We start from the raw sequence: 230,686 nt of genomic DNA on the forward strand, positions 1-230,686 counted from the left end.
TAATTCCGCCCATTAATTTCGGAAGTCCTTCTTTAATAAGTTCGTGTGGAATATGTCCCATACTTCCTGTAACGTCCAATCCTAAAATAATCGGAACCGTGTTGGGATGTACTTCAGAATCTCTTGCTTCTCTAAAAATCACGCCATTCGGATTCATAGATTCATGAGCTCTGTGTAATGCATTTTGTGTAAAAATTTCGCTGGCAGATTTTTTTCCGTAACCTGCTGCTTCTGCTCTGCTCAAACGAGCGCCTATATCATATCTTGTACCTCCCATGACTAAAATGTTTTTCCAAATAAATATTCAAATCTCTTTTTTGTAACCTCAAACTGGATGTTTAAATTTCTAATCGTCAGCGAAAGTTCCATATCTTTCTGTACAAAAGCTTCCGGCTGAAAATCGGCAAATGTCAAACTGTTTTTATCCAGCGGACTAATATCAATCAGTCCTTCCTGTTCTCTTTCGAGTCTTTTGATTTTCAATTCGATATCTTCGACTCTTCGTCTGTAAATTAATTCAGAATCTTCGCCAATTGTTTTGGCTCTGTCTTCTCTAATCTGATCATTGTTTCTTTTTAAAGACTCAATAAATCTTGGTTTTAAATCGTCGCTCATAATTTTTTGGTTTTTTAAATTTGTTTCAGGTTTTTCTTGTTTCAGGTTTCAGGTTGTTAACTGAAGTTGAAATTTGAAGCGTTAACCTACAACTGTTAATAGATTTTTTTTAAGGTTTGCAAAAGAGACTTGAAACCTGAAACTTTAAACTAATTTGTCTAATCCAATCACCTCAACCCCACTTTCGCCTTCAAAATCCTTAAAAGAATTGGTTGTGAAAATGCCGTCAAAGCAGTTTAAAACTTCAAATCCTTTATTAAAAATTCCGTGGCTTACGGCTAAGTATAATTTTCCGGCGTTTTTCTTTTTTAATTCTTCTGCCAAGCCAACAAAAGTTCCTCCTCCATCGCAGATATCATCGACTATTAAACAATCCATCCCTTCTAAATCATCATTGTAAACTTTAAATCCAGATAATTTTCCGGTTTTTACGTCCCGGCTTTTGCTGCATTCCACCACATCAACACCGCCTAAAAACTCAGAAACTTTATAGATTTTCTTTAAGGCGCCACCATCAGGAGAAATCAGTTTTACGTTTTGGCCAATTCGGTTTAAAACTTCTTTTATAAAAGTGTAATTCGGAATTACAGTGCTATTGTTCAATAACGCTGGTGTAACTTCTGAGTGTGCATCAAAAACAAAAACCTTATTCAACTGCATTGCATTAATGATATCAGCATATACTTTCACAGACAACGGTTCTCCCGGAATCATAACACGGTCTTGTCTTGCTGCCGGAAAATACGGAATGAACAATTCGATAATTTTAACATCCATTCTGCGTAAAGCATCAACAGTAACACACAATAATCCTAAATCGTTGAAAGAATTTAGTCGGTGTGTAATCATTACTTTTCTATTCACATCAAAATCGGGTGCAATTTTAATATGTGGTTCTCCTCCTGAGAAAGTAAAACTTTGAAATTTGATTTCTTCCTGATTTTGAAAAGGAGCGAATTTTGGGTCGAGATTTAGTATCATAGTTTTTTAGTTTGCGTTAATTATACGCAAATGTAGAATTAAATTTTAAATAAACAATATATTTTGTGTAAAAATTACGCAAACTTTATTTCGAAGTGAATACCTTCTTTAGATAATTCATTATATTTCAGTTTATTAAATCGAAATAATTTTGCCGGACGTCCTGTTTTTATTGGAGAATAATTTTCCGTTTCTTCGACAATTCCAAAACTTAGTATCTTTTTTCGGAAGTTTCTTCTTTCGATTTCTTTTTCTAAAATAGTGCAATACAAATTTTCGAGTTCTGAAAAAAGGAACTCTTTTGGAAGTAAATCGAAGCCAATTGGCTCGTAACTTAATTTGGCTTTAAGTCTTTCAATAGCTTTTTTAAGAATTAAATTATGGTCGAAAGCCAGTTTCGGAATTTCATTTATTTGAAACCATTGCGCTTTATCTGCATCTGAACTGGCCACAATTTCTAGTTTTGAAGGATCGACCAAAGCAAAATAAGCAACAGAAATAACACGGTTTCGCGGGTCTCTTTTTATATCATCACCAAATGTAAATAATTGTTCAAAATAGTTTACTTCGACATTGGTTTCTTCTTTTAGTTCACGTTTTACAGCATCTTTCAGCGATTCATCATTTTTTACCAATCCGCCCGGAAGAGCCCAATAAGATTCTGCCGAACCAAATTTCTGCTGAATCAAAAGCACATACAACTGCCCATTTTGATATCCAAAAACAATGGCATCAACTGCAACTCTAATATTTTGTAGATTTTCCATAATCATACTCTTTATAGTTTTCCACTAATTGCAACAATTTTCCCGTAGTATATTTAAAATTAATTCGTGAAAATTACTGGAATTCGCGGCTTAAAAATTTATAATCTATTTCCAAAAAACAATTTCAGTTCTTTCTCTATCACCTCAAAAATTGATTTTACATTATTATTTTTAGGAGCTAACAAATACACAAATTCTTCGGGAACATGAAAGCTGTTCCAAACCAACTGTAATTTATTTTCTTTAATATAATTCCTGGCATTGCAATTCCATGTTACTGCAACACCTTCATTTTTTGATAAAAGTCTAAGCATATCCGACTCCGAAGGAATTATATAATTAGGAACCATTGACGGTCGCTTCTTATTAAAAGCATGCAGCCAGAATAATTTTATATGCGGAATTCGTGCATCATGACTGTACCACTTTTGTGCATTGAGCCACTGTTCCAGTTCCGTATAATTATCTGCTTTTAATTTCTGGCGAAAATCGGTTATATCCAAACTTGTGGGCGCCACCATAATTAGTTTTATTTTTCCAACAATTTCGTAGGTAGTATCAAAAGTGTCAAATCTTTTTGTGGTAATGGCAAAATCAAGTTTTTTAGCATCAACTAATGCAAAAAGTTCATCGTCTTCTGCAAAAGTAAAATCGATTAAATCAAATTTGGAAATTAGAAGTTCACCCACACAATTAAAAAGATGCCTTGAAATTCCAACAGAAATTAACCGGTTAGCATCTTCCGCTTTAGCGCGAAAACCAGCTTCCACACTTTCAAGCCTGTCCAACGCGTCTATTATCAAATTATTCAGTAACTTAGCGTATTCGGTTGGTTCTACTCCTTTTGATTTCCGGTTAAATAATTTATTCCCCACGTGTGCTTCAAGCATTGAAATTTGCTGACTAACCGCTGGCTGACTCATAAATAATTCCTTTGCAGCCACTGAAAAATTACCGTTTTTGTAAACTGCTTTAAAAGTTCTGTACCATTCGAGATTTACCATGATATAAATTTTATAATAACAAACATAGTTTATTTTATTTTTACAAATATCACTTAAGCCGTAAATTTGTCTAAAATTTAATATTATGAAGAAAATAGCATTACTCGCAATAACTGCATTCACAGCTGTAAGCATTTCTGCTGAAGCTCAAAAATCAAATAAAAAAAATATGAAAAAAGTATTATTTGTTGTTACCAGCAATGATAAACTGGGCAATACAGGAGAAAAAACAGGATTCTGGTCAGAAGAACTGGCTGCACCGTATTATGAATTATTAGATCAGGGAGTTGAGATTACAATTGCAACACCAAAAGGAGGGCAACCGCCAATAGATCCAAAAAGTGCAGATCCGGCTTCTGCAACAGAAGACACAAAACGTTTTGACGCTGATAAGGTATTACAGGAAAAATTAAAAAATACGCATAAACTTTCCACTATTGATCAGAAAGATTATGATGCGGTTTTTTATCCGGGAGGTCACGGTCCGCTTTGGGATTTAGTCGAAGATAAAAACTCTATTGCATTAATAGAATCTTTTTACAATCATAAAAAACCTGTAGCATTTGTGTGTCATGCTCCGGCGGTTTTAAAAAATGTAAAAGTAAATGGCGAATTTTTAGTTAAAGGAAAAAAAGTAACCGGATTTACAAATGAGGAAGAAGAAGCCGTAGGTTTAACCAAAGTTGTTCCGTTTTTACTGGAAGACGCTTTGACGCAAAACGGAGCTGCTTTCTCCAAAGGTCCAAACTGGGCACCATACGCTGTAGAAGACGGACTTTTAATAACGGGTCAAAATCCTGCTTCGTCTAAATTGGTAGCCGGAAAATTGCTGCAAAAATTGAATTAAAAAGGAACAAAGCTGCAAAGGTTCTTAGCGACAAAGATTAAAACTTTGAACCTTTGCAACTTAGAACCTTAGTACCTAAAAATAAAAAAAATGCTCAACTTCGAATTATATAATCCTACGAACTTAATCTTCGGTAAAGGACAGATCTCTAAACTTTCTTCTTTAGTTCCCAAAAATGCTAAAATATTATTGGCTTACGGAGGCGGAAGTATTTTTAAAAACGGAATTTACGATCAGGTAATCGCAAATTTAAAAGGTTTTGAAATTGTAGAATTTGGCGGAATTGAGCCAAATCCGAGATTTGAAACTTTAATGAAAGCCGTTGAAGTGATTAAAAATGAAAAAATTGATTTTATTCTGGCTGTCGGCGGAGGTTCTGTAATCGATGGCGTAAAATTTATTTCTGCAGCAGTACACTTTGAGGGAAATCCGATGGATATTCTCCAAAAAAGAATTCTGATTAAAGAAAATGCACTGCCATTTGGAACAGTTTTAACTTTACCTGCAACGGGAAGCGAAATGAATTCCGGATACGTAGTTACGATTGAGGCAACTCAGGAAAAATTATCTTCAGGCGGAAGTGCCTTGTTTCCACAATTCTCTATTTGCGATCCGACAGTTATTGCTTCTTTACCAAAAAGACAATTGCAAAATGGGGTTGTAGATGCTTACACGCATGTAATGGAGCAATATTTAACGTATCCTCATGAAGGATTTCTTCAGGATAGAATTGCCGAAGGTATTTTACAGACTTTGATCGAAGTTGGTCCGGGAGTGGTAGAAAATCCAACCGACTATACTTTGGCTTCCAATTTTATGTGGAGCTGTACGATGGCATTAAACGGATTGATCCAAAAAGGTGTTCCAAGCGATTGGGCAACACACATGATCGGTCACGAATTAACGGCATTGTATGAAATTGATCACGCCAGAACTTTAGCCATTATTGGCCCAAGTTTATATACAGTGATGTTTGAAACCAAAAAAGGAAAACTGGCACAATATGGAAGAAGAATATTTAATTTAACCGGTTCTGATGAAGAAGTCGCTAAAGAAGCCATCAATAAAACCGTTGAATTTTTCCATAATATGGGAATGGACACAAAACTTTCTCAATACACTGGAGATTATTCTAAAACTGCAGACTTCATCGTCAATCGTTTTGACGAAAGAGGCTGGAAAGGCTTAGGTGAGAACCAACTCATTACTTTAGACAAGGTAAAATCTATTGTTGAAATGAGCTATTAATTAGTATTTAGTGAGGAATACTTGGTTTTCAAAACTAAATATTACACAATAAAAAAGGCGTTCTTAAATTTTTTAGGAACGCCTTTTTAAAATACTAAAACAAAACTAACTAACTCAATGCTTTCTAAATTCATTAAAATTCTAATTTATAATCTATTATAACGTAAGGCTGTCACCTTTATTGTGTTTAGATTAAAAAAAATATTTTCATCTAAAGTTCTTGAAAGACATCATGATTTATACGTTTCTTCAAAATTTCTTAAATCAGATTTTGCTTTATTGACACATTATTAAGTACTTTTGTTTTAAATTATTAAAATAATGAGCGAAAATTTAAAATTTGCAGTGATTGGTGGTGGAAGCTGGGCAACGGCAATTGCGAAAATGTTATGTGTAAATCTTTCTGAAATTTCGTGGTATATGCGTAATGATGCTGCAATAGAGCACATTCAGAAGTACAAGCACAATCCAAATTATTTAAGTTCTGTTGAATTTGACACCAACAAACTTAAATTGACCAACAATATAAATGAAGCAATAGAATATGCAGATTATGTAATTTTTGCAATTCCTTCTGCGTTTTTGGATGCCGAATTAAAGAATATGACGGTTTCTTTATCAGATAAAATTATTTTTTCTGCCATTAAAGGAATTGTTCCGGAGACCAGTTTAATTGTGGGCGAACACTTCCACATTCAATACGACATTCCATATTACAATATTGGTGTAATTACCGGTCCTTGCCACGCTGAAGAAGTGGCACTTGAAAGGCTTTCTTATTTAACAATTGCCTGCGGAGATCCGGACAAAGCGTGTACTGTTGCCAAATCTCTTTCCGGAAATTACATAAAGGCTAAAATTTCAGATGATATTATCGGAACGGAATATGCAGCGATGCTTAAAAACATTTATGCCATTGCAGCCGGAATTGCACATGGCTTAGGTTATGGTGATAACTTTCAATCGGTTATGATGAGTAACGGAATCCGTGAGATGAAAAAATTCATTAGAAAAGTGCACAAAATGAAACGTAACATTAATGATTCGGCTTATTTGGGCGATTTATTGGTTACAGGATATTCGGTTTTCTCGAGAAACAGAATGTTCGGAAATATGATTGGAAAAGGGTATACGGTAAAAAGCGCCATGATGGAAATGAGCATGGTTGCCGAAGGTTATTATGCTACCAAAAGTGCCTATAAACTAAATCAGGGCTACGGAGCAAAAACACCTATTATTGATGCTGTTTACGCAGTTTTATATGAAGGTAAAGATGCTAAATCGGTGTTTAAGAAATTAACGGAGTCTTTGGATTAGTTTTTAGTGAAAAGAGGAAAGAAGCAAGAAGAAAGATTTTACCCTAGTGCTAAAACAAAAAAAGAGCCAAACTGAATTTCCAGTCCTGGCTCTTTCTCTTTATTCTATTTCAAAGAAGTCGTTCGTCTTTCTTCTTCTAAACTAAATTTCAAAATCTTTCCTCTTGCTTCTTTTCTCTTTCAAAGCTCAGTTATAAAAGTCTTTCTTCTCGCTTCTTTCCTCTTCTAAGTCTCGATTACAAAAGTCTTTCCTCTTGCTTCTTTCCTCTTACAAAGTCCAATTATAAAAGTCTTTCCTCTTGCTTCTTTCCTCTTCCAAGTCTCAATTATAAAGTCTTTCCTCTTGCTTCTTTCTTCTTACAAAGCCCAATTATAAAAGTCTTTCCTCTTGCTTCTTTCTTCTTTTAAAATCTACTTCACCATAATCCCCTCCACAAACAAAATAGGCACTTCTTCCGTATCATTTTCGTTAATGAGGTTTGATTTGAAGATGAATTTTTTGTCGTACAAAGTATTTCCAATGAAGAAAGTTACCATAAATTCATTATTCATAACCAAAAGACTTTTCTCGATCATTTCTATTTTAACTACAGAAACAGCCGGAACTTCTACAAAAGCGTGGCGTAGAATCGACGTTTTTTTCATTTCCCCGTCTATGGTTCCAAAAGCTTTTGAAACAACCATTACGCTGTCTAAATTAAAGTCGCTGTCGTTAACTAAGTATGCGTACCAGACTTTCTCCATAAAATCGTCGCTCCATTCCTGAACGGCAGCTAAGAATACGTTTTCTACTTCTGGAATTACTATATCTTTTTTCATGTGAGTCAAAAGTTTAAAAGTCGAAAGTCATAAAGTCGAAAGTAAAAAGCCTTTTAGGAACTTTCAACTTTCAACTTTATGACTTTATAACTTAAATTATATGTTTGCTTTAAACTGCTCTAAGAAACGTACATCATTTTCGTAAAACATTCTGATATCGCCAATTTGGTATAAAAGCATGGCAATACGCTCCACTCCCATTCCGAATGCAAAACCGTTGTATTCGTCCGGATTAATGTCGCAGTTTTTCAGAACGTTAGGATCTACCATTCCGCAGCCTCCAATTTCCAGCCAGCCTGTTCCTTTTGTAATACGATAATCAGTTTCTGTTTTCAAACCCCAATAAATATCGATCTCGGCACTTGGTTCTGTAAATGGAAAGTATGACGGACGTAAACGAATTTTAGATTTTCCGAACATTTCTTTAGTGAAATATAGCAATGTTTGTTTCAAATCTGCGAAAGAAACATCTTTATCAATGTACAATCCTTCTACCTGATGGAAAATACAATGTGAACGGGAAGAAATCGCTTCGTTACGGAAAACTCTTCCCGGAGAAATGGTACGAATGGGCGGTTTATGATTTTCCATATAACGAACCTGAACAGATGATGTATGCGTACGCAATAAAACATCTGGATTGGTCTGAATGAAAAATGTATCCTGCATGTCGCGCGCCGGATGGTATTCCGGTAAGTTTAATGCCGTAAAGTTGTGCCAGTCGTCTTCGATTTCCGGACCTTCAGAAACATTGAAACCGATATTCGCAAAAATATCAATAATCTGATTCTTAACGATTGAAATAGGGTGACGGGAACCAATAATTACCGGTTCTGCAGCACGCGTTAGATCTCCAAAAATTCCTTTTGTTTCTTCTTTACTTTCCAGTTCTTCCTGAATCGATTTTACTTTCTCTTCAGCAACCGCTTTTAACGTATTTATTACTTGTCCAAAATCTTTTTTCTGGTCGTTCGGAATATTTTTAAATTCATTAAAAAGTTCTTTAAGTAAACCTTTACTACCTAAATATTTAATACGGAATTGTTCTAACGATTCTTTATTTTTATCATTAAAGGCTTTTGCTTCCTCTATATGCTGTTTTATCTTGTCTATCATTTTCCTTCAATACTTGAGAATACAAATTTAAATAAAAAAGTGAGATGTTAAAGGTAAGAAGCGAGAAGTATTTTCTTAAACCGAATATTTATTTTCAGTCCAAAATCTTAATTTACACTTCCCTCTTTACACTAATCTATCAATTTTCTCTCCAAAAAATAATTAACAATCGCTTCTTTCATTAAAACCGATTGCTCTCCGGCTTTTAAGGGAGGTAATTCTTCTTTTACTTTATAATGCGGCCACCCTTCTTCGTCAAAAAATTCAAATTCATAAAATCCGTATGGCTCTAATAATCTGCAGATGGCGATATGCATTAGATTCAGTTTTTCGTCTTTTTTATATTCGCGGTGTACTTTTCCGTATTCCTGAACTCCGATGAGGTAAATTATAGCATCCAAATCTAAGTCTTCGCCCTGCGAAAATTGATTGGAAAGTATATCAACGAGCTTTTCCCAACGCTCTTTTAATTGTGTATCTCTGGACATTAATTTATGATTTTAAATTTTAGATTTAATATTGCGAAGTGATTTAAAATATTCTTGAATATAGAAACAGCAATCTCAATTCTAAATATGAAGTGGCAAAGATACATACTCTTTACATAAAATGCATATAGAAGCTTATACTTGTTATCACGTACAAAAAAACCTTTGAACCTCTGCTTTTTTGAATTTTACCACTCAAAAAAAAGAATATCTTTGCGCCTCATTTAAAAACCTAAACATGAGTTTTTTTGATATTATTGTGGCAGCGCTTTTAGCTTTCAGTTTGTACAAAGGCATTAAAAACGGACTTTTCATAGAAGTGGCTTCTTTTATTTCTTTGTTATTAGGAATTTATCTTGCCATTAAATTTTCTTCTTTAATGACAGGGATAATTTCGAAACACGTGTCGTGGAACCCGACCAATATCCAATTAACAGCTTTTATTCTGACTTTTATTCTGGTTGTGATTGGTGTTTATTTCCTCGCCAAAATCTTAACCGGAATTGCAGATTTTGCCATGTTGGGCTGGCTGAATAAATTAGGCGGAGGATTTTTCAGGATTTTAAAAACCATTCTGATCCTGAGTGTTTTTATTGCCTTGTTCGAAAAAATCAATTTCAATAATACATTTGCCAAAAAGGAAACTCTGGATTCTTATATTTTTTATAATCCGGTGAAAAAAGTGGCTGCTTTTGTTTATCCTTCGATAGAAAGATGGTACGAGAGTTTTAAAGAAAGTCAGAAAGAAAAGAATACAGAAGAAACACATAAAGAATAAACAGAAAAGTAAATTTTTCTATTTTTAAGAAATTCCGACGGTGTCAAATATCGTTTGTCAGGCTGAGCGTCCCGAGGCTTCGGAAAAAGCCTCGTTCCAATTGGATCGCCCTTCGACTACGCTCAGGGTGACAATAGTATTTAAAAATTAACTTCTACACTTTCTCCCTTTTTCAAAACAATTTCCTGTTTTTTATCTCCAAAAATCAAAGTTGTTTTTCCGCCTTTTTTAGAAGAAACAAATACTTTCTGGAGTTTTTTATTACTCCAGCTCATATCAATTTCAAATCCGCCTCGGGCGCAAAGACCTTTTACAGATCCGGTTTCCCAGGCGTCTGGCAAAGCCGGAAGTAATCTTATTTCGTTTTCGTCAGACTGAATCAGCATTTCAGCAACGGCTGCAGTTCCTCCAAAATTTCCATCGATTTGAAACGGCGGATGCGCGTCGAATAAATTAGGATACGTTCCTCCTCCTCTTCTTGGTTTTTCTGTTTTTTTTCCGTCCGGGTCTACGTAACGAAGTAATTCGCGAAACATTTTATAAGCACGGTTTCCATCCCAAAGTCTTGCCCAAAGATTAATTCTCCAGCCTTTTGACCAGCCTGTAGTCTCGTCGCCTTTTATTTCTAAAGTTTTTCTCGAAGCTTCCGCTAAATCTGGAGTTTTAACAGGCGAAATGTGGTTCCCGGGAAAAAGACCAAATAATTGTGATTGATGACGGTGTTTTGGATCATTATCATCCCAGTCAAAATACCATTCCTGCAGATTTCCTTTTTTACCAATTTGATACGGATGTAATTTTGCGAGTGCGGTTTCTAATTTTGCTCTGAAAGCTGCATCGGTATCTAATACTTTGGACGCTTTTATCGTTTTATCAAAACATTCGCGAATCATGGCTAAATCTGCTGTTCCTCCATAAAATGTTGCACCCACAAAACCATCAGATAATTTATATTGATTTTCCGGTGATGTTGACGGCGATGTAATTAAGTTTCCGTTTTTATCTGCGATCATCCAGTTTAAACAAAATTGAGCGGCACCTTTCATCAAAGGATAACCTTCTTTTTTTAGATAATCTTTGTCTTGTGTAAAAGTATAATGTTCCCAAATATGAGTGCTCAGCCACGCTCCAGCCATGGGCCAGCATGCCCACATTGGATCTTCTTTTCCAAATTGTCCAACAGGATTTGTCATTGCCCAGATATCTGAATTGTGTGCTGCAGCCCACCCTTCATTTATACCATAAAATGTTTTGGCCGTTACTTTTCCCGTTACCGAAAGATTCCTGATAAAACTCAATAATGGCAGATGCATTTCTGAAAGATTGGTGTTTTCTGCCAGCCAGTAATTTTCTTCCAGATTAATATTCATCGTATAATTACTGCTCCACGGCGGACTTAAATGCGGATTCCATAATCCCTGCAAATTGGCCGGAACTCCTAAAGTTCTTGACGAACTTATTAATAAATACCGACCGTAATTAAAATAAAGAATTTCGAGATTTTTATCTTCTTTTCCATCCGCGTAGCGTAGTAAACGCTCGTCTGTTGGCAAGTCCGGTGCAGTTGTTTTTCCTAAATCTAATGTGACACGATTGTAGAATTTGTGATAATCGGCAATATGGTCTTCTTTTAATTTAGTAAATGGTTTTGCAATAGCATTATTCAAATTTCGTAACGCAATCGCGACATCATCAAGTCCTTCGGTTGAGGGGTTTTTGTCGAAACCATTAAAACTTGTGGCGACAGAAATGTAAATAATTACTTCTGACGCATCTTTCACAGTTAAGGTCGAACTCGTATTGCTAACTTTTCCTTCAGTGTTTTTAACCTGAAGTAAAGTGGTAAATCGTGTTCCTCTTTCTTTAGCGTCCAAATATTTTGGCTGCACATTATAACCTGCATTTTCATGAATTGGCGCAGTACCGTTCATCATCATGGTATTTCCTCTTATTTCAACATTTGATTTTAAGAGACTTCTGAGATTTACATCAAAATTTAAAGTTCCTTTCTGACTCGCAGTAAATTTTACAACCATAATCTGATCTGGTGCCGAAACAAAATATTCTCTGGTAAATTTCACCCCGTCCAGTTCGTAGCTTATTTTTGTTGTCGCTGTAGAAAGATCAAGTTCTCGATGGTAATTTGTTGCTTTCCCTTTTTCGGCATTGCTAATTTCTAATGTTGCTAAAGGCGCATACGATTCTGAATTTTTCCCCTGAAGTTTTTTGTTTAATTCTTCAGCCAGTTTATAATTTTCATTTTTTAATGCTTCCCGAATTGCCGGAATATTTTTGTACGCTTCGGGATTCATATTCGCATTGACTGGTTCGCCGGACCAAAGCGTGATATCATTCAGATAGATTTTATCTGCATTTACTCCGCCAAAAATCGTTGCACCCATTTTTCCGTTTCCTAAAACCAAGCTTTCTTCAAAGAATTCTGCGGGTTGTTTGTACCACAATTTTTGAGTGGATTGTGCTATTATTTTTCCACTTAAAGTGAAAAGTAAAATGAAAAATGTTTTTATGATTTTGGAATTCATAGGTTCTTCGTTTGTGGTTATGTTTTGTCATTCTAAGGAACGACGAATGACAAAAAAAGTTGATTTAAACTGTGCGCGTGAGGGATAGGAGCTGGCTACCGAAGTAGCGCGGATTGCCCGACCGTCTCGTTGCAAAAGGGCGTATAACCATAACGTATATTTGCCCTTTTGCAACGAGATGGTCACGCCCAAATATTCTTCATTTCTAATAACTAAGGACTTACTTATTCACTTTATATGTTTCATTTGCTGTTAGCATTTCCCAATTGTCTGTTCTGAAAGGGGATGCCGGGAATTTTTCTTTATTGTATAAATTGATATTCGTGTCATCGTCTGCCCAGCCATAGCGTACGGCAACGGGTGTTTTTACTTTTTCGCTCGAAACGATAATTTTATTGTCATTTATTATCGCTTTCGCGGAATGAAAAACTTTGTCTACACCGGCAATTTCGAAGCCTTTTAATTCATCGTTATTTGGCGTTGATAGTCCGCTTCCTGTATGGTCAAAAGTCAGTATGATCTGGTTTCCTTTTATTTGCTGAGATTTGTAAGTTGGTCCGCTGTGAACTTGTTTTTTGCCATAAATATTGTTCATTGCGATGGCAGCCAACCGCAAACCAATGTCCTGCTTGTTGGTTGGGTGAATGTCTTTTGCGTTTCCAATATCGGTTGTAACGGCCATACCGGTGTTTGGCAATTTTAAAGTTTCAGACTGTGCTTCTCTGAGTTCGGCCCAGCGGCTTCCTTTTTGACTGTTGCCGCCAAATTCGTCGAAAGTGGATAATTGTACGAAATAAAATGGAAAATTACCTTGTCTGAATTTTGCTCTCCAGTCGTTGATCATTAACGGAAATGCTTTTTTGTATTCTTTTGCCCTCCACACATTGGCTTCGCCCTGATACCATAAAACGCCCTGAAATGCGTAAGGAACCAGTGGATTTACCATCGCATTGTATAATAATGACGGATAGCTGTTTGGCGAAACAGAAATTTTGACTTGTACGACATTAAATTTCCACAGGCCGTCAAGCGGAAAACTGGAGTCTTTAAAAGCAATTTTTAAATCACCTGGATCGCCATAGATTCCGCCGCCGCCGCTGTAATCCGCAATTCTGACCGCGATTACATTAGTTCCTTCTTTAAGTACGTTTGCCGGAATCTTGTAAACTCTTAATTTGTCCCAGAGATTATTGGTTCCTACTTCTACCCCGTTTACGTATGTTTTATCTTCGTCATCAACTTTCGCCAAATGTAAAACGGCTTGTTCCTTGGCTTGTTCGGCTGTTAAAACGATTGTTTTGCGCATCCAGACAATTCCGTCCATGTTGCCCAATTGCTGGTTTTCCCAAAGTGAAGGGACTTTTATTTCCGGCCAGTTTTTATCACCAAAACTGGCATTTTTAAACTGGTTTTCGTTTTCGATGGAAACATCAAAACCCTGTACTTTTTTAAGGTTTTCTAAAACCGATTTCTTATATATTTCTAAAACTTCGTCCATATTGACAGCCGGAACATCGGCAATCATTTTTTTGAAATCTTCGCTATTTTGAAATGCTTCACGGCTTGTCCAGGTTTCTACGTTGGTTCCGCCCCAGGAAGTGTTGATAATTCCTATTGGAATTTTTAATTCTGAATATAATTTTTTAGCAAAATAAAAGCCGACTGCTGTAAAGTTTCCCACAGTTTCTTTACTTGAAACTTCCCATTTTCCCTGTTTTAAATCGTCTTTTGGCGTTCCGCTTAAATCTTGTGCAACTCCAAAATGGCGAATCATCGGATAATTAGAATCTGCAATTTCTTTTTCGGCATTTATGGTTTTGTAAACCTGAAATTCCATGTTTGATTGTCCACTGCAAATCCATACTTCTCCAATCAAAACATTTTTAATTGTAACCGTATTTTTGCCTTTGATTATCAATTCAAATGGTCCGCCGGCTTTCTCCGCATTCAAATTTAAGGTCCACTTTCCGTTTTTATCGGCCTGCGTTTTTTTGATTTGTTTGTTGAAGTGTACTTCTATACTTTCATTAGTGTCGGCAAAACCCCAAATCGGAATTTGTTTGTTTCGTTGCAATACCATTCCGTCAGAAAATATTAAAGGCATTCTCACATTAGCGCTTGATATCACACTAAATATCAACAAAATAAAAACAATTATCTTTTTCATTTTTCTCCTTATTAAATTATTTAAACCATATAAGTGATATAAGATATTGAGAGCTATGGTTTACAACGTACTTAAATTTACTTATATCACTTATATGGTTTTAAAAAGATTTTACAGTAAACCTTCTTTTAAAGCGGTTAAAGCTTGTGTATCGAAGACTGTATTATCACTTCTTTTGAAAATTCCGAAACCATTATTTCCTGTGCTTCCTTCATCCCAATAAAAAGGTAAAAGTCCGTTTGCTTTGGCTGTTTTAACGACTGTTTTTAAATAATAAGCTCTTGAATTTAAATGTAAAGTCAGCGCGTCTCCGGTTAAAGTTGTTCTACGAATTGCTCCAAATTCTCCCAATAAAACCGGAATTCCTTTGTCAACAAATTGCGTTTTCATCAGTTTAAAATTCTTTTCTAAATCGGCTTCTTCTCCCCAAGTTGCATTCCGTTCTGTATCGGTTGTAGAGTGAAATCCCATTCCCCAATAGTAGAACATTTTTCCCCAGGTTTCGTCTTTGGTCAATCCGGCGAAATTCCAAGGAGAATAATAATGTACCTCAACCATCATTCTTCCTGTAACCTTATCTGTCGGCAATGTAGTCATTAATTTGTTTGTTTTTTCGATATCAGTTGTTGGTCCCTGAATTACTAAAACACGGTTTGCATTTTTTCCTCCGGTAGAACGAACCGCATCGATAAAAGTTTGATGATATGATGTTAAAACTGCCATTTGTGCGGCATCTTCTACTGCCGGTTCATTAGCGCTTGCAAAAAGTAAGTGTTCGTCGAATCCGCGTAAATGCGTTGCAATTTGTTCCCAAAATGCTTTTTGTTTGGCATTGTTTTCTGCTTTTTTGGCTTCTGTAATATTGTTTTCCAGCCAGCCGCCGTCCCAGTGAATATTGACGACAACATACATATCATTGTCCACACAATATTGCACTACTTCTTTAACACGATTTAACCATTCGGTTTTGATTTTGGCTGTTGAAGCATTCTCCAGGTTCTGGTTCCACGAACAAGGAATTCTAATGGCATTAAAACCATTCGCCTTTACAGCATCAATTAATGCTTTTGTAACCTTTGGATTTCCCCAGGCTGTTTCTCCTCCGGTTGCCTCTAAAGTATTTCCAATATTCCATCCCAGTTTTATTTTCGCTGCCAATTCTACTGCAGAACTTGCCATTCCTGAAGCGTCTGCTGCAATTGGATTCGTGTTATAACCCGGATATAAACTTGCTGCCGATTGAGAAACTGTAATTGTTACTGACGGAACTTTACTTCCGGTTAATGTTATCACAGCATTTCTTAAGGATGTATCTGTATTTTCTAAAGCGGTAATTTTAACAACCGTGCTTCCGGAAGTTCCAACGGTCTGACTTACTTTTATCCAGCTCACAGAACTAGTCAAAGTCCACGCAATTCCATTGGAATTAACGGTTACTTCAGTGGTATTTTCTTTACTTTCAAACTCAATTTTATTTGTACTGGCTCCTAACATTTTTATGCTTACGGGAGTATTCTCTTCTTTATCAGAACTGCACGCCAGAACTCCTAAAAAAGCAAAGCATAAAACGATACTTAAAATATAATCTTGGGCTGTTTTTTTCATTTTAAAACAATTTATCATTAAAAAATTAAACCATATAAGTAATCAAAGTCAATGTAAGTCGTAACTTCATTTCCTCTTCATACTTATATGGTTTTGAAAGATTATTTTACTGTAATCGAAATTTCTTTTTTGATATCTCTCGAAGAAGTTCCAACTCTTAACGTATATTTTCCCGGTTCTACTGTCCATTTTTTGGAAGCAACATCGTAATACGCAAGTTCCTTAACCGGAACTTTGATTGTAACATTGTCTGAACCGCCCGATTTTACTGAAACTTTTTTGAAACCTTTCAGTTCTTTTGCAGCGCGAGTTACTTTAGAATCCGCTTTAGAAGTATAAACCTGAACCACTTCTTTTCCATCTGTTTTTCCTGTATTTTTAACATCTACAGAAACTTCGATAACATCGTTTTGTGTGTAATCCGTTTTGTTTGCTTTTGCATTTTCAAGTGCAAAAGTGGTGTAAGACAATCCATAACCAAATGGATATAATGGCGTTACATTTTTAGTATCAAACCAACGGTAACCAATTAAAAGTCCTTCTGCATAATTTACAGTTTTATCACCAGGAAAACTGTTTGTTGCATGCGCCGGTGAATCTTTAAGCTGTTTTGGCATTGTCCAAGGTAATTTTCCTGACGGATTTACTTTTCCTAAGATAACATCTGCTAAAGCATTTCCACCTTCGGATCCATTGAACCAGCTCCAGATTAAAGCTGAAGATTTTTGGCTAACTTCGTTCACATCAAAAGGTGCTCCGGCAATCATAACCACAATTGTTTTTGGATTTACAGCCAATACTTTTTTGATTAATTCTTCTTGTCCGAAAGGCAAGTGTAAATCTCTTCTGTCAGAAGCTTCTGTTTCATAATCACGGTTGGATCCTGCAAAAATGATTGCTACATCTGAGTTTTTAGCGGCTTCAACAGCTTCCTTAACTTTTGCATCATCTAATTTATCAATTGTAACCGGTCCTTTAGAAGTAATATTTCCTAAGTTTCCTTTATTTTTTTCGTCGTAACGCTCCAAATATCCTTCAGCATAATTGATTTTTACTGATGCAGGCAATCTGTTTTTAAGTCCTTCAAGAGGCGTAACTTCTCTTTTTGTTTTAACTCCTGCACCAAATCCGCCAAGGGCATTTTTCTTTGTGGCATTGTTTCCGATTACCGCAATAGATTTTACACCGTCTAACTTTAGCGGAAGCGCATTATTTTCATTTTTCAGCAATACAATTGCTTCTGCCGCAATTTTATAAGCATCCTGATAATGTGCTTCGGTAGCAATACTTCCTTTTGCACGCGTTCCGCCGCCCATTGCTTTTACCTGAAACAAGGTTCTTAAAATACGTTTTACATGCAAATCAATTTCTTTTTCTGAAACTTCCCCGGATTTTACCGCAGCAATTAATTTATCTGCTAAGAAAAATTCGTTGAATGGTTTTGGAGTTCCCATCTCAATATCCAAACCGCTTTTTAAAGCTTTTGCTGTAGAATGCACCGCAGCCCAATCTGAAACTACAATACCTTTAAATCCCCATTCGTCACGAAGAATTTTATTAAGCATATAATCGTTTTCACATAGATATTCTCCTCTGAATTTATTGTAAGCACCCATTATACTGTATGCTTTTGCTTCTTTTACCGAAGCTTCGAAAGCAGGAAGATAAATTTCGCGAAGTGTACGCTCATCAATCTGAACATCTACAAAATCACGGTTGGTTTCCTGATTGTTTGCTGCATAATGTTTTACACACGCCATTACATCTTTTTCCTGTAAACCAACAATCAATGGCACGGCGATTTTCTTATTCAAAAACGGATCTTCAGACATATATTCATACGTTCTTCCTCCAAGCGGTGTTCTTACCATATTGATCGCCGGAGAAAGTAACATGTCTTTATCTCTTGCACGCAATTCTTCTCCTAAACTGGTTCCGAAAGTATGCGCCATTTCTGTATTAAAAGTCGCTGCTAAAGCGCCGCCTGCAGGATAGTAAGTTGCAAAATCGTTTGTAAGTCCGGCCGGTGCCCAGTTATCTCGGGAGATTTCTTCACGAACTCCCAACGGTCCGTCTGCCATTTTTAATTCCGGAATACCAAGACGTTTTACACCTGCATTGGCAAACATACTGTTTCCGTGAAGCATGCCAATTTTCTCTTCTAAAGTCATCTGCGAAATCAGTTTGTCGATTTCTGCATCATGTCCTGTCCCTATTTCTTTTCCTGTGTATTCTTCGGTTTCACCTGAATTTGTCGCCAAAGTCTGTGCATCATTTTTACAAGACGTAAATAACGCAAAAACCAAAGCTGCCGATAAAAATGTCATTTTGTTTTTCATAGATAGTTAGATTTTAGATTTAAAGATTCAGATTCCTCACGCGTGATCTGTAAATCCAGTTAATATTATATTGTTTGTGGTTTTTTATTGTTTAATCAAATTTAGAAAAACAACATCATTTTCATTGATTTTGAATTCCTTGCTGAAAGTTCCTTTTCCATCAATGGTAATTTTTTCTGTTGCAATTGGATCACCGTTGTTTTTCGCTTTCATCGCACTCACTTGTTCACGTGTTAACTGACTTGGTTTATTCAAAGCTAAGTAATCCGCGTAAGCGTCGTTTACTTTATAACCAACTTTATAAATTTCCAAAAGATATTTTCCTTTTTGCAATCCGCCTACTTCGATTTTTACTGTTCCTTTTTCTTTTGATGGAAGATCCTGAACATAATACGTTTGGTTCCAAACTTTAACTCCCGGATGCGTATTGGTAAAATCCCAAAATAAAAGCTGTACGTCACCTTTTGCATTTTTGGAAATCCAGGAAGCTTTATCACTGTTTTGAAGTTCTGTTTCTCCTAATTTATTCAAAAACTGATAGGAGAAGTAAGCCGGTTTTTTAATTCCCTGCGTATTCAACAATCCGAAACCTCCGTGAAAAGGCGTGAATCTCGGTCCCGGCTCTTCAAAAATATCGGTAAAAACCCAATACGACATTGAGTTTGCAGCGTTACCGACTTGTTTTAATTTCTGCAAAATATAAGCTGCAGAATGATAACTGTCGTGGATAGGATCTGCGGGCGTATACGAAGAACTCCATTCTGTGTAATGCAATTCTAAATTTGGTTTAGACGAGCTGCTAATTTGCTTGCGCGAATTAATAACGTCTCCGCTAATACTGTTTTCATCCGGACTCAAAACGGTTCCGGAAGTTCCGAATTCATCCAGATATCCCTGATTTACTCCATACGTATGCGTTGAAACAAAATCCATAGGAACATTATTTTTTTCGCAGAAAGCAATAGTTTCAGGAACCCATCCAGCGCCTGCTGTTGCAGGTCCGCCTACTTTGTAATCTTTGTTTACGGCTTTAATACCTCGCGCAGCATAATCGTATAGCTTGAAATATTCCGCTTGTGTTCCTGTCCAGAAGCCGGGAGTTAAATTGGGCTCGTTCCACACTTCAAAATACCATGTTTTTACTTCTTCTGCTCCGTATCTTTCGGTAAAATGCTGGGTTAAATTTTTAATTAAATCTTCCCATTTTTTATAATCTTTTGGAGGCGTAACATTTCCTTTCCACCAAAAAATAGTTTCTTTTCCGCTTGCTAATGCATTTGGCATGAAGCCCAATTCTACAAAAGGTTTCATTTTTATGCTCAGGATATAATCAAACAACACATCAATGTATTGGTAATTATATTCCGGATTTCCTTTTGAATCTTCGCGATAAACCGCCATATCATCAGACAATAAACCATGAAACCGAATGTATTTAAAATCGCATTCTTTTTTTGCCTGCGCCAATTGCTGCTGCCAGTCGGCACGAAGTCCTTCGTTTGCTCTTCCGGCACCAATGCATTCCTTAAACATAGTGTTTAATTTCCCGGCCGATTTATTGTAATCAACTTTTATGGTTCGGTTTTGTGCCATCAAATGGACTGAAGTAATTAAAACTGTTGCTATCAAAAGTTTTTTCATCTGAAAATGTTTTTTGTTATCCTAACAGGTTTTCAAAACCTGTTAGGTATCTTTTTTTCAATTCTAATATTTCAAACTTTATCCTAAATTAAATACCTAACAGGTTTTGAAACCTGTTAGGATAATCTAAGTTGATTACAACTTTTTAAAACGAACCACACCACCGCCGGCACCGCCTAAATTCAATTGTAATTTATCTGAAGCTTTTACCGTTTTCTTAGAAATTGCAACTGCTTCCGGATTATTTTTTTGATTTGTTCCTTCAGCATCAACATAAATCTGAGCTTCGTAAGTCGCTTTCGGATCTAAAAATGATAATGAAACTTCTACTTTTCTTGGATTTTCATTGGTCAAAGTTCCTAAATACCAGTCAGCGCTGTTTCTGTCTTTTCTGGCTGTGGTGATGTATTCACCAATTTTTCCTTCTACAATTTTAGTATCTTCCCAATCTGTCGGAACGTCTTTTAAGAATTGTAAAGCTGGCTTTCCCTCATAATTTTCAGGAAGATCGGCCAACATTTGAATCGGAGAATAAAGTACTACATACAATGCCAATTGCTGCCCCACTGTTCCCTGAATTCTTTTTCCCGGATATCCCTGTTTCACCTCAACATCAAAAATTCCAGGTGTAAAATCCATTGGTCCTGAAAGTAATCTGGTAAACGGAATAATACTTAAATGGTTTGGCGGATTTCCTTCGCTCCACGCGTTATATTCTTGTCCACGCGCTGCTTCTCTTGAAACCATATTGGGGTAAGTTCTTCTTTCTCCTGTATCTTTTATTGATTCGTGGTATAAAACAGCTAAATCATATTGTGCTGCCTTTTCTAAAATGTATCTGAAATAATTTACTCCAAATTGTCCGAAGTGCATTTGTTTCATATTTAATTTAGAACCCACATGACCAATTTTTACGGTATGAATTCCTAATTTTTTGTATAAAGCAAATCCTTCGTCAACTTCTTTCAAATAGTTGATTAAGTTAGAACCTGTTTCGTGGTATCCGATCAATTCAACGTTTTTACTTTTTCCGTAAGCAACTACTTTTTCTAAATCAAAATTATCGGCACTTTTGGTAAAACTAAACATGTGCATACGGTTTTCGTACCATCCCGGTGTCCAGCCTTTGTTCCATCCTTCTATCAACAAATGATTAAAGCCTTCTTTTGCTGTAAAATCAATATACGTTTCTGCATTTTTAGTGGTAGCACCTTGTTTGTCGCTTTCCCAGAAAGTATATTTTCCAATGTGCATTCCCCACCAAATTCCTAAATATTTATAAGGTTTGAAATAAGAAGCTGTGTTCTTTAATTTGTTTGGCTCGTTTAGGTTTAAAACCAAATAAGAAGTGATCAATTCTCCCGGATTTTCTCCAATTTGAATGGTTCTCCACGAAGAAGTAAATGTATCTTTTACACGCACTTTGATTCCGTCAGGCCACGGCACTAAATCTGATTTCAGTTCTGTTCCTTTTGTATTAACCAGAGTCATACTGGCAAAATCGTATAAATTCGCTTCGTGAAAACTTAAGGCTAATCCGCTTTTGCTTTCAATTGTTAATGGAGTCAAAACCGTATCCAGAGTGCTTACAGGAGCATCTTTAAAAAGATATTCGTCACGGTTTTCACGGTTTGCCGGAATCCACCATGCTTTTCCATCTTCTTTTAAGTTAAAAGTCGTTTTTTCATCGGTAATAAAAATACTGTCTTTTACATTTTGTTTTGGATATACATATCGAAACGCTACTCCGTCATCGAAAGCACGAAACTGAATTTGCAGTTTTCTTTTGTTTCCTGTTTTTTGCTGTAAATCGACTACCAACTGGTTGTAATGATTTCTAATGTTTTTCTTTTCTCCCCAAGCTTGTTCCCAGGATTCATCGAAAGTGGAGGTTTTAGCTCCTTTGATCTCGAAGTTGGTACTTAAATCTTCATTTCCTTTTAGCAAAAATCCCATTTCTGATGGCGAAATCACTTCGGTTTTTCCGTGTGAAACACCATATTTCGGCGCATTTTTTACCAATTCGAATTTGATTTTATTCTTTCCGTTTGGCGATGCCAGTTCGTAAGCATTTTTTGTTTTCTGACTGTAGCCAATTGCTATTGAAAACAGTAGGGTTGGGAGAATTAGATAGTTTTTCATGTTTTTTGGAATTATGTTTTTTTGGCCACGAATTCACGAATTTTATTAATTAAATCTGTGGCTAGATTATTTTAAACACATAGAATCATAGTTTATTGGAATCTTAAAAAAGGCATTTCATTTTGCTTTAATAAACATAGCTTTTCTATGTGTTTGAAACTGGTTTCTTTCCAATTTCTTTTATTCACAACAAAAAAATCTATGTTTCTATGTGTTTATTTTTTACCACAAATTGCACAAATTATCACAAATTTTAATTGGCGGAAATTTGGGTAATTTGTGGTTATATTTTTTTTCGCCACGAATTCACGAATTATAAAAAATTAAATTCGTGAATTGCTTCGCCTGTTCGCTATCGCTCGGGTCGTGGCTATAACTTTTTTACTTAACCCACTCTGTTTTAAAAGTGGTTTTTCCGTTTAACGGATTTGTGTTTACATCGAAATTACTTCCGTTTTTGGTTACTTTTATTTCTTGTAACTTGTCTCCGTTTGGCAGGTACACTTTCGCGGAAGCGGTATTTGTTTTATCACTTGCGAAAACTTTTAAAGTTAGTTTACTCCAGTCCATATCTTTTGTAGACTGTGCTAAACCGATGTGTGGAATTGCCGTTCCGTCTTTTACTAAAACAATAATCGGAATTTCACCTGCTTTGATTTTGTGCCAGCCAGATTGGTACACTTTTTTAGTCTGGTAATCAATCCACGTTCCTTCAGGAAGGTAAACATCTCTTTCTTCTACTTCTTCAAAAAGTGGCGCAACCAACATACTTGAACCAAATAAATACTGATTATCAACTAACCATGCTCCCGGATCATTTGGATATTCTACAAATAAGGCACGCATCATTGGTAAACCTTTTTCTGAACTTTCTTTAGCCTGTGCATAGATATATGGCATTAATTCGTAACGCATATTATCAGCTTTTCTAAATCCTTCTAAGAAATCTTTGCTGTACAACCACGGTTCGCGAGGCGGTTCTCCGTGGCTTCTTACGTGCGAAGTCAACATTCCGAAAGGTGTCCATCTTCTGTAAATATTCTCAGGAGATTTTGTTGCGAAACCTCCAACATCATGACTCCAGAAACTAAAACCAGAAAGACCTAACGAAAGTCCGCCGCGTAATTCTGCCGACATCGCTCCGTTTGTTGTTTCAGAATCTCCGCCCCAATGTAACGGATAACGCTGAGATCCTGCCCAGGTGCTTCTTGCCCAGATTAAAGTATATCCTTTTTCTTTCTGTGTAATTTCAGCAACAGCTTTATTATATCTTAACGGATATAAATTGTGCTCATAGAAACCAGTTCTTCCCGAATGGTAAATTCCGTCCGGCGGAGCTGCTTCTCCAAAATCTACTTTGAAAACCGCTACACCTTCATCAAATAATTTTTTCAGTTTTCCCTGATACCAGGTAACCGTTTCCGGATTTGAGAAATCTAAAACCGCATCTTCATACGGGAGATTTCCTTTTCTGTCTCTTACCGCTAAATTCTTGTCCATAATTTCCGGAAACAAAGTATTCTTTGGCGTGAAATACGGCAATTGCCATAAACAAACCTGAAAACCGTCTTCCTTTAAATCGGACATCATTTTTGTTGCGTCAGGGAAACGGGATTTTGCGAACTCGTAATTGTTTCTCCAATCTACATCAAACCAACCGGTATCAAAGTGAATGACATCGGTTGGAATTTTATATTTACGCAGATCTCTGGCAACTTCGCGTCCTTCTTTTTCTGAGAAATAAGTAATACGGCTCATCCAAAAACCAAATGACCAAAGTGGCGGCATGGCAGCTTTTCCGGTTAAGTTTGTGTATTGATCTAAAACGTCTTTTGGTTCTCCGATAAAGAAAAACAAATCGGCTTCGTCATCGCCAATGTACATTTCGTTGGCACTTGAAAAATATTTCCCGAAATCAACCGTAATTGGAGTTGAATGATGCATAAAAACGCCATAACCACGGCTGCTCATGTAAAACGGAATTGGTTTGTACATCGTTTCATTCTGGATTCCGTTTGCATCATCTGCCCATAAAACTACTTTTTGGCCGCGTTTGTTTAATTGTGTGAAAGATTCTCCACAACCAAATATTTTTTCATCCGGTTCTAAGCTGAAAGCGGCACCCATACTTCTGGAATAATCACTGTTTCTTCGAACATATGAAAACGGAAGTGTTGGTGTATACGTATTTTTAAAATCTGTATCGTGTAGTGTACTGGTCAATAATTTTCCTTTTTCATCGAAAATTTTGACGTGCCATGGTTTTGTCAGGATTTCTACAGAACCATGTGCGCTTGTATATTTATGACCACCTTCAATTTTTGAATATTTCCATAATTCGGGATGATTAGGCGCAACACCTTCAACCAACATTAAGGATTCTTTTTGTGGATGAAATTGCGGACCCGAAGTCGTTTTGATTCGTACCGTTCTATCTGAAACAAACTGGATTTCAAACGGTAAAACCGGCGAAGCTTCATATTCTGTTGTCGGGAATTCGTTTGCTTTTTCCACATCCGGCTTCATCATCATATTGTTGAAAGCCTGACGTGTTTTGTAATTGTATCGTAAATATTTTATTGTTCCCTTTCCGGTTGCGGGATCAAAAGAAGCCAATTCATCAGCAAAATAGAAAGTATTCAGATAGTTTTGAAAATCTTTACTGATATCGATCGGTGCGTTTAATACATCTGCATTCTGAATTTGTGCCAAAGCATTTGGAACCGTCAGAAGTCCAAAAACGCAAACCGAAAACAAGGTTTTTAAATGTGATTTTTTCATTGGTTTTTTTTTTATTTTCCATCCTGCAAGGCTTTCAAAACCTTGTAGGTTTAATTTTTTCAACCACAAATTGCGCAAATTATCAGAAATTAAATTAGCGGGAATTTGTGCAATTTGTGGTTATATTTTTTTAAAATCTATTCTTGTATGTCTATTATACCCACAAGGTTTTGGAAACCTTGCAGGAAAGCGAATTAGAAAAGTTATTCTGCAGTAATTACAATTGCAGACTCTTTTAATCCATTTGCTTTTGCGGTTAATTCTAGTCTTCCTGTTTTTGTCGAAGATTGAATGATTACCAAACATTTTCCGGCTAAAGCGGTGTGTTTTGTTCCTTTATAAGGTTCGTGACTTACCGGATCTCCGCTGCAAACACCAACGATTTTCCCATTTCCTTTTAAAGAGAAATTAATTTCGTTATTGGCGTTTGGTACTAAAGTTCCTTTATCATCTAAGATATCTACGGTAACAAAAGATAAATCATTTGCGTCTGCTTTTATTGACGCTCTGTCGGCAGTAAGTTTTAATTGTGACGGATTTCCGGCTGTTTTAATTTCTTTTTCTAAAACTACTTTTCCGCCTTTTCTCGAAACTGCTTTTAATGTTCCGGCTTCAAAAGGAATTTTCCACATTACATGCAAGTCATCGCCTTTTTTGTTTCTTTTTCCAACCGATTTTCCGTTTACGAAAAGTTCCACCTCATCTGCATTATTGTAGTATGCCCAAACATCAACAGTTTGTCCGGCTTTCCAGTTCCAATGTGGAAATATGTGCAGGACATCTTTATTGGTCCATTCACTTTGGTACATGTAATAGACATCTTTCGGGAAACCGGCTAAATCTACAATTCCGAAATAAGAGCTAATAGATGGCCACTCGTAGGGAGTTGGTTCTCCGATGTAATCGAAACCTGTCCAAACATACATACCGGAAAGAAAATCGTGTTTTTTAATGATTTTCCAGGTCGCTTCGTGCGTAGATCCCCAAGGCGTTTGTACCTGATCGTAAGCCGAAACGGTATTTCCTGCGTTTCCTTCTGTAAATTTAAGATCCCATCTTACCGGCCATTTTTTTATGGTGTCTGAAATAGCATCATAATAACCACGCGTTTGTAAACCCGAAGTAGTTTCTGTTGCGATGAATGGCGTGTTTGGAAAGTTTTTTTGATGATGTTCGTAGGTCTGATGTGCATAGTTATATCCAATTAAATCTAAAATTCCAGACTTTGCAATAGCATTAAACTGAACATTTTTCTTTTCAAATTGCAAAGTTACCTCATCGATATTCATATTTACCGGCGGATTCATCGCTGCAGTTAAAGGTCTTGTTTTGTCATATTTACGCGTAATTGCGGCCAATTCTTTGGCAATTGTAACCCCTGCGTCACTCCATTGTTCCGGAATTTCATTTCCGATACTCCAAACAAAAATACTTGGGTGATTACGGTCACGCAATAGTTGATCAATCAGATCTTTTTTGTGCCATTTGTCCCAATCGTTTGCGTAATCGTATTTGGTTTTGTTTTGTTTCCACATGTCAAAAGCTTCATCCATCACAATAAAACCCATTTTGTCGCAAAGATCCAAAAGTTCTGGTGCTGGCGGATTGTGTGAAGTTCTAATTCCGTTTACGCCCATTTCTTTCAGGATTTCCAACTGACGTTGAATAGCACGCGTGTTGATTGCAGATCCTAACGGACCTAAATCGTGATGCATACAAACTCCTTTTATTTTGACTTGTTTTCCATTCAAAATAAAACCTTTGTTGAGATCGAATTTAAAATCCCTGATTCCGAAATTGGTTTTGTACTGATCAATGATTTTTCCGTCAAGCGAAATTTCTGTAACTGCTGTATATTGTTCGGGTTTTTCTACCGACCATAAAATTGGTGCCGTTACAGTTGCCTGCTGACTAATAGTCTGATTGGTATTTGCATTAATCGTTATATCTTGAGTAACCGATGTTACCTGGGTATCGTCTTTAAAAATAGTAGTGATTACCGTTGCTTTTTTACTTTCAGCATATTGGTTCTGAATGGTTGTTTCGAATGCAACCGAAGCATTTTCAGCCGTAACTTTGGGCGTTGTAATATAGGTTCCCCATTGTCCCACGTGAAGTTTGTCTGTGGTTTCTATCCAGACGTTTCTAAAAATTCCTGAACCCGAATACCAGCGTGAATTGGGTTGTTTTGAATTGTCAACCTTAACAATAATTTCGTTGTTTTTGTCTCCGTAATTTAAATAAGGTGACATATTGTATTGAAAACCAATATATCCGTTTGGACGTTTTCCTAAATAATGGCCGTTTATCCAGACTTCGCTGTTTTTGTAAACGCCGTCAAAAGTGATTGCGGTTATTTTTGTGCTGTCTGCTGCAGCTACTTTAAATGTTTTTTTGTACCAGCCTAAACCTCCGTTTAACGCTCCGCCACCATAACCTGCAGGACTTTTTTCATCAAAATTTCCTTCGATGCTCCAATCGTGAGGTACATTTAAGGTTCTCCATTTTGTTGAAGTCCCAATAGTATCTTTATCTGTGATACTGTAATTTAAGTGGAAACTCCAATCTGCATTAAAGGAAACTTTTCTATTTACGAAAACATCTTCTCTTTTACCACAGGAATTCAGCAAAATAATACCAAAAGATAATGCCAGGAAACTGAATTTTTTTATGTTTTTTCTAATTTGCATAGGTACATTTTATGTTTTTGGAAATGGAAGATAGAAATAAAAAATGATTCCGTTAATCTCCGGACAAAATAATTTAAGTCTCAGTCTTAAAGCATGTTAAGACATGTTTAAAACTGAGACTACAAAACTAACTAACTTACGGTTTTGGCTTGTAGTGGAATACAATTAAACAAACTCCTTCACCTGTTCTGCTTTGGTCACGTACCACTGCTAATCTAAGCGATGTTGCGGTCAGTTCAACCAATTTCACACTAGACCAGTTACTGCAGTCTCCATAATAATCTCCACCGTAAAGCATTTCTGCGCCACCATTAAAAACTAATTTATTATTGGCAATATCAAATGTGTAGGTTCCTTTTTTTGTTGTTTGACTGTTGTTTGCAATCGCTGTCTGAGTAACAGAAGTATTGTAATTCCCATTCAAATCAAAATGCATTTCTCCCCAGTTTTTGTTTGGCATTACCCATGAATTACTGGCATAATCGGGAAACCAGTTCCAATAATCTTTTCCTGTCGGATTGTATGGAAAATCTAAACCAGCCCAACCCACCGGGTCAACAAAATCTAAAACCCATGTTTTTCCGGCAACGCCGTTTGAAAGCATTTGCCATTTTGGATCTTTGAAATAAGAGTCATCATTTTGTGCAATATCCAAGACAACCGGAGCAGCTTCTACAGATCCTCCTCTGGTAAGAGCGGTAAAATAAATAGTATATTTTCCGGCAAAAGGCAATGTAATCTGATCTGTACTTTTATTCGAATGCCCTAATTCGTTTCCGGAAGCATCAACATATTTCCAGTAAGGAACTACTGACGGATCATCATTTTTAAGAATTACAACATTTTTATTGGTTGCATCTTGTGTTACCGAATACTTAAGTGTTTCCGGAGTCAAAGTTACAGCAGGAAGACTTTCACGATCTTCAATGGCTTCACATGAAAATAATAGCGATCCAATTGAAAATACTGCTATTAAAATATATAATATACGTTTCATAATCATTTTATTTTATATTAATTCCAACCCGGATTTTGACTAATTGAACCATTAGAAAGAATGATTTGCGACTGTGGCAGCGGGAACCATCCCTGAGTTTCTGTTCTAAATGTTACATTAAACTGAGAATCGCCTGTATTGCTGTCGATTGCCGATTTCATTACCGTCATTCCTTGTCTGATTAAGTCGAAATAACGTTGTCCCTCAAGCGCCAATTCCAGTTGACGTTCTTTCATGATATTGTCTTTAGACACAGTAACACGATTTGTGGTGTTTTTGAAAGCACGGTCACGAACCCGGTCTAAATCGGTTTGTGCCAGACCAGCATTTCCGTCCAGATTCAATTCGGCAGCCATTAGTAAAACATCGGCAAAACGAATAATTGCATAATCCTGATAGTTATCAATCTGGAAGTTGCCTCCGTTAGCTTCTACCACAGCTGTTCCTGCTGCATTGGTAATAGGACAATATTTCTTCCATGAATATCCGGTGTACTGACGTTGCTCTCTTGCCTGGGCGTCAAAGTTTAATCCTTCTCCAACAAAATCAATAAATGAAGCTGCTTTTCTTGTATCTCCGGTTTTGTATTCTGCAACTAATTTCGGATTTACCGTTGCTCCGCCCCATCCTGTTGCGTATCTTCCAACTGCTCCTCCACGCGGAGCAATGTTTACCTGAAAACGGTTACCCTCGTGAAGATCCCAGTTTCCTTTTCCTGATCCGTTAAAACGAACAGCCCAAACCATTTCTGTATTGTCTTCTCCAACAAAGTTTTCAAGAGAAGCCGCAAGCCAAAGATTAGCAAAATCAGGAACCAATGCATGGCCACTATTGCTTACAACATCATTAATATAAGTTGTTGCCTGCGCTTTTGTAATAATACCTGCTAAATCTGTTTTGTTATATGTGCCGGTATAGAACAGGAAAGTTCTTGCGATATAAGCTTCTGCAGCCCATTTGGTAATACGCCCGAAATTTGCATTTCCGCTCTGCGAATAATTTTCTGTCCCCAGATTATCAGCTGCAAATTTTAAATCATTGGCAATTAAAGCATACGTTACTTCCGGAGCTTGTCTTGGCAACTCAAATTCGCTTGTAGTTACCGTATGATCTAACGGAATGATATCTCCAAACATTTTCGCCGCAGTAAAATGAAAGTGTGCTCTCAGGAAACGGGCTTCTGCTTCGTAACGCGTTTTTAAAGCTGTGTCTGCACCCCAGTTTACTTTGTCCAGGTTCTCTAATAAAATATTAGCTCTGTAAATTCCTAAATAAGCATTTGCCCAAATATCTTTGTTCATGTCTTTATCCGAAACGTACAAAAAGCGATCCCATTCCACATCGGCCTGACCGTCGGCAATACCATATCCTCCAAAACAGTTATCAGAAGCCTGCTCGCTAACCAGTAAAGGTCCGGCGTAAGCTTCACGCTGTAAAACATCGTAAACGGCAACTAAACCTTCAAAAGCATCAGAAGGTGTTTTGTAAAAATTCTCGGTTACCTTATCTGTATAAGGTTCGTTTTCTAAAAAATCTTCCGAACATGCGCCTAAAACAAGTAAACTTGAAAGCGCGAATAATTTTATATATGTTTTCATGGTTTTCAAAATTTAAAAGTTAACATTCAGACCCATCATGTAAGTTCTTGGTTGCGGATAATATCCCACATCAATTCCTTTTGCCCAGGACTGGTTCACGTTTCCGAAACCAATTTCCGGATCCATTCCTTTGTATTTTGTGAATGTGTAAATGTTGTTTCCTGCTACGTACAATCTGAATTTTGTAAAGAAGTTTAATTTAGTAGTCAACTTCGTTAAATCACATCCGATTGTAGCATTTTTGATTCTGAAGAAATCGGAATCCTGAACATACAAATCTGAGAATTTAGTGTAGTTTCCGTTTGCATCTGTTCCGTATGTTACTCTTGGAATTCTGTTTGAAGTTCCTTCTGTTGTCCATCTGTTCAACACTTCTGTTGTATTATTGGTGTAAGCACGAGTGTAATCGTGAACTCCAAATACGTTTTGTCCCCCTGCAATACCGTAAGTATTAACAGAGATATCAAATGCTTTGTAAGATAATTCTAAATTTACACCATAATTGATATCCGGATTTGGGTTACCAACCTGCGTTTTATCATTAGCATCGATTTGTCCGTCGCCGTTCAAATCAACAAAACGAACATCTCCGGGCTGCGCATTTGGCTGAACTCCTGCTGCAACTTCTGCTGCATTCTGAAAAATTCCGTCTGTTTTTAATCCGTAGAAATAACCCATTGGCTTTCCAACCTCAACACGGTTCATCTCATCCAATCCCTGGAATAAAACGTTCGTTTCTCCATGAATAATTCCTTCATTGTTAGCAATTCTAAGTACTTTGTTTTGATTGCGCGAAAGATTGGCATTAATTCCGAAATTCCAGTCTTTTCCAAAACGGGTCCTGTATGCCAGACCAATTTCAAAACCTTTATTGCTTACATCTCCACCATTAATATACGGTGCAGTTGCTCCTGCATAAGTTGGTATCGACGCCAAAACCAGCCAGTCTTTTGTTTTCTTATCGTAATAATCAAAAGTCAATGTGAAATTGGTGAATAAAGTAGCATCAAAACCTAAATCTAACTGCTCTGAAGTTTCCCATTTTAAGTTACGGTTGGCCAGCTGATCCGGGCTTGAACCTACTAAAAGAGTTTCGTCTCCAGTCCCAAAGTGATATGTTTTGTCTGCCGAATTTACAGTGGACAAATACGCAAATCTTCTTCCAAACTGGTCATTTCCATTTTGTCCCCAGCTCGCTCTTAATTTAAAACTGTTTAAAACTTTATTTTCTTTGAAGAAAGCTTCTTTATCTATATTCCAACCTGCAGAGAAGGAAGGAAAGATTGCATATTTATTGTCCGGACCAAATTCTGAAGATCCATCACGGCGAACCGTTGCAGAGAATAAATATTTGTTGTTGTAATCGTATAATAAACGTCCGAAGTAAGACTGAATCGCATAATCTCTACGATTTCCTTTGACCACATTTGATGTCGGATCTTTTGCATTGTCCAGATAAGCGTGTGCAAAATCGTCAAAGATTAAGTTTCTTCCCTGACCTTCCATATAATCAGAAGTATTCTTTTTTGCAGAAGTACCCGCTAAAACATCAAAATTATGAGCAGATGCAATATTGAATTTATATTGAAGTGTATTCTCAAAAATCCATCCCATCGATTTCGTAGCACTTTGTGTAACACTCGAAACCGTATTATTATCATTTGAAGACAGGGAATAAACCGGTCTGAAAGCTCTGTAGTTGCTATCTGTCATGTCTACACCAAAACTTGTTCTGAAAGTCAGGTCTTTGATAATTTTTAATTCAGCAAAAATATTCCCTACGTAACGGTTTGTTTTTGTCTGATTGAAGTTATTATAATATAAAGATCCAACCGGATTACTTATATCTGCTGAAATAACAGAACGGGCAAAATCTCCATTAGCGTCATAAGCAGCATCAATCGGAGCTGCGTTTAAGAAACTTCTGATTGCGTTACTGTAAATTCCGTCATCTGCAACACCACTTGACTTCACATTTGAAAGCGTGAAATTTTCACCAATTTTCAAATGATCTTTAATTACCTCAGAAGTAGAATTCACTGTAAAAGTAACACGATCGTATTGTGATTGATTGGTCGAACCTCCAATCATACCTTCTTGTCCGTAATAAGACAAACCAGTTGCAATTGTCGATTTTTGATCTCCGCCTGTAATTAATAAAGAGTGGTTTTGTTTCATCGCACCTTCATTAAATAAATCATTTTGCCAGTCGTGATTTGGAAAAGCTGCAATTTGAGCTTTTGTATATAATGGAGAAAATCCAGAATTTACACGTGCTTCGTTTGCAATTGTTGTATATTCCTGCGTATTCAACAAATCCAGTTTTTTAGCGATTTGCTGAAAACCGGTGTAAGAGTTGAAAGACACATTCATTTTTCCGTCTTTTCCTTTTTTAGTTGTTACTAAAATAACTCCGTTTGCCGCTCTCGCTCCGTAGATTGAAGCTGCAGAAGCATCTTTAAGAACGTCAACCCTTTCAATAACCGACGGATCAAGATACCCGATTCCGTTATCTACTACAACACCGTCCACTACATAAAGCGGATCACTGTTTCCTGCTGTTCCTGCACCACGAATATTTACCACCATATTCGCGCCCGGCTGACCAGAAGAAGAAGTTACTGAAACCCCTGAAGCCTGGCCCTGTAAAGCATTTACAACATCAAGACTCGCTACCTGCTGAATATCTTTTCCGGATACCAGGGAAGTTGCTGCGGTATTCACTTTCTTCTTTTGAGTACCGTAACCGATCACTACAATTTCTTTAAGTTCTGCAGTTTCCGGTTGTAAAACTACATTTACCAGTTTCTGTGTGCCAACAGTAATATTTTGTGTTTTGAAACCCACAAAAGTAATGACCAGAACATCACCTGTTTTGGCTTCTACTTTATATTTTCCATCAAAATCGGTAACTGTACTCGATTTTGTGCCCTGTACCTGTACAGTTGCGCCGGGAACTCCAAATCCGTCTTCAGACGAAGTTATGGTTCCGCTAACAGTTTTGGATTCTTGTGCAAATCCAAACTGCATCATAAATACGCTAAGCAGCAGCCCCATAAAATATGGAAGCTTTGTTGTTTTAATACAATTTTTGCTTTTCATAATAAGAATTGATTAAGTTTAAGTTATAGTTAGTAATCTCTACCGTAAGAGAAATTTGGAAAACTTCCCAAGCAGGTCATGCAAAAAATGAGGGCCTGAATCTCATTTCCAACATGTAGTACTTGCAACGACTATAAACCGATATTCTGAAAACAAGATCTTCATCCTATCAAAGCAGTTTGAAATTAATTTGATGGTATTTCTCCAGATCAAATCTATCCGAACCAACTTTTAAAAAAACAATTGTGGTAAGTTTAAGTTAAGTTTTATCTTTGCCTTTTCAACTTATAGTCAATTTGAATTTATCTTATGGTAAATTTGACTACAAGTGTAAAACAAATTTTCTATATTAACAAAATATTAGGGTTAATTTTTTTCTATTCTGATAAATTGTTCTCCATTTTTATCAATGCCATAAAAAAGGAATTAGAATCAAAATAAAAATTAAAGAAAAAACAGTGTTTTAGGAAATTGACAATCAGAGTTTTAAGATTTAATTGATTTAAAAGGGATTTTCTGTCAATTTTTAAATCACTGAAAATCACTTTTTTGTTACGTTAAAAAAAATATAAAGCTTTTAAGAAGCTCACTAATGATTTAATTTAGTTAATTTGTCAAAATTTATCTCCAATATGATTGAAAATGTAGAGGACAAAACTGCCGGAAAAAACGAACACAGTGCCATGAATGCTATCACTATTGACTGTGTTATTTTTGGTTTTGATAAAGGCAGTCTTGAAGTACTTTTGGTACAGCATGGCGAAGGAATCAGCAAGGGAAAATGGGGTCTTCCGGGAGGATGGATCTATAAAAAAGAAAGTACAGATGCCGCGGCGCACCGTTTGTTAAATGAATTGACTGGCCTTGATAATATTTATCTGGAACAGCTCAAAGCATTTGGCGATCCGGATCGTTTTCCGCTCCGACGTGTAATTACAATAGGATATTACGCCTTGGTAAAAAGAGAAGATTATAATATTAAAGCCGGTTTTACCGCTTCTGATGCTAAATGGTATAAAATTGAAACCATTCCGGATTTGATTTACGATCATAATGAGATTTTGGATTACAGCTTAAATCATCTTAGAAATAAAGTGCGCCAAACACCAATCGGGTTTAATTTATTACCAGAAAAATTTACGCTTTTGCAATTAATGCGTTTGTACGAAGAAATTCTGGGAGTAGAAATGGACAAGCCAAATTTCAGACGAAAAATTCTGCACATGAAATTGCTCGCCGCATTAAATGAAAAGCAACAGGATGTTTCACACAGAGCGGCTCAGCTTTATAAATTTGATCCTGAGATCTATAAAAAATTAACGGAAAAGGGATTTAATTTTGAATTCTGATTTCATTCAAAAAATAAAAAAGGACATTTTACTTTTTAGAAATACAAGAATAAATTGACAGAAAAAACTACTCATCAACCGGATTTAGAAGGAATCACAATAGACTGTGTTTTCTTCGGATTTAATAAAGAAAGTCTTGAAGTACTTTTGGTACAGCACGCTCAGGGCGAAAGCATGGGTAAATGGGGACTTCTTGGCGGATGGCTGCAGAGAGAAGAAAGTGCCGATGATGCCGCGCAGCGCATTCTCCGGGAACTTACAGGACTTAAAAATATTTATCTGGAACAACTCAAAGCATTTACAAACCCAAATCGTGTTCCCGAAAGACGCGTTGTTACCATTGGTTATTATACTTTGGTGAATAGGGAGGATTACAATATTAAAGCCAGTTTGCGTGTTATCGAAGCAAAGTGGTACAAAATAAATGAAATTCCAGATTTAATTTTCGATCATAACGAAATCCTGAATTTCAGTTTGTTGCAGTTGCGAAACCGAGTGCGTCAGGCACCAATCGGATTTAATCTGCTGCCGGAGAAATTTACCTTACTGCAGTTAATGCATTTGTATGAAGAAATTTTAGGAATTGAATTGGATAAATCCAATTTCAGAAGAAAAATTCTTCATATGAAACTGTTGACGGAACTGGACGAAAAGCAAAAAGACGTTTCGCACAGGGCTGCAAAACTTTATAAATTTGATGACGAGATGTACAAAAAATTAACCGAAAAAGGATTTAATTTCGAATATTAAAGTACAATTTGCTTCAGATCTTTCAACTATCGAAAAATCAACATTCCAGAATCCAAAACTTTGCGCTATCTTTGCGCATTATAACACGCATTAAGGTAATTATTCTAATGCGAATTATTCCCAAAAAATACATAAAAACTCGTTAGAGAACTGATATATCAAAATGAAGAAGATACGTAATTTTTGCATTATTGCACACATTGACCACGGTAAAAGTACATTGGCAGACAGGCTTCTGGGTGCCACACAAACCGTTACAGCCCGTGAAGAAAAAGCGCAATTGCTGGACAACATGGACCTGGAGCGCGAACGTGGAATTACCATTAAAAGTCATGCCATCCAGATGGAGTATACCTATAAAGGTGAAGAATATATCTTAAACTTAATTGATACTCCGGGACACGTAGATTTTTCGTATGAAGTTTCAAGATCTATCGCAGCCTGCGAAGGTGCTCTTTTAATTGTTGATGCTGCACAAAGTATTCAGGCCCAAACGATTTCAAATTTATATTTAGCTTTAGAAAATGACCTGGAAATTATTCCGGTTTTAAATAAAGTAGATTTACCAAGTGCAAATCCGGAAGAAGTAAGCGATGACATTATCGATTTATTAGGATGTAAACTGGAAGATATTATTCATGCCTCCGGTAAAACAGGTTTTGGTGTGGAGAATATTCTGGCTGCCATTATCGAAAAAATTCCAGCTCCAAAAGGAAATCCGGAAGAGCCTTTACAAGCTTTGATTTTTGACTCGGTTTACAATCCGTTTCGTGGAATCGAGGTTATCTTCAGAGTTGTAAATGGTGAGATTAAAAAAGGTCAGAAAATTAAATTCATGGCTACCGGCAATGAATATTTTGCTGACGAAATTGGAACTTTAAAATTAAACCAGGTTCCTAAAAATGTTATTTCGAGCGGTGATGTTGGTTATTTAATTTCAGGAATTAAAGAAGCCAAAGAAGTAAAAGTTGGAGATACTCTGACGGATGCTAAAACGCCTACAACCAATATGATTACAGGTTTTGAGGATGTAAAACCAATGGTATTTGCCGGGATTTATCCTGTTGATACGGAAGATTATGAAGATTTGCGTTCTTCTATGGAAAAACTGCAGTTAAATGATGCTTCGTTAGTTTTTACACCAGAAAGTTCTGCAGCCTTAGGATTTGGTTTCCGTTGTGGTTTCTTAGGAATGCTGCACATGGAAATTATCCAGGAACGATTGGAGCGCGAATTCGACATGACTGTAATTACTACAGTTCCTAACGTTTCGTATCTGGCTTACACTAAAAAAGATCCTGAAACTGCCTTTGTAGTAAACAATCCTTCTGATTTACCTGAACCATCCCGTTTAGACAGAGTTGAAGAACCGTTTATTAAAGCTACGATTATTACAAAAGCTGATTTTGTTGGAAACGTTATGAGTCTGTGTATCGAAAAACGTGGTCAGATTACCAATCAGACGTACTTAACAACAGAACGTGTTGAGTTAAACTTTGACATGCCTTTGGCTGAAATTGTATTCGACTTTTACGATCGTTTGAAAACAGTTTCTAAGGGCTATGCTTCTTTTGATTATTCCCCAATCGGAATGCGTACTTCGAAATTGGTAAAACTGGACGTACTTTTAAATGCTCAGACAGTCGATGCCCTTTCTGCATTGATTCACGAAGACAATGCGTATAATATCGGTAAAAAAATGACCGAAAAATTACGTGAGCTAATTCCAAGACAGCAATTTGACATTCCGATTCAGGCGGCAATCGGAGCAAAAATTATCGCTCGAGAAACTATTAAGGCACTTCGTAAAGACGTTACCGCAAAATGTTACGGTGGAGATATTTCGCGTAAGCGTAAACTGTTGGAGAAACAGAAAAAAGGTAAAAAACGTATGCGACAAGTAGGAAACGTTGAGATTCCGCAAGAAGCTTTTATGGCTGTTTTGAAATTGAATGATTAATTCTTTTTTTAGAAAATAGAGTAAGGATATATAATATTAATTAAACCCAATGACGAAAGTTGTTGGGTTTTTTTGTTTGAATTTTATCAAAAATTAAAAAGACTAAACCTACAAAATTATCCAAATTTTAACTTGAAAAATTCATTTTTAACGCGTTTGACTAAAGTCGAAGCCTTTTAAAAATAGGTGCTGTATTTTTAATCTTACAAACAATTAAATATTTAAGATTATGAAAACCAAATTATCAGTTATTTTAGCACTTTTTACTTTTTGTTTCGCAAATGCACAAGAAGAACAAGCGGAAACTGAAATGAATTCTGCAAAAGGTGTAACTTTTTCGCAAGGAGATATGTTTCTTGAAGGATCTATCAAAATTAGTACTGGAGGAGAAAATGACTACTACGGATTTAGCCCTAAATTTGGCTATTTATTGAATGATAAATTTGCGGTAGGTGCCCAATTTAATTATGCAAGTAACGAAGTAGAAGCGACCGGAGTAAAAACAAATGTATTAGGAGCAGGAGCTTTTGCTCGTTATTATTTTTTAGAACTAGATAAAAAACGTTTTAAAACGTATGCTGAAGCTGGTCTTGGATTTGGAAGAAACAAAATTGATACGCCAAATTTTGGTAGCGATACCGACAACAGTTTAACGGCTAATATTACAGTAGGTTTAAATTATTTTGTTACCAAAAACATTGCAGTAACTTTTGTACTGGCAAATATGCTTTCTTACAATAGCGTATCTCCAGAGGATGGACCATCTTCTGATACTTTTCAGTTAAACATCAACTTATTTGAAAATATTTTTGATCAGCCACAATTTGGATTGTTGTATAGATTTTAAAAAATTATCCATTTCATTAATATTAAATCTCAAGAATCAAATTCTTGAGATTTTTTTTTTAGATAATTCATTCCTGCTTTTAGCAGATATCTTTCAATCCGAAATATATTTTTAATACAGATCTCAGTACTCTGATACATTACTCAAAATTCAAATCTCAGGGAGTTTCATTATTCCTCCGAATTGTCAAATTCCTCAGCTTGTTCCGATTTATCCGCTAGTTTAATATTTGATGTTTTTACTTCTGGCGTACTCTTTATTACGTATTTTGTGCCATTATAGGTGTATGTGCTTTTGATAGTAAAATCTAATGATTTTATGTGTTTATTTTTTTTCATGAAGGATTCAAGTTCTTCCGGATATATTAATAAATCATCTTCATTATGATTACATTGACCTTTTATATTTACAATTACATCCTTAAAAAGTGGTTTACTTTGTGTTTTATCTACCGTAACAATTCCATTCCATGATCCAATAGGACAGGTGAGATTAAGTTCTTTTATCTGGAAAACATTACGATATTTACCATTAATTCCCGCAAACAGTGTATAAGAAGTTCTACCTACGCTTTGAACTGTTGTTTCACCCGAACTTGATTGAATGCTAATTGCATACTGATCTTTACCTATCTCTAATAGTTCTTCAATTTCTCCAAAATACTTGTCGTCTGAAGAAATATTGGGTTGAAATGTTCTTATCTCCCAGAAATTATTGACCCATGCTAATTTTATTACACCAATAGTAATTGGCACTCCGAAATATGAAAAGCCTGTTAAATAATCGCCCAAATCTTCTTTTGACCGATGCTCAAAAGTTATAATTTTAAATAAATTCCCTTTACTATCTTTATAATTACTCTGACTCTTTAAACGAGTAAGCACACCGTTTTCATAAGGAAAAGGATAATCCTCTTTTGTATTAGATACTTTGTTTTTACAATTCCAACTAATAAGTGTATCTGATTGTGCACCAGGTGTATCCGCAGATTTTTTAGATAATAAAACATATTGCTTACCCGGAAACAGTTTAAGTAATATTTGCCACGGATTAATTTGCCTTGTGGTTAAAGACAGTTGCTGTTCCTCATTCAAACAGTTTTTATCAATTGTTAAAACCTCCAACGGATGTTCGGGCGAATAATCATCTGTAATTTTTACAGATTCTGGTTTGAATAATGGAAGTGAATCTGCAACTAAATCGACATTATTTTTTTTGGAATTGCTATTTTGACTGCAACTTAAAAATAGTAAAGAAATAAATATTAGATAAGAATATGATAAACGCATTGTATAGTTTTTGATAATATTAAATTTAAAAATTATTGAACCTGAGTCGTTGTAAATGTTTTATGTTTCTAACTTTAACATTTATAAAAAAGATTCTTTTTATTATCAATATTACATTGAAAAACAAACAAAAAATACCTTCAAAAGTCAAACTAATAGCACTATACGCTTAAATCTTTTACCAAATCTCAAAAATGAATTAAATTTCAATCTCATTACAATCTTTTTTAAAAGTTCTTTGCTATTTTTTACCTTTGAATCAAAATCCACAACCCTAACAAATGGACGAAACCCCAAAACGATTTGACCGAATTGTCGCCATTCTGATCCAATTACAATCGAAGAAAATTGTAAAAGCACAGGAATTAGCTGATCGTTTTGATTGCAGTTTACGAACTATTTACCGGGACATTCGAACTCTCGAGGCTTCTGGTGTTCCTATTTATAGTGAAGCCGGAGTAGGTTATGCTTTGATGGAAGGTTATCGTCTTCCGCCGGTAATGTTTACACGGGAAGAAGTGAGCAGTTTTATTGCCGCCGAAAAACTAATGCAGAAATTTACGGATCCGGTTTTAGGAAATCATTATGCTTCTGCAATGTACAAACTAAAATCTGTGCTTCGAAACACAGATAAGGACTGGCTTTCTAACATAGAATCAAGAGTAGTAATGCAAACTGCAGAACCTATGTTTCATAACAATTCGCCTAATACATTAGCGGTTTTATTCGAAAGTATTGCCGAGAAGAAACAAATTCTGCTAACCTACAAAACCTTCGGAAAGGAAGAGTTAACAGAAAGAAATTTAGAACCTGTCGGCGTTTTTCATGATAATAATAATTGGTATTTTTTAGGATATTGTCACCTTCGAAAAGATTACAGACAATTTCGAACCGACCGGATTCAAAACCTGAAAAAAACAGATTTAGATTTTACACTGGAACACGATTCGCTGGAAACCTATCTTAATAAATCGGAAACTATTCCAACAACTAAGGTCCGTATTCTGATTGAAAAGAAAATAGCACATTATGTGGCTTTTGATAGAAAATACCATGGTTTTGTCTCTGAAAAAGAAATTGGAGATGAGATCGAAATGACGTTTATGTGCCGTGATTTGGAAAATGGTTTTCCGAGATGGTTTATAATGTTTGGTGATTATGCCAGAATTCTCGAACCTGAAACACTCAAAACCAGAACACTGGAATTACTTGAATTAAATAAAAAACGATTACTGGAATAAAAAAAACTCCTCGAAGTCTTAAGATTGAGGAGTTTTTTTATATCTCTATCTGAATTATGGTCTTTCCCAGAAAAATGGAGGTTCGATTCCAAGAGCTCTCAGGTACACATAACCCTGACCGCGGTGGTGCACTTCATTATCAATAAAATACAAAATATTGTGAATTATAGGAAATTCATACTGCCCAAATAAATTAAACGTTTCATTAAAATCTTCAACATTTAATTTTTCCCAGTCCTTGTTAATTTCTTCTGTCGCCTGATCCCATTTTTCAAGATATTGCGCTTTAAAAATTAATTTCTCCGCATTTTCTCCAAATGGTTTAATTTCACGATTTACAATTCCTTTCAAAGCCGGAGATGCAATTGCTAAAAGTTCATCTGTCAGCTGTGCAAAAGTTCGCATTCCTCCTATTGAAAATTCAAAAAAATCTTTTTCAGGAAAAAGTTCAATTACACGACGCGTTAAAGCGCGGTGACCTTGCCAGTGTTTTAGTAAATCTTCTTTCGTAATAACTTGTGCTTCTAACGTTTTCATGGTTTTAAAGTTTAAATATTTTTAATACTTCAAAAGTAAAATGGCCCGGTGACAACAGTTTGTCAGCAGGAAAAAATAATTTTTGTCAATAAGTAAAACTTCTAAATTTTAACAAAATTTCAACTACAATTGCTGTTTTGGTAAAAAAGCGATTGCAAATCATAAAATACTGAAAGCTAGAAAATTAAAATAAATAATTTTGTAACTTTAAGTAAGCCAATAAAATGAAATATGAATTATGAGAGCTGCTCTGCTATTACTTTTAGTATTATTTTCGAACGTATCCTCATCACAAGGAATTGCAGTCGATACTACTACTTTGAGTATACCCGAACTGGTACGGACAGAATTGATGCAAAATGGCTGTTCTAACGAAAGTAATTTCAAATTTTCGTCAACCCGGGGTATTGGTAAATTCACAAACACTAATCCAAACTTTCCAATATCGAGCGGAATCATAATACGAAACGGAATAGCGAAATACACCGAGGGTTCGTACACCGGCGCTAACGAAAGCAGTAAACTGAATAATGCAACCGACAGCGACCTGCAGAATATTAGTGACAGCAACGGACAAATTGTACCCGTGACCGATGTAAGTTTTCTTCAATTTGATTTTACTCCCTTATCAAGTAATTTTAGTTTCGATTTTCTTTTTGCTTCAAATGAATATGGCGAATTTCAATGTGGCTTTAGCGACGTTTTTGCTTTTATATTAACCGATTTAACCACGGGAACTTCTACAAATCTTGCTGTAGTTCCAGGAACCAGTACCCCTGTTTCTGTAAAGAATATCAGGGATCAGCAATACAATTCGTCTTGTCTGTCTGCTAATGCTAATTTGTTTGATCGTTATAATGTTATCAATCCTGCTCAGTCGCCCATTAATATGAGAGGCGAAACTAAAGTTTTAACCGCGGCTTCAACGGTTATTCCTAACAGAACTTACCGCATAAAACTGGCTATTGGTGATTACAACGATAGTAATTATGACTCCGCTGTATTTATAAAAGGTGGCAGTTTTATGACTACTATGAATTTAGGCCCGGACAGAACCATCTGTGATGGAGAAAAAATTACCCTTAAGTCTGATATTGTGGGAAACTTCAATTATACGTGGACATTAAACGGAGCAGTAATTCCAAATGAAACCAGCAATTCGCTGACCCTCGACAGACCCGGAACTTATGCCGTTACAGCAACTCTTTCGGGCTGTGTCATTACAGACGAAGTTGTGGTTGATCAGCTTCTGATTAAATCTCCACAAAATATAACTGCCTGCTACAGTGCAAACGGAAATTATCAGTATGATCTAACGCTTAATAATTTAACTTCGTTAGGAATTGATCCGGCTAAATATGCTATTTATTATTTTGATTCTTTAGCTGCAGCTAATTCAAACGGACCAACGATACCCGAAAATCAATTGAAATCGTATGTAAGTCCGGGTAATCAAACGATATACATAAAGGCCGTACCGGTTTATGATAAAGCTTTCTTTTGCGATAATTTAGCTTCATTTACATTATTAGTAACGGAACCCATCAATGTTGTAAAACCACCAAATATCAATGTTTGTGACAACATTTCCGGAAATATCTCTGTTGATTTAACTGTACAGGAGCCTGTAATTTTAAACGGCTTAAATCCTGCTCAATATAAAATCAGGTATTACAGCAGCGAAGCAGATGCTAATAGTGCCAGAAACAACATTTCGGATCCGAAAGCATTTATAGCATCATCTTCTCAGTCAACAAGGATAATTTGGGTTCGTATTGAAAATATTTCAAACTCTGTTTGTTATGCGACGGTTAATTTTAATATAATCATAAATTCCCTTCCGTCAGTAGATCGACTTCCAAATGTGATTGCGTGTAATAGTTATACGTTGCCGCCAATTCAAAATGGCGAATACAATACATCAGTTAACGGAACAGGAACTAAACTTAACGCCGGATATATTGTCACTAAAGGAGGTACTTACTATATTTATAAAGGCCCAAATGAAAACAACTGCACCAATGAAAGCAGCTTTAATGTAACACTTATTTACGAGATTGGTTTTCAAAAAGAAGCCTGTGGTCAATATATAGTGCCTCGTGTACCTGCAGGCGGTTTTTTTACCCAGCCAGGCGGACAGGGAGGCGCTATTGCCGAAGGAACAGTGTTTACAACCAGTCAGACTATTTATTATTATGCCGTAATTAATGGCGCAGTCTGTCGTGACACCGCTGTACCCTTTACCGTTCATCCTTTACCACTGATAGATAAACCTACAAACGTGGTCACTTGCGATTCGTATACACTGCCTGCTTTAACAAACGGACGGTACTTCACCTCTTCCGGAGGTTCAGGAAGAGCGTTAAATGCCGGTGACCGAATAACTTCGAGCCAGACTGTTTATATTTTTGCAAATGACGGAAGATGTACCAATGAATATTCTTTTAAAATCGACATTGTAAATTCTCCAATTTTTGTTCCGATTTCAAGATGTGGAAGTTTTACTTTGCCTGCGGTTGCTATTGGCGGTTATTATGAAAGTCCTGGTGGTCAGGGCAGAAATATCCCGGCCGGAACTGTTATTACCAATTCACAAACTGTCTATTATTATGCTGCTACCACCACTTCGCCCAATTGTACCGAAAATCTTAATTATGTCATTACTATCGATCCCCTACCATTAGTCGATACGCCAGCCAACAGACTGGAATGCAGTCGGTATGTCCTTCCTCCGTTGACAAACGGTAACTATTTTACAAAAACCAATGGCGGAGGGCAATCTCTAAAAGCTGGTGACGCTATTACCTCAACGCAAATTATTTATGTTTATTCTGTAGGTCCAAAATGTACCAATGAACATAGTTTTACTGTCGAAATCAGACCTCTGCCTCCGGTGGACAGCTTTACAGATGTGGTAACCTGTACTGATTTTAAACTACCCAAATTGAAAAATGGAAAATATTATACCGCTACAGGAGGTCCAAAAGGTCTGGGTATTCAGCTGGCTGAAGGAACAGCCATTAACACCACTCAGACCATTTATATTTATAATGAGTGGGCCGATTTTACTTCGTGCTCCAATGAAACCTTTTTCAAAGTTAATTACAACGGCATTGATGTTGGCAATTTCAGCAATGTTACGGTTTGTGACAGTTATACTTTACCAGCTTTACAACTAGGCAATTATTATGGACAGCCCGGAGGAAAGGGACCCGTTATTCCGGTCGGAACGGTTATTACCAATTCACAGGCCGTTTATGTTTATGCTGTGTCGGGTACAAGACTAACCTGTTTTAGCGAAAAGAGTTTTTCAGTAAATATATCTCAAACCCCGGTACTCAACAGCACTCCCGATGTCGCTATTTGCGGAAGTTATACTTTACCCTCTTTAGCAGTAGGAAATTATTACAGCGCACCCAATGCAACAGGGACCCGATACGAAGCAGGACAAAAAATAAATGCCAGCCAAAAAATGTATATATATGCAGCTGCAGCGACAAATTCCAGTTGTTTTGCCCAGGATGATTTTGATATTACTATTTATCCGCTTAAAAACTTATCGATACAAAACGGAATCATTTGTGTGGATTATCAAACGGGAACTTTACAGCATTCAACACTTTTAAATTCAGGAGTAACCTCACCTGATTATACAGTCGAATGGTATCTGCAGGGAAATAAAATTAGTACCGGCCCTACTTACACGGCAACACAAACAGGTATCTACACCGTTGTTCCGGTTAAAAACGTACCCGATGTGGGTAGCGACTGCGGTTATAATCCGACCACTGTAACGGTCGACAAATCCAGTCAGGCGGTGGCAACGGTTAGCGTATCTGATGATTTTACAGAAAATATTGATATCATTGTGAATCTTATATATGGTTTTGGAACCTATGAATACCAACTCGACGATGGTGATTTTCAAACAGACAATATCTTTCATAATGTTGATTCCGGAGAACATGCGATTACAATAAAAGATACCAAAGCGAGTTGCGACAATCTTATCTTATTTGCGAAAGTGCTCAAATATCCAAAATTTTTCACTCCAAACGGCGATGGTTACAACGACACCTGGAACATTCCGGATCTCGCTTACGAGCCAGATGCCTTTATTAGTATTTTCGACAGATATGGCAAACTCTTAAAAAGGATCAAGCCTTCCGGAATGGGCTGGGATGGCAATTTCAATGGTGAAGAACTTCCTTCTACAGACTACTGGTTCAGCGCTACCTATACCAAAGATGGCGTAATTCAGGAATTTAAAGCTCACTTTAGTATGAAGCGATAATATTTGGGCGTGCCACCATCCCGATAAGAGAGCAAATTAAGATGGTGGTTATTCGCTCTCTTATCAGGATGCTGTCAGGCTGTCCGCGTTACTTCGGTAACTTGCTGCCATCCTTCACGCGGTCTTACAAGATTTTTTTCGAAATCTGAGATTATAAATGACCACCTGTTTTGAAAACTGCATTCAAACGCAACAGTGCATCTTTACAAATACACATAACGTTTATAAAAACTTAGCAGCTTTAAGGAAAAAACCTTTGTACCTTTGCAACCTAAAAACCTTTGCACCTTAAATAAAATGATTGAAGATAAAAATCAACAAAGAACAAGTATTGCTCAATTAGGCGAATTTGGTTTAATTGAACATTTGACTAAAAATTTTGATGTTACTCAGGAATCTACTTTAAAAAGTATTGGAGATGACGCTGCTGTTCTCGATTTTAAAAACAAAAAAGTAGTCGTTTCTACCGATTTATTAATCGAAGGGGTTCACTTTGATTTGGCTTACATGCCGTTAAAACATTTAGGTTACAAATCTGTTGTTGTTAATGTTTCAGACATTTGCGCCATGAATGCCAAACCAACACAAATAACAGTTTCGCTGGCAGTTTCCAACCGTTTCCCACTGGAAGCTTTAGAAGAATTATTTGCGGGAATTACACATGCCGCTAAAGAATATAAAGTTGACGTAATTGGCGGAGATACAACCTCATCTCAAAAAGGTTTAATTATCAGCATTACCGCAATTGGAGAAGCAGACGAAGAGGAATTGGTTTACCGTAATGGCGCCAAACAAACCGATTTATTAGTTGTAACCGGTGATCTTGGTGCCGCCTATATGGGATTGCAGGTTTTGGAACGTGAGAAACAGGTTTTTCAGGTCAATCCTAATAATCAGCCCGATCTAGATCCGTATACTTATTTGGTAGAACGTCAATTGAAACCTGAAGCCAGAAAAGATGTTCGTACTTTGCTTCATGCATTAGACATTAAACCAACCTCAATGATTGATATCTCAGACGGTTTATCATCTGAAATTATGCACATCTGCAAACAATCAAAAGTAGGCTGTAATTTATATGAAGATAAATTGCCGCTTGATCCTCAATTTATGTCGACTTGCGAAGAATTTAATATTGACAGCACAACGGTTGCCATTAATGGAGGCGAGGATTATGAGCTTTTGTTTACTATCGACATCAATGATTTTGACAAAATAAAAGGGAATCCGAATTTCTCTGTTATCGGACATATGGCTGAAGAAAACGAAGGAATTCACCTTGTAACCCGTGCAAATACAAAAATCGCTTTAAAAGCACGTGGATGGGACGCCTTAACAGAATAGCGTTCTAAACTCTAAATAAAAAAAATCCAAATTCCGACAGCTAGTAATCGGAATTTGGATTTTTTTATTTGAATTCATTTAAAAAAGTCCTTTGCTTCGGGCTTCCTTAATCAGATCCTCGTCTGAATTGTTTCTAATTTTGAGTAGATCTTTTAAATGCTTCTTGCGTTTTTCAATTGCATTTAGAGAAATCGGTATTTGCTGCAGCATTTCGTCAATCGAAGTTCTTTTTTCCAGATGAATTAATATTTGTTTATCATACTGATCAATTTCAATTGCATTATGAGTCGATTGATTCAGCATTTTAACTACAGACTGACTGTAATATTTTTCACTTTTCAGTACTTTATCAAAAGCCAGAAGCAATTCATCAAAAGTCAGGTCATTTTTAATGATTAATCCATTAGGCTGAATGGTTCTGATGATTGTTTTAATCTTCAGCAATTCTGTATACATCGTCAGGAGAACAATTTTACAGGAAGGCATCTTTTTCAAAAGCAGTCTTGCCAGATCTTCCCCCGAAAAAATCTCCTTTTCCTCATAAGGCGGCATACTGATATCTAAAAAAGCAATATCAAATTGGGGCGAATTTGAATCCTCAATAATTTCATAACCCGATTTACAATCATGTGCCTGATAAATGGCAAACTCATATTGTTTCGGATTATAACGGGTAATTGCATTCTTATATCCCTCAATAATAAACGGATGATCATCTACTATAAGAATGTTTTTTTTAATTAATTGAGAAACTGGGGCTCGTAAATCCAATGTCATTATGTTGCAGGTTATTATTTTGAATCTAATGGAATTTCTACATGAAGAATCGTGCCTTCTCCTTTGGCAGATTGTATAGTAACGGTACCCTTACACTCAGCCGCTCTGTATTCTATATTATGCAGGCCTATTCCATTTTTGGTTCTGTTGGTATTAAATCCTATTCCGTCATCTTCAATAGTTAAAACCAAATTATTATTTTCGTTTGCAAACGCCACTTTTATTATATCTGCATTTGCGTATTTATTACAGTTCTGAAGCCCTTCCTGAATAATTCTGTACAGATTAATTTTGATATTGTTACTTATAGAATCCCATTTAATCTCCGGATCGAAGGTTGTAATTAACTTTGAACTATAAGTATTAATCTGATCCTCAAATAATTTATGAAGTATAACAACAAAATTATTAATTAATTCAGATTTTTCCCTGTTTAAATCGTGAGAAATTTCGCGAATGTCCTGCTCAATATTTTTCAATTCGGCCAGATACTTTTTTCTCTTTAAGGAAGCTTCTGCTTCATCGACTTTATCCAGACTGTCCATACTAATTCTGATACCGAACATTCTGCCTAAAACACCATCGTGTAAATCCTGCGCAACTTTTTTCTTTTCTTTTATTCTGGTGAGTTCAATTTCATTTTGCTGCGAAAGCATTAAATTATAAATGTCTTCGTTTGCAATCTGTTGTTGTTGCTTAAAAAGCAGCTCGCGATTTTTTGCCTGCTGGGTTTTGTAAACATAAAAAAATAATCCTAATAAAGTACAAATACTAAAAACATATACTAAAGTTTTATTTTTCTCCTGAAGATTGGAGTTTTGATCTTTTATTTCGTTGGTTTCGTATTCGATGCGGGAAAACTTCTCTCCCATGTTTCGCTCCGTTTTTAGCATTTGATCATTCAGTCTGATGTATTCTTTAGAATAAGCAGAGGCATTCTTAGGATCTATAATTGCAATTTGTTTTAAAGCTGTTAATGTATTACTCACCTTATCTGATGAACGGGAAATAAATAAAGCCTGCTTTGAAAATTGTATGGCTCTAAAGGTATCTTTTTTAGACGCAAAATATTCAGATAAGTGAATTTGATTGGATATCATCGCAGTTTTCAGTCCAAGACTATCTCTAATTTTTAATGATCTGAAAAACTGATCGGGTAGTCCGTCCATTTTACCAGATTTAAATTTAGAATAAGCCAGATTATCCAGCAATATTGCATATAATATGGGCTTATCTCTAAATAAATTTTCCTCTTGCAGACCTTTTTGAAAATAGTACATCGCATTTTTATAATTGTTCATGCGCATGTAAACAAATCCGATATTGTTTAATGAAGTAGCTTTTAACTGAAGATCAGCAGGTATCGAGCTATCGCTTAAAGTGCTAATTGCCTTATTCTGATATTCCAACGCTTTATTATATTCTTCTCTTTCGTTATAAAGAACACCAAGAAGATTATAACATTCATAAAGCTTATCATTTACATTTTTTTGATCCTTTAATATTGCCAAAGCTTTAAAAACAGATATTTCACTTTCAAAAAAATCAGACTCATTGTATTGAAGACTTCCCTTACTTAAAAGTGTCTTCGCTAAATTAAGCTTATCATCAATCTGGAGATAAATTTTTTGGGCTTTATAGTAGTTTCTGTAAGCACTATCCGAAATTGTTTTAAGACTGTAATAATCGCCCAAGTAAGTATAGGCTTTAGCAATGCTGACAAAATCATTTGCGCTAATAGATTTATTCAGCACAAGTTCTGAAACCTTACGATAAGATTTTAAGTCATTCATGTTGTAATAACGATTGGCAATCTTAAACAAATTAACTCTGCTTATCGAATCGTTATTCTGATTTGATACTATACTGAATGCTTTTTGAGCGTAGTTCTGCCTAAATTCATAGTTTAAATTATCATCGTTCGCTAATGAGAGATAAACAGGGAGACTGTCTTTTGAGGAATTTAGATCATTAACATGCCCGTTCTTCTTAGTACAATTAAGAAAAATAAAAAATAAAAATAATAGTATTGGGCAATATTTTCTCAATAGCTTTTTGATTTTCACCAAAAATACTAAAAGTATATACACAAAAAAAAAGCTGTCAAAATTTGACAGCTTTTTTTTATATTTTTTAAAAATTAATCTATTTTTTTGGTTGCACCAATAGATTGATTAATATTTGAGAAATTTGAGTGGTTAGCTGTATTTAACTCTTCGTTTCTAACTAATTGGAAATCGTGTTTCTTACTTCCAATAGTAGTTGCACCAGTTCCGTTTGCTCCACTAGTATCCTTAGTTGGATCTACAGATATTTGTGATTCTGAAATCATTTTGCTGTTGTCTGCTGAAGCGAAAGAAGTTGATACTGCGATTAAAGAAAATAATGCGATTGACAAAACTGTTTTTTTCATGACCTGAATTTTATGTTTGATTTAATTTTTGGAGAATGACCGCTGTTTGCTGCGAATCATGGTGTAAAATTAATATCAGTACACAAAAAAATTTATACGAAAAAATGACTTTGTGGTAGAACATACCCAATTGATAGTCAATGCATAGCAAATCTATGTAAACATCTAGTTTTTAGATCTCTAAGTAATTTCCTGCGGAAAAATCGGCTATAATTTTCTCTACATTTGAGCGGTAAGTTTTGGAAAAAGGAATCTTTTTTGCGGAGTTTTTAATGTAACATATTGAGTTTCCGCTGTGAATTCTTGAAATATAATTTCGATTAATAACATAACTATTATGAATGCGTATAAACGGATAAGTCAAAACACTTTCAAAATGTTTTAACGTTTTAAATGCTGTTATCATTTCACCAGTATTCAAATAAATATCGGTCGAATTATTATCGGCCTGAAAGTAACAGATATCATCTGCACTAAGGTACCGATAATCGCCATACGATTTTATACAAATTATCAAAGGCTTTTCGATATGTTGCGGGATGGTAACATTATTGACATTATCAATTACAATAGAAGTTGGCTCTTCTTTTACTGGCAGCGTTTTAGGCTCTAAATGTGCTTTTTTAAGCTTCAAAACCGTCTTTAAGAGATCAACATGCGTGAGAGGTTTTAATAGATAATCAAAAACGCCGTATTGAATGGCATCAAAAGCTTTGTCTTTGTGTCCGGTGGTAATAATAATTTTAGGAATCTCCTGAAAAAACCGGTGCAGCTCGCTTATAAAAGTTAAAGACAACTGACTGGAAGTATCTTTAGGATCGATTTCCAGAAATATTAAAGCGGGTTTATGTTCTAAAACCAAGTGCAAACCTTCTTGAAAATTTGATGCAGATGCCGTAAAAGATAATTCTGAAAAACCTGAAGCAGTCGTTTTGGTCTTCAAAATACTTTCAGCATCATCATCAATTATAATATACGAATACTTTTTCAAATTTTGGTTTTGTTACTTTCTTCACTTCACAATTAAAACATTTAATTTTATCTTCTGTGAATAAGTTTTGTGTTTGGAATTTTCTGCATCCAAAATTACGGATTTTTGATTTTTAGTCCTTTCATTGTTAACATAATACAACAAAATGTTGATACAAAAAGATAAAATGCAAAATACATCGGTAAAATACGTGATTTTAAAAATCAAAAATCCCAAACTCCATACGGAATTTGGGATCATTATAATAAACGGCAAAGATTACATTTTCATTAACCAGTTTTTCATCGAAACTTCGTTTTCGATAATAGCTCTTAATTCTGTAATTTTTACACGATCTTGTTTCATTGTATCTCTGTGGCGAATAGTTACTGTTTCGTCTTCAAGCGTCTGATGATCTACCGTAATACAGAAAGGCGTTCCCAAGGCATCTGCTCTTCTGTAACGACGTCCCACAGCATCCTTTTCATCATAAGCCACATTGAAGTCCCATTTCAGATCTTCGATGATTTTCTTTGCAACTTCCGGCAAACCGTCTTTTTTAACCAATGGCAAAATTGCAGCTTTTGTTGGTGCTAAAACCGCAGGCAATTTCAGAACTGTTCTTGTAGAACCGTCTTCTAAAGTTTCTTCTTTTAATGAAGTGGCAAAAACAGCCAGAAACATACGATCTAAACCAACAGAGGTTTCAACTACATAAGGAACATAGTTTTCATTTAGTTCCGGATCAAAATATTGTAATTTTCTTCCTGAATATTGTTCGTGCGCTTTTAAGTCAAAATCAGTACGGGAGTGAATTCCTTCTAATTCTTTAAATCCGAATGGGAAATTAAACTCGATATCTGCCGCAGCATTGGCGTAGTGCGCTAACTTTTCGTGATCGTGAAAACGGTAATTTTCTTTTCCTAATCCTAAAGATAAATGCCAGTTTAAACGAGTTGCTTTCCAGTGCTCGTACCATTGCATTTCTTCTCCCGGACGTACAAAAAACTGCATTTCCATCTGTTCAAATTCACGCATACGGAAAATAAACTGTCTCGCAACAATTTCATTTCTAAATGCTTTACCAGTCTGCGCGATTCCGAAAGGAACTTTCATACGACCTGATTTCTGAACATTCAGGAAATTAACAAATATACCCTGAGCCGTTTCCGGACGAAGGTATAAATCCATTGCAGATTCTGCAGAAGCTCCAAGTTTAGTTCCGAACATTAGGTTGAATTGCTTTACGTCTGTCCAGTTTTTAGAACCGGTTTCAGGATCGGCAATTTCAAGTTCTTCGATCAAAGCTTTTACATCTTCCAGATCTCCGTTTCCTAAAGAACGTCCTAAACGCTCTCTGATTTCTCTTTCTTTAGCTAGATATTCAACTACCCTACCGTTTGTAGTTACAAATTCCTGTTCATTGAATGCATCGCCAAAACGCGCTTTTGCTTTTTCGATTTCTTTTTGAGCTTTCTGGTGAATTTTTTCAGCAAAATCTTCCACCAAAACGTCTGCTCTATATCTTTTTTTAGAATCTTTATTATCAATTAACGGATCATTAAATGCATCAACGTGTCCGGAAGCTTTCCAGGTTGTTGGGTGCATCAATATTGCCGCATCAAGGCCGACAATATTCTCGTTCATCTGAACCATTGATTTCCACCAATATTCACGGATATTCTTTTTTAATTCGACTCCATTTTGTGCATAATCATAAACAGCACTCAATCCGTCGTAAACTTCGCTTGACGGAAATATAAATCCGTACTCTTTTGCGTGCGAAACCACATTCTTAAATAAATCTTCTTGTTTTGCCATAGTGATGCAAAAATATAAAAAGTACCTTTAAAAAAAAGAAAAATTATAAAGATTGAGCGATTGATTTTGTTACTTTTGTAAATAAAAACTTTCTTTTTGTGATTAATTACATAATAAATCTTTTTTTCCCGAAAGTCTGCGATGGTTGCCGTTCTCTTTTACTTCAGAATGAAAATGTATTCTGTACCATTTGCAGACATGAAATGCCTCTGACTCAATATCATTTAGATCCCAAAAATGAAGCAATAAAGAAGTTTTACGGCAAAATTGATATTCAGTTTGCAGCTGCATTTTTGTATTTCAATAAAAAGGGAATGGTTCAGGAACTTATTCATAACCTTAAATACAAAGGTCATCAGGAAATTGGTACTGTTTTAGGAAGCTGGTATGCTGAGGATTTAAAGGAACTTGAACTGCCGATTCCTTTTGATGTCGTAATTCCGGTTCCGCTTCACAAAAAAAAGTTTAAAGAACGCGGTTATAATCAGGTTACAACTTTTGGAAATGCAATTGCAGCCGGTTTCAAAATTCCTTTTAATGACAATGTTTTGATTCGAAAAGTATATACCAAAACACAATCAAAGAAAAACCTCTTGGGAAGATCTGAAAATATTGAAAGTATTTTTGATGTCGAATTTTCTGAATCCGATCACAACAAACATTTTTTAATTGTAGATGATGTTTTTACAACAGGAGCTACGATAGAAGCCTGTTCCAGAGCTTTGCTAAAAATTCCCGGAGCAAAGATTAGCATGATCTGTATGGCAATGGCACACTAACGTTTAAATCTGAAATTTCAGATTTGAAATTTCAGATTAGTTTATGATTATTTTTTTTATAGTTCTTTTTTCTCCGTCTGTAACGGTTACAAAATAAACGCCCGATGGCACATTTGGTAACTGAATATCCTGAATAAAATATCCCGAACCCTGAAAAGTTTTGTTGTAAATGTATTTTCCTAAAATATCATGAACATATACTTTTACCTCTCTTGTGGAGTCTCTTGCAAACTGAATTGTAAAAAATCCTTTATTCGGATTGGGATACAAGGCAAAATCAATATTATCAAAATCTGAATCTCCAAGTGTAAAAGTTCTGTTGCAAATATTTACAGAAGCAGAATTTATTGTTCCTAACATTCCAACAACATTATCACGGACTCTGAAAATCCAGTTTCCCTGAGGATTCTCGCCATTAAAAGCACTTAAAGCACTGGCCGGAATTACAATCTGACTTGCTGTGGTACTACAATTTAAAGCAGATCCGCTGTCATCAAATTGTAATGCAAGAGTAGAGTTTGTACTTGCGCAGCTTTTATTAAAGAGAGAAACTACTGTTCCCGCCGGGCTCACAATTTGTATTTCAAGATCTGAAAATCTTCCATGCGTCACATTAACTGCAACATTCACGTCTGATATAGTTCCCGTTGAACCTGGTACAGATACGCTTTTAGTGATAAAAGCAGATCCTAAACCGGTAGAATATCCTCCTTCAAAATTATAGGTCGCGCAATTGGTAGAAACGTTATAACCTATTGCAAACGGAGTGCTGTTTACTGCATAATAAATATTAGCAACAGGCTGGATTAAAAGCCTGCAATTGGTAGAAACATCAATTCCGGACGGAATCAAAACAGTTTCTGAGCCATCATTTGGAGTATTAGAAGCCAAAATAGTTGGAAATGTCAGACCTCCGTCAATAGATAATTTAATATTTACCGCAGAAGACCCTGGTAGTGTGTTCGTGTTATTTACGCTCCAGGTAATCGTTTGAGCAGATTCCTTTGTCCAGCCAATATTTTCAGTATTTTGAGAAGTCACCGCAAACGGACCTGCTGCAGCGCTAACCGTTACAACCATTGCGTCTGTATTGGTTTGTGCCGTTCCGGCTGGAGCGTTGTCTCTTCCTGTTAACGTAAAATTCATTGTTTTTGCAATAGATGAAACAGATTCCCAGGTGGTAGTCAATTGATTGTTTAGTACCGAACTTAATGCCGGAAAATAACGCACCGGCGATGTTGTAGGCGCAAAAGATCTAAACATTGGTCCGTCTGGTTTTGTTGCATACGCAATACTATTTGATCCAAAAGTCGTTACTGCGCTATCAAATTGTTCCCAGGTGTATGTTATAGGATGACCTTCTGCATCTGAACCTGTTCCTGTTAAAACAAAAGGTGTACTGATCGGAATTGTATAATCTGCTCCGGCACCAATAACAGGAGGATTATTGGTAATTACTGTGGTAACGGGACAGGTTTTGCCGGCTAAATTATTTTGTATCTGAATGATGCTTCCATAGGAAAAATAGTCATCAGAATTATTCTGAACATCATAATTTCGGGTCACACCCGCATATCCCATAATGGTAGAACCACTTCCCGGCTCGTATTGCGTTCCCGATCCTTCTCCCGTATGCGAAAAAGTATGAGAACCACCCAGCTGATGTCCCATTTCGTGTGCGACAAAATCAATATCAAATGTATCGCCCTGTGGCTTACCATCTGAGGGCGAGGTATAAGCGCTTCCTTTTCCCAGAGGAGTACCCGAAGTCGGATTCACACATACACAACCAATACAATTGGCATTTCCGCCACCGCCGGAACCTCCAAATAAATGCCCGATATCGTAATTTGCGTTACCAATTACGTTGGTCAAAGTAGTCTGCACTTCCTGCCCCCAGGTTCCTCCCGGATCTGCAGCCCCAACTGAAGGCGCTGAGTAAGGATCTGTAGCCGCATCCAGATATACCACTGCATCATTGTTGGCTATTAAAATCAATTTTACAGAAAGATCTTTGTCAAAAACACCATTTACGCGGGTTAATGTAGCATTCATTCCTGCCAGGGCACCTGCTTTCGTACCGCCAAAAAAGGTGGCGTATTCGCCTGTGCACGATAATGCCAGTCGAAATGTTTTAAGGGCTTTTGCATTAGAAGCTGTTTTTGAAGTTGTCGATTTGCTTTCTGTAATTACGTCAGCGGTCTGACAATCTAAATTCATTTTTGATGCTGCATTATCTGCAGATTTAAACAAAACATATTCAGATTTATTATCAGGATTCTGCTCTATATATTCTGTTGGTTTTGCCGGTCGAAAAACCATGGTCTGCATTCCGATTGGTGCGACGCTAAAATGAATTTTAGCCGTTTTATCGTCTATTCCCTGCCCTTCGTAAGCTCTTATTTCGGGATATTTTGCCTGCAATTCCGGATCAAAATTGGAAGATTCCCAAACAGAAAAACGTTCCAGTTTTCCTTCTGTATTAGGAATGGTAATTTCCGATCCTGTATTTTTTGCCGTCTTACTTATGGCAGAAGTCAGTTTAGAGCTAAGAAGATCTGCATTTAGTTTATAATATAATTTACCCGATTCTCCGGTTCCCTTTCGCGTAAGCGAAGACGACGAAGTTATTTTCTGCCACAACTCATTGTTCTGAGCACTGGCACTGAGGCAGCAAAAAATAAAAAGCAGATAAAGTAATAATTTTTTCATACGGTAAAAATATAATATCAAAATTAGTCCATTTAATTTAAATTGTACAATATATACGACAATTAATGCTGTTTGACAGACGAGTTGGCTAATTTCACGAAAAAGAATGAAAATCGGGATTAAATTCGATTTCGCTTAGTATTAAATTTAAGAGAGAATAGTATAAATTTGCAGCATCTTAAATAATTTGTTTTGAAGCTTTTTAATTCTATAAACGATTTTCAGTCAACCAAGAAGACGATTTTAACTCTGGGAACCTTTGACGGCGTACATATTGGTCATAAAAAAATTCTTGAACGAATTACACAAAATACTGAAAATGGAAAGTACGAAAGTTTAGTTCTTACTTTTTTCCCGCATCCGCGAATGGTACTTCAGGAAAAATCTGAAATTAAATTACTCAATACTATTACAGAAAAAACCCAACTTCTGGAAGCATCCGGTATTGAAAATTTAATTGTTCATCCTTTTGACGAAAGTTTTTCCAGATTAAAAGCAGAAGAATTTGTCAGTTCTATTTTGGTGGACAAATTTCAAATTCAAAAAATTATTATTGGACATGATCATCGTTTCGGACGAAACCGTACTGCAAACATTGATGATTTAATTGCTTTTGGAACCGAATACGGATTTGAAGTCGAACAAATTTCAGCTGAAGAAATTCAGGATGTTTCGGTTAGTTCAACCAAAATCAGAAAAGCATTGAATGAAGGCAATATGGATTTGGCAAATGAATATTTAGGATATCATTATTTCCTGAACGGAACTGTTGTAAAAGGAAAACAACTGGGAAGAACAATTGGTTTTCCTACTGCCAATATTCATATCGAAGAAGATTACAAACTGATTCCAAAAATTGGTGTTTATGTAGTTAAAGCTGTCGTAAATCAGGAAACTGTTTACGGAATGATGAATATTGGATTTAATCCAACAGTTAATGGGGAAAAACAAACCATTGAAGTACATCTTTTTAATTTTGACAAAGACATATACGATCAAAATATCGAAGTTTCTTTATTGCATTATATTCGCGAAGAACAAAAATTTGATTCGCTGGAAGCTTTAAAATCCCGCTTGAATCAGGATCGTATCGAAGCTCTGGCTTTTATAGATTCGTCTCTTAAAAATCAGTCCGTGTAGATATTACCTCTTTTTAAATCATCGTAGTTATTTTTTTAGTAAATTTGATAGAACACTGTTTATCAATTATTTACTACTAACTTCTTAAAAAATAACCACTATGAAACTACCTAAAGAAATTACCAATGGTTTTTTGATTTTTCTCGGAATCGGCATTTATTTTTTATTAATGAATGTATTGGGTTTAGCAGATTTATTTTATTTAAGGACTCTCAACGTTTTCTTTATATTTTATGGTGTTAACAGGACCATGCAGAGGAATCTTCATGAAGGAGAAACCAACTTTGTATCTAATGCTGTTTCTGCCATGACCACTTCTGTGGTTGGTGTATGCATGAGCATTTTCGGGTTATTAGTTTATAGTTACGCCCGTGGCGGAGATGCATATGTAAGAACACTTTCTGAAGCATTTATGTTTGGAGGAAATCCATCAGTGCCAACGTATTGCATTTGTTTATTGTTTGAAGGAGTGGCTTCCTCTGTCATTGTTACTTTGATGATGATGTTGTATTGGAATAACAAATACGCAGCCGATTAATCTTTATTAAAATACAATATACAGCGCTCTAAAATTCATTGAAATTAAAAATTTCTTGATTTTAGAGCGCTTCTTTTTTTAAATATGCGAATAATCTTCATTTATAAAAACCGTTCTAATTCGTTGTACTATTTTATTTACTTTTAATGTTCCAAAAAACAATTTGTAATTACTATGACGAAACACAACTGGACTAAAGAAGAAATAATTTCCATTTACAATAAACCTTTAATGGATTTGCTTTACGAGGCAGCAACAATTCACAGACAAAAGCATGATCCCAATGTGGTGCAGGTTTCTACACTTTTATCTATTAAAACAGGCGGTTGCCCGGAAGATTGTGGCTATTGTCCGCAGGCAGCTCGTTACAATACAGGCGTTACTGGAAACGATTTAATGACTGTAAGTCAGGTAAAAGCGCAGGCTTTAAGGGCTAAAGCTAACGGATCGTCACGTGTATGTATGGGAGCGGCCTGGCGAAATGTTAAAGACGGAGCCGAATTTGATGCCGTTTTAGAAATGGTCCGCACGATCAATAAACTGGAAATGGAAGTTTGCTGCACACTGGGAATGCTAACCGAAAATCAGGCGCAGCGTTTGGCAGAAGCTGGTTTATATGCCTACAATCACAATTTAGATACTTCTGAGAAATATTATAAAGATGTTATTTCGACCCGTGGATTTGAAGATCGTCTGGAAACTATCGAAAATGTACGCAAAACTAATGTCACAGTTTGCAGCGGCGGAATTATTGGTATGGGCGAAAGTATCGAAGACAGAGCCGGAATGCTAGTTGCGCTGTCAACGTTAAATCCGCAACCGGAATCTGTACCCATAAATGCCTTAGTGGCTGTTGAAGGAACTCCGATGGAAAATGAAAAACCGGTTGAAATCTGGGAAATGATCCGAATGGTTGCTACAACGAGAATTGTAATGCCCGAAACTCAGGTAAGATTGTCTGCAGGAAGAACCAATATGAGTCGCGAAGGACAGGCAATGTGCTTTTTTGCCGGAGCTAATTCTATTTTTGCCGGTGACAAACTGCTTACTACTCCAAATCCTGATGTTAATGATGACATGAAAATGTTTGAGATGTTGGGTCTGATTGCACAAAAACCATTCACAAAAATTTCACAGCCAAAAACCGTGGAAGCCACCGATTCTCAATTTACTTCTTTAGGAGAAAAACCCAAATGGACACGTCCCGGACATTCAATTGAAAGAAATATCGAAGCATCAATTAAGTCAAAAATTTAGTTAAATGAGTTCATTTTTTCCGATCAAAATTTTTAAATTGCTTATAGCTCCATGCTATAAGCAATTTTTTTATTAAAAAACATGAATTTAAAACAGATAGAAAGGGTAAAAAAAATCTCAAAACAGGATTTTGTTACCCAATATGTAAAAAAACAGATTCCAGTCGTTATTGAACAACTTACGGAGGATTGGCCAGCCTACACGAAATGGAAATTATCGTATATGAAAGATATTGCAGGTGATGAAATTGTACCCTTGTATGATGACAGACCTGTAAATCATGAAGATGGTTTTAACGAGGCCCATACCACTATGAAAATGAGTGATTATATCGACTTACTGGAAGAAAAACCTACCAACTATCGCATCTTTCTCTATAATTTAATGAAGAGTGTTCCTTCCCTAAAAAATGATTTTTTATGGCCTGATATCGGTTTAAGATTGGTTAAACAATTACCGATGCTGTTTTTTGGCGGGGAAAACTCGAGAGTCTTTATGCATTATGATATTGACTATTCTAATATTCTGCATTTTCATTTTCATGGAGAAAAGCAATGTATGATTTTTGCTCCCAGTCAGTCCAAATTTATGTATAAAGTTCCGCATGCGCTTATTTCGAGAGAAGATATTGATTTTGACAATCCGGATTATGAAAAATTTCCAGCGCTAAAAAATGTGGAAGGATATATTACTAATTTAAAACACGGCGAAATGTTATATATGCCAGAAGGATATTGGCATTATATGAAATACCTGACGCCGGGATTTTCGATGAGCCTGCGTTCTTTTCCTAAAAATATTAGCAATTTATCAAAGGCAGCTTACAATGTGTTGGTTATGCGACACTTTGATATTATGATGCGAAAAATAAAAGGGCAAAAATGGATTGATTATAAAAATGAAAAAGCCATAACTAATACGCATCAAAATTTACAGCGTACCTTTTAACCCAAATAAAAGCGGTTGGTTTACAGTCCCAACCGCTTTTTTAGTTATTTGAAGATGATTTTCTTTGTGACTGTTCGTCCGTTATCCAAAGTTATTTTTATCAGAAGGACCTGAGGCCCGGATTGAAAGTTTGAAATATTCCATACGGTCTCATCAATTTGATTCTTTTGATATAATAAACTTCCTCCAGCATCATAAATTGCTGTTTCCCTGATCATTTCCTGATCTTTAAAGGATTGGATTTTTATATTTTTATCTTTTACAGAAACTACAACATTTTGATCTATACTATTAAATTCGTCAGTACCCAAGACAGCTCCGGAATTTGCGTAACGTAATACAAACCGTTCCGGAAAAACTCCGATAGTGGTTGAAAAAGTGTATCCGCCAGATTTAAGATTATGAATAGTATTGGTCACTTTATCCTGGAGGTAAATATTTTGTGCAGTTAAATTGCCATCGGTCTGATCTATGGCAATTGTAAAATTTCCTTCTAAAGCGGACTTGTATCCTAATGGAATAGTATCTGACACCACAAATGGAATTGCGCGTCCCTGAATAACAAGTTTTTTACCATCATTAATGCTGTAAAAATCGATGTAAGGATTAGCACTCATCGTTACGGCATCATAATTATTGTCCCATGAATTCGTGGCCCCGGTTATATAACCAATAAGCAATTGTTTAAATGCGCCTTCTGTATTGGTTAAATTAAGCCAGACACGATGTTTTTCTATTCCTGCAGTTGCAGAGGAAGTTTTAAAAAACTGAGCATTTCGATTGGCAACCCTCATGGAGTTTGTAAAAACCACACTTTGATTGGTTCTCGCTTTAGCAAAAAATCCCTGACCTGCCGCAATATAACCTGCAGGCGCAGTCTGATTCCCCGGACTTGTTGCTCCTGTTCCCGTCAAAGTTCCAACATTTACAGCACCAGATAGATTATAATAGGCGTAATCATTAGAATTATAGGTGTAAGTATTAGTTCCTGGTGTAACTATAGCAGGAAGTGTGTTACTGGTCCAGAAATATAAAGTCCCGTACATATTATCCCGGTTATCATAGATAAATTGATCTGCATAAATTGCCGAAGGATATGGATTTCCTAATAAATTGAAATTTTCAGGACTAGCCGGCGGTCCCTGAATGTTTCCATTATTAGGCACTCCAATAAATTCCCCATAATAAATCTGCCCAAAATCATTATTATAAGTCTGAGGTCCGCGAATATTATAACCATTTCCCTTCAGCATTCCTTCCATTCCGCTTACAATTGTGATCCAACCACTTATACGATCATATTTAAAATATTTATCATATAATGTCTCGGGAGACAAATCATGTAAAGTATAGGCCGGAACCCTGGTTATTGGAGAAGACCAATAAGTTATATCGAAACGTTTTATTGGTTTTGTATTTCTTTTATAAATAATATTTCCGGAATTAACCGCATTTGAAACCTGAACTAAGCTGGAATTATTTTCAAACTTTAAAATTCCGCTGCCTATAACATTAACTTCATTCGTAACTGTTAAAGTATTAGAACTCTCAACAATCAATGAACCTGTACTTTCTATATTTAATCTATTAGCAAAGAAACTTCCGTTCGTACCCGAAATAACCGGATCATTAGGTCTGTCCGGAATATTGACACAATCGGTTGGAAGAGGCATTCCTGCTGGTGTCCAATTGGCTGCATTTGCCCAATTGGCATCAGCATTCCCATTCCATGTTTTAGTAATTAACGGATTTATGGCAACCGGTGTAGCAGGGGATTCGCAACCTGATGCCGTATTTTTTACTTTTACAGTATAACCTCCTGCTGATAAGCCTGTAAATATACCCGAAGTATTACTATAATCTACACCATTAATGCTATAAGAAAAGCCCGTTCCAGGGGCTGGTGAAGTAATTGTAATTGTGCCTGTGTTATTTTCACAGCTTGGCTGTTGCGTTGCAGAAGCTGTTGGTGCTGTAGGAGAAGAATTAATTACAACATTAAAAGGATAAGAAATTGAAGTACATCCAACAGCATTTTGAACTGTCAGGTTACCTGTATAAGTTCCCGCTGCCGTTCCTGCAGGAATAGCTATAGAAATTAGGCCAGGATTTAGTGTTGCATTGGTAACAGCCACAAAACTGTTTGCCGGAGTTGCATTCCATGTAATGCCATATTTTACAGGTAAATTAGTAGTCGTGCCATAAGTTAAATTTGTATTTTGAGAAGCTGCACTATTACAGACAGCTGTCGTACTTCCCAATGCAATTGTGGGTTGTCCGCTGACTGTAATAGCAACCTGATTATTGGTACTGATTGCAGAAACACAATCTACAGATGTCAGTGAATTGACAGTGATAGTACTACTTCCAACAATATTTAATCCTGTGGCTGTAAAGCTCCCCGAACCCGCAGTCGAAACAGTCATTGATGCAGTTAAACCTGAAGAAGATGGATTAGTTGTGCTGTACGTCACTGTATAATTCCCCATTGGCAAACTTGCCGTAGTTCCTGTCAACTGCACTAATGAAGTAGTTCCAGTAGCAGTACAAACATTTGCTGCTGCTATTCCGGTTAAGCTGTAGGTTTTGCAAGTGTAAGTTAAAATCGCGTGTCCCCTTGCGCCATTTCCACCATTTTGAGTTGCTAATAGCGAACTTAAACCGCCACCGCCACCGCCGCCATATTCAGCGCCATTATTTCCAGGACTATTTGCTATAGCAACACTGGTAAACGTTGCTCCGCCAATCCCTCCTCCTCCGGCTGTATTACCTGCATTACCACCTGCCCCAGACGAGAAAAGAACACCTAATAACGCTGATGATCCTGCCGTACCTCCAATACCGGGGGAAGTAGCCAAATTACCTACTGTTGCAGTTCCTCCATTTCCACCTCCAGCACCACTACCTACATTTGCTATACCCCCCGCTCCCCCAGGAGCGTAAAAAGAAACATTATAACCGGTCACAAAAGTTGCTCCCCCATTACCCCCGTTACCATTAGTGCCTATTGTAGTACCTCCAACATTTACTGTTAAAGTTTGCGGTGTTGCTGTAGCAATATCAGCTTTTGCATATCCGCCACCGCCGCCGCCACCGCCGCTTCTTCCAACTGTAATAGTTGCGGTTGCAGCTCCTCCAGCTCCTCCAGCTCCCCAGCCTTCTACTGTAACCTTGTCAATTCCTGCAGGCACTACTAAAGTTCCACTCGCTGGAAAGGGATGGGGAATTGTTTGAGCTACGGTTGAAGTATAAAGAAACAACAAAACAGAAATTAAAAGAAATTTAAGTGGATTCTTAGATTTTTTTTTATAACTCAAATAACTGAAAAGACTCAGTGTAAACAGATTATTTTTCATCTTGTGGTATTTAGTAATTGAAATAGACTCAAACAACATTAACTGCAATAGAAAAGTAATACGATGAACGAGCTGACCAAGTAGTCAGACAATAATCATTTTAATAGTAATAGGACTTTCTCAACATTACAATTAACAATGGCAGATAAAACAGTTTAAAACTGAGATTTTAAGGAAATCAAAAGGCGCGTAAAAATGTATTTAATCGAAGAATATTGTATTTAATCGATTTATCACAATACAAGGTACGATTTTATTTACATCAAAAGCCTCTATGTAGTATTAAACCGATAAATTTAACACCCAAAAGTGAGTTTTATTAAAAAATAAGAAAAAACTGTTAATATTATTTTTACATTACCTAAACACTTGATTACTTGAAATTTAAAAACAAATAACCTTTGCAAAATTTTACAAAGGGCTTTTTTTAAAGAGAAATTTTGTTTAATAAATCACCTTTACCGAAGTTGAACTTCCATCGTCCAGCACAACTTGGACGAGAAGTACCTGATGGGATGAAAACAGATCCTGAATGGAGAATGATTTGGATTCCAGCTTATCTTTTTTATAGAGTTGATTTCCGGAAATATCGAATACAGCAACTTCTTTTAAATTTTCTTTTAAAGATTGGATGTTAATAATATGCTGATCAACTGAAATTAAAAGCCTCTTTGAATCCATCTGAAATTCTTTATTTTCCAAAGTTTTATTAGTGTATAAAATTGAAAACCGATTATTAAAAGTTCCGGCTTCAGAATTGAATTGATAGGGGCTTTCAGAAAGATTATGAATTTTATCTAACTTTTTATCCATTAAAAATATATCTATATTCTTAAAGAATGCATCCTGATGGTCTAACTGCAAATTGAAAACACCATCAGAAGTAGTTTTATATCCTAAAGCAACTAAATCATTTTCATCAAATGGCATTGCCCGACCCTGAATAACTAATTTCTTGTTTTCGACAATACTATAAAAACCAATTTCAGGATTTGAACTCATTGCTTCAGCATCAAAAAGCGGATCCAAACCATTGGAAGCTTCTTCTGTATAGCCCAAAAGGATTTGCTTGAAACCATTTTCATTATAAAAATTAATCCAAAAACGGTGTTTGGCGTCTGGGATTTCTGTTGTACTTTTTGCAGGTTTATAGAACGTCGCATTACCCGCAGAAACCCGCATATTATTATTAAATTCTATAAGGCCGGAATTAGTGCTTTTGACAAAAAATCCCTGTGCTGCAGCTATTATTCCATCTGGTGTACTATTACTTACACCTGGATTTAAAGCAGCGGTAGTCGCAACTCCTCCTAAGAGATTATAAACAGCATAATCGTCTCCGGAATATTTATTGTTTGCAGGTGGTGTATTGTGTGTCCAAAAATAAAGTCCGCCCTGTAAATGGGATGAATTTTTCCTTATGAAAAGATCTGCATTGATTGGAGAAGGATATGGGTTTCCTATTAAATAATAAGCATTAGCAACATTAAAATCTATTTCTATTTTGCCATTGTTTGGAATTCCCTTAAAAACACCTTCAAATACAGCTCTTTCTGTGATTGAAAAATGTTGTGGCGCTCTTATACTATATCCCTGGCCGGAATTCATAATCATTGTTCCGTTATAATTGATATTCCAATACGAAACAGGATCAAACCAAAAATATTTATCTCCAAGTGTTTCCGGTGAAAAATCACTGATTTTTTGATTATCTACAGGAGAAGACCAATATGTGAGGTCATAACGTATAACCGGGTTTGTTTTCCTTTTTATGTGAACGATTCCGGTATTTACCATGTCATCATCTGACTGATACAAATTTGCCTTATCATTCAATACCAAAGTACCCAGACCAGTATAGGAGAACTCTATTCCTAAAGTATTTTTTTCTAATAAAGTAACTGTTTTCCCCAGATCAATACTACAGCCACAGATGTTTGTAGTGGTTAAGTTTGGAAAATCTTCTATAAAATACACATCTTTTCCAGCAGAAGGATAACCATTTGACCAGGAAGTGCCGTTCCAGGTCGTGTTATTTACACAAAGTTTTAAACGGGCTATTCTGTGCTTTGAGATTCCGTTAACAGAATTAAAATTACCGCCAATCAGTAATCGGTATTCATCGGTAAATTTCATTGCATATAGTGTATTATTCAATGGTGCTGAAAAAGAATCATCGTAATTTCCCGATTTTTGCAATCTGGTAAGTCGTGAGCATTGTATATTTTTATAAGTGCCGTAAAAAGCTCCTCCGACCAGAATCCTGTCATCCGGCTGAACTAATATAGAACGGACATCCAATTTGCTGAATCCTGTTCCAGACTCAAATGTGGCATCCAGAGTTCCATTGGTGTTTAAACGCAAAATTCTTTTCTGAGAAACACCATTAAAAACAAGAAAATTGCCCCCAACAATAATCTTTTGATCTGATTGTAATGCAATTGCGTAGACGTATTTATCAAAACCAATTCCGACATTAAAACTTTGGTCAATGCTTCCGTCAGAATTTAAACGTACTAAACCTGCAAAAGGCATTTCATTAAAGTTTTTAAAATGTCCTCCTACCAAAATTCTCCCATCAGGTTGTATAACCACTGCTTCAATGATACCATCTGCACCGGAACCGACATTGAAATCAGGATCTTTTGATCCGTCCGGAAGGAGTCTTATAATCCGGCCCGCATTACTTGTTGATCCATTAAATTTTGTAAATGCACCAGCCAAAATTATTTTCTGGTCGTTTTGTATTGCTACGGCATAAACTTGTGCGTTAAATCCATCACCTATTGCGAAGGAATTATCTGTTTCTCCATTTGAAAAAATCCGGCAAATCCTATTAGCATTTATATCATTATATCTCGTAAAGTTTCCACCTAAAATAATTTTTCCATCGGCTTGAAGAGCAGTTGCTTTGACCAAATTGTTCGCTCCGGAATTACCTATATTAAAAGAGTGATCAAAAGAGCCATCTTCTAAAAGGCAGGTTATTTTTGAACTTGTTTTTGTATTAAATTTTTTAAAATTTCCTGCAGCAATTGTTCTTTTATCTGGAAGCGGCAAAAGGCTCAAAACAGAGTTATCGAATCCTACGCCTGAAGAGAGATACGAAATATCATGTTCCCCGTGACTGTCAATTTTAGCCAACCTGCCTTGATTTTGACCATTAAAAGCAGAGAATGTACCGCCAACAAACCACGACCCTTCCTGATCGAATGCCAGACTTACGATCGAAGCTGATGCAGGTCCAGAACCGATGTCAAAATTTGATTTTATAGTTCCGTCTTCATTTAAAAAGACCAATCTGTTTACTTCGGCATTATTATATAAGCCCGTAAAGGACCCGCCTATCATTAAATCCCCGTAAGCATTAATTTTAATAGCCTGAACTCCTTCTTTACTAAAACCGGCGCCGGTTAAAAAATTTTGATCCCGAGTTCCGTCAGCATTTAAACGAATAATACGATTGGCAGAAATCTCATTATAACTTGTAAAGTTACCTCCTAAAACAATTTTCCCATCTGCCTGTATAGCAATGGCATTAACATCATCATTGAATCCGCTGCCAATATTAAAACTCGAATCTACACTTCCGTTGTTGTTCAAACGAATAATTCTGTTTGCCAGGATTCCGTTAAAGGAGATAAAATTGCCGGTTAGGATTATTTTATTATCTGATGTTATCTTTGCGTGCGTGATATTTACTGCCGAGCCAGAACCAGTCACAAATGATAAATCGAGTGTTCCGTCCGGAAATAATCTAGCCACGCGATTTACTGTATTATTAGTATATTTAGTAAAACTTCCAACTATAATAATTTTTCCGTCAGACTGCATGGTAATATCATATACAATTCCTGTCGTAGCACCAATTGTGGTATTAAAAGCAGCGTCATAAGATCCATCCTGATTTAAACGAATGAGTCTTCCGGCACTAACTCCGTTAAAGGTTGTAAAACTTCCTCCCAAGATAATTTTACCATCCGGCTGCAAACAGGAAGCATAGATTTTTCCATTAAAACCAGAGCCTGTATTAAAACTTTCATCTATAGATCCGTCCGGATTTAAACGGGTAAGATAAGATGCCGGAACTCCATTAAGACTGAGATATTCACCGCCTACAATCAAATTACCGTCTTCCTGCAAAGCCAGAGTTCTGACAGCACCATTAAATCCGTCACCACTTTGTCCATCGTCCTGGGCGTTAAAAGTTTGATCTACTTTTCCTTGTTGTGCAAAAGTAGTATTGGCATAAGCCAGAAGTAATATTAATATGTATAGTAACTTTTTAATCAAAACAATGTAATTAAGTTAAAAATCTGTAAGAAATAAACTAAATTAATGAGTATGAGTAAACGGGACAATACCTAGATTTAGGGATATTTAGACCTAAAAAAGTCCATTCTTTTAGGGAATGGACTTTAAAAAAATATATTTAAACTATTATTTTAAGTTGGAAAAAATTACTTTTTTAGTAAATGAATAGCCGTTTTCTAAGGTAACTTTCACCAATATCACCTGATCACCAGAGTGTAAATCTGTAATCTGTAATTCTGATGCATTTACGTTATTTTTAGCATATAATAATTGGCCTCCGACATTGTAGATATTTACTTCTTTAATGATTTCTTTAGACGAAGTAATTTTTACAGTCTGATCTTTGAAAGATACTAAGATACTATTTTCAAGTGCTTCCGGATTATCAATATCTAAAGTTTTATTCGTATAACGAAGAACAAAACGAGTAGTTGATGTTCCAACAGCAGTTGTAAAAGTGTAATTTTCTTTGCGTAAATCGGTAATAATGCCAGTGAATTTATCTTCTAAGTATACCTCCTGAGCATCAAAAAAGCCGTCTGTGTGGTCAATTGCAATTGTAAATTCTCCTGCTATTGTCGATTTGTACCCTAACGCAACCAAGTCAGTATTGTTAAAAGGAAGCGCACGTGCCTGAATGGCTAATTTTTTAGATTCGCTGATACTGTAAAAATCAATATAGGTGTTGGCCGACATCGTGACAGCATCAAAACTTAAATCAATATTATTTGTTGCCCCCTGAGCGTAACCCAGTAAGGTTTGTTTAAAGGCGCCTTCTGCATTAGATAAGTTCAACCAGATACGATTCTTTTCTATACCGCTGGTTTTAGCTGTTTTATAGAATTGAGTATTGTCTGAAGCTCCTCGGCGAAGACCGTTGTTAAAATTAATTACCGATGCGGTTGGCTTAGCAAAGAATGCCTGTCCTGCAGCTATTTTTCCATTAAACGCGTCAGTGCCTGTAGAGGCGGACCCCGTTCCCAGTCTGGTTGAACCTAATCCGCTAAACACAATATAATCGGAACTTACATAACGATAGGTATTCGTTCCCGGCAAGGTAACCGGAGGTGAAGCATGTGTCCAGAAATATAACGCCCCTAATACATCTTTATTGGTAATCAAAATTAATTCCTCTGCATCTACAGCTGAAGGGTACGGATTCCCTATAAGATTCCATTTATCTGCTTCTACCGGTACTGCAATGTTTCCGTTGTTGGGCACTCCGGTAAATATCCCTGTAAATAATGATGGTATCGTAATATCAAATGACTGCGGACCACGTATGCTGTAACCTTTACCTAGCTCCATAGGTAGTGAGACTCCGCTAGGGTCAACCAACCATCTTGTGCCTATAGCATCCCAATGAAAATATTTGTCATAAAGAGTATTCGGTGACAATGAACTCATAGTAAAACCAGCCTTTGTAACTGGCATTGACCAATATGTCAGATCAAATCGGGATATATTGGTTTCTCTTTCGTAAACAATTTCTCCTGTATTAATCGCATTTGTGGTTTGTATTAAGCTCGAATTATTCTTAAAAATTAACTTACCATTACTAGTAACAGAGTTTGTCACTGTAAAAGTAAATCCCGAAGGTATAATAACATCTGTCGCCGAAGTAATTATCAGTGTACAAGCCGCAATATTTATCGGCGTACCTGTAAATGGCTGAGTCGCAGCTGACGAAATAATCACTGTTTTATTGGCATTTGGCAGACCATTAGACCATCCTGAACCATTCCAGGTAGTTGTAGAAGTATTATCAATTATGGTTACCGGAACAGATCCCGAGATACAACCATTAGAATTCTCTACTGTAAAACTATAATTTCCTGCCGCTAATCCTGTTATAGTTCTGGAAGCTGTATTATCTGTAATGTCTTGTATGGCCTGACCTGTTTGATGTATTTTATAAGTTCCTGATGGCAAATTAGTTAAAGTTACCTGTCCGGAAGTTCCACAATTAATATCGCTGTTTTTTGTTAATGTTGGAGTTGACGGAAGTGGATTTACAGTAATTACCGCATTTCCTGTTATACCACTTGCCAATGCTGCACAACTATTGGCATCACTTAAAGCTGTTATCGAATATGTTGTTGTGCTTGTTGGATTAACACTAACAGTATATGGATTTGTACTTGTAGAAAAAGTACCTGTTATTGCCCCATAAGTATATGAAAAACTCCAGGGTGCAGTACCTGTAAAAGTAACTGAAACCTGAGTGCTTGTTCCACTGCAAATAGTTGTTGTACCACTTACAACTGCTGTTGGTCTTGGATTTACTTTTATTAAGACAGCAGCTGAGGTATTCGGACATACACCATTGGACGTAACAACTCTTCTAAACCATGTATTTACATTAACTGCAACTGTAGGGGTATAATTTTGAGTATTATTTGTACCTGGTGCAGGACCAAATCCGGTTGTTGCACTTGTGGTGCTCATCTGCCAGGAATAAATATAATTACCAGATCCGGTAGGTGTTGCTCCTGTGATTTGTCCTGGAATTGTTCCTGAACATATAGGCTGAGAATACGCAGCTGTTGCATAATATCTTTTAAGTGTATTTACACAAGGATCGCCAAAATTTCCATTACTTGCCAAAAATGAGATTGTTCCTGTATTTCCTAAAAGCTGTCCTTCAGTAAAAGACTGGCTTGATGGCGAATGACAAGCATAATCTATTTGAAAACCTGCACAAGTACCTGTTGGTGAACCATAACTAGCAAAACTCACTGAGTTAAAATATGTTCCGGCCGGAGCAGTAAATGTTGCTGTTCCATCTTCTCCAGTATTTGCACAAACTGAACCTGAAGTCCCATTAGCAAAACTAATTATATTGTTTCCGATCCCGACGGTGATAGTACCACCTGTCGTTGCCACAGCACATGAATTTCCTGTTGTTGTTACAGAATAATTGAATGTCCCCAGCACTGTTGGAGTTCCACTTATTGTTAAAGTATTTCCAGAAACTGCATAATTTACTCCAGATGGTAATCCGGTTACGGTTGCTCCAGTTGCCCCTCCTCCCAAAGTCATAGTAATGGCAGTAATAGCACTATTTTGACAAGCGTTTTGATTTGATGCCGCTGTAATAGTATGAACAGGATTTACTGTTATTGAACCTGTAGCTGTCACAGTTCCGCAACCACCAGTTAAAGTAACAATATAATTAAACGGACTTCCACCAATTGAATTTGGAGTTCCGCTAATAGTAACTGCATTTGATGCCCAGTTTCCGGTAACGCCTGATGGCAAACCTGAAAAAGTTGCTCCGGTTGCTCCCACGGTAGAATAGGTAATATTAGTAATTGCTGTATTGATACATCTTGTCTGTGAATCTGAATTTACTGCAGAAGTGCGGGTAATTGTATTATTTGGAGTGATAGCAATTACTGCGTTTCCACTCATGCTTATAGAACAATTGGCATTTGTAGCAATTACAGTGTAAGTACCCGCAACGGTTTTAGTGCCAAAACTAATTGCCGATCCTGTTCCCGCAACTGTAGCTCCATTATTAACTCCGTTGAGTTGCAATTGGTAATTAATTCCTATAGTTGAATTAGACAAACCAACAGGAAGGCCACTACCTCCCGAACAATATGATCCACCTCCGGTCACTGAATAAATTGTTGGAGGAGCAATCAAATTAACATATGTAGTAGAAGGAGTTGCAGAGCATCCCCCAGCAGTGGTTACAACAACTGTTGCATCCTTAAGTCCTGTTCCAGTATAGGTCACTGTAGGATTTTTAATCGTTGTTGACGAAAATACTGTTCCCGGAGACGTACTTGTCCACGCATAGGTTACTCCGGATGCAGAAACATTATCGACATCCAATTGAATCGGTACATTTGAACAGGCATTTAAGGTTTTATAGTTTCCTTTTGGTGATGTTGTCGCTATTGGATTTATCTGAGAAGTTGGAATCAAAACTATGTTATCTACAATAGAACCGAGTGTTGTAGTTCCCTGAGAGTTGTAAAATTCAATCCCTAAAGAAGCACTGGTTGGCGTAAAAGTCAAACTTCCAAGAAAAGGAGTGTTCGTAGTATTACTTGTCGTATAATTCACGGTTGCAGATGAACCTCCTGTTAACTTAACATCAACTGCAACTGAAGCAGGAGATCCGGGCCTGCGCGCATATACAAAACTTAAAGTATATGAAACACCGGGAATTACAGTCACATCTTGCCTCAATGATGCCTCTAAATCCAATTCCGCTGTATTATCAGTATTTCCATTACCAAAATATACACCTTCAGTTAAAACTTCAACATAATTTCCTTTCGTAGTAGCTTTTACCCAATTAGCTTGTCCATTGCTAAAATCTCCATTAATTATGAGATTGCTGGAACAATTTGAAACAATTACCTGATCTGTAGATGTACAAAAACCATTACTGATTGTCCAGTTTAATGTATAAGTTCCTGCTGCTAAAGGAGTAAATGTAGCTGTGGGACTTGAAACATTATTAAACTGACTTAGTGAAGTATTTGGACCACTTGCGATTGTCCATGTTCCGGCACCCACAGTAGGTGTATTTGCCGCCAGTGTAAATGCAGCATTACCATACAGATCAACACCCGCATTTGATGTGCTAACAGGAGGAGCAAAAGTATATACTGTATTATTAACTGGCCTGACAGAAATATTTGCATTAAATGTATTTGTTTGCGAAACTCCCAATGCATTTAATGTTTGGTACGTATTATTAGTATCATATATACCAATAGTTGCCGAACCACTATTAACATTAACAGCGCCATTTTTATATTTATATTGGATTATATTTGAAGTCTCGTATAACCAAACCTGAAACGAAATAACATTATTAGTTGCTGCGTAATCCCATTTCTGATCTTTCCATTCTATTTTAAAAATTCTGTTTGGAGCCGTTCCGGAAACTACATAAGTCGGAGTCGTAGTGTTCTTTAAGTCATCCCATAGGGGCATTAAAGCTGGTTTAATTGTCCCTGCATTGGTTAATGAATTCTCATAATTAATTTGTGCAGAAACACCACCTGTGGTCGAACCAAAATTGATCCACCCATTTGTTGAAATCATTATTTGATTATAAGAAACACCACCGAAAATAAATGAAAATCCTAAACTAACAGAATTTGAAATACTATCATCATCCGTGGAGTTTATTCCTGGAAAATTAGTTGTTCCTGTTAAGTTATTATAAGTCTCGCTCGATGAAACAAAACAATATGTATTAACTGCCTGTCCATAACTAGCTATTTGCAAAAAAATAAACAATAAAAAAGAGTAAAGTAATTTTCTAATCATATAAAGGAGGTATTTGTTTTAAATTTGTTTTTTGGTTGTTAAAGCAAAAAGACATAACTTCTGTAAAAGAATGCGACTTGTATTACAACTTGAATCTAAATGTTAAATTCCTGACTTATAATGATTTGAAAAAAACTGTTAAATTCTGATGCAAAAATATCTAAATTAGCCTAATACGCAAGGTTATAATTTATTTCTTTTTGTTAAATATTAACAATTTTTTGAAATAAAATATAACCAAATGATGATTATTATACTTTACTGTTAAAAAGAATGAAAAAACCGACGAAGGATATTTTTACTATCAAAGAAGCTTTACAAAAACTGGAGCACTTTTGCGCTTATCAGGAACGCTGCCATGATGAGGTTGTTTCTAAATTATATAGTCTAAAAATGACTTCAGATGAGATCGACAACATTGTAGTTCAGCTAATTGAAGGAAACTATCTTAACGAAACACGTTTTGCCTGCAGCTTTGCGCGAGGCAAACACCGCATGAAAAGTTGGGGAAAAATCAGGATTACTAACGAACTTAAAGCTCGCAATATTTCGTCAACCAATATCAATTTAGCTCTGAAAGAAATATCTTCAGAAGAGTATTTTGAAACTTTTGAAAATTTGGCTGAAAGATGCTGGAAAGGTTTGTCGGAAAATAATACTTTAAAAAAACGTAAAAAATTTTGCGATTATATGCTTCGAAGAGGATATGAAAGCAATATAGTTTATGAAAAGGCTAAAGAACTAGAACAGGACTAACATTTCAATTCACCAGATTAATCAATTTTTTTTTAAACTTGTAAATTATTCTAACTCCTATAATTAATATAAATTACTTACACTTTTTAAAATAACTATTGGTTATAAAACATTCCTATTTTTTTGATTTTATATCAAATTAGACGTTTTTGCCGCTAAATTTTAAAAATACCATCTCAAAAAACACGATTTCTTGAGATTATTCTTATAATAAATTTTAACATTTTATAAGAATTCCCGCCGAATGCGATTTTTTTTAATGTAGTTTATCGACTATTTTAACAATTCATCGATTATATATAGGTTATCAAAACCGTCCTTATTTACAGCTCGTAGATGTATCTATCTTTGCCACGCATAAAAAAAGTCCTATGCCAGCATAACAAACTGATAGAAAACATTTAACATGAAAAAAACTTTACTTTTATTTTTATTGTTGCCTTTTTTAGGATTTGCACAAACTCCATTGAGTGGTGATTATGTTATTAGCAATACCAATACAGATTCGAACTTCAAAACTCTTGCAGCGGCGGTAAACCGATTAAATGCTGTAGGTGTGAATGCACCTGTAAGATTTTTGCTGGATGAAAATCAAACTCTAACCTCGCTACTTTCAATTAATTCATTTTCAAATACTACGTCTTCAACTGTAACGATCAAGCCTAATACAGGAAGAACTATTACTATTAATGCAAATATGCCGGACGCATCAAATGGTGTACCGGCGGTTATTAGAATTAACGGTTCCAGTAACATCATAATCGATGGAAGTAATTCAGCTTTAAACACAAAAAATTTAACTTTAATAAACAATGACAATATAAATTACACCGCCAGAGCAATAATATGGATCGCGAGTAATGGATCAACAGGCTCATCAAACATTACAGTTAAAAATGCAAACTTCAGATTTTCAACCCGTAATCAGCAATTGACTCTATTAACTGGAATTTATTCCGGAAACAATGGAATTGGAGGCAACAATTCGATAAGTGTTCAGGAAAACACAGCCGCTAATTCTAATATTTCGATTATAAATAATGAGATGTTTAATGTTAAAGATGGGGTAAATATTAATGGTAGTGCTACAACGTCTATTTCTCCAACAGGATGGAAAATTCAAGGGAATAAAATTGGTACTACAGTTACTGCTGAAAAACCGGTGAGAGGAATTTATGTGTCAAATGCTTTAAACTATGAAATTTCCGGGAACACATTATCTGGAATTAGAAATACTGAGAATCAAGGCAATGACTGTGCAGCAATTGTGCTTCTGGGAACAAGTAACGGAACTATTTCTTCCAATATTATTAATGATATCGTAAATACTCAACATAACAATGGGACAGCTTCGGCAGGTATTTTTGTAAAAACAACTGCAACAACAAATATTTCGAACAATATTATCAGCAATGTTTATAACACCACTGCAGATTCCAATGATTATAATTTCTATAATAAAGCAAGCAGTATTTTTGTTTCTTCAGGAAGTGTTACAAATATTTATTACAACACACTTATAGCAAGTGGGGCACCAAATGGAACATCGAGAGCTTCGTGTCTATATATAGCAGGGGGTTCAGGGATTAATGTCAAAAATAATATTTTCATTAATACACAATCAAACGAGCAATATGCTGTGTTTAATAATGGTGGGACTTTTGGACAAATTAGCAACAATGATTATTATGTAACAAATAGTGCTAATAATTTTTTAAACAGAATAGGATCAACATTATATGCGGGAACTACATCCGGTACTGTACCTGCTTCCTGGAATTCTGCTGCTTCTGACTCGAATTCCAGAAATATTCTGCCAACTTTTACATCGGCTACAGACTATCATTTACAGGATGCAACTGCAAATAATAACTTAACTGCTGTTGCAATTACAGGAATTACCACAGATTTTGATGGTGACACGAGAGTTAAACCATATATGGGTGCTGATGAAGTGTTAAAATGTGTGCCAACGGGAGACCAGACCTCTTTTGGAAATAATACATGGACAGGTTATGTTTACAGAATGGCAAGCAATGCCACACTTCCTCCAAATGTGGCTTATCCTGCATTGCCTTCAAGCACTATTGCCACTTATATTGGAACAGTAACTGAAAATAAGGAATTTGACAGAAATGTAGGAACAGGAGCTATTACAGGTACGACAACAAATTTTGCCTGTGACACCGCACCTTCTGATCGTTTTTTTGTTAGATATAAAATGCGTACCACAATTACAGAAGCTGGTTTGTACAGTTTTGATCTTGGAAGCGATGACGGAATCAGACTTTTTGTTGATGGCGTGCAAGTTTTTACGAGATGGAATCAACACGGTTACACAGCAGATTATTTTACACAAAATTTATCTGTTGGAGATCATGAATTTGTACTCGAATATTATGAAGACGGAGGCGAAGCAAGAGTTGCATTTACATCTCGTTTACCAAAAGGAGATCCTACTGTTTTTGGAGATAAAGTTTGGAATGTTTACGGTTATGTAAATAATGATTTAACCTTAACCAATACACGATATGCCGGATATTACGTGGATCCAAATTTAAACATCGAATCTACAACATATTGGCCAAGAGCTAAGTCGCCTTCTGTTGCAAGTAACTGGCAGGGCGCTTTGATTCCCGACAATAATTTTACAACTGTTTTTAAACGTAAAGGTTTTCCGTGTGGACAATACCAGATACAACGTGCCAATTATGATGATGCAATAGAAATTTATATTGATGGAACTTTAGTTTTTTCAAGATCCGGATGGGACAATAATCCTGCATTAATTAATAATGGAGCCTTATACAAATTAAATAGTAATTCAAGAATAGAAATTCGCTTGAGAGAAGATGGTGGTGATGCCAATCTGGGAATTAATTTTATAAAAAAAGATCTGGTTTATAATGGAACAGGTACACTTGAGAACGGAAGTTCTGTTGTGATTAATGCAAATACAGCTTTAACGTCTGACCTTACAGTTTGTTCTTGTACAATCAATCCGAATTATACTTTAACAGTACCAACAAATGTAACCTTGACTGTTGATGAAGATATAAATGTTGGTACTGGCGGAAAATTACTAATTCAAAGTGGTGGAGCTTTACTTCAGACTACAACCAGTAAAACTATGTTTACAGGAAACACAACTGCTTTCGAATTACAAAGAACTACTCATATAAGTCGTTTTGATCTTACTTACTGGTCAACTCCGGTAACGAATAGCACGTACACTATGCATGATTTATCTCCTGAAACGTTATATGATAAATATTTTCATTGGGATGCTGCAGGCACAAGATGGCTGGTAGACCCTAGCGGAACTTCATTAGTAATGCAGGTTGGAAAAGGATACAGCATCAGGGGTCCACAGAGTTTTGACATAACAACGGCAAGCGATTTTACGGCCAAATTTAACGGAACTCCAAATAATGGAACAATAGCTTTAGCTGTAGAAAAAGATAAATATAATTTAATAGGAAATCCATATCCATCAGCAATAGATGCACAACAACTATTGGATGTTAGTCGTAATCCTGATATAGGTGCATTATATTTTTGGACGCACAGTTCGCCTCCGACAATTATCGCAGGAACTAACACCTATCGTTACAGCAGCTCAGATTATGTTGTTTATACTTTAACCGGATCAACAAGAATAGATAATTCACCTATTGCTAAAGGTTTTGATGGTAAAATTGCTGCCGGACAAGGCTTTTTTGTTAAACCAAAAACAGCGGTAATTAATTTTACAAATGACATTCGTAAAGGAGCAGCAGATAATAATCAATTTTACAAAACTGCAAAAACAACCAATCTTGAGGCAAATCATATCTGGTTGAACTTAACAAATACCGAAGGCGCTTTTAAACAACTTTTAGTTGGTTACATTGAAGGAGCAACAAACGGAATAGATCAAAATTATGATGGAATCTCAATGTCTGCTAACACTTATATTGATTTTTACAGTTTTAATGAATCTAAAAAATTAACCGTTCAGGGTCGTGCACTTCCTTTTGATGATACGGATATTGTTCAGTTAGGGTATAAAAGTACAATTGAAGGAGAGTTTACCATTGCGATTGATCATGCCGACGGAATCTTCGACACTCAGGAAGTATATTTAGAAGATAAATTTACGGGTATTATAACTGATTTGCGCAAAGAAAATTACACTTTTAAAACTGCCATCGGAACATCAACAACTCGTTTTGTGCTCCGATACACAAATAAAACATTAGGAACAGATGATTTTGAAAATACAACCAATAATGTTTTAGTTTCTGTTAAATCCAAAGTAATAAAAGTAAATACAGGAACCGAAAACATTAAGGAATTCAATATATATAATATCGGAGGTCAATTGATTTACAACAAAAATAAGGTTGACTCCAATGAACTGACGATATCAAATTTACCTTCCGGCAATCAGGTTTTATTAGTAAAAGTAATTCTAGATAATGATCGCGAAGTCACAAAGAAAATAATTTTTAATTAGTTATAAAGCTTACGCAGAATCCGACACTTAATCAATGTCGGATTTTTGCATGTTAAAACAAAACGATAAACATTTAAAAGCATACCCTAAAAACCCTATTACAAAGCAATCCTAACCGCCTAACTTTATGAGAAAACAAAAGCCATCGAATTATAGTTTTTTATTTTTAAGAACTGTCATCATCTTCCTTTTTTTAATATCGTTAAAAATTACAGGCCAAAGCAATACCATTACCAGAATACATACAGACTGGAACAGAACTGGTACTAATTACTGGACATCCAATTCTGCAACAGGAGTTGGAAACCGCCCTGATAATGTCAATAATTTATTAGCATTTGAATGGAGGGGCACGACTTTTTCCACTGGTGTAAACGATGCAAGACTAACAACAAATGCTGTTTCTTACAGTGCGCAAAATTTCAGAGCTTTAAAAATTCAGAATTTAGGATCTAACAGCGGAACTTATTTTTTACAAGGCGCCATGATAGACGGGTCTTTAACTTCTACTGTTTTGACACCTCCGTTGGCAGGAACAGCTTCTACCTCAAGTGAAAGGGCATCGAGATTAACAGATGGAAGTAACGGTTTAAGTCTGGGAACCGGAATTGCAAATATTCCGAATGGCACCGCAGAATTTAAAATCGGAACAAATAATTTGAATCTGAATGGAATAAACGACAATATTCCGGACTTAATTGTGACTCAGGTGGCAGAACCTGGTGGCGCCTCGTCCTCAGACATATTTAAATTTGTTGATGCATCCGGTAATACTGTGGGAAATGAAATATCCGTGAACTTTAATTCTGTATCAGTGGTCGGAACTTATAGTTTGGATTTATTCAGAGCAACTGATGGTGTAATGGCTTTTACACCGGCAGCTACCAGGGATATAAGACTTTTGGGAATTGAAACTAATGATTTCGGAATTACATCTGCAAATGCAGCTCAGGTAGATCGTTTTGTGGTTGTTTTTTCGGGAACTTCAGATTGTGCGTTTATTGCTTTTAACACAAGATCCTTAAAGATAGCCGATCTAAGTATGATCAAAAAAGCGACATTGTCTTCCTGTGGAAAAGCAGGCGATCAAATCACTTACAATTTTGATATAAAAAATACAGGACAGGTTCCCATCACGAATATCAGCGTTTCAGATCCAAAGCCAGGCATGGTATTTTCAGGTAATTTGATTCCTTCACTGGCCGTAGACCAGGTTGCAACAATTACTGCAACTTATACGGTTACCGCTGCAGATGTAGCTGCGGGAAGAATCGTAAACTCTGCCACTGTAACCGGGACTGATCCTTCTTTGAACACTGTTACAGATATTTCCGGAGATGATTACAACAACAATAATGCAACCATAACCATTTTACTTGCTCCGCCGACTATTATCGCCACTCATAATGTTACCTGCGCAAGCTTAGGAAGTATTGATCTTGGCAATCTTCCGGCAACAGGAACTTGGCAGATTACGCAGACTGGTACAACTAATCGCATTTATAACGGTACTGGTTCTACATTTACCGTTCCGGATTTAACTGTGGGTTCGTATGCTTTCAGAGTAAGTTTAGGAGGCTGTAATTCGCCAACAACGACAAGCAGTACCATTGGAGAAGATTCTTCCACAACGTGGAATGGAATTTCATGGTCTTCAGGCCCGCCAACTTTAACCCGACGAGCTATAATTACTTCTGCTACTCCAAATCAGCCATTTACTACAGATACTGCAATATGTGCTTTGACGGTAAATCCGGGCGCAACAGTTGTAATTCCTGGTGGAGTGACCTTAACTGTTACTAACGAAGTGGTAACAAATGGTCAGTTAATATTCAAAAATAATTCGAGTCTGGTACAAACTGCCAATGTTTCCAATACCGGAGAAATTGTTTACGAAAGAGAAACTAACATATCCCGATTTGATCTGACATACTGGTCTATGCCTGTTACAAAGGCTGGCTTTACAATGAGTTCTTTGTCACCAAATACTCTTTATGACAAATATTTTTATTGGGATGCAGTAAATACAAGATGGCTGGTTGACCCTAGCGGAGCCTCTGTACCAATGCAGGTGGGTAAAGGTTACAGCATACGTGGTCCGCAGACATTTAGTATAACCACTCCATCATTATTTACGGGGGTATTTACCGGAGTACCTAACAACGGAAATATTGCAGTAACAGTGGAAGCAGACAAATGGAACCTTATGGGGAATCCCTACCCTTCGGCCGTAGATGCCGAGGAGTTAATTCTTGTTACCAATAATAGCAAATTAGGGGCATTATATTTCTGGACACATGCTTCGCCGCCGACCATTATTCCGGGAACCAACACCTATCGTTATGCAAGTTCTGATTATATTGTTTTTACCGGAACTGGTTCCATCAGAATTGATCAAAGCCCGGTTACCACCGGCGCCTTTAATGGAAAAATAGCTGCCGGACAGGCATTTTTTGCCAAACCAACCGCATCGGTAATTAATTTTAACAATGGTCTCCGAAAAGGCGCAGCCGACAACACCCAATTCTATAAAACAGCCAAAACAAGCAGTATAGAAAAGAACCGTATCTGGCTTAATCTTGCCAACAATGAAGGTGCTTTCAAACAAACATTGGTGGGTTATTTAGGTGGAGCAACCAACAGCCTGGATTTTGATTTTGATGCTGTCACGATGTCTGCCAATACCTACGTCGATTTTTACAGCATCAACGAATCTAAAAAATTAGCCATTCAGGCGCGTGCCCTTCCTTTTGACAACACAGATTTGGTTCCAATGGGATATAAATCCACAATAGCGGGCGATTTTACAATTTCAATTGACCACGCCGACGGATTCTTTACTACTCAGGAAGTGTATTTAGAAGATAAAACAACCGGCAAAATAACTGATTTAAGAAAAGAGAACTACACTTTTACAACTGATGCCGGAACATTTACAAATCGTTTTGTCCTTAAATACACAAATAAAACATTAGGCAATGAAGACTTCGAAAATCTTTCTGACGGAATTGTAGTTTCCGTAAAAAATAAAATAATTAGTATTTCTTCTTCAAAAGAATCGATTGATGAAGTACTGATTTTTAATGTTTTGGGTCAAGAAATTTTCAATAAAAAGAAAATCAATAATGCTCAATTACAAATTTCAAATTTGCACACTGGAAATCAGGTATTATTAGTCAAAACAATTTTGCAAAACGGCTATACTTCCACTAAAAAAGTTATATTTCATTAAAACTCAAACAACTCAGAAACAATAAAACCCATCAGATGTGATGGGTTTTATTGTTTTTAATCTTCTTTTAATTCGTCTATTACTTTCTTAATTTCCTTAGCAAATTTTCCATAAAAATGATGTACCCACCATTCCAGGCTAATTCCCATAAAAAGCATGGAAAAAAACACTATTGAAAGAAACCCGATCAAATGATAATTAGTAAATTGATGCGTTTCAAATCCCGGAATTTTAGAAAATTCGAAATAAAAAAGGCCGACCAGATAAAGAATTAAAAATGGCGTTAAAGCAAAACCAAAAGTTTTGTAAAGCTCCATATTTAGCCTAATATCAAAATAAGTTTCATAAAGACTGTCTTTCGTTGTAAGCGTAATTGCATTCAACCGCTTGTAAAAAAGGTACAATTTGACTAAATAATATATACAAACTGCCACATACAAACTGTAAAGCAAATAAAATACCGTTGTCATTTTGGTTGGAAAGTCACATATTACAGGTACTATTCCAACAAAAAGAATGGATACAATTTGATAGGTAAATTCCTTTTTTAGATTTTTCCTGATTTTATCTAATGGTGTATTAGCAGATTGAATCTTGTCTAAATTTTTGGGCAGCATTACATTTTCAGATTTTTCATTATCCCACGCATTTTGTATATCGTTAAAATCCATATCCCTGATTTTTTATAATTTCTTTTAATTTTTCTTTGGCTCTGTTTAATTTCACTCTCGCATTTCCTTCAGAAATTCCGAGATTTTCGCCAATTTCTTTATGAGAGAAACCCTCAAGTTGATAAAAGATTATGGCTTTATCTATTTTTTCCAGCTTCTGCACCGCTTTATAAAAATGATCCATTTGACTTTCTTTTATTTGAGAATCATTCTCTTCTTCTTTTACATTTTCAGAAGGAATCTTGTATTTATCTACCTTTCTTTTTTCTTTTTTAAGGAAAACTATAGCTGTATTTACGGCAACTCTGTACATCCAGGTAGAAAACTGACTTTCATTCCGAAAAGATTCATACGATTTCCAAAGCTGGCAGATAATCTCCTGAAACAGATCCTGCTGATCATCAGCATTATCCATATACATTTTAGAAACTTTATATAAAATTCCCTTATGATTTTCTATCCGATTCAAAAATTCTTGTTCTTTATCCTTCAACAGATTTAGTTCATTACAGGTTTTACAGTATATCCTTCTTTTCTCAGTAAGTTAATCACACCAAATTCGCCTCCCAAATGTCCCGCGCCAACGGCAAAGAAAACAGGATTCTGCTTCATCAGTTCCGGCATTTGTTTTACCCAGTCTATGTTTCTATTGTCCAGAATTTGCTTTTTAGTTTTTTCGCTTGTAAATCTTTCGTCTGTTGTGGCAGCAAACAAAGCTGAAATATTTTCATTCTTATATTGTTTCAAAAGTTCAGTTGTTTCTTCAGGTGTTGATTCTTCTAAAAGTTTCAGCATCTCATCATTTGAATAAGCATTTTCCAGAATATCAAATTGCGATTTAACTGTTTCAAATCCGGTTATTATTATATTTCTCTTTTTGGCCATCTCAGAAAATTCCATTTCATAAAATTTAAGGTCGGTACAGCCAAAACTTTTCATCGAAATCAAACTCAAAACTGTGATTAAGCTAAAACTATCCACTTGCTGCACAGTCATTCCCGTATTTTTTCTCAGGATTAAATCTAATCTGGCCAATTGCTCCGGATTTAATTTTTTGCTCAACGGTTCTTTTCCCATTGCCAATTGCTGCATCTGACTCATTTCGTTCGGATCAGTAAAATTGATCTCAAGAAATAATTTATCCGATTTATCAAAAGCAGTTTTGGTCTTTTCAGATAAAAAATAATCTTTAGCACAAATCATATGAATTGTACCGTACAAATAAGAGGGTTTTTGGATTCCTTTGCCGGAAATCTCCCAAAGAAGTGAGTTTTCTGGTTTTGAATTTGAAGTCTGAGCTAAAACAGAGTTTGTATAAAAACATACAAATGCAGTTAAAGCAAATAGGTTGAAGATTTTCTTTTTTATTGAAATTGAATTTGGTTTCATAAATATTGGTTTATTGGATTACATCTTGTAAGTAATCGAATAAGCAAAACGTTACAAAAAAAGTACATTTATTTTATAACTTCAAAAAAGAAAATCCCTAACCAACTCTAATACCTGATCAATCTCTTCATGAGAATTATAACTGTGTATACAAAATCTAAGGCGTTCTTGTCCTTCCGGAACCATTGGCGGGAGAACAGACTGTACATCAAATCCTTTTTCCTGCAGCTGAACTTCCAGTTCTTTTACATTTTTATTTCCTGGAACTATAGCGGTATGTATTGCAGATTTACTGTAAACAAACATCGGTTTTAATCCCAGCAAATTTTTCTGCTGATTAAAAAATAAGATATTTTCGCGAAGTTTTCCGATAGTCTCTTTCTCTGTTTCCAAATGCTGATAGGCTGTAAAAATAGTAGCAACGGAATGAGGAGACAGTGCGGTGGTGTATATAAGAGTTTTTGCAAAATTTACCAGATATTCTTTCAGCGCTGCAGATCCTAAAACAGCCCCACCCTGACATCCAAGTCCTTTTCCGAAACTGATTATTCTGGCGAAGATTCTGTCATGAAATTTCAGGAATTGAGAAAGGCCTTCACCCTTCTCTCCAAAGACACCTAATGCATGAGATTCTTCAACAATTAAATAACAATTGTATTTTTCTGAAAGCAGAACTAATTCCTCCAGATTCGGACTATCTCCATCTACAGAAAAAACACTTTCTGTCACAATATAAATATTCGTATGCGGAAATTTAAGGATATGCTGTTCCAAATCTTCTATATCACTATGCCTATAATGATATGATTTTGCATTAGATGCAAGACCATCTTTTATCGAAGCGTGGCAGAATTCATCATACAAAACAACATCTTTTTTTTGCGGCACAGCGCTAAAAAAACCCAAATTGGCATGGCAGCCCGAATTGAAAATTAAAGCGGCTTCAGCGTCATGAAATTCAGCAATGAAATTTTCTGTAATTGTATAAAGAGAATGATTTCCGGAAATCAATCTTGAACCAGTGAATCCATTTTGAAATATTTCGTTTTCGAGCAGGTAAGCATGCGCATCGCGAAAAATAGATTCAGACTTAGAAAAACCAATATAATCATGAGAAGAAAAATCTACCGGATTATTAAAAACCGGAAGCTTTCTTAAGAGGTTACGTTCCTGAAGTTGTTCTATTCTGCTATTGAGATTTTGCGGTAATTCCATAAAAACAAAGTTAGATTACGATTAAATAAATCTTATAATTAATTTTTATTGTTACTGTTGTTTTAATTTCTAAACAAACCGCTTTTCAATAATTAATTATCGTTTATCAATAATTTTTATATATTTGTATTGAATTTAAAATAATTTTATGAAATTAACTAAAATTTTTGCTTCCTTCATCTATTATTGTATGGCAGGATACACCATAATTTGCACGCTTTATTTAGTATTTGGAATATCAGCTAAAATTTTTGGAACAGATGGACAATACATTATGAATATCGACGGTGAAACTACTTTAAAAATCGGAAGTAAAAATTCTGAAGGATATCTCGTTCCAGTCCAGCTTACATTACAAATTCCAGATTCTGTATCCAAAAATCAAGAATATTTTGGAGTTACTGCAGAAGATGTTTACCCACACATAACTACTGACTTCCTACGAGAAAACAAAAAAATTAAAGCGATAAATACATATGATGTAAGTTATATGAGCATGGAACCAAAAACCTTTATATCTGATTCAAATGGAAATTATATAAATCGTAAACCAAGTAAATTTAAATTTATTAAATATTGTAATATAGGAGATTCTCAATATTTAAAAATAAGAACAAATGATGCGTTAACTAATTTTTTTTTAGGGTTAAGAGTAGAGCTTAAATACTTAATCTTTATATTGCAAATGTATTTTATAACCTTAATCTTAAGAGAAATTGCGCGTAAAATCTATTTTTCACAAAGGCTTTCAGCTTACATTTCCAAATTAGGATACGTTCTTCTTTTTTCCCAGCTTATTCCCTTTATATATGCTTTTATAGATTTAAATTTATTTGGTGCAATCAAGGTAGCTCCTCAAATTTTACAATCTTTGCAAAATAGCTATTTCGAAAATATTACAGTATTATTTAATCCAACTATAGATGTAAAAGTTTATGTTATTTTTTTAGGAGGTATTTTAATATTATTTACAAAACTAATAAAGAGAGGTAGATTACTTGAAGAAGATAACGAATTAACAATTTAAAAAATGCCAATTATAATTAATTTAGACGTAATGCTTGCCAAACGTAAAATGCGTTCTAACGAACTGGCAGAAAAAATAGGTATCACAACAGCCAATTTATCTATCTTAAAAACAGGCAAGGCAAAGGCCATCCGTATATCGACATTAGAGAAAATCTGCGAAATATTAGATTGTCAGCCAAGCGATATTATGGAATACGTAAAATAATAAGGAAACCTTATATTGCTTTCAAAAAAAAAGCCAGACAAAATTGTCTGGCTTTTTAGTTTATTCAAAATTGTTTTAGTCAACTAAAACAATAATCTTATTGTTTTTCATCTCGATAGTTCCTGAGTTAATTTCCAAAGTATAAGTCTGGTCATTTATTCTTGTGAATTTATCTGTTGCTTCTTTAGAAAAACTGAAGCTTGGAGCTGCAATTTTAATTGTACCTTTTTCAAGAATAGAAACAATAGGCGCGTGATGATTCAAAATCTGAAAGCTTCCATCAACTCCAGGCAAAGTAACCGAAGTAACTTCTCCCGAAAATAATTTAGCTTCTGGTGATACTATTTCTAAAATCATATTTTTTAAGTTAGAAGTTATATGTTAAAAGTTAGAAGTAAAATACGAACATTTAACCTCTAACTTCTAACTTTTAACTTTATTTTTTATGCTTCAGCTAACATTTTTTCTCCGGCCTCGATTGCATCCTGGATAGAACCTTTCAGGTTGAAAGCAGCTTCCGGAAGGTGATCTAACTCACCATCGATAATCATGTTGAATCCTTTGATAGTATCTTTAATATCAACCAATACACCCGGAATACCAGTAAATTGCTCTGCTACGTGGAATGGCTGAGACAAGAAACGTTGTACACGACGTGCTCTTGATACAGAAAGTTTATCTTCTTCAGATAGCTCTTCCATACCTAAGATCGCGATGATATCTTGTAATTGTTTGTATTTTTGAAGAATTTCTTTTACTCTTTGTGCACAGTTGTAGTGCTCATCTCCTAAGATATGGGGAGTTAAAATTCTTGAAGTAGAATCTAACGGGTCAACCGCTGGATAAATACCTAGCTCAGCAATTTTACGAGACAATACAGTTGTTGCATCTAAGTGCGCGAAAGTTGTAGCCGGCGCCGGGTCAGTTAAGTCATCCGCAGGAACGTAAACCGCCTGTACAGATGTAATAGATCCTTTGTTTGTAGACGTAATACGCTCTTGCATCGCTCCCATCTCTGTTGCCAAAGTTGGTTGGTAACCTACTGCAGAAGGCATACGACCTAAAAGTGCCGATACTTCAGAACCTGCTTGTGTAAAACGGAAGATGTTATCAACGAAAAACAATACGTCTTTACCCTGATCTGTTCCGGCTCCATCACGGAAATACTCAGCGATAGATAATCCTGAAAGTGCTACACGTGCACGAGCTCCAGGTGGCTCATTCATTTGTCCGAAAACGAAAGTAGCTTTAGACTCTCTCATTCCTGGCATATCTACTTTAGATAAATCCCATCCTCCATTTTCCATAGAGTGCATGAAATCATCACCGTATTTAATAATTCCTGACTCTAACATCTCACGAAGCAAGTCATTCCCTTCACGTGTTCTTTCTCCTACTCCTGCGAATACAGAAAGTCCACCGTGACCTTTTGCGATATTGTTGATCAACTCCTGAATCAATACTGTTTTACCAACACCTGCACCACCAAACAATCCAATTTTACCACCTTTTGCGTAAGGCTCGATCAAATCGATTACTTTAATACCTGTGAATAAAACTTCAGATGAAGTTGATAAATCTTCAAATTTAGGAGCCTGTCTGTGAATTGGCAGACCGTTTTCTCCAGTTTTAGGTAAATCACCTAAACCGTCAATTGCATCTCCAACAACATTAAATAATCTTCCATATACGTCTGGACCGATCGGCATTTGGATTGGGTTTCCAGTTCCAACTACTTCATATCCTCTGCTTAAACCATCTGTTGAATCCATAGAAATGGTACGAACAGTGTTTTCTCCAATATGAGATTGTACTTCTAGAACTAAAATAGTTCCATCTTTTTTAGTGACTTCTAGTGAATCATAAATTTTTGGAAGTTCAACATCCTTACCGTTGAAAACTACGTCTACTACTGGTCCAATGATTTGAGCAACTTTTCCTATTACTTTTGACATTACTTATGTATTTATTAAATAGCTATTTAGGTTTATCGAAAATACCTCTTTTTTCAGAGCGCAAAGATAAATTTTTAAAATATAAAATCAATTTTTTTTTCATAAAAAATAGCATGATTTTGTTTGATTCATAAAACTTGTTTAAAAAATAGCAAAAACAGCATTTTTTTGGTTAAAAGAAAAAAGCCACTACATTTTAGAAATGTGTGGCCTTCCCAGTTAAAAAAAACAGTTCATTATAACGATGCAGGGTATAAAATTGGATAATTTCCAACATTAACACCTTTTAAATTTGAACCATATTTAGCATTAATAGCTTCAATAAATTTATTTGCTATAAATGCGTATCCTCTTGGAGAAGGATGAATTCCGTCAAGCGAAAATGTTCCACCGGTCACAAATGTAGATTTCATTGTATAATTGTCGGCAGAAATTCCTCCTTCGTCTATTTTTTTCATGATTGCGTTGGCATCAACAAAAGCCAGTCCTTTAGAATCTGCAAGAGATTTGATAGTGGCATTGAACGCGTTTGTAGCTACTTCTAATTCTGCAATTTCTGTCGGAATCAAAACATGTTTATCCTGTAGCGGATATGTGATTCCGAAATTATTTAACGGAGCCGGAGGTGCCACTCCCAAACCTGAATTTGCAGCGGTAGGAGCCGTCCCAATAGCAGTTTGTGTAGTCAAAAGAATTAAATCTGATGCTTTTGCCTGACGTGCCTGCCCGAATACTTTGCCGTAAAAACCAGCCGTCTGAGCACCAAGAGATGGCGTAAATGCCGCTGTTAGCTGCAACGTTAAATCGGTAAGCGATTCATCTTTTATCAATAATGGATTTGAAGCCGTCGCAGACAATAAATTTATTCTGTCTCCGGCATTAAAAGCAGTTAACGCCTGTTTTAAAGGTCCGTATAACTGGGCATTCAATGCAGAAATAAGTGTTGCGCCCTGAGTGGCATTTCCTTTTCCGATTGCAGAAGCCGTTAACGGATTATAAGGAACAGTCTTGAAAAACGGAATTGAGGTTACATAAGGAATATTGGCCACCACTCCTTTTGCTCCAGCAGAAGTCAAAGTTGTAATAAGTGCTGCGTATGTCCCATCAAAACCAACACCCGCGGCGCCAGAAGCTGGCGTAATTGGGTTCGATCCATCTCCGCCACTTGTTGCATATCCTAAAACATCATTATTACCAATCCAAAGAGAGAAAAATGTTGGAGTCTGACTCATGGCATATGCCAATACTGAAGTACTTCCGTTTGGAGCAAAACGCACATAATAAGGATTTGCCGTTCCGTTTGCTAAACCGGCAGCCGCTCCATAAGTAGGAGAAAGCAGGTGAAAACTCTTAGCCCCGGGAACTCCTGTATTATTGTAAGGTCCGGCAGCAGCTACAGCCGCATTCATCACTTCTGTTGTTGATGCCCCGCTAACAGGAACAGGCGCAGAGCCATTAAAAGTTAATCTTGGCCCGAAGGAAGGATTTACCTGACCTCCAAAAAGCAATCCACCAATATTATCATTCATAAGCGGAATCTTAAATTCTCCCCCGCCAACAAGTTTAAATTGATCTGCCATAATGTTAGTATAAGCGCCCTGTTGTCCTTTTATAAAAAGCGCACCATCGCTAAATCCGGATGTTAAAGAGTTTCCTAACGCAACATATTTTGAAAAATCCGCACTCCCGGAAGTCAGCGGTTTACCATCAGATGAATTAATGACAGTAACCACATCATCATCGCTGTTACAAGCCATAAAGGTTAACGAAACCAATAGCAGCCATTTGAAATTTTTTATCATAATTTATATTTTTAAATTATTCATTTCCAATTTTGCATTGGAAATACAAATAATATATTTGACTTTAGTTAACAATTATGGGTTGATCGTCCAGGAAGCAAAATATTGCTGTCCGATTAATCCGGCCCCAATCACCTGATAGTATTCTTTACCTCCAATGTTTGCCGCTCCTAATTTTATAACCGATTTTAATTTCGGAATTCCATAATTAATCTGCGCATCAATTACAGTTGCAGATTTTATGATACCATCTGCAAAACCAGCCTGCCACAGGTACTCGCTATTCCATCTTCCGCTTACATTAAATCCAAAATTTTTAAATAATTTATCGTTTCCTATCGATGCTTTTACTCTGTGTTTTGGTGTATTAAAACCAGCTTCAAAACTTGGATCTTTTTCCTGATCAAAATCAAATTGAGCATAATTGTAATTCAATCCCAGTTCAAAGTCAGCAATTATTTTTCTCGAAAGTCCAATTCCAAATCCCAGTGACTTTATCTCTACATCTGAATTAGTGTACAATTGATACACTCTGTATTCTCCATTTTGAATCGCTCTGATAGACTGAACACCAGGATCGGCAGTTCCGGCAGCAATGTTAGGATTATCCTGAGCCGTTCCGTAGTAAGGAGCAATTACATTTAGATTCCCTATGAAGTTGTTATAAATATTATAATAACCGTTAATATCTATCGATGTCCCTTCGAACACAGAACGATATCCCAGTTCAAAAGCTTTTACCTCTTCAGGCTTTACATAATTAGCAGTTGATTTTTTCAACAAGGCAGCCGCAGCAACCGGATCACTTCCCGCCATTGCAGAAAATGCATTTACAGAACTTGCCAGGTAAGAATTACCATAAGCATCATTTCCATTCATTACTTTTGTCGGACTTCCATTACTGTACGATTGTCCCTCTGCACTAAGATTAAAAGTTTCGCTAAATCTGGTTAAGTTATCTGGAGCAGAACCAAGCAGAACTGCGCTTCCGACATTAAAACCTATATACTGATCCTGAGTTGACGGGTTTCTGAAACCGGTTTGAAAAGACCCTCTGAAATTGTGATTTCTTTTTTCTCCGCCTGAGTAAACAAGAGATAAACGTGGTGAAAAATTCCCATCAAAGTTTTTCGATTTATCGTAACGCAGCGAACCGGTAAACTTCAACCTGTCATCCATAAATTTCTTCATTAACTGTACATAAGCTCCATATTCGTTATAATTAATAGGACCATTTGCATCTGTATAAATCCTTCCGTGAGAATTTAATTCATAAGATCTGTAAGAACCTCCGGCCTGAATCTCTGCAAATTTGATAAGATCCTTAAAATTATAATTTACATCTGAATGATAAATTTTCGAGTTGTCAACCAATTTCGAACCAGAAAGAACATCAGCCTCATTTACAACCTGATTAAAAGCATTTTTAAATTCTGGGGTTCCCGGCAAAAAACGGCCAGTATCTGCTGTAGCACGTCCTGCTGAATGAGCCTGTTCTGGTGTCATACCTGCAAGCGTACCCTGAATATAAGCTCCTGCATATTGACCAAACCAGGTATTATCATCTTTCCATTTTCTATTTACATTGATTCCCGTAAAAACCATATCATACGAATGTCCGCCATCTTCGGTAGTCATATATCCTCTTACGAAAAAGTTTTTTCCTTTAAATTCCAGTTTATGCTGCTGCATAAAAAAGTCATTTAAATAGTATCTGTTTGCTCCCTGATATACTGCATTTCCTGTTCCAAATTTACTCTGCCAGATAATTTCCAATCGCTCATCACCAAATGGTCTTCCATGAAAAGAGAAATCAACTTTTTTATTTGCCGCTTTATTATCGGTCAGATCAATTTCGTTATATCCGGTTCTGCTTACAACCGAATTAGGAAGAATATTAGATGCTCCGGCAGGAATCAATCCCATTGCCTCAAGCTTTAAACCAACGCCTTTAATATTAGTCGAAGCCTCATCACCATAAACATTTATACCATCGTAACTGGGATTAGAACGATCTATACCTCCTCTTGTTTTATCATTATAATTGGTCGCATACCAATCGGTTGCTTCCATGTAAGTAAAGTTAGCTTTAGCAGCAAAATATTTATTGAAGGCATGAGCGAATCGAATACCAAAATCATAATAACTATTGGTACCCGCTGCCTCCTGAGAGGTAGCTCCATATTTTAAATAAGTAGAAACTCCCTGACTCACAAACGGACTTTTACTGGTCATGAATAAAATTCCATTAAATGCGTTAGCACCATATAAAGCAGAAGATGCACCCGGAAGCAACTCTACGCTTTGCACGTCAATTTCAGAAACCCCAATCATATTACCTAAAACAAAGTTTAATAAAGGTGAAGAGTTATCCATACCATCTACCAATTGCATAAAGCGTGTATTTGCAACAGTTGCAAACCCTCTCGTATTAATAGATTTGAAAGACATACTGCTGGTATTCATCTGCACTTCCTTCATGTTTTCTAAACCATCATAAAAAGAAGGAGAAGCCGTTTTCTTAATTTCCTGAATTCCCATTCTTTCAATTGTCACCGGAGATTCCAGTACTCTTTCAGGAGTTCTTGACGCAGAGACTACAATTTCGTCAAGCTTGTTTTCTTCATCAGTTAAAACCACATTTACTTTTTGGTTTGCTGCAGTAACATTAATTGTTTTAGACCCGAATCCAACTGCCGAAACCTTTATAGAGAAAGGAAGTTTGGTCGTAGTGGTTAATTTAAAAGATCCGTCAAAATCTGTAGATGTACCACTATTTTCGCCGACCACAACAACATTAGCACCAGGAATAGATTGTTTGTTACCATCTGTAACGGAACCTGTAATTGTATTCTGCGCAAAGGATACTCCGCTGAACAACAACATAATTAGCAAATAGACTCTCATTTGGGTTAGTTTTTCGTTAGTATATATAGCCAAAATAAACAAATATTTTGATATGCATAAAAAAACGTTAAATAAAATCCATATTTAGCACGGTTTTGTACAATATTTTAACTATTTGACAATTGAATTTATTAAACTTAAATCAAAGAAAACCAACAGAAAAATCATTTTACTATGCGTACATATAATTATTTATTAAAAAAATGCAAATTTCATAAAAATACAAGCGGAGAAAAAAATTTTTGACAATAAAAAAAAGCGAGATGAAAATCTCGCTTTTTTAACATATTTATTTAATAAGTTTACTATTCAACTGTAACAGACTTCGCTAAGTTACGCGGCTGATCTACATTACAACCTCTCATTACAGCAATGTAATAAGAAAGCAGCTGCAACGGAATTGTAGTAACCAATGGAGACAATGCATCCGAAGTTTCCGGAATTTCGATTACATAATCGGCTAATTCGCGAACCTGAGTATCACCTTTAGTTACAACAGCAATAATTTTACCACTTCTTGATTTAATTTCCTGGATGTTACTTACAATTTTATCGTAATGTCCTTGTTTAGGGGCAATAACAATAACAGGCATTAATTCGTCAATTAAAGCAATCGGACCGTGTTTCATTTCTGCAGCAGGGTAACCCTCAGCATGAATATAAGAAATCTCTTTTAACTTCAAAGCTCCTTCTAAAGCAACAGGGAAATTGTACCCACGACCTAAATAAAGACAGTTTGGCGAATCTTTAAAGGCAGCAGCAATTTCTTTTGCTTTATCAGTAGTTTCTAATGCTTCGGCTACTTTTTCTGGTATAATTTCTAATTCCTGAAGATAAGTATGGAAATCTGTATTTGATAATGTTCCTTTTGCTTTTCCTAATCTTAAAGCAATCATTGTTAAAACAGTGATCTGAGTAGTAAATGCTTTTGTAGAAGCAACACCAATTTCAGGTCCTGCGTGAGTATAAGCACCTGCGTGACTTTCTCTTGAGATAGAAGAACCAACTACATTACAAACTCCAAATACAAACGCTCCGTTTTCTTTCGCCAGTTTAATAGCTGCCATTGTATCTGCAGTTTCTCCCGATTGAGAGATAGCAATTACAACATCATCTTTGTTAATGATCGGATTTCTGTATCTGAACTCCGAAGCATATTCTACTTCAACCGGAATTCTTGTAAATTCTTCAAAAATATATTCTGCTACTAAACCTGCATGCCATGAAGTACCACAAGCAACGATTAGAATTCTTTTTGCGTTTAAGAATTTTTCTAAATTATCTTCTACACCCGCCATTTGAACAATTCCTTCATTTGCATGAAGTCTTCCTCTGTAAGTATCTTTGATAACACTTGGCTGTTCGTAAATTTCCTTTAGCATGAAATGATCATAACCTCCTTTTTCAATCTGCTCCAAATTCATTTGAAGTTCCTGAATATAAGGATCAACTAAAGAGTCATCTTTAATTTTTCTGATTTTGATTGGCTTGTGCAATCTGATATTTGCCATTTCTCCATCTTCTAAATACACCGCATTAGAAGTATATTCAATAAACGGTGATGCATCAGAAGCAACAAAATACTCCCCTTCACCAACACCAATTGCCAGCGGACTTCCTAATCTTGCCGCAACTAATTCGTTTGGATTTTTCTTATCAAAGACTGCAATCGCATAAGCACCTACAACTTGATTTAAAGCGATCTGGACTGCTTTACCAAGTTTGATGTTCTCTTTTTTCTGAACTTCTTCAATTAAGTTGACTAAAACTTCAGTATCAGTATCTGATTTAAAAGTATAACCTCTTTTTATAAGTTCTTCTTTCAGAGGTGCATAGTTCTCAATAATTCCGTTATGGATAATTACTAAATCACCTGAATTAGAAAGATGCGGATGCGAATTAACATCATTTGGAACACCATGCGTAGCCCAACGTGTATGTCCTATTCCTATATTTCCATTTGTAGTAAAACCTTCACTAGCTTTAGCTTCAAGATCTGAAACCTTACCTTTTGTTTTACAAAGTTTTATCTCCGACTCGTTATCATACAACATAACGCCGGCACTATCATATCCTCTGTACTCAAGACGCTTTAACCCCTTTATTACAATAGGATAAGCCTCTCGGTGACCGATATACCCAACAATTCCACACATATATTTAATTAATTTGGTTTCGTGTAGTAAACCTCAAGTCGCAATCTCTTATCTTCCGGCACCAAAGCAGAATCTTTTGCACCGTATAAAATTGTCCCTAAAGGATTCATAACCGATGCTCTCGGTACTTGTGAAATAGTTTCGTTCTTTAACTTTAATACATTTGATGCAGTTATGCCAATGCTTTGAGAAACAACTAATCCTAAATCAACATTTTTAGCTGTCGCATCTTTTACAAGATTCCGAACATGATCTGTAATTCTAATTTTATAACTTTTTCCTTTTTTATCAGCACCTAATGTGATCAAACCTCCAAAAACAGATTTTGATGCTCCTGGATCCAATGTATTAGAACTTCCATCTGAGTAATAATCCAACAATGGCAGATTATTAGTTAAATCGTATAAATAAACCCTTCTTGGTTCTTCCGCTCCATTCATTTTATCTGCGTCGATATAGAAAACCAAATTTGCCTCGTTTATTTTCCAGTTTTTGGTTGCAACATTATTTCTAATTTCATCCAATTGATCCGGAACTCCATTTGCCCCACTCACAACATCACCTTTTGTATCATAAGAAATTACATCTGTCTGATTAAACGGTCTTATGACACTTACAGCGCCCTGACCACCTTTCAAATACAGTCTTTCATCTCCCTCTGTTTTATTTACAGAAGTTGTTATAGCAGCTTCATAATCAGGCTTTCTCACATCTTCAAGGAAATTTGCCGTACTTGCAACGCCGCCAGTAACACCACTTTTAAAATTAAGAAGAATTGTTTTATCCTCCGTAGCATTCACATCATCTGTTGTAGAGGCTGTTTTTGCTTTATATTTTATAGTAATCTTTCCTGCAGAAAAATTAATAAGCGCCATATTACTAGGATTACTTCCTGATCTTTCTACATTAAAATACAGGCCTCTGAAATATTCCTGAAAAAGATCCTCAGAAGACAATTTAGAAGCTGCGGCATTTAATATTTTATCCTGAAAAAATGCTTTATTAAGCGTTAAGTGCATTTCTGGACCAGTTCTCGTAACAGTTTCTTTTTTATCCGCATCAACCGTTGTTGTCACAGTTTCTTTTGCATCAAAGAAAAATTCATCATTTTCAAGTACACCCGCATCATTTAGTCGGTTTCCTTTTTTTAAACCTGAGAAATCAGCATTTTGATCTGTATAATAAAACTGCGGTAATTGCGAACCATTATTAAAGTAGCTATTTCTCATCTGTACCCCCGATTCGTAAATACTTAACTTTATTTTTCCGTTTTTATCTCCATAAATAGAATCCAGTTCATACACACTGCTACCGTCAGCATTTGTACTTTTTACGTGGCTAAAATAAGGAACACTAAGAGTCACACTTTCAATGACAGGAGACTCGCCAATTGTAGGCGAATAAGAAACCAACCCGAGTTGCGTAACAAAATTAGCCGTAGTAGTTCCAAATACAGGATTATCATAAATACCCAAAGCATTTGTCGCCAAATTATTTGACTGTACCGGAGTTACTTCCTGATTAAACGCTACAACATCATATTTTGTGGCTTCAAGCCCAAAATGATCATCTCCAATTAATCCATCACCAAGCGCATTAAAATCTTTGTCGCAAGAATATAAGAAAACAGCAATTACAGCTAAAAGAATTTTTTTAACAAAAGAAGTATTATACATGTTTATAATAAAAGTTAATTTTTTAAAGTCCAAACGTTCTGTAGAAATTTGTATACGCTTCTGCGAATGCATCTTTCGTGGCGAAAGGTAAAAAAGGTTTTCCTGAAGATTCTATAAATTTTGTTAAACTTGGCGAAACGTTTTCTGACGCAATTATAACTCCATCAGAGTGTAAGATGCTAGCCTTTAAAACATTCTCATAATTAGGAACTTCTAAATCTGATACAGATTCCTGAGGAATACCATCAAATTTAACTTTATTTATCATTTCTAAATCTAAATTTTCATCAAAAGACTGTCCGTAAACAGAGGTAATAATTTTAGTTTCAGAAAATAAGGCCTCGTGTTTATAATAATGTTTCATGTAGATCGGAAGCATTGCAGCAAGCCACCCATGAACATGTATGATATCAGGAACCCAGTTTAGTTTTTTTACAGTTTCAACTACGCCTTTTGCAAAAAAGATCGCTCTTTCATCATTATCAGGATATAAAACACCCTCCTCGTCTGCAAAAGTTGCCTTACGCTTAAAGTATTCATCATTATCAATAAAGTAAACCTGAATTCTTTCTTTCGGAATTGAAGCTACTTTAATAATCAACGGCATATCTAAGTCATTCACTACCAAATTCATCCCGGAAAGTCTAATCACTTCATGCAATTGATGTCTTCTCTCGTTGATATTCCCATATCTTGGCATGAAAATTCTTATCTGACCACCTTGGTCATTAATCATTTTCGGAACGTCATAAGACATTAAAGAGACCTCATTTTCAGCCAAATAAGGCACGACTTCAGATGATACATATAATATCCTCTTATCTTTCATAATAGTATTTTACTTAATTTTGGTAATAAAAACGTCGCAAAATTACAAAAATTTATGCAGTTTATAACTAATATATTATGTTTGCACTAAATTTTAATAATACCTCAATGCATATTTTCTACAGTAAAGCAGCTTTGATAGCCTATCTTAAAACTATCAAAACCGCAAATTCAACCATCGGATTTGTACCTACAATGGGCGCTTTACACCAAGGCCATTTGGCTTTAATGCAACGTTCGATAAAAGAAAACGACGATACAGTTGTCAGCATTTTTGTCAATCCGACACAATTTAATAATCCGGAAGATTTAGAAAAATATCCGAGGACACTCGAAGAAGATGTTAAGAAAATGCGTACATTAAGTGATAAAATTATTTTATACGCACCAACGGTTGAAGATATTTACGAAGGAAATACCATTTCACAAAATTTTGATTTTGACGGACTTGAAAACCAAATGGAAGGAAAATTCAGACCAGGTCACTTTAATGGAGTCGGCACGATCGTAAAAAGATTATTTGAAATCGTTACTCCGACAAATGCATATTTCGGAGAAAAAGATTTCCAACAGCTGCAGATTGTTAAAAAACTGGTCGAAAAAACTAATCTGCCGGTTAACGTTATCGGATGTCCTATTTTTAGAGAAGAAAATCAGCTTGCAATGAGTTCACGCAATGAACGATTGACTCCAGAAGAACGTAAAGATGCTGCTATCATTTATCAGGTTATTACCAAAGCGAAAGAGATTTTCCAGACGAATACGCCACAGGAAACAGTCGATTTTGTAGAAAATTCTTTCAGGGACAACAAAGAATTCGAACTTGAATATTTTGTTATCGCTGACGAATCGACACTTTTGCCTATTGAAAAAAAGGAGAAAGACAAAAAATACCGCGCATTTATAGCAGTATTTGTTAATTCTATTAGACTGATTGATACCATTTCATTAAATTAATCTAACTTTGCAACATGCAAATTCAAGTTATAAAATCTAAAATTCATCGCGTTAAGGTAACGGGTGCCGATTTAAATTATATTGGCAGCATTACTATTGATGAAACTTTACTGGAAGCTTCTAACATTATTGAAGGCGAAAAAGTATCTATCGTAAATATTAATAACGGTGAGCGTTTTGAAACTTACGCTATTAAAGGAGAAAAAAATTCGGGCGAAATTACGCTGAATGGTCCTGCAGCGAGAAAGGTACAGAAAGACGATATCATCATTATTATATCTTACGCTACTTTGGAGTTTGAAGAAGCCAAAACCTTCAAACCGTGGATTATTTTCCCTAATGAAAATGATAATTCGCTAACATAATCTTCTTTTTATTTTGAAATTATTTCACTTTGTCAAAACAATTTTTGAACAAAGAATTCTGCATTGGTATAAATCAGAAAAGATTTACACACCTGTTATTTGTTTGCTATTTTCCACATCAATAGAAACAAATAAAATAGTATATTGCCACACTATTTTCAATACTTTTTAATTCACTGAAATGCCACAAATCATGAAAAAAGTTTACCTACTGTTTATTTTAATTTCATTCTCGTCGTTTGCCCAAAAAACGTTCGACAACATTCAATCTGAAAAGCTCGGAGAAGAACGAAGAATCACCATCGGACTTCCGGCTTCTTATGAAAATAACAAAGACAAAAAATATCCGGTTCTTTATTTATTAGACGGAGATTATTTATTCGATCCATTTTCCGGAGCTGTAAGCTATGGAACTTATTGGGATGATATTCCCGAAATGATTATTATCGGAATCCATCAAAATAAAGACGGAGAACGTTTTGATGATACAACCATTGACCAAAATGAAGGTTTACCGTTTGAAAAAGGAGCGAAATTTTTTGAGTTTGTCGGAGCTGAATTAATTCCGTACATCGAAAAAAAATATCGCACCTCTCCTTTTAGAATTATCGCAGGACACGACGTAACAGCCAGTTTTGCTAATTTTTATTTGTATAAAGAAGAGCCGCTTTTTAACGCTTATATTTGTTTAAGTCCTGAACTGGCCCCTAAAATGGAAGTTCGTATTGCCGAAAAATTTGCGAAATTTAAAAAACCGGTTTTCTATTACCTTTCTGCAGGTGAAGGAGATATTAAAAAGATAAAAGAACCAATAGAAAAATTAAACAGCAATATTAAAATTGCAAATAATCCGTTAGTAAATTATAAATATGACGTATTTAAAGGCGCAACTCATTATACAGAAGTTTTACATTCTATACCAAGTGCTTTATACCAAATTTTTGAAGTGTACCGACCAATAAATTCTGCCGAATACAACGACAAGATTGCGGTCTTACAAACAGGTTACGCAGAATATCTGGAAAAGAAATACAATACAATGTCTGAAGTTTTAGGCGTTCAGATTCCGGTAAGAGTGAGTGATTTTAAGATAGTGGAAAGCCTTATTTTAAAAAGAAATGCTTACGACGAATTGGGAAAAATGGCTGAAATTGGGAATGTAAATTATCCAAAAGCGATGTTGGGAGAATATGAATTAGGATTAATGTATGAAAAAATGGGCGACCCGAAACATGCATCAAAAAAATACCAAAATGCTTCTCAAATGGAGCCAATTGGCGATTTGAACAAAGACATGATGTATGAGAAAATCGACGAAATGAATACGCTTGCTAAAAAAAGTAAATAATGTCTAAAGTTAAAACTTCCTTTTTTTGTCAGAACTGCGGAACGCAGTATTCAAAATGGCAAGGCCAATGCAATGCCTGCAAAGAATGGAATACGATTGCCGAAGAAGTCATACAGAAACAGGATAAAGTGGCGTGGAAAAGCGAGCCAACTTCGACCAGTAAAGCCCCGAGACCTTTAAAAATCACTGAAATTGATTCAACGCAGGAAGTCCGAATGGATACAACCGACAGCGAATTAAATCGTGTTTTGGGAGGCGGACTCGTTCCCGGATCTTTAACGCTTTTGGGCGGAGAACCCGGTATCGGAAAAAGTACACTTTTACTTCAGATTTCATTAAAATTACCTTATAAAACATTATATGTTTCTGGTGAAGAAAGTCAGAAACAGATTAAAATGCGTGCGGAAAGAATTACACCTAACAGCGAAAACTGTTATATTTTAACGGAAACCAAAACGCAAAATATTTTCAAGCAGATTGAAGCGATGCAACCAGAAGTGGTTATTATCGACTCGATTCAGACTTTGCATACCGATTATATCGAATCTACTGCCGGAAGTATTTCGCAGATTAGAGAAACTACTGCAGAATTAATAAAATTCGCCAAAGAAAGCAACACTCCGGTGATTCTTATCGGTCATATTACCAAAGACGGAAACATAGCCGGACCAAAAATTCTTGAACATATGGTTGATACCGTTCTTCAGTTCGAAGGCGACAGAAATCACGTTTACAGAATTTTGCGTTCGCTAAAAAACCGTTTTGGTTCTACAGCAGAACTTGGAATCTATGAAATGCTTGGAAGCGGGTTGAGAGAAGTTTCTAATCCGTCAGAAATTTTAATATCTCACAAAGACGAAGAATTATCAGGAACAGCAATTGCAACTACTCTCGAAGGAATGCGCCCTTTAATGATTGAAATACAATCTTTGGTAAGCACGGCAGTTTATGGCACGCCGCAAAGAAGTACAACGGGTTATAACGCAAAAAGATTAAACATGATTTTGGCTGTTTTAGAAAAAAGAGCCGGATTTCGTTTGGGCGCAAAAGACGTTTTCTTAAACGTCACCGGCGGAATTTCTGTTGATGATCCTGCAATTGATCTCGCCGTTGTAGCGGCTATTTTATCATCTAACGAAGATATTCCGGTTGGAAAAGGTTTCTGTTTTGCCGGCGAAGTAGGTTTGTCTGGCGAAATTCGCCCAGTTAACCGTGTGGATCAACGTATTCAGGAAGCTGAAAAATTAGGCTTTGACACTATTTTTGTTTCTAAATACAACAAAATTGCTTTAAAAAATACAGGAATTAAAATTGAGCTTGTAGCAAAAATCGAAGATGTTGCGAGTATTCTTTTTGGTTAATATTTTTTATAACCACGAATTCACGAATTTATTTTTTTTAATTATAATAATTCCTGAATTCGAGGCTAACAAAACCCCTACACACATTAAAAATATATTGTAAATTCACTTTATGAATTTTCCTAAACAAAAAATATATAATGCATTAAAGATATTAGCAATAATATTGATTTTGCTTTGCATCGGACTATACTATTTCCGTGATTCCCTTTTAAAACAGGCAATTGCGAAGGTTACGCACAAGATGGCCGTACAGTACAACAGTAATTTTTCTGTAAAATCTGCGTCTTTTGATGGTTTATCAACCATAAAGTTAACCGATGTGGTTCTGGCACCTATAAATGCAGATACTCTTTGTAAAATAAAAAATGTAGAGACCAGCATAAGTCTGAGTAACTTATTAATAGGCGACGTTCAGGTTGGAACCCTAAAAATTGATAACGGATATATTCAGTTGGTAAAAAAAGGAAAGAAACGAAATTTTGATGCTTTTCTAAAAAGGGAAAAAGACGAAACCGAGACCAACGAAAAACGAAAATATGGTGCAACTGCTTACAGAATAATTTCTACCCTGCTTAATCTTGTCCCTACCGATATGGATTTGAAAAACTTTCAATTCAAAATCGATGATAATGGAAAACTCACTAATATCGCTGTTGATAAATTGGTTTTAAACAACGAAAAATTAGAAACGAATCTTCACGTTCGTGCCAAGGATTTTGATCAGCGTTGGAACATTAAAGGTTTTGCAGATCCGAGAAATAAAAAAGCAGACATCCGTTTCTTTAATCTTGATACAGGCGCGATTCGCGTTCCGTATCTGGACGAACGTTATAATTTAAAAGCGAGTTTTGATTCTATTCGTTTAAATGTCAAAAATATTGATAAAAGCGGCAGCGAACTGCATATTGACGGTTACACTTCGATTGCGAATCTAACCATCAATCATCCAAAAATTGCCAGTAAAGATGTTGTAATTAAAAATGCCCGTTTTGACTATCGTTTTTTACTGGGAGACGATTTTATTTCAATTGACAGCAGTTCAACAATGCAGCTGAACAAAATTAAAGTCCGCCCTTACGTTTCTTACGATACTGAAAAAGATACGATCTATAACCTCAAAGTGGACATTCCTAAAATGAAAGCGCAGGATTTTATCGTTTCGCTTCCGGATGGTTTGTTTACTCATTTTCAGGGAATGCAGGCAACAGGAAATTTCGATTATAAACTGGATTTCAAATTCAATAAAAACAAACCAAATACATTGGTTTTTGACAGCAAATTACACAAAGAAGATTTACGAATTACAAAATATGGCGAAGCCGATCTTAATAAGTTAAATGGCGAATTTGTCTATCGCGCGATTATTCAGAATGTATTACAACGTCCGATTTTGGTCGGAAATGCAAATCCGAATTATACACCTTTGGATCAGATTTCACCTTACTTGAGAAAATGCGTTTTAACAACCGAAGATCCATCATTCTTCTCACATCGCGGCTTTATAAACGAAGCATTTAAACAATCGATTTTAAAGAACATCCGAACTAAAAAATTCTCACGCGGGGCCAGCACAATTAGTATGCAATTGATCAAAAATGTATTTCTGACCCGTGAAAAAACGCTTTCGCGAAAGCTCGAAGAAATTCTTTTAGTTTATATTTTAGAAAATAACCGAATTGTAAGCAAGGAAAGAATGCTGGAAGTTTATTTCAATATTATTGAATGGGGACCAAATGTATACGGAATTGGTGAAGCAAGTCATTTTTATTTCCAGAAAAGTCCATCAGCGCTAAATGTGGATGAATGTTTATACTTGGCAACGATTATTCCGAAGCCGAGAAAATTCATGTATCAGTTTAATGATGAAGGGAATTTAAAGGACTATGCTTTAAAGAATCAAAAATTCCTTAAAAACTTAATGTTCAGAAGAGGTTTATTGATTCCCGAAGACACATTGGGACAACTACCGGTATATATTTCTGGAAATGCACGTTCTTTTATAAAAATCAAAGCTCCGGATTCTACAGCAGTAAAAGTAGATTCTCTCGCCACTGATGACGAATTTGATTTATAAGTTCAGGTTTGCCACGAAGGTACAAAGCCACAAAGTTTATAATAAAAACTTTGTGGCTTTGTTATTTTAAAAAACTTTGCGCCTCTGCGTCTTTGCGAGATTAAAACTTTAAGCGTTACTACTTAAAAGAGAAATTTGCACGCAAAGACGCGAAATATGATTAAAAAGCTTTGTGGCTCTTCACTGCAAAAAAAATTAAGGCGCCGGATCAGGAATTATGGCCTGAACAGCATCAATTTCGGCAAGGATTTCTTTAGAAAGAATCACATCAATTGTGTCAATATTTTCTTTTAATTGCTCCATAGTTGTAGCTCCAATAATCGCGCTTGTCAAAAACGGTTGAGCTAAAACAAATCCCATCGCCAATTGCGTAAGCGTTAAACCATGTTTTTTAGCGATTTCCAGATACAATTTTGTTGCTTGCGTACATTGTTCGCTTTTATAACGTGTATATTGGGGAAAAAGATTTACTCTCGCATTCGGATGACTTTCGCCTGTTAAAAATTTACCCGTTAAAACGCCAAATGCCAAAGGAGAATACCCTAAAAGGCCCACATTTTCATATTTGGAAACTTCGGCAGAATTTACTTCGAACAAACGGTTCAGTAAAGAATACGGATTTTGAACGGTTTTAATTCTCGGAAGGCTGTTGTATTTACTTTCTTCCAAAAGGCGCATCATTCCCCATGCGTTTTCATTTGAAACTCCGATATGTTTGATTTTACCTTCTTTGATTAATCCGTCAAAAGTTTCTAAAACTTCTCTGAAATTGTCTTCCCATACATCATCGTGTCCGTGAAAGGCGCGCTGTCCGAAATTATTTGTTTTCCTTTCCGGCCAGTGCATCTGATACAAATCTATATAATCAGTCTGAAGTCTTTTTAAACTATTTTCAACTGCATATTTAATACTTGCCGGCGAGAAATCCAGTTTCTCCCTCATATATCCAAAATTCACATTTGGACCCGCAATTTTAGACGCCAAAATCACTTTATCGCGATTTCCCGATTTCTTAAACCACGTTCCGATTATTTTTTCTGTACTTCCGTAAGTAGCTTCATTTGCCGGTACCGAATACATTTCTGCAGTATCAAAAAAGTTTACGCCTCTTTCAAGCGCATAATCCATTTGTTCGTGTCCTTCTGCTTCGGTATTCTGCTGCCCGAAAGTCATCGTTCCAAGACATATTTTGGAGACTTTAATATCGGTATTGGGTATAGTTGTGTAGATCATTCTTCTTTTAGGTTCTGAGTTGCAAAGGCTCAAAGGTACAAAGGGTTTTAACAAAGAGAAAAATTTCGAAAGTTAAAAAATCCACAAGATTTTTTTATAATAAAAAAAGACTCAAAAGTAAAAACCTTTGAGCCTTTGCAACTTTGTGACCTTTGTCCCTTAATTAATACTATTCAACATCTCCGCAATTTCATCTAATCTTGGAGTTAAGATAATTTCGATTCTGCGGTTTTTTGCTTTTCCTTCCGGAGTTGCGTTGCTTGCCAGCGGAGAAAATTCACTTCTTCCTGCGGCAGTTAATTTTTGTTTATTGATTTTGGCATTTTCGCTCAGGATATTTACAATCGCTGTGGCTCTTTTGGTAGACAGATCCCAGTTGTTTGCAATTGGCCCGGAACCGGCATACGGATCATCGTCTGTATGGCCTTCGATTAAAACCGAAAGATCAGGATTGTCTCCCAAAACTTTTCCAAGTTCTACAACTGCTTTTCTTCCTTCTGTACCAACAGCCCAACTTCCCGAATTAAAAAGCAATTTGTTCTCCATAGAAACATACACTTTTCCATTTTTCTGTTCAACAGTTAAACCTTTACCTTCAAAACCGTTTAAAGCTTTAGATAAAGTTTCTTTTAACTTACGCATTGACTCTTCTTTTGCTGCGATCATATCTTCCAGTTCTTTCAGACGGTTTGCAGTTTTATCTAAACGTGTTTGTTCGTCAGCAAGTTTTTTAGATTTTGCTTCAAGTTGCGCTAACAAATCGCGGTTTTTAGCCATATTGCTTTCCAATGCATCGTTGCTGTTCTTTTCTAATGCATTATAAGAATCCTGAAGCACTTTGTATTTCTTTTGTTCAGCAGCTAAATCGGCTTTTTGTTTTGCCAGATCATCTTTTGTACTGGCTAAATCTTTGGTCAGTTTATCGCGGTCTAGTTCTAATTGATTCTTATCTTTTTTTAGATTATCATTTTCATCAACTACAGAGCGATTTTCTTTCTTTAAATCTGAATACTTTGTTTCAAGATCATTATAAATTTTCTTAGAAACACACGATGTTGTGGACAAGGCTAATGCCAGCAATCCGATGGAGGCTTGTTTAATCATTTCTTTACTTGGTTTTATTTCTGGGGCATTTATAAAATATATTTCGTCTGCAAACAGTTAGAAATTATAATCCCACTTGTTTTTTAAACTGACATTCTTTCAACAAGAACAATACCAAAGTTTAGTCAATTTCGACCAAAACCGGACAATGGTCAGAATGCACGGCATCCGGAAGTATAACAGCTCTTTTTAATCGGTGTTCCAGAGAATCGCTTACCAAATTGTAATCGATACGCCATCCTTTATTGTTTCCTCGTGCACCAGCGCGGTAACTCCACCACGAATAATGATGCGGATCTTTGTTGAAATGACGGAAGCTGTCTATAAATCCGTTTTTCATAAAACTGTCCAGCCACGCGCGCTCTGCCGGCAGAAATCCCGACACGGTTTTGTTGCGAACCGGATCGTGAATATCAATAGCTTCATGGCAAATATTGTAATCGCCACAAATAATCAGATTCGGAATCGTCAGTTTTAACTCGTTGATATAAGTTTGAAAATCATCCATAAACATAAATTTATGATCCAGCCTTTCAATATTGGTACCCGATGGAAGATAGAGACTCATTACGGAGACATCATCAAAATCGGCACGAAGGTTTCTGCCTTCAAAATCCATGTGATGAATTCCGGTTCCGAAAACTATATTATTGGGTTTTATTTTAGAAAGAATCGCCACACCGCTATATCCTTTTTTAGTTGCAGGATAGTAATACTGAAACGGATAGCCCGCAGCCGTTATGTCGTCTACCGGAATTTGGTCCTGCATCGCTTTAATTTCCTGAAGACAGATTACATCGGGATTTGCTTGTTGCAGCCACTCGATAAAACCTTTGTTTATCGCAGCGCGAATTCCGTTTACATTATAAGAAATAATTTTCATCAGTGATTTTTTTAGGATTCCAAATGTAATAAAAATGTGCAAAGTTTGTCTTGGAAACAACGAAAAGTAGAGTTTTTTGTTATCTTTGTTCGCTGTTCTAATAAATTAAAAGTAGTACATGGGTTTAGTTACCGCGAAAGAAGTTGCAAAAGCAATAAATGTTGAAAAGTACGGAGTTCTCGGTACCTTTTCCGGCTGGATACTTATGAAGGTTCTTAAGATCTCTACCCTTAACAAAATATACGACCGTAATAAACATTTGGAAGACCTTGCGTTTCTGAACGGGATTTTGGATGAGATGGAAATTAAGTTCGAGATTCCGGAGGAAGATTTAAAACGTCTCCCTAAAGATGGTGCCTATATTACCATTTCGAATCACCCGCTTGGAGGAATCGACGGGATTTTGCTTTTGAAATTAATGCTGGAAAGAGAGCCAAATTTTAAAATCATTGCCAATTTCTTATTACACAGAATTGTTCCCATGAAAAAATACATTATGCCGGTTAATCCTTTTGAAAATCATAAGGATGCAAAATCGAGCGTAATCGGAATTAAGGAAACTTTACGCCATTTAAGTGATGGTAAACCTTTGGGTATTTTTCCTGCCGGGGAAGTATCTACTTATAAAGACGGTAAACTCGTAGTCGACAGACCATGGGAAGAAGGCGCTCTAAAATTAATCAGAAAAGCCAAAGTTCCTGTTGTACCGATTTATTTTCATGCCAAAAACAGTAAACTGTTCTATTGGCTTTCTAAAATTGATGATACCCTGAGAACGGCAAAATTACCTTCTGAGCTTCTAACGCAGAAAGACCGTGTAATTAAAGTTCGTATTGGTAAACCAATTTCGGTAAGTGAACAAAATGAAATAGAATCTTTTGAGGAATATTCAGAATTCCTGAGAAAGAAAACCTATATGCTGGCCAATCCGTTCGAAAAAGACACTAAGCTGATTGATACTGCAAGTCTTAAAATTACAAAGGCACCTAAAAAAATTGTAACACCCGCCAACGAATCAAAAATAATTGATGAAGTTCAGGCTTTACGAAATAGTGATGCCAGATTTTTGCAGAGTAAAAACTATGAAGTTTTCTTTGCGAGTGCGAAACAAATTCCGAACATTATACACGAATTAGGCCGTCTCCGCGAAATTACTTTCCGTGAAGTTGGTGAAGGAACCAATGAATCTATTGACTTAGATCAATACGACCAATATTATCACCATATGTTTTTATGGGATGATGAGACCAAAAAAATCGCCGGAGCGTATCGAATGGGATTAGGTTCTGAAATTTACCCGAAATACGGAATTGAAGGTTTTTATTTGACTGATCTTTTTAGATTTGAACCGGAACTTCATGATATGATGCACAAATCGATCGAGATGGGACGTGCTTTTATCGTAAAAGAATACCAGCAAAAACCAATGCCTTTGTTTTTATTGTGGAAAGGTATTATCCATACCACTTTGCGCCATCCTGAACATAAATATTTGGTTGGAGGTGTAAGTATCAGTAACCAGTTTTCAGATTTCTCAAAATCGCTTATGATTGAGTTTATGAAATCCAACTATTACGATCCGTACATTGCGCAGTACATTCATCCGAAAAAAGCGTATAAAGTAAAACTAAAAGACGCCGATAAAGATTTTATCTTCGATGAAGCCGAATCTGATTTGAATAAATTTGATAAAATCATTGACGAATTGGAACCGGGAAATTTACGTTTACCGGTTTTAATTAAAAAATACATTAAACAAAATGCGAGAGTTGTTGCATTTAACGTTGATCCGCTATTTAATAATGCCATTGATGGTTTAATGTACATTAGAATTGCAGATATTCCGGAAAGCACCATGAAACCGGTTATTGAAGAGTTTCAGATCGAGCTGGAGAAGAAATTATCCGAGAAAGAAGATTAATTCAAAGTTTTATAAAACAAAAATCCCATTCATTACTGAATGGGATTTTTTATATCAAATAAGTCTAATTCAAATCCTTTCCCAATTCCCTTAAATATTCCTCTTCACTAATGGGATCCTGACCATATTGATTTTCACCTACATCACCTGTCACAGTACACAAATACAGATTATAAAACGGAATAAAAAAATACGATCCAGATTTATTAATATCATGCATTCTTCGCACTCCAACGGCAATTCCGGGAATTAGAACAGCTGCCAAATAGATTTCCGAAAATAAATCTTCGACAGAAAAAATTAAACTTATAACTTCTTTTAAACCAAAATAAACCATACAACTTATCAGGAAAAACAACCAAAATTCTGTTCTGCGGGCTCTTCCCCTGAAGTTTATATAATTTTCAAAAAGCACATTTGTGTAAATTTTCAACATAATAATTTTTTAAATATTTTCTTTCAGCTATTTATCAAATACTTCTAAAACAAACTCCAATAGTAATTTATCTACATTAAGTACAGATGAAGAAATTCAAATACGTTTAGTAAGTATCAGAAATAAAAAAATCCCATTTTGAAATGGGATTTATTATTAGAACCATGGTTTCTTTCCAACCTGATAAGTCTGATAAAACTCATCATCTGACTTTGTTAAATAAATTATTCCTTCAACAAAACCGATTATTCCGCCCAAACCACAAGTTACAACAGAAACAATTAGCTGAATAATTCCTTCTTTTTGGTAACCAAGATAAAATTTATGAGCCCCGAAACAACCTAATACAATTCCTAGTATCCCTGCCACAACTTTCTTGTTTTCTTCTTTGCTTTCCATTTTTTAAAACATTAAATTAATTTTCATCTTTTTTAAGAGCGTTTCTAAAAATGCAAGAATAGGTAGTATAAAGTTCATTATCTGTCCCTAAAAGTTGTATTTATATCAAAAAAGGGCATCTTAAAAAATACCCCGATATATCAAACAAAAAATCCCATTCATTTCTGAATGGGATTTTTAGAATCAATATATTTTTGAATTAGAACCAGCCTTTTTTACCAACCTGATACGTCTGATAAAATTCCTCATCAGATTTGGTTAAGTAGATAATTCCTTCGATGAATCCGATAATACTCCCGATTCCACAGGTAACTACACTAATTACTAATTGTATAATTCCTTCCTGAGTGTAACCCAACACAAATTTATGTATACCCAGGGATCCAAAAAGTATACCCATAAGGCCTGCTAATACTTTCTTATTCTCTTCTCTTGGCTGTGAAGGGGTATTCCAGCTTTCTGGTTTTGTAGTTTCCATTTTCAATTATTTTATAAGGTTAATTAATTCATATTAGTAATCTATTTAAGAATCATTTTATCAAACGTTAAAACAATAATTATTTAGATTTGTTTTTAGCAATTCGGAAGCAATATTATTAAAAATTAACAAATAAAACTAATCTGGCTACATATATTTAAAGAAAAGGCTCGTTATTAAAATGTAAAGGCCGCAAACCTATTTTACTGGGTAGAGCGATTTAATCTTATCGACAATAACCTGAGCTAAACGTTCATGACTTTCGAAAGTCCAACCTGCAATATGCGGGGTAAGTAACACATTTTTAGCTTCTAAAAGATATTGAAATGCTTCTGGTGTATTTTCCTCCTGAAACAGCGTTTCAAAAGATAATTTTTCATATTCTAAAACATCAAGACCTGCGCCTAAGACTTTTTTCTCTTTCATAGCTGCAACCAAATCGGCAGTTACAATGTTTTTACCTCTCGACGTATTAATAATCCAAAATGGTTTCTTAAAGGCATTAATAAAGCTTTTATCGACCATCTTATCCGTTTCTGGCGTCCAGGGAAGATGAAGACTTAAAACATCAGTCTTTTCCTGTAATTCTGCCAATGAAACCTGTCTCGCATTTGCATCGCCAACATTATCCAGAATATCGTAACACAAAACTTCTGTTTCAAAACCTTTCAGTTTTTTGGCAAAGGCTTTCCCCATATTTCCATAACCAATAATTCCTACCGTTTTTAAATCGAGTTCGTGACCCCGATTGCTTTCACGATTCCACTGTCCGGATTTTACTTCGGCGTCTGCCTGATTTAAATTATTAAATAAAGACAAAATTACGCCAAGCGAATGTTCTGCAACAGCATTACGATTGCCTTCAGGTGCAGCGATTAAATGAATTCCTTTAGTTTCAGCATAATCACAATCTATACTTTCTAAACCTGCTCCAACTCTTGCAATAAATTGCAACTTTGTTGCTTTATCCAAAAATTGCTTATCAATCTTGAAACGGCTGCGAATTACTATTCCATTATATTCATGAATTTTCTCTTCAATTTCCTCCTTTGAAGATTTGAAATCGGCGTGATTTTCAAAACCGGCTTCTTCCAGTTGATTCCAAAGAATGGGATTATTGCTGTCTATGTGAAGAATTTTTACACTCATTTTTTATTGAATTTTATTGTAAGACAAAAATACGTCAATATGATCTTGTAAACTTCAAAAATTTAGACTCTTTAATACTGAAAGAATTTAATCTAACGAATAAGCTCTTACATAAAAATACGAGGAACCTTTCCACATCTTATTTAAAAAAATATCTTCATCACTAATATAACTCACAATTAATTTTTGATTAGCTATATTCACACCCTTAATTTCTGAAGCATTAGGAATCTCAAACTGGCGAACAAGATTTCCTTTTTTATCAAATACGAAAATTGCTATAACATTATATAACTTCTTTTTTTTATCATCAACTTCAAGAATGGTAATCAAAGCAAAATTTCCATTATTGCAATTTAAGCCTTTCATACTTTCGGTTTCATACCACATCAATTCACTATATTTATTTGTCATTTTATAATTTTTGGGAAGATTAATATTTACTTCCCATAAATTGGCTCCATCTCTTCTTCTCACTTTATTAAATATGATTTTATCTGAATAATCAAATCTCGGTTTAGTATAATAACAATCTTCAAAAATATCTCGGTAAAAAGTATTCATAACTAAAGAATCATCTGTAATATATTCTTTTTTACTTATTGCTGTTTCTACCTTAACTTTAGATCTCTTCGTTAAAAAGGCATTAATAACTTTTTCTTGCCGAGGCGTTGGTTGACTGTCAACTCTATCATAATATGGTGACGAAATATCAGAATAGTTTTTTATAATTTTTAAATCTTCATTAATTATAAACCTCTTCAGAATTAAGGAATTATATACATTTATGGTTATTTTTTCTGCTCCTCTTATGTAAATAGTATTTTTTGTATTAAAAAAAAACCCATTGAAACAAGTGTTTTTAAGTTCTTCAAAAACGTTCATTTTTACTAATTTAAAGTTTTTATCAAATATTGCTATAAAGGGAAATTCGATTTGCTTCTTGTTTTTGACATTGGATAACAAAAATATTTTATCCTGTATAGAATAAATATTAAACCATATCGCATTATTTTTTACAAAAGAGAATCCCCTTTCCTGTAAGGGTATACGCAACCCATCGTTCATAGATATATTTTGAGAAGTATATCCGGTATTAGTTTTTTTAAAAACTATTTTGCTCAAATTAAACGCTACAGTAGCAGCAATATCTGTTTTTTTTCTTATATAAAGAGCAAATCCTTCACCGTAACAATCTACAATCCATGATTTTTTAATATTGCAATTTGCTAATGCATCTGTAATTTCCTCTCTATAAATTTCTTTCCCATTTTTGTCAACTATTATTACAATAAGCCCATTTTTCTGAGTTTTATTATTATATTCTTCCAATACATTAACTATCTCACCATTGCTCAAAACAGCCGCATCTTCTAAAGTTAGGCCATTTGCTATTGCCTTATACTGCCAATGCATTGGAGAATTATGTCTTTCTGAAAAATGAATAATTGACTTTACTCTTTGTTGATCCCCATTTATCAACTCTCTTTTTTGATAAAAGCTATCAAATACGGCAGGATTCGATAAAACTATATTTCTCTTCTTTGGAGTATTATTATCTCTACACGAAATTTGGATAAGTGCAAAAGAAAAACATAAAGTTATGATAATAGAATTTTGATACTTCATAGTTAAACTTTCAGAATACAAAAATACAGAATATTCTTATTTTTATCGTGTATTGATTTCAATCAAAAGAAAAATTTAGAGAAATAGGTAAACGTAATGAACTTCGTTGCAGGCGTAATTTATTGCCAAGATTTTTTTAACTTTGAAAAACAGGGTTTTTTCAAATCCATTCATTAATACTTCAGAATAATTCTACATGAAATTAACAAAAACCTTTAAAGCTTTTTTTGAAAACGAAAAATCAGGCGGAATACTTCTACTGTTTGTCACAATATTGTCGCTTTACTGCGCTAATTCAGCCTTTCAGGAATCTTATGTAGCTTTTTGGGAAAAAGAACTTGTCGGACATTCTGTAACACACTGGATTAATGATGGTTTAATGACAATTTTCTTTCTATTAATCGGATTAGAACTGGAACGAGAAATTTATCACGGAGAATTATCGAATTTCAAAAATGCTTCTTTGCCCATTATGGCGGCATTTGGCGGTATGCTGGTTCCGGCTGCAATCTTTTTGGCCCTAAATTACGGAACAACCACGCAAAACGGAGCAGGAATTCCGATGGCTACAGATATTGCTTTTGCAATCGGGATTTTATCGCTTTTGGGTAATAAAGTTCCTGCTTCACTAAAAGTCTTTTTAACGGCTTTGGCCGTAATCGACGATTTAGGTGCGATTATAGTTATCGCGATTTTTTATACTACTTCTATTTCTTTTTTAAATCTCGGCATTGCACTGGCCATTTGGGCGTTTCTGTTTGTTTTAAACCGCATGAAAATTCACAATTTAATTCCATACTTAGTGGGTGGAATTGCAATGTGGTATTTTATGCTCAATTCAGGTGTTCATGCTACGATAACAGGCGTTATTTTGGCATTTGTAATTCCGTTTGGCGATGGCGGAGAAAAAACTTCTTCGTACAGATTACAGCATTTTCTGCATAAGCCGGTTGCCTTTTTTATACTGCCATTGTTTGCGGTTGCCAACACGGCGCTGCACATTTCTCAAAACTGGCACGAAGGACTTAGCCACGTCAATACATACGGAATTATCCTCGGACTTGTTGTGGGAAAACCGCTTGGGATCTTGCTTTTTTCTTCTGTTGGCGTCACTTCCGGTTTGTGCATTTTACCCAAAAATCTAAAGTGGTCACATATTCTGGGTGCGGGAATGCTCGGTGGAATCGGATTTACAATGTCTATTTTTATCACCGTACTCGCATTTAAAAATCCGGAAATCATTGTTTTTTCTAAAATAGCAATTCTTATAGCTTCATTCCTGGCGGGACTTTTAGGTTTTGTTTATCTGAAATATATTCTAAATAAAAAACGAACTAATCAGTCTCTGTAATTATGAAAATTAAATTTTTACTGCTTTTAGTTTCTTTTTTATCTGTAAATGCCTGTAATCAAAAAACAGAAAAAACTACAGTTACGAAAAATAATGCAGTTGAAGCAGTTGCAGAAAATCGTTTAGAAGATGAAATTTCTGGAACTTATACCGCTGAAGGCTGTCACATTTCCATTATTATTTCCAAAATAAAAAATGACTATCACTATATTTTAAAAACAAGTGCCCGCAATTTAAAAGGAAAAGCGACTTATTCTAAAGACGATTCAGGAGAAAAATATATTACTTTGGAAGGAATTCCGTGGGACGAATACGAAGGAGATATCAGCAATGAAGAGGAAAATGATTCTACAGCAAATCCTGAAACCAAAAAAGAACCCGAAATTCCGGTTGGAATTGATGCTTTATATGTAAAAGACACTTTGACGATTCAGAATTACGGCAATGCCATGAACTACTACACGAAAATTTCTGAATGTGGGCTAAAGTATATTCAGCTCATAAAAAAGTAGATTTGTAAATTGTTTTTTGGTTCCGTTTTCCGCAATCATAAACTAACTTTATTATTGTCAAAAACAAAAAATTCCAAATCCCATGACAACTGGAATTTGGAATTTGATTCGGAAAGTTCCCGAAAATATTGAATTTTATTTCAACAATCCCTTAATTTGTTTAAGAGAAGTTTTGATTCCTTTAATTAAGGAAGAACTAAAACCATTGTGTTCCATTTCATTTAAACCAACAATTGTACAGCCCTGCGGCGTTGTTACGCGGTCAATTAATTGCTCCGGATGCACCTTTTCTTCTAAAAGCATTTTTGCGGCTCCTTTTGCGGTTTGTGCCGCAATTGCCAAAGCTGTGTTGGAATCAAAACCAATTTCGATTCCTGCCTGCATAGAAGCGCGGATATATCTTAACGCATAAGCAGTTCCGCATGCACCTAAGACTGTAGCGGCATCCATTAATTTTTCGTCGATTACGGGAGCGGTTCCCAAATCCTGAAATAAATCTACGATTGGTAAAGCATTTTCTTTATATTTTTCAGGGAAAGAAATACAAGTAGCTGATTCTCCAAATTGTGCTGCAATATTCGGCATAATACGAACGACAGGATAGGCATTATTTGTTTTTTCCTGAAGCATTTCTAACGATAACCCACTAACGGCAGAAGCGATTGTTTTGTTATGAATAACCGGCAGAATTTCAGCAAGAACAGTATCTACCTGATACGGCTTAATGGTCAAAATCACAACATCTGCTTCCTGAATAGTATGTTTGTTATCTGAAGAAACCGTAATTCCATATTCACTTAAATATTGAATAGCAGCAATATTTCTTCTGGTAACGGTTACCTGATTGTCTTTTGAAAATTTGGCAATTCCCACGGCAATAGAAACCCCAAGATTTCCACCTCCAATAATATGTACTTTCATTTTGGCTTGCTTAAATTAGTAAACTGTATAACAGTATATTTTTGACCTGCAAATTACGCAGATTTTAGAGATCTAAAATCACGGCAACTCATCAATTTGTGGCAAAAATCTAAAACCCAAGAATTAATTTGGCCACCGTAAAATATAGCATAATTCCAAATACATCATTTGTAGTGGTAATAAAGGGACCCGTTGCAATTGCCGGATCAATCTTGTTTTTATTAAGAAAAAGCGGGACCAAAGTTCCTAATGTCGCGGCAAATAAAATAACAACAATCATTGAAATTGAAATTGCAAATCCAACAAGATATTGCTGGTACATTACAGAGTGATATGCCAGTAAAAGAAGTGAAATTATACTTCCGGAAATCATAGAAACGGTAAGCTCTTTGGTAAAATAGCCTCTGCTAAATTCTTTCAGAGTTCCGTTTGCCAAACCCTGAACCACGATGGCAGAAGCCTGAACCCCAATATTTCCGGCAGTTGCAGAAAGCAGCGGAACAAAAATAATTAAAGTCGAATATTTCTGAAAAGTAGCTTCGTTTCCTTTTAAAACAAAAGAAGCTACAATTTCGATTACCATTCCGATTAAAAGCCACGGAAGGCGTGCTTTTGTCAACTCATAAACGCTGTCATTAGATTCAACATCCTGTGTGATACCTGCAGCCAACTGATAATCTTTATCTGCTTCGTCTTTAATTACATCCAGGATATCGTCAATTGTGATTCGCCCAACCAGACGCCCTAATTCATCCACAACCGGAATTGCCTCTAAGTCGTACTTTTGCATAATACGGGCTACTTCAACATCTTCGGTATCTACATTTACAAAATTTAATTTTCTAATGTAAACTTCTCCAATCTGAGTTTTGGTAGAAGAAGTCAAAAGGTCTTTTAAGGATAATCTTCCTTTTAGTCGGTTTTCGTCATCCACCACATAGATAGAATGTACTCTGGATACATTTTCTGCCTGAATACGCATTTCCTTTACACAAGTCAGTACATTCCAGTTTTCATTAACTTTCACCAGCTCTTTTCCCATCAGACCACCGGCGGTATTCTCGTCGTAACGCAAAAGATCTACAATGTCTTTGGCGTGTTCAACGTCAACCATTTCCGAGATTACTTCTGCTTTTATTTCCTGAGAAAGTTCTGCAATAATATCGGCAGCATCGTTGGTTTCAAGTTCGTCAAGTTCTTCTGCAATTTCCTTCGGCGAAAGCCTGCTTAAGATATTCTCACGCAAATCTTCTTCCAGTTCCAGAAGAATTTCTGCTGTTTTATCACTATCTAAAACCTTAAAAATGTAGGTGGCCTCATCAAAATCTAATTCGTCTAAGATTTCGGCAATATCTGCGTGGTGCATGTCATTAAGCAAAACTTCAAGTTCATTGTCGTTTTTCTTAATAATAAGCTCCTCTAATTGATGTATAAATTCCTTGCTAACTTTGAACTCCATCGGCTTCTATTTTTTGAGTTAGTTCAATAAATTCTTCTACACTAAGCTGCTCCGGACGTTTATCAAAGATAGTCTCTTCTCGCAGTTTATCAGATAAATTTAATGTTTTCAAACTGTTACGTAATGTTTTTCGTCTCTGCTGAAAAGAAGTTTTTACCACTGTAAAAAATAACTTTTCACCACAAGGAAGACTATAATCTTCCTTTCGGGTCATTTTCATCACACCCGACTTCACCTTGGGCGGAGGAATAAAAACGTTTTCATCAACCGTAAACAGATACTCAGTGTCATAGAAAGCCTGGGCTAAAACGGATAAGATTCCGTAAGCTTTTGAACCTTTTTTTTCGCAGATGCGTTCTGCAACTTCTTTTTGAAACATTCCCGAAAATTCAGGAATTTGATGTTTAAATTCTAAAGTCCTGAAAACAATCTGTGTCGAAATATTATATGGAAAATTTCCAATTATAGCGAATTGCTTGTTTTCGTAAACTTCATTTATATTGTATTTCAGGAAATCCTGAGAAATAATTTTATCTTTTAATTTCGGATAGTTCTCGCGCAGATATACCACAGATTCTGTGTCAATCTCAATAACATGCGTATTAATCGGCTTTTCAAGCAAATACTTAGTAAGCACACCCATTCCCGGTCCTATTTCTAAAACCTCATCATATCCTTTCAGACTCAACGTATCTGCAATTGCTTTTGCGATACTTTCGTCTTTAAGAAAATGCTGTCCTAAATGTTTTTTGGCTTTTACTTTTTCCATTTTATTTCTTGTTTTGCCGCGAGGGCGCAAAAGTATTCTTTTTTATTGTAAAGGCTTGCAGACTTTTAGTTTTTTTGACACAAAGACTTAAAGACACAAAGTTTTTATTTATTTCGGTTTAATTACAATTAAAAAATTATCCTTTTCTTAGCTACCTGTTTTTTACCGGAAATTTTCTTATGCGTTCACTTAATCTGTTGCCTGTTGCTTTCTTCATTGGTTTGAAATGGCATTTCCATAATAGACATTTTAACTAATACTAATTTCCTGAACACACAACACTAAAAAAACTAGTGTTCAGAAATAACTTCTAATTCTGTTCTGAAAGAAAGCATTTTATCTGCAAACAGGCCTAAAGCTTCTCTGTGAAATTCCGGTTCATCTTCTATATAAAATTTATCCAGCTTTTCTTTACTGTCCGTTACAAATTGTGTTGAATACGTAATGCCGCCCATTTCTTCTTCAACCAGTACTTTTACAATTCTTGCTGATGAAAATTTTTGGGTTGCCAGAATTTCCGGTATGTGTTTTTCCTGCATCCATTTTAACCATTGGTCGTGAACGCTTTCGTGTATATTGGTGGTAACGTTGTATATGATCATTTTTTTTATTGTTTAATCGGTTAATCGTTGATTTGTTTGATCGATTAAACGGTTAAACAAATCAACGATTAAACCTAATTACAAATTCTTATCTCCTCTTAATTCTCTGTATTTCTTTCTGGCATCAACAAAGTAAATACTGTCCTGATGATTGAAAATTACTTTTTCGTATAATGCTTTTGCCTTTTCGGAATCTTTTAATTCGTCATTGTAAATTTCTGCCGAGAAAAACAAGGCTTCGTCCACATAAATTCCGTCGCTGTGATGGTCGATAATCTGCTGGTATTGGCTTAAAGCCGAAGCAAAATCTTTCTGGCTTTCGTAGACTTTTCCCAATCTTAAAAATGTTACGGCTTCTATTTCCTGACCTTTATAGGTTTTCAAAATATTCTGAAACTGCGCAATGGCATCTTGTTTTTTATTCTGATACATTAAAAAATCACCTTTTGCAAAAGCTTTCAGCGCTACCTCAGTCGAATCTGCAGCAGTATTATCATTTATCAATAAAAAATATTCAAGAGCATCATTGGCAATCAATTGTGTATTTGCCGCTTTAAGTTCTTTAAACTGTTTATTTGCCCATTCAAAATCGCCTTTGTAATAACTGGTTTTAGCCGCTTTTAAACTGGCTTCGTGCGCCATTACATCATTCTTTAAATCCAGTTGAATTTGCGAATAATAAATTAAAGCCTGATTGAATTTTTCTTCCAAAAGTAAAATATCCGCCAATTCCATTTTTGCATCGGCTTTCTGGTATTCGTTTAGATTTAATTCTAGAGCTTTTTTCATGACAGCTTTTCCTTCTTCACTCTTTTTTAAATTGAAAGCCAAAAAATGAGCCTGGATGATTTGCAAAGATAAGGTAAAAGGACTGATTTCGTAAGTCGTCAATAATTGATGCAGCTCCTGACCGATTGCAGAATACTCTTTTTCCTGTGCATTTTTGATTTTAATTTCCATCAAATACGCGTTGGACTGAATGAGCAGATCCAGATCTTTCGTATTTTGAAGAATGAAATTCAAAATCTCAACAGCCGTTTCGTCATCATCTTCATTCATAGCAAACTGACTTAGATTGACGATACTCATCAACGACTCCGGTTCGCGTTTGTAAATGGCTTTTTCCTGAATGAAGGCTTTTCCGAATTCTTTTTGCTGAACGTAAAACCAGCTCAGATAATGGTTCCAGAAAACATCCTGATCTTTTTGGGTTTTCAGGATTAATGCTTTACGCATGGCATCTTTAAAAGCCGTATTATCGGTTTCGCCATTCATAAAACGGGACAATTGTGTCTGAATAAGACTTGTATTTTGCGGATTTGCGAAAGATTCTGTCAATAATAAATCAATCATAAGATCGGTTTTGCCCAACTGACCGTATAACATTCCGATTTGAAAATTGAAGTTAAAGTTCGGCTGAACCGACATTGCAGTCTGATATGCTTTTAATGCATATTCCAACAACACTTTTTTCTCGAAAGAACCCGCAATTCCGTAAACATCATTCGGATTTGTTTTTATTTTTTCGATTGCCTGTTCGTAATAACTTTTTGCTTTCGAATCGTTTTTCTGCAACTGAAAATTATATCCCAGTTCAACCAAAAAAACACCTTGCTTGTATCGGTTAAAACGCTCCTGAATTGCTTTTTCTGCGTTCGCAAATTGCTGCAATTGCTGATATGAATCTATAGTTCTTAAAAAATACAGCGTATTTGAAGGCGCGCTTCGTAAAAGTTCCTCATAACTGATTTTTGCTTTTTCAAAATCGCCTTTGTCATAATAATATTGCGCCAATTGCTCGTTTTGAGCAAACCCAAAACCAGTACATAACAAAACGAAACAGAGCAATAGATTTTTCATATTTCAGTTTTTTTGTTTTCAGTCAAAGTTTTCAGTTTTGCGAAAACTGGAAACGGGCACTGAAAAACGTGACTATTAGTTTTCAGTTTTATTTAACTGCAAACTGTCACTGTCAGCCATAGCTTTTTTAATCTTCCAAAAAATCAATCCTAAACCAATTAAAATAAACGGAATACTTAAAATCTGTCCCATATTAATTAGCATATTGTTCTCAAAACTTTCCTGATTTTCCTTGAAAAATTCGATAATAAAGCGGGCTGAGAATAATAAAGTTAAGAAAGTTCCGAAAATTAATCCTTTTGCATCTCTGTTTTTTTCAGATTTATACATATAAAACAGAATTCCGAAGATTACTAAATAAGCAAAAGCTTCATATAATTGTGTAGGATGACGCGGAATTAAATCGTCTCTCTGGAAAACAACACCCCAATTTCCGTTGGTTGGCTTGCCATAAATTTCCGAATTCATAAAATTTCCTATTCTGATAAACGCACCCGTTACAGGAACTGCAACTGACATTTTATCGAGAAGTCCCAGGAAATTTACTTTGTACCTGCGGCAATATAAAATCATGGCCGTAAGAACACCAATGGTTCCGCCGTGACTTGCCAAACCCTGATAACCAACAAATGCATAAGCACCTTTAACTTTCTGGATTGGCAATAGGATTTCTATTGGATGTTTTAAGAAGTAATCGGCTTCATAAAAGAAACAATGTCCCAATCGTGCTCCAAGAACGGTTCCGACAATTACATAAATCAATAAACTGTCCAGATTGTCCAGCGAGTGATTTTCCTTTTTATAAATATTTCTAACAATATAAAACCCAAGAAGAAGTCCGGTCGCAAAAAGTGCCCCGTAATATTTCAGCGGAAAACTATCTGTGATCCAGATTATAACGGGATCGACATTCCAGTTTAAGATACCGTTTTTCATTTAGTTTTATTTTTCAGTCTCAGTTTCAGTTTCCAGTTTCAATTAGCAGTAAACTGTAAATTGAAACCGGGACTGTAAACTGAAAAAATTAATTTATAATATCAAATCCGCAGTAAGGGCGTAAAACTTCTGGAATTACAATTCCCTCCGGCGTTTGGTAATTTTCTATGATTCCGGCCAAAACACGTGGAAGCGCCAATGAACTTCCGTTTAGTGTATGTGCCAACTGATTTTTCCCGTCTTTGTCTTTAAAACGTAATTTTAAGCGGTTTGCCTGAAAAGTTTCAAAATTAGACACAGAACTAATTTCTAACCAGCGGTCCTGTGCTGTAGAAAACACTTCAAAATCATAAGTCAACGCAGATGTGAATCCCATATCACCTCCGCAAAGACGTAAAACTCTGTACGGTAATTTCAATTCTTTCAAAATATCTTTTACGTGCTCTACCATTCCGTCCAGCGCTGCATAAGAATTATCAGGGTGTTCAACACGTACAATTTCTACTTTATCAAATTGGTGCAAACGGTTTAAGCCGCGCACATGCGCTCCGTAAGAACCTGCTTCGCGACGGAAACATGGCGTGTAAGCGGTATACAAAACCGGCAATTCGTTTTCATTTAAAATGACATCGCGGAATAAATTGGTAACTGGAACCTCAGCGGTCGGAATCAAATATAAATCGTCAATTGTAGAGTGGTACATTTGTCCTTCTTTATCGGGCAATTGTCCTGTTCCGTATCCGGAAGCTTCGTTTACCAAATGTGGTACCTGAACTTCATTATATCCTGCAGCTGTATTTTTGTCTAAGAAATAATTGATTAAAGCGCGTTGTAGCCTTGCTCCTTTTCCTTTATAAACAGGAAATCCTGCTCCGGTGATTTTTACACCCAATTCAAAATCGATGATATCGTATTTCTTTACCAGTTCCCAGTGTGGCTGCGCATCTGCGTGCAAAACCGGGATATCACCTTCCTGAAAAACATTCAAATTGTCATCCGGAGTTTTTCCTTCAGGAACAATGTCTGCCGGAAGATTAGGTAAAGTGTATAATTTATGGGTCAGTTCTACGGCCAAAGCTTCTGCTTTTTCGCCCAGTTCCTTGCTTTTTTCTTTTAGTGAAACGGTTTTTTCTTTTAAGATTGCTGCTTTAGCTTTCTCTCCGGCTTTCATCAATTCACCAATATCTTTGGACAATTTATTAGATTCTGATAAAGTATTGTCTAATTCTACCTGCGCAGCACGACGGTTTTCGTCTAATTGAACTACTTCTTCAACAACGCTTTTAGCATCGATATTTCGTTTTGCCAAAGCCTTGATTACTTTCTCCTGATTTTCTCTAATAAATGCGATTTGTAACATAGCTTGATTTTTATAACTATTGTATTTTTTTATAACGGAAGCAAATTTAAGCAAATGTTTGTTAACATAAGGACAAAGTTTTTCCCGAATACTGAAATCTCTTATAAACAGCAAAAGCACTAAAAAAGTGCTTTGTTAATTGATATATTTATGAAATTTATTCCAGAAAGCGATGCCTGCCATCTCTGTGAAAAACATATTGTTTTCCGTTAAACTTGAGTTTTTCAAACTCTTTCCTGGTTTTAAGATTACTTTGCCCTTCTACGCCGTTTTCCGGATCACCTTCTACAGCTTCTTCATAAGAAAAGTTTTTAGTAATCATCAAATCAAAACAACCATTGGTTTTTTCGTCAGAAAAGCTCATTCCGGTTTCTAAAGTTTCTACTTCAAAAGTTCCGCTTCCGTTAGAATCACCATTTATCTTTCGGATAGGATAATCATACAGCAGTTTTTTGATCTTTTTATCTGCCAAAGTCAGTAAAGTAAATTTTTGTTCCGAATACAAAACGATTCTGCTGCCTGCACTCGCCTCTGTATAAAATGCGACCGCAGGCATTTTTTCATTCACATACACCAGATCTTTCAAAATATGTGATTTAGAAAACCGAATTGCTTCCGTATCATAATAACTAAGATTATCATCAGATTCTTCAGCAATTATATTTCCGCTTTCTCTGTCTGCAAACACATATTTTCGTTCGAAATAATTCCCCAAATCTTCTCCTTCAGACTTTTGAACTTTTTTATTTGGTTCCATAATAGTCAACACGAAAAAGGCTGTTTTATCATCATAATTAATGGAGCTGGATTCGGCAACTTTAATCGACGAATATTTAATCTGAAGATTGGATACGACTTTAGAAAGCAGCTGCAGATTTAATTCTTCTGATTCTTTAAAATCTTCCGCATTTCTAAAAATCAGTTTTTTAACCGGTTTTGGTTTTAAATCGGTCTGGGAGAGAAATTCCTCATTACCAATATCTGATTCTTTAATTTTTTCATTTTTCCCACAGGAAAATAAAAACAATAAAATTCCACTTAAAAGAATACTTTTTTTCATAGGCATTTGTGTATAAAAATTTAGGGCAATCCAAATATATAATTTTCTTACAAAGCTTTTTGAAAAAAGTAGAATCTAAAGGCTATATTTCCAAAACATAAAATTCACTATTAATATTTTAAAGATTTTTTAATCTCTCTTGATTTCGTGGCCCACAAATTCTTCCAGTTCTTTAAACATTTCTTCGACCGAAAGAACGACTGTATCGGGATGTGATTTTAAAAATGCCGCGTTTAATTCCACTAGATTTTCATCTAATTCGAAATAAGTATTGTTATTTAAAATCTCTACCAATGGGCTTTTAGTTCCGAAAGTATCTTTCAAGAATTTTCCAAGTTTGATAGTGCTCTGCAAACGCAATTTTCTGCTTTGTTCTCTAAATAATTGTAAATGTTTTTCGGCGCCAATTAAGGCCAAACCTTCTTCAATTAATTCATTCAGTTCCTTATTCCAACCCGAATCATAGACGAATTTCGAAAAATTTCCTTCTGTATATTTTGAAGCATAATAATCCAGATAATAACTCATCAAGGCATCTTCGTGAATTAAATCGTCGTCTATTTTTTCTTCGCGCATTAAATTAATAACCGAAATATTCGAATTAACAACGTCCTGAGGATTTTCGCTGTTGGCTGCAGTTTCTGAGATTATGATTTTACCGAATTCCATCTGTCTTAAATATGAGTTTCATGCAAATTTCGGGTAAATAAAGGAGAAAAGAAATAATTTTATTAACTCAATAAAACCTGAACAGTTATTTAAAGACCTTTATGGGAATAATTCAGGATGCAATTATTGAAATTGCTTCTTTTATTGAAAAAGCCGCATTGAATTACAATACGGCTCATATTTTATATAAAAAAGATCTTAGCTAGTCTTCATTGGTGGTAAATCGAAAGCAACAGAATCATGTTCGAAGTTGTTTCTGTGTCCTCCATCACAAAATGGTTTGTTTGCAGATAATCCGCAACGGCAAAGTCCTAATGCAGCTCTGCCTTGTAAACCGTAAAGTACTCCTTCCGGATCCATAATTTCAAAATCTCCTTCGATCTTGATTGATCCGTTTTTATTGATGATTAGTTTTGTCTTGCTCATAAATTTTGTTTTTTTTCGGATGCAAAGGTTGCGAAATATATTGGTATTTATAAGCGGGAAACGTAGTTTAAACTGGTTCTATTTTATGTGACTTTTTTTGCCACGAAGACGCTAAGGCACAAAGTTTTTTGTTTCCCGGATTTATAGTACAGTCAGACTGAGCGAAGTCGAAGTCCCGCAAGATTTATTTTTTGAATGGAAACTATCTGGCAAAGGCACAGACACGCAAGTTTTATAATTGAAAAATTCTTTAATATGTAAATTTAGAGGAGAAAATTATTCGCTTTGAATATCAGATTCATTATCCTTTTTTTGCTGATTCATCTTTGTAATTATAGCTTTCAATTGTAATGCTCTTTCTTTTTTTTCTTCCTGAATTTTAGCTTTTTTCCGATTCAGCAATTTGGTATGTAAAGCTTTGTTTTTTGAGTCTTTTTGAGGTCCCTTTGCCATAACATTTAATCTTAATAGATTAGATTGCAAATATAAAGATTTACAAAGAATTAACGCACATTGTCGGCTGAGCGAAGTCGAAACCATGTTGCTGAATCACTATGCGGGGCTTCGACTTCGCTCAGCCTGACAATCCCGAACAAAAAACTTTGCGACTTTGCGAGAACAAAAAACTTTTCGAATCTGTGTGCTTTTTCTCAGCGAATCTCCGCGTAATATTAAAATCTCAATTCTATTGCTTATTTTTGCACTCATAAAATTTATATAATGACACAGAATCCAAAGAGATATACGATCACAGCTGCTTTGCCTTACACCAACGGACCAATTCATATTGGGCATTTGGCGGGAGTTTACGTGCCTGCAGATATATATTCGAGATATTTAAGATTGCAGGGAAAAGATGTTGCATTTATCTGCGGAAGCGATGAACACGGTGTTGCAATTTCGATGAAAGCCAAAAAAGAAGGAATTACTCCACAGGAAGTTATTGATAAATATGACGGAATTATTCGTAAATCGTTTGCAGATTTCGGAATTTCTTTCAACAATTACTCCCGAACTTCGGCGAAAATTCATCATGATACGGCTTCTGAATTCTTTAGAACATTATATGATAAAGGAGATTTTATCGAAGAAGTGACCGAACAATTATACGATGCAAAAGCCAATCAGTTTTTGGCAGACCGTTTTGTAGTAGGAACTTGTCCAAGATGTGGCAATGACGGTGCTTACGGAGATCAGTGCGAAAATTGCGGTTCTACTTTGAACGCAACCGATCTGATTAATCCGAAATCGACGATTACCGGCGAAACTCCGATTTTAAAAGAAACAAAACACTGGTTTTTACCTTTAGACCGATATTCTGATTTTTTAACCGAATGGATTTTAGTCGGACATAAAAACGACTGGAAAACGAATGTTTACGGGCAGGTAAAATCCTGGATTGATGCCGGATTAGAACCCCGCGCCGTAACCCGCGATTTAGATTGGGGAATTGACGTTCCGGTTGAAGGTGCAGAAGGTAAAAAATTATACGTTTGGTTTGATGCGCCGATTGGGTACATTTCATCAACAAAAGAATGGGCAGCACGCGAAGGAAAAGACTGGGAACCGTATTGGAAAGATGAAGAAACGAAACTGGTTCACTTTATCGGAAAAGACAATATTGTTTTCCATTGTATTATTTTCCCGGCGATGCTAAAAGCAGAAGGAAGCTATATTTTACCAGACAACGTTCCTGCAAATGAGTTTTTGAACCTGGAAGGAAATAAACTTTCAACCTCTAAAAACTGGGCGGTTTGGTTACATGAATATTTAGAAGAATTTCCGGATAAGCAGGATGTTTTACGCTATGCTTTAACGTCTAACGCTCCTGAAACCAAGGATAATGATTTTACATGGAAAGATTTTCAGGCGAGAAACAATAACGAATTGGTTGCTGTTTTCGGAAACTTCGTAAATCGTGTGGTGGTTTTAACCAATAAATATTATGAAGGCGTTATTCCGTCTCCGAACGAATTTTCAGAAGTTGACGAACAGACTCTGGCAGAATTAAAAGCGTATCCGGCTGTAATTGCAAGCTCGGTAGAACGTTACAGATTCCGTGAAGCTTTGGGCGAATTGATGAATGTAGCGCGTTTAGGAAACAAATATCTGGCAGACGAAGAGCCCTGGAAAGTAATGAAAGACAATCCGGAGCGTGTAAAAACTCAAATGTTTGTGGCGCTTCAAATTGCTGCTGCCCTGAGCGTTTTGGCAGAACCATTTTTACCTTTTACTGCGGCTAAATTGTCTAAAATATTGAATTTAAGTGATCTTAAAGAACATTTTGCAGGATTCAGTAAATTCCTGAAAGAGAAAAATCGTGACGCAGAAGACATTTTTATTGAAAAAACTTTGGATTGGAATGACATTTCTGAAAATTCAGATTTGATTCCGGCCGGACATAAAATTGGCGAAGCAGAATTGCTTTTCGCAAAAATTGAAGACGAAGAAATACAAAAACAAATAGACAAATTGGAAGCAACAAAAACAGCTAATCTTGCCGAAAACAAACAAGTTGAACCACAGAAAGATTTAATTCAGTTTGAAGATTTCGCTAAAATGGATATTCGTGTGGGAACTATTCTGGAAGCTGAAAAAATGCCGAAAGCAAACAAACTATTGGTTTTAAAAGTAGACACGGGAATCGACGTACGTACAATTGTTTCGGGAATTGCAGAAAGCTTTTCTCCGGAAGAAATCATTGGAAAACGTGTTTCTGTATTAGCAAACCTTGCTCCAAGAGCTTTAAGAGGTGTCGAAAGTCAGGGAATGATTTTGATGACAACCAATGCAGAAGGAAAATTAGTTTTCATAAATCCGGATGCTGATGCTCCGAATGGGGAAACTGTGAATTAAAAGTTTATATACTCTTATAAAAAAAAAAGCGTGAACCGGTTATTTTTAACTGTTTACGCTTTTTTTTTTGAAAAAACAGGCCGATATCTTTTTATTTGAAAAAAAATAAGATATTAGCACCCAATTATCTAAACCAAAACAAATCATATTTATGTTGAAAAAAGTACTCTGCGCTTGTTTATTTTTAGCTGTTTTTACTGCCTTTTCACAAGAAATTGTAAATTCAGTTCCCTTTGAATTAAAAAAGAATCGTGATATTTTTCAAGTTGTAAATAAGGAGAAAAAAGAAGTTACTTTATTTGTAAGTGATAAAATAAAAGTAAAAGCAATTCACCTTAATGAAAGCATGAAAATTGTGGATAGCATCTCAACTGAAAGGCCAGATACTAAAACCTACGACATGATGATTGGTTATAATATCAATAACAACAACACACGTTTATTTTGGGCTTCTAATGATTACGAAAACATTTTCACACAATTATATGAGGTTTCCAATCAAAAAGTTACTACACAACAGTACACTCTTGAACTAAAAGAGGAAAAGGTTTTACAGAAATTCAGCGAAAGTGAGAAGTTTTATATTTTAACTGTACTCAAAAAAAACAACTCTTTAAAACTTCATGTTTTTGATAAAAACGGTGTTTATTCTGCAAGAATAATCAATTTGGATGGATTTCATTTCTTCAAATCTAATTACACGAAATCTGACATCTATGGTATCTTAGGAGAAAATCTGCTTCCGTTTGAGGCACCTTTTTCGCTAAAAAATATTGATACGGACAGTCCTACTTCACTTACGGAAGCTGCCAAAAAAAGAAAATGTTATTTTAACAGCAAACAACTTGTTCTGACAATCGATACAAATCGCGATTATACACAGGCAATTGTAATTGATTTAGATAAATTTTCGGCAACTGAAAAAATAATTCGTTCACCCGGCATTTCAAATGTTACTTCTTCAGGTTATAAAATTCCTATAACTTCAAATTCATTTTATTTTGATAATAAATTCTATCAATTAAAATCTTCTGAAGATCAATTTTTCTTTACTATTAAAGACATGGAAGACAATGTTTTAAAAGAATTTATTGCGACATCTGACGCTCCAATTGATTTTAAAAACTCTGATATTTATCAGGAAGGCGGAGATTTTGGAGGAAAAAGGATTTTAGAAAACAGTTCTCAGTTTTTAAGAAAAATCATCAACCTAAATGCTGGTCTTTCTTGTTATCGTATTGGCCAAAATACTCTTATTACTTTTGGAGGTATTTCTTCGATGGGACAATCTGCCGGACAGGTTACTGCAAATCAATTTGGATTTATTGGCGCTTTAGTAGGAGCTGCTTTTTTTAGCCCGACAATGGAAAATTTTAACGCTTACGCTAATAGAAAAGTAGTAAAAATTGAAGGTTTATTTGATAGTCAGGGCGATCATATAAAAGGTGATCTGCAGCCATTGGCCTTTGACAAGATCCGTACTTTTTTTGATGATTACAAAAATGTTTCGTCTCAAACTTTATACAAAATAGATGCTTTTTATTACTTAGGCTATTATGACAATAAAACGAAAGAATATGCCATTAGAAGATTTGTTGATTAAATCCATGACAAAAAAACTGCTCCTTGTCCATTTACTTTTTCTTGGTTTCAACTCTTTTGCACAAGAAATGGTAAAAGAATTCGATCTGAAACTGGAAAAAAAAAGAGATTATTACCAGGTTTCCAATTCTAAAAAAAATGAAATCGTTTTATTTTCAAACGATAAAGAAAAAGTTTCTTCCATTAGATTTGATTCAAACTTAGACATTAAAGATTCTCTTTCGTTTGCCAGGCCGGAAAGTGATTATGAAGAAATTCTTGGATCCGCTCAGAAAGATGAAAACTACAGTATTTTCTGGGGTTCAAAAGACAGAAAAAAAATATTCTCTCAATCTTTTGATTTTGCAACGAAACAAGTAAATATAAAGACTTTCGATTTAGAATTAAAAAAAGAAAAAATCGTTAAAGAGATAACTATCAATAATGTCTTTTACCTAATAACACTTGTCAAAAATATCGGAAATTTAAAATTTTACATTTTTGACAGTTCTGGTGGATTTGACACCAAAACAGTAGATTTGTCCAAGTTCGAATTCAGTAATTTTGAAGGAAATCCTGTAAACTTGCATACCGCATTAACCTGGGATTCTGCTAGCTTTTACTTCCAGAATATTAATAACGAAAGTCCTCCTTCATTGGCTTTAAGCACAAAAAAAAATAAAATCTACACGTATAAAAATGATGAAATCATTCTTACGTTAGATAATAATCCTTTTTTTACAGATGTTTTAAGAATAAATCTCAATGACTTTAGTGCTTCGTTAAAATCAATTAAACAGCAACGAACAGCAAGAGATGAATATGAAGGACTTGTCTTTGAAACCAATTCGTTTTTAATTGATGATAAACTGATTCAGATTAAAACAAATCCGCAGGTTCTCTTTTTAACTGTAAGCGATCTGGAAGGCATGAGAATTAATACATTTAAAGCATTGCGTGATGAAGAAATTCCTTTTAAAAACAGTGATGTTTTTCAGGAATCTGGTTCATTTATCAATAAAAAGGTACTGGAAAAACCAAAGCAATTTATACGTAAAATCAATAATTCTACACCCGGTATTTCCTGTTATACTCTAAATGGTTTGTATTATGCCGTTATAGGAAGCTCACAAGATATAGCTTATGCCAGTGGTGGCGGAATGGGAATGGGCGGAGGTTTTGCTGGTTCTTCTATGCCCATGTATACTTATACTGTCGAAAATTTGATTTCTTATAAGGACAAAAATGTTGTTTATACCACTTGTGTATTCGATTCTAATTTCAATCATTTGCAGGATCCAGTCAAAACCTCTGCATTTGAAAAAATAAGAATGTTTTTGGAAAAAAATGAGAATATAAAGGACGGACGTACCATTTTTAATAAAGACTTATATAAAGATCTTATTCTTTTTAAACTCAATAGTTCTTTATATCTCGGAAATTATAATAACGAGAACAAAAAGTATCAGATTTTTAGCTTCAGCGAATAATTTAAAAGTGTAGCAAATCGAAATTTTGTTCCTGTAAAACTTCGGGATTGAAATTATTTAAATAAAAAAGTGCAAATCAATTACTATTTTTAATTGATTCGCGCTTTTCTCTTTCAAACTATTTACTTTCTAAACTATCTTTGAAAAATAATAAAGAATAAATTACGCATGAAACTCACAAAACCAAGATTAGCCTTAATTGCCGGAATACTTTGTATTTCAATATTCCCGATCTTGGTAAAATTACGTTTAGCTCCGGGATTAATTTCGGCTTTTTACCGAATGGCTTTCGCATTCACGTTGCTTTTACCTTATGTAATTATTACAGGGAATTTTAAACTTCCTAAACCAAAATTCCTGCTTTTGGCGGCACTTTGCGGCGTTGTATTTTCTTCGGATGTGGCCGTTTGGAATATCGCCATTCAGGAATCAAGCGCGACTCAGGCTTCGCTTTTAACCAATTTGTCTCCGGTTTGGGTAGGAATAGGTTCTTTCTTCTTTTTGAAAGTAAGACCCGCTACCAATTTCTGGATTGGCACTGTGGTATCCCTTCTCGGAATGATTACTCTGGTCGGTTTTAAATTCTTTGTCGATCTCAACTTTGACAAAGCCTTTCTTCTTGCTGTTTTGTCTGGTATTTTTTATTCGATTTATCTCCTAATCAGTAAAAATGTATTATCAGAAGTGGATGTTTTATCTTTTATGACAATAAGTTTATTTGCCTCCGCAATTTATTTGGGAATTCTTTGTTATTCTCTAAATGAACCTTTCTCGGGATTTACAAATACCGGCTGGTTTGTTTTGGTTTTACAAGCCGTCATATGTCAATTGTGCGCATGGCTTTCTATTAGTTATGCCACGCAGCACATGCGCGCCACAAGAGTTTCGTTAAGTTTATTGAGTCAGGCCATAATTACTGCAATTTTAGCTTGGTTGTTTTTAGAAGAAAAAATAACTTTACAAATGGTTTTCGGCGGAATCGTTTTGCTTTTCGGAATCCGAATTACGTTTTACGATAAAACAATTTCTTTGAAACGATTGTTTTCTAAATAAAATAGCTCACAGATTCAACTGATTTGGCAGATTTACACAGATTTATAAATCATTAAAATCCTTTAAATCTGTGGCAAAACAAAACTTGAAACCTGAAACAAAAAAACACTTGAAACAAAAAAACCATGTTACATAAAACTAAAATACCGAACTTAAAAGTAATCGCATTTGATGCCGATGATACTTTGTTTGTAAATGAACCTTATTTTGAACAAACAGAACATAAATTCTGTGCTTTGATGGAAGATTATCTTTCCCATCAGGGTATTTCGCAGGAATTTTTCAAAATAGAAATCGCCAATCTTCCGCTATACGGCTACGGGATTAAAGGTTATATTCTATCCATGATTGAAGCTGCAATGAACATTTCAAACAATACCATTCCGGTTGAAGTGATTGGAAAAATCATTCAATATGGAAAAGAGTTACTCGAAAAACCAATCGAACTCTTGGACGGAATTGAAGAAACGCTGCAGGCTTTGCACGGAAAATACAAATTGGTCGTTGCCACGAAAGGCGACTTAAAAGACCAGCACAGTAAATTGCACCGCTCGGGTTTGGGGCATTATTTTCATCATATAGAAGTAATGTCGGACAAACAGGAAATCGATTATGAAAAACTTCTAGGACGTCTGGACATTCAGGCACATGAGTTTCTGATGATCGGAAATTCATTAAAATCAGATATTCTTCCGGTTTTAGGAATTGGCGGATATGCCGTCCACATTCCGTTTCACACCACTTGGGAACACGAAAAAATCAATCACAAAGTAGAACACGAGCATTTTAGTACCTTTGAGACTATAGCAGAAGTTGTTCCGAATTTATTATAATGAAAACACTTTTAGACTTAGATAACTGGAATAGAAAAGAGCATTTTAAACATTTTAAACAAATGGACGAACCGTTCTTTGGTGTCACTGTAGAAATTGACTGCACCAAAGCGTATCAGACGGCAAAAAGTTTAAATGCATCTTTTTTCATTTTTTACCTGCACAAAACGTTAATTGCCGTAAATGCAGTTGAAAATTTTAAATATCGCATTTCAGGAGAAGAAATTTACGTTAACGATCGCGTCGATGCGTCGGCAACGATAGGTCGCGAGGACGGAACTTTCGGGTTTTCATTAATTGAATACGATTCGGATTTTAAAAAATTTGAAAAAACTGCATTAACCGAAATCGAACGCATTCAAAATACAACCGGACTTTTTACAAGATCTTTTGACAGCGACAATCTGATTCATTTTTCGGCAATTCCGTGGTTGAATTTTAGTTCAATTACGCATGCGCGAAGTTTTACATATCCCGATAGCTGTCCAAAAATCTCTTTCGGAAAAATGATGAGCGCCGAAAATGGTAAAAGAACGATGTCGATGGCCGTTTATGTACATCACGGTTTAATGGACGGTATGCACGTTGGTCAATTTGTCGACCTGTTTCAGGATCTGATGAATAAGTAAAATAAATCGGAATGATTTTTGAGCACATAAACGCATGAAACAAATCTTTCTTTTTTGGTCTTTAATCTGGAGTAGTGTTTTGTTAAGTCAAACAGTACTAACTTCTTATAAGGTAGATTTTAAAATCAAAAAAGAACAGCCGGAGATTGTAAATGCACAAAATACAATTACAAAAGATGTATTTGTTTTTATTGCTTCAGACAGTCTCACTATCTTAAAATACAACAGCGCATTGTTCTTAAAAGATAAATTTGTAACATCACGACAATTTGTTGAAAACAGATCTTTACTTGGTTATAGTTTCAGCGAAGACGGGAATCCTACTTTATACTGGTTTTCGGGAGAGGAAAAAAGCATTATTCTAATCAAATATTACATCGAAAATAAAACATCCAGAGCCCTGAAATTCCAAATTCCCCTGGATGAAAAATCTATTCTTACCTATTATCAAAAAGACAATAATTTCTATTTGATAATGAGAGAAAAAATGAAGGAAGCACTGACCGCTTTTATCTTCAAAAACGGAATGGCAGAAGAAAGATTCCTCGATTTCAGTTCTTTCCAATTTCGTGATCGCAAAACCCAGCAAAAAACATTCAATCAGATGTTAAATGAGAATCCAATTGAAAAAATGGATTCAGGAGAATACAATCCATTGTATAAAGTCACCGCAAAAAGTAAACTGTATACATTACCCAACCGTTTGATCCTTACTTTGGACCAAAGTTTCAGAAAGACACAGTTATTTGACATTAATTTGGAAAATCTGGAGATTAAAGAGAAGACTTTTATAAAGCCAATTGGTGCAAAAAATCCAAAAACATCCAATTCTTTTTATCATGAAAACAGACTGTATCAATTGAATGTCAATGCTGATGAACTTCTGTTTGATATTAAGGATTATGAATCTGGAGAATCTGTAAAATCATTTGCTGTTACCAAAAAGGATACAATTCGTTTTGCCAATTCACCGTTATTGATGCAGATTGAAAATCGTCCGCCGAAACAAATCAAAAATACCGCTAAATTTTTAAAAGAATTATCTTCTCTCGATGCTGGAGTTTCGGTTTTTAAAAGCAGACAAAATCTCTTTCTGACTTTGGGAGGGAGTGGCAGCGATTCAAAAAGTATAAGCGTGAATGGTTTCAATTTTGATGATTTTTTTGGAGATTTCCCTTCAAACAATTATTATAACATCGAAACCAACTATTCTGTCTTTTTTGAAAGCGTATGGACTAAAAAGTTAGACGTTACTGCCGGAAATCGCGAGCCCTTTGCCACAGATAAAATCTACAATTTTTTAGATTCCCACAAAGAAGCAATGATTCCTAATAGTATAAAACTCAATAATTATACTATTTTGAGTTATTATGATGTCGATGCCAAAGAAATTGTTTTACGAAAATTTGAAGACGGCTTCAACTGAATCGACTTATAATCAAAAACTTAGATAAATTTTTTCTCATAAATCACGTATGTTTACATCAAGTCACAAAGGTAAGCATTTCGTTAATTACCTTATTTTAATACCTTTTTGACTTTTAAGGGAAGTATTTACTTACAAATTATCGTTGTTTTGAACCAAATTTAAAATTCAATAACAATGAAAAAAGTTGTAATGACTCTTGCATTTGCCCTTGCGTTGACAGGAGCACATGCTCAAACAGAAAACAACAGCGGATTTAATAAATGGTCTGTAGAATTAGCTGGTGGATTGACAAAACCTCAACGACCATTCTCAACAGGTTACTCAACAGACACTCCTAGTCCTTGGGTTGGTGATTTGGGAGTTCGTTACATGTTTAACAATAAATTCGGTTTAAAAGCAGATTTTGGATACAACAGTTTTACTAATAAAAGTAATTCTCTTGAATTTGATTCCAAATACTACAGAATAGATTTGCAGGCTGTTGCAAACTTAGGGCGAATCATGAATTTTGAAACATGGACAAATACTTTTGGATTATTAGGACATGCTGGTTTTGGTGTTGCGCAATTAAAATCGGATAATTTTACAGAAAGAGACAGAACGGGTAACTTTATTGCAGGTGTTACCGGACAGATTAGATTATCAAACAGAATTGCTTTGACCGGTGATTTCTCTACGATTTTAAATGCATCTCAGGATCATACTTTTGATGGCGCTTATGTAGGTCAGAACAGAGGTTTTTCCGGATTGCTCTTTAATGGTACAGTTGGATTAAATGTCTATTTAGGTAAAAACACAAAACATGCTGACTGGACTGTTACATCAAACGACAATAATTTTGATGCGTCTGCCTTAGAAAACAAAATTTCTGATCTTGAGGCACAAATCAAAAAAATCCCTGCAAAAGAAGTAGTTGTTGAAAAACAAGTTAGCAATCAGCAACCAAGTGATAATGAACTGATCAAAAGAATGATCAATGATAAATATTACAGTGTGTATTTTGATTTCAATAAAACAACGCCAATCGAAAACTCAACTGCAGCAATCGATGTTGTTTTAAATTACATGAGAAAAAATCCTTCTGCATCACTTGACCTTGTGGGTTATGCTGATCAGGTTGGAAAAGCAGAATACAATGAAAGACTTTCTAACACCAGAGCAACTAACGTAAAAACAATTTTTGAAAAAGCCGGAATCGCTTCTTCACGTTTAAATGTTATTGCAAATGGTGCAGATACATCAATCCAAAAAGATTCTGATGAAGCAAGAAGATTAGCGAGAAGAGTAACTTTTATCGTAAAATAATCTCTTTTATATTTTATAAACAAGCCTCAAAGTAAGTTACTTTGAGGCTTTTTCTTTGTGACAATAGACTTTTTAAATTTTCCACCTATAAAACATTTATTCATTACTTTTGGAACTCATACGATCAAATCCTAATGAAGAAACTACTATTTTTACTCTTACTTTCACAATCCGTAATGTTAAGTCAGACGATACTAAACTCTTCGGTTTTAAATTTGAACAAACCCATAGAAAATGGACAAATTCTAAGTGCTGAAAATGAGAAAACACAAGAAGTCTATGTCTTTGCTTCTGATAATAAAAGCATTACTATATTAAAATACAACAAATCGCTATTTCTTGCGAACCAGTTTAAAGATACGATTCGGGTTGAGAAAAATAAAACTTTAATGGGTTACAGCCTTAACGAAAATGGCAGCCCGACATTATACTGGGAGTCGCCAAATCGTAAAAATATTCAGATTGTACAATACAATATGGAGACCAAAACGTCAAAAACCTCGAGTTTTGATTTTCCGGCAAACACAGGAACTGTAATAACTTCATTTCAAAAAAACAATAAATTTTACCTGCTTTCAAAAGAAAAAGATCAGGAACATTTTTTGTTATTTGAGTTTAGTGATGAAAAATGCGATGTAAAATTGTTTGATTTTTCACCTTTCAACTTTCAGAATGAAAAAGGCCAGAGGCTTTCTTTTAGTGCCCTTGTACAGTATCACTATCCTATAGAAAAAATGGATATCGGCAATTTTTCTCCGTTCGACAAGACAGAAAAGAAAAGCAAAATGTACGTATTAAACGATCGGATTGTACTGACATTTGACTACAATACCAAATACACGCAGGCTTTTGATCTAAATCTGAATACAAGGAAAGTTACCGAGAAAATTTTTGAAATGCCTGTTACTCAATTTACAGCTACAACCAATTCTTTTTTTCTGGAAAACAAACTGTTTCAGATTAGTTCTAACACCGAACAATTTCTATTTGGCATACAAGATTTTGATTCAGGTAAAAACATCAAAACTATCGCCCTATCAAAAAATGACTCTATAAGTTTTAAAAATTCTCCACTGTTTTTGCAGATCAATGGCGAAAAGCCACAGATCTTAAAGACTACAAGCAAATTTCTAAAACAATTATCTACAGTTAACTCGGCAGTTTCTGCTTTCAATACTAACGGATTAACTTTTATTACCTTGGGCGGATTTGCTTCCTATCAGTCTGTGGGCATGAGCTTTAATTATGGTTCGAATGATAGTTTTAATAATATCCAAAGCAATAGTAAAATGGTGTTTTTTGATTCTTATCTTAATTCTGATTTGGAGTTTATAAAGAACAATCAGGCTGAGCCACTTGCTATTGATAATCTCCACTATTTTTTAAGTAAAACGAGAAATTTTACTCATGAAAACATTCTTAAAGTCAAAGATTTTTACATTTTAGGATATTACGACCTTCCGACAAAAAGTTATATAATGCGTAAGTTTACAGATGGTTTTATGGATGAAGGAACTGGAAATTCGATTATAAATAAAGCAGAATTTTCTAAATCTATTCCTCTGAAATAATGTTAATTTTTATTGAGAATTAATCCAAATCGCTGATGTTTTCACGGTTTCCAAAAAATGGAATGAATATTTTTTCTTAATTTTACAAAAAAGACACATATTATGCTATCAAAAAATATTGAATCGGCTTTAAACAAGCAAATCCGCATAGAAGCAGAATCTTCGCAAACTTATCTTTCTATGGCTTGTTGGGCAGAAGTACACGGACTTGAGGGAATTGCTCAATTTATGTATACACAGTCAGATGAAGAGCGTGCTCACATGCTTAAATTGGTTAAGTATGTAAATGAACGCGGAGGTCACGCTCAGGTAACAGATTTAAAAGCACCAAAAACGACTTACTCTACATTTAAAGAAATGTTTGAGGAGCTTTATAATCATGAACTTTTTGTTTCTCAATCAATCAACGAATTAGTACATATTACATTTGAAGACAGAGATTATGCCACACATAATTTCTTACAATGGTACGTATCTGAACAAATTGAAGAAGAAGCTACAGCCAAATCTATTTTGGACAAAATAAACTTAATTGGAGATGACAAAGGCGGACTTTACTTGTTTGACCGTGATATTCAGCAATTAACAGTTACGAGTTCAATCGCTATAAATCCTAAATAAAAAAGTTAAAGTTTATTTAGAATATTTAAAAATAACTTTTTTCTTTTATATTTGTCTCTGTTTTTAATACAGAGGAAATTGAGCAAGAAAGAAAAAGACAAGGACAAGAAAAAGGATAAAAAGAAAAAGAAGAATAAAGATATCCTTGATAAAATCAAGAAGATTGAAAATTGTAAATCTTCGTGCTGTGAGAAATATAAAAAGAGCGAGAAAAAACGCTGCTCACGCTGTCCTATGTTTGATCTATTCAAAAAAACGGCTTAAATAAATATAGAAAAACCCATCAGATTTTCCTGATGGGTTTTTTAGTTTTAAATTGCGGTCTATTTCAGATTTTAATTGAATTATGAAAAACAACATTACCATTCCAAAATCGAGTCTGGATTTTTTGGTTCAGCTTAAAGAAAATAATAACAAACCGTGGTTTGAAACGAATAAAGAAACTTATTTAACAGAATTAAATCATATAGAGAACTTTGCCGGCGCCTTACTTCAGGAGCTTTCTAAAACAGATGTTTTGGAAAATGCTTCGGGAAAAAAAAGCGTCTACAGAATTTATCGTGATATCCGTTTTTCTAAAGATAAAACCCCTTTTAAAACTTATTGGGGCGGAAGCTATACGCGAGCGACTGCAGCAAGACGTGGCGGTTATTATTTTCATCTCGAAAAAGGAAACAGCTTTTTTGCCGGTGGATTCTGGGGACCCAATGCCTCCGATTTAAAAAGAATCAGAACTGAATTTGGCCGGGATCCCGAAACTTTTCAAAAAATAGTAAAATCAAAATCTTTTGTGAGCAACTTTGGATCTCTCCAAGGTGAACAGCTTAAGACAAAACCAAAAGGTTTTGAAATAGATCACCCGGCGATTGATTTGCTTCGTTTCAAACAGTTTTTGATCATCAAACGCTTTACAGACGAAGAGGTTTTAAGTTCTGATTTCCTTAATCAGGCTTTGGATGCTTTCCTGAACATGAGGCCCTTTTTTGATTATATGAGCGAAGTTCTTACAACAGATGTTAATGGAGCATCGATTTTATGACATTAAATTTAAAAATATAAACCCGACAATACTGATGTTCAATATTGTCGGGTTATGAATATTAAGTTTGAATATTTATTTGCTCAGAAGCAGAATTTCATTAACCACTACTTCTGTTATATAGCGCTTTTCACCATTTTTGTCGTCGTACGATCTATGTATTAACTTTCCATCTATAGCGACTTCTTTTCCTTTTACTACATATTTTTCTATTATTTCAGCGGTTTTTCCCCAGGCTGTAACGCGGTGCCATTCTGTTTGCTCTACCTTCTCACCTTTATCATTTTTATAATGATCATTTGTCGCGATGGTGATATGGGCCAGTTTCTTTCCGTTTTCTAACGTTTTAATTTCCGGATCATTCCCTACATTTCCAATTAGCTGCACTCTGTTTTTCATTGCGTTCATGGCGTATATTATTTTTAAGTTATTATAAAGCTGAATCTTTCTTTCAATTCAACAGTGCAAAGATGAAACAACTCAGCAATAACAGTCGGTTGGTAACCAATTACTATCGACTGTAACTATTTGTAAGCGTTTGTAATTGGAAATTGTTTTTTGTATATTTGAGATAAACCTTACGATACATGCAGGCAAAAATCAATAAAGTCGAATTAAGAAATCTGGAAATTGAAGACTATAAACAATTAAAAAAATCAATGATCGAATCCTATCCCGAAATGGCTGATTCGTACTGGGGATCTGATGATATAGAGCGATTACTTTCTATTTTCCCAGAGGGGCAGCTGGTAATTTTGGTGGATGGTAAAGTGGTAGGTTCTGCATTATCTCTTATTGTTGATGAAAAATTGGTAGATAAAAAACACAATTACCAACAGATTAGCGGTGATTATAAATTCTCTACGCACAATCCGAATGCTGAAATTTTATACGGAATTGATGTTTTTATTCATCCGCATTATCGCGGCTTACGTTTAGGGCGCCGATTGTACGATGCCAGAAAAGAACTTTGTGAGCAGTTGAATTTAAAAGCCATTGTTTTTGCAGGAAGAATTCCGAGTTACAGGGAACATGCAAAAAAAATGACGCCTAAAACTTATATAGAAAAAGTCCGCACCAAAGAATTGTATGATCCTGTACTTTCTTTTCAGCTAAGCAATGATTTCCATGTTTTACGAATCATTAAAAATTATTTGGAAGGCGACGAAGAGTCAAAAGAATTTGCGGTGCTACTGGAGTGGAATAATATTTACTATGATGATAGTCCTAAACTGATCAATCTAAAGAAAAATGTTATTCGTCTGGGATTAATTCAGTGGCAGATGCGTCCGTTGAATAATGTTGAAGCCTTATTTGAGCAGGCAGAATTTTTTATTGATGTAGTTTCCGGTTACGGATCCGATTTCGCATTGTTTCCCGAATTATTTATTGCGCCTTTAATGGCCGATTACAACCATTTATCTGAAGCAGAAGCCATTCGCGAACTGGCGCGTCATTCGGATCCTATCAGAACGCGTTTTCAGGAATTTGCAATTTCATATAACATCAATATCATTACCGGAAGTATGCCTTATTTAGAAAATGGTAATCTTTATAATGTTGGCTTTTTGTGCAAAAGAGACGGAACTTCAGAAATGTACACCAAAATACACATCACACCAAATGAAGTCATTCACTGGGGGATGAAAGGCGGCTCTGAGTTTAAAACTTTTGACACCGATTGTGGTAAAATTGGAATTTTAATTTGTTATGATGTCGAATTTCCGGAACTTCCGAGACTGTTGGCAGACGAAGGAATGAATATTTTATTTGTACCATTTCTGACCGATACACAAAACGGATATACCCGTGTAAAACATTGCGCGCAGGCACGTGCCATAGAAAATGAGTGTTATGTAGCCATAGCAGGTTGCGTTGGGAATCTTCCGAAAGTAAACAATATGGACATTCAATATGCGCAATCTTCTGTTTTTACGCCTTCAGATTTTGCATTCCCAAGCAACGGAATTAAAGCTGAAGCAACTACAAACACAGAAATGACCTTAATTGTAGATTGTGATTTAAATTTATTAAAAGAACTGCACGAACATGGAAGTGTGAAAATTTTAAAGGACAGAAGATCTGATCTTTATGAAATAAAAAAATTGAACTCTAAGTAATAATATACTGATTTATTATAAAATGGAACTTATGATGTATGAGATTAATCAGCTAATTCTTAAAAAAATCAACTAAAATTCTTACTTTTCGGCAAAATTAAAAATGATGGAATGAAAACATGCCTGGAATGTTCCGCTAAAATTGTAGGCCGTGAGGACAAGAAATTCTGTTCTGACAGTTGTCGTAATGCCTACAATAATAAAATAAATAAGGACAGTACGAATTTCATGCGAAATATAAACAACAAGTTACGCAAAAATTACCGTATTTTGGCTGAGTTAAATGTGGATGGAAAATCTAAAGCTTCCCGAGATAAATTATTAACAAAGGGCTTTGATTTTGAGTTCTTTACAAACATTTTGCAAACCAAAACAGGAAATACATATTATTTCCTTTACGATCAGGGATACCGTTCTCTGGACAATGATTATTTTATGCTTGTTAAAAAAGAAATATAGTTAGTATTTATACATCATGAGAAAAAACCAAACCTCAATTCTAGCCGTAATCTGTGTTTTAGCCTTACTTGCCATCGTATATATTACCATGATGCCACAAGGAATTTCTAAAGATGATGAAGCACTTGCCGAATTCTCGACGGAAAGAGCCTTAAATCAGGTCGAAATTATAGCGCAGAAACCACATTACGTTGGCTCGACCAATCACGAACTGGTTGCCAATTATCTTAAACTCGAACTCAACAGGATAGGATTAGAAACGAGTGTTCAGGAAGGTTTTACTTTAAATGATAAAGGACTTCTGGTAAAGTCAAAAAATATTTTAGCTCGCATAAAAGGAACAAACAATACAAAAGCCCTTTTACTTCTTTCCCATTATGACAGCGCGCCGCATTCGTTCTCAAAAGGTGCAAGTGATGACGCATCTGGAGTGGCAACGATTTTAGAAGGGATTCGTGCCTTTCTTTATTCCAAACATCCTCAGAAAAACGATATCATCATATTATTCTCAGATGCAGAGGAATTAGGATTAAACGGTGCCGCATTATTTGTAAACAAACATCCGTGGGCAAAAGATGTGGGCTTAGTCTTAAACTTTGAAGCGCGCGGAACTTCCGGACCAAGCTATATGCTTCTGGAAACCAACAAAGGAAATGAAACTCTGATAAAAGATTTTGCTAAAGCAAAGACTTCTCATCCCGTTTCAAATTCATTGATGTACAGCATTTATAAAATGCTTCCAAATGATACCGACCTGACTGTTTTTAGAGAACAGGGAAATATTCAGGGTTTTAATTTTGCTTTTATCGATGGTCATTTTAATTACCATACACAACAAGATGATGTTCAGCATTTAAACAAAACAACATTAGCGCATCAGGGAACTTATATTATGCCTTTGCTGAAGTATTTCAGCAACATTGACTTAAATCAGACAGAATCTTCAGAAGATAATGTCTATTTCAATGCACCTTTTACCTTTATCAGTTATCCGTTTTCATGGGTAATGCCGATGACTTTAATTGCTTTCGGATTACTGGCTTTGTTTATTTTTGTTGGAAAAGTAAAAAGAATCATCACTTTTACAGAGATTTTTAAGGGTTTTGTCCCGCTTATAGGATCAATTCTTATTGCCGGACTGGTAACTTTCTTAGGGTGGAAGCTTATTCTTGAAATATATCCGCAATATTCTGATCTTTTAAACGGGTTTACCTACAATGGACATGCGTACATTGGCGCATTTGTAACCTTAAGCGTTGCCATTTGTTTTGCTTTTTACCATCATTTTTCTGAAGCTAAAATCACAATGAACCATTTTGTTGCGCCATTGTTATTATGGATTATTATAAATGCCTTTTTAGCTAATAGTCTGACAGGTGCTGGTTTCTTAATCATTCCGGTTTATTTCGGAATCTTATTATTCGGAATATTTATCTTCACACAGCATTACAGTTTAGGAATGAATTTAATCTTCAGCATTCCGGCTTTAGCAATTGTTGCCCCTTTCATCATGATGTTTCCAATTGGATTAGGTCTTAAAATTCTTTACGGAAGTGCGGTTCTAACCGTTTTATTGTTCGGATTGCTGCTCCCAATATTTGGGGCATTTGCCAGAAAAGGTGCGTGGATTGTTGTTTTCTTCCTTACTTCTATCTCATTTTTTATCTACGCGGGATATCATTCAGGTTACGAACACGGAAAAGCAAAATCGAACAGTTTATTGTATGTTTATAATGCTGACCGTAATTCTGCTTCCTGGACCACTTACGATACCAATTTAGATGAATGGACAAAATCTTATCTGGGTGAAACCAATCAAAAAGCGGTGGGTTTAAATACGCTTCCACTCGCAAGTAAATACAATACAACATTCACGTACAGTGCGACTGCCCCGGTTGTTGATATTGCTAAACCATCTATTGAATTTTTAAGAGACAGCGTCATCGGAAATAACAGATATCTGAAAATCAGGATAACTCCAAACCGAAAAGTAAACCGATATGATATTTACGCCAATCCAAAAATGACGTTTTATAACTTTAAGGCAAATGGTGTTGCCACTTCGGGCGAAAAAGGAAACCGCCTGCAAAGGGAAGATAGTAAAATTCTGTGCTATTATGTAGTTGGAAATGAACCTCTTGTAATGGATTTCTATATTAACAAATCGGCTATTTTTGATATGGATCTAATTGAGAGTTCTTTTGACTTAATGACAAATCCTTTATTGAAAATAAAACCAAGAGAGAACTGGATGATGCCGACACCTTTTGTTTTAAACGATGCCGTTTTGATACAGCAAAAAATCAAAAGATACACGCCGCCTGTAAAAGCTCTTGAACCAGTTGTCGTTACAGACAGTCTGGCCGTGCCTAAAGACAGTATAAAACCGATTGTAAATCCGGAATAAAAACAGACACGTTTAATTCTTACTTCTAATAAAACTAAAAATGAAAAAATTTTACATGCTTTTTTTAACATTAGCAAGCTTTTCTAACACTGAAGCACAAACTGTTGAAGAAAAAATTGCAGTGAAAGCATGTGAATGCCTGGAAAAAAATTCTAAAATCACGCAGGACGTTTATAAAGATTGTCTGACAAAGCCAATGGGCGAATTGGTTTTAACTGACAAAGATCCTAAAGTAAGGGAAAGTATTAATACTGTAGACGGCATCCAGGATATGATCATCCGGGTTCAGGAGATTATTTCTAAAAAATGTCCCGATTTGGTACCGGGAATTACAGAAAGTAAAGAAGATATTTTTTACGGCAAATCAAAAAATAAAAATGCTCAGAACTATTATATAATCGGGCAGGATTTTATGAATCAGAATAACTATAAACAGGCTGTTGAAAGTTTTCAGTTGGCGGTAAATGCAGATCCGGCTTTTGTTCTGGCGCTAGATGACATGGGAGTTTCTTACAGACAGTTAAATGATTATGACAATGCCATAAAATACTATAAAAAATCGCTGGAAGTTTATCCTGAGGGAAGTTTTGCCCTTATGAATATTGGAGTTGTTTATACCTTTAAATCCGATTATAACACCGCTATCAGCTATTATGAAAAACTAATCCAATATCATCCTGACAATGCGGAAGGATATTTTGGAGCCGGAAAAAACTACATGATGGTGAAAGACGATGAAAAAGCGCTGGACAATATCTTTAAAGCACACAGAATTTATACTACCAACAATTCAGAATATGTAAAAGATTCTGAGAAGCTGCTGGCTGCTATTTATCAGAAAATGAAGTCGGAAAACAGAGAAGATCTGTTTAAAAATATAGCGGAGATAAACAACATTAAAATCGACTAAAACCATTCTGGAATATTTTAATAAAAGGCAGATTTAACCGTAAATCTGTCTTTTATATTTAAATTTCCTATAATAAATCTTTTAACTAAAAATTTGCAACTTAGCATCTAACACTTCTGAATTTAAAAAATGACAAAAATTAGCATATTGGGCTGTGGATGGCTCGGATTTCCTTTAGCAGAAAGTTTACTGGCAAAAGGAAGTTCTGTAAAAGGGTCGACAACTTCTGAAAATAAACTACACATTTTTAAAAATGCCGGAATAGATCCGTTTTTAGTTACGCTTGAAAGCGAAAGCATATCAGAAAGCATCAATAATTTTTTAGCGGAAAGTGAAATCTTGATTATTGATATTCCCCCGAAGCTAAGAAATGGAAATTCCGATGCCGAGATAAAGGTTTTTGTCGAAAAAATCAAAAATCTGATTCTGTTTATCGAAAAATCAACGGTTCAGAAAGTTCTTTTTGTTAGTTCTACCTCCGTTTATGGTGATGCAAACAATCTCATAACAGAAGAAACGATTCCAAATCCGGACACAGAAAGCGGAAAACAATTGCTTACTGCAGAAAAATTGCTACAGGAAAACCCAAATTTTGCCACTACCATTTTACGTTTCGGCGGTTTAATTGGAGAAGACCGGCATCCGGTAAAGTTTCTCGCGGGAAAAGAAAATCTTGAAAATCCCGATGCACCCGTTAATCTGATTCATCAAAAGGACTGCATTGCTATTATTGAGGAAATCATCAACCAGTCAAAATGGAATGAGGTCTTTAATGCTGTTGCACCTTTTCATCCAACCAGAGAAGAATATTATACAAAAAAAGCAATTGAAAGGGGTTTGATCGAACCTAAATTTAATTCTGAAAAATCAGACATTAAAAAGATTATTTCAAGCGAAAAAATTAAAGATCTTTTAGATTATAAGTTTGACATTCCCAACCTTTAAATTTGTCGTATCTTGTCTAAGACAAATCTTCCTGTAGCAATCGCTAATTAAAAAACTTGTTATTTTTATAAAAACCTATAAAACAGGAATTATGTCGATGAGTCATAAAGCTTTTGTATTTGATACTTTCGGATTTCATAAAAAACTATCAAATATCATCCTTGATTGTGCATCGATGGACAATAATAACTTGTTAGAATTATTTATCGACGAAAATTTCAATTTCTTAACATCCCCATATTCCTATGACTTTCTAGATTCTGATTGGAGACAAGATTTAGAAACAGCAGATATTCAAGAGCTTTCAGATTTTGCGATGACATTTTTTTACGAAATTGAGGATGAGCAAGGTTGCGAATACACTTGGAATGCAATTTTTGAAACTTTAAAAGAATTTGCATTATTATTAAAGCCCGAATATTATATTCTTGGGAATGCTTTAAAAACTAAAAACTTTGCTCTGGATCCGGGCAAATTAGGATTAGGTTTTATTGATGCATTTGATATTTCAACCATGCATACTGAATTGATCTCTTTAAGAGATGAATTATGGAATTCTTATGATCAAAATGTTGATAAATCTAAACTATTATATGAGCCATCATATACAGAATTTATGGAAGGGTATGAAAACTTAATTTCAATTTACGAGCAAGCTCAAAAAAGAGGTCATGGATTGCTAATGACTTTCTAATAAAATAATAAATCGCAAAATATTTGCGAACTTTGCAGTAAGCTAACACTCACTGCGGTTAAAACTTATTTATGGAAACAGTCTACATCAACTCCCCTTTAGGAATCACCAAAATTGTTGGTGATGAAAATGGTATTGCTGTAATTTCTGTCTCAGATGTTGGTACAGATGAAATTTCCAAAGTAGTTCCGGAAGTTTTGCAAGATGCCGTGTCTCAGTTAAATGAATATTTCGAAGGAAAACGAACCGATTTCAACTTAAAGTTAAATCCAAAAGGAACAGAATTTCAACAAAAAGTCTGGAAATCACTCTTAGAAATTCCGTTTGGAAAAACCGTAAGTTATATGGACCAAACCAAAAAGCTGGGAGATATTAAAGCAATTCGTGCCGTAGCTTCGGCAAATGGCAAAAACCCACTTTGGATCGTGGTTCCCTGCCATCGCGTTATTGGCACAAACGGTTCTTTAACTGGTTACGCCGGCGGATTGTCCCGTAAAAAATGGCTTCTGGAACATGAAAATCCAACTGCTCAGCAAAGTTTATTTTAGTTTTTTATAAGAATTTTATGCATATTTGTATAACTTCAAAACTGAATCTAAAAGTCTAATTATCTATTATCTAAGAAGTCTAAAACATGATTGAAAAAATAAACCTCAATAATATTTTATTTCTCGATATAGAAACTGTTCCTGAAGAAGAGAATTTTCATTCGCTTGACGCGGAAATGCAGTCTCTTTGGGATTCTAAAACACAGTACCAGCGAAAAGACGATTTTACTCCGGAAGAATTTTACAACCGTGCGGGAATCTGGGCAGAATTTGGAAAGATCATCTGCATTTCTGTTGGCTTTTTTACCATTAAGGGAGATATTCGAAACTTTAGGGTAACTTCGTTTTTTGGAGAAGAAAAAACTATCCTGAAAGACTTTTCCAATCTGATTAACAATCACTTTAACCAGCCCCAACACCTTATTTGCGGCCATAATTCAAAAGAATTTGATATTCCGTTTATCGCAAGGCGAATGATTATCAATCAAATGCCAATTCCCGAAAAACTCAATTTATTTGGAAAGAAACCATGGGAAATTCCGCATTTGGATACGCTGGAATTATGGAAGTTTGGCGATTATAAGCATTTTACTTCTTTAAAACTGCTGACCAAAATTCTCGGTGTACCTTCTCCAAAAGGTGATATCGATGGAAGTCAGGTTGCTCATGTCTATTATATCGAAAAAGACATTGACAGAATCATAACCTATTGCGAAAAAGATACTATAGCTGTTGGTCAGATTTTTCTGCGTCTACGCCGTGAAGATTTACTGATCGACGAAGAAATAATTCATGTATAGCTTTTTTGAGGGTCAAAGAGGCAAAGTTGCAAAGGTTCAAAGCTTAAATCTTAAATCTTAAAAGTAAATTCCAAAATGACTTATTCTGAAATTTCACATTATCGCCTGGTTTCGCAAAAGCTTTATAAGACAGAACGTTCTTCTCCGCAGGAGATCGTAAAGCATTTTGGCGCGATGCAGGCACAGGATTATGCCATGGCAAAGTGGGCAATTGGATCACGTTGTGATGCTTCTGAAAAGGAAATCGAAGAAGCTATAAATTCAGGTAAGATTATTCGAACTCACATCCTGCGTCCGACTTGGCACTTCGTATCGGCTGAAGACATTTACTGTATGCTCGAACTTTCTGCACCACAAGTCAAACGTCTGTTTGCTTCATCGGCCAGACAACATGGTTTTGATGAAAAGAAATTGGATAAAGTTAATTCTACTATAGAAAAACTTCTAGCAGGAAACAATCATCTGACACGAGAGGAAATCATGAAGGAGCTTAACATAAGCAAAAATGCTGGTGATCTGTCTCCTGTTATCGTGATGATGAATGCCGAATTAGACGGTTTGGTATGCAACGGGGTCATGAAGGGCAAACAAATCACTTATGCCCTGCTGGAGGAACGGGTTCCAAAACCAAAAACTACCTTCACAAAAGAAGAGGCATTAGCAAAGCTTACACTTCGTTATTTTGAAAGTCATGGTCCGGCAACAATAAGCGATTTTTCATGGTGGTCCGGATTTCCTGTTACAATTTGCAAAAAAGCAATTAATGCAATTGAATTGCAATTAGGGCATTTTACCATTGATAATCAACAATATTGGTTTAATAAAGCGTATCATGACGCAGTTAACTTTCGCGAAAGCGTTCATTTTCTTCCCGCTTTTGACGAAATTCTAATTTCATATAAAACACGTGATGCGTCCTTTTTGTCAGAAAATCAAACCAAAGTATTTACAAATAACGGAATTTTTAAACCGATAATTTTAGAAAATAGTAAAGTGATTGGAATATGGAAACGGACTCTCAAAAAGGAACACATTAAAGTAGAAACGGAATTTTTTAATGAACCGAACGAGCATAAGAAGCAACTTATTTTTGAAGGAATAAAGTCGTTCGAAAAGTATCTGGAAAGCAAAGTTACTATAGAATAATCTGGATTTGAATTCAATATCGGTGTTAACTGTATAAATTCGGGTTTCATTACTTCAATCTTTATGCTTATTATTGCTAAATAATTACATTTACAAAAAATTACAATTATGGTATTAAGCAGATTTTGGTTAGTGATTTTCATTTCTTCGATTGTTTTTATTGTAGTCAGTTTGTTTACTGCCAACACTTATACCATTGATTCTGTTTTAAATGGAAAAAAAGATGATCCTGTTTTAGTTTCGGAAAAATATATCCAGGAACTTCCTGCTTTTTTAAAAGACAGTATTAAAAAAGCACCGGATCAAACGATGATTATCAATCGTGATACGCTAAACGCCGACACAACCTACGTTTATAAGAACAAAACCGTAAAAATCTACAGCGGACTCCAAAAATCGGATGGTTTACTGCCAACTTGCAAAAGTACTTTAGTGGATTTAATCCTGCCGCTTATTGCCTATTTAGCCTTTTTCTGCGGATTGATGGAGCTTTTAATTATTTCCGGAGCTTCAGGAAAACTGGCCAAAGCATTGAGTCCGGTTTTTGTAAAAGTGTTTCCGAGTATTCCTAAAAATCATCCTTCGATTTCGTATATGACTTTAAATTTTGCGGCCAATTTTCTTGGGTTAGATTCTGCAGCCACACCTTTCGGCCTAAAAGCCATGGAAAGTTTACAGGAAATAAATCCCGAAAAAGATAAAGCCAGTGACGCACAAATTATGTTTATGTGCCTTCATGCCTCGGGTTTAACTTTAATTGCGACTTCGATTATTGGCTATCGCGCTGCCGCAAATGCAAGCAATCCTGCAGATGTGATGCTGCCTTGTATCATTACGTCGTTTATTGGTACAATTGCTGCTTTCCTGCTGGTGGGAATCAAACAAAAAATCAATTTCAAAAGTGCTTCACTGCTAATTGGGCTGATGGTTTTGATCGCTGCCATAGTTGGATTACTAATGTACGTTAATCATTTGGATTTAATTGGGAAAAACTATTTTACATCCAATCTTTCGGGTTTAATTTTAATCGCAATTATCGCTTTCACACTTATTTTTTCATTCATGCATGAGAAAAAATTCAAAGAAGCAGACACTACTGTCTTTGATACTTTCGTTGTGGGAGCAAATAATGGCGTAAAAACCGGAGTAACTATTTTTCCTTATGTTTTAGGAATGCTGGTGGCTATTTCGCTTTTCAGAAACAGTGGTCTGTTTGAAATTATAAGCGACGCCATCGGATTTGTGTTTTCGAACTTAGGCGTAAGCAAAGAAATTACAAATGCACTTCCTGTTGCCATGCTTCGTCCATTTAGTTCTGCAGGCTCCAGAGGCTTCCTTATTGATTCTATGAACACGTTTGGCGCAGACTCTTTAACGGCAAGGTTAAGCAGTATTTTTCAATGTAGTGCCGAAAGTACATTTTATGTAATTGCAGTTTATTTTGGCTCTGTCAATATCAAAAACACGCGTTATGCGCTAGGAACAATGCTTTTGGTTGATTTAATTTGTGTAATTACAGCGATTTTTGTGGCTACTTGGTTTTTTTAATTAAAAATTGAATTGCACCCTAAAAATGAATAACCTAATCTTCCCCCGAAGCTTCAGGACGTGGCTATAATATTTTGAGCCGATGGCTTGTTATCCATCAAATTAACCATTTTGAAAGTTTTGTAGAAACGATTTATATTGTAGCCACGGATTTTAATCCGTGGAATATAATTGACCGCCGCACCAAAGTTTCGTAGGAACGATTAATTTTTTATTAGATTTAAAGAACAATAGATAGCCATTAAAATGCGTCGAGCCGATGGCTCTTTGTTTTTGGAAACACCATTCGTTTTCCCCGGATTAAAATCCGGGGCTATAATATTTTTGGAGCCGATGGCTCTTTCTTTATTTACTTGGCTCTCATATTTTGGCATATTTACCGCCTTCCCCGGATTAATCCCGAATCTCCGGGACGTGACTACAATTTTTTTGAGCCGATGGCTCTTATCCATCAATTAACCATTTTCAGTAAGTTTCGTAGAAACAATTTATATTGTAGCGACGGATTTTAATCCGTTGATTTATAATTAACGCCATTTCAGAAGTTCCGTAGGAACGAACTATTTCAAAAAAAGAAAGTTAAATATTACAAAATGTTTTTACTTTAAATTAATAAAATTTTACTTTGCCATAAAAATTCAAACTAAAAATGGCTAATACATATCATCAAATCTATCTTCAAATTGTTTTTGCTGTTAAATACAGAACAGCTTTACTGGAAGACTCATGGAAATCAAAACTCTTTGCTGTTATTGGAAATCTGATTAATGAAAATAATGCTAAAACGATTATCGTCAACGGAGTTGAAGATCATGTGCATTGCTTGATAACTATAAAACCCACAATCTGCATTTCCGATTTAATGAAGGTTGTGAAAGCAAAATCTTCAAAATATATTAACGACAATCAATTAACTCAGTCGAAATTCTCATGGCAGGTTGGATATGGAGTTTTCTCATACAGCCAATCTCAAATTGATTCTGTTTACAAATACATAAATAATCAAAAGGAGCATCATAAAAAAGAGAGCTTTAATAAGGAATATCTAAATTTTCTAAATAAATTTAACGTTCAATACGACGAAAAATATATTTTTGAAGATTTAATATAATACCATGAAAATAGTCCCCCTATTCCTTGTACTGCTTTTAATCGGATGCCAGAAAACCAAATCTAAAACGCCAGAGTCTGTTACAGAGTTACCCGTAATTCAGGAAAACACAGTAATATCGCCAGACGAAAAAATCATTAAAACCGATACTATTGCACTGTATACGGATGGTAAAGAATCTGCCGAAGATTATATCCTGGCAAATCTAACAGAACAAAAGGCTGATCAGGATAGTATTGTAACGGTAAAATACAGATTGGATTTTTATCAGAATAAAGTTAAAACCACTTCGTCCAAAATTACAATTGAAGGCTTTCAAAAAGGTTCTGAATGGGTTGCTTCGTACGGATTAAATTCTGAAGGTTCTGCAAGATCTCCGTTTATACAAGTTTCGGTAGGATATCCTGCCTGCGGTTATACGCATGATAATTATCTGTATTATTTCAAAAACAGCTCTTTACAACTGGTGCATCAATGGAGTACGATGACAGACAGCGGCTGGGGAAGCTGGGTTGAAATAGTGAGCCCCGAGAGCAGTTCCGATCCAAAATCTTTTTATTGCAAAACTGTTGCATTTGAACCTTCAGATGATGAAAATCAAGATATGGGAATTGTAAAATACTCAGATTCAATAACATTTGAATTGAAAAATCAACAATGGAAAAAATTATTACTTTCTGCAAAAGACAAACCCTATTTTGAGAAGAAAATGTCTTTTGATGAATTTCATAACCAACAATAATCATTTAAACCAGACCTTATTCAAATTCTTTCTTTGCTAAATAATTTCTAAATTTGCAAAAAACAAAATAATGATTGATTTTATATACCAGGATCCTTATCCGATCCTGAAAGATGATACCCAATATCGCAAGATCACCTCTGATTTTGTAAAAGTGGAACAATTTGGAGAACGTGAAGTTTTGACCGTTGATCCAAAAGGTTTAGAATTATTGGCTGAAGAAGCCTTGACAGATGTTTCGTTTATGTTGAGAACGAGTCATTTGCAAAAACTAAGAAAAATTCTTGACGATCCGGAAGCGACAGATAATGATCGTTTTGTAGCCTACAATTTACTACAAAATGCTTCTGTAGCTGCAGAAGGTCAGTTGCCGAGTTGTCAGGATACCGGAACTGCCATTGTTATGGCCAAAAAAGGAGAAAGCATCTTTACCGGTGTTGATGATGCAGAATGGTTAAGCCGTGGAATTTTCAATACCTATCAAAAAAGAAACTTGCGGTATTCTCAAATTGTTCCGATTTCGATGTTTGAAGAAAAAAATTCAGGATCAAATCTTCCTGCACAAATTGATATTTATGCTAAAAAAGGCACTTCATACGACTTTTTGTTTATGGCAAAAGGTGGTGGATCTGCCAACAAAACCTACTTATACCAACAAACCAAGTCTTTGCTGAATGAAAAATCCCTGGATGAATTTATTCGCACAAAAATCAAAGATTTAGGAACATCTGCCTGCCCTCCTTATCACCTGGCTTTAGTTATCGGCGGAACTTCCGCGGAAGCGAACCTAAGTGCTGTAAAGAAAGCCTCTGCAGGATATTACGATCATCTTCCTACAACAGGAAACATGGCCGGTCAGGCTTTTCGTGACCATGAATGGGAAGAAAGAGTGCAGAAAATCTGTCAGGAAAGTGCAATTGGAGCACAGTTTGGAGGAAAATACTTTACACACGATGTACGTGTAATTCGTTTGCCGCGTCACGCAGCTTCTTGTCCGGTTGGATTAGGCGTTTCTTGCTCTGCGGACAGAAATATTAAAGGAAAAATTACGAAAGACGGAATTTTCGTTGAACAGTTGGAAGTGAATCCGAAACAATTTTTACCCGAAACTGCTCCGCATTTAGAAGCTCCTGTTGAAATTGATTTAAATCAGCCAATGGCAGATATGCTGGCCCAACTATCTCAATATCCGGTTAAAACACGTTTAAAACTAAACGGAACCGTAATTGTTGCCCGTGATATAGCGCATGCAAAAATTAAAGAAATGCTGGACGCCGGAAAACCTATGCCGGAATATTTTAAAAATCATCCGGTTTATTATGCCGGTCCTGCTAAAACTCCAGACGGAATGGCTTCAGGAAGTTTCGGACCAACAACTGCCGGCCGTATGGATGTTTATGTAGATGAATTCCAGAAAAATGGCGGAAGTATGATTATGCTGGCAAAAGGAAACCGTACCAAACAAGTTACGGATGCCTGCAACAAATACGGCGGATTTTATTTAGGCTCCATCGGAGGTCCGGCCGCTATTCTGGCTCAGGATAACATCCTTAAAGTAGAAGTTGTTGATTTTGAAGAATTAGGAATGGAAGCCGTTCGTAAAATTACCGTTAAAGATTTCCCTGCATTTATTATTACCGATGATAAAGGAAATGATTTTTTTGCCAATTTATAGTTTTTTTTAAAGGGGCAAAGGTTCAGAGGGACAAAGGTTCAGAGGAAAAAAGAACTTACATATAATAAAAAATAAAAACCGCCAAATGGCGGTTTTATTTTTATTAAAACTTTCAGTCTTATTGCTTAAAGCTTTGCACCTCTGAACCTCTGAACCTCTGAACCTCTGAACCTCTGAACCTTTGTAACTTTGTACCTTTGAAGCGTAAGCTTACTTCACGCACTAATATCCTGTTTCTCAAAAGCTATAAAATGAGACATTTCTCCTTTTAGGTTAAAAACAGGAAAACCATTAATCCTGCATTTATAGGTTTGCCCATTTTTCCGGTAATTTTCAAGTGTTTTTTCAAACGGAACCTGCAGCTTAACAGCTTCACTAATTTCCTTTAGATCCTTTTTTGACGTCGCCGGGCCCTGGAACATTCTTGGGGTTTTTCCTAAAATCTCCTCTTCTTTGTAACCCGTCATTTTTTTTATTCCGCTTGAAGCGAAAACTATTTTAAGATCCAGATCGGTAATCACTACCACTTCATCCTTTATTCGCTCCTCAATATCAAGTTTCTTCTTATTCCAGGCAAACTCATTCGAAATTTCCCTTACTTTTTTCAAATCAGCAGTTAACGCTTTGAGTTCGTTTAAATATTCATAGTGAAAGTCCCATGCATGGATGGGCACTGTATGTCTTTGCAAAACATCTTCGGGACTTTTATTTTTCATATAAAATGTTTTAAATGAGCAATAAATCGTTTATTCAAAGATAGGCGAAAAATCCTATCTGTATCTGGAAAACCTTATTTTTAGCTTTTAAAAAGCGCTCAGAATGTAAATTTTAACTGTACCACTACTGCTTTTTTTATTTCGGTATTCAAATTGCTCAACGAAATTCCCAGCAGCCGTACAGAATCTTTCATTTTTTCCTGATACAATAATTCCTCGACGTTCTCGAGTATTAAACTTTTATCAGCAATAAAATATGGCAGGGTTTTACTTCGGGTCTGCTGCGAAAAATCGCTGTATTTAATCTTAAGCGTAATCGTTTTACCAGAAATGTTGTGTCTTTGCAAACGCTTTTCTAATGAAACTGCAATCTTTTCGAGCTGCTCCATCATAAAAACTTCGGAAGATAAATTAACATCAAAGGTATGTTCTGCTGCGACAGATTTGGCAATTCTGGACGATTTTACTTCACTGTTGTGAATACCCCGAACTACATGATAATAGAATGTTCCCGATTTTCCGAAATGTTTTTCCAGAAACTCCAAGGATTTACTTTTTAGGTCTGTTCCGGTAAAAATACCGAGCTGATACATTTTTTCTGTGGTCACCTTTCCCACTCCGTAAAATTTACGAATAGGCAATTCTTCCAGAAAAGATTCTACTTCATCCGGATTAACGGTTTTTTGTCCGTTTGGCTTGTTGTAATCACTGGCAATTTTCGCGACAAATTTATTTACAGATATTCCGGCCGATGCCGTTAAACCCACTTCATTAAAAATTCTGGACCGGATTTCCTGAGCCAGTAAACTTGCACTCGGATTTCCTTTTTTGTTTTTGGTGACATCTAAATATGCTTCGTCAAGCGAAAGTGGTTCGACCAAATCGGTATATTCATTAAAGATCTTATGAATTTTCGCCGAAATCTCCTTGTAACGGTCAAATCTTGGTCTGACGAAAATAATTTCCGGACAATATTTCTTAGCCAACGCTCCGCTAAGTGCACTTCTTACACCAAATTTTCTGGCCTCATAACTGGCTGCGGCAACTACTCCTCTGTTCTCAGAGCCGCCAACCGCCAGTGGTTTTCCGCGCAATTCAGGATTGTCCATTTGCTCTACCGATGCGTAAAAGGCATCCATATCAATATGAATAATTTTGCGATATGTTGGTGTGTCAGACATGCTACAAATTTAAAGAGTAATGCCATAAAAAAAACGCTGCGGCTTGTTATAATTAATATCAATTTTTAAAGAATGCAGATTCGGTTGCTTCAAACCAATTATTCTTGTTATTTTTGTTCTTCTACACGAAAAATTAAATATGCGAACATTTGTTATAGGCGACATTCACGGCGGATTACTTGCACTGGAACAAGTTATGCAAAGAGCCGGGGTGACTACAGAAGATACTCTTATATTTCTTGGCGACTATGTTGACGGCTGGAGTCAGTCTGTTGAAGTAATCGATTATCTGATTGCATTAAAAAGCAAACAAAACTGCATCTTCATACGAGGAAATCACGATCAGTTGGCATTGGACTGGCTCGAAGAGAGAAATGATGATTTTGATGAAGAAATGTGGTACAAGCATGGCGGAAAAGCAACAATGGAAGGATATTCCAAAATTTCTGAAGACAAGAAAAGAACCCATATCGAATTTCTGGAAAATCTTCAGGATTACTATCTTGATGATCAGAACCGTCTGTTCGTCCATGCCGGATTCACCAATTTAAATGGTGTAAAATGGGAATATTTTCCTAAACTATTTTATTGGGACAGAACGCTTTGGGAGTCTGCGCTTTCTTTGGACCCAAAATTAAAAGAAGATGATGTGCACTATCCGAAACGTTTTACCGTTTATAAAGAAGTTTATATCGGTCATACGCCTGTTACCCGAATCGGAAAAACAGTTCCTGTGAACAAAGCCTGCGTCTGGAATGTCGATACCGGCGCTGCATTTCGCGGCCCGCTTACAATTTTAGACGTGGACACCAAAGAATACTGGCAAAGCGAACCGTTAAATGAACTGTATTTTAATGAAAAGGGTAGGAATTAATTTATTTAAAAATTAAATTTGCCCTGCAAAATAATTAATATTTAAAATTTATGAAAAAGGTTATTACACTTTTATTTCTGGTATCATTCGGATTTGTAAATGCACAACAGGCTTTTACTGGGAAAGGTGACACAAGAGTAAACGTTGGTGCAAATTTACAAGATGGAGGTTCTGGAATTCAGGGTTCTGTAGATTTTGGTCTGGGAGAAAACTTTTCTTTCGGATTTGTTGCAAACTATTTATTAGGCGTTGACAACTTCAATGGTTTTTATCATGGAAATACTTCTGCTTATACTGATGCAAAGCCGGATTTTGGTGATCGTTTTGATGCAAAAGCAAGAATTAATGCTAATTTGTCCAGTGTAATTGGAGTGGAACAATTGGATGTATACCCTGGTTTAAGTCTAGGTTTACACAACTTTGGTGCTCATGTTGGCGGACGCTATTTCTTTACGGACGGATTTGGAGTTTTCACAGAAATCGGATTTCCAATAGCAAAATACGGAACAAACGACCAACCCTTTTATCATTTAAATAATCAGGCTACTTTTAGTTTAGGAGCTTCTTTTAATTTGAATTAAAGTTTTTTTTATAGGTTCACAGCCTCAGAGGGACAAAGGTTCAAAGTTTAAGAACTTATTAAATAATAAAAAAGGAAAACCGCTAAAATAGCGGTTTTTCCTTTTTATGGTGAAATGTTTATAGTTTTAAACTTTGAGCCTTTGCAGCTTTGAGTCTTTGAACCTAAATTAAATCCTCATTTCCGGTATTTCGCCTTCAATAATCAAATCCGCTTCTGTTGATTCTACAATGTGCTCGACTGACACGCCTGGCGCGCGTTCTAAGAGTTTAAAACCTTTTTCGGTTACTTCGAGAACCGCAAGCTCTGTTACTACCTTTTTAACACATCCTACACCCGTTAATGGCAAAGTGCATTTTTTTAAGATTTTAGATTCGCCCGCTTTGTTGACGTGCATCATGGCAACGATAATATTTTCGGCGGAAGCCACCAAATCCATTGCGCCTCCCATCCCTTTTACCATTTTGCCCGGAATTTTCCAGTTGGCGATATCTCCATTTTCAGAAACTTCCATTGCGCCAAGAATCGTTAAATCTACTTTTTGGCTTCGAATCATTCCGAAACTAAAGGCCGAATCAAAAAAACTTGCTCCTGGAAGTGTGGTTATCGTTTGTTTCCCTGCATTGATAATATCTGGATCTTCTTCACCTTCAAAAGGAAAAGGTCCCATACCAAGAACACCGTTTTCACTTTGAAACTCAACTGCAATATCTTCTCTGACATAATTTGCAACCAAAGTAGGAATTCCGATTCCCAGATTTACGAAATAGCGGTCTTTTACTTCTTTTGCAATTCGTTTTGCAATATCTTCTTTTGTTAACATATTTTCTTAATTCGTTAATGTGTCAATTTGATAATTAGATAATTTCAAGCATGCCTACAATTATCTAATTGACAAATTATCTCAATTATCTAGTTCTTTGCAACAAAATAATCCCAGGTTGCGCTAGCAATGTCTGCGATTATTTTTTCTGTATCTTCTTTTGTTTCTGTAATTTCTTTTAAATAAACCGAAAGAATAAAATGTTTTCCATTAGGAAGTTTTACAATTCCAACGTCATTCATCGCTACTCTTAGATTTGCATCGTTTGTTCCGGAAATCCCTGTTCTGTGCGCCACTTCTGTATTCTCAGGAAGTCCAGCTTTCATCCAGGTCAAACCTCGTGATGTTTCAACCATGATTTGATACAGATACTTTGTAGTGTTTTCTTTTAAGATTTGCCCCTTATAGAACTTCTCCAATAATTCTGTTGTCGCCAAAGGAGTTGTGGTATTCACATACAACTTTTTCCAGCTTTTCATTTGTTCTTCGTTAACTTTGATTACGAAGTCCTTAATTCCTTGTTTGTTAATAAACTTCTGCACAACACTTGTTCCTCCAACTAAATCGATCAAAATATCGCAGCCGTTATTATCACTATGCGAAACGGTATATCGAAGCAATTTATCCAGAGTTAAATACATATTTCCCTCAGGAAAATCTTCCTTCATCGGACTCCATGTGTCTTCATGAAGATTTTTATTCTTAATAAATATTTTTTGTTCTAATGAAAGCTTGCCTTCGTCGACCTTGTTTAAAACAGTTAACGCAATATGAAACTTAAAAACACTCATCAAAGGTGCTTTTAAATCTCCATTAATACTTAATGTATCCTTATTTTCAATTCCTTTTATAGAAATTCCAACTGTAGCCTTTTTTGTTTTTATAATCTGATTCAATTCCTCTCTTAATTCATTGATTGTTTGAGCAAACATCTGAAAAGAAGTACATGAAAACAGCAGGATATAAAAAAGTCTTCTCATTTTTTAAATTTGTCCATTATTAATGTGTCAATTGGTCAATTTGATGATTAGATAATTTCCTCATTACTTAAAGCATTATCTAATTGTCTAATTTTCAAATTATCTAATTTACCTCTGACGCACGGTGCGTTGTTCGATACGTTTTTCAAATTTCTCACCCTGAAAAATACGCTGCACCATAATTCCGGGAATATGAATCTGATTTGGATCTAAAGTCCCAACGGGAACCAACTCTTCGACTTCGGCAATGGTAACTTTTCCAGCTCCGGCCATACATGCGTTAAAGTTTCTGGCAGTTCCTTTAAAAATAAGATTTCCTGCTTCATCACCTTTCCAGGCTTTAACAATCGCAAAATCAGCTTTAAAAGCTTCTTCCATAATGTGCATTTTTCCATTGAATTCTCGTGCTTCCTTTCCTTCGGCAACTTCAGTTCCATAACCTGCAGGAGTAAAAAAAGCAGGAATTCCGGCCTGAGCTGCACGGCAACGTTCTGCTAATGTGCCCTGAGGCGTTAACTCTACTTCTAATTCTCCGGAAAGCATCTGGCGTTCAAATTCGGCATTTTCACCCACATACGACGAAATCATTTTTTTTATCTGCTTTTTCTGTAATAATAAACCCAATCCGAAATCATCGACTCCGGCATTGTTAGAAATACAGGTTAAATCTGAAATAGAAGTATTAACCAATGCTGCAATAGTATTTTCAGGAATACCACACAAACCGAATCCGCCAAACATGATTGTCATGCCGTTTGTGATTCCCGCAATTGCCTCCTGTACATTATCTACTTTTTTTGTTATCATAACAAACTCTGTTTATCGCTGTTTAATTTTGATAAAAATAAGATATTCTGATTAATTTATAACGATTTCGTAAAAAAATAAAACCAAAGAAAAATCCCTTTATTGATCTTGCAGAAAGAATAATAAAGGGATTTTAATTAGAAATTATATATTGCAACAAGGTTACAATTCGAACTCATCTGTATTTTGTTCGGTTGCAGTGGTATCTTTTACAACGGCTGGTCTTGAGTAGCAATCTACTTTAATAGAAAGATTAGCCGGACGCTCAAAATCAGATTTAGAAACCTGAAGATTTTTGTCCCCATAACACAGTTTCATAAAATAACCCCAAACAGGCAGTGCAGCTGTTGCTCCCTGACCGTAAGTTAAACTTTTAAAACGAGCTGAACGGTCTTCACATCCAACCCAGACACCCGTTACTAAGTTTGGAACCATTCCCATAAACCAACCGTCTGACTGATTTTGAGTTGTTCCCGTTTTACCGGCAATTGCGTTGGTAAACATGTAAGGATATCCTGTCCAGCGGTTGTCTCCGCTTCCACCGCCCTGCGTACGCAAACGTGCTCCTGAACCGGTTTCTGTAACTCCCTGAAGTAATTTAATAACTGCAAAAGCAATATCTTTATTTAAAACGTCATGAGATTCAGGAATTGGCTCATAAATCACCTCGCCGCTTTTATTCTCGATTCTGCTTAAAAATTGTGGTTTTACATAAACACCCTGATTGGCAAAGGTGCTGTAAGCTGCCACCATATCTTCAACAGTAATATCTACAGCTCCTAAGGCGATAGATGGCTGAACCGGAATTTCTGTTTTTACTCCTAATTTTTTAGTTAATTCAACAACTGCTTCAGGACCTGTTCTATCAATTAATTTAGCTGAAACCGTATTAATAGAATTCGCCAGACCTTGTTTTAAAGTAACCATTCCGCGGTATCTGTTGTCTGAGTTTCTTGGTTCCCAGTCTTCTGTAACGTGGTGACGACCTTTGTGAATCATAAAAGGACCATCCAGGATCGAATCGCAAGGAGACATATTCAACTCTTCTATCGCCGTAGCGTAAACAAACGGTTTAAAAGTAGAACCAACCTGTCTTGCTCCCTGTCCTACGTGATCGTATTGAAAATATTTGTAATTGATACCTCCAACCCAGGCTTTAATTGCTCCGGTTTGTGGTTCCATCGCCATAAGACCCGATTGTAAAAAGTGTTTGTAATAACGAATAGAATCAAGCGGTGTCATGATGGTGTCGCGCTCTCCTTTCCAGGTAAAGATTCGCATCTTAGTTTTTACTTTGAAAGAAGCAATGATATCGTCTTCACTTTTGTCCATATCTTTCATTTGCGCCCAACGAACAGAGTTTTTCATGGCCTGCATCATAATCCTTTCCGTCTCAGCTTGTGTGATATTAACGAAAGGTGCATTTTTATTGGTTTTCATTTCAATAAAAAACTGTTGCTGCAGGTTTTTCATGTGTGCCGCTACCGCTTCTTCTGCATAAGTCTGCATTCTGGAATCGATTGTAGTGTAGATTTTTAAACCATCTTTATAAATATCATAATCAGAACCATCAGGCTTTTTATTTTCGGCTACCCATTTCTTCATATAATCACGAAGATATTCTCTAAAATAAGTGGCCATACCTTCACGATGACTTTCCAATTTAAATTTTAGGGCGATAGGCAACTTCTGAAGTCTTTCTTTTTCAGCCTCTGAAATCATTTTTGCTTTTTCCATCTGAGATAAAACCACATTACGGCGATTTTTTACCCCTTCCGGATTTCTCACGGGATTGTATAATCCGGAGTTTTTAAACATACCAACCAGAATAGCCGATTCGTCTACAGTTAGATCTTTTGGTTCTTTAGAAAAATAAGTCTGAGCTGCAGAACTTACTCCAACAGAATAATTTCCGAAGTCATATACGTTACAGTACATTGCCAAAATTTCATTTTTGGTATATTGTCTTTCCAGACGAATGGCAATAATCCATTCCTTAATTTTTTGTACAATTCTAAAAGGCAAAAACTTAGAACCTTCACCATGAAATAATTGTTTTGCTAATTGTTGTGTCAGAGTACTGGCACCTCCGTTTGTCCCTAAAGTAAAGACAGCACGTAAAGTTCCGCGTCCGTCAATACCCGAATGTTCGTAAAAACGTGCATCTTCAGTTGCAACCAATGCTTCAACCAAATTCTTTGGCAAATCTGAATATTTAAGCTGTGATCTGTTGGTTTTGAAATATTTACCAATTACAACACCATCAGAAGAAATGATTTCTGTGGCCAGGTTGGAATCTGGGTTTTCTAAGTCTTCAAATGAAGGCATCGATCCAAATATACCCCATGAAGCAAATAAAAAGAAAGCTAAAACGCCTAATAATGAGTAAGCAAAAACGCGCCAAAATTTCTTTTTGTAATAATTAATATCCTTAACGTTTTTGGATGGATTGTTTTTTTTAGCAGCCATAACTATTTATCTAATCTTTTTGTTCTATTCTAAAACCAACGTCTGTAATTCCTTCTAAAGCTTCAACACCCGGAATTTTACCCGATTGTCTTACCGCTTGTTTAATGTGAACTTTGTATTTTCCTTTAAATCTCACATCTTCTTTATAATAAAGCTTACTTTCTTTAATATCTGTAAACCCATTTCCCATTAAAGTACCATCAGGTTCTGCCATTTGATATTGTAAAGTATCTACTTTTGTGAAGCCGCTGGGCGTCTCGATAGCTACAATTAAAAACAAATTATTAAACGGGTAATTGTTGTTGTCCCTAATGTTTACAAAAAGATTGTATTTTTTTGTAGAATCTAAAACCGGCAGATCAAAAGTTACAATACTGTCTTTGTGCCAGGCACTTCCAACAGATTTATATTCGTCAAATACTCTTTTTTTATCACAAGAAAAAAGAAGTACGGCTGCCAAAAGAAGAATTCCGCTATTTTTTATTCTCATTTTTAATAATTATTGGTTTTCTGGGTTCAGCAGGTTTTGTTTCATTTGAATTTGGATTATTCGAATTGTTTGACTTATTCGAATTATTCTTTTTCTTATGATTTTGCTTGTTCGGATTGTTTGGCTTAATCGCATTCCCATTGTTCGGATTATTATTCCCCGCAGGTTTTGCGTTATTGTGATTTTTATCCTGTTGCGGTTTTTGCGGAGCTGCAACAATGGCCGCTTCAGCGTTTGGTTTACGCTTGCGATTTGGCTTTTTCTTTCTCTTTGGCTGATCAAAACGGGTTAAACTTTCCTGCCCCATTGCGTTATTGAAATCTTTTTCAGGTTCTGCAATTACTTCGACAGCGAAATCTTCCAGAGAAGAAACTTTGTTTTTCTGTTTATTTTCAGCAATAATTTCTTTTACCTGATCAATTTTCAAAACATGCCAGTTGGCAAAATTGTTGGTATAAGCAAACCACATTAAACCTTTGAAAATATCTTGTTTCTGGCAAATGGCATCTCCCTTTTCGGTTACTAATTTAGTATCGTAATCCGGGAAATCTTTAAGAGCGTCCATGTAAGTGTCTAACTCATAGTTAAGACAACATTTTAATTTTCCGCATTGTCCTGCTAATTTCTGAGGATTTAGGGACAATTGCTGGTAACGTGCCGCAGAAGTATTAACACTTCTGAAATCAGTCAGCCAGGTTGAGCAGCAAAGTTCACGTCCACATGAACCAACTCCACCTAAACGAGCCGCTTCCTGACGGAAACCGACCTGTTTCATCTCTACTCTTGTGCTGAATTCTTTTGCAAAATCCTTAATCAGCATTCTAAAATCGACTCTGTCATTTGCAGTATAGTAGAATGTTGCTTTAGACCCGTCGCCCTGAAATTCGATATCAGAAATTTTCATTTCCAGCTTATGCTGAATGGCCAGTTCACGTGCACGAACTTTCATTGGTTCTTCACGATCACGCGCCACAGACCATATATCGATATCTTTTTGCGATGCTTTTCTGTAAATTTTAGGAACTTCATTACTATCCGGATTTGCTCCTTTTTTCTTCATTTGAATTTTTACCAATTCTCCTGTAAGAGTCACAATTCCTATATCATGTCCTGGCGAAGCGACTGTTGCCACAATATCGCCAATACTTAAAGTTAATTTTTCTGAATTTCTAAAAAATTCCTTACGTCCGTTTTTAAAACGAACCTCAACACAATCAAAAACAGGCTCTCCATTTGACGGGCTCATGTTCGAAAGCCAGTCAAAAACCGTCAGTTTATTGCAGCTATCGGTGCCGCAAGTCCCATTATTTTTACAACCTTTTGGTGCGCCACCATCTGAGGTTGAACAACTTGTACATGCCATAATTATATATGTAGTGTCACACAAGTGCGACTTAAGTTCATAAACGTTTGATCGGTAAAGATAGTATTTTTTTTATTTGCGTATTTATGGATTAAATCTAAAGGGCTGTTAAATAAAAAAGTGAGTCTGATTAGTATTTTGATTATAAGATTTTTCTTTAAAAACCAAATATTCCTTTAAAAAACCTTGCATGTGTAAATCTCAGGCGATAAAAGAAAACTTTTACTTTTTATCCTGAAATATATTTACGATTTTTATGTTTTATCTTACATCTCATTTTTGAATGGCAGTAACTGCAAGTAATAACACAGTTTAGATGTATAATTCATTTTTTAAATATATTTCCAATGCAAACACCAAACCAGATTGAAAGTTTCCTTTTTCAGGGAAAATTTGACGAGGCCAGAGAATGCCTGAATAACGGAGAAAGTTTTAACGAACAATATCTTAAAAACAACTTTTCGCAGATAGCGTCAAAAATTATTGAAGCAAAAGAAATCGACTTCATAGAAAAACTAATAAAAGCCGGCTTTATCGAAACAGATATATATGAACTGGATAATTTTGACAAATCAATATTTAGTCCGCTAATGCGGTCTTTAAAAGAGGATGACGATTCCATTTCTTTTTTTAAAGAATTGATGTCCAAAGTGGAAAATATCAATGATGAAATAAGCGATCAGACTTTGCTAGGTTATTTTTTTGAGAATGGTGCTTCGCCAAAAGTTATTAAAATTCTCATTGAAGATTTTGGCGCTAATGTTCAGTATAAAAATAACGCCGGAGAAAATTTCATCTACAAAGTAATAAGCAGCTATGGACAGGAAGTCGGAAAAGTAAAAGAATACATCTCGATTCTTCTAGATCATGGGATTGACATCAACGAAAAAAATATTGTGGGCACAACCCCATTAATGGCCGCTGTAAAGCGAAACAGAAAAGAATTAATTCCTTTTTTACTGGAAAACGGCGCCGATCCTAACGAAACTGACAATAGCAATAATACGGCTTTTTATTATGCCGTTGCAGAACAGTTTTCGTTTGATATGTATGATGCTTTAGCAGCTGTTTCTTCACCTGATTTTAATATTGTCAACAAAGACGGACGCACTTTACTGACTAATTTTATCAGCACTATTTCGGGTTCTCCCACGGACATCAAATTTTTAGAACGTTTAGTGGCCGATGGTGCCGATCTTAACTTCTGTGCGCAATATTACGGACAGCCGAAATCGGGGATTGATTTTGTTGTAGAAAAGAAATCGGATATTTTAAAATCGGTATTAGAAAATGCTTCACCGGACGTGAACGAACAGGACAATCAGGGAAATACAATTCTACATAAAGTTTGCGCTTACAATGTCAATTACGACGCTGAAATGGCAAAAGAAACCTACAGAAAAGCAAAATTACTATTAGAACATGGTGCAGATATTTCCATTACCAATGATAAAGATGAAACCGCTTTGATGCTGGCTTCCGGTGATAATCTGAAAATCAAAACCGTGGAACTTTTAATGAAACAATAAAACGATCATTTACTAAAAAGAAAATTCATGTCAATGTCATTTATAATTGCCTGTGAAAACGGTAATCGAAAAATAGCCGAATTATTGCTTCAGAATAAAGAAGTAGATGTAAAATATACTGATGAAAGAGGCAGAACGGCACTTCATTATGCAGCACATCGTGGATATCTGGATATCGTAAAAATTTTGATTGAAGACGGTGCCGATCTTAATTACGAAGATCATCAGGGAGAAACCCCTTTATACTTCGCCTGTCTTCAAAAACAAAAGCAAACGGCATTGTATCTTTTAGATAATGGAGCCGAAATTACCAAAAACGACAAATACGGAAACAGTCTGTTGCATTTGGTCGTTCAGACTGCTCAAATTGAAATTGCAACAAAGTTGCTTGAAGCAGGGGCCGATGTTAATCTACTGAATAACAACGGAGAGACACCGCTTTTATTGGCGTCAGCAAAGCTAAACAGAGAAATTATACAGTTGCTTTTGGATAATGGGGCCGATATAAACGTGACCGACAAACAAGGAAACACTCCGTTGATTTATGCCTGCTATACCAAATCGATCCCGATGGTAACCCTGCTGTTGGATAATGGAGCAAATATCAATCACGCCAATCATTCGGGCGAAAATACACTTTTGATCGCCTGTTACGAAACCAACAGGATGCTGGCAAAATTGCTGGTAGAAAGAGGCGCAGATTTTTTCGCTTCAAACAATAACGGTTACTCTCCAGTTTGGTACGCCTGCGCGAATAATCAAAAGGAAATTGTGTCTTTATTCCTTGAAAACGGAGTTGACGTAAATTACAGCAAACCGGTTGCAGGAGATACTACTTCTATGAATGATTATCTGGACTGGATTGTGAGCGCGACCAATATTTCAAACGAATCGAGTTTTACATTAAACAGTTCCTACAATTACGGCGGAGAAAGTCTTTTGCATGTTGCTACCAAAAAAGGCAATCTGAGTATGGTAAAATTATTGATTGAGGCCGGAGCGAACATTAACATTCAGGACGAATCTGGAAATACACCTTTACATTACAGTGCTGCAAACGGAAAGAAAGACGTCGTTAAATATTTATTGGAAAATAAGGCCGACGCTGCGATAGTAAACGTAAAAGAACAAAAAGCGATAGATTATTCGAATGTGAAAGGCTTCAATGAAATTACTGAATTGATTTTGAAATATGCCCCATCAGAAACGGTTGTCACGCCAATTCATAAAAAAGAAACTCTAAAAGCAGATGCATCCAATTCGATGGAAGTAAAGAAAAAAGCACTATTAGATTTGAAAGAACTTTTGGATGCCGGAATCTTAACTTCGGAAGAATTTGATTTAGAAAAAAGTAAAATATTAAAAGCCTAAATAACAAACTATTAAAATGAAAAAAATCTTAAATACATGCGCGGTAATGGTATTAGTAATTACCGGAAGTATGACTTTTACATCTTGTACAAATCTTTCTCCGGAAAAAACTTTTGAAATAGCAGCTCTAAACAGCAATCTGTTATCCCGTTTTGGAAGTAAGGAAATCAGCGAAAAGCTCCAATCTGAGCCTCAGATTTATAACGAGAGCCAAAAAAAGATGGTTACCTCATCTTATTATGACTATTTCAAATTTAATATTGAAAACCTGGAAAAGCAACTCGGGAGGATCAAGGAAATAAATGAAGACGATGACAACAAAGAACTTCTTCAGGCTTCTAAAGATTTATTTACCTATGCTATTGCCAAACAAAAAGAAGGTTATCTGCCAATTGCCAAAATGAAAGATGATAAAGCATCGTCTGAACAAATAGAAAAAGCAATAGTCGATTTTGATGCTTCAACACGAACAGAGATTGATGCTAAATTCACAAAATTAATGAATGTCGCAAAAGCGTATGTAGACAAACATAATATAAATGCACAGTTTGGAATTTAATAATAACGATTCCAGGTTTTTATTATAGACAAAAACCCTGTTTGTTACCATGCAAGCAGGGTTATTTATTTTTAATCAAATTTCTTTAACCGTAATAATCTTAACCGGACAGGCTTTCGCTGCCCGTTCACAACTTTCAGCAATGACATGATTTGGTGATTTCAAGGTGTAAAATCCTTTTGCGTTCTGCGAATGAATCAAAACAGATTTTCCGTCTTTTCTTGACATTTGAAAATGAACCGGATCCATTTCCACACAGTAATTACAGCCAATGCATTTATCTCTTTGTAATGTGATAACAATCATTACGCCTCAACAATTTTATATAATTTATCAGACATTCTGATTCTGAATGGCAATTTCAAACTGAATTCATCACCTTTCGAGGCTTTTTCTGCGGACATATCATTTACAAACATCTCATCAATAATCATTTCCTGAGCTCCGGTACTTGGGCCGGTTACCAAAATTTTATCCCCGATTTTAATATCATAAGCTTCTATTTTAAATTGGCCAACTTCTGCTTTTGGGAAATAATGGGTTCCTTTTCCCACATACACTTTTTTCTGAGTGGCAGCAGAGCCCGAAATGTCACTCCACTCCCCTAATTCCTGACCCAGATAATAGCCTGACCAGAAACCACGATTGTAAACTGTATTTAAATCTTCCATCCAAACCTCAATCTTTTCTTTCGAAAAACTACCATCATAATAAGCGTCAATAGCTTCACGATAGGTTTTGGTTACTGTAGCCACATATTCGGGCGCACGGCCGCGACCTTCTAATTTTAAGACCTGAATTCCTGAATCTATAACCTGATCCAGAAAATCCAAGGTACACAAGTCTTTTGGTGACATCATGTATTCGTTGTCCAATTCGATTTCGAAACCGGTTTCCTGATCGATAACGGTATATTTTTTTCGGCAATTTTGTTTGCAGGCACCACGATTGGCAGACGAATTGTGTGAGTGCAGACTCAAATAACATTTGCCCGAAACCGCCATGCATAAAGCGCCGTGCCCGAAAATTTCGATTTCGACTAAATTTCCGTTCGGACCTTTGATATCTTCCTTCCTGATCTGATCTGTAATTTTCTTAACCTGACGCAGACTTAATTCCCTGCTTAAAACCATTGTATCAGCAAATAAACTGTAAAATTTAATGGTTTCGATATTGGTAATGTTTAATTGTGTCGAAATATGCACTTCTATTGCAATAGATTTCGCCATCGCAATTACGGCCTGGTCAGAAGCAATTACTGCTGTAATATTGGCGTCTTTGGCTTTTGTCAAAAGTGTCTTTACAACTGTTAAATCGTGATCGTAAATAATGGTGTTTAAAGTCAGATAACTTCGAACATTTTTCATTTCGCATCGACGGGCAATTTCCGGCAAATCATCTATAGAAAAATTTACTGTAGAACGCGCGCGCATGTTGAGCTGTTCTACGCCAAAGTAAATAGAATCTGCTCCATTATCCAGCGCTGCCTGTAATGACTCAAAGCTTCCAGCAGGAGCCATGAGTTCGATTTTATTGGTAAGTGTCATTGTTTGTAATCTGTTCCAGTATTGAAACCACTAGTTATTTTCTTTTTTCGAATATCGTCGTTTAACAATGCGCAAAAATAATGTGGTGATAGATTACATTCCTATGATTTAAATCATAGTTTATGTTCTAAAAAATATTTGGTAGTATGTTGTTAAACATAGCCCGTGGTTTCAACCACGGGAAACACATCGTATAGGATTTATATTACATCCCAATGATTGAAATCATTGGCTATGTTTTACATTTATATGTAGTATGGTTTTTTTTATATAGCCCGTGGTGTCAACCATGGGGACACATCGCAAAGGATTTATATTACGTCCCAATGATTGAAATCATTGGCTATGTTTTACATGTATTTGTGGTATCTTTTATAATATAGCTCTTGGCTTCAACCGCGGAAACACATTGCAAAGGATTTATATTACGTCCCAATTATTGAAAGCATTGGCTATGTTTTACATTTATTTGTGGTATCGTTTTTTATATAGCCCGTGGTTTCAACCACGGGGACACATCGCAAAGGATTTATATTACGTCCCAATGATTGAAATCATTGGTTATGTTTTACATGTATTTGTGATATCGTTTTTTTAAATATATCCCTTGGTTTCAACCACGGGGACATATCGTAAAGAATTTATTTCTTTACAAATCCATGTAATTGTATAAATTCATCAAATTCCCGTTCTCCATTCTTTTTAAGATGATGCTGTTTTTGATTTTTATATAATTAAAAACGGCATCTAATTGAGACTCGCTAACTGCAAAAGCAGCAAAGCCAGCTTGCCAGGCAAATTTTTGAAGAATAAGATTTGACCCATTTACAAAATGAGAAGAACTTCCTTTAATTTGCTTAAGTATATCTGATACAGCTTTTTGGGATTTAATAAAAATAACACATGCACATGATCTGGCATTCCATTAATAATTCTAACTGGACAGCCAAGGCTAATTAATTCATCATGAATATAATTATACAATTTTCTTTCAATAGAGTCATCAATTAACTCTTCACGGTTCTTTGTAGACCAAATAGCGTGAACCCATAATTTAGTAAAGGAATGCTGAGACATGTAAATTAACTTTTAAAAAAAGCTAATTTACAATTTTATACAATTTATCTGACAAACGAATACGAAATGGAACTTCAAAAGTAACTTTATCTCCAATTTTAGTAGATTGAGTCTCTGTACCGTTAACAATCATTTTTTCTAAAACCATTTCCTGATTTCCTGTAGTTGGTCCGGAAATTAAGATTTTATCTCCCACTTTTAATTCCTGATTCTCAATAATAAATTGTCCAACCTGAGCTTTTACGTAGTAATGTTCCGCTTTTCCAAGAAGTACTTTCTTCACTTTTATTTTCTGACGAATGTCTGATGGTTTTTCGGCAGGAGCCAAAGCCGTATCTGTTAATTCGCCTGAATGTTTGAATTTTAAGTTTTCAGATTTTCCTTTTCTGAACACTTTATTTCCAACTTGTTTTCCGGTTCTCAATCGAACCTGATCAACCAAAGGCATGTGAATCACTTCCAGACATTCTGTAGAACAGCAGTTTTCCATAGCAGCTTTACATTCGTCACATTGAATGAAAAGCAAATGGCAACCGTCATTTTCGCAATTGGTGTGATTGTCGCAAGGTTTTCCGCATTGGTGGCATTGCGAAATAATATCGTCTGTAATTCTTTCGCCCAGACGATTATCAAATACAAAGTTTTTACCAATGAATTTACTTTCCAAGCCTTCTTCTTCAAGCTGTTTTTTGTAATTGATAATTCCGCCTTCCAGCTGATATACATTTTTAAATCCCTGATGTTTAAAGTACGCGCTTGCTTTCTCGCAACGAATTCCGCCTGTGCAATACATGACAAGATTTTTATCGTCTTTATGATCTTTTAGCTGCTCGTTGATAATGGGCAAACTTTCTCTAAAAGTCTCCACATCCGGAGTAATGGCGCCTTTAAAATGCCCAACTTCACTTTCGTAATGATTTCTAAAGTCTACTACAATCGTATTTGGATCCTCTAAGATATCGTTGAATTCTTTAGCTTTCAGGTGAACTCCAATATTGGTCACATCAAAAGTATCGTCGTTAAGACCGTCGGCAACAATTTTGTCACGTACTTTGATGGTTAATTTTAAAAACGAATGGTCATCGTGTTCTACTGCTTCATTCAGACGAATGCCTTGCATAAAATCATACTCTTCCAGAGTTGCTCTAAAAGCCTCCAGATTTTCTTCCGGAATACTCATTTGAGCATTTATTCCTTCGTGGGCAACATAAATTCGGCCAAGGGCATCGAGTGCGTTCCAGGCAATAAATAAATCGTCGCGAAATTTTTTAGGATCTTGAATTTTGGCATACGCATAGAAAGACAACGTAAGACGTTGTTTACCGGCATCATCGATCATGATGGCTCTTTCTTCTGCGCTTAAAGTGTTGTACAGTTGCATGCTATAAACAGTTTTTAAGTTTAGAATATTTTTGCAAAAGTATGAAAAAAGGTTCAAAGTTGCAAAGTTACAAAGCGACAAAGGTTTTACTCAGGAACAAAGGGATGAAGGTACAAAGAGACAAAAGTCTATAAATATTATATAAAAAAAGCACTATAAATTATAGTGCTTTTTCAATCTTTGTACCTCTGTACCTTTGAATCTTTGTCCCTTATTTAGCAATACTCATTAAACGCATCCTGCAAATTCTCAGCGATTAATTCTGCCGGACGACCTTCGATGTGGTGACGCTCTAACATGTGAACCAATTCTCCGTTTTTAAACAAAGCCATAGATGGCGATGATGGAGGGAAAGGAAACATATGTTGTCTTGCAGCATCAACAGCTTCTTTGTCAACACCAGCAAAAACAGTAATTAAGTGATCTGGTTTTTTAGCTCCGTCTAAACTCATTTTTGCTCCCGGACGTGCATTTCTTGCCGCGCATCCGCAAACTGAGTTCACAACTACTAACGTGGTACCTTCGGCTTTGATAGCATTATCTACAGCTTCTGCACTATGTAAATCTTGAAAACCTGCAGCAGTAAGTTCTGCCTGCATCGGTTTTACCATTTCTTCTGGATACATATCGAATGTTTTTAAATTTTACTTTTGATCTGCAAAGTTACAAAGTTTACCCGCAACTAGTTAATTTGAAGTATAAAGTTTTGTTATAGTTCTATAATAAATTTTAAATTCCAAAATCATTTTTCATTTGTAACTAACTCGTTGGTTGAATGAATTATGGCTTTATTTCTAATCGGAAACTGATAATTATACTGTCGCAAATACGACTTTCTCCCTTGTTTATGATGCGTGTTTAAAACAGTAGATTTATTTTGCTCTGCAATTTCGATGGTCGATAAATAACTGGTAAAATATTTTTTAAGAATCTGCATATTTACTAATTCAATGGAGTAAATCGTTGTTTTGCCTTTATATTGAATATTTACAAGATTTGCTTTCTTTAATTCCAGCAAATGCTTCGAAATGGTCGATTGGGCTAATGGAATCTGTTCAACAATTTCGCCACAAGTTCTGTTATTTCTCTTCCACAAAAGTGCCATTATCTGAATTCTTGTCGGATGCCCCAAAGCTTTGCAGATTTTACCAACTATTTCTGTTTCGGCATCAAATTTTAAACGCTTTGTAATTCCCATTTAATTTGCTGTTTATTATCGTTATAAATCGATGATGTCTGCAAACTTAAATACTAACACTGTTTTTTATTGCCACAAGAAGTTATTAGAATAAAAGAATAAGTCACTTTTTAGCTACAGCATTATTCTGAAAAAATGGGTTACCTATTTTTAGTCGAATAATATTTACTAATTATTTAATTAAATTTCGAAATAAGGCTTTTATAAAAGGAAGTTTAGGACATTTCCAAATGACTTTAAAATCTTCAGCTAAAGAAGTTTCTTCATCCAAAAACTTGAAAATCAAAGCTGGACTTCCTTTTTTAAACAAGGAAGAAAATATCGAACTTCCCAGTTCATTTTGGCGGTACAAAATATCCAAAAGCAGTAAATCATAATACCAGAATCGGTTTTTTTTATGAAAATCCTTCATTTTAAATTCTTCCCTTTGAATAAATTTTACCAATTCCGAAGATTTTTTGTCGGAATTTTTAAAAGTATAACCGGTACTCGCCTTGGTCCAGCCACCGGCAGTTCCAATATTTAAAACACGTTTCGTATTCTTTTTCCAGAAAGGAAAACAAGTCATCGGGATACTTCCCTGCTCCTTTTCGAGAATCTGATATTCGATTGCACCTAATTTTTTTAAGTATTTTTGAATCTCATCTTCGTATTCCTCCTTTAAAAGTAACTTCTCAGAAAACAAAGTATACTCTACCAAAGCCTCGGTTTTTGAATTGGGCAAAACGTACATAAAACGGGTATTGCCTTTTTGTTCTACCGAAAAATCCATAAAAGTTGCCTGTTCAGGATCGAAAACTTCTTTTTCAGATTTGACAAACCAGCCAATAAAATGCTGTTGCAAAACAGGATATTTTGTTTGCCTTTCGGCGGAAGCTTTAGTATAAATGCTATTGAACAAGTAAGTACAAGTAAATCGATTATGATCGGTTCCTACAAAAACATGTGTTTCGAGTTCGTTGATATCGGTTACTTTTTCAGTTAAAAAAGTAATATTAGACTGTTTTGAAATGGCATCAAAAACAAGGTTATAGAAATCCAATCCGCGAATTTGATTGTATTGATAAGGTGTCAACGCCAAATCGCGATTAAATGTTTCATTGGCAAAAAGCGCTGAGTCCCATTTATTGAAAATAACCGAATCCCAAACCGTTTCTTCTTTTCCCCAAAAACACCAGGTTCTGTCATTTTCTTTTTTAGCATTTTCATCTAAAAGCAAAATGGACTTGTCTGTAAACTTTTTAGACAAAATCATTTTATAAACTGTCATTAAAGATGCCAGTCCGGTTCCGGTAAAAATGTAATCGAAATGTGGGATTTGCGAAGAATTCATTCTCAAAAATAGGAATTTTATTCTTTTAGTTTTTCCAAAAGCTGTTTAAAATCTCGTTGGCTTAGATAATTATTGTACTGAAAAATAATTTCATTCTTCTCATTGAGGACACACAAAACCGGATATGTAATTTGTTTATTGATGGTTCCCAGCTGTAAAGCCAACTCGTGAACTCCAACATTATTCCTGTTGGGTTGAATTGGAATGTCTTGTTTTGAAAAGAAATATCCCGTTTTTCTTCAGCATTAAAATCAATAAAATAAAAATCGTCATTTAATTGCTGTATGATTTCCTGATTTTTGAAAGTCGCGCTTTTCATTCGCTGACAAAACTGACACCAATCGGTATGAATGAAAACGACAACTTTTCTCTGTTGAATTTTCTGTAAGTTTTCTATTTCTTCAAAAGCAATACTTTTCAATTGGGAAAATCCCATTGAAGTAATTCCGAAAAGGAGAATAAGTAGAGATAGCTTTTTCATATTGTTTGTTTTTTGCAATAGATTTTATTCTTCTTTATATTTCAACATTTTCAATGTCAGGCTGAGCGGAGTCGAAGCCCACGTTACAATTGGAGCGCACTTCTCCCGAAGCCTCGGGCGCTTAGGGTGACAATGCTGCAAATCCTTTTAATCTGTGCAATCTGTTGCTATAAAATTTTATCTAAATGTATATCTCAACCCTAAAAACCCCCGAATGGTTTGATTCTGGCCGTAAACATAAGTCGTATCAAATGTCAGACCGTACGGATTATCCGGTGTTATTAAAACTTTTCCGGCCGAATCGTATTGCACATTTTTATCAAAAGGATCGTTAGTTCGAGAAATCAAAAACGGATTATTTTGTTTCGGTGTAAAGTTCAGCAGATTTTTTATTCCGCCATAAACCTCAAAATCTTTCCAGCCCGAATAGGTAAACTGAATATTTTGCAAGCTGTACCAAGGCGATTTCGGATTTCTGGGATCGGTTTCGCTCAACAAAGGCAGCTTCATCGGACTGTAAACATTTCCCGTATAATCAAATGACAAATCCCAAGGCTGAATTTTGTACGAAATACTCCAGGTTCCGGTAAAATTTTCGGTTAGAAAAGGTCTTTCTGACACTCCGTCCTGAACATTTTTATTATCCAAAACCGTGGCGCCCAAAATTAATTTTAAACCAGAGGGAAAATTCAAATCAACATTCGTACTGATTCCCTGGCTTAAAGCGTAGCCGTTTATATTATCGTATATAATTTCATTCGGATTCGTTTCGTAATCCGAAATAATCTTATTGCTAAATCGGGTATAAAAAGCCGTGGTTTCAATTCCTATAAAAGTACCATTTTCAAAATTAATTTTCTGAATGTAATTTAGATTTACATTTATGGATTTTTCCGGTTTTAAATTATTGGCGATTATGACATCACGAGAACCTGTAAGTGCGGCGTGATCCTCGGTAAACAGATTTACAACTCGAAATCCGGTTCCGGCATTTAATCTGAAAATCGTATTTTCATTCGCCTTAAATCGATATGCCAATCTCGGTGTAACGATTGAACCGTGGATAGAATTATAATCGTAACGCATTCCTAACAAAACCTGACTTTTGGGCGAAACTGTAATTTCATCCTGAACGAAAATCCCCGGAAGCCAAGTATTTTCTGCTTCTTGAGTGGCTGGAGTATTGTCGTCGTAATAGGTATAACGGCTGGCAATTCCCGCAAGGAGATCATTTCTTCCTATTTTTTTATCCCAGGTTAACTGCAGAAAACCAATTTTCTGATTGGCGATATACGATGTCGTACCATAGCGACTGTCCTGATAATGTACATTTCCGGAAAACGAAAGCATCAGTTTTTCTTCAAAAGGCAATTGATAGCTTCCAATTAATTCTGCTCTTTTGGTATAAATACTTTCGCCGTAAATTTCGTCGCCTCCGCGAAAGCGCTTTTCCCAACGCACATCTCCGCCCCAGCGGTCTTCATACATTCCACGCGCTGCAATCGTAAAAAGGCGATTATTATTTCGCTGAAAACTCCATTTATTAAAAACCGAAATTCGTTCAGAAAGCGTTACATCTGTAAAACTGTCGTGGTCTTTATCAATAACCTGATCATAATTAAAGTAATTTACCCCAACAATAGAGGTCGCTTTTTTTCCGAAATTAAATTTTGCTCCCAGATCAAGATTGCTTTCAAAATACGATGTTGTAAAATAATCTGCAGAGAAAACCGGTGCATTGGTTGGGTTTTTAGTGATAATATTAATAAGGCCGCCAACAGCTTCACTTCCGTAAAGAGAAGAAGCCGGACCTTTTACAATTTCGATTCTTTCTACAAGAGAATTCGGAATTCCCGATAAACCGTAGACCGTTGAAAGACTGCTCACAATCGGCATTCCGTCGATTAGCACCAAGGTATACGGACCTTCGAGCCCATTAATATGAATATCGCCCGTGTTACAAACTCCACAATTAAGCTGCGGGCGAACCCCATTTATATTCTGAAGTGCATCGTAAATACTGGGTGTCGGATTTTTTTTGAAAAATGTTGGCGAATAAACCTCAACAGGAACTGCGCTTTCCAGACGTTTTACGGCTTTTAATGTTCCCGAAACGACAACTTCATTCAGTTCATTATTGTCTTCTTTTAATTCAAAATCAAGATTAATATTTTCCTTATCTAAAATTGAAATTCTTCGGGTATATGTTTTAAAACCTTCCGCAGAAACCTGAATTTTATAATTTCCACTGGGGATATTTTCAAGTTTATAAAATCCGAGTGAATCCGTTTGAGTTTTAAAGTCCGTATTTAATAAACTAACCGTAATATCATGAAATGAAGGAACATCTGTAACCACCTTTCCTGAAATAGTTTGCGAATAGAAACTTTTAGTTGAAAACATTAATAATATCAAAAATAAATATTTCATTATTGTAAAATTAAATTTAGACAAATCTAAAAATTAAATTTGACAAACACTTGTCCTACTGCTAAAATTTTCAAACGCATTGCATTCAATCTGTTAGATTATTTTTAATTCAATCAAAAATGCTGAATAACATTCAGTTCAATAGATAAATATAGAAAAGGCCTAATCCAAAATTTATTGGATTAAGCCTTTTTGTATCTTTCCACACAGGATTGATAATTGCTCAGTATTTCATGATTGTAGACTTTTAAAAATCCTCATCAATAAGTTCCTTATTAAGAACGGCACCAGCAAAAGAACCTGTAGAGACAGCCATAGCAACAGATCGCATTTGAGTCGTGCAGTCGCCGCTGGCGTAAATTCCGGGAATATTTGTCTTCTGCATCATATCAACTTTCAGCAGACCCTGGTCATTAATTTCACATCCTAAATCTTGTGGTAAAGTACAATGTTGCTCAAAAGGAGGTCTTGCATACACTGCCTTTACGTCCACTTTCTGTCCGCTTTTAAAAACAATATTGGAAATATATCCCTGATTGTGTTCAAAAGAATCAATTTCATCTTCTAAAACAGAAATATCATGGTCTTTAAGAATTTGCAGCTGTTCAGGTGTTAATCCTGATTTTCCATTGGTACACAATCTTACATCTTTTGTCCAGTTCGAAATTAGTTTTGCATATTCAAATCCTATTTCTCCGTTTGCAAGTATAGCTGTTTTTTCGTTTTTAACTTCATACCCATGACAATACGGACAATGAATAACGGAGATTCCCCAGCACTCTGCGAAACCGGCAACATCTGGCAATAAATCTTTAACCCCAGTGGCAAATACTATTTTTCGGGAAGTAAAAACAGCTCCATTTTCTGTTGTGATTTCAAAACCCTTATCCTTTTTTATTGCTTTTACGGCGAGTCCGGTGTAAAATTGAACCGTTTTATATACTTGGACCTGTAGTTTGGCTTTCGCCGAAATCACGGCGGGTTTTTCTCCATCCTGAGTAATAAAATTATGAGAATGAGGCGTCTGCCTGTTGCACGGAAGTCCGCTGTCGATGACCAAAACCTGACGCAAAGCCCGCCCTAAACTCATAGCAGCAGATAAACCGCTGTAACTGCCGCCTATCATAATTACATCAAAATTACTTTGTTCCATCTTTAATGATTTTGTTTTTTATGAAATTTATAATTAATTAAATGACCGATTACCATTCCAATTCCACCGAAGTATATCAAATCGACGTGGATTTCAAGAAAAAGTTCCGCCAAAATACTGATCCAGATCAGTCCCATTGAAACAACCAGAACAGATGATACTAAAAGAGACGATTTTTTTATAATTTTGAGAATTGCAAATAAACCGACTGAAGCAAACAGTAAATCTATAAATGGGTTGTGACTAGTTCCTAAGGGAAGAATAGTCAAAAGTGGAAAAATCAAACAATGCACTAAACAAATTGTAGCGCTTGAAATTCCTAAAATATCGTAAAAAGGTGTGCTTAATTTCTTCATTTACTGTACATTTGCTTAACGCAATTTTGTTGCAAATATAGTTATTTTATTTATAACGCAACAATGTTGCAATTAAATTTTATTCTTAAAATATGAAAACGACCCGTAATACAACAGCAAAAACCGCAGTTACAGAAATTCTTACCCAATCTAAAACTGCACTTTCGCACTCAGAAATTCATAAACTTACAGACGATTTATGCGACCGCGTCACGATTTACAGAATTTTGGATCGTCTCGTTAATGATGATATTGTTCATAAAATTGTAGATCTGGACGGAACAGTAAAGTATGCAAAGTGTAACCATACGCATCAGCGTGTGCATATTCACAATCATGCCCATTTCAGCTGTGAAAACTGCCATGAAATTACGTGCCTCGAAAATGTTAAACCGAGCTATATTATGCCGCACAATTACAAGGTGAACGAGATAAATTTTACATTATCAGGATTATGTCCAAAATGTTTAAATTCTAACATATAATATTTAGACTCGTCTAAAAATATTGTTGAGCGAATGTGATTTTTCTATATATTTGGTAAATCAATATTTTTACAATGAGCAAATCATTAGAAGAAGTTCACGAATCGGTCTCTACAGAACATAAAAAAACAGGATTTAGAAAAATTTTAGCCTTTTTAGGCCCGGCCTATCTGGTAAGCGTCGGATACATGGATCCCGGAAACTGGGCAACCGACATTGCCGGTGGAAGTCAGTTTGGGTACACTCTTGTATGGGTTTTATTAATGAGTAACTTAATGGCTCTGCTATTGCAAAGTCTGAGTGCCCGACTTGGAATTGTAACACAGCGTGATCTGGCACAGGCATCGCGGGAAACCTATTCAAAATACATTAATTACGTTTTATATTTCCTTGCCGAAATTGCCATAGCGGCCTGTGATCTGGCAGAAGTCCTTGGTATGGCGATTGGAATTAACCTTCTTTTTGGAATCCCTCTTCTTGAAGCAGTTTTAATTACCGTATTAGACACCTTTTTATTGCTTTTTCTTATCAATAAAGGAATCCGCAAGATGGAAGCCTTTATAATTGCGCTGGTGGCCATTATTGGCTTTTCTTTTATTTTTGAAATGATCTTTGCCGAGCCGGAAATGCATAAAGTTTTAGAAGGATTGATTCCTTCGATTCCAAACTCTGCTGCTCTATACATCGCAATCGGAATTATTGGTGCTACGGTTATGCCTCACAACCTGTATTTGCATTCGTCCTTAGTTCAAACCCGAAAATTTGACCGAACGCCGGCCGGAATAAAACAAGCTTTAAAATACAATTTTATAGATTCTACCATTGCTTTAAATCTTGCCTTTTTTGTCAATGCCGCGATCTTAATTCTCGCAGCGGCCACTTTTCACAGAAACGGAATGTACGAAGTTGCCGAAATTCAGGATGCGCATAAATTTCTCGAGCCACTTTTAGGAACCAAATGGGCACCGGCATTATTTGCAATTGCATTAATTGCCGCCGGACAAAGTTCTACTGTTACCGGAACGCTGGCGGGTCAAATTGTAATGGAAGGATATTTGCATTTCAGGATTCAACCCTGGGTTCGTAGAATTATTACCCGTTTGATTGCCATTATCCCTGCCGTAATTGTGATTCTGATTTATGGAGAAGGTGTTACAGGAAAATTATTGATTTTAAGTCAGGTTATTTTGAGTCTGCAATTGGGATTTGCCATTATTCCGTTAATTCATTTTGTGAGCGATAAATCGAAAATGAATGGTTTTCATATCTCAAAACTCACTCAGGTTATTTCATGGATTATTGCTGCTATTATTGTTTCACTAAATGCAAAATTGGTTTATGATGAAATTACTTCATGGCTGGCAAGTTCCAGTCACCCGATTATTCTTTGGTTAACCGTTGTGCCGCTCGCTTTTGGGTTTTTGGGACTTTTGCTTTATATAATCTTTCAACCTTTTATCGCAAAAGCAAAGGACAGTAGTATCAACCATTCCCCGCATAATTTGAAACTGCAATTTTCTCCGAAAGAAAGTAAGAGTATAAAACATATTGCCGTTTCCGTAGATTTCTCCAGTGCAGATGAAGCCGCTTTGAACAAAGCCTTTGAATTGGGTGGCATTGACACGGAATATACGCTCATTCACATCGTAGAAACGGTCGGCGCCTTAATGTATGGCACTCATATACACGATCATGAAACCACAATTGACGAAAAGCTTTTACTTCAATATAAGGAGATGTTAACCGAAAGAGGATTTAAAATCGAAACAGAACTCGGATTCGGAAAACCTAACAAAGTAATTCCGGAAATTATAAATCATCGTAATTTCGATATCCTTGTCATGGGAACCCACGGCCATACTGGTGTAAAAGATATTCTTTTTGGTACAACAGTAGATAAATTGAGACATAAAATTTCGATACCTTTGTTGATTGTTAAATAAAAGGTACAAAGGCTCAAAGTTGCAAAGGGACAAAGTTTTTCCCTCTGAACCTCTGAACCTTTCACCTCTGAACCTCCAAAAAAATGACTTTTTCAGAAGAAAATTACTTAAAATCTATCTATCATCTAACGGCTGCTTTGGAAACGGAAGTCAGTACGAATGCTATTGCTGAAATCATGGAAACAAAAGCTTCCTCGGTAACGGATATGCTTAAAAAACTCTCTGAAAAAGATTTAGTCAATTATAAAAAATATCAGGGTGTTTCTCTGACTGAAAATGGAAAACTTGCGGCTAAAATGATTGTGAGAAAACACCGTTTGTGGGAGGTTTTTCTGGTTGAAAAATTGAATTTCAGCTGGGATGAGGTTCACGATATTGCAGAACAGCTGGAGCATATTAAATCGGAACAACTGATTAATCGTCTGGATGATTTTCTTGGGAATCCGACTGAAGATCCACACGGCGATCCGATTCCCGATGCCAACGGGCGGATTGTAAAAATCGAAAAATACTTACTTTCTGAATTAGTAGAAGGTCAGACCGGAATTTGTGTAGGCGTAAAAGATACTTCGTCGGAATTTTTGAAATATCTGGACAAACAGGAAATTGCATTGGGTTCGCAAATCGAATTTCTTTCTAAAGAATCTTTCGATTTATCGGTAAAAATTAAAGTCAGCGAACGTGAATTGTCGATTTCTAATAAAATCGCTTCTAATCTGTTTGTGAAGTTGGTTTAAGTTTAATTATTTATGAATAACATTTTGTTTTACATAGTCTTTCAAATCCCTCTTTTGTGGATTATTATGAAACAAGATCAATTACATAAACCTTCTTTTTTTTTAAAGTTTTTATCCATTTCATTAATTATACTGCTTGCGGGAATTTTCTTTTTGTACAATAGAAATTCTCCAGTTCAAGAGTTAAGTTATTTTGGTTCGCAAACTTCTTTTATATTTTTGATTTTATATAGAATCATTCGAGATGTTTATTACTCAATTTTTTTAAGAGAACCTGAATTTTCAAAAAGACCAAAACATCGAATAGACATTATTCCCACTTGTTTTTGCAGGTACAATCGCTCTTCCGTTTGTTTTTGATACTTATATAACTCAAGAACTCCTTAAATAAAATTAAACAATTCCTTTTTCAATCATTTCCAGCATTACCGGAGATGCATTTTTAAACGTTGGCTCCTGCTCAATAATACTTCCTGCATTCTTTTTATTTACTTTGAATGTTACATCATTGTCTGTTGTAAAAAGCAAAGCAGTCAAAAACGGGTTTTTAATATAAGTTCCTAAAACCATTAAAGCTTCTTCTAAACTATGAATACTTTCGATTTCTTCGGTTTTATATCTTGTTGTTAGTGATATCGAAAAGGTATTGTCTTCATTCAAAACCAATCTGAAATAGATGTTTTTGATTTCGGTATCGCCCATTGTTTTGGCCAAAGTCAATTTTGCGAAAGTTCCGGCCTGGATACTTTCTTTAACACGTTCGCAAAAAAGGGCAAATATTGGTTCGTACATTTTTTTTTAAGTTGCTAAGGTTCTGAGATGCTAAGGCTCTAAGTTTTTAAAACCTTTGTGAGCCTCTGTGAATCTTTTGTGTGGCTCTGTGTATTCTTTTTAAACCGCAAAGTTCGCAAAGAATTACACAAGGTTCGCTAATATTTTTAAATTTTCTTTGTGTACCTCTGTGAAATCTTTGGTTGACTTTGTGTTATGACTTCTATTTCCCTGTAAATTCTGCTTTTCTTTTTTCTAAAAATGCTGTTGTTCCTTCTTTGAAATCAGCTGTTCCAAAACATTTTCCGAAAGATTTTATTTCGACATCAAAACCATTTTTACCATCTGTATAGTTAGCATTGATTGCTTTTATGGCTTTGCCGATAGCAAATGGAGCATTCTTAATAATTTTATGAGCAATTACAGTTGTAAAGGACAAAAGTTCTGCCTGCGGCACTACGTGATTTACCAAACCGTATTCTTTGGCTTCTTCTGCAGAAATCATTGCAGCTGTCATAATCATTTCCATAGCACGTCCTTTGCCTACTAATTGCGGTAATCGCTGCGTACCTCCGTAACCCGGGATTAATCCAAGAGTAACTTCAGGAAGACCCATTTTGGCATTATCAGAAGCAATTCTAAAGTGACAGGCCATCGCCAGTTCTAATCCGCCTCCTAATGCGAATCCATTAACTGCGGCAATAACCGGTTTTTTAAGTCCTTCAATAAAATCAAAAAGAGATTCCTGTCCTTCGGCCGCTAATTGCGCACCTTCTACAATTGTATAGTTGGCAAATTCAGAAATATCAGCTCCGGCAACAAAAGCCTTCTCGCCACTTCCGGTTAGAATAATAACACGGACATCATCATTTTTACCAAGTAATTTAATCGCTTTGCTAAGATCGCTAATTGTTGCTTTGTTTAAAGCGTTCAGTTTAGCAGGTCTGTTTATGGTAACTGTTGCGATATTTTCCTGAATAGAAATTAAAAGATTTTCGTAATTCATGGCAGTTTTTTTATGAGTTTGTAATAGGAAGCGAAACGCGAAATGTAGTTCCTTTTCCGTAAGTTGAATCAAAGGTAATTGTTCCTTTATAATTTTCGATAATGTTTTTTATAATTCCTAATCCCAATCCCATTCCGCTGGTTTTGGTTGTAAATTTAGGTTCAAACACTCTTGTATTGTCTTGTTTCTGAATTCCTATCCCGTTATCTTTTACGGCAATTTCCACATTGTCGCTTTGTCTTTTAACCGTCACAACAATTGATTTTTGCAGCTGATTTTCAGGAATTGCCTGGGTTGCGTTCTTAACCAGATTGGTAATAACACGAATTAATTGCGTACGGTCCATTTTGGAAATAATTTCCTCTTCTTCACTTTCAAAAGAAATATAATCTTCATTAAAAATATCCAGAGCCAATTCGACAACTTCGACCACATTAAGGGTTTCATTTTGTTGCGCCGGCATTGAAGCAAAATTCGAAAAAGCCGAAGCTACAGCTGTCATGGTATCAATCTGCTGAATTAAAGTTTCCGAGTAATCGTTCATTTTTTGCTTTACATCGGGATCGGAAGGATCAAACTTTCGTTGAAAACTCTGCACAGTCAGGCGCATTGGCGTAAGCGGATTTTTAATTTCGTGCGCAACTTGTTTTGCCATTTCGCGCCAGGCTTCTTCCCTTTCGCTTTGCGCTAATTTAATGGCACTGGTTTCGAGTTTATCCACCATTCCGTTATATGCTTTAATTAAGAAGTTGACTTCTTTACTATTGGCTTCCAGAACGATTTTCTCATTTTTCTGATCCAGATTGGTTTCTTCCAAACGATCTGAAATGGTTTTTAGTGATTTTGTGATATAAGTCGAAAGAAAATAAGCCAATGCAAAAGCTACAATCAGCATAAAGGAATACACCTGACTCAGACGAATTAAAAATGTGTTAAGTTCATTATCATAATAACCATCATCTTCCAGATAAGGAAGATTTAAAATTCCAAGCGGTTTAAATTTTTCATCCTTTATTAAACTGTAGGAAGACCTGTTTTTAACGCCATCGATAGTCTTAATGTCTACAAAACGTTTTTCTATAGAAGAACGCACGAGCTTTAAAATATATTCGGGAATTGGCGGTGCAACTTTGTCAACGGCAAATGATTCTTTGGATGATTTGAGAAGTTTCCCATCCAGACTGTAAATGTTGATTTCAATTTTATGAATCTGCGCCAGTTCGTGGATTTTATCTTTGAAAATTAAATCTAAGTTCCCGGTTTTTAGCGGATAAGTGGTCGTAGCCAGAACGTAATTAATATGTTCTTTTACCGCATTCTCCTTACGTTCAAGTCGTTCCTGATGGTATTCTTTGGCTTCTGTTTTAAATTGAATAATAGAAATCGAAGCCAGTAAAAAAGAAGCCACAACAATTAATACAATCATCGACAGGAAAATCCTGGTACGAAGCGAAAGCATTGACATTTTGAAGTTAACCATCAGTTTGTTTATTGGTTTCAGGCTTCAGGTTTCATGTTCCGTTGCGATTGGCAACTTGAAACCTGAAACTTGAAACTAAAAAAACTATTTTCTCTCTCTAATTCTCTTGTAAAATCGGAATCCCAACATAATTAAAATCGAGAATAACATAATCCCGATTACGCCAAAAATCCAGTTGATGGCGCTTTTTAAAACTACTAAAAAAACAACTGCAAACAAAATAATCGTCGCGCCTTCATTCCATAAACGCATGAAGTTGTTGGTATATTTTACCTCATCATTTTGCAATTGCTTAAAAATCTGATGACATTTTCCGTGATATAAATATAAAAGGAAAACGAAACATAGTTTTACATGCATCCACGGCATTTTCATCCAGACATGGCCTGCTTCTGTAAAAAACAGCATCCAAAAAGCAAAAATACTTGCTAAAACCGCCGACGGCCATGTAATAATATACCACAAACGGTAGGCCATAATTTTATATTGCGCCTGCAGAATTTCTTTTTCGGCCGAAGGTTTTTCGTTGGCTTCGATTTGGTAAACGAATAAACGAACAATATAAAACAAACCTGCAAACCATGTAATTACAAAAATTAAGTGCAGGGATTTCAGATAGTTATAATATTCCATTAATTATTTTGTTTCGGGTTTCAAGTTTCAGGTTTCAAGTTGTTCTCAAAGTAGAGCATAACTTGAAACTTGAAACAAAAATATTACTTTGCCCACTCATTAATCCAATTTCCAACAGTTTCACACCACTCGTCGTCGTCATTTAGACACGGAATTGCATGAAATTCTTCTCCTCCGTTTGCTTCAAAGTCTTCTTTGGCACGCATGGCGATTTCTTCCAGAGTTTCTAAACAATCTGAAACGAAAGCCGGAGTTACAACCGCCAGTTTTTTAATTCCTTTTGCCGGCATTTTATCAATTTCAATATCTGTATAAGGTTCCAACCATTTATCTCCCGCTAATCTCGATTGAAAAGTCAGACTGTATTTATCTGCCGGAATATCCAGTAATTTTATTACTTGTCTTGTGGTTTCATAACATTGGTGACGGTAACAGAAATCATGCGCCGGAGATGGCGTGCTGCAACAAGATCCGTCAATTTTACAATGTGATTTAGTAATGTCGGTTTTACGAATATGACGCTCCGGGATTCCGTGGTATGAAAACAATAAGTGATCGTAATCAAATCCAACTAAATGTTTTTTGATGGAATCTGCTAAGTTTTTAATGTAGTCCGGTTTGTTGTAAAATGCAGGAACATCTGTAAATGTCATTTCCGGGAATTTCTTTTTACGAATTTCCTCCGCTTTCACCAAAATTGTCAAAGTTGAAGCCATTGCATATTGCGGATATAAAGGAAAAAGCAAAACTTCTGTAACGCCTTTGTCTTTTAATTCCTGAAGTCCTTTTTCGATAGTCATGCTTCCGTAACGCATTGCAAGCGCAACCGGAACATTTACTAAAGGCTGTACTTTTTTCTGCATTCTTTCTGAAAGAACAACTAAAGGCGAACCTTCGTCCCACCAGATTTTTGCATACGCATGCGCTGATTCTTCCGGTCTTTTTCTCAAAATAATACCGCGAACCAATAATGCTCTCAATAAATACGGAACATCGATCACGTATTTATCCATTAAAAATTCGTCTAAATATGGTTTCACATCTTTTGGAGTTGGACTTTCCGGAGAACCTAAGTTTACTAATAATACGCCTTTCATTATTGTTTTTTTGCTTTAAGCTTTTTATTTGTTTTTTAAAATCTCGGCAAAAGTAAGTTGTGTACTTTATTCGATATATGATAATTGTTACTTTTTATTTATTGTTGAATATTCAAAATTGATTTTTAGAATATTTGTGAAATTCCTCTCGCAGATTTACAAAGATTATCGCAGTTTTTAATTCGTGAATTCGTGGCCGAAAAAATTATAAATTCGCATTAATCGACATCAAATACTTTTTCGGAGTTGTGGCAAACTTTTTCTTGAATGCCGCTATAAAGTGACTTCCGGTGCTGTAGCCAATTTTCAATCCTACTTCGTTTACATTATAAGAACCGCTGTCGAGTAGTTTTCGGGCGAAATCCATTTTATAATCAAACAGAAAACCATAAACAGTGTCTCCGTAAATTTGTTTGAAACCCATTTTTAGTTTCTTTAAATTCAAACCAATTTCATCTGCGAGTTCTTGCAATCCGGGCGGTTCAGCCATGTTAGCAATAATTATTTCTTTGGCTCTTCTAATCTTCAAAACGTTGTCTTCATCAATTAAAAACGGACATTGTTCTGCGTTTGGGTCTTCGGTTCTGTTAAAATACAAACTTAGCAATTCGTATCCTTTTCCTTTATAATAAAGATTTTTTATGGATGGATGAAGATTGTAATGAAACAACTGACTCAACACAATTGCCATTGAAGGACTGATATTCCCTTCATTATAATATTTTTTGTCCTTATTATCGGCACTTAAAAAAGTAATGTAATCGGCTTCGGCAGAAAACAGCGCATGAAATTTCTTAATGGAAACAATTACAGAAATCGCCCACGAGTTTGGTGCGAGTTGCAAATGAAGCGGTAATTCTTTCTGCGGATTATATAAAAGCAGTGATTTTTCTTCTTTCAACTCTAAAGCATAATTGCCCTGATTGAATAAAAATTTTGCATTGCCTTTTATACCAAAGTGAAACTGTATCAATCCAGTGCCAATTTCGTGCTGGGCAGAAAAAGGCTCCAGACTATCGTTTTGAAACCTGATTAGCGTAAAGTCGTCTTCAATTTTTATTTCTTCCTCCATTTTTTGATTTACTATATTCAAGCTATGTCATTTTTAATGAAACAATAATTTGGCTTTTCAAAATTAAATCTTTTTGACGGTTTATCGTTTACTTACTTCTAAAATTATAATTTCTTTATTCTTTCTAAGTATTTTCCTTCTTTTTTTTCAAACACTTCTTTCTTAGTCGGCCAAATGTGTATTAACTCCAAATACGCTAATTTACTCATTTTCATATCATTCGTTTCGCAATAAAACATAAATCGTTTCTTACAGTATTTATAACAATTCTAAATTGAACTTTTAGAGCCCGTAAATAAAACCAAGTAAAAAAAGCGTCCGTAAATGACTCTGGAAAACCGAATTGAAAAATTAACTAAGAGCTATTTATAAAATGAACAAAACAGTAAAAAAAGGACTTTGGGCGATACTAATAACGAGTGTATTATTTTTTGCCATTCTGGTATTTCACATCATTACGGCAAAACCAGCTGTTTACGAAAGCCCAAATCTGCAGGTAAGCAGAATAGATTTTAAAGAAAATATAGATTCGGCGACCGCTAAAAAGATTTGCGCCGATTTGAGATCTATCAAAGGATTAACTTCTGATTCTATAATCGTAAAAAGAAATGTAGTGGTTTATTTCCATAACAATAAAATCACAAATTCTAAAAAAGTTTACGACGAATTAATGAGCAAAGGACATTACGATGCTCAACGTTACATCCTGCCCGCTTCTTTGGCGAGTAACGAAGTTTGCCCGATAGATCAGAATAGTTACAGCTACAAATTGTCAAAAAAAATAAATCAGTTTTTTAATTAACCTTTAAATATTTATTATGAGAAATTTTTCTAAAATTACACTTAGCGTATTAATTGCCGCGTCGGCATCATTGGCATCATGCAGTAATGACGATGAAAAAGCTCCTGCTGAAAAAGCAACAATCTATGAAAGATTAGGTGGGTCTGCAATGGTTTCAGATCCGGATAATTCAGGTCAAATGATTGAAAAAGGGCGTTTGAGCTTTCGCAAAGTTGTAAATTCTACCATAGGATTAATTGTTGCCGATGTTCAGTCTAATGCTTCGGGTAACCTACAGGCACACTTTGCTCCTCTTTTAGCAGAAACAGGAACTACACAGGCAACTAATATTGCTAAATTATCAGACAATCTTACTGATTTCTTTTCTTTTAATACAGGAGGAAAAAATGCTGTAAATACTTATTCAGGATTGAATATGGTAGCAGCGCACGACCCGGCAAAAAATCCTAGAATGGGTACAAAAGCCAGCAGTGCAGATTTTACTAAGTTTGAAGGTTATGTTGGCGCTGCTGCAAATGCAAACGGCGTTGCTTCTAACACAGAACTTTACACTGATATTGTTGCAGTTTTGGAGTCATTAAGAACTCCAATTGTTCAAAAATAATATCTTTCTTTTTAAAAAGCGCTATTTTAAATAAATAGCGCTTTTATTTTATACCATTATCCCAAGCTTAAATATCGCCAATCATACAGTAAAATTTTTTATAAAAACGCAAATTGGTACTTGAACCCATAGCGATATTTTTTCTGAATAAAATTTTAATGATTTGGCTTTGGTTATTTAGAACCGCTCTAAACAAAACATTTCAAACAACTTGATTTTGCTGAAAAAGTGCTGATTTCTATTTAAAAACGCACATATGAAATCAAAAAAACATACAGCGACATAAAAAGTACTTTGAGCGTTACTTTTATCAAAGCTATAGTAATAATTTTGTTGCACTTTTTAGAAAGTGAATTTATGGAAAACAATAACGTACCGAAACATCTCTATTTTTATTCAGTTGGCCTTAGTTATAAGAAAGCTGATGCTGAGGTAAGAGGTCAATTTAGTCTGGATGCAGCAGCGAAAACCCGTTTGCTGGAACAAGCTAAAACGGAAGGAATAGAAAGTTTAATTGTTACTTCAACCTGCAACAGGACTGAAATTTACGGCTTTGCAGAACACCCCTTTCAATTGATAAAGCTTATTTGCGATAACAGTAACGGTTCTGTCGACGCATTTCAAAAAGTAGGTTTTGTCTATAAAAATCAGGAAGCTATTAACCATATGTTTCGCGTAGGAACTGGATTAGACAGTCAGATTCTTGGTGACTTTGAAATTATATCTCAAATTAAAACAAGTTTTGCACACTCAAAATCTTTAGGTTTGGCGAATGCGTTTACAGAAAGATTAGTAAATGCTGTTATCCAGGCTAGTAAAAGAATTAAAACAGAAACGCAAATTAGTTCCGGAGCCACTTCGGTTTCTTTTGCCTCGGTACAATACATTCTTAAAAATGTTGAGGACATCAGTAACAAAAATATATTATTGTTCGGAACCGGAAAAATCGGAAGAAATACTTGCGAAAATCTGGTGAAACATACCAAAAACGAACATATTACTTTAATCAACAGAACAAAAGACAAAGCTGAGAAACTGGCCGGAAAACTAAATCTGATTGTTAAAGATTACTCTGAATTACACTTAGAACTTCAAAAAGCAGATGTCGTAGTTGTGGCAACAGGCGCACAAAATCCAACGGTTGATAAAGCAATCCTTAATCTTAAAAAACCTTTATTGATTTTAGATTTATCGATTCCGAAAAATGTACACGAAAACGTAGAGGATTTAGAAGGCGTAACTTTGATTCACATGGATTATCTGTCGCAACTGACAGACGAAACGTTGGAAAACAGAAAGTTGCATATTCCAGCAGCTGAAGCGATTATAGAAGAAATCAAAGAAGAATTTGTGGTTTGGATGAAAGGACGCAAATTTGCTCCCACTATAAATGCTTTAAAAGAAAAACTGAATGCTATTAAAACTTCAGAACTGGATTTTCAAAGCAGAAAAATCAGAGATTTTAATGAGGCTCAAGCCGAAATCATCAGCAACAGAATCATTCAGAAAATTACTACTCATTTTGCCAATCATTTAAAAGACGACGACACGATGGTTGACGAAAGCATCGAATGGATCGAAAAAGTCTTCAAGATAAAAGCATCATAAAAAACATAAAATTTTAAACCATATAAGTTATATAAGTTCATATTAAAGCTTTGTCGATCAGTTTTGCGCAAACTATATCTGAACTTATATAACTTATATGGTGAAATTAAAAAACATGGCAGAAAAAACAATCAGAATAGGAACGCGCGACAGCGAATTGGCTCTTTGGCAAGCACATACCGTAGAGAAACAACTAAACGATTTGGGTTATAAAACCTCGATTGTTGCTGTAAAATCTCAGGGAGATATTATTCTGGACAAACCACTTTACGAATTGGGGATTACCGGAATTTTTACCAAAACGCTTGACATCGCTATGATCAATGGAGATATTGATATTGCAGTGCATTCTATGAAAGATGTTCCGACGGCTTTACCAAAAGGAATTGTTCAGGCAGCGGTTTTAGAAAGAGCGAATGTTCTGGATATTTTAGTTCATAAAGGAAATCCTGATTTTGCCAATCCAAGCACAATTGCAACCGGAAGTCTGCGTCGTCAGGCACAATGGTTTAATAAATATCCAAATCATACCGTAGTTGATTTACGTGGAAACGTAAATACACGCATGCAAAAACTACAAGACAACAATTGGGACGGAGCCGTTTTTGCTGCTGCAGGTTTGGAGCGCATTAACTTAAAACCAGAAAATGTTATTGATCTGGATTGGATGATTCCCGCTCCGGCGCAAGGGGCGATGTTGGTTGTGGCAATGGAAAACGACAATTATACTTTGGATGCTTTATCGCAACTAAATCATATTGAAACTGAAATTTGTACGTATATCGAACGTCAGTTTTTAAGAACCCTGGAAGGCGGTTGTACCGCGCCAATCGGGGCTTTGGTAAATTATAATGAAGAGGAAGACACTTTACATTTTCAAGGCGTTTTGCTGTCTATTGATGGAAAACAAAAGCTGGATATCAATAAAACAGTAGATATTTCAGAATGGAAGAAACTAGGTTTTCACGCTGCTCAGGAAATTTTAAACAATGGCGGAACCGAGTTGATGCAGTCAATTAAAGAATCTTTGAAAAAATAATGGCAAAATCAATTCAGATACTATCTACAAAAGTTCTTCACGAAATTCAAAAACAGGAATTGCAAAAAGCTGGTTTTGAAGTTGCAGAATTTGATTTTATTAAAACCGAAAACAAATCTTTTGAAATAAAAGACCTCAACGAAAATCTGATTTTTACAAGTCAGAATGCGGTTTACAGTTTTTTAGAAAACCCACAATCAAAAGACCTAATCCCGAAGCTTCGTGATAAAAACGTTTTTTGCGTTGGCCTAAAAACAAAAGCGCTATTAAGCGATAATGGCTTTAATGTTGTGGCTTACACAGGTTACGCTTCTGATTTGGCTGAAATTATCGCTTTGATTTACAATAAAGAAAGTTTTACTTTTTTTAGCGGCAATTTGAGAAGAGATACATTGCCAAACGCGTTAAAAGAAGCTGGAATTAAGTTGAATGAAATTCAGGTTTATGAAACTTCACTGACACCTCAAAAAATAAAAACTTCTCCAGACGCCATTTTATTTTTTAGTCCGTCTGGAATAGAAAGTTATCTAAAAGAGAATACCATTAAAAAAGAAACCTGCTTCTGTATTGGAGAAACTACTGCCGAAGCTTTACATAAAATCACCAAAAACATCATTATCGCAGATCAGCCAACAGTTGAAAATGTGATTGAAGATGTAATATTTCAATATACCAATAAGCTTTAGGCAGTAAGCCTTAAGCCAAAACAAATAACTATCACGCTTAAAGCCTAAAGCTTAAAGCCTAAAGCAAGAAAAAATGTTAAAAAACGACTTATTTTTAAAAGCATTAAAAGGAGAAACAGTTCAACGTCCTCCAGTATGGATGATGCGTCAGGCAGGAAGATATTTACCAGAATTTATCGCTTTACGTGATAAATATGATTTCTTCACCCGTTGTCAGACTCCGGAATTAGCAGCTGAGATCACTGTTCAGCCTATTCGCAGAATTGCACCGGATGCTGCAATTTTATTCTCGGATATTTTGGTAGTTCCACAAGCAATGGGAATTGAAGTTTTAATGAAAGAAAATTTTGGTCCGTTTTTACCAAATCCGATTCGTTCTATGGCAGATGTTCACAGAGTTTACGTTCCGGACATTCAGGAAAGTTTAGGTTATGTAATGGATGCTATTAAATTGACTAAAGAAATGCTGAACGACGAAGTGCCGTTAATTGGTTTCGCAGGTTCGCCCTGGACAATTTTCTGCTATGCTGTTGAAGGAAAAGGTTCTAAAAGTTTTGATACTGCAAAAGGTTTCTGTTTTTCAAACCCGGCTGCAGCGCATACTTTATTGCAAAAAATTACAGACACGACGATTTTATATTTAAAAGAAAAAGTAAAAGCAGGTGTTGATGCGGTTCAGATTTTTGATTCCTGGGGAGGAATGCTTTCTCCTGTAGATTATCAGGAATTTTCATGGAAATACATCAACCAAATTGTTGAAGCTTTGGCAGATCACGCTCCGGTTATTGTTTTCGGAAAAGGATGTTGGTTTGCTCTTGGCGAAATGGGAAAAAGCCGTGCGTCTGCACTAGGTGTTGACTGGACTTGTTCGGCAAGAAATGCGCGTTACCTTTCTGGTGGAAATATTACGCTTCAGGGAAATTTTGATCCATCAAGATTGCTTTCTCCAATTCCAACCATCAAAAAAATGGTTCACGAAATGATTGACGAATTCGGAAAAGATAAATATGTGGTGAATTTGGGTCACGGAATTTTACCAAATATTCCTGTAGATCACGCAAAAGCGTTTATTGACGCTGTTAAGGAATACGGACAATAACATTAATATTATCAGTCTCATTTATATCTCCTGCAAGGTTTCCAAAACCTTGTAGGTATTAATTCGCAAAGCTGAGATATTTAAATGATGTTAAAATAGATACCTACAAGGTTTTGAAAACCTTGCAGGAACGTGAAAGTGAAAAGTGGAGCAAAAATGAAGTTGGAGGTTTTAGAAAAGGACTGTTATTATCATATTTATAATCGTGGAATTAATGGTTCGAATCTATTTGAAAATGATGAAAACAAAATTTACTTTCTAAAACAATTAGCCAAATACACTGAGAATAAAATATCAATATTTGCTTATTGCCTGATGAAGAATCATTTTCATTTAGTAATTCGTTTGAACGTTGAAGAAAAGGAAGTGACTCAGGCTTTTTCAAATTTATTAAATTCTTATGCGAAAGCATTTAATAAACAGACAAATAGAACCGGCAGTATCTTTGAAAAGCATTTCAAAAGAATAAAACTAAAAGATCAGAATTATTTAAAACAACTAATTATTTACGTTCATTTAAATCCAAAACATCATTTAGATGAGGATTTTAAGAGTTTTAAATTTTCTTCTTATCCTGCTTTTTTATCAGATAAAGAATCAAAAATTGAACGAGAAGAAGCTTTAGAATTATTTGGAGGTTTTGAAAATTTCATTTTTTGTCACAATCAAAAAAATGATTTATTAAACGAAACACATACTTTTGAATAGTCACGTTTTGTCTCCTGCAAGGTTTCCAAAACCTTGTAGATATAATATGCTCACCAGAAGATAAAAAAGATTGCGTACAATTAATACCTACAAGGTTTTGAAAACCTTGCAGGAGAACGAATAACAAAAAAATGCTCAACAAAGGCCTAAGAGACGAAGAAAAAATTAGAATTGATAACGTTCTCAAAACGTTACGAACTCTCATTTACGTGCCTTATCCTTTGAATAACATTCAAAAAGAAGATATTGAAAATCAACTAAAAGAATTCGGTTTAAATATTGAAACTTTAGTTGATTTTCAAAATGAAGAATTAATCACTTTGCTACTTCAAATGCATTTTGATTGGGAACATTTAGAAAAATTTGCTGATGTCCTAATGGAATTTTATAAAGCAGAAAACTATGATTTTCAAAATAAAGCTTTGGCTATTTATCAATATATTCAGCAGGAAAGCAAAGTTTTTTCTTTCGGAATAAATGCAAAAATCGCTTCCGCTAAAAACAAATAGACATGAGTTTTACAGATTGGAAAATAGACAGAATTGAAAATATTCTTCCTGAAGAGTTTTATAAACTGATTATTAAGAATAGAAATCATATTGGGAAAACCTTCCCTGTAACCTCAACAGAATGTGATACACTTCAAAAAACTAAGGATTTTCTAGCATTAAGTCTTGACAAAGAAAAAAATAAAGAGGGATTTCATTTTTACGCACGAGATTTAAAAACCAATAATTTAATTGGTTATTTATGTGTAAAAACGATAAGATATCGCATTTCTAAATGTGAGTTTGGTTATTTCGTTGACGAAGATTATCAAGGAAAAGGAATCACATCCCGATTGGTATCTGATGCAATTGATTTTTGTTTTAATGAGTTAATGTTAAATAAAGTATTCATCTGCACATCAGAAATTAATATCGCAAGCCAGCGAGTTGCATTAAAACACGGCTTTAAACAAGAAGGAATTTTACGAGACGAATTTAGAAATGGTGATGGTTCGTTAGAAAATACTGTTTATTACGGATTGTTAAAATCAGAATATTTAGAACATGAAAGATAAATTTTAAAAATGAATGGTTTTGAAAAATTTTTAGATGATCTTTCTAATGTCGATTTTAAAAAAATGAATCCGTCATATCAAGGCTTTTTTTTAATGTTGGGTTTTGCAATATTTGTAAGTACTTGTTCCTATCTTTCTAACGAATCCAGGATTAGTAAAGAAATTTATAAAGATAAGTTTGCTGAAAATTTTTCAGGATTGATTGTCAAAAAATATTTAGATACACATAACAGAATGTCACCCACCTTTAAACTAAGGGATTCAAGCGAAGTTTATGGATATTATTTTATTTGGGAAAAAACTGAAATAGGGGATTCATTAGTAAAAAAAGCAAATTCAAGATTTATAAAAGTCTTTAAAAAAGATACAATAATAGTAATTGATATGAACAACGCATTCAAATATCATGATACTTTACCAGAAAAATAAAATCATGAAAGATAAATTTTACGCATATATACAAAATTTACAAGACCAAATCGTAGCCGGATTAGAAGCTGTTGACGGAACTGCAAAATTCCGCGAAGATCTTTGGAAACGTCCGGAAGGCGGTGGTGGAAGAACGCGCGTTATTGAAAATGGTGCTGTTTTCGAAAAAGGCGGTGTAAACATTTCAGCCGTTCACGGAAAACTTCCCGAAGCTATGCAGAAAATGTTTGGCGTTGGGGAAGCAGATTTCTTTGCGTGCGGACTGAGTTTGGTAATTCACCCGAAAAACCCGATGGTTCCTACTGTGCACGCTAATTGGCGTTATTTTGAAATGTACGATGAGTCTGGAAAAGTAATTGAACAATGGTTTGGAGGCGGACAGGATTTAACGCCATATTATTTGTTTGAAGAGGATGCAAAACACTTTCATCAAACTTGTAAAACGGCTTGCGACAAACACAACCCAGAGTTTTATCCGAAATATAAAAAACAATGCGATTCGTATTTCTGGAACGCACACCGAAATGAAGCACGCGGACTTGGTGGTTTATTCTTTGATTATTGCAAAGCAAACGAACAAATGTCTATGGAAGACTGGTTTAGTTTTGTATCTGAAGTGGGTAATAGTTTCCTTGAAGCTTATGTACCAATTGTAGAAAGAAGAAAAAATCTTGCGTATACACCAGAACAAAGAACTTGGCAGGAAATCCGTCGCGGTCGTTATGTTGAGTTTAATTTGGTTCATGATAAAGGAACTTTATTCGGATTAAAAACCAACGGAAGAATTGAGAGTATCCTGATGAGTTTACCTCCGCATGTTCAATGGGTTTATGATCATCATCCCGAAGCAGGAAGTGATGAAGAGAAATTGATAAACGCGTTGGAAAATCCGCAGGATTGGATTTAAGTTTAAATAAAAAAATCAATACAACATAGAAACATAGCTTTTAAAAGTATAATTTAGAGAGATTTTTATAATATACGTTTTCAATATTGACTTATAAATTTGTTGAAAGTGGAATGTCTTTTTAAATTATCATAAAAATTATGCTTCTATGTGTTTAAAAATTATATGTTTAGGATTTTTCTCCAGCATTTTCAGTTGTTTCGCTCAAAACGACACTTTACAAAATCCTTATTTTAAATCTTATACTGATAAAATAACTGTCAGCGCCTATTATTTAGACACTTCAAACAGTTTTCAGATTGCTTCTGCAGAACAGGAGCCCAAAATCTTTGTAGATCTCATTCCTAACCGAAGGGAACAAATTGGGTTTAATCTTAGTTATAGAATTATTGATGTCAGTATTGGTTTTGCGCCCAAGTTTCTCAGTGGCAACAAAGGTGATTCCAATTCAAAGAATTTTAATTTCAATACCCACTTTTATTATAAAAAGTGGATGCAGTCTTTTACATTCATCAATCAAAAAGGATTTTATATCAGCGATAACAATATAACAACAGAATTACCTCAAATGCGCACCACAAAAATCGGCGGCTCTACTTCCTATATTTTCAACGATAAATTCTCCTTTAAAACCCTGACCAGCCAAAATGAATGGCAGATAAAAAGCTCCGGCAGTTTTATTCCAAGTTTTTCTTTTTACTATACTAATCTGGATTTAAATACGCCGGATTCTTCAAAAGGAGATCTTTATGTTTTTACTTTGGCACCTGCCTATTTTTACAATTTTGTAATTAGTGACCGTGTTCTCATTGCCGCAGGTCTTGCTGTAGGCGCAGGAGTGAATACTATAGACGGAGAGACATCGGCTTTGTATCAGGCAGATTTCAATTTAAAATTAGCGTATAATAACAACAGTTTCTTTGGTTATGCCAGTCTTAATACTGTTAGTTTTGCTCAGGATGAGAATGTCGATCCAAGATTAAATGATAATATTGCAACCGTAAAACTTTCTGTCGGTTACCGGTTTGATCCTCCGAAAAAGGTAAAAGAGGTTTATAATAAAGTAAATTCAAAAATCGGACTTTAAAATTTCTAAATATTCTCCGAAAAATGCTTAAATTACAGTCACTTACAGAAAACTAAATTTAGCATCATGGAAAATAGAAATATAGAGCAATTAAATCTTATGCATTCCGGAAAAGGATTTATTGCCGCCCTGGATCAAAGCGGAGGAAGTACACCAAAAGCATTATCGCTATATGGCGTTTTGGAAAGTCAATTTGCAAACGACGAAGAAATGTACACCCTAGTACACGAAATGCGAACCAGAATTATTAAAAGTCCTGCTTTTGACAGCCAGTTTATTCTTGGGGCCATTTTGTTTGAAAATACCATGGATCGAAAAATCGACGGACAGTGGACAGCCGAGTACCTTTGGGAGAAAAAACATATTATTCCGTTTTTAAAAGTCGATCAGGGACTTACAGAACCTGCAGGCGGTGTTCAGCTCATGAAACCAATTCCAAATCTTGACGATCTGCTTACCAGAGCGGTTGAAAGAAATATTTTTGGGACTAAAATGCGATCCCTGATTAAAGAGGCAAATCCAGACGGAATACGCGATGTCGTAGCACAACAATTTAGGGTGGGTCTGCAAATCTTTCAAAAAGGACTGATTCCGATTATTGAACCTGAAATTGATATTTACAGTGCCGACAAAGAAAAATCAGAGGAAATTTTAAAAAATGAAATCAAAAAACATTTAGATGAATTGGACCAGGATGTTAAGGTGATCCTGAAACTTTCTATTCCAACTGTCAATAATTTTTACAGTGATTTGATGAGTAATCCGCATGTTGTTCGTTTGGTTGCTCTTTCCGGCGGCTATTCCCGCGAAGAAGCAAATGTAAAACTTTCTGAAAATCCGGGATTGATTGCCAGTTTCTCAAGAGCATTATCAGAAGGACTTACTGCAAAGCAAATCGATTCTGAATTTAACGCCAGATTAGAAAGTTCGATTAAGGAGATTTATAAAGCTTCTATCACATAAATTTTCAAAAAAAATCCCTGAAACAATTGTTATCAGGGATTTTTGATTTGAATTTTTCTTTATTTAGATGTCATTTCTTCAGCAAGATCCAGAGTCTGCAAAATGATATTTTTATCTGATTTTTTCGTATTTAACCTCAATATAAATTTGAATTTATTGTCGGTCAGTTTTTTTGGGGATTCCATAGAAAAATCCGAAAACTGATTAGTCATTTTCATTAACAGCGTCAAATCAGATTCTTTGGCATTCTTACCAAAAGTATGCACTGTTTTGGCAATATCCATCTTTCCTAAAATAGAATTTCTGCTCAAAGCTTTTTTGGTGTCTTTTATAAAAGAACCATTTCCATTACTAAAATAAGCCTTTGTATTGGCAACAACCACGACATCTTTGTCTTTCATAATAAAAATATCACCATAATCCTGTGTTCCAACTACGGTATACGAATTTCCGTTTTGCGTCAGTACTTTTTTACGGACACCCAACTGTAACAATTTATCTCCAAATGTGGAATGCGTAGAAGTAAAAATGAAAGAAAACAACGGAATTTGTTTTTTTACTTTTTCCTCTGTTATTTTTTCTTCAAAATTCTCATCGTAATCGTACTTTTTAGTCATAACCTCAACTTCTTTCATATCATATAAAAAAGCGCTTAAATCGCCATCAAAAAGTTTGGCTGTGGCTTCTTCATCAACAATGGTAGAAATTAAATCTGTAACTATGCTGATATCTTCTTTTCCAAATTTCGGAGTCTGGAACAATTCAGCCGTCAAAGAAGGAAACCTTTGAAGCATTTCCTTTGTATTGATGTGATACGTCATATAACCCAAAGGTTTTTCAGCAGGAAAATAATTATAGATATTTTTATTGATTTTTCTATTGCTGATTTTGCTTATATCGTTTGCAATTTCAGGAGAATATTCAATAATTTCTTCCATTCTTGCATTGTCATTATCGAAATAAAAGTCGAGATTAATTCCTTTTATAAAATTCGCGAAATTCTGCTGCATTGGTAAATATTTGTCATATCCGCCAAACATCGCCATTGGCACGCTGTAAGCAGAATATAAACTCGAAATTGCTCCGCCGTAATTTACCCAGGAAGAAATGTCTGCCGATTCATTTATTTTTGTCGAATTTGGCGCTGTAAAACCATTTTCGAATAATTTTTTTATAATCACACTTTGCTGTTCTGCTAATTTTCGATCAAATTCTGCCTGCTCCAGTGTATATTCTTCATACGGATTTCCATCATAAGTGTAATCCTCATTCACGCCATTTTCAGTCTCAGCAATCGGCGCGTCCGTTACAATTTGCGGCGGCGGCGGAACTTCGTATTGTGCCTCTTTTTCATCAATATCTACAATTACATCGCTCGCCTGAGTGTACGCCGAATCGATATAAGCCTGCGAATTATCAAATTTTGCAGGCAGTCTTTTCGTCAGCTCAAAAACAATCAAATAATTTTCATTCCATGCAAAAGACTTTTTTGCTCCGCCCGGCGTATAAACAGAATATTTAGCAAAATCCTGAATAGCAGCCTTTTTAACCGAATCCCTGGCAGCAAATTTCTCCGTCAAATATTGTCTGACGGCATCTTTGTTCTTTATCGGAATGGTAACCTGATAATACGGAATACTGTCTAAAAAATTTCCGTGAATGGTCATTTTTTGATTCAGCTGCATTATAGACGCATATTTTCTAAGATCAAAATCGGGTTTTTTACTGGTATATTTCGTTAATATCGGATGATTTAAAACTTCTTCGATATTTACTTTTTTCGAAAGCTGACTTCCGTTAAACTGCACAAAATAATCGTATTGGTCGGATTTCGCCTGAGCGAAAGTAAGATACGAGGCGAGTAATAAAATTAAGGTGTAAAAATGCTTCATAATTAAGGCGTTAATTGGATGGTATTATTCATTAAAGTCGATTTTTTAAATACGCTGTACAAACTTTGTTTTAAAAAAACCGTTTTTTTATTTTTAGAAATTTTGCTATTCGGATTTTCGACTGCCAGAATATCTTTATCAAAAGTATAAATAGCAATAATACTCGCTTCTTCCAAATCTTTCTTTTTCTTCGGATCATTTACCACTTTTTCAGGTATTGGATAAGAGGCCATCCGCTCGAAAGTTTTTCCGCTTCCGCTAAAGTGAATCTGATCACGCTGATTGTTTATCGTGTTTACAACGGCATTCAACGCTTTTAGACTGGCGTAGTTGAGTTTGATTATAAAGACATATTTGTCAAAATCTGTTTTTGTAGTGACATTCGAAATGCCGTCAATTTTCAATGCTTTAGTTTTAAAGTCATTCAGTTTTCCGGTAATTTCCTGTTCGTTCGGAATTTTGACTCCATCTACCTCTTCCAGCCAGATAGCCGATTTAGTTTTGAACCAGGATTTAGAGAAATCGATCATCAGCGTATATTCGCCGCTTTGATCGTCGTGGTGTTTAATACGTTCTGTTATTTCAAAACAACTTGTCAGGAGGAAACAACAGCATAGAATGAGAATTTTCTTCATCTCACAAAAATAAACGAAAAAAGTCACAAATTTTAGATAATATTAACTCATTCTTAGAAAGTCTAAAAGTTTGGTTTTGTTCCTTTTTACTTAACTTTGCAACGCTGTTTAAAACAGTATTCCTCAAAAAAAACAATAACATTTTTAGAAGTTAATATTTCAGCAGAAATCTAAAATCTAAAATCTAAAATCTAAAATTATATGTTCCCACTTCACAGAGGCAGACGATTAAGAGTTAATGAATCTATTCGTTCTTTAGTTCGCGAAACAAGTTTAAGTCCGACCGATTTTATGTTTCCGATGTTTATTACGGAGGGCGAAAATTACAAAGCAGAAATTCCGTCCATGCCGGGAATCTTTCGCAGATCAATCGATTTGACTGTTGAAGAAGTAAAGGAGATTTTTGCCTTAGGGATTCGCGCCGTTAATATCTACGTAAAAGTGAGTGAAAACCTAAAAGACAATACCGGAAAAGAAGCCTGGAATAAAGACGGTTTAATGCAGCAGGCTATTCGTGCCATTAAAGCTGCGTGCCCGGAAATGATTGTGATGCCAGACGTCGCTTTAGATCCGTATTCGATTTATGGTCATGACGGAATTATTAAAAATGGCGATGTAGAAAATGACACTACGGTTGATGCATTAGTAAAAATGGCCGTTTCTCATGCGCAAGCCGGTGCCGATTTTGTAGCGCCGAGTGACATGATGGACGGAAGAATTTTACGCCTTCGCGAAGGTCTGGATGCTGCGGGATTTCATAATGTTGGAATTATGAGTTATTCTGCCAAATATGCATCGGCATTTTACGGTCCGTTTAGAGATGCTTTGGATTCAGCTCCAAAAGAAGCCGATATTGAAATTCCAAAAGACAAAAAAACCTATCAAATGGATTATGCGAACCGCATTGAAGCCATCAAAGAAACATTATGCGATGTTGAAGAAGGTGCCGATATGGTTATGGTAAAACCTGGAATCGCTTATCTTGATATTGTCCGTGAAGTAAAAAATGCGGTGAATGTTCCGGTAACGGTTTATCATGTTTCGGGCGAATATGCCATGATCAAAGCCGCTGCCGAAAGAGGATGGCTGGACAATGACAAAATTATGATGGAACAGTTAATGTGCATCAAACGTGCAGGTGCGAGTTTAATTTCGACGTATTTTGCAAAGGAAGCAGCAATACTTTTAAACAAATAAGAATGAAAAAAATACTATTCTTAAGTGCTGTTTTGGTATTTGCATCCTGTAAAAACGAAAGCGCAGAAAAAGTAGCAACCTCAACAGAAAGTCAGATTGAAGGTGAGCCGTCTAAAGCTAAAACTCCGGAAGCTCTGGGAAAAGAAATTTTTCAAGGAAGAGGAAATTGCACAGCTTGTCACCTGCCTGATCAAAAGGTCATTGGCCCAAGCATTAAAGAAATTGCAAAAATCTATAAAGATAAAAATGGCGATGTGGTCAATTTCCTGAAAGGACAGAAGGATCCTATTGTAGATCCGAGTCAGTTTTCGGTCATGCAGACCAACTTTGAAATCACAAAGGCAATGTCTGATGAAGAATTAAAAGCAATTGAAACTTATATTTACAGTAATTTAAAGTAATTGACTTTCCATATAAAAAACGGCGCTACTAATTAGCGCCGTTTTTATTATAGCCTGTTACTGCTGACAAACTGTTGTCACCTCAGAGTTTTAAATTTGTGGGATACAAAAAATTATATAACAATGAATATTCAAAAATTCAATATCATCGGAATTGCGGTTCGAACAACAAATGAAAACGGTCAATCCGGGAAAGATATTCCGGCTCTTTGGACTCAGTTTTTATCAACAGAAATTGCCAGTCAGATTCCGAACAAAATAAATTCGGATCTAATTTGTGTTTACACCGATTACGAAAAAGATCATACCCGACCTTACACCACAATTCTGGGCTGCGCGGTCGACAATTTAGACACGATTCCCGAAGGAATGACAGGAAAAACAATAGAAGGATTGACTTATGAAAAATTTACTGCGAAAGGAAAACTTTCTGAAGGAATTGTTTTTAACGAATGGCTGAAGATTTGGAGTTCAGATTTAAAAAGATCTTTTACTGCCGATTTTGAAATTTACGATGAGAAATCTCAAGATCCCGAAAATGCAGAAGTAGACATTTACATTGCCATTTAAGACCATAAAAAAAGGCGCTTATTAAAAGCGCCTTTTTTAGATTTATATGGTGATTACCAGATTTTAACTCGTTTTTCCGGCTCCACATACATTTTATCACCTTTCTTAATATCAAACGCTTTGTAAAAAGCATCAACATTCTGAATTGGCACATAAGCTCTGTACATTCCCGGGGAGTGCGGATCTGTTTTTACCTGATTCTTAATTGCTTCATCTCTTGTTTTTGTTCTCCAAACGGTAGCCCAAGAAATAAAGAAACGCTGCTCCGGAGTAAATCCGTCAATTAATCCCGGATTTCCATTTTGTTTCAAATACAATTGTAAACCATCATAAGCAGCATTAATTCCGCCCAAATCTCCGATGTTTTCACCTAAAGTGAAATTTCCATCCACGTGAACTCCCGGTAATGGCTCAAGAGCGCTGTATTGATTTGCCAAATCGGTTCCTAAAGCTGTAAATTGTTTTAAATCTTGTTCTGTCCACCAGTCTACTAAGTTTCCATCAGCATTGTAACGTGCTCCTGAATCATCAAATCCGTGAGAAATCTCGTGACCGATTACAGCACCAATTCCTCCATAATTTACCGCTTCGTCAGCCTGGTAATTGTAGAAAGGAGGTTGTAAGATTGCAGCCGGGAACACAATTTCGTTATAAGACGGATTGTAATACGCATTTACCGTTTGAGGTGACATTCCCCATTCTGTTTTATCAACTGGTTTACTCAGTTTTTCGATGCTTTTCTGGAAATTCCATTTCGATAAATTTTTATTGTTATCAAAGTAAGTTCCGCCTTCTGCAACACTTTTAATTGTCAAAGCAGAATAATCTTTCCATTTATCAGGATATCCTATTTTGATTGTGATTTTATTTAACTTTTCAACTGCTTTTACTTTTGTTTCAGCAGACATCCAGGTTAAAGAATTAATTCTGTTCTGATATGCCAAAATCACATTCTGAATCATTTTCTGCGCTTTATCTTTTGCTTCGGCAGGAAATAATTTTTCTACATAAAGTTTACCCAGAGCTTCTCCCACTCTTGAATTTACAACAGCAAGCGCTCTTTCTTCTGCAGGAAGTTGTTTTATGGCTCCTCTTAATGTTTTGCTGTAAAAATCGAAATTAGCATTATCGATTTCTGTTGTTAATTTACTTGCAGCACCATTTATCAAATCCCATTTTAAATATTCTTTCCACTGTGCCACTTTATTTGCTGTAAAAACAGTTTGTAAAGCGGTCATATATTTAGGTTCAGAAACAATTACAGAATCTAATTTGGTAATTCCCAAACCTGCAAAATATTCATTCCATTTTATTGCCGGAGTTAGTTTTTGAACATCTGCAACAGTCATTGGGTTGTATTGCAAACGGCTGTCTCTTCTTTCAACCCTGTTTAATCTTGGTTTAGATAATTCTGTTTCCAGAGCCAGCACTTCAGCAGCACTTTGTTTTGCTTTTGCCGGAGATTCACCAAGAAATTGCAGCATTCTCGCAACGTGCAATTCATATTTGGCACGTTTTTCTTTAGAATCCTTATCATCGGAAGTGTAGTAATCTTTGTCCGGAAGTCCCAGTTGACTCGGACCAAGATTGACAGAATTCTTGGAACTGTTTTTATCATCAGCTCCAATATAAATTCCGAAGAAACCAGAACCACCTTCTTTTTCCATTTCTGTCAAATATTTCTGTACATCAGCAACATTTTTAATGGCATCAATTTTTTTCAGATACGGTTTTAAAGGCTCAATTCCTCTCTTGTTTCTTCCTACCGTGTCCAAAACCGTATTAAATAAGTTTACAGCTTTTCCCTGATCGGTATTCGATTTGTAATTTGGATTTTTAGACGCGTCTTTCAAAACCGTCATTACATCTTTGTCCGTTCTTTTAATCAGCTCGTTAAAACTTCCCCACGTTGTACGATCACTTGGAATTTCAGTTTTATCCAGCCACGTTCCGTTTACATATTTAAAAAAATCCTCACTCGGGCTTATTTTTGTATCCATATAAGATACATTGATACCTGGTTCTTTTGGTGCTGTCTGGGCCTGAACTGAAGTTATTGCAAACATTGCAGAAACAACACCAAACATAGGTTTAGCAAATTGTTTTTTCATAAAAAGTTATAGTTTAAGGGAAAATACAAACATATTGTTATTATTTCAAAATTTGTGTTAAAATTCTAACTGTAAAGGTAAAAAGAGACATAAATTTCACAAACAGCCGTTTTAATACAAATTTATAAGTCTATCTATGAATTTAAATGTTACAAAGGCTGTTAAAAAAAGTAGACAGTAAACTTTTTGAAATCTGCTTTTTGTATTTTTGCACCAAATTATTTTTATGAAATCGCTTTTATACAAATACCGTAAATTCTTTATTGTTTTAATAATATTTTCGGTAGTTACGATATCTCTTTTTTATTCTGCTTTAAAACCAAAAAAGACATTACCCATTTACAATCCCGCTGATGTCAATCCGGAATTAGTAGACAGCACCATTCAGTACAAAAGTAAATATCACACCATTGCCGATTTTTCATTTATAAATCAAAATGGTGATACGATTACGCAAAAGAATTACGAAGGAAAGATTTATGTTGCAGATTTCTTCTTTACCACCTGCGGTTCTATTTGTCCTAAAATGTCAACTAATCTTGTTGAGGTTCAGAAAGCTGTAATTAATAATCCTAAAGTAATGCTACTTTCCCACACTGTTTTCCCCGAGGTGGACAGTGTATCGGTTTTAAAAGCATACGCTATTAAATATCGAGTGGTTGACAGTAAATGGAATTTGGTTACCGGAGACAAAAAGGAAATCTATTCCATGGCCAGAAAATCATATTTGGCTGCAAAACTCGGAAGACCAGATCAGCTTTATGATATGGTGCATACGGAGAATTTTGTTTTGGTTGACCAAAAGCGCCGTGTCCGCGGATTTTACGACGGAACAAACAAGGAAGACATAAAAAGACTTTTAGAAGATATTGATTTCCTTTCAAACGAGTAAAATCCTTTATTTTTAGAAACATTTAGCATATGTCGAGGTGTTAAATATCTTGGAATACAGAATAATTGCCTACTTTTGCAATCTAAATTCAATCTAAATAAGCTTTGCAAAATACAATTCATACCTTAAAAAAAGGCGAGAAAGCCATTATCAAAGATTTTGATATCGATCTTATTCCACTTAAGTTATTAGAAATGGGTTGTTTGCCAGGCAGTTTGGTTGAATTATTACAAATTGCACCTTTCGGAGATCCGTTATATTTAGATATTAATGGTTCCCATGTAGCCATTCGCATAGAAACTGCTCGTGAAATTGAAGTTGAACTTATTCAAAACAATTTATAATGAGCGTTCAGAATATCAATGTTGCCCTTATCGGAAATCCGAATACCGGAAAAACGTCTGTCTTTAATCAGTTAACAGGTCTTAATCAGCAGGTTGGAAATTATCCCGGAATAACTGTTGAGAAAAAAATAGGCTTCTGTAAACTGCCCAATAACGTAAAAGCAAATATTCTTGATTTACCCGGAACCTATAGTCTGAACGCGAGTTCGATGGATGAAAGTGTGGTAATTGAGCTTTTGTTAAACAAAAACGACAAATTATATCCGGATGTAGCAGTAGTGGTAACAGATGTTGAAAATCTGAAACGAAATCTGTTGATTTATACGCAAATAAAAGATCTTGAAATTCCGACCATTCTGGTTATAAATATGTCCGATCAAATGGAACGAAAAGGAATTACTCTGGATATTCCGTATTTGGAAGAAAAATTAAAAACTAAAATTGCGTTAGTAAGTTCACGGAAAGGTCACGGAATCGAACAACTAAAAGAACTAATTGTTTCTTATAAAACCATAACTCACGAACCTTGTTTAAACGCGTCTGTAATTGATCCTGAATATTTTGAAAAATTAAGGCACGCTTTTCCCAATCAATTGATGTACAAATTGTGGCTTGTTATTACTCAGGACGTTAATTTCTCAAATTTAGACCGAAATGAAGTCCGCAGTACTCTCACCAAATCACATTCGGAGTTAAAACGCTTACAACAAAAAGAAACCATAAAAAGATATCAGTTTATAAATGATGTTTTAAAAGAAGGTTTAAAAGTAGATGCCACAATGGCAAAAGACATCCGTGCCAAATTAGATCGTGTTCTAACCCATAAAGTGTGGGGCTATGTGATTTTCTTTGCCATTTTATTTCTGATATTCCAGTCCATTTTCAGCTGGTCAACGATTCCAATGGATTTTATTGACAGCACTTTCGCCTCTTTAAGCGGATGGGTTGCGCAGGAATTGCCAAGCGGAATCTTAACCGATTTACTTTCGCAGGGAATTATTCCGGGAATTGGCGGTGTTATCATTTTTATTCCGCAAATTGCTTTTTTATTCCTGTTCATTTCGATTCTGGAAGAAAGTGGTTATATGAGCCGTGTGGTGTTTTTAATGGATAAAATTATGCGCCGGTTTGGTCTTTCGGGAAAAAGCGTTGTGCCGTTAATTTCGGGAACAGCTTGTGCAATTCCTGCAATTATGGCGACAAGAAATATCGAAAACTGGAAAGAACGCCTCATTACGATATTAGTAACGCCATTTACTACTTGTTCGGCAAGATTACCGGTTTATGCAATTATTATTTCTCTTGTAGTGCCCAGTAAACGTCTTTTTGGGTTTCTGAATGTTCAGGGACTAACCTTAATGGCCTTATATGTTTTAGGTTTTACTGCTGCTATTTTGTCGGCTTATATTTTAAATAAAGTCTTAAAATTAGAATCGAAAACGTATTTCGTTGTAGAAATGCCAAGTTATAAATTACCGCTGTTTAAAAACTTGGGAATCAATGTTGTAGAAAAAACAAAAGCATTCATAGTTGGCGCGGGTAAAATTATCTTAGCGATTTCTGTTATTTTATGGTTTTTAGCCTCGTACGGACCCGGAAAAGAATTTAATGAAGCTGAGACAATCGTTAAAGAGCGATTTACAAATACAACTTTAGACGAAACGCAGTTTGAAAATGAAGTTGCTTCACAAAAATTAGAAAATTCATATATCGGTTTAATGGGAAGAGCGATTGAGCCGGCTATCCAACCTTTGGGTTACGACTGGAAAATCGGGATTGCCTTAATCAGTTCGTTTGCTGCACGCGAAGTTTTTGTGGGAACTCTGGCCACGATCTATAGCGTCGGGGATACCGATAACGAATCGACGATAAAAAGCAAAATGCAGGCAGAAATACGTCCGGAAACCGGAAAAAAAGTATTTGACTTCGCGACCGGAATATCTTTATTACTGTTTTATGCATTTGCGATGCAGTGCGCCAGTACTTTAGCAATTACAAAAAAGGAAACCAATTCGTGGAAATGGCCTGCGATGCAACTCGTTCTTATGAGCGGATTAGCTTATTTTGCTGCACTAATTGCTTATCAACTTTTAAAATAAAAAAGAAATGATTCAGGAAATTATAGCCTTCGCCATATTAGGAATTGCAGTTACTTTTTTGATTAAAAAATATTTTTTTAAATCTAAAAAGAAAAAAGACTGCGGCGATGGAAATTGTGGCTGTAGTTAATTATCATTTTTTAAAGACATATTAAAAAAGCACAATAATTACAGAATTAAATTTCTGCATTCATTGTGCTTTTTATTATTAAAATGTCCTATTCTGTTATTTTTAAACCTTAAATAGACAAATTGTATATTTTTATAAAATTACTTTTGATGTTTAAAATCTACTAAAATGTCAGAAGAAGATAAAATAGAAATAGTTAGAGATAATAGAGTGGCTCGTTTATTATGGTTTGGACTCGGTTTTGTCTGTGCGTTCTTAATTACGCACTTTTATCACAAAGCATTATGAACAATGTTGATCAACTCTATTTAATCCCTTCCCACTCCGCATAAAATTGACCCAGAAATACTTCCATAAAACGGTGTCTTTCTGCTGCGATTTCTTTTCCTTTCGTCGTATTCATTTTATCTTTCAACAGCAAAAGTTTTTCATAAAAATGATTAATTGTCGGAGCATTGTTTTTCTTATACTCTTCTTTGGTCATATTGGTTACCGGTTGAATTTCGGGATTGTATAATGTGCGATTCTTAAATCCTCCATAATTAAAAGCTCTTGCAATTCCAATGGCACCAATGGCATCCAGACGATCGGCGTCCTGAACAATATCCAACTCGACAGAAGAGAATTTCTTTTCGAAATTTCCGCCTTTATATGAGATATTTTCAATTATACTCACAACATGGACAATTACTTCCTCAGAAACATTTTCGGCTTCTAAAAAAGCTCTTGCTGTTTTCGGACCTATGGTTTCATCTCCATTATGAAATTTACTGTCGGCAATATCATGAAGTAAAGCACCCAATTGCACAATTGTACTATCACAATCTGTATCTTTTGCAATCAAAAGGGCATTTTTGTAAACACGCTCAATATGAAACCAATCGTGCCCGCCTTCGGCATCATTTAGTTTTTCTTTTACAAAAGTGATTGTTTTATTGATTAATTCTATAGTGCTCATAAAAATGTTTTAATTATAAAAAAATGTTGATTGCTAAAGATGTCTCATCTTCAACAATCAACAAATATATATTCAATTGCAATATCAATTTAAAATTCCAAAAATCTAAAATCAGCAATCTTAAATCTAAAATTAAAGTCTCGCCGGTTCAACCCATTTAAAAATGTGTCCTTCAGCAGGAATAACCAGTCTTTCTGAAATTCTTGCCATACGAGCCGGTAATTTCATCAAATAATCACGTGCTTTTTCTGCTTCATCGGTTAAATTAGTGATTTTATCCACTTCCCATTTCGTGATTAATTTCTGCATAATATCAACATAATCGTTTGCTGTGTAAACACCAATACGTTGTGCTGAATCGGAGAACTGCTCAAAAGCCGAACTAATTTTCTGTCCGGATTCTCTCAAAAAGTGCGCTGGCATAACGATTTTCTGTTTCATCATGTATTGAAAAGCCAACATCATTTCGCTGGGATCAACCTGAAAAATTCTGGTAACAAATTCGCTGTATGCATGATGATGACGCATTTCGTCGCCAGCAATCATCTTACACATTTTAGACAATTTATTATCGCCAAACTTTTTAGCTATTTGTGCAACACGATTGTGTGAAACATAAGTCGCTAATTCCTGAAAACTGGTATACACAAAGTTTTTGTATGGGTCACTACCCGTTCCAATATCAAAACCGTCGTTGATTAAATGCTGTGTGGTCATTTCGATTTCACGCATGTTTACGCGACCAGACAAATACAAGTATTTATTTAAAAGATCCCCGTGGCGGTTTTCTTCTCCGGTCCATTGACGGATCCATTTAGACCAACCGTTTCCACCATTTTCAATCTGATCTATTCCTTCTACATCCATCAACCAGGATTCGTAAGTAGGTAAAGCCTCTTCGGTAATTGTATCACCAACAAGCGTAACCCAGAAATCGTATGGAAGTTCTTTAGCAATTTCGCGTAGTTCTTTTACCTCTTCAAAGAAATTTTCTCCTTCAGAATTAGGCAAAAAATCAGACGGCTGCCAAATTGTTTCAACCGGAATTAAATACTGTTCGACGAAGCTATCCACGTTTTTTTCCAAAAACTGCATTACTTCTAATCTAATGTTTTTTATAGACATTACTTATTTTAGATTTGGGTTATGTTTTAGCTCGGACTAAAACTTAAACCTGTTTATACTCGTTTATTCCTTCTTTAACTGCTTTTTCTGTCAGCGCCATCAGCTCTTCAAATTTGTAATCTTTAACAGCCATTGCTTTATGGGCAGTAAATTTGAGATGATTTCCTAAACCGACAGGAAAAAAACCAAACTTCACCATTTTCCAGGAATTATTAATACTCACTGGCACAACATACGCAGAAGGCGCGTATTTGCATAAAATTTTTAAACCGCTTTGCGCAAATTCTTTAGGAACGCCCGTTTTACTTCTGGTCCCTTCCGGGAAAATTACGGCAGATCGTGTATTCTTTTCTATATATTCAGACAAGCCTTTGATAACTGGTATCGCTTGTTTAGGGTCTCTACGGTCTATTAAGACAGATCCTCCATGCTTCAGATTATAAGAAACACTTGGAATTCCGCTGCCTAACTCCTTCTTACTTACAAATTTACAATGAAAACGTCTAAAGTACCAAATCATTGCTACGATATCGTACATACTTTGGTGATTGGCCACAAAAATGATAGGAACACCATTCGGAATTGTGTCTACATTTTCAATTGTATATCTTGTACCTACTAAGTTAGTGCATTTTAAGAGAAAAAAGTTCAAATAATCCACACTTTTTTTATGTGCCTGATAACCGAATACATTTAAGCAAATCCATTGAATGGGGTGAAAAACAACCAGACACAAACCAAATAATAAATAGTAAACTACCGATATTGGATACGAAATTATTTTTTCCATGCTTAAAAATTAATGCGCAAAAGTAGTAAATATATTTTTAGACTTATTAAAATTGAAAACAATAACCATTTTTATGGTTTAATTGTACCTTTGCATCAAAATTTGCAAATTTTTTCTGAATTAATCCATTCCACACCTTGTAATATGCAATATTTATATCAGATAAAATCGTAAATTTGACAGTAAACATGTTTTTAAAGTCATGAAAAGTAAGATCGCACGTTTTGTAATAAAACAACACAAGGAAAAACTAAGTTCAAGTGAAACAGATATTTTAATTAAATCTGCATCACGAAGTTCAAGTTATGCAATTAGGGAGTCTAAAGCTTTGGGACTTAGTATAAAATCAATTTCCGGCAAAAAAATAATAGAAAAATTACCAACAGGAGAAATAAAAGTAATTCGAAATTTGCAAAGTAAAACCACTTCAGAAAATGGTTTGAAAAAAGGAATGGTATTATGCAGGAAATAAAAAAAAGATTGAGAATATTTGCAGGACCAAATGGTTCGGGCAAAAGCACTCTCTTTGAAGAATTTTCAAAACATTACAATACCGGGTATTTTATTAAGGCTGATTATCTTGAAAAAGTTCTTCGAAGTAAAGGTCTAATTGATTTAGATTTCTATGGCATTAAAGCGACATCTAAGGACTTAAAAAATTTCTTAAAAAAAGAAAACACTAAAACCTTAATTGATACTGCTGCGAATAAAGGATTTGGGATTGCTTTGGATATAAATGAGAATTTTATTCTGTCACTTTCAAAAAAGCCCAACAGTTACGAAGGGTCACTTATCTCATCTTTTTTGCGGGAAAAACTTCTAAATGAAAACAAAAGTTTTTGTTTTGAAACAGTTATGAGCCATACTTCAAAATTAGATGATATTAAAGAAGCAAACGCTCTGGGTTATACAACTTATTTGTATTTTGTATGTATCGATGATCCGGAAGTAAATATCTCCAGAGTTGAAAACAGAGTCCAGAAAGGCGGTCATGCAGTCGATTCTGAAATAGTAAAAAGCAGATATTCAAGAACGTTGCACAATTTATTTCCTGCAATAGAATTTTCAAATAAGGCTTATTTATTTGACAATTCTGGAGACAACCTAACTTTAATTGCAGAAATATATGATGCAAAAGCATTAAAGCTTTATATCAATGAAGAGGATTTTCCCAATTGGTTTAAAGATTTTGTATTAAATCATTTCATCTAATAATGAACTTCACTTACCCTAAAAACGAGCGTTTAAAAAGCAAAACCACAATTGGATTTTTATTTTCTGATGGAAAATCGGTTTCTAAATATCCGTTGCGTTTGGTTTACCGTCGGGCGGATGAGCATTCTCAGGGGCAAACTAAAATCGGAGTTTCGGTTTCCAAGAAATACTTCAAGAAAGCCGTTGACCGAAATTATTTCAAAAGAGTTTTAAGAGAAACTTATCGTCTCAATAAACATCTGCTTATGGATAATCTGGATCAGCCATATTCAATCATGCTTTTTTATCAGACCAAAGACCGATTATCTTACGAAGAAATCAATACCAAAATGATTCAGTTGTTTGAGAAATTTTCATTGCAAATCAATAAAATTGAAGATTCTGAAAAGAAAACAGAATCGTAAATCCAAAAACGTAATATTAATAATCAAATTAGACAAAAAAATCGTAGTTTTAGCTCTAAATTGAATTGTATATGCGACATTTATTATTATTGTTAATTTTCTTTTCTGTTCTAACGGGATGTAAAAAATCTTATGAGCCTAAAGAAAATTTGTCTGTGCAAACTGTAAATTTACCTCCAAAAAGCGAATCTGAATCTTCTGATGAAAGTCCAAGTGAAACTCCTCCGCCAAAAGTGGAACAAAAAATCATCAAAGAAGCAACTTTAAGATTCGAAACAGATGATCTTGAAAACACTTTTACTCAAATTCAAAAAGCGGTTTCTGCGAATAAAGCAAAAATTATAAACGATTCTGAGGGAAAAGATTTTGCCACTGTTTTTAGAAATCTTACTATAAAAGTACCAAGTCAGAATTTTGATCGTTTTATAAGTGATATTTCAAAAGGTGTTTCGTATTTTGAAGTCAAAAACATATCTGCAGAAGATGTTACCGAACAATTTATTGATTTAACATCAAGATTAAAAACAAAGAAAAAACTCGAAGAACGTTATCTGGAAATTTTAAAAAAAGCAAATAAGGTAAGTGAGATTTTAGAAATCGAAAAGCAGATTTCTGCCATTCGTGAAGAAATCGAAGCCAAAGAAGGTCAGCTTAAATATCTGGAAAGCCGTGTTTCTGAAAGTACCGTTACAATTGAATTTTACAAAACGATAGCCGAAAAAGAAGGCGTTAAAATCTCTTATGGATCCAAATTGTGGGCCGCTGTAAAATCGGGATTTTATAGTTTATCGGATTTCTTAATTGGACTTATCAGTATTTGGCCGTTTGTTATTATACTATGTATATTGGCCTATTTTATTAGAAAAAGATTTAGAAGAAGAAGAAAAAAAGAATAATCATGTATCCATATTTCAAAAAGAAATTCATTATACCTGTCACTGTGGCGGGAATGTTGTTTGTTGGTGCCAGTTTTAAAGAAGATTTTTTTGAAATTGCCAAGCAGATCGAGATTTTTACAACCTTGTTTAAAGCTGTAAATACGAATTATGTAGACGAAACCAATCCGGGTGATCTGATGGATAAAGCCATCAAAAACATGCTGGCAAGTCTGGATCCGTATACAGTTTATTTTAACGAACAGGATGTAGTTAATTTTAAAATCAACAATACCGGAGAATATACTGGAATCGGTGCTTTGATTTCCAGAAAAAAAGATCGCTTAATTGTTCGTGAACCTTACAAAGATTATCCTGCTGACAAAGCCGGACTAAAAGCAGGTGACGAAATTATACAGATTGGAGATATTATGATTGCCGATTTTAAAGATGATGCTTCTTCTTTATTAAAAGGAACAAAAAATACAAAAATCAATATCAAATACCTGCGTCAGGGAAAACCTTTTACTACGGTTTTGGTTTTGGATGAAGTAGATATTAAATCGGTGCCTTTTTACGGAAAAATTGATGAGAAAACAGGTTATATTGTTTTGGCACATTTTAGCAGAAAAGCTTCAAACGAAGTAAAAGACGCACTTGAAAAACTAAAAGCTGACGGAGCAACACAAATTGTTTTGGATTTAAGAGGAAATCCCGGCGGATTATTAAATGAAGCTATTGATATCTGTAATTTATTTGTTCCGAAAAATGAGGTTATTGTAACTACAAAATCGAGAATTGAGAAACACAACAATACTTATAAAACGCAGAAAGAGCCGATTGATACCCAGATTCCACTTGCCATTTTAGTAAACGGAAGAAGTGCTTCTGCGTCTGAAATTGTTTCCGGTGCTTTACAGGATCTGGATCGCGCAGTGGTTTTAGGAAGCAGAAGTTTTGGAAAAGGTTTGGTGCAGCGTTCTGTAGATTTAACTTACGGAACTCAGTTAAAAGTAACTATTTCCAGATATTATACACCTTCAGGAAGATGTATTCAGGCTTTGGATTACGCGCACAAGGACAAAAATGGTGTTGCTCAGAAAACAGATGCCAAAAACTTTAATGCTTTTAAAACCAGAAAAGGAAGAACCGTATACGATGGCGGCGGTGTATTACCGGATATTGAACTTGAAGAAGCAAAAACAAGCGCTATTGCAACGGCTTTAATTAAAAACGATGGTGTTTTTGATTATGCTACCACTTATTATTATAAAAATCCAAATTTGGGTGACAAAATCCCAACTTTGACAGATGCCGACTATAACGCTTTCAAACAATATCTAAAAGTTAATAAAATCACTTTTGATACCGAAACCGAAGTTGCTCTGAAAAACACTTTAGCTGCAGCGAAAAAAGAAAAAATCGATGAAACAATTACTGGAGAATATCAGCAGTTATTGAATGCTTTAGAAAAAAGCGAAACTACTTTACTGGATAAAAACCAGAAAGAAATCAAAAACATGATTTTGGAAGAACTGATTAAAAGGTATCAATATCAGGAAGGCTTATATCAATATTATATCAAAAATAATTCTGAAATTAAAAGGGCGGTTAATGTCTTAAACAACCAGACCGAATATAAAACGATTTTAAAGATGTCATAATATAAACATCCTATTTACATAAAATTAAAAGAGGCTGAAATTAGAATTTCAGCCTCTTTTATTTATTCTCGTACCATCTCAATATGCGGAATATCATCTTCCAGATACATTTCGCTGGTTTGCACAAAACCGTGACTTTCGTAGAATTTCTTCAAATACAATTGCGCGCCAATTGTAATTTTATCTTTTCCGAATTTCGATTTAATAGCGGTAATAGATTCACGCATTAAATCATGTCCCCATTTCCTGTCTCTGTAATTTTGGTCTACCACCACCCTTCCAATAGAGGCGTTATCAAAACTAATCCCGGCATCAAACAAACGGGTATAGGCCACAATTTCGCCATCAAATTCTCCAATTAAGTGTAAAGCTTTTTGGTCTTTTCCGTCAAGATCCAAATAAACGCAATTTTGCTCCACTACAAAGATTTCACTTCTCAGCTTAAGCAAATTATATAACTCATGAACAGTTAATGCCTCAAAAGGCTTTATTTTCCATTTTAATTCCATTCTTCTATTTTTTTGCCACGAAGGCACGAAGTCGCTAAGTTATATTATTTTTTAGCTACGCTAAAATTTTTGTAGCAAAGGCACAAAGTTTATTTCAATTCGCTGTGAAATAAGCTTTGTGCCTTTGCTACTTTGTAACTTTGTCCCTCAGAAAAAACTATTTTTTTGTCATTACAATTTCCATGCTTTTATATTCTGAACCGTTTTTGACATCGAACATTTCCATTTTTCTGGTTTTTGCATCGACGATGGTATAAACTTCTCTGTAGGGTGCTTTTTTGCCCGTTACAGGATTTACCAACTCGCCTTTATACGTTATGCTTTTTGAGCCGTCATCATATGTTCCGACAGCCGTCATTATTCCGGTTCCCATATTGTCAATAAAAGTGGTAGTGAATTCTTTACTCGCGTTATTGTATGCCACCGTACTTTTTCCTTCAAATGGCTGCCCCATTATAGTTCCCTTATAATTTGCTTCCTGATAGCGTCCGCCGAGAATCATTTTAACATCTGCTACCGAAGTGGCTTTTTCAGGTTTTGCATTTGGTTCGTACCAAAAAGTCATATCACAGTTCCATGTTCCGGTTTCATCTGCTAGCAATTTGTGCTCGGTTCCCGGTGTAGCATATGCCTGCCATGCTTTTACTTCGGTAGCAGAATCTACAGGCTGTTCAACTGCTGGTTCCTCGGTTACTGTTGTATCCTTATCTTTTGTTGTGGTAACTTCTGGCTTTACTTCTTTTTTACAGGAAATAAAACATAATGTTATCCCTACTAATACTGTGGTTAATTTTTTCATAACTATTTGTTTTAAAGTTTGTTACAAACAATATTACGAAAAAAAATTGTCTTGCTGTGGTTTAAAGTTTAATCATTAGTAAGAACGAAGTAATTAATTGGAAAAACCTTCCAAAATAAAAAATCAAAATCTAACGTTTGTCAATTCTTACGGTTTTTATGATTGCTTCCAAATCCAACATGAGATCGCGTTCCTGATGTGAGGGTGAATAACAGAACCCTTCTATAACCAAAAGCCGATTAAAGGTTTCATCTACGAACGCATAATTAATAAAAGGTCCGGTCATAAAATCGTTTTTTAATTCCCAGGTTCCTTTGGTTTCGAAAACATTTTTATTGTCGATCATAGTCTTCGAAAAATAAGGGGCATACGCCTCACTTGTAATCATCTGCGTATTCAGCTCGCGTCCCTGAATGTATTTTCCAACTGAATCGCGCATTTTTACAATGGCGTTTACGACATCTTTTTTCTTTTTAAAATTGCGAAGCGGAATTTGATAAATCAGCAGACTGGTGTTGCCACTTATGATTTCTTTTTTCAGCCAGATAAATTTCTTTTTGTGAAGCATATATTCGTATCCTGTCGGAATCTGAATATTGATATGAAATTTATTTTTTATGATGGCTTTATTCAACAGTGAAGCACTATTGTCCTGCTGAATTTTTTCGATTTCGGCATTGCGGATAATTTTGATGATTTCGGGCGAATTCAGTTCGATACTGCAAATAATATCGTCTACAGATTTGCCGTAAATGCGAAAAGTGTTGTGTGGTAAATTTTTACTTCGAATGACTTCGAATTTTTCTGCCGCGGTTTTTTTGACTACAATTATACTGCGGCTGTCGGTAACAAAACCTTCCAGCAATCTTGCCGGATATTGATTAATGGTAAAAAGAGGCTCTTCCTGTGTTAGCCCAAGAACGGGCGAAGCAAATTTATTCCGAATACTGTCACCAACTTCTCCATACCATAACTGATCGTCTATAATGACTGAAATAGCATTTGTTTTTCCTGAAACAGTCTGGCTTTGTTTTTCTCCTTTAAAGCAAGAGATCAGCAAAAATGGAAGTAATAAAAATAAAAAATGGGTTTTATTCATTTTATTAATTTATGAAATAAAACCCAAATTTAAATAAGATTTTTCTTTTATCCGTTTATTTTAAGTTTCATTCCCGGTTTAATATCTTCGTCTTTAATACCATTCCATTTTTTAATATCTGAAATTGTTACCCCAGGATATTTTTTTGAAATGCTGTATAAAGAGTCACCTTTTTTAACGTAATAATCTTCACCAAAATTTTTAGACGGTGCTTTTTTCTTAAATGAATCAATCGAATTTGAAGCAATTGCAGTTGTAGCCGGTTCTTCAATAACTACAGAAGCTTTAGAAATAATAAGCGTTTTACCTAATCCAATAGTATTTGATGATAAATTATTAAGTTCTTTTAACTCCGCAATAGTCATACCGAATTTTTTTGCAATACTTCCTAAATTGTCTCCGGCAGCAACTACATAATCCTGATTACTTGTTGTTTTATCTTTATCATCTGCAGTTGCAATGACAGATTCTCCTTTGTCAATAGATGGAACAGCTTTAAATACCGGCTGATCTTCAAACTTGATTTTAAGATTTCTTCCGACAGCAACGCTATTTGTTTTTAAATTATTCCATTTTTTAATCGATGCGCTGCTTACATTATATTTTGAAGCAATTGCCCCAAGGTTATCCCCTTTTTTAACTTTATACGACAGGTATTCATTATCATCTTCTTCAATAACAGATTTAACTACTGCCGGTTTTACTTTTGGAGCATATTTAACTGCTAATCTTGATGAAGTTGATTTATGTTCTGTATCGTGCTTAACGTATGCATAGATCTGATCTTCGTTGGAAACAAATGTTGCGATTTTATCTTTTGGAAGACGAATAAAATGTTGTTCTCCCTGATAGAAAGGAATTACACCCATTTTATAAGATGGATTTAAAAGCTGAATTTGTGATTGTGGCATGTCTAATAAATCAGCAAGCTGTTTAAAAGATATTTGATTTTTTACACAAACTGTATCGGTCTCGAAGTTTTTAACCACAGCTCTTTGCGGATTGATTCCGTGTTCTTTATGATATTCAAAAAGGTACATTGTAGCAAGGAAAGCAGGAACATAACCTTGTGTTTCTTTTGGCAGATAATTACGAATGTCCCAGTATTTTGTTTTTCCGCCAGAACGACGAATTGCTTTGGTAACATTTCCCGGACCGGAATTATAAGATGCTAAAACCAGTTCCCAGTCTCCAAATATATTGAACATTTTACTCATATATTCTGAAGCTGCTGCTGTCGCTTTAAGAGGATCACTTCTTTCATCAATATACGAATCGATTTTTAAAGCGTATTGTTTGCCGGTACCGTACATAAACTGCCAGAGTCCCGTGGCGCCCATTTTAGAAACTGCTTTAGGATTTAAAGCAGATTCTACAACGGCTAAATATTTAATTTCCAGAGGAACATTTTGTTTGGCAAAAGCATCCTCGAATATTGGGAAATAATATTCTGATAAAGACATTAATCGTGAGAACGATTTTTTACGGTTCTTAAGAAATGACTTTATTATATTTTCTAAACCCTGATTGTATTCGATTTCAAAAGGCGATTTCTGATTCATTGCAACCAATCGTTCTTTTAACAATTCGGTTGGAAGCTCCTGATCAACGGTAACATCCTTATTAATAGTCTGGATATCTTTTGTTAAATCGTCGTAAATATCTAAACTTACTAATTCATTCATCCATAAACTATCGACTTTGGTCGCCAGATTGTCTTTTTTGAATGTACTTTTAATAGAATCCAGATAAGAAAGTTTTACTTCGGGTTTTTCTACCTCAGCTTTTGCAATATCTTGTGCAAAAGCGGCCATAGAAAATAAAGCAGAAATGACTAATGAAAATCTTTTTATTACAATCATATAACATTTTTTTAAAATTCTATAAATCAATCGAATATAAGAGTGTTACTTTTGCAAACTTAAGCCCTTTATCGAATAAAACTATGTAAAAAAATGTTAATTGTGATATTTTAGTCTAAAATCGCAGCGATTCCAGGTAAAACTTTTCCTTCTAACATTTCAAGCATAGCCCCGCCACCAGTAGAAACATAGCTCATTTTGTCTTCAAATCCGAATTGTTTTACGGCTGCAACAGAATCTCCTCCTCCAACTAATGAAAAGGCACCTTTTTCGGTTGCTTCTGCAATATAATCGCCTAATGCAATAGTTCCTTTAGAGAAATTTTCCATTTCAAAAACGCCTAATGGGCCATTCCAAAGAATAGTTTTTGACTCTAAAATTACTTTTTTGAAATTCTCCAGAGATTTTGGACCTGCATCTAAACCCTGCCATCCGTCAGGAATTGCTGTTACATCAACAACCTGAGTATTTGCATTGTTTGAAAAATCATCTGCGGCAATAACATCAACCGGAATATGAACCTGAACGTTTTTTTCTTTAGCTAATCTTAAAATTTCAAGTGCTAAATCTAATTTATCATCTTCGCAGATCGACTCACCGATTTTTCCGCCCTGAGCTTTAATGAAAGTAAATGTCATTCCACCTCCAATAATCATGTGATCTACTTTATCTAAGATGTTTTCGATAACGGTAATTTTAGATGAAACTTTAGATCCTCCAAGTACTGCTGTAACTGGTTTTTCGCTGTTTTTAAGCACTTTATTTAAACTTTCAATCTCTTTTGCCAATAATGTTCCGAATGTTTTATCGTTTGGAAAAAATTGTGCAATAATAGTAGTAGATGCGTGCGCTCTGTGGGCTGTACCAAATGCATCGTTTACATAAATATCTCCAAGAGAAGCTAATTCTTTAGCAAAAGCTACATCTCCAGCTTCTTCTTCTGCATGAAAACGTAAATTTTCTAATAATAAAACTTCACCCGGTTTAAGGTCTTTTGCTGCTGCCTGAGCTTTTTCGCCAACACAGTTGTCAGCAAATTTAACCTCAACTCCTAAAATTTCTGAAGCTGTTTTCAAAATATGCTTTAGAGAGTATTTCTCTTCTGCTCCTTTTGGTCTTCCTAAATGTGACATTAAAATCACACTACCGCCTTGTGCTAAAATAGCATCAATTGTTGGTTTTGCAGCTTCGATACGTGTAGTATCTGTTACCTTAAAATTTTCATCCAATGGCACATTGAAGTCAACACGGATAATGGCTTTTTTATTTTTAAAATCGAAATCGTTTAAAGTTTTCATCTGTTAATTTTTTATAATTTTTTGAAAGAATAACAAATATAGAACTTTTACAGTACTCTAAATTTCAAATAAGCAAAAATAACAGTTCATTAAAAACGAAAACGTTGTAAATTATGAAAACCAACAAATTAATTCTCAAAAATGATAAAATTACTTTGTTTAATCGTGAACCGGACTTTGTGTACAAGGACAGTTACTGATAGATTGTAAGAAATCGAATCCGATTGTAATAGAATGTGTTCCTGAATTGTAAGCTCCAAGACCATTAAACATTATCTGATAAGAATAGGCAAAATAGAATTTTGATTTCATAAATCCTGCCATTGGTCCAGCTGCCAGTGGTTTTGGAAATTGGTCATTTAAAAAACGGTATGAAACTCCGATCCAGTAATAATCTTCGTATCTATTGTATCTTCTGTATTTGAAGTTAAAATCGGTTGTCGAACGTCCATCACTAGCAAAATACTGTAAGAAAACAGATGGTTCGTATTCTATACGTCTATTTTCTCCGTCTTTAAAAGTAAATCCAGAATAAACCTGAAAATTCGAAAGCAAAGATGGTTCGTTTGTTCTTTCCTTGGTTAAGTTTTTCTTTAAAACGTTGTTGGCATTAAAACTCAGGTAAAAGCCTTTTTTACGATACAAGGCACTCACATCAAAGTTATTATTTGATGTCTGACGATTATCTGTTATAGAAGGATCAATAATTGTTCCCGGACCATTTACGTCGCCCGTGAAATTACCTGTTTCTAAACGAAAACTATTAAAGTTATACGAAATACCAAAGGACAGATATTGTTCTGAATAATAATCTAAAATAAGGTGATGCGCAAAAGACACTTTAGCTCCTGTTTGCCTGGTATTACCGTTACTGTCATTATACAATGACAAACCAACACCTGAACGGTCTAAAATTCGAAAATCGGCATACAATGACTGGTTATCTGGTGCATCTTTAATTCCGACCCATTGCGTAAGACCATTGGCTCTAATACGAAGATTATCTCCAATACCGGCGTAGGCAGGTGAAAGAATAAAAGGATTATCAGCCAAATATTGAGTAAACACTGGTAGGTTTAACTCCTGGCTGTAACTAGTTGTTACAGCCATGAGTACTAAGGATAAAATAAACTTTTTCATTGTATTAATTTTTTTAGATAACATCATTGGGGCTATAATTTTGTTATCTGTATAAAGTGAAATGTCCAACAAACTCTCTGTTATCTTTCGGATCATTTAGTTTAAGAACATACCAGTAATCTCCTGTTGGTAATTCATTTCCATTGTATTTACCGTCCCATTTCTGACCTACACGGTATTTAGCTACTGCTCTACCATATCTGTCGAAGATGTCAAACGTTAATTCTTTGTATGCTAATGCGCCACAATCAGGACCAATTGTTGTATTTGAACCTGCACCGTTAGGTGTGAAATAGTTTGGCATACAGAAGTCATAGAAGATTCCATGAACTATTATTGTTGCCTCACAACCATTTTTATCTCTTACAATTACCGGATAATCACCTGTTTTATAGATTCTGTATGTATTAGATGATGAGAATGGCTCTCCGTTGAAACTGTATTCGTAAGGAGCAATTCCGCCAGAAGCTTTTACAGTAATTACGTTTATGTCTGTAGTCGAATTTGTTACATCGATTAAACTTACCTCAGCTATTCCTTCTACATCAAATGTTGCAGTTGGCACTTCACATCCGTTAGTATGTCTTGCCACTATGAAGTGAGTACCTGCAGGAACATTTGTAAAGATGTTACTTGGCTGATACGTTCCATTATTATCCAGAGAGTAATCTACGTCTGTTGGATTATTTGAAGCGTCAACTGTTACCACTACCATATTTGCCTGCGCATTGTTTACACAGTCGTATGTTACCTCAGCAGTTGGGTTAAGAACTACAGCTTTATCCATCATTACTTCAACCATTGTTGTACAACTAGCGTCTTTAATATAAACGTTATGAGTACCTCCTTTAAGAGCAGTAAAGTCATGTCTTGTACCATTATTTAATGGAATATAAGTTCCGTTCTCATTATCAAGACTAATGCTGTAAGGTGGTCTTCCTCCGGAAACTTCTACTGTAAATGCTCCATCATTATCTCCATCACAAATTTCCTGAATGATTGGACCAACTACTTTACCTTCTAAAGGATTTGGTTCTTTAATCTCACGTTCTATCAGAACAAAACAAGAATTTTCATCCTGAACTAATATTGTATAGATACCAGGAGCCAGACGATCGAATACCGCTTTATCATCAAACTGAGCTAAGTTTGGCGAAATAGCATATTTAATAATTCCTGTACCACCTGTAGCAGCAATTTCGATTTTACCATTGTTGGCACCAAAACAAGTTGCATCTGTAACAGTTGGAATGGCAGACAATTCTGCGGCTGGTTCTGTAATAACTATAGGAGCTGAATCGTACTGACAATCTCCGCTATCTACACGTACCACGTAAGTACCCTGAGGAAGCTGATCGAAATATCCTGTTGATTGTGCAGGTTTGAGTATGTTTCCGCTACCATCATACAATGTGTATATATAATTTTCTAAACCTCCTGTTGCTTCTGCATCAATAACTGCAGTTAAACTTCCTTTACAATAAACTACAGCATTACTTAAATCTATTTTAAGATCTAATGGTGCTAATGGTGTTACCGTAATGTTATTAGAAATATCTGATATACATCCTTTAGAATCACGAACGTAATATTGATGATCTCCAAATCCTACAGAGAATGTAACAGATGATGCAAATGTTCCTAAGACAGTACTAAATGAAGCATCTGTACTGTACGTATATGGAGCATTTCCGTCAAATGCACTTAATGTTACTGTCGCATCAGTTTTACATGTTACTCCAGTCTCTAAAGTTAGGTTTGCTTTAACTTTTGCAGGTTCATTAATTACAATGTCTGCTGTTGGCTGAGAACTACAATTAATTCCATCTATTACTGTTACAGAATAAGTACCTGCACTCAGTCCTGAGAAAACCGGACTTATTTGAGGCGTAGATGAAACAACTGGATCGACAGATAAATAATTTAAAATGTATTGATAATTTGTTCCCTGACCACCTGTTGGAAGATCAACAGTAATTTCACCGCTGGCATCTCCGTTACAAGTTACGTCGGCAACTGTTGCCTGAGCTGTAACTACTATTGGCTGAGGATTTCTCAGGGTTACTGTCGTTGTTTCAATACAGCCATTAAAATCTTTAACATTTAATGTGTAAACTCCGTCAACTAAATTTTCGAAGAAGTACTGATCAGAATAAGGAACGCTTACCGGACCTACCAATTCAAATTGGTAACCTCCTACCCATCCTCCATTTGCACTAACTGTAATCGTACCATCGTTACCCGGGTCACAAGTAATAACCGTATGAGTTTCAGAAATTTGTAATGCAGTAAGTGGCTGATCAATTGCAAAAGTACTTTCAACTTCACAATATGGTGATCCAACCAGCTGTGCTTTGACTGTGTAAACTCCTGCAACTAAATTAGGAATAGTAATAGTCGCACCTGTCGAGCGGCCATTAATCATAACCGGTCCGGAAATTTGGTAATCAAAAATACCAGCATCGTCTTTAGGATCTACTTCGTTATCAACAATAGTTAAATCAATACTTCCTGTGGCAGTTCCAAAACAAGCAACATTCTTAACATTCTCTGTTATTAAGTTAAATGTATTTGGATTGTTCACATAATGAATATAATTTAAAATACATCCTGTTGCAGGATTGGTAACGGTAACACTATAAATACCTATTGGTAATTGAAGGAAAGTACCATTATTCTTTGTCTGATCATAAGTATTCCCTGCATTAGTTCCTTTAACATGATAGATTAATACCGGCATTGGGGTAGTTGTTCCCGTTGTCACAACATTTACCTGAATATTTTCGTCATTAGCACAAGTAATTGGTTGTGTAACCGTAACAGCAGGAGTTCCGAAGTCAATTGCTACAAATGGATTAATTGTGGCAGTTGTTGATCCCAAACATCCATTAGTATCGTATACATTAATAACATAAGCATGCCCTAACAAATCAGATTCAGTATAAACATTGCTATCTCCTCTTTGTACTGGTACAGCATTTCCATCTCTTAAGAACTCATATACTTTATAATCATCTGAACCTCCTGTCGGCAATGGCACAGTTATAGTCGCATAATTATCTTTGTTTCCAGCCGTACAAACATATTGTGCTACTACCGCATTTGGCACATCGATAATCGCTGGCTGATCAACAGTTGCGTCTAATGAAACCGGACATCCTTTTCCTGAAGTTACTGTAACAGTATATAATCCCTGAGGAAGATTCTTAAATACATTACCAACTAAGACCATTCCCACTGGAGCCGGACTAATTGAATACGTATAAACCGGATTATTGTTTACGGTTGTTGTTGGCGTTGCCATGTTAACGGTAATTGTTCCGTCACTTGCTCCGTTACAAAGTGTTTTTGAAGGAGTTAATGTGAAATCAATTGCAGTATTTGGAATATCAATTAAAACATCTACTGATTTTGTACAAGGCGTTCCTAAATCTTTAACATGGAATGTATAATTTCCAGGCCCTAAATTATTAAATACATTCGAAGCAACATAAGTTGTTCCGTCAATACTATATTCATAATTATTTGATCCTCCAGACGCGGTCAATGTAACCTGACCATTTGTTGTTGTACACGTTGGCGGAATTGTAATATCAAATAATAATTTCAAAGGTTCTAAAATATCAACCGTTGATGTAACCTGACATTTGTTTTTGTCTCTTACATATACAGTATGAGTTCCAGTTCTTGTAGCTGTTAATATATTATTATTCAGCTGCCAAGTATTTCCGTCTAAGCTATATTCAAGATCTGCTGTAAATCCTGTTGCAGTTACTGTAATGTCATAAGTATTTGTTGCACTTGGACATTGTGTTGCAACTACGTTAGTAATAGCTGGTGCTGGATCTACAATAATTGTTACTGGAATTGAAGCCTCACAACCGTGTGAATCTTTTGCCCAAATTGTCCATGTAAATCCTTTATCTAATACAGCAGTATCTGCTACATCATAAACTATTGGATCACCTGCTTTTACAAATGCATAAGTGTAACCAGGAGTTCCATCAATAGCTGCAGCTTGTACTTTGAATCCGTCTGTACAATTTGCGTTTTTAATAGGTGTATATTTAACTTGTAAAGCATCTGGTTCAGGAACATCTACTGTAGAACTAGCCACACAATTTGTAGCACTATCTGTTACATTAATTGTATATGAACCCGCTGCTAAGTTAGTCAGTTCAAACTTGTCGGTTCCTACTGGTGTAACTAAACCTGGAGCATTTACACCTGTAATATTATATGTAAATCCGGCAGCGAAACCTGAAACTACAAAAGTAACTTTTCCGTTAGCTTCCGTTTTACAAAGTACTCCCTTATTTAAAATTCCATCAACAGCGATGTCAACTTTATCTAATACCTTATAAACATCCTGATAAGAACAACCGAAATTGTCTGTTACCTGGAAAGTATAATCACCCGGAAGCAAGTCTGGGAAACTTGCCGCTACTGATGAGTCAGCCGTTGTAATTGGTCCAAATGCTGTTGCAGGTGTCGCAGTATTGGTTGCAATAATTCTGAATGTTAAACCACCCACACCATTTCTTGCTTTTACCTGAACTGTACTTACATCTTCACCTAATTTACAAGTAATTGGTGAAGCTGAGAAAGTTAACTGATCCGGTTTATTTAGTGGTTGTACATCAATAGATTGTGGTGCCGTTTTACAACCATTCGCATCTTTTACAGAATACCAGATTGTCTGAACTGATCCATTATCATCAACCGATAGTGTATTAGATGAATCATAAGTTAAACCATTATCAAAACTATAGGTATATTCCTGACCTACTGGACCCGGAGTACCGTCCTGTCCTGTAATTGTAATTACTGTAGTTGTACTACAAGTTTTATTGTCCGGAGCTGAAGCTGATGCTCTTAATTCTGTAGGTTCAATGATATCAATTGCAGGTTTTACTGCAGATGTACAGCCATAGCTATCTGTAATAGCTACCGTGTAAGAACCAGCTTGTAATCCTGTATATAATCCTGTAGCGTCTCCAGAGTTGTTTGTTCCTGCTCCGCTTAAAGCGAAAGTGTAAGGGCCGACACCTCCTGAAGGCGTAACTGTAATTGTTCCTGTAGCATCTGTATAACATTTAACATCAACCTTAGTTGTTGTAAAGTCAGGATTTACCGGATCTGAAACTAGAATTTCATCACTATCAACAGGACAATTGTTACTGTCTGTTACTCTGAAAATATAAGTTCCTGTAACATTTGCAGTATACGGCATTGTAGATGAAATGGTATTAAATCCACCACCATTAATATTTACTGCATACGTATAAGCTGGGTTTCCGTCTGAAGCTGTCAAAGTAAATTGAGCTCCAGTTACTGGCATCGCAATACAGGTAATTTCTTTATCCTGAGTTACATTCAGTTTTAATGGTTTATAAACCGTTGTTGTTGTCGTACTTGTTGCAGGACAGCCATTTCCATCTGTTACATAAACTGTATAAGCTTGTGAAGCCGTTGTTGGAGCTGGCACTGTAAATTCATAAGTGTTGGTAGCACTGTCAAAATAAGTAACATTATCGATACTAAATTTAAATGGTGCCACACCTGTCGCAGTAGCAGTAAACGTATAGTTTCCGTTTGCAGTACATTGGTTATTCGCCAATGTAGGCGTTGTTACTGTTGGTGTATCATCTTTTGTTATAGTAACCGTAGTCATAGCAGTACAATTGTTTGCATCTTTAATGTAAACATCTACTAACCATGTCATACCTAAACCTACTGTTACTCCATTTGTTAAAGTTGCAGTATCGATAGTTGTTGTAGTAGAATACGTTCCAGCTGGTGTACCACTCTCTACAATTGAATAGGTATAATTTAATGTTCCTCCAACCGGAGTCATTGTAAATTGTGAGATACTATCATTACAATTTACATTACTTGCAGTAGCAGTAAGTGATAATGCTACAGTTGGCTCTGTAATATCAACAAATTTAGTAACGGTACATAATGTAGTATTGTCTTTAAATGTAACTTCATAACGTCCTTTTGCAAGAGCTGTTAATGTAACCACATCGTTTACTTTAGAATCTGTATATGTTAATCCTAATGGAGTAGTTACAACTGAATATGTAAATGCACCTGAAGCAGTAAAATTACTTGCCGTGAATGTCGCGCTACCTGTTTTATTACCCATACAATCTACATTAGCAACAACCTGCTCCTGCATTTGTAATGTTGGTAAATTAGGAATATTCAATGATTTTTCAGCAGTACAATTATTGCTATCCGTAATTCTGAATACATAATCACCCGGAGTTAATCCTGTGTAAGTTCCTGATGAATCTCCACTGGTACTAGTTGTTGTACCGGATACCATCTTATAAGTTACTAAACCAATACCGTGCGTATAGTTAATTGTTACATCTGTCGTCAATCCTGGACAAGTCATTTGTGTTAAACCAAATGGTGCAAAAACCGGTGGATCTAATGGATTAACTGTTCCGATTGCTGCCGCTGACAAACATCCGTTTGCATCTTTTACAATAATATCATACGTTTTAGCGGTCGTAGTAATAAAGAATTTATCTGGAGAGAAGTTAAGACCATTATCAAAACTATACTCATAATTTCCTGCCCCGCCTGTTGCTGTAACAGTAATCTTAGCATCAGTAGGAGTGTTTCCACCACCACATAACATTTGATCTACATCTACTAAAGTAATAGTTACCGGTGTTGGATCAGTTACAGTTACATCAATAGTTTTTACGCAGCCTTTACTGTCTTTCACATAGTATGTTACCGTTCCTTCAGCAGCAGTTTGTGAAAATATATTTGCGGTTTCTGTTGGCAATGTTGGCGCTGCACCTTTTTGGTAAGTGTAAACACCAGTTCCTCCAGTTGCTGTGATCACTACTTTTGCAGCATTACCCGGACATAATGGTGGGGTAACATCTTTGGCCGGAACAATATCAATTAAAGCGTCAATTTTAACTGTTGTTGTAGCCGTACAGAATCCGTCATTAACTTCAACAGTATATGTTCCAGCATCTAAACCTGTAAATATACCCGTTGATGCACCAGTCGTATTTCCAGCTCCTGCCGTAATGGTATAATTATAGGTATTGTTACCACCTTGTGCCTCAACTGTAAATCCTCCATTTGGAGCAGGAGTGTTACAATCTAATTCTT

The 230,686-nt window shown here is 35.4% G+C and carries 184 protein-coding genes and 1 pseudogene (2 of these 185 only partly in view); 86 read left to right on the forward strand and 99 right to left on the reverse strand.

The annotated features are described in order from the left end of the window. From ABEB31_RS08790 to ABEB31_RS08810, 5 genes are all read right to left on the reverse strand, one after another. Positions 1 to 277, reverse strand: the beginning of a protein-coding gene (locus tag ABEB31_RS08790; protein WP_347051070.1) for a hypothetical protein. It extends 593 nt beyond the left edge of the window; the window shows 277 of its 870 coding nt (coding positions 1-277); its start codon is at positions 275 to 277; its stop codon lies off the left edge, out of view. A 2-nt stretch (positions 278 to 279) separates the two neighbouring features. Then, the gene (locus ABEB31_RS08795) at positions 280 to 615 is read right to left on the reverse strand and encodes a hypothetical protein (RefSeq protein WP_031455095.1); all 336 of its coding nucleotides are present in this window, start codon (positions 613 to 615) and stop codon (positions 280 to 282) included. A gap of 144 nt (positions 616 to 759) precedes the next feature. After that, positions 760 to 1,596, reverse strand: a complete 837-nt coding sequence (gene prs / locus ABEB31_RS08800) for a ribose-phosphate diphosphokinase (RefSeq protein ID WP_347051072.1) — start codon at positions 1,594 to 1,596, stop codon at positions 760 to 762. A 74-nt stretch (positions 1,597 to 1,670) separates the two neighbouring features. Continuing rightward, positions 1,671 to 2,363, reverse strand: coding sequence for an NUDIX hydrolase (locus ABEB31_RS08805; RefSeq protein WP_347051073.1), 693 nt, complete (start codon positions 2,361 to 2,363; stop codon positions 1,671 to 1,673). Between the two features lie 98 nt (positions 2,364 to 2,461). After that, on the reverse strand, positions 2,462 to 3,367 hold the full coding sequence (locus ABEB31_RS08810) for a LysR family transcriptional regulator (protein ID WP_347051075.1): 906 nt from the start codon (positions 3,365 to 3,367) through the stop codon (positions 2,462 to 2,464). A gap of 85 nt (positions 3,368 to 3,452) precedes the next feature. On the opposite strand from ABEB31_RS08810, the gene ABEB31_RS08815 reads away from it, so the two are divergent. The 3 genes from ABEB31_RS08815 (at position 3,453) to ABEB31_RS08825 (ending at position 6,779) form a co-directional block, all read left to right on the forward strand. After that, positions 3,453 to 4,214 carry a type 1 glutamine amidotransferase domain-containing protein gene (locus ABEB31_RS08815; protein WP_347051076.1) on the forward strand — a complete coding sequence of 254 codons (762 nt, stop codon included), beginning with the start codon at positions 3,453 to 3,455 and terminating at the stop codon, positions 4,212 to 4,214. A 90-nt stretch (positions 4,215 to 4,304) separates the two neighbouring features. Continuing rightward, positions 4,305 to 5,462: an iron-containing alcohol dehydrogenase gene (locus ABEB31_RS08820; RefSeq protein WP_347051077.1), complete on the forward strand. Its 1,158-nt coding sequence runs from the start codon at positions 4,305 to 4,307 to the stop codon at positions 5,460 to 5,462. A 321-nt stretch (positions 5,463 to 5,783) separates the two neighbouring features. Then, positions 5,784 to 6,779, forward strand: a complete 996-nt coding sequence (locus ABEB31_RS08825; RefSeq protein ID WP_347051079.1) for an NAD(P)H-dependent glycerol-3-phosphate dehydrogenase — start codon at positions 5,784 to 5,786, stop codon at positions 6,777 to 6,779. A 410-nt stretch (positions 6,780 to 7,189) separates the two neighbouring features. On the opposite strand, the gene ABEB31_RS08830 is transcribed toward ABEB31_RS08825, so the two are convergent. The 3 genes from ABEB31_RS08830 to ABEB31_RS08840 form a co-directional block, all read right to left on the reverse strand. Further along, positions 7,190 to 7,597 (reverse strand): hypothetical protein, encoded by a 408-nt coding sequence (locus ABEB31_RS08830; RefSeq protein ID WP_347051080.1) that lies wholly within the window; start codon positions 7,595 to 7,597, stop codon positions 7,190 to 7,192. Between the two features lie 96 nt (positions 7,598 to 7,693). Then, positions 7,694 to 8,713: a phenylalanine--tRNA ligase subunit alpha gene (gene pheS / locus ABEB31_RS08835; RefSeq protein WP_347051081.1), complete on the reverse strand. Its 1,020-nt coding sequence runs from the start codon at positions 8,711 to 8,713 to the stop codon at positions 7,694 to 7,696. Positions 8,714 to 8,844: 131 nt separating this feature from the next. Then, positions 8,845 to 9,201 carry a hypothetical protein gene (locus tag ABEB31_RS08840; protein WP_347051083.1) on the reverse strand — a complete coding sequence of 119 codons (357 nt, stop codon included), beginning with the start codon at positions 9,199 to 9,201 and terminating at the stop codon, positions 8,845 to 8,847. Positions 9,202 to 9,439: 238 nt separating this feature from the next. Between ABEB31_RS08840 and ABEB31_RS08845 the strand changes: the two genes are divergently transcribed. Beyond that, on the forward strand, positions 9,440 to 9,979 hold the full coding sequence (locus ABEB31_RS08845; protein WP_347051085.1) for a CvpA family protein: 540 nt from the start codon (positions 9,440 to 9,442) through the stop codon (positions 9,977 to 9,979). A 140-nt stretch (positions 9,980 to 10,119) separates the two neighbouring features. On the opposite strand, the gene ABEB31_RS08850 is transcribed toward ABEB31_RS08845, so the two are convergent. From ABEB31_RS08850 to ABEB31_RS08900, 11 genes are all read right to left on the reverse strand, one after another. Then, positions 10,120 to 12,522, reverse strand: a complete 2,403-nt coding sequence (locus tag ABEB31_RS08850) for a glycoside hydrolase family 95 protein (RefSeq protein WP_347051086.1) — start codon at positions 12,520 to 12,522, stop codon at positions 10,120 to 10,122. Positions 12,523 to 12,742: 220 nt separating this feature from the next. Continuing rightward, positions 12,743 to 14,689 carry a sialate O-acetylesterase gene (locus tag ABEB31_RS08855; RefSeq protein WP_347051088.1) on the reverse strand — a complete coding sequence of 649 codons (1,947 nt, stop codon included), beginning with the start codon at positions 14,687 to 14,689 and terminating at the stop codon, positions 12,743 to 12,745. A gap of 111 nt (positions 14,690 to 14,800) precedes the next feature. Next, a complete protein-coding gene (locus tag ABEB31_RS08860) occupies positions 14,801 to 16,294 on the reverse strand; it encodes a cellulase family glycosylhydrolase (RefSeq protein WP_347051090.1) in 1,494 nt (497 codons plus the stop codon). A 101-nt stretch (positions 16,295 to 16,395) separates the two neighbouring features. After that, the gene (locus ABEB31_RS08865) at positions 16,396 to 18,633 is read right to left on the reverse strand and encodes a glycoside hydrolase family 3 C-terminal domain-containing protein (RefSeq protein ID WP_347051092.1); all 2,238 of its coding nucleotides are present in this window, start codon (positions 18,631 to 18,633) and stop codon (positions 16,396 to 16,398) included. An 84-nt stretch (positions 18,634 to 18,717) separates the two neighbouring features. Further along, positions 18,718 to 20,274: a GH39 family glycosyl hydrolase gene (locus tag ABEB31_RS08870; RefSeq protein WP_347051093.1), complete on the reverse strand. Its 1,557-nt coding sequence runs from the start codon at positions 20,272 to 20,274 to the stop codon at positions 18,718 to 18,720. Positions 20,275 to 20,409: 135 nt separating this feature from the next. Continuing rightward, positions 20,410 to 22,416: a glycoside hydrolase family 97 protein gene (locus tag ABEB31_RS08875; RefSeq protein WP_347051094.1), complete on the reverse strand. Its 2,007-nt coding sequence runs from the start codon at positions 22,414 to 22,416 to the stop codon at positions 20,410 to 20,412. 381 nt (positions 22,417 to 22,797) lie between these two features. Next, entirely contained in the window at positions 22,798 to 25,197 is a 2,400-nt protein-coding gene (locus ABEB31_RS08880) for a glycoside hydrolase family 31 protein (protein ID WP_347051096.1), read from the reverse strand. Between the two features lie 203 nt (positions 25,198 to 25,400). After that, positions 25,401 to 27,887 carry a glycoside hydrolase family 2 TIM barrel-domain containing protein gene (locus ABEB31_RS08885; protein ID WP_347051098.1) on the reverse strand — a complete coding sequence of 829 codons (2,487 nt, stop codon included), beginning with the start codon at positions 27,885 to 27,887 and terminating at the stop codon, positions 25,401 to 25,403. Between the two features lie 136 nt (positions 27,888 to 28,023). Then, positions 28,024 to 28,884 carry a hypothetical protein gene (locus tag ABEB31_RS08890; protein WP_347051099.1) on the reverse strand — a complete coding sequence of 287 codons (861 nt, stop codon included), beginning with the start codon at positions 28,882 to 28,884 and terminating at the stop codon, positions 28,024 to 28,026. Positions 28,885 to 28,901: 17 nt separating this feature from the next. After that, positions 28,902 to 30,482 (reverse strand): RagB/SusD family nutrient uptake outer membrane protein, encoded by a 1,581-nt coding sequence (locus tag ABEB31_RS08895; RefSeq protein ID WP_347051101.1) that lies wholly within the window; start codon positions 30,480 to 30,482, stop codon positions 28,902 to 28,904. Positions 30,483 to 30,494: 12 nt separating this feature from the next. Then, positions 30,495 to 33,584 (reverse strand): SusC/RagA family TonB-linked outer membrane protein, encoded by a 3,090-nt coding sequence (locus ABEB31_RS08900; protein WP_347051103.1) that lies wholly within the window; start codon positions 33,582 to 33,584, stop codon positions 30,495 to 30,497. Positions 33,585 to 34,216: 632 nt separating this feature from the next. On the opposite strand from ABEB31_RS08900, the gene ABEB31_RS08905 reads away from it, so the two are divergent. The 4 genes from ABEB31_RS08905 (at position 34,217) to ABEB31_RS08920 (ending at position 38,490) form a co-directional block, all read left to right on the forward strand. Further along, positions 34,217 to 34,933 carry an NUDIX hydrolase gene (locus ABEB31_RS08905; protein ID WP_347051105.1) on the forward strand — a complete coding sequence of 239 codons (717 nt, stop codon included), beginning with the start codon at positions 34,217 to 34,219 and terminating at the stop codon, positions 34,931 to 34,933. Between the two features lie 54 nt (positions 34,934 to 34,987). Beyond that, positions 34,988 to 35,683, forward strand: a complete 696-nt coding sequence (locus tag ABEB31_RS08910) for an NUDIX hydrolase (protein WP_347051107.1) — start codon at positions 34,988 to 34,990, stop codon at positions 35,681 to 35,683. Between the two features lie 163 nt (positions 35,684 to 35,846). Continuing rightward, positions 35,847 to 37,643, forward strand: coding sequence for a translation elongation factor 4 (gene lepA, locus ABEB31_RS08915; protein WP_294785011.1), 1,797 nt, complete (start codon positions 35,847 to 35,849; stop codon positions 37,641 to 37,643). Positions 37,644 to 37,872: 229 nt separating this feature from the next. Then, entirely contained in the window at positions 37,873 to 38,490 is a 618-nt protein-coding gene (locus ABEB31_RS08920; RefSeq protein WP_347051109.1) for an outer membrane beta-barrel protein, read from the forward strand. 170 nt (positions 38,491 to 38,660) lie between these two features. Here ABEB31_RS08920 and ABEB31_RS08925 read toward each other — a convergent pair whose 3' ends face one another. Further along, a complete protein-coding gene (locus tag ABEB31_RS08925) occupies positions 38,661 to 39,779 on the reverse strand; it encodes a hypothetical protein (protein WP_347051110.1) in 1,119 nt (372 codons plus the stop codon). A 281-nt stretch (positions 39,780 to 40,060) separates the two neighbouring features. Between ABEB31_RS08925 and ABEB31_RS08930 the strand changes: the two genes are divergently transcribed. Further along, entirely contained in the window at positions 40,061 to 41,020 is a 960-nt protein-coding gene (locus tag ABEB31_RS08930; RefSeq protein WP_347051112.1) for a helix-turn-helix transcriptional regulator, read from the forward strand. 54 nt (positions 41,021 to 41,074) lie between these two features. On the opposite strand, the gene ABEB31_RS08935 is transcribed toward ABEB31_RS08930, so the two are convergent. Beyond that, on the reverse strand, positions 41,075 to 41,557 hold the full coding sequence (locus tag ABEB31_RS08935) for a DinB family protein (protein WP_347051113.1): 483 nt from the start codon (positions 41,555 to 41,557) through the stop codon (positions 41,075 to 41,077). 238 nt (positions 41,558 to 41,795) lie between these two features. Here ABEB31_RS08935 and ABEB31_RS08940 point away from each other — a divergent pair, with 238 nt between their 5' ends. Together ABEB31_RS08940 and thiL are read left to right on the forward strand one after the other, a co-directional pair. After that, positions 41,796 to 45,851, forward strand: coding sequence for a choice-of-anchor L domain-containing protein (locus ABEB31_RS08940; protein WP_347051115.1), 4,056 nt, complete (start codon positions 41,796 to 41,798; stop codon positions 45,849 to 45,851). 297 nt (positions 45,852 to 46,148) lie between these two features. After that, positions 46,149 to 47,195: a thiamine-phosphate kinase gene (gene thiL, locus ABEB31_RS08945; RefSeq protein WP_347051116.1), complete on the forward strand. Its 1,047-nt coding sequence runs from the start codon at positions 46,149 to 46,151 to the stop codon at positions 47,193 to 47,195. Between the two features lie 78 nt (positions 47,196 to 47,273). Here thiL and ABEB31_RS08950 read toward each other — a convergent pair whose 3' ends face one another. From ABEB31_RS08950 to ABEB31_RS08970, 5 genes are all read right to left on the reverse strand, one after another. After that, entirely contained in the window at positions 47,274 to 47,972 is a 699-nt protein-coding gene (locus tag ABEB31_RS08950; protein ID WP_347051118.1) for a response regulator, read from the reverse strand. Positions 47,973 to 47,986: 14 nt separating this feature from the next. Continuing rightward, positions 47,987 to 49,765: a tetratricopeptide repeat-containing sensor histidine kinase gene (locus tag ABEB31_RS08955; protein ID WP_347051119.1), complete on the reverse strand. Its 1,779-nt coding sequence runs from the start codon at positions 49,763 to 49,765 to the stop codon at positions 47,987 to 47,989. Positions 49,766 to 50,112: 347 nt separating this feature from the next. Next, positions 50,113 to 50,385, reverse strand: coding sequence for a hypothetical protein (locus ABEB31_RS08960; protein ID WP_347051121.1), 273 nt, complete (start codon positions 50,383 to 50,385; stop codon positions 50,113 to 50,115). A 172-nt stretch (positions 50,386 to 50,557) separates the two neighbouring features. After that, positions 50,558 to 51,376 carry a LytR/AlgR family response regulator transcription factor gene (locus ABEB31_RS08965; protein ID WP_347051122.1) on the reverse strand — a complete coding sequence of 273 codons (819 nt, stop codon included), beginning with the start codon at positions 51,374 to 51,376 and terminating at the stop codon, positions 50,558 to 50,560. A 258-nt stretch (positions 51,377 to 51,634) separates the two neighbouring features. Next, positions 51,635 to 53,176: a glycine--tRNA ligase gene (locus ABEB31_RS08970; RefSeq protein ID WP_347051124.1), complete on the reverse strand. Its 1,542-nt coding sequence runs from the start codon at positions 53,174 to 53,176 to the stop codon at positions 51,635 to 51,637. Between the two features lie 98 nt (positions 53,177 to 53,274). On the opposite strand from ABEB31_RS08970, the gene ABEB31_RS08975 reads away from it, so the two are divergent. After that, the gene (locus ABEB31_RS08975) at positions 53,275 to 53,955 is read left to right on the forward strand and encodes a ComF family protein (RefSeq protein ID WP_347051125.1); all 681 of its coding nucleotides are present in this window, start codon (positions 53,275 to 53,277) and stop codon (positions 53,953 to 53,955) included. 36 nt (positions 53,956 to 53,991) lie between these two features. Here ABEB31_RS08975 and ABEB31_RS08980 read toward each other — a convergent pair whose 3' ends face one another. Then, positions 53,992 to 56,667 (reverse strand): zinc-dependent metalloprotease, encoded by a 2,676-nt coding sequence (locus ABEB31_RS08980; RefSeq protein ID WP_347051126.1) that lies wholly within the window; start codon positions 56,665 to 56,667, stop codon positions 53,992 to 53,994. Positions 56,668 to 56,859: 192 nt separating this feature from the next. On the opposite strand from ABEB31_RS08980, the gene ABEB31_RS08985 reads away from it, so the two are divergent. The 4 genes from ABEB31_RS08985 (at position 56,860) to ABEB31_RS09000 (ending at position 60,550) form a co-directional block, all read left to right on the forward strand. Further along, entirely contained in the window at positions 56,860 to 57,807 is a 948-nt protein-coding gene (locus tag ABEB31_RS08985) for a bifunctional riboflavin kinase/FAD synthetase (protein WP_347051128.1), read from the forward strand. A 100-nt stretch (positions 57,808 to 57,907) separates the two neighbouring features. After that, positions 57,908 to 58,345, forward strand: coding sequence for a hypothetical protein (locus ABEB31_RS08990; RefSeq protein ID WP_347051130.1), 438 nt, complete (start codon positions 57,908 to 57,910; stop codon positions 58,343 to 58,345). A gap of 168 nt (positions 58,346 to 58,513) precedes the next feature. Then, complete coding sequence (gene bioB / locus ABEB31_RS08995) at positions 58,514 to 59,602, forward strand: biotin synthase BioB (protein WP_347051665.1); 1,089 nt, start codon at positions 58,514 to 58,516, stop codon at positions 59,600 to 59,602. Positions 59,603 to 59,683: 81 nt separating this feature from the next. After that, entirely contained in the window at positions 59,684 to 60,550 is an 867-nt protein-coding gene (locus tag ABEB31_RS09000; RefSeq protein ID WP_347051131.1) for a cupin-like domain-containing protein, read from the forward strand. A 44-nt stretch (positions 60,551 to 60,594) separates the two neighbouring features. Here the strand turns inward: ABEB31_RS09000 and ABEB31_RS09005 are convergent, their stop codons facing one another. From ABEB31_RS09005 to ABEB31_RS09015, 3 genes are all read right to left on the reverse strand, one after another. After that, positions 60,595 to 63,906, reverse strand: coding sequence for a T9SS sorting signal type C domain-containing protein (locus ABEB31_RS09005; protein WP_347051133.1), 3,312 nt, complete (start codon positions 63,904 to 63,906; stop codon positions 60,595 to 60,597). A 444-nt stretch (positions 63,907 to 64,350) separates the two neighbouring features. After that, positions 64,351 to 68,199 carry a T9SS sorting signal type C domain-containing protein gene (locus ABEB31_RS09010; RefSeq protein ID WP_347051135.1) on the reverse strand — a complete coding sequence of 1,283 codons (3,849 nt, stop codon included), beginning with the start codon at positions 68,197 to 68,199 and terminating at the stop codon, positions 64,351 to 64,353. 147 nt (positions 68,200 to 68,346) lie between these two features. Further along, positions 68,347 to 73,518, reverse strand: a complete 5,172-nt coding sequence (locus ABEB31_RS09015) for a T9SS sorting signal type C domain-containing protein (protein WP_347051136.1) — start codon at positions 73,516 to 73,518, stop codon at positions 68,347 to 68,349. A 273-nt stretch (positions 73,519 to 73,791) separates the two neighbouring features. Between ABEB31_RS09015 and ABEB31_RS09020 the strand changes: the two genes are divergently transcribed. The 3 genes from ABEB31_RS09020 (at position 73,792) to ABEB31_RS09030 (ending at position 82,004) form a co-directional block, all read left to right on the forward strand. Beyond that, positions 73,792 to 74,274 carry a regulatory protein RecX gene (locus tag ABEB31_RS09020; RefSeq protein WP_347051138.1) on the forward strand — a complete coding sequence of 161 codons (483 nt, stop codon included), beginning with the start codon at positions 73,792 to 73,794 and terminating at the stop codon, positions 74,272 to 74,274. A gap of 406 nt (positions 74,275 to 74,680) precedes the next feature. Then, positions 74,681 to 78,772 carry a T9SS sorting signal type C domain-containing protein gene (locus ABEB31_RS09025; protein ID WP_347051139.1) on the forward strand — a complete coding sequence of 1,364 codons (4,092 nt, stop codon included), beginning with the start codon at positions 74,681 to 74,683 and terminating at the stop codon, positions 78,770 to 78,772. 127 nt (positions 78,773 to 78,899) lie between these two features. Beyond that, positions 78,900 to 82,004: a DUF7507 domain-containing protein gene (locus tag ABEB31_RS09030; RefSeq protein ID WP_347051141.1), complete on the forward strand. Its 3,105-nt coding sequence runs from the start codon at positions 78,900 to 78,902 to the stop codon at positions 82,002 to 82,004. Positions 82,005 to 82,060: 56 nt separating this feature from the next. Here the strand turns inward: ABEB31_RS09030 and ABEB31_RS09035 are convergent, their stop codons facing one another. The 4 genes from ABEB31_RS09035 to ABEB31_RS09050 form a co-directional block, all read right to left on the reverse strand. After that, positions 82,061 to 82,675: a hypothetical protein gene (locus ABEB31_RS09035; protein ID WP_347051143.1), complete on the reverse strand. Its 615-nt coding sequence runs from the start codon at positions 82,673 to 82,675 to the stop codon at positions 82,061 to 82,063. Beyond that, positions 82,665 to 83,168, reverse strand: coding sequence for an RNA polymerase sigma factor (locus tag ABEB31_RS09040; RefSeq protein WP_347051144.1), 504 nt, complete (start codon positions 83,166 to 83,168; stop codon positions 82,665 to 82,667). The genes ABEB31_RS09035 and ABEB31_RS09040 overlap by 11 nt, the downstream gene beginning before the upstream one ends. A 5-nt stretch (positions 83,169 to 83,173) precedes the next feature. Further along, complete coding sequence (locus tag ABEB31_RS09045) at positions 83,174 to 84,064, reverse strand: TraB/GumN family protein (RefSeq protein WP_347051145.1); 891 nt, start codon at positions 84,062 to 84,064, stop codon at positions 83,174 to 83,176. A gap of 81 nt (positions 84,065 to 84,145) precedes the next feature. Beyond that, entirely contained in the window at positions 84,146 to 85,279 is a 1,134-nt protein-coding gene (locus ABEB31_RS09050) for an aminotransferase class I/II-fold pyridoxal phosphate-dependent enzyme (protein ID WP_347051147.1), read from the reverse strand. A 148-nt stretch (positions 85,280 to 85,427) separates the two neighbouring features. Between ABEB31_RS09050 and ABEB31_RS09055 the strand changes: the two genes are divergently transcribed. Together ABEB31_RS09055 and ABEB31_RS09060 are read left to right on the forward strand one after the other, a co-directional pair. Further along, positions 85,428 to 86,306: a hypothetical protein gene (locus tag ABEB31_RS09055; protein WP_347051149.1), complete on the forward strand. Its 879-nt coding sequence runs from the start codon at positions 85,428 to 85,430 to the stop codon at positions 86,304 to 86,306. 3 nt (positions 86,307 to 86,309) lie between these two features. Then, positions 86,310 to 86,513 (forward strand): helix-turn-helix domain-containing protein, encoded by a 204-nt coding sequence (locus ABEB31_RS09060; protein ID WP_347051150.1) that lies wholly within the window; start codon positions 86,310 to 86,312, stop codon positions 86,511 to 86,513. A gap of 75 nt (positions 86,514 to 86,588) precedes the next feature. Here ABEB31_RS09060 and ABEB31_RS09065 read toward each other — a convergent pair whose 3' ends face one another. The 7 genes from ABEB31_RS09065 to ABEB31_RS09095 all read right to left on the reverse strand — a co-directional run bounded on the left by ABEB31_RS09065 (position 86,589) and on the right by ABEB31_RS09095 (position 97,838). Beyond that, positions 86,589 to 86,870, reverse strand: a complete 282-nt coding sequence (locus tag ABEB31_RS09065) for a F0F1 ATP synthase subunit delta/epsilon (RefSeq protein WP_347051152.1) — start codon at positions 86,868 to 86,870, stop codon at positions 86,589 to 86,591. Positions 86,871 to 86,956: 86 nt separating this feature from the next. Then, a complete protein-coding gene (gene atpD, locus ABEB31_RS09070; RefSeq protein ID WP_347051153.1) occupies positions 86,957 to 88,468 on the reverse strand; it encodes a F0F1 ATP synthase subunit beta in 1,512 nt (503 codons plus the stop codon). Positions 88,469 to 88,704: 236 nt separating this feature from the next. Next, positions 88,705 to 90,270, reverse strand: coding sequence for an SGNH/GDSL hydrolase family protein (locus ABEB31_RS09075; protein ID WP_347051155.1), 1,566 nt, complete (start codon positions 90,268 to 90,270; stop codon positions 88,705 to 88,707). A 75-nt stretch (positions 90,271 to 90,345) separates the two neighbouring features. After that, positions 90,346 to 93,177, reverse strand: coding sequence for a TonB-dependent receptor domain-containing protein (locus tag ABEB31_RS09080; RefSeq protein WP_347051157.1), 2,832 nt, complete (start codon positions 93,175 to 93,177; stop codon positions 90,346 to 90,348). A gap of 305 nt (positions 93,178 to 93,482) precedes the next feature. Continuing rightward, complete coding sequence (gene glmS / locus ABEB31_RS09085; RefSeq protein ID WP_347051158.1) at positions 93,483 to 95,333, reverse strand: glutamine--fructose-6-phosphate transaminase (isomerizing); 1,851 nt, start codon at positions 95,331 to 95,333, stop codon at positions 93,483 to 93,485. An 8-nt stretch (positions 95,334 to 95,341) separates the two neighbouring features. Continuing rightward, positions 95,342 to 97,009 (reverse strand): BamH family beta-barrel-assembly machinery protein, encoded by a 1,668-nt coding sequence (bamH, locus tag ABEB31_RS09090; protein ID WP_347051159.1) that lies wholly within the window; start codon positions 97,007 to 97,009, stop codon positions 95,342 to 95,344. Between the two features lie 22 nt (positions 97,010 to 97,031). Then, the gene (locus ABEB31_RS09095; protein WP_347051160.1) at positions 97,032 to 97,838 is read right to left on the reverse strand and encodes a glycogen/starch synthase; all 807 of its coding nucleotides are present in this window, start codon (positions 97,836 to 97,838) and stop codon (positions 97,032 to 97,034) included. A gap of 77 nt (positions 97,839 to 97,915) precedes the next feature. Between ABEB31_RS09095 and panC the strand changes: the two genes are divergently transcribed. The 5 genes from panC to ABEB31_RS09120 all read left to right on the forward strand — a co-directional run bounded on the left by panC (position 97,916) and on the right by ABEB31_RS09120 (position 103,945). Next, on the forward strand, positions 97,916 to 98,794 hold the full coding sequence (panC, locus tag ABEB31_RS09100) for a pantoate--beta-alanine ligase (protein ID WP_347051161.1): 879 nt from the start codon (positions 97,916 to 97,918) through the stop codon (positions 98,792 to 98,794). A gap of 14 nt (positions 98,795 to 98,808) precedes the next feature. After that, a complete protein-coding gene (panD, locus tag ABEB31_RS09105; protein ID WP_026727479.1) occupies positions 98,809 to 99,159 on the forward strand; it encodes an aspartate 1-decarboxylase in 351 nt (116 codons plus the stop codon). Between the two features lie 193 nt (positions 99,160 to 99,352). After that, on the forward strand, positions 99,353 to 100,507 hold the full coding sequence (locus tag ABEB31_RS09110; RefSeq protein ID WP_347051164.1) for an alpha/beta hydrolase: 1,155 nt from the start codon (positions 99,353 to 99,355) through the stop codon (positions 100,505 to 100,507). Next, the gene (gene radA / locus ABEB31_RS09115; protein WP_347051166.1) at positions 100,507 to 101,868 is read left to right on the forward strand and encodes a DNA repair protein RadA; all 1,362 of its coding nucleotides are present in this window, start codon (positions 100,507 to 100,509) and stop codon (positions 101,866 to 101,868) included. Before ABEB31_RS09110 ends, radA begins: the two co-directional genes overlap by 1 nt. A gap of 112 nt (positions 101,869 to 101,980) precedes the next feature. Further along, a complete protein-coding gene (locus ABEB31_RS09120; RefSeq protein WP_347051167.1) occupies positions 101,981 to 103,945 on the forward strand; it encodes a transglycosylase domain-containing protein in 1,965 nt (654 codons plus the stop codon). A 195-nt stretch (positions 103,946 to 104,140) separates the two neighbouring features. On the opposite strand, the gene ABEB31_RS09125 is transcribed toward ABEB31_RS09120, so the two are convergent. From ABEB31_RS09125 to ABEB31_RS09135, 3 genes are all read right to left on the reverse strand, one after another. Then, positions 104,141 to 105,178, reverse strand: coding sequence for an aldo/keto reductase (locus tag ABEB31_RS09125; protein WP_347051169.1), 1,038 nt, complete (start codon positions 105,176 to 105,178; stop codon positions 104,141 to 104,143). Positions 105,179 to 105,337: 159 nt separating this feature from the next. Next, positions 105,338 to 106,282, reverse strand: coding sequence for an OmpA/MotB family protein (locus ABEB31_RS09130; protein WP_347051170.1), 945 nt, complete (start codon positions 106,280 to 106,282; stop codon positions 105,338 to 105,340). Between the two features lie 121 nt (positions 106,283 to 106,403). Further along, complete coding sequence (locus ABEB31_RS09135; RefSeq protein WP_347051172.1) at positions 106,404 to 107,165, reverse strand: exodeoxyribonuclease III; 762 nt, start codon at positions 107,163 to 107,165, stop codon at positions 106,404 to 106,406. A gap of 118 nt (positions 107,166 to 107,283) precedes the next feature. Between ABEB31_RS09135 and ABEB31_RS09140 the strand changes: the two genes are divergently transcribed. Further along, positions 107,284 to 109,086 (forward strand): GNAT family N-acyltransferase, encoded by a 1,803-nt coding sequence (locus ABEB31_RS09140; RefSeq protein ID WP_347051173.1) that lies wholly within the window; start codon positions 107,284 to 107,286, stop codon positions 109,084 to 109,086. A 64-nt stretch (positions 109,087 to 109,150) separates the two neighbouring features. Here ABEB31_RS09140 and ABEB31_RS09145 read toward each other — a convergent pair whose 3' ends face one another. The 5 genes from ABEB31_RS09145 to ABEB31_RS09165 all read right to left on the reverse strand — a co-directional run bounded on the left by ABEB31_RS09145 (position 109,151) and on the right by ABEB31_RS09165 (position 113,177). Beyond that, complete coding sequence (locus ABEB31_RS09145) at positions 109,151 to 109,522, reverse strand: DUF805 domain-containing protein (protein ID WP_347051175.1); 372 nt, start codon at positions 109,520 to 109,522, stop codon at positions 109,151 to 109,153. Between the two features lie 156 nt (positions 109,523 to 109,678). Continuing rightward, on the reverse strand, positions 109,679 to 109,921 hold the full coding sequence (locus ABEB31_RS09150) for a TM2 domain-containing protein (protein WP_347051177.1): 243 nt from the start codon (positions 109,919 to 109,921) through the stop codon (positions 109,679 to 109,681). A 199-nt stretch (positions 109,922 to 110,120) separates the two neighbouring features. After that, on the reverse strand, positions 110,121 to 110,399 hold the full coding sequence (locus ABEB31_RS09155; protein ID WP_347051178.1) for a TM2 domain-containing protein: 279 nt from the start codon (positions 110,397 to 110,399) through the stop codon (positions 110,121 to 110,123). Positions 110,400 to 110,597: 198 nt separating this feature from the next. After that, the gene (locus tag ABEB31_RS09160) at positions 110,598 to 111,548 is read right to left on the reverse strand and encodes a 2-hydroxyacid dehydrogenase (protein ID WP_347051180.1); all 951 of its coding nucleotides are present in this window, start codon (positions 111,546 to 111,548) and stop codon (positions 110,598 to 110,600) included. Positions 111,549 to 111,635: 87 nt separating this feature from the next. Then, complete coding sequence (locus tag ABEB31_RS09165; protein WP_347051182.1) at positions 111,636 to 113,177, reverse strand: hypothetical protein; 1,542 nt, start codon at positions 113,175 to 113,177, stop codon at positions 111,636 to 111,638. 196 nt (positions 113,178 to 113,373) lie between these two features. Between ABEB31_RS09165 and nhaA the strand changes: the two genes are divergently transcribed. Together nhaA and ABEB31_RS09175 are read left to right on the forward strand one after the other, a co-directional pair. Further along, positions 113,374 to 114,528, forward strand: a complete 1,155-nt coding sequence (nhaA, locus tag ABEB31_RS09170) for a Na+/H+ antiporter NhaA (RefSeq protein WP_347051183.1) — start codon at positions 113,374 to 113,376, stop codon at positions 114,526 to 114,528. A gap of 2 nt (positions 114,529 to 114,530) precedes the next feature. Continuing rightward, positions 114,531 to 115,040: a hypothetical protein gene (locus ABEB31_RS09175; protein WP_347051185.1), complete on the forward strand. Its 510-nt coding sequence runs from the start codon at positions 114,531 to 114,533 to the stop codon at positions 115,038 to 115,040. Positions 115,041 to 115,175: 135 nt separating this feature from the next. Here the strand turns inward: ABEB31_RS09175 and proC are convergent, their stop codons facing one another. From proC to ABEB31_RS09230, 11 genes are all read right to left on the reverse strand, one after another. Then, positions 115,176 to 115,961: a pyrroline-5-carboxylate reductase gene (proC, locus tag ABEB31_RS09180; protein ID WP_347051186.1), complete on the reverse strand. Its 786-nt coding sequence runs from the start codon at positions 115,959 to 115,961 to the stop codon at positions 115,176 to 115,178. Positions 115,962 to 116,070: 109 nt separating this feature from the next. Continuing rightward, complete coding sequence (gene mgtE / locus ABEB31_RS09185; protein WP_347051187.1) at positions 116,071 to 117,420, reverse strand: magnesium transporter; 1,350 nt, start codon at positions 117,418 to 117,420, stop codon at positions 116,071 to 116,073. Further along, on the reverse strand, positions 117,404 to 118,189 hold the full coding sequence (gene rsmA, locus ABEB31_RS09190; RefSeq protein WP_347051189.1) for a 16S rRNA (adenine(1518)-N(6)/adenine(1519)-N(6))-dimethyltransferase RsmA: 786 nt from the start codon (positions 118,187 to 118,189) through the stop codon (positions 117,404 to 117,406). Before rsmA ends, mgtE begins: the two co-directional genes overlap by 17 nt. 290 nt (positions 118,190 to 118,479) lie before the next feature. Continuing rightward, entirely contained in the window at positions 118,480 to 118,791 is a 312-nt protein-coding gene (locus ABEB31_RS09195) for a DUF4286 family protein (RefSeq protein ID WP_347051190.1), read from the reverse strand. Between the two features lie 78 nt (positions 118,792 to 118,869). After that, positions 118,870 to 120,651 carry a tetratricopeptide repeat protein gene (locus tag ABEB31_RS09200; protein WP_347051192.1) on the reverse strand — a complete coding sequence of 594 codons (1,782 nt, stop codon included), beginning with the start codon at positions 120,649 to 120,651 and terminating at the stop codon, positions 118,870 to 118,872. A gap of 75 nt (positions 120,652 to 120,726) precedes the next feature. Then, on the reverse strand, positions 120,727 to 121,587 hold the full coding sequence (gene lgt, locus ABEB31_RS09205) for a prolipoprotein diacylglyceryl transferase (protein WP_347051194.1): 861 nt from the start codon (positions 121,585 to 121,587) through the stop codon (positions 120,727 to 120,729). An 88-nt stretch (positions 121,588 to 121,675) separates the two neighbouring features. Next, positions 121,676 to 122,947 (reverse strand): serine--tRNA ligase, encoded by a 1,272-nt coding sequence (gene serS / locus ABEB31_RS09210; RefSeq protein ID WP_347051195.1) that lies wholly within the window; start codon positions 122,945 to 122,947, stop codon positions 121,676 to 121,678. A gap of 157 nt (positions 122,948 to 123,104) precedes the next feature. Further along, on the reverse strand, positions 123,105 to 124,007 hold the full coding sequence (locus ABEB31_RS09215; RefSeq protein ID WP_347051196.1) for a hypothetical protein: 903 nt from the start codon (positions 124,005 to 124,007) through the stop codon (positions 123,105 to 123,107). Positions 124,008 to 124,136: 129 nt separating this feature from the next. Further along, entirely contained in the window at positions 124,137 to 124,676 is a 540-nt protein-coding gene (locus tag ABEB31_RS09220) for a DMP19 family protein (RefSeq protein WP_347051198.1), read from the reverse strand. A gap of 198 nt (positions 124,677 to 124,874) precedes the next feature. Beyond that, a complete protein-coding gene (locus ABEB31_RS09225) occupies positions 124,875 to 125,102 on the reverse strand; it encodes a CDGSH iron-sulfur domain-containing protein (protein WP_347051200.1) in 228 nt (75 codons plus the stop codon). Between the two features lie 276 nt (positions 125,103 to 125,378). Beyond that, a complete protein-coding gene (locus ABEB31_RS09230) occupies positions 125,379 to 125,555 on the reverse strand; it encodes a hypothetical protein (RefSeq protein ID WP_347051201.1) in 177 nt (58 codons plus the stop codon). Between the two features lie 267 nt (positions 125,556 to 125,822). On the opposite strand from ABEB31_RS09230, the gene metG reads away from it, so the two are divergent. The 12 genes from metG to ABEB31_RS09290 all read left to right on the forward strand — a co-directional run bounded on the left by metG (position 125,823) and on the right by ABEB31_RS09290 (position 139,509). Further along, positions 125,823 to 127,958, forward strand: a complete 2,136-nt coding sequence (gene metG / locus ABEB31_RS09235) for a methionine--tRNA ligase (protein WP_347051203.1) — start codon at positions 125,823 to 125,825, stop codon at positions 127,956 to 127,958. Positions 127,959 to 128,109: 151 nt separating this feature from the next. Then, positions 128,110 to 129,561, forward strand: a complete 1,452-nt coding sequence (locus ABEB31_RS09240; protein ID WP_347051204.1) for a hypothetical protein — start codon at positions 128,110 to 128,112, stop codon at positions 129,559 to 129,561. Beyond that, positions 129,536 to 131,029 carry a hypothetical protein gene (locus ABEB31_RS09245; RefSeq protein WP_347051206.1) on the forward strand — a complete coding sequence of 498 codons (1,494 nt, stop codon included), beginning with the start codon at positions 129,536 to 129,538 and terminating at the stop codon, positions 131,027 to 131,029. Before ABEB31_RS09240 ends, ABEB31_RS09245 begins: the two co-directional genes overlap by 26 nt. Before the next feature lie 168 nt (positions 131,030 to 131,197). Beyond that, on the forward strand, positions 131,198 to 132,082 hold the full coding sequence (locus tag ABEB31_RS09250; RefSeq protein WP_347051207.1) for a DMT family transporter: 885 nt from the start codon (positions 131,198 to 131,200) through the stop codon (positions 132,080 to 132,082). A gap of 125 nt (positions 132,083 to 132,207) precedes the next feature. Next, a complete protein-coding gene (locus ABEB31_RS09255; protein ID WP_347051209.1) occupies positions 132,208 to 132,915 on the forward strand; it encodes an HAD family hydrolase in 708 nt (235 codons plus the stop codon). Beyond that, the gene (locus ABEB31_RS09260; RefSeq protein ID WP_347051210.1) at positions 132,915 to 133,544 is read left to right on the forward strand and encodes a CatA-like O-acetyltransferase; all 630 of its coding nucleotides are present in this window, start codon (positions 132,915 to 132,917) and stop codon (positions 133,542 to 133,544) included. Before ABEB31_RS09255 ends, ABEB31_RS09260 begins: the two co-directional genes overlap by 1 nt. A 34-nt stretch (positions 133,545 to 133,578) precedes the next feature. Next, complete coding sequence (locus tag ABEB31_RS09265; RefSeq protein WP_347051212.1) at positions 133,579 to 134,970, forward strand: hypothetical protein; 1,392 nt, start codon at positions 133,579 to 133,581, stop codon at positions 134,968 to 134,970. 177 nt (positions 134,971 to 135,147) lie between these two features. Beyond that, complete coding sequence (locus ABEB31_RS09270) at positions 135,148 to 136,278, forward strand: OmpA family protein (protein WP_347051213.1); 1,131 nt, start codon at positions 135,148 to 135,150, stop codon at positions 136,276 to 136,278. A gap of 134 nt (positions 136,279 to 136,412) precedes the next feature. Beyond that, on the forward strand, positions 136,413 to 137,849 hold the full coding sequence (locus tag ABEB31_RS09275; protein ID WP_347051214.1) for a hypothetical protein: 1,437 nt from the start codon (positions 136,413 to 136,415) through the stop codon (positions 137,847 to 137,849). Between the two features lie 102 nt (positions 137,850 to 137,951). Then, positions 137,952 to 138,470, forward strand: a complete 519-nt coding sequence (locus ABEB31_RS09280; protein WP_347051216.1) for a ferritin — start codon at positions 137,952 to 137,954, stop codon at positions 138,468 to 138,470. 78 nt (positions 138,471 to 138,548) lie between these two features. After that, a complete protein-coding gene (locus ABEB31_RS09285) occupies positions 138,549 to 138,734 on the forward strand; it encodes a hypothetical protein (RefSeq protein ID WP_029271150.1) in 186 nt (61 codons plus the stop codon). Between the two features lie 82 nt (positions 138,735 to 138,816). Beyond that, positions 138,817 to 139,509, forward strand: coding sequence for a DUF2461 domain-containing protein (locus ABEB31_RS09290; protein WP_347051218.1), 693 nt, complete (start codon positions 138,817 to 138,819; stop codon positions 139,507 to 139,509). A 75-nt stretch (positions 139,510 to 139,584) separates the two neighbouring features. Here ABEB31_RS09290 and ABEB31_RS09295 read toward each other — a convergent pair whose 3' ends face one another. Then, complete coding sequence (locus tag ABEB31_RS09295) at positions 139,585 to 139,917, reverse strand: single-stranded DNA-binding protein (RefSeq protein WP_347051220.1); 333 nt, start codon at positions 139,915 to 139,917, stop codon at positions 139,585 to 139,587. Between the two features lie 179 nt (positions 139,918 to 140,096). On the opposite strand from ABEB31_RS09295, the gene ABEB31_RS09300 reads away from it, so the two are divergent. The 13 genes from ABEB31_RS09300 (at position 140,097) to ABEB31_RS09360 (ending at position 154,614) form a co-directional block, all read left to right on the forward strand. Further along, a complete protein-coding gene (locus ABEB31_RS09300; RefSeq protein WP_347051221.1) occupies positions 140,097 to 141,629 on the forward strand; it encodes a GNAT family N-acetyltransferase in 1,533 nt (510 codons plus the stop codon). Between the two features lie 111 nt (positions 141,630 to 141,740). After that, the gene (locus tag ABEB31_RS09305) at positions 141,741 to 142,088 is read left to right on the forward strand and encodes a hypothetical protein (RefSeq protein WP_057115356.1); all 348 of its coding nucleotides are present in this window, start codon (positions 141,741 to 141,743) and stop codon (positions 142,086 to 142,088) included. Positions 142,089 to 142,104: 16 nt separating this feature from the next. After that, on the forward strand, positions 142,105 to 144,495 hold the full coding sequence (locus ABEB31_RS09310; protein ID WP_347051223.1) for a M28 family peptidase: 2,391 nt from the start codon (positions 142,105 to 142,107) through the stop codon (positions 144,493 to 144,495). A 40-nt stretch (positions 144,496 to 144,535) separates the two neighbouring features. Further along, a complete protein-coding gene (locus ABEB31_RS09315; protein WP_347051224.1) occupies positions 144,536 to 145,405 on the forward strand; it encodes a tetratricopeptide repeat protein in 870 nt (289 codons plus the stop codon). Positions 145,406 to 145,534: 129 nt separating this feature from the next. Further along, positions 145,535 to 146,350: an SDR family oxidoreductase gene (locus tag ABEB31_RS09320; RefSeq protein WP_347051225.1), complete on the forward strand. Its 816-nt coding sequence runs from the start codon at positions 145,535 to 145,537 to the stop codon at positions 146,348 to 146,350. Positions 146,351 to 146,447: 97 nt separating this feature from the next. Further along, entirely contained in the window at positions 146,448 to 147,044 is a 597-nt protein-coding gene (locus ABEB31_RS09325; protein ID WP_347051227.1) for a hypothetical protein, read from the forward strand. A 71-nt stretch (positions 147,045 to 147,115) separates the two neighbouring features. After that, a complete protein-coding gene (locus tag ABEB31_RS09330) occupies positions 147,116 to 147,592 on the forward strand; it encodes a methylated-DNA--[protein]-cysteine S-methyltransferase (protein ID WP_347051228.1) in 477 nt (158 codons plus the stop codon). 86 nt (positions 147,593 to 147,678) lie between these two features. After that, entirely contained in the window at positions 147,679 to 148,392 is a 714-nt protein-coding gene (locus ABEB31_RS09335; protein WP_347051230.1) for a 3'-5' exonuclease, read from the forward strand. A 75-nt stretch (positions 148,393 to 148,467) separates the two neighbouring features. Next, positions 148,468 to 149,538, forward strand: coding sequence for a winged helix DNA-binding domain-containing protein (locus ABEB31_RS09340; RefSeq protein ID WP_347051232.1), 1,071 nt, complete (start codon positions 148,468 to 148,470; stop codon positions 149,536 to 149,538). Positions 149,539 to 149,646: 108 nt separating this feature from the next. Then, a complete protein-coding gene (locus ABEB31_RS09345; protein WP_347051234.1) occupies positions 149,647 to 151,086 on the forward strand; it encodes a nucleoside recognition domain-containing protein in 1,440 nt (479 codons plus the stop codon). Positions 151,087 to 151,735: 649 nt separating this feature from the next. After that, positions 151,736 to 152,197 carry an IS200/IS605 family transposase gene (gene tnpA, locus ABEB31_RS09350; RefSeq protein WP_347051236.1) on the forward strand — a complete coding sequence of 154 codons (462 nt, stop codon included), beginning with the start codon at positions 151,736 to 151,738 and terminating at the stop codon, positions 152,195 to 152,197. A 4-nt stretch (positions 152,198 to 152,201) separates the two neighbouring features. After that, positions 152,202 to 152,939 (forward strand): putative periplasmic lipoprotein, encoded by a 738-nt coding sequence (locus ABEB31_RS09355; protein WP_347051238.1) that lies wholly within the window; start codon positions 152,202 to 152,204, stop codon positions 152,937 to 152,939. A 70-nt stretch (positions 152,940 to 153,009) separates the two neighbouring features. Continuing rightward, the gene (locus ABEB31_RS09360; protein ID WP_347051239.1) at positions 153,010 to 154,614 is read left to right on the forward strand and encodes a fumarate hydratase; all 1,605 of its coding nucleotides are present in this window, start codon (positions 153,010 to 153,012) and stop codon (positions 154,612 to 154,614) included. A gap of 215 nt (positions 154,615 to 154,829) precedes the next feature. Here the strand turns inward: ABEB31_RS09360 and ABEB31_RS09365 are convergent, their stop codons facing one another. Both ABEB31_RS09365 and dinB read right to left on the reverse strand, forming a co-directional pair. Continuing rightward, positions 154,830 to 155,330 carry a PAS domain-containing protein gene (locus ABEB31_RS09365; protein WP_347051241.1) on the reverse strand — a complete coding sequence of 167 codons (501 nt, stop codon included), beginning with the start codon at positions 155,328 to 155,330 and terminating at the stop codon, positions 154,830 to 154,832. A 98-nt stretch (positions 155,331 to 155,428) separates the two neighbouring features. Further along, positions 155,429 to 156,511, reverse strand: coding sequence for a DNA polymerase IV (dinB, locus tag ABEB31_RS09370; RefSeq protein WP_347051242.1), 1,083 nt, complete (start codon positions 156,509 to 156,511; stop codon positions 155,429 to 155,431). A gap of 139 nt (positions 156,512 to 156,650) precedes the next feature. Between dinB and ABEB31_RS09375 the strand changes: the two genes are divergently transcribed. Then, on the forward strand, positions 156,651 to 157,385 hold the full coding sequence (locus ABEB31_RS09375) for a metallophosphoesterase family protein (RefSeq protein WP_347051244.1): 735 nt from the start codon (positions 156,651 to 156,653) through the stop codon (positions 157,383 to 157,385). Between the two features lie 50 nt (positions 157,386 to 157,435). Further along, on the forward strand, positions 157,436 to 157,966 hold the full coding sequence (locus ABEB31_RS09380) for a DUF6646 family protein (RefSeq protein ID WP_347051245.1): 531 nt from the start codon (positions 157,436 to 157,438) through the stop codon (positions 157,964 to 157,966). Positions 157,967 to 158,134: 168 nt separating this feature from the next. Here the strand turns inward: ABEB31_RS09380 and ABEB31_RS09385 are convergent, their stop codons facing one another. From ABEB31_RS09385 to ABEB31_RS09410, 6 genes are all read right to left on the reverse strand, one after another. Next, positions 158,135 to 158,788, reverse strand: coding sequence for a CoA transferase subunit B (locus tag ABEB31_RS09385; protein WP_347051247.1), 654 nt, complete (start codon positions 158,786 to 158,788; stop codon positions 158,135 to 158,137). A gap of 89 nt (positions 158,789 to 158,877) precedes the next feature. Beyond that, on the reverse strand, positions 158,878 to 159,768 hold the full coding sequence (gene bla, locus ABEB31_RS09390) for a class A beta-lactamase, subclass A2 (RefSeq protein ID WP_430408229.1): 891 nt from the start codon (positions 159,766 to 159,768) through the stop codon (positions 158,878 to 158,880). Between the two features lie 108 nt (positions 159,769 to 159,876). Then, positions 159,877 to 160,575, reverse strand: a complete 699-nt coding sequence (locus ABEB31_RS09395; RefSeq protein ID WP_347051248.1) for a CoA transferase subunit A — start codon at positions 160,573 to 160,575, stop codon at positions 159,877 to 159,879. A gap of 162 nt (positions 160,576 to 160,737) precedes the next feature. Next, a complete protein-coding gene (locus ABEB31_RS09400) occupies positions 160,738 to 163,044 on the reverse strand; it encodes a penicillin-binding protein 1A (RefSeq protein ID WP_347051250.1) in 2,307 nt (768 codons plus the stop codon). Between the two features lie 10 nt (positions 163,045 to 163,054). Next, on the reverse strand, positions 163,055 to 163,534 hold the full coding sequence (locus tag ABEB31_RS09405) for a gliding motility lipoprotein GldH (protein ID WP_347051252.1): 480 nt from the start codon (positions 163,532 to 163,534) through the stop codon (positions 163,055 to 163,057). Then, positions 163,518 to 164,897, reverse strand: coding sequence for a PSP1 domain-containing protein (locus ABEB31_RS09410; RefSeq protein WP_347051253.1), 1,380 nt, complete (start codon positions 164,895 to 164,897; stop codon positions 163,518 to 163,520). Before ABEB31_RS09410 ends, ABEB31_RS09405 begins: the two co-directional genes overlap by 17 nt. 347 nt (positions 164,898 to 165,244) lie before the next feature. On the opposite strand from ABEB31_RS09410, the gene ABEB31_RS09415 reads away from it, so the two are divergent. From ABEB31_RS09415 to ABEB31_RS09425, 3 genes are read left to right on the forward strand one after another with little or no spacing between them, the layout of a single operon-like run. Then, positions 165,245 to 166,426, forward strand: a complete 1,182-nt coding sequence (locus tag ABEB31_RS09415) for an ankyrin repeat domain-containing protein (RefSeq protein ID WP_347051255.1) — start codon at positions 165,245 to 165,247, stop codon at positions 166,424 to 166,426. A gap of 33 nt (positions 166,427 to 166,459) precedes the next feature. Continuing rightward, entirely contained in the window at positions 166,460 to 167,797 is a 1,338-nt protein-coding gene (locus ABEB31_RS09420) for an ankyrin repeat domain-containing protein (RefSeq protein WP_347051257.1), read from the forward strand. Between the two features lie 16 nt (positions 167,798 to 167,813). Beyond that, positions 167,814 to 168,356, forward strand: coding sequence for a hypothetical protein (locus ABEB31_RS09425; RefSeq protein ID WP_347051258.1), 543 nt, complete (start codon positions 167,814 to 167,816; stop codon positions 168,354 to 168,356). 75 nt (positions 168,357 to 168,431) lie between these two features. Here the strand turns inward: ABEB31_RS09425 and ABEB31_RS09430 are convergent, their stop codons facing one another. The 11 genes and pseudogenes from ABEB31_RS09430 to ABEB31_RS09485 form a co-directional block, all read right to left on the reverse strand. After that, positions 168,432 to 168,662: a ferredoxin gene (locus ABEB31_RS09430; RefSeq protein ID WP_347051260.1), complete on the reverse strand. Its 231-nt coding sequence runs from the start codon at positions 168,660 to 168,662 to the stop codon at positions 168,432 to 168,434. Next, the gene (locus ABEB31_RS09435; protein WP_347051262.1) at positions 168,662 to 169,903 is read right to left on the reverse strand and encodes a peptidase U32 family protein; all 1,242 of its coding nucleotides are present in this window, start codon (positions 169,901 to 169,903) and stop codon (positions 168,662 to 168,664) included. The genes ABEB31_RS09430 and ABEB31_RS09435 overlap by 1 nt, the downstream gene beginning before the upstream one ends. Positions 169,904 to 170,552: 649 nt before the next feature. Beyond that, positions 170,553 to 170,980 (reverse strand): annotated as a pseudogene (gene tnpA, locus ABEB31_RS21695) (IS200/IS605 family transposase). A gap of 22 nt (positions 170,981 to 171,002) precedes the next feature. After that, entirely contained in the window at positions 171,003 to 172,361 is a 1,359-nt protein-coding gene (gene trhO, locus ABEB31_RS09450) for an oxygen-dependent tRNA uridine(34) hydroxylase TrhO (RefSeq protein ID WP_347051265.1), read from the reverse strand. 215 nt (positions 172,362 to 172,576) lie between these two features. Then, positions 172,577 to 172,987 carry a BrxA/BrxB family bacilliredoxin gene (locus tag ABEB31_RS09455; RefSeq protein WP_347051267.1) on the reverse strand — a complete coding sequence of 137 codons (411 nt, stop codon included), beginning with the start codon at positions 172,985 to 172,987 and terminating at the stop codon, positions 172,577 to 172,579. Between the two features lie 116 nt (positions 172,988 to 173,103). Then, positions 173,104 to 173,559 (reverse strand): ArsR/SmtB family transcription factor, encoded by a 456-nt coding sequence (locus tag ABEB31_RS09460; RefSeq protein ID WP_347051268.1) that lies wholly within the window; start codon positions 173,557 to 173,559, stop codon positions 173,104 to 173,106. 172 nt (positions 173,560 to 173,731) lie between these two features. Then, positions 173,732 to 174,892, reverse strand: coding sequence for a lycopene cyclase family protein (locus ABEB31_RS09465; RefSeq protein WP_347051270.1), 1,161 nt, complete (start codon positions 174,890 to 174,892; stop codon positions 173,732 to 173,734). 61 nt (positions 174,893 to 174,953) lie between these two features. Further along, positions 174,954 to 175,373, reverse strand: a complete 420-nt coding sequence (locus tag ABEB31_RS09470; protein ID WP_347051272.1) for a thioredoxin family protein — start codon at positions 175,371 to 175,373, stop codon at positions 174,954 to 174,956. A gap of 177 nt (positions 175,374 to 175,550) precedes the next feature. Beyond that, on the reverse strand, positions 175,551 to 177,803 hold the full coding sequence (locus tag ABEB31_RS09475; RefSeq protein ID WP_347051273.1) for a TonB-dependent receptor: 2,253 nt from the start codon (positions 177,801 to 177,803) through the stop codon (positions 175,551 to 175,553). 247 nt (positions 177,804 to 178,050) lie between these two features. Then, positions 178,051 to 178,956, reverse strand: coding sequence for an NAD(P)/FAD-dependent oxidoreductase (locus ABEB31_RS09480; protein ID WP_347051275.1), 906 nt, complete (start codon positions 178,954 to 178,956; stop codon positions 178,051 to 178,053). 2 nt (positions 178,957 to 178,958) lie between these two features. Beyond that, positions 178,959 to 179,312: a MerC domain-containing protein gene (locus ABEB31_RS09485; protein WP_347051276.1), complete on the reverse strand. Its 354-nt coding sequence runs from the start codon at positions 179,310 to 179,312 to the stop codon at positions 178,959 to 178,961. Between the two features lie 92 nt (positions 179,313 to 179,404). Between ABEB31_RS09485 and ABEB31_RS09490 the strand changes: the two genes are divergently transcribed. From ABEB31_RS09490 to ABEB31_RS09500, 3 genes are all read left to right on the forward strand, one after another. Further along, the gene (locus ABEB31_RS09490; protein ID WP_347051277.1) at positions 179,405 to 179,797 is read left to right on the forward strand and encodes a Fur family transcriptional regulator; all 393 of its coding nucleotides are present in this window, start codon (positions 179,405 to 179,407) and stop codon (positions 179,795 to 179,797) included. Between the two features lie 74 nt (positions 179,798 to 179,871). Continuing rightward, complete coding sequence (locus tag ABEB31_RS09495) at positions 179,872 to 181,740, forward strand: Nramp family divalent metal transporter (protein WP_347051279.1); 1,869 nt, start codon at positions 179,872 to 179,874, stop codon at positions 181,738 to 181,740. Between the two features lie 83 nt (positions 181,741 to 181,823). Then, positions 181,824 to 182,477, forward strand: coding sequence for a metal-dependent transcriptional regulator (locus tag ABEB31_RS09500; protein ID WP_347051280.1), 654 nt, complete (start codon positions 181,824 to 181,826; stop codon positions 182,475 to 182,477). Positions 182,478 to 182,870: 393 nt separating this feature from the next. On the opposite strand, the gene ABEB31_RS09505 is transcribed toward ABEB31_RS09500, so the two are convergent. From ABEB31_RS09505 to ABEB31_RS09530, 6 genes are all read right to left on the reverse strand, one after another. After that, positions 182,871 to 183,269, reverse strand: coding sequence for a hypothetical protein (locus tag ABEB31_RS09505; RefSeq protein WP_347051282.1), 399 nt, complete (start codon positions 183,267 to 183,269; stop codon positions 182,871 to 182,873). A 202-nt stretch (positions 183,270 to 183,471) separates the two neighbouring features. Beyond that, a complete protein-coding gene (locus ABEB31_RS09510) occupies positions 183,472 to 184,254 on the reverse strand; it encodes an enoyl-CoA hydratase/isomerase family protein (RefSeq protein ID WP_347051284.1) in 783 nt (260 codons plus the stop codon). Positions 184,255 to 184,264: 10 nt separating this feature from the next. Further along, positions 184,265 to 185,680, reverse strand: a complete 1,416-nt coding sequence (locus ABEB31_RS09515) for an ATP-binding protein (protein ID WP_347051668.1) — start codon at positions 185,678 to 185,680, stop codon at positions 184,265 to 184,267. A 138-nt stretch (positions 185,681 to 185,818) separates the two neighbouring features. Next, complete coding sequence (locus ABEB31_RS09520) at positions 185,819 to 186,367, reverse strand: CopD family protein (RefSeq protein ID WP_347051285.1); 549 nt, start codon at positions 186,365 to 186,367, stop codon at positions 185,819 to 185,821. Between the two features lie 83 nt (positions 186,368 to 186,450). Next, positions 186,451 to 187,464, reverse strand: a complete 1,014-nt coding sequence (gene hemH / locus ABEB31_RS09525; protein ID WP_347051286.1) for a ferrochelatase — start codon at positions 187,462 to 187,464, stop codon at positions 186,451 to 186,453. 205 nt (positions 187,465 to 187,669) lie between these two features. Next, positions 187,670 to 188,536: an AraC family transcriptional regulator gene (locus ABEB31_RS09530; RefSeq protein WP_347051288.1), complete on the reverse strand. Its 867-nt coding sequence runs from the start codon at positions 188,534 to 188,536 to the stop codon at positions 187,670 to 187,672. 373 nt (positions 188,537 to 188,909) lie between these two features. Here ABEB31_RS09530 and ABEB31_RS09535 point away from each other — a divergent pair, with 373 nt between their 5' ends. The 13 genes from ABEB31_RS09535 to ABEB31_RS09595 all read left to right on the forward strand — a co-directional run bounded on the left by ABEB31_RS09535 (position 188,910) and on the right by ABEB31_RS09595 (position 199,531). Next, positions 188,910 to 189,338: a hypothetical protein gene (locus tag ABEB31_RS09535; protein ID WP_347051290.1), complete on the forward strand. Its 429-nt coding sequence runs from the start codon at positions 188,910 to 188,912 to the stop codon at positions 189,336 to 189,338. Positions 189,339 to 189,354: 16 nt separating this feature from the next. Beyond that, positions 189,355 to 189,942, forward strand: coding sequence for a hypothetical protein (locus ABEB31_RS09540; RefSeq protein WP_347051291.1), 588 nt, complete (start codon positions 189,355 to 189,357; stop codon positions 189,940 to 189,942). Positions 189,943 to 190,299: 357 nt separating this feature from the next. Further along, positions 190,300 to 191,550, forward strand: a complete 1,251-nt coding sequence (gene hemA, locus ABEB31_RS09545) for a glutamyl-tRNA reductase (RefSeq protein ID WP_347051293.1) — start codon at positions 190,300 to 190,302, stop codon at positions 191,548 to 191,550. A gap of 115 nt (positions 191,551 to 191,665) precedes the next feature. Beyond that, on the forward strand, positions 191,666 to 192,589 hold the full coding sequence (gene hemC, locus ABEB31_RS09550; protein WP_347051294.1) for a hydroxymethylbilane synthase: 924 nt from the start codon (positions 191,666 to 191,668) through the stop codon (positions 192,587 to 192,589). Further along, positions 192,589 to 193,275 (forward strand): uroporphyrinogen-III synthase, encoded by a 687-nt coding sequence (locus ABEB31_RS09555; RefSeq protein ID WP_347051296.1) that lies wholly within the window; start codon positions 192,589 to 192,591, stop codon positions 193,273 to 193,275. Before hemC ends, ABEB31_RS09555 begins: the two co-directional genes overlap by 1 nt. 73 nt (positions 193,276 to 193,348) lie before the next feature. Next, positions 193,349 to 194,374, forward strand: a complete 1,026-nt coding sequence (gene hemE, locus ABEB31_RS09560; protein WP_089048415.1) for a uroporphyrinogen decarboxylase — start codon at positions 193,349 to 193,351, stop codon at positions 194,372 to 194,374. Positions 194,375 to 194,506: 132 nt separating this feature from the next. Further along, a complete protein-coding gene (locus tag ABEB31_RS09565) occupies positions 194,507 to 195,082 on the forward strand; it encodes a transposase (protein WP_347051298.1) in 576 nt (191 codons plus the stop codon). Between the two features lie 131 nt (positions 195,083 to 195,213). Further along, positions 195,214 to 195,591: a hypothetical protein gene (locus ABEB31_RS09570; protein ID WP_347051300.1), complete on the forward strand. Its 378-nt coding sequence runs from the start codon at positions 195,214 to 195,216 to the stop codon at positions 195,589 to 195,591. A 2-nt stretch (positions 195,592 to 195,593) separates the two neighbouring features. After that, positions 195,594 to 196,145, forward strand: coding sequence for a GNAT family N-acetyltransferase (locus tag ABEB31_RS09575; protein WP_347051302.1), 552 nt, complete (start codon positions 195,594 to 195,596; stop codon positions 196,143 to 196,145). Between the two features lie 9 nt (positions 196,146 to 196,154). Next, on the forward strand, positions 196,155 to 196,574 hold the full coding sequence (locus ABEB31_RS09580) for a hypothetical protein (protein ID WP_347051303.1): 420 nt from the start codon (positions 196,155 to 196,157) through the stop codon (positions 196,572 to 196,574). A 4-nt stretch (positions 196,575 to 196,578) separates the two neighbouring features. Further along, positions 196,579 to 197,481, forward strand: a complete 903-nt coding sequence (gene hemF / locus ABEB31_RS09585; RefSeq protein ID WP_347051305.1) for an oxygen-dependent coproporphyrinogen oxidase — start codon at positions 196,579 to 196,581, stop codon at positions 197,479 to 197,481. A gap of 148 nt (positions 197,482 to 197,629) precedes the next feature. Beyond that, complete coding sequence (locus ABEB31_RS09590) at positions 197,630 to 198,568, forward strand: DUF4421 family protein (protein WP_347051307.1); 939 nt, start codon at positions 197,630 to 197,632, stop codon at positions 198,566 to 198,568. Positions 198,569 to 198,634: 66 nt separating this feature from the next. After that, positions 198,635 to 199,531, forward strand: coding sequence for a fructose bisphosphate aldolase (locus tag ABEB31_RS09595; RefSeq protein WP_347051309.1), 897 nt, complete (start codon positions 198,635 to 198,637; stop codon positions 199,529 to 199,531). Between the two features lie 59 nt (positions 199,532 to 199,590). Here the strand turns inward: ABEB31_RS09595 and ABEB31_RS09600 are convergent, their stop codons facing one another. Beyond that, complete coding sequence (locus tag ABEB31_RS09600; RefSeq protein WP_347051310.1) at positions 199,591 to 201,423, reverse strand: hypothetical protein; 1,833 nt, start codon at positions 201,421 to 201,423, stop codon at positions 199,591 to 199,593. Positions 201,424 to 201,425: 2 nt separating this feature from the next. After that, entirely contained in the window at positions 201,426 to 202,058 is a 633-nt protein-coding gene (locus tag ABEB31_RS09605) for a hypothetical protein (protein ID WP_347051312.1), read from the reverse strand. A 201-nt stretch (positions 202,059 to 202,259) separates the two neighbouring features. On the opposite strand from ABEB31_RS09605, the gene hemB reads away from it, so the two are divergent. The 3 genes from hemB to ABEB31_RS09620 all read left to right on the forward strand — a co-directional run bounded on the left by hemB (position 202,260) and on the right by ABEB31_RS09620 (position 204,226). Beyond that, complete coding sequence (gene hemB / locus ABEB31_RS09610) at positions 202,260 to 203,255, forward strand: porphobilinogen synthase (RefSeq protein ID WP_347051313.1); 996 nt, start codon at positions 202,260 to 202,262, stop codon at positions 203,253 to 203,255. Between the two features lie 2 nt (positions 203,256 to 203,257). Then, positions 203,258 to 203,656 (forward strand): c-type cytochrome, encoded by a 399-nt coding sequence (locus ABEB31_RS09615; protein WP_347051315.1) that lies wholly within the window; start codon positions 203,258 to 203,260, stop codon positions 203,654 to 203,656. 123 nt (positions 203,657 to 203,779) lie between these two features. Further along, complete coding sequence (locus tag ABEB31_RS09620; protein ID WP_347051317.1) at positions 203,780 to 204,226, forward strand: GyrI-like domain-containing protein; 447 nt, start codon at positions 203,780 to 203,782, stop codon at positions 204,224 to 204,226. Between the two features lie 53 nt (positions 204,227 to 204,279). Here the strand turns inward: ABEB31_RS09620 and ABEB31_RS09625 are convergent, their stop codons facing one another. Further along, the gene (locus tag ABEB31_RS09625; protein ID WP_347051318.1) at positions 204,280 to 206,337 is read right to left on the reverse strand and encodes a M13 family metallopeptidase; all 2,058 of its coding nucleotides are present in this window, start codon (positions 206,335 to 206,337) and stop codon (positions 204,280 to 204,282) included. A gap of 226 nt (positions 206,338 to 206,563) precedes the next feature. Here ABEB31_RS09625 and ABEB31_RS09630 point away from each other — a divergent pair, with 226 nt between their 5' ends. The 3 genes from ABEB31_RS09630 to feoB all read left to right on the forward strand — a co-directional run bounded on the left by ABEB31_RS09630 (position 206,564) and on the right by feoB (position 209,672). Beyond that, positions 206,564 to 207,229: an SCO family protein gene (locus ABEB31_RS09630; RefSeq protein ID WP_347051320.1), complete on the forward strand. Its 666-nt coding sequence runs from the start codon at positions 206,564 to 206,566 to the stop codon at positions 207,227 to 207,229. A 104-nt stretch (positions 207,230 to 207,333) separates the two neighbouring features. Further along, positions 207,334 to 207,573 carry a FeoA family protein gene (locus ABEB31_RS09635; protein WP_243232176.1) on the forward strand — a complete coding sequence of 80 codons (240 nt, stop codon included), beginning with the start codon at positions 207,334 to 207,336 and terminating at the stop codon, positions 207,571 to 207,573. Further along, positions 207,573 to 209,672 carry a ferrous iron transport protein B gene (feoB, locus tag ABEB31_RS09640; protein ID WP_347051322.1) on the forward strand — a complete coding sequence of 700 codons (2,100 nt, stop codon included), beginning with the start codon at positions 207,573 to 207,575 and terminating at the stop codon, positions 209,670 to 209,672. The genes ABEB31_RS09635 and feoB overlap by 1 nt, the downstream gene beginning before the upstream one ends. 434 nt (positions 209,673 to 210,106) lie before the next feature. On the opposite strand, the gene ABEB31_RS09645 is transcribed toward feoB, so the two are convergent. From ABEB31_RS09645 to ABEB31_RS09655, 3 genes are all read right to left on the reverse strand, one after another. Next, positions 210,107 to 210,760: an HD domain-containing protein gene (locus tag ABEB31_RS09645; protein ID WP_347051324.1), complete on the reverse strand. Its 654-nt coding sequence runs from the start codon at positions 210,758 to 210,760 to the stop codon at positions 210,107 to 210,109. Between the two features lie 132 nt (positions 210,761 to 210,892). Then, complete coding sequence (locus ABEB31_RS09650; RefSeq protein ID WP_347051326.1) at positions 210,893 to 211,885, reverse strand: acyl-ACP desaturase; 993 nt, start codon at positions 211,883 to 211,885, stop codon at positions 210,893 to 210,895. Between the two features lie 43 nt (positions 211,886 to 211,928). Beyond that, positions 211,929 to 212,675 (reverse strand): lysophospholipid acyltransferase family protein, encoded by a 747-nt coding sequence (locus tag ABEB31_RS09655; RefSeq protein ID WP_347051328.1) that lies wholly within the window; start codon positions 212,673 to 212,675, stop codon positions 211,929 to 211,931. A 202-nt stretch (positions 212,676 to 212,877) separates the two neighbouring features. Between ABEB31_RS09655 and ABEB31_RS09660 the strand changes: the two genes are divergently transcribed. The 5 genes from ABEB31_RS09660 (at position 212,878) to ABEB31_RS09680 (ending at position 216,833) form a co-directional block, all read left to right on the forward strand. Continuing rightward, entirely contained in the window at positions 212,878 to 213,147 is a 270-nt protein-coding gene (locus tag ABEB31_RS09660; RefSeq protein ID WP_347051329.1) for a hypothetical protein, read from the forward strand. Further along, positions 213,135 to 213,887, forward strand: coding sequence for an ATPase (locus ABEB31_RS09665; RefSeq protein ID WP_347051331.1), 753 nt, complete (start codon positions 213,135 to 213,137; stop codon positions 213,885 to 213,887). Before ABEB31_RS09660 ends, ABEB31_RS09665 begins: the two co-directional genes overlap by 13 nt. A 2-nt stretch (positions 213,888 to 213,889) precedes the next feature. Next, positions 213,890 to 214,294, forward strand: a complete 405-nt coding sequence (rnpA, locus tag ABEB31_RS09670) for a ribonuclease P protein component (RefSeq protein ID WP_347051333.1) — start codon at positions 213,890 to 213,892, stop codon at positions 214,292 to 214,294. Between the two features lie 71 nt (positions 214,295 to 214,365). Then, on the forward strand, positions 214,366 to 215,190 hold the full coding sequence (locus ABEB31_RS09675) for a DUF4349 domain-containing protein (protein ID WP_347051335.1): 825 nt from the start codon (positions 214,366 to 214,368) through the stop codon (positions 215,188 to 215,190). A 2-nt stretch (positions 215,191 to 215,192) separates the two neighbouring features. After that, complete coding sequence (locus tag ABEB31_RS09680; protein ID WP_347051337.1) at positions 215,193 to 216,833, forward strand: S41 family peptidase; 1,641 nt, start codon at positions 215,193 to 215,195, stop codon at positions 216,831 to 216,833. 62 nt (positions 216,834 to 216,895) lie between these two features. Here the strand turns inward: ABEB31_RS09680 and ABEB31_RS09685 are convergent, their stop codons facing one another. From ABEB31_RS09685 to ABEB31_RS09715, 7 genes are all read right to left on the reverse strand, one after another. Next, positions 216,896 to 217,342 carry a GNAT family N-acetyltransferase gene (locus ABEB31_RS09685; RefSeq protein WP_347051338.1) on the reverse strand — a complete coding sequence of 149 codons (447 nt, stop codon included), beginning with the start codon at positions 217,340 to 217,342 and terminating at the stop codon, positions 216,896 to 216,898. 157 nt (positions 217,343 to 217,499) lie between these two features. After that, on the reverse strand, positions 217,500 to 218,141 hold the full coding sequence (locus ABEB31_RS09690; protein WP_347051340.1) for a DUF1579 domain-containing protein: 642 nt from the start codon (positions 218,139 to 218,141) through the stop codon (positions 217,500 to 217,502). A gap of 130 nt (positions 218,142 to 218,271) precedes the next feature. After that, positions 218,272 to 219,240, reverse strand: coding sequence for a DUF4837 family protein (locus ABEB31_RS09695; RefSeq protein ID WP_347051341.1), 969 nt, complete (start codon positions 219,238 to 219,240; stop codon positions 218,272 to 218,274). A 47-nt stretch (positions 219,241 to 219,287) separates the two neighbouring features. Beyond that, entirely contained in the window at positions 219,288 to 221,102 is a 1,815-nt protein-coding gene (locus tag ABEB31_RS09700) for a LysM peptidoglycan-binding domain-containing protein (protein ID WP_347051343.1), read from the reverse strand. 110 nt (positions 221,103 to 221,212) lie between these two features. Further along, the gene (locus tag ABEB31_RS09705; RefSeq protein ID WP_347051345.1) at positions 221,213 to 222,400 is read right to left on the reverse strand and encodes a phosphoglycerate kinase; all 1,188 of its coding nucleotides are present in this window, start codon (positions 222,398 to 222,400) and stop codon (positions 221,213 to 221,215) included. A gap of 159 nt (positions 222,401 to 222,559) precedes the next feature. After that, complete coding sequence (locus tag ABEB31_RS09710; RefSeq protein WP_347051347.1) at positions 222,560 to 223,540, reverse strand: PorP/SprF family type IX secretion system membrane protein; 981 nt, start codon at positions 223,538 to 223,540, stop codon at positions 222,560 to 222,562. 43 nt (positions 223,541 to 223,583) lie between these two features. Then, positions 223,584 to 230,686, reverse strand: the final stretch of a protein-coding gene (locus tag ABEB31_RS09715; RefSeq protein ID WP_347051349.1) for a T9SS type B sorting domain-containing protein. It continues 9,016 nt past the right edge of the window; the window shows 7,103 of its 16,119 coding nt (coding positions 9,017-16,119); its start codon lies beyond the right edge, outside the window; it ends in the stop codon at positions 223,584 to 223,586.

Origin of the sequence: Flavobacterium olei (genome assembly GCF_039749035.1) — a bacterium.
Lineage (GTDB): Bacteria > Bacteroidota > Bacteroidia > Flavobacteriales > Flavobacteriaceae > Flavobacterium > Flavobacterium olei.

Bases quoted from the DNA above. Each gene is read 5' to 3' on its own strand.
- ABEB31_RS09595 (WP_347051309.1), top strand. From the start codon at position 198,635: ATGGAAAATAGAAATATAGAGCAATTAAATCTTATGCATTCCGGAAAA.
- ABEB31_RS09295 (WP_347051220.1), bottom strand. From the start codon at position 139,917: ATGAACGCAATGAAAAACAGAGTGCAGCTAATTGGAAATGTAGGGAAT.
- ABEB31_RS09125 (WP_347051169.1), bottom strand. From the start codon at position 105,178: ATGATCTACACAACTATACCCAATACCGATATTAAAGTCTCCAAAATA.
- ABEB31_RS09430 (WP_347051260.1), bottom strand. From the start codon at position 168,662: ATGATTGTTATCACATTACAAAGAGATAAATGCATTGGCTGTAATTAC.
- ABEB31_RS09265 (WP_347051212.1), top strand. From the start codon at position 133,579: ATGAAACAAATCTTTCTTTTTTGGTCTTTAATCTGGAGTAGTGTTTTG.
- ABEB31_RS09415 (WP_347051255.1), top strand. From the start codon at position 165,245: ATGCAAACACCAAACCAGATTGAAAGTTTCCTTTTTCAGGGAAAATTT.
- ABEB31_RS09075 (WP_347051155.1), bottom strand. From the start codon at position 90,270: ATGATAAAAAATTTCAAATGGCTGCTATTGGTTTCGTTAACCTTTATG.
- hemH (WP_347051286.1), bottom strand. From the start codon at position 187,464: ATGAAAGGCGTATTATTAGTAAACTTAGGTTCTCCGGAAAGTCCAACT.
- ABEB31_RS09620 (WP_347051317.1), top strand. From the start codon at position 203,780: ATGAATATTCAAAAATTCAATATCATCGGAATTGCGGTTCGAACAACA.
- ABEB31_RS09305 (WP_057115356.1), top strand. From the start codon at position 141,741: ATGAAAACATGCCTGGAATGTTCCGCTAAAATTGTAGGCCGTGAGGAC.
- ABEB31_RS09175 (WP_347051185.1), top strand. From the start codon at position 114,531: ATGAAAATTAAATTTTTACTGCTTTTAGTTTCTTTTTTATCTGTAAAT.
- hemB (WP_347051313.1), top strand. From the start codon at position 202,260: ATGTTCCCACTTCACAGAGGCAGACGATTAAGAGTTAATGAATCTATT.
- ABEB31_RS09275 (WP_347051214.1), top strand. From the start codon at position 136,413: ATGAAGAAACTACTATTTTTACTCTTACTTTCACAATCCGTAATGTTA.
- ABEB31_RS09375 (WP_347051244.1), top strand. From the start codon at position 156,651: ATGCGAACATTTGTTATAGGCGACATTCACGGCGGATTACTTGCACTG.
- ABEB31_RS08935 (WP_347051113.1), bottom strand. From the start codon at position 41,557: ATGAAAACGTTAGAAGCACAAGTTATTACGAAAGAAGATTTACTAAAA.
- ABEB31_RS09225 (WP_347051200.1), bottom strand. From the start codon at position 125,102: ATGAGCAAGACAAAACTAATCATCAATAAAAACGGATCAATCAAGATC.
- ABEB31_RS09690 (WP_347051340.1), bottom strand. From the start codon at position 218,141: ATGAAAAAATTAACCACAGTATTAGTAGGGATAACATTATGTTTTATT.
- ABEB31_RS09035 (WP_347051143.1), bottom strand. From the start codon at position 82,675: ATGGATTTTAACGATATACAAAATGCGTGGGATAATGAAAAATCTGAA.
- ABEB31_RS09000 (WP_347051131.1), top strand. From the start codon at position 59,684: ATGAATTTAAAACAGATAGAAAGGGTAAAAAAAATCTCAAAACAGGAT.
- ABEB31_RS09165 (WP_347051182.1), bottom strand. From the start codon at position 113,177: ATGAAGTATCAAAATTCTATTATCATAACTTTATGTTTTTCTTTTGCA.
- ABEB31_RS09320 (WP_347051225.1), top strand. From the start codon at position 145,535: ATGACAAAAATTAGCATATTGGGCTGTGGATGGCTCGGATTTCCTTTA.
- ABEB31_RS09675 (WP_347051335.1), top strand. From the start codon at position 214,366: ATGCGACATTTATTATTATTGTTAATTTTCTTTTCTGTTCTAACGGGA.
- ABEB31_RS09255 (WP_347051209.1), top strand. From the start codon at position 132,208: ATGTTACATAAAACTAAAATACCGAACTTAAAAGTAATCGCATTTGAT.
- ABEB31_RS08920 (WP_347051109.1), top strand. From the start codon at position 37,873: ATGAAAACCAAATTATCAGTTATTTTAGCACTTTTTACTTTTTGTTTC.
- glmS (WP_347051158.1), bottom strand. From the start codon at position 95,333: ATGTGTGGAATTGTTGGGTATATCGGTCACCGAGAGGCTTATCCTATT.
- ABEB31_RS09385 (WP_347051247.1), bottom strand. From the start codon at position 158,788: ATGTTAACAAAAGAAGATATTGCAAAACGAATTGCAAAAGAAGTAAAA.
- ABEB31_RS09270 (WP_347051213.1), top strand. From the start codon at position 135,148: ATGAAAAAAGTTGTAATGACTCTTGCATTTGCCCTTGCGTTGACAGGA.
- ABEB31_RS09510 (WP_347051284.1), bottom strand. From the start codon at position 184,254: ATGAATTACGAAAATCTTTTAATTTCTATTCAGGAAAATATCGCAACA.
- ABEB31_RS09055 (WP_347051149.1), top strand. From the start codon at position 85,428: ATGAAATTAACTAAAATTTTTGCTTCCTTCATCTATTATTGTATGGCA.
- hemF (WP_347051305.1), top strand. From the start codon at position 196,579: ATGAAAGATAAATTTTACGCATATATACAAAATTTACAAGACCAAATC.
- ABEB31_RS09485 (WP_347051276.1), bottom strand. From the start codon at position 179,312: ATGAAGAAATTAAGCACACCTTTTTACGATATTTTAGGAATTTCAAGC.
- metG (WP_347051203.1), top strand. From the start codon at position 125,823: ATGACACAGAATCCAAAGAGATATACGATCACAGCTGCTTTGCCTTAC.
- ABEB31_RS09710 (WP_347051347.1), bottom strand. From the start codon at position 223,540: ATGAAAAAGTTTATTTTATCCTTAGTACTCATGGCTGTAACAACTAGT.
- ABEB31_RS08885 (WP_347051098.1), bottom strand. From the start codon at position 27,887: ATGCAAATTAGAAAAAACATAAAAAAATTCAGTTTCCTGGCATTATCT.
- ABEB31_RS08860 (WP_347051090.1), bottom strand. From the start codon at position 16,294: ATGAAAAAAACAGCCCAAGATTATATTTTAAGTATCGTTTTATGCTTT.
- ABEB31_RS09615 (WP_347051315.1), top strand. From the start codon at position 203,258: ATGAAAAAAATACTATTCTTAAGTGCTGTTTTGGTATTTGCATCCTGT.
- lepA (WP_294785011.1), top strand. From the start codon at position 35,847: ATGAAGAAGATACGTAATTTTTGCATTATTGCACACATTGACCACGGT.
- ABEB31_RS08900 (WP_347051103.1), bottom strand. From the start codon at position 33,584: ATGAAAAGCAAAAATTGTATTAAAACAACAAAGCTTCCATATTTTATG.
- ABEB31_RS09145 (WP_347051175.1), bottom strand. From the start codon at position 109,522: ATGTTGAAAATTTACACAAATGTGCTTTTTGAAAATTATATAAACTTC.
- ABEB31_RS09120 (WP_347051167.1), top strand. From the start codon at position 101,981: ATGAATTTTCCTAAACAAAAAATATATAATGCATTAAAGATATTAGCA.
- proC (WP_347051186.1), bottom strand. From the start codon at position 115,961: ATGAAAGTACATATTATTGGAGGTGGAAATCTTGGGGTTTCTATTGCC.
- ABEB31_RS09590 (WP_347051307.1), top strand. From the start codon at position 197,630: ATGTGTTTAAAAATTATATGTTTAGGATTTTTCTCCAGCATTTTCAGT.
- ABEB31_RS09660 (WP_347051329.1), top strand. From the start codon at position 212,878: ATGAAAAGTAAGATCGCACGTTTTGTAATAAAACAACACAAGGAAAAA.
- ABEB31_RS09605 (WP_347051312.1), bottom strand. From the start codon at position 202,058: ATGAAGAAAATTCTCATTCTATGCTGTTGTTTCCTCCTGACAAGTTGT.
- ABEB31_RS09535 (WP_347051290.1), top strand. From the start codon at position 188,910: ATGAACAAAACAGTAAAAAAAGGACTTTGGGCGATACTAATAACGAGT.
- serS (WP_347051195.1), bottom strand. From the start codon at position 122,947: ATGTTACAAATCGCATTTATTAGAGAAAATCAGGAGAAAGTAATCAAG.
- ABEB31_RS09355 (WP_347051238.1), top strand. From the start codon at position 152,202: ATGAAAATAGTCCCCCTATTCCTTGTACTGCTTTTAATCGGATGCCAG.
- ABEB31_RS08810 (WP_347051075.1), bottom strand. From the start codon at position 3,367: ATGGTAAATCTCGAATGGTACAGAACTTTTAAAGCAGTTTACAAAAAC.
- ABEB31_RS09570 (WP_347051300.1), top strand. From the start codon at position 195,214: ATGCTCAACAAAGGCCTAAGAGACGAAGAAAAAATTAGAATTGATAAC.
- ABEB31_RS09200 (WP_347051192.1), bottom strand. From the start codon at position 120,651: ATGAAAAATCTATTGCTCTGTTTCGTTTTGTTATGTACTGGTTTTGGG.
- ABEB31_RS09045 (WP_347051145.1), bottom strand. From the start codon at position 84,064: ATGAAACCAAATTCAATTTCAATAAAAAAGAAAATCTTCAACCTATTT.
- ABEB31_RS09400 (WP_347051250.1), bottom strand. From the start codon at position 163,044: ATGGCTGCTAAAAAAAACAATCCATCCAAAAACGTTAAGGATATTAAT.
- ABEB31_RS09575 (WP_347051302.1), top strand. From the start codon at position 195,594: ATGAGTTTTACAGATTGGAAAATAGACAGAATTGAAAATATTCTTCCT.
- ABEB31_RS09410 (WP_347051253.1), bottom strand. From the start codon at position 164,897: ATGGCATGTACAAGTTGTTCAACCTCAGATGGTGGCGCACCAAAAGGT.
- ABEB31_RS09455 (WP_347051267.1), bottom strand. From the start codon at position 172,987: ATGTATCCAGAAGAAATGGTAAAACCGATGCAGGCAGAACTTACTGCT.
- ABEB31_RS09215 (WP_347051196.1), bottom strand. From the start codon at position 124,007: ATGAAAAAAAGTATTCTTTTAAGTGGAATTTTATTGTTTTTATTTTCC.
- radA (WP_347051166.1), top strand. From the start codon at position 100,507: ATGTCTAAAGTTAAAACTTCCTTTTTTTGTCAGAACTGCGGAACGCAG.
- ABEB31_RS09300 (WP_347051221.1), top strand. From the start codon at position 140,097: ATGCAGGCAAAAATCAATAAAGTCGAATTAAGAAATCTGGAAATTGAA.
- ABEB31_RS09540 (WP_347051291.1), top strand. From the start codon at position 189,355: ATGAGAAATTTTTCTAAAATTACACTTAGCGTATTAATTGCCGCGTCG.
- ABEB31_RS09475 (WP_347051273.1), bottom strand. From the start codon at position 177,803: ATGAAATATTTATTTTTGATATTATTAATGTTTTCAACTAAAAGTTTC.
- ABEB31_RS09470 (WP_347051272.1), bottom strand. From the start codon at position 175,373: ATGAAAAAGCTATCTCTACTTATTCTCCTTTTCGGAATTACTTCAATG.
- ABEB31_RS09005 (WP_347051133.1), bottom strand. From the start codon at position 63,906: ATGAAAAATAATCTGTTTACACTGAGTCTTTTCAGTTATTTGAGTTAT.
- ABEB31_RS08880 (WP_347051096.1), bottom strand. From the start codon at position 25,197: ATGAAAAAATCACATTTAAAAACCTTGTTTTCGGTTTGCGTTTTTGGA.
- ABEB31_RS09130 (WP_347051170.1), bottom strand. From the start codon at position 106,282: ATGATTAAACAAGCCTCCATCGGATTGCTGGCATTAGCCTTGTCCACA.
- ABEB31_RS08980 (WP_347051126.1), bottom strand. From the start codon at position 56,667: ATGAAAAAATTATTACTTTATCTGCTTTTTATTTTTTGCTGCCTCAGT.
- ABEB31_RS09405 (WP_347051252.1), bottom strand. From the start codon at position 163,534: ATGAGAATAAAAAATAGCGGAATTCTTCTTTTGGCAGCCGTACTTCTT.
- ABEB31_RS08930 (WP_347051112.1), top strand. From the start codon at position 40,061: ATGGACGAAACCCCAAAACGATTTGACCGAATTGTCGCCATTCTGATC.
- ABEB31_RS08855 (WP_347051088.1), bottom strand. From the start codon at position 14,689: ATGAAAAAGATAATTGTTTTTATTTTGTTGATATTTAGTGTGATATCA.
- ABEB31_RS09335 (WP_347051230.1), top strand. From the start codon at position 147,679: ATGATTGAAAAAATAAACCTCAATAATATTTTATTTCTCGATATAGAA.
- ABEB31_RS08925 (WP_347051110.1), bottom strand. From the start codon at position 39,779: ATGCGTTTATCATATTCTTATCTAATATTTATTTCTTTACTATTTTTA.
- ABEB31_RS09150 (WP_347051177.1), bottom strand. From the start codon at position 109,921: ATGGAAAGCAAAGAAGAAAACAAGAAAGTTGTGGCAGGGATACTAGGA.
- ABEB31_RS08870 (WP_347051093.1), bottom strand. From the start codon at position 20,274: ATGAAAAAACTTTTGATAGCAACAGTTTTAATTACTTCAGTCCATTTG.
- ABEB31_RS08875 (WP_347051094.1), bottom strand. From the start codon at position 22,416: ATGAAAAACTATCTAATTCTCCCAACCCTACTGTTTTCAATAGCAATT.
- rnpA (WP_347051333.1), top strand. From the start codon at position 213,890: ATGAACTTCACTTACCCTAAAAACGAGCGTTTAAAAAGCAAAACCACA.
- ABEB31_RS09325 (WP_347051227.1), top strand. From the start codon at position 146,448: ATGAGTCATAAAGCTTTTGTATTTGATACTTTCGGATTTCATAAAAAA.
- ABEB31_RS09330 (WP_347051228.1), top strand. From the start codon at position 147,116: ATGGAAACAGTCTACATCAACTCCCCTTTAGGAATCACCAAAATTGTT.
- ABEB31_RS08895 (WP_347051101.1), bottom strand. From the start codon at position 30,482: ATGAAAACATATATAAAATTATTCGCGCTTTCAAGTTTACTTGTTTTA.
- ABEB31_RS09480 (WP_347051275.1), bottom strand. From the start codon at position 178,956: ATGGAACAAAGTAATTTTGATGTAATTATGATAGGCGGCAGTTACAGC.
- ABEB31_RS09160 (WP_347051180.1), bottom strand. From the start codon at position 111,548: ATGAGTGTAAAAATTCTTCACATAGACAGCAATAATCCCATTCTTTGG.
- ABEB31_RS09155 (WP_347051178.1), bottom strand. From the start codon at position 110,399: ATGGAAACTACAAAACCAGAAAGCTGGAATACCCCTTCACAGCCAAGA.
- lgt (WP_347051194.1), bottom strand. From the start codon at position 121,587: ATGAAAAACGGTATCTTAAACTGGAATGTCGATCCCGTTATAATCTGG.
- ABEB31_RS08950 (WP_347051118.1), bottom strand. From the start codon at position 47,972: ATGACATTGGATTTACGAGCCCCAGTTTCTCAATTAATTAAAAAAAAC.
- ABEB31_RS09360 (WP_347051239.1), top strand. From the start codon at position 153,010: ATGATTGATTTTATATACCAGGATCCTTATCCGATCCTGAAAGATGAT.
- bla (WP_430408229.1), bottom strand. From the start codon at position 159,768: ATGAGAAGACTTTTTTATATCCTGCTGTTTTCATGTACTTCTTTTCAG.
- ABEB31_RS09140 (WP_347051173.1), top strand. From the start codon at position 107,284: ATGGGTTTAGTTACCGCGAAAGAAGTTGCAAAAGCAATAAATGTTGAA.
- ABEB31_RS09680 (WP_347051337.1), top strand. From the start codon at position 215,193: ATGTATCCATATTTCAAAAAGAAATTCATTATACCTGTCACTGTGGCG.
- ABEB31_RS09110 (WP_347051164.1), top strand. From the start codon at position 99,353: ATGAAAAAAGTTTACCTACTGTTTATTTTAATTTCATTCTCGTCGTTT.
- ABEB31_RS09695 (WP_347051341.1), bottom strand. From the start codon at position 219,240: ATGAATAAAACCCATTTTTTATTTTTATTACTTCCATTTTTGCTGATC.
- ABEB31_RS09460 (WP_347051268.1), bottom strand. From the start codon at position 173,559: ATGGGAATTACAAAGCGTTTAAAATTTGATGCCGAAACAGAAATAGTT.
- panD (WP_026727479.1), top strand. From the start codon at position 98,809: ATGCAAATTCAAGTTATAAAATCTAAAATTCATCGCGTTAAGGTAACG.
- ABEB31_RS09380 (WP_347051245.1), top strand. From the start codon at position 157,436: ATGAAAAAGGTTATTACACTTTTATTTCTGGTATCATTCGGATTTGTA.
- ABEB31_RS09435 (WP_347051262.1), bottom strand. From the start codon at position 169,903: ATGACACTTACCAATAAAATCGAACTCATGGCTCCTGCTGGAAGCTTT.
- bamH (WP_347051159.1), bottom strand. From the start codon at position 97,009: ATGTATAATACTTCTTTTGTTAAAAAAATTCTTTTAGCTGTAATTGCT.
- ABEB31_RS09365 (WP_347051241.1), bottom strand. From the start codon at position 155,330: ATGAAAAATAAAAGTCCCGAAGATGTTTTGCAAAGACATACAGTGCCC.
- ABEB31_RS09515 (WP_347051668.1), bottom strand. From the start codon at position 185,680: ATGATTGTATTAATTGTTGTGGCTTCTTTTTTACTGGCTTCGATTTCT.
- ABEB31_RS09015 (WP_347051136.1), bottom strand. From the start codon at position 73,518: ATGATTAGAAAATTACTTTACTCTTTTTTATTGTTTATTTTTTTGCAA.
- ABEB31_RS09135 (WP_347051172.1), bottom strand. From the start codon at position 107,165: ATGAAAATTATTTCTTATAATGTAAACGGAATTCGCGCTGCGATAAAC.
- ABEB31_RS09230 (WP_347051201.1), bottom strand. From the start codon at position 125,555: ATGGCAAAGGGACCTCAAAAAGACTCAAAAAACAAAGCTTTACATACC.
- ABEB31_RS08825 (WP_347051079.1), top strand. From the start codon at position 5,784: ATGAGCGAAAATTTAAAATTTGCAGTGATTGGTGGTGGAAGCTGGGCA.
- ABEB31_RS09260 (WP_347051210.1), top strand. From the start codon at position 132,915: ATGAAAACACTTTTAGACTTAGATAACTGGAATAGAAAAGAGCATTTT.
- ABEB31_RS09050 (WP_347051147.1), bottom strand. From the start codon at position 85,279: ATGGAATTACCGCAAAATCTCAATAGCAGAATAGAACAACTTCAGGAA.
- ABEB31_RS08815 (WP_347051076.1), top strand. From the start codon at position 3,453: ATGAAGAAAATAGCATTACTCGCAATAACTGCATTCACAGCTGTAAGC.
- ABEB31_RS08795 (WP_031455095.1), bottom strand. From the start codon at position 615: ATGAGCGACGATTTAAAACCAAGATTTATTGAGTCTTTAAAAAGAAAC.
- ABEB31_RS08890 (WP_347051099.1), bottom strand. From the start codon at position 28,884: ATGAAACGTATATTATATATTTTAATAGCAGTATTTTCAATTGGATCG.
- ABEB31_RS09655 (WP_347051328.1), bottom strand. From the start codon at position 212,675: ATGGAAAAAATAATTTCGTATCCAATATCGGTAGTTTACTATTTATTA.
- ABEB31_RS09495 (WP_347051279.1), top strand. From the start codon at position 179,872: ATGAGCAAATCATTAGAAGAAGTTCACGAATCGGTCTCTACAGAACAT.
- feoB (WP_347051322.1), top strand. From the start codon at position 207,573: ATGAGCGTTCAGAATATCAATGTTGCCCTTATCGGAAATCCGAATACC.
- ABEB31_RS08940 (WP_347051115.1), top strand. From the start codon at position 41,796: ATGAGAGCTGCTCTGCTATTACTTTTAGTATTATTTTCGAACGTATCC.
- hemE (WP_089048415.1), top strand. From the start codon at position 193,349: ATGTTAAAAAACGACTTATTTTTAAAAGCATTAAAAGGAGAAACAGTT.
- ABEB31_RS08970 (WP_347051124.1), bottom strand. From the start codon at position 53,176: ATGGCAAAACAAGAAGATTTATTTAAGAATGTGGTTTCGCACGCAAAA.
- thiL (WP_347051116.1), top strand. From the start codon at position 46,149: ATGATTGAAGATAAAAATCAACAAAGAACAAGTATTGCTCAATTAGGC.
- ABEB31_RS09500 (WP_347051280.1), top strand. From the start codon at position 181,824: ATGACTTTTTCAGAAGAAAATTACTTAAAATCTATCTATCATCTAACG.
- trhO (WP_347051265.1), bottom strand. From the start codon at position 172,361: ATGCAACTGTACAACACTTTAAGCGCAGAAGAAAGAGCCATCATGATC.
- ABEB31_RS09020 (WP_347051138.1), top strand. From the start codon at position 73,792: ATGAAAAAACCGACGAAGGATATTTTTACTATCAAAGAAGCTTTACAA.
- ABEB31_RS09345 (WP_347051234.1), top strand. From the start codon at position 149,647: ATGGTATTAAGCAGATTTTGGTTAGTGATTTTCATTTCTTCGATTGTT.
- ABEB31_RS09580 (WP_347051303.1), top strand. From the start codon at position 196,155: ATGAATGGTTTTGAAAAATTTTTAGATGATCTTTCTAATGTCGATTTT.
- ABEB31_RS09425 (WP_347051258.1), top strand. From the start codon at position 167,814: ATGAAAAAAATCTTAAATACATGCGCGGTAATGGTATTAGTAATTACC.
- panC (WP_347051161.1), top strand. From the start codon at position 97,916: ATGTTTGCACTAAATTTTAATAATACCTCAATGCATATTTTCTACAGT.
- ABEB31_RS09395 (WP_347051248.1), bottom strand. From the start codon at position 160,575: ATGATAACAAAAAAAGTAGATAATGTACAGGAGGCAATTGCGGGAATC.
- ABEB31_RS08840 (WP_347051083.1), bottom strand. From the start codon at position 9,201: ATGTCCAGAGATACACAATTAAAAGAGCGTTGGGAAAAGCTCGTTGAT.
- ABEB31_RS09280 (WP_347051216.1), top strand. From the start codon at position 137,952: ATGCTATCAAAAAATATTGAATCGGCTTTAAACAAGCAAATCCGCATA.
- ABEB31_RS09310 (WP_347051223.1), top strand. From the start codon at position 142,105: ATGAGAAAAAACCAAACCTCAATTCTAGCCGTAATCTGTGTTTTAGCC.
- ABEB31_RS09645 (WP_347051324.1), bottom strand. From the start codon at position 210,760: ATGAGCACTATAGAATTAATCAATAAAACAATCACTTTTGTAAAAGAA.
- ABEB31_RS08830 (WP_347051080.1), bottom strand. From the start codon at position 7,597: ATGAAAAAAGATATAGTAATTCCAGAAGTAGAAAACGTATTCTTAGCT.
- ABEB31_RS08865 (WP_347051092.1), bottom strand. From the start codon at position 18,633: ATGAAAAACAAAATGACATTTTTATCGGCAGCTTTGGTTTTTGCGTTA.
- ABEB31_RS09340 (WP_347051232.1), top strand. From the start codon at position 148,468: ATGACTTATTCTGAAATTTCACATTATCGCCTGGTTTCGCAAAAGCTT.
- mgtE (WP_347051187.1), bottom strand. From the start codon at position 117,420: ATGGAGTTCAAAGTTAGCAAGGAATTTATACATCAATTAGAGGAGCTT.
- ABEB31_RS09315 (WP_347051224.1), top strand. From the start codon at position 144,536: ATGAAAAAATTTTACATGCTTTTTTTAACATTAGCAAGCTTTTCTAAC.
- ABEB31_RS09245 (WP_347051206.1), top strand. From the start codon at position 129,536: ATGCCATTAGAAGATTTGTTGATTAAATCCATGACAAAAAAACTGCTC.
- atpD (WP_347051153.1), bottom strand. From the start codon at position 88,468: ATGTCAAAAGTAATAGGAAAAGTTGCTCAAATCATTGGACCAGTAGTA.
- ABEB31_RS09700 (WP_347051343.1), bottom strand. From the start codon at position 221,102: ATGATTGTAATAAAAAGATTTTCATTAGTCATTTCTGCTTTATTTTCT.
- hemC (WP_347051294.1), top strand. From the start codon at position 191,666: ATGGCAGAAAAAACAATCAGAATAGGAACGCGCGACAGCGAATTGGCT.
- ABEB31_RS09290 (WP_347051218.1), top strand. From the start codon at position 138,817: ATGAAAAACAACATTACCATTCCAAAATCGAGTCTGGATTTTTTGGTT.
- ABEB31_RS09665 (WP_347051331.1), top strand. From the start codon at position 213,135: ATGCAGGAAATAAAAAAAAGATTGAGAATATTTGCAGGACCAAATGGT.
- hemA (WP_347051293.1), top strand. From the start codon at position 190,300: ATGGAAAACAATAACGTACCGAAACATCTCTATTTTTATTCAGTTGGC.
- prs (WP_347051072.1), bottom strand. From the start codon at position 1,596: ATGATACTAAATCTCGACCCAAAATTCGCTCCTTTTCAAAATCAGGAA.
- ABEB31_RS09630 (WP_347051320.1), top strand. From the start codon at position 206,564: ATGAAATCGCTTTTATACAAATACCGTAAATTCTTTATTGTTTTAATA.
- ABEB31_RS09080 (WP_347051157.1), bottom strand. From the start codon at position 93,177: ATGAGAGTCTATTTGCTAATTATGTTGTTGTTCAGCGGAGTATCCTTT.
- ABEB31_RS09650 (WP_347051326.1), bottom strand. From the start codon at position 211,885: ATGTCTATAAAAAACATTAGATTAGAAGTAATGCAGTTTTTGGAAAAA.
- rsmA (WP_347051189.1), bottom strand. From the start codon at position 118,189: ATGGAAAAAGTAAAAGCCAAAAAACATTTAGGACAGCATTTTCTTAAA.
- ABEB31_RS09530 (WP_347051288.1), bottom strand. From the start codon at position 188,536: ATGGAGGAAGAAATAAAAATTGAAGACGACTTTACGCTAATCAGGTTT.
- ABEB31_RS08845 (WP_347051085.1), top strand. From the start codon at position 9,440: ATGAGTTTTTTTGATATTATTGTGGCAGCGCTTTTAGCTTTCAGTTTG.
- ABEB31_RS09705 (WP_347051345.1), bottom strand. From the start codon at position 222,400: ATGAAAACTTTAAACGATTTCGATTTTAAAAATAAAAAAGCCATTATC.
- ABEB31_RS09520 (WP_347051285.1), bottom strand. From the start codon at position 186,367: ATGGAATATTATAACTATCTGAAATCCCTGCACTTAATTTTTGTAATT.
- ABEB31_RS09025 (WP_347051139.1), top strand. From the start codon at position 74,681: ATGAAAAAAACTTTACTTTTATTTTTATTGTTGCCTTTTTTAGGATTT.
- ABEB31_RS09505 (WP_347051282.1), bottom strand. From the start codon at position 183,269: ATGTACGAACCAATATTTGCCCTTTTTTGCGAACGTGTTAAAGAAAGT.
- ABEB31_RS09625 (WP_347051318.1), bottom strand. From the start codon at position 206,337: ATGAAAAAACAATTTGCTAAACCTATGTTTGGTGTTGTTTCTGCAATG.
- ABEB31_RS09420 (WP_347051257.1), top strand. From the start codon at position 166,460: ATGTCATTTATAATTGCCTGTGAAAACGGTAATCGAAAAATAGCCGAA.
- ABEB31_RS09250 (WP_347051207.1), top strand. From the start codon at position 131,198: ATGAAACTCACAAAACCAAGATTAGCCTTAATTGCCGGAATACTTTGT.
- ABEB31_RS08850 (WP_347051086.1), bottom strand. From the start codon at position 12,522: ATGAATTCCAAAATCATAAAAACATTTTTCATTTTACTTTTCACTTTA.
- ABEB31_RS09060 (WP_347051150.1), top strand. From the start codon at position 86,310: ATGCCAATTATAATTAATTTAGACGTAATGCTTGCCAAACGTAAAATG.
- ABEB31_RS08955 (WP_347051119.1), bottom strand. From the start codon at position 49,765: ATGAATGACTTAAAATCTTATCGTAAGGTTTCAGAACTTGTGCTGAAT.
- ABEB31_RS09600 (WP_347051310.1), bottom strand. From the start codon at position 201,423: ATGAAGCATTTTTACACCTTAATTTTATTACTCGCCTCGTATCTTACT.
- ABEB31_RS09030 (WP_347051141.1), top strand. From the start codon at position 78,900: ATGAGAAAACAAAAGCCATCGAATTATAGTTTTTTATTTTTAAGAACT.
- ABEB31_RS09465 (WP_347051270.1), bottom strand. From the start codon at position 174,892: ATGAATTCTTCGCAAATCCCACATTTCGATTACATTTTTACCGGAACC.
- nhaA (WP_347051183.1), top strand. From the start codon at position 113,374: ATGAAATTAACAAAAACCTTTAAAGCTTTTTTTGAAAACGAAAAATCA.
- dinB (WP_347051242.1), bottom strand. From the start codon at position 156,511: ATGTCTGACACACCAACATATCGCAAAATTATTCATATTGATATGGAT.
- ABEB31_RS09555 (WP_347051296.1), top strand. From the start codon at position 192,589: ATGGCAAAATCAATTCAGATACTATCTACAAAAGTTCTTCACGAAATT.
- ABEB31_RS08820 (WP_347051077.1), top strand. From the start codon at position 4,305: ATGCTCAACTTCGAATTATATAATCCTACGAACTTAATCTTCGGTAAA.
- tnpA (WP_347051236.1), top strand. From the start codon at position 151,736: ATGGCTAATACATATCATCAAATCTATCTTCAAATTGTTTTTGCTGTT.
- ABEB31_RS09240 (WP_347051204.1), top strand. From the start codon at position 128,110: ATGTTGAAAAAAGTACTCTGCGCTTGTTTATTTTTAGCTGTTTTTACT.
- ABEB31_RS09065 (WP_347051152.1), bottom strand. From the start codon at position 86,870: ATGATTTTAGAAATAGTATCACCAGAAGCTAAATTATTTTCGGGAGAA.
- ABEB31_RS09685 (WP_347051338.1), bottom strand. From the start codon at position 217,342: ATGGAATTAAAATGGAAAATAAAGCCTTTTGAGGCATTAACTGTTCAT.
- ABEB31_RS08990 (WP_347051130.1), top strand. From the start codon at position 57,908: ATGAAACTACCTAAAGAAATTACCAATGGTTTTTTGATTTTTCTCGGA.
- ABEB31_RS08905 (WP_347051105.1), top strand. From the start codon at position 34,217: ATGATTGAAAATGTAGAGGACAAAACTGCCGGAAAAAACGAACACAGT.
- ABEB31_RS09220 (WP_347051198.1), bottom strand. From the start codon at position 124,676: ATGGAATTCGGTAAAATCATAATCTCAGAAACTGCAGCCAACAGCGAA.
- ABEB31_RS09490 (WP_347051277.1), top strand. From the start codon at position 179,405: ATGAAAACGACCCGTAATACAACAGCAAAAACCGCAGTTACAGAAATT.
- ABEB31_RS09195 (WP_347051190.1), bottom strand. From the start codon at position 118,791: ATGATCATATACAACGTTACCACCAATATACACGAAAGCGTTCACGAC.
- ABEB31_RS08805 (WP_347051073.1), bottom strand. From the start codon at position 2,363: ATGGAAAATCTACAAAATATTAGAGTTGCAGTTGATGCCATTGTTTTT.
- ABEB31_RS09095 (WP_347051160.1), bottom strand. From the start codon at position 97,838: ATGAAAGATAAGAGGATATTATATGTATCATCTGAAGTCGTGCCTTAT.
- pheS (WP_347051081.1), bottom strand. From the start codon at position 8,713: ATGATAGACAAGATAAAACAGCATATAGAGGAAGCAAAAGCCTTTAAT.
- ABEB31_RS08960 (WP_347051121.1), bottom strand. From the start codon at position 50,385: ATGAAAAAAACAGTTTTGTCAATCGCATTATTTTCTTTAATCGCAGTA.